General features: G+C 43.0%; 197 protein-coding genes and 4 tRNA genes (2 of these 201 running past the window's edge). 90 read left to right on the top strand and 111 right to left on the bottom strand.

Annotated elements, in window-relative coordinates:
* From ACFQ3Q_RS03065 to ACFQ3Q_RS03015, 11 genes are all read right to left on the bottom strand, one after another.
* A protein-coding gene (locus ACFQ3Q_RS03065) for a 2-hydroxyacid dehydrogenase (protein WP_380742791.1) crosses the window boundary here: on the bottom strand, nucleotides 1-732 show its 5' portion. Its footprint begins 249 nt before the window's first position; only the first 732 of its 981 coding nucleotides appear in the window; the start codon lies at nucleotides 730-732; the stop codon falls past the left edge of the window.
* 276 nt (nucleotides 733-1008) lie between these two features.
* Nucleotides 1009-2361 carry a magnesium transporter gene (mgtE, locus tag ACFQ3Q_RS03060; protein WP_380742789.1) on the bottom strand — a complete coding sequence of 451 codons (1353 nt, stop codon included), beginning with the start codon at nucleotides 2359-2361 and terminating at the stop codon, nucleotides 1009-1011.
* A complete protein-coding gene (rsmA, locus tag ACFQ3Q_RS03055; RefSeq protein WP_380742787.1) occupies nucleotides 2339-3178 on the bottom strand; it encodes a 16S rRNA (adenine(1518)-N(6)/adenine(1519)-N(6))-dimethyltransferase RsmA in 840 nt (279 codons plus the stop codon). Before rsmA ends, mgtE begins: the two co-directional genes overlap by 23 nt.
* A gap of 28 nt (nucleotides 3179-3206) precedes the next feature.
* Nucleotides 3207-3515 carry a DUF4286 family protein gene (locus ACFQ3Q_RS03050; protein ID WP_380742785.1) on the bottom strand — a complete coding sequence of 103 codons (309 nt, stop codon included), beginning with the start codon at nucleotides 3513-3515 and terminating at the stop codon, nucleotides 3207-3209.
* A gap of 35 nt (nucleotides 3516-3550) precedes the next feature.
* Nucleotides 3551-5353, bottom strand: a complete 1803-nt coding sequence (locus ACFQ3Q_RS03045) for a tetratricopeptide repeat protein (protein WP_380742783.1) — start codon at nucleotides 5351-5353, stop codon at nucleotides 3551-3553.
* Between the two features lie 48 nt (nucleotides 5354-5401).
* On the bottom strand, nucleotides 5402-6673 hold the full coding sequence (gene serS, locus ACFQ3Q_RS03040) for a serine--tRNA ligase (protein WP_380742781.1): 1272 nt from the start codon (nucleotides 6671-6673) through the stop codon (nucleotides 5402-5404).
* A 70-nt stretch (nucleotides 6674-6743) separates the two neighbouring features.
* Nucleotides 6744-8069, bottom strand: coding sequence for an HTTM domain-containing protein (locus ACFQ3Q_RS03035; protein WP_380745581.1), 1326 nt, complete (start codon nucleotides 8067-8069; stop codon nucleotides 6744-6746).
* On the bottom strand, nucleotides 8059-8997 hold the full coding sequence (locus ACFQ3Q_RS03030) for a bifunctional riboflavin kinase/FAD synthetase (RefSeq protein ID WP_380742779.1): 939 nt from the start codon (nucleotides 8995-8997) through the stop codon (nucleotides 8059-8061). The genes ACFQ3Q_RS03035 and ACFQ3Q_RS03030 overlap by 11 nt, the downstream gene beginning before the upstream one ends.
* A 7-nt stretch (nucleotides 8998-9004) precedes the next feature.
* A complete protein-coding gene (gene pth / locus ACFQ3Q_RS03025; RefSeq protein WP_380742777.1) occupies nucleotides 9005-9631 on the bottom strand; it encodes an aminoacyl-tRNA hydrolase in 627 nt (208 codons plus the stop codon).
* Nucleotides 9632-9769: 138 nt separating this feature from the next.
* Nucleotides 9770-10423 carry a 50S ribosomal protein L25/general stress protein Ctc gene (locus ACFQ3Q_RS03020; protein WP_380742774.1) on the bottom strand — a complete coding sequence of 218 codons (654 nt, stop codon included), beginning with the start codon at nucleotides 10421-10423 and terminating at the stop codon, nucleotides 9770-9772.
* Nucleotides 10424-10589: 166 nt separating this feature from the next.
* Nucleotides 10590-11531 (bottom strand): ribose-phosphate pyrophosphokinase, encoded by a 942-nt coding sequence (locus ACFQ3Q_RS03015; protein WP_380742772.1) that lies wholly within the window; start codon nucleotides 11529-11531, stop codon nucleotides 10590-10592.
* Nucleotides 11532-11814: 283 nt separating this feature from the next.
* On the opposite strand from ACFQ3Q_RS03015, the gene ACFQ3Q_RS03010 reads away from it, so the two are divergent.
* Together ACFQ3Q_RS03010 and ACFQ3Q_RS03005 are read left to right on the top strand one after the other, a co-directional pair.
* Complete coding sequence (locus ACFQ3Q_RS03010; protein WP_380745580.1) at nucleotides 11815-12051, top strand: GIY-YIG nuclease family protein; 237 nt, start codon at nucleotides 11815-11817, stop codon at nucleotides 12049-12051.
* A 4-nt stretch (nucleotides 12052-12055) separates the two neighbouring features.
* Nucleotides 12056-12137, top strand: a tRNA-Leu gene (locus ACFQ3Q_RS03005).
* 166 nt (nucleotides 12138-12303) lie between these two features.
* On the opposite strand, the gene ACFQ3Q_RS03000 is transcribed toward ACFQ3Q_RS03005, so the two are convergent.
* Entirely contained in the window at nucleotides 12304-12690 is a 387-nt protein-coding gene (locus ACFQ3Q_RS03000; protein ID WP_380742770.1) for a DUF302 domain-containing protein, read from the bottom strand.
* A 345-nt stretch (nucleotides 12691-13035) separates the two neighbouring features.
* Here ACFQ3Q_RS03000 and ACFQ3Q_RS02995 point away from each other — a divergent pair, with 345 nt between their 5' ends.
* The 9 genes from ACFQ3Q_RS02995 to ACFQ3Q_RS02955 all read left to right on the top strand — a co-directional run bounded on the left by ACFQ3Q_RS02995 (nucleotide 13036) and on the right by ACFQ3Q_RS02955 (nucleotide 22074).
* Complete coding sequence (locus tag ACFQ3Q_RS02995; protein ID WP_380742768.1) at nucleotides 13036-13902, top strand: alpha/beta fold hydrolase; 867 nt, start codon at nucleotides 13036-13038, stop codon at nucleotides 13900-13902.
* Nucleotides 13903-14104: 202 nt separating this feature from the next.
* Nucleotides 14105-15838, top strand: a complete 1734-nt coding sequence (locus tag ACFQ3Q_RS02990; protein ID WP_380742766.1) for an AIPR family protein — start codon at nucleotides 14105-14107, stop codon at nucleotides 15836-15838.
* 230 nt (nucleotides 15839-16068) lie between these two features.
* Entirely contained in the window at nucleotides 16069-16632 is a 564-nt protein-coding gene (locus ACFQ3Q_RS02985; RefSeq protein ID WP_380742764.1) for a hypothetical protein, read from the top strand.
* Between the two features lie 202 nt (nucleotides 16633-16834).
* Entirely contained in the window at nucleotides 16835-17287 is a 453-nt protein-coding gene (locus ACFQ3Q_RS02980) for a lipocalin family protein (protein ID WP_380742762.1), read from the top strand.
* Nucleotides 17288-17444: 157 nt separating this feature from the next.
* Nucleotides 17445-18026: a Crp/Fnr family transcriptional regulator gene (locus ACFQ3Q_RS02975; protein ID WP_380742760.1), complete on the top strand. Its 582-nt coding sequence runs from the start codon at nucleotides 17445-17447 to the stop codon at nucleotides 18024-18026.
* 66 nt (nucleotides 18027-18092) lie between these two features.
* Nucleotides 18093-19040 carry a ketopantoate reductase family protein gene (locus tag ACFQ3Q_RS02970; protein ID WP_380742758.1) on the top strand — a complete coding sequence of 316 codons (948 nt, stop codon included), beginning with the start codon at nucleotides 18093-18095 and terminating at the stop codon, nucleotides 19038-19040.
* Between the two features lie 2 nt (nucleotides 19041-19042).
* Entirely contained in the window at nucleotides 19043-19744 is a 702-nt protein-coding gene (locus ACFQ3Q_RS02965; protein WP_380742756.1) for a hypothetical protein, read from the top strand.
* Nucleotides 19745-19872: 128 nt separating this feature from the next.
* Nucleotides 19873-20682: a hypothetical protein gene (locus ACFQ3Q_RS02960; protein WP_380742754.1), complete on the top strand. Its 810-nt coding sequence runs from the start codon at nucleotides 19873-19875 to the stop codon at nucleotides 20680-20682.
* Nucleotides 20683-20835: 153 nt separating this feature from the next.
* Nucleotides 20836-22074: an alpha/beta hydrolase-fold protein gene (locus ACFQ3Q_RS02955; RefSeq protein WP_380742752.1), complete on the top strand. Its 1239-nt coding sequence runs from the start codon at nucleotides 20836-20838 to the stop codon at nucleotides 22072-22074.
* 93 nt (nucleotides 22075-22167) lie between these two features.
* Here the strand turns inward: ACFQ3Q_RS02955 and katG are convergent, their stop codons facing one another.
* Nucleotides 22168-24411 carry a catalase/peroxidase HPI gene (gene katG, locus ACFQ3Q_RS02950; protein ID WP_380742751.1) on the bottom strand — a complete coding sequence of 748 codons (2244 nt, stop codon included), beginning with the start codon at nucleotides 24409-24411 and terminating at the stop codon, nucleotides 22168-22170.
* A gap of 449 nt (nucleotides 24412-24860) precedes the next feature.
* Here katG and ACFQ3Q_RS02945 point away from each other — a divergent pair, with 449 nt between their 5' ends.
* The 6 genes from ACFQ3Q_RS02945 (at nucleotide 24861) to ACFQ3Q_RS02920 (ending at nucleotide 30499) form a co-directional block, all read left to right on the top strand.
* On the top strand, nucleotides 24861-25481 hold the full coding sequence (locus ACFQ3Q_RS02945; protein WP_380742749.1) for a fasciclin domain-containing protein: 621 nt from the start codon (nucleotides 24861-24863) through the stop codon (nucleotides 25479-25481).
* A 535-nt stretch (nucleotides 25482-26016) separates the two neighbouring features.
* Complete coding sequence (locus tag ACFQ3Q_RS02940) at nucleotides 26017-26685, top strand: FAD-binding oxidoreductase (protein ID WP_380742747.1); 669 nt, start codon at nucleotides 26017-26019, stop codon at nucleotides 26683-26685.
* 800 nt (nucleotides 26686-27485) lie between these two features.
* A complete protein-coding gene (locus ACFQ3Q_RS02935; RefSeq protein ID WP_380742745.1) occupies nucleotides 27486-28073 on the top strand; it encodes a HupE/UreJ family protein in 588 nt (195 codons plus the stop codon).
* 97 nt (nucleotides 28074-28170) lie between these two features.
* Entirely contained in the window at nucleotides 28171-28602 is a 432-nt protein-coding gene (locus tag ACFQ3Q_RS02930) for a deoxycytidylate deaminase (RefSeq protein WP_380742743.1), read from the top strand.
* Nucleotides 28599-30188, top strand: coding sequence for a S41 family peptidase (locus ACFQ3Q_RS02925; protein WP_380742741.1), 1590 nt, complete (start codon nucleotides 28599-28601; stop codon nucleotides 30186-30188). Before ACFQ3Q_RS02930 ends, ACFQ3Q_RS02925 begins: the two co-directional genes overlap by 4 nt.
* Before the next feature lie 8 nt (nucleotides 30189-30196).
* Nucleotides 30197-30499 (top strand): hypothetical protein, encoded by a 303-nt coding sequence (locus ACFQ3Q_RS02920; protein ID WP_380742739.1) that lies wholly within the window; start codon nucleotides 30197-30199, stop codon nucleotides 30497-30499.
* Here ACFQ3Q_RS02920 and ACFQ3Q_RS02915 read toward each other — a convergent pair.
* From ACFQ3Q_RS02915 to ACFQ3Q_RS02905, 3 genes are read right to left on the bottom strand one after another with little or no spacing between them, the layout of a single operon-like run.
* Nucleotides 30494-31099: an FAD-dependent oxidoreductase gene (locus ACFQ3Q_RS02915; RefSeq protein WP_380742737.1), complete on the bottom strand. Its 606-nt coding sequence runs from the start codon at nucleotides 31097-31099 to the stop codon at nucleotides 30494-30496. The genes ACFQ3Q_RS02920 and ACFQ3Q_RS02915 overlap by 6 nt on opposite strands.
* Nucleotides 31100-31101: 2 nt before the next feature.
* Nucleotides 31102-31299, bottom strand: a complete 198-nt coding sequence (locus ACFQ3Q_RS02910; RefSeq protein WP_380742735.1) for a hypothetical protein — start codon at nucleotides 31297-31299, stop codon at nucleotides 31102-31104.
* Nucleotides 31296-31877, bottom strand: a complete 582-nt coding sequence (locus tag ACFQ3Q_RS02905; protein ID WP_380742733.1) for a MarC family protein — start codon at nucleotides 31875-31877, stop codon at nucleotides 31296-31298. Before ACFQ3Q_RS02905 ends, ACFQ3Q_RS02910 begins: the two co-directional genes overlap by 4 nt.
* A 127-nt stretch (nucleotides 31878-32004) precedes the next feature.
* Here ACFQ3Q_RS02905 and ACFQ3Q_RS02900 point away from each other — a divergent pair, with 127 nt between their 5' ends.
* From ACFQ3Q_RS02900 to ACFQ3Q_RS02885, 4 genes are all read left to right on the top strand, one after another.
* On the top strand, nucleotides 32005-32586 hold the full coding sequence (locus ACFQ3Q_RS02900) for a DUF3109 family protein (RefSeq protein ID WP_380742732.1): 582 nt from the start codon (nucleotides 32005-32007) through the stop codon (nucleotides 32584-32586).
* Nucleotides 32587-33012: 426 nt separating this feature from the next.
* Nucleotides 33013-33990 (top strand): ribonucleotide-diphosphate reductase subunit beta, encoded by a 978-nt coding sequence (locus ACFQ3Q_RS02895; protein WP_380742730.1) that lies wholly within the window; start codon nucleotides 33013-33015, stop codon nucleotides 33988-33990.
* Between the two features lie 165 nt (nucleotides 33991-34155).
* The gene (locus ACFQ3Q_RS02890) at nucleotides 34156-36597 is read left to right on the top strand and encodes a ribonucleoside-diphosphate reductase subunit alpha (RefSeq protein WP_380742728.1); all 2442 of its coding nucleotides are present in this window, start codon (nucleotides 34156-34158) and stop codon (nucleotides 36595-36597) included.
* Nucleotides 36598-36803: 206 nt separating this feature from the next.
* Complete coding sequence (locus ACFQ3Q_RS02885) at nucleotides 36804-38141, top strand: deoxyguanosinetriphosphate triphosphohydrolase (protein ID WP_380745578.1); 1338 nt, start codon at nucleotides 36804-36806, stop codon at nucleotides 38139-38141.
* On the opposite strand, the gene ACFQ3Q_RS02880 is transcribed toward ACFQ3Q_RS02885, so the two are convergent.
* Together ACFQ3Q_RS02880 and dxs are read right to left on the bottom strand one after the other, a co-directional pair.
* The gene (locus tag ACFQ3Q_RS02880; protein ID WP_380742727.1) at nucleotides 38142-39191 is read right to left on the bottom strand and encodes a DUF3078 domain-containing protein; all 1050 of its coding nucleotides are present in this window, start codon (nucleotides 39189-39191) and stop codon (nucleotides 38142-38144) included. It lies immediately after the preceding gene.
* A gap of 46 nt (nucleotides 39192-39237) precedes the next feature.
* Nucleotides 39238-41016 (bottom strand): 1-deoxy-D-xylulose-5-phosphate synthase, encoded by a 1779-nt coding sequence (dxs, locus tag ACFQ3Q_RS02875; RefSeq protein WP_380742725.1) that lies wholly within the window; start codon nucleotides 41014-41016, stop codon nucleotides 39238-39240.
* Between the two features lie 98 nt (nucleotides 41017-41114).
* Here dxs and ACFQ3Q_RS02870 point away from each other — a divergent pair, with 98 nt between their 5' ends.
* On the top strand, nucleotides 41115-41564 hold the full coding sequence (locus tag ACFQ3Q_RS02870; protein WP_380742723.1) for a nucleoside deaminase: 450 nt from the start codon (nucleotides 41115-41117) through the stop codon (nucleotides 41562-41564).
* Between the two features lie 46 nt (nucleotides 41565-41610).
* On the opposite strand, the gene ACFQ3Q_RS02865 is transcribed toward ACFQ3Q_RS02870, so the two are convergent.
* Nucleotides 41611-43023, bottom strand: a complete 1413-nt coding sequence (locus ACFQ3Q_RS02865) for a sugar porter family MFS transporter (protein WP_380742722.1) — start codon at nucleotides 43021-43023, stop codon at nucleotides 41611-41613.
* A gap of 264 nt (nucleotides 43024-43287) precedes the next feature.
* Between ACFQ3Q_RS02865 and ACFQ3Q_RS02860 the strand changes: the two genes are divergently transcribed.
* The gene (locus ACFQ3Q_RS02860) at nucleotides 43288-46887 is read left to right on the top strand and encodes a metallophosphatase (protein ID WP_380742720.1); all 3600 of its coding nucleotides are present in this window, start codon (nucleotides 43288-43290) and stop codon (nucleotides 46885-46887) included.
* 103 nt (nucleotides 46888-46990) lie between these two features.
* Here the strand turns inward: ACFQ3Q_RS02860 and ACFQ3Q_RS02855 are convergent, their stop codons facing one another.
* From ACFQ3Q_RS02855 to ACFQ3Q_RS02840, 4 genes are all read right to left on the bottom strand, one after another.
* Entirely contained in the window at nucleotides 46991-47467 is a 477-nt protein-coding gene (locus ACFQ3Q_RS02855) for a DsrE/DsrF/DrsH-like family protein (protein WP_380742718.1), read from the bottom strand.
* Between the two features lie 19 nt (nucleotides 47468-47486).
* Nucleotides 47487-47795 (bottom strand): TusE/DsrC/DsvC family sulfur relay protein, encoded by a 309-nt coding sequence (locus tag ACFQ3Q_RS02850; RefSeq protein ID WP_380742716.1) that lies wholly within the window; start codon nucleotides 47793-47795, stop codon nucleotides 47487-47489.
* 18 nt (nucleotides 47796-47813) lie between these two features.
* On the bottom strand, nucleotides 47814-49046 hold the full coding sequence (gene sqr / locus ACFQ3Q_RS02845) for a type III sulfide quinone reductase, selenoprotein subtype (protein WP_380742714.1): 1233 nt from the start codon (nucleotides 49044-49046) through the stop codon (nucleotides 47814-47816).
* A gap of 268 nt (nucleotides 49047-49314) precedes the next feature.
* On the bottom strand, nucleotides 49315-49905 hold the full coding sequence (locus tag ACFQ3Q_RS02840; protein ID WP_380742712.1) for a lipid-binding SYLF domain-containing protein: 591 nt from the start codon (nucleotides 49903-49905) through the stop codon (nucleotides 49315-49317).
* A gap of 346 nt (nucleotides 49906-50251) precedes the next feature.
* On the opposite strand from ACFQ3Q_RS02840, the gene ACFQ3Q_RS02835 reads away from it, so the two are divergent.
* Both ACFQ3Q_RS02835 and ACFQ3Q_RS02830 read left to right on the top strand, forming a co-directional pair.
* Entirely contained in the window at nucleotides 50252-51481 is a 1230-nt protein-coding gene (locus tag ACFQ3Q_RS02835; protein ID WP_380742710.1) for a hypothetical protein, read from the top strand.
* 104 nt (nucleotides 51482-51585) lie between these two features.
* Nucleotides 51586-52704 (top strand): formylglycine-generating enzyme family protein, encoded by a 1119-nt coding sequence (locus ACFQ3Q_RS02830; protein ID WP_380742708.1) that lies wholly within the window; start codon nucleotides 51586-51588, stop codon nucleotides 52702-52704.
* Between the two features lie 7 nt (nucleotides 52705-52711).
* Here ACFQ3Q_RS02830 and ACFQ3Q_RS02825 read toward each other — a convergent pair whose 3' ends face one another.
* Nucleotides 52712-52936, bottom strand: a complete 225-nt coding sequence (locus ACFQ3Q_RS02825) for a hypothetical protein (protein WP_380742707.1) — start codon at nucleotides 52934-52936, stop codon at nucleotides 52712-52714.
* A 426-nt stretch (nucleotides 52937-53362) separates the two neighbouring features.
* Between ACFQ3Q_RS02825 and ACFQ3Q_RS02820 the strand changes: the two genes are divergently transcribed.
* Complete coding sequence (locus ACFQ3Q_RS02820) at nucleotides 53363-54091, top strand: phosphatase PAP2 family protein (RefSeq protein ID WP_380742705.1); 729 nt, start codon at nucleotides 53363-53365, stop codon at nucleotides 54089-54091.
* Nucleotides 54092-54209: 118 nt separating this feature from the next.
* Here ACFQ3Q_RS02820 and ACFQ3Q_RS02815 read toward each other — a convergent pair.
* Nucleotides 54210-54281 (bottom strand) — tRNA-Arg (locus ACFQ3Q_RS02815).
* A gap of 132 nt (nucleotides 54282-54413) precedes the next feature.
* Here ACFQ3Q_RS02815 and ACFQ3Q_RS02810 point away from each other — a divergent pair.
* The 5 genes from ACFQ3Q_RS02810 (at nucleotide 54414) to ACFQ3Q_RS02790 (ending at nucleotide 59981) form a co-directional block, all read left to right on the top strand.
* Nucleotides 54414-54725, top strand: a complete 312-nt coding sequence (locus ACFQ3Q_RS02810; protein WP_380742703.1) for a hypothetical protein — start codon at nucleotides 54414-54416, stop codon at nucleotides 54723-54725.
* A 17-nt stretch (nucleotides 54726-54742) separates the two neighbouring features.
* Entirely contained in the window at nucleotides 54743-55732 is a 990-nt protein-coding gene (locus ACFQ3Q_RS02805; RefSeq protein ID WP_380742702.1) for a DUF1028 domain-containing protein, read from the top strand.
* Nucleotides 55733-55756: 24 nt separating this feature from the next.
* Nucleotides 55757-56101 (top strand): hypothetical protein, encoded by a 345-nt coding sequence (locus ACFQ3Q_RS02800; protein WP_380742700.1) that lies wholly within the window; start codon nucleotides 55757-55759, stop codon nucleotides 56099-56101.
* A 239-nt stretch (nucleotides 56102-56340) separates the two neighbouring features.
* Nucleotides 56341-58737 (top strand): S9 family peptidase, encoded by a 2397-nt coding sequence (locus ACFQ3Q_RS02795; protein ID WP_380742699.1) that lies wholly within the window; start codon nucleotides 56341-56343, stop codon nucleotides 58735-58737.
* A 14-nt stretch (nucleotides 58738-58751) separates the two neighbouring features.
* Nucleotides 58752-59981 carry a cysteine desulfurase-like protein gene (locus ACFQ3Q_RS02790; RefSeq protein ID WP_380742697.1) on the top strand — a complete coding sequence of 410 codons (1230 nt, stop codon included), beginning with the start codon at nucleotides 58752-58754 and terminating at the stop codon, nucleotides 59979-59981.
* 66 nt (nucleotides 59982-60047) lie between these two features.
* Here the strand turns inward: ACFQ3Q_RS02790 and ACFQ3Q_RS02785 are convergent, their stop codons facing one another.
* Nucleotides 60048-61190, bottom strand: a complete 1143-nt coding sequence (locus ACFQ3Q_RS02785) for a cystathionine gamma-synthase (protein ID WP_380742696.1) — start codon at nucleotides 61188-61190, stop codon at nucleotides 60048-60050.
* Between the two features lie 91 nt (nucleotides 61191-61281).
* On the opposite strand from ACFQ3Q_RS02785, the gene ACFQ3Q_RS02780 reads away from it, so the two are divergent.
* The 3 genes from ACFQ3Q_RS02780 to ACFQ3Q_RS02770 all read left to right on the top strand — a co-directional run bounded on the left by ACFQ3Q_RS02780 (nucleotide 61282) and on the right by ACFQ3Q_RS02770 (nucleotide 63354).
* Complete coding sequence (locus tag ACFQ3Q_RS02780; protein WP_380742694.1) at nucleotides 61282-62043, top strand: DUF3298 and DUF4163 domain-containing protein; 762 nt, start codon at nucleotides 61282-61284, stop codon at nucleotides 62041-62043.
* A 65-nt stretch (nucleotides 62044-62108) separates the two neighbouring features.
* A complete protein-coding gene (locus ACFQ3Q_RS02775; RefSeq protein WP_380742691.1) occupies nucleotides 62109-62462 on the top strand; it encodes an arsenate reductase family protein in 354 nt (117 codons plus the stop codon).
* On the top strand, nucleotides 62455-63354 hold the full coding sequence (locus ACFQ3Q_RS02770) for a DMT family transporter (RefSeq protein WP_380742690.1): 900 nt from the start codon (nucleotides 62455-62457) through the stop codon (nucleotides 63352-63354). The genes ACFQ3Q_RS02775 and ACFQ3Q_RS02770 overlap by 8 nt, the downstream gene beginning before the upstream one ends.
* A 156-nt stretch (nucleotides 63355-63510) precedes the next feature.
* Here the strand turns inward: ACFQ3Q_RS02770 and ACFQ3Q_RS02765 are convergent, their stop codons facing one another.
* Complete coding sequence (locus tag ACFQ3Q_RS02765; protein ID WP_380742688.1) at nucleotides 63511-63999, bottom strand: acyl-CoA thioesterase; 489 nt, start codon at nucleotides 63997-63999, stop codon at nucleotides 63511-63513.
* 81 nt (nucleotides 64000-64080) lie between these two features.
* Between ACFQ3Q_RS02765 and ACFQ3Q_RS02760 the strand changes: the two genes are divergently transcribed.
* From ACFQ3Q_RS02760 to nadD, 5 genes are all read left to right on the top strand, one after another.
* Nucleotides 64081-65046: a YheT family hydrolase gene (locus ACFQ3Q_RS02760; protein ID WP_380742686.1), complete on the top strand. Its 966-nt coding sequence runs from the start codon at nucleotides 64081-64083 to the stop codon at nucleotides 65044-65046.
* A gap of 105 nt (nucleotides 65047-65151) precedes the next feature.
* Nucleotides 65152-65991, top strand: a complete 840-nt coding sequence (locus ACFQ3Q_RS02755) for a DUF1206 domain-containing protein (protein ID WP_380742684.1) — start codon at nucleotides 65152-65154, stop codon at nucleotides 65989-65991.
* Nucleotides 65992-66119: 128 nt separating this feature from the next.
* A complete protein-coding gene (locus ACFQ3Q_RS02750; protein ID WP_380742682.1) occupies nucleotides 66120-66977 on the top strand; it encodes a YicC/YloC family endoribonuclease in 858 nt (285 codons plus the stop codon).
* Nucleotides 66978-67562 (top strand): guanylate kinase, encoded by a 585-nt coding sequence (gene gmk, locus ACFQ3Q_RS02745; protein ID WP_380742680.1) that lies wholly within the window; start codon nucleotides 66978-66980, stop codon nucleotides 67560-67562.
* A gap of 1 nt (nucleotide 67563) precedes the next feature.
* A complete protein-coding gene (nadD, locus tag ACFQ3Q_RS02740) occupies nucleotides 67564-68148 on the top strand; it encodes a nicotinate (nicotinamide) nucleotide adenylyltransferase (RefSeq protein WP_380742678.1) in 585 nt (194 codons plus the stop codon).
* A gap of 141 nt (nucleotides 68149-68289) precedes the next feature.
* On the opposite strand, the gene lysM is transcribed toward nadD, so the two are convergent.
* On the bottom strand, nucleotides 68290-68787 hold the full coding sequence (gene lysM / locus ACFQ3Q_RS02735) for a peptidoglycan-binding protein LysM (protein ID WP_380742676.1): 498 nt from the start codon (nucleotides 68785-68787) through the stop codon (nucleotides 68290-68292).
* 356 nt (nucleotides 68788-69143) lie between these two features.
* Here lysM and ACFQ3Q_RS02730 point away from each other — a divergent pair, with 356 nt between their 5' ends.
* Nucleotides 69144-70139 (top strand): NAD(P)H-dependent glycerol-3-phosphate dehydrogenase, encoded by a 996-nt coding sequence (locus tag ACFQ3Q_RS02730; RefSeq protein ID WP_380742674.1) that lies wholly within the window; start codon nucleotides 69144-69146, stop codon nucleotides 70137-70139.
* Between the two features lie 3 nt (nucleotides 70140-70142).
* Here the strand turns inward: ACFQ3Q_RS02730 and ACFQ3Q_RS02725 are convergent, their stop codons facing one another.
* From ACFQ3Q_RS02725 to ACFQ3Q_RS02705, 5 genes are all read right to left on the bottom strand, one after another.
* Nucleotides 70143-70538, bottom strand: a complete 396-nt coding sequence (locus ACFQ3Q_RS02725) for a hypothetical protein (RefSeq protein WP_380742672.1) — start codon at nucleotides 70536-70538, stop codon at nucleotides 70143-70145.
* The gene (locus tag ACFQ3Q_RS02720; RefSeq protein WP_380742670.1) at nucleotides 70535-70711 is read right to left on the bottom strand and encodes a hypothetical protein; all 177 of its coding nucleotides are present in this window, start codon (nucleotides 70709-70711) and stop codon (nucleotides 70535-70537) included. Before ACFQ3Q_RS02720 ends, ACFQ3Q_RS02725 begins: the two co-directional genes overlap by 4 nt.
* Nucleotides 70711-71730, bottom strand: coding sequence for a phenylalanine--tRNA ligase subunit alpha (gene pheS / locus ACFQ3Q_RS02715; protein ID WP_380742668.1), 1020 nt, complete (start codon nucleotides 71728-71730; stop codon nucleotides 70711-70713). Before pheS ends, ACFQ3Q_RS02720 begins: the two co-directional genes overlap by 1 nt.
* A gap of 104 nt (nucleotides 71731-71834) precedes the next feature.
* Complete coding sequence (locus ACFQ3Q_RS02710) at nucleotides 71835-72518, bottom strand: hypothetical protein (protein WP_380742666.1); 684 nt, start codon at nucleotides 72516-72518, stop codon at nucleotides 71835-71837.
* Nucleotides 72519-72875 carry a hypothetical protein gene (locus ACFQ3Q_RS02705; RefSeq protein WP_380742664.1) on the bottom strand — a complete coding sequence of 119 codons (357 nt, stop codon included), beginning with the start codon at nucleotides 72873-72875 and terminating at the stop codon, nucleotides 72519-72521.
* A 46-nt stretch (nucleotides 72876-72921) separates the two neighbouring features.
* On the opposite strand from ACFQ3Q_RS02705, the gene ACFQ3Q_RS02700 reads away from it, so the two are divergent.
* On the top strand, nucleotides 72922-73443 hold the full coding sequence (locus ACFQ3Q_RS02700) for a CvpA family protein (RefSeq protein ID WP_380742663.1): 522 nt from the start codon (nucleotides 72922-72924) through the stop codon (nucleotides 73441-73443).
* 61 nt (nucleotides 73444-73504) lie between these two features.
* Here ACFQ3Q_RS02700 and ACFQ3Q_RS02695 read toward each other — a convergent pair whose 3' ends face one another.
* The 12 genes from ACFQ3Q_RS02695 to ACFQ3Q_RS02640 form a co-directional block, all read right to left on the bottom strand.
* Nucleotides 73505-74128 (bottom strand): carbonic anhydrase family protein, encoded by a 624-nt coding sequence (locus tag ACFQ3Q_RS02695; RefSeq protein ID WP_380742661.1) that lies wholly within the window; start codon nucleotides 74126-74128, stop codon nucleotides 73505-73507.
* A 67-nt stretch (nucleotides 74129-74195) separates the two neighbouring features.
* Entirely contained in the window at nucleotides 74196-75776 is a 1581-nt protein-coding gene (locus ACFQ3Q_RS02690; protein ID WP_380742659.1) for a SulP family inorganic anion transporter, read from the bottom strand.
* 242 nt (nucleotides 75777-76018) lie between these two features.
* Nucleotides 76019-76306 (bottom strand): hypothetical protein, encoded by a 288-nt coding sequence (locus tag ACFQ3Q_RS02685; protein ID WP_380742657.1) that lies wholly within the window; start codon nucleotides 76304-76306, stop codon nucleotides 76019-76021.
* Between the two features lie 75 nt (nucleotides 76307-76381).
* A complete protein-coding gene (locus tag ACFQ3Q_RS02680) occupies nucleotides 76382-77131 on the bottom strand; it encodes a tetratricopeptide repeat protein (protein WP_380742655.1) in 750 nt (249 codons plus the stop codon).
* A complete protein-coding gene (locus ACFQ3Q_RS02675) occupies nucleotides 77128-78891 on the bottom strand; it encodes a BatD family protein (protein WP_380742653.1) in 1764 nt (587 codons plus the stop codon). The genes ACFQ3Q_RS02680 and ACFQ3Q_RS02675 overlap by 4 nt, the downstream gene beginning before the upstream one ends.
* 52 nt (nucleotides 78892-78943) lie before the next feature.
* Entirely contained in the window at nucleotides 78944-79831 is an 888-nt protein-coding gene (locus ACFQ3Q_RS02670) for a tetratricopeptide repeat protein (protein ID WP_380742651.1), read from the bottom strand.
* A complete protein-coding gene (locus ACFQ3Q_RS02665; RefSeq protein ID WP_380742648.1) occupies nucleotides 79832-80881 on the bottom strand; it encodes a VWA domain-containing protein in 1050 nt (349 codons plus the stop codon).
* A gap of 17 nt (nucleotides 80882-80898) precedes the next feature.
* Nucleotides 80899-81903, bottom strand: a complete 1005-nt coding sequence (locus ACFQ3Q_RS02660) for a vWA domain-containing protein (protein WP_380742646.1) — start codon at nucleotides 81901-81903, stop codon at nucleotides 80899-80901.
* Complete coding sequence (locus tag ACFQ3Q_RS02655) at nucleotides 81903-83567, bottom strand: DUF4381 domain-containing protein (protein ID WP_380742645.1); 1665 nt, start codon at nucleotides 83565-83567, stop codon at nucleotides 81903-81905. The genes ACFQ3Q_RS02660 and ACFQ3Q_RS02655 overlap by 1 nt, the downstream gene beginning before the upstream one ends.
* A 6-nt stretch (nucleotides 83568-83573) precedes the next feature.
* On the bottom strand, nucleotides 83574-84440 hold the full coding sequence (locus ACFQ3Q_RS02650; RefSeq protein ID WP_380742644.1) for a DUF58 domain-containing protein: 867 nt from the start codon (nucleotides 84438-84440) through the stop codon (nucleotides 83574-83576).
* A gap of 80 nt (nucleotides 84441-84520) precedes the next feature.
* Nucleotides 84521-85525, bottom strand: a complete 1005-nt coding sequence (locus ACFQ3Q_RS02645) for an AAA family ATPase (protein ID WP_380742642.1) — start codon at nucleotides 85523-85525, stop codon at nucleotides 84521-84523.
* A gap of 157 nt (nucleotides 85526-85682) precedes the next feature.
* Nucleotides 85683-86522, bottom strand: coding sequence for a DUF4382 domain-containing protein (locus ACFQ3Q_RS02640; RefSeq protein WP_380742641.1), 840 nt, complete (start codon nucleotides 86520-86522; stop codon nucleotides 85683-85685).
* 169 nt (nucleotides 86523-86691) lie between these two features.
* Between ACFQ3Q_RS02640 and ACFQ3Q_RS02635 the strand changes: the two genes are divergently transcribed.
* The 4 genes from ACFQ3Q_RS02635 to ACFQ3Q_RS02620 all read left to right on the top strand — a co-directional run bounded on the left by ACFQ3Q_RS02635 (nucleotide 86692) and on the right by ACFQ3Q_RS02620 (nucleotide 90513).
* Entirely contained in the window at nucleotides 86692-87441 is a 750-nt protein-coding gene (locus ACFQ3Q_RS02635; RefSeq protein ID WP_380742640.1) for an SDR family NAD(P)-dependent oxidoreductase, read from the top strand.
* Nucleotides 87442-87468: 27 nt separating this feature from the next.
* Nucleotides 87469-88605 (top strand): ATP-binding protein, encoded by a 1137-nt coding sequence (locus tag ACFQ3Q_RS02630; protein WP_380742639.1) that lies wholly within the window; start codon nucleotides 87469-87471, stop codon nucleotides 88603-88605.
* 1 nt (nucleotide 88606) lies between these two features.
* Nucleotides 88607-89335, top strand: a complete 729-nt coding sequence (locus ACFQ3Q_RS02625) for a metallophosphoesterase family protein (protein ID WP_380742637.1) — start codon at nucleotides 88607-88609, stop codon at nucleotides 89333-89335.
* A gap of 173 nt (nucleotides 89336-89508) precedes the next feature.
* Nucleotides 89509-90513, top strand: coding sequence for an acyl-ACP desaturase (locus ACFQ3Q_RS02620; protein ID WP_380742636.1), 1005 nt, complete (start codon nucleotides 89509-89511; stop codon nucleotides 90511-90513).
* A 65-nt stretch (nucleotides 90514-90578) separates the two neighbouring features.
* On the opposite strand, the gene ACFQ3Q_RS02615 is transcribed toward ACFQ3Q_RS02620, so the two are convergent.
* A complete protein-coding gene (locus tag ACFQ3Q_RS02615; protein ID WP_380742634.1) occupies nucleotides 90579-92963 on the bottom strand; it encodes an outer membrane beta-barrel protein in 2385 nt (794 codons plus the stop codon).
* A 199-nt stretch (nucleotides 92964-93162) separates the two neighbouring features.
* On the opposite strand from ACFQ3Q_RS02615, the gene ACFQ3Q_RS02610 reads away from it, so the two are divergent.
* Together ACFQ3Q_RS02610 and ACFQ3Q_RS02605 are read left to right on the top strand one after the other, a co-directional pair.
* Nucleotides 93163-94194, top strand: a complete 1032-nt coding sequence (locus ACFQ3Q_RS02610) for a sensor histidine kinase (protein ID WP_380742632.1) — start codon at nucleotides 93163-93165, stop codon at nucleotides 94192-94194.
* A complete protein-coding gene (locus ACFQ3Q_RS02605) occupies nucleotides 94191-94910 on the top strand; it encodes a LytR/AlgR family response regulator transcription factor (protein WP_380742630.1) in 720 nt (239 codons plus the stop codon). Before ACFQ3Q_RS02610 ends, ACFQ3Q_RS02605 begins: the two co-directional genes overlap by 4 nt.
* A 53-nt stretch (nucleotides 94911-94963) precedes the next feature.
* On the opposite strand, the gene amaB is transcribed toward ACFQ3Q_RS02605, so the two are convergent.
* A complete protein-coding gene (gene amaB, locus ACFQ3Q_RS02600; protein ID WP_380742628.1) occupies nucleotides 94964-96517 on the bottom strand; it encodes an L-piperidine-6-carboxylate dehydrogenase in 1554 nt (517 codons plus the stop codon).
* Nucleotides 96518-96577: 60 nt separating this feature from the next.
* Nucleotides 96578-97120, bottom strand: a complete 543-nt coding sequence (locus tag ACFQ3Q_RS02595) for a 3-hydroxyanthranilate 3,4-dioxygenase (protein ID WP_380742627.1) — start codon at nucleotides 97118-97120, stop codon at nucleotides 96578-96580.
* 220 nt (nucleotides 97121-97340) lie between these two features.
* Between ACFQ3Q_RS02595 and ACFQ3Q_RS02590 the strand changes: the two genes are divergently transcribed.
* From ACFQ3Q_RS02590 to ACFQ3Q_RS02570, 5 genes are all read left to right on the top strand, one after another.
* Nucleotides 97341-98414, top strand: a complete 1074-nt coding sequence (locus ACFQ3Q_RS02590) for an isoaspartyl peptidase/L-asparaginase family protein (RefSeq protein WP_380742625.1) — start codon at nucleotides 97341-97343, stop codon at nucleotides 98412-98414.
* Nucleotides 98415-98720: 306 nt separating this feature from the next.
* Entirely contained in the window at nucleotides 98721-99233 is a 513-nt protein-coding gene (locus ACFQ3Q_RS02585; RefSeq protein ID WP_380742623.1) for a GbsR/MarR family transcriptional regulator, read from the top strand.
* On the top strand, nucleotides 99226-100350 hold the full coding sequence (locus tag ACFQ3Q_RS02580) for an efflux RND transporter periplasmic adaptor subunit (protein WP_380742621.1): 1125 nt from the start codon (nucleotides 99226-99228) through the stop codon (nucleotides 100348-100350). The genes ACFQ3Q_RS02585 and ACFQ3Q_RS02580 overlap by 8 nt, the downstream gene beginning before the upstream one ends.
* A 5-nt stretch (nucleotides 100351-100355) precedes the next feature.
* Nucleotides 100356-103505 carry an efflux RND transporter permease subunit gene (locus ACFQ3Q_RS02575; RefSeq protein ID WP_380742619.1) on the top strand — a complete coding sequence of 1050 codons (3150 nt, stop codon included), beginning with the start codon at nucleotides 100356-100358 and terminating at the stop codon, nucleotides 103503-103505.
* Between the two features lies 1 nt (nucleotide 103506).
* Entirely contained in the window at nucleotides 103507-104907 is a 1401-nt protein-coding gene (locus ACFQ3Q_RS02570) for an efflux transporter outer membrane subunit (protein ID WP_380742617.1), read from the top strand.
* Nucleotides 104908-104974: 67 nt separating this feature from the next.
* On the opposite strand, the gene ACFQ3Q_RS02565 is transcribed toward ACFQ3Q_RS02570, so the two are convergent.
* The 3 genes from ACFQ3Q_RS02565 to ACFQ3Q_RS02555 are packed head-to-tail and all read right to left on the bottom strand — an operon-like array spanning nucleotide 104975 to nucleotide 106638.
* Nucleotides 104975-105496 carry a YciI family protein gene (locus tag ACFQ3Q_RS02565; RefSeq protein ID WP_380742615.1) on the bottom strand — a complete coding sequence of 174 codons (522 nt, stop codon included), beginning with the start codon at nucleotides 105494-105496 and terminating at the stop codon, nucleotides 104975-104977.
* Entirely contained in the window at nucleotides 105484-105957 is a 474-nt protein-coding gene (locus tag ACFQ3Q_RS02560; protein WP_380742613.1) for a CYTH domain-containing protein, read from the bottom strand. Before ACFQ3Q_RS02560 ends, ACFQ3Q_RS02565 begins: the two co-directional genes overlap by 13 nt.
* Before the next feature lie 15 nt (nucleotides 105958-105972).
* On the bottom strand, nucleotides 105973-106638 hold the full coding sequence (locus tag ACFQ3Q_RS02555; protein WP_380742612.1) for an NAD-dependent epimerase/dehydratase family protein: 666 nt from the start codon (nucleotides 106636-106638) through the stop codon (nucleotides 105973-105975).
* A gap of 154 nt (nucleotides 106639-106792) precedes the next feature.
* Here ACFQ3Q_RS02555 and dinB point away from each other — a divergent pair, with 154 nt between their 5' ends.
* Nucleotides 106793-107884 carry a DNA polymerase IV gene (dinB, locus tag ACFQ3Q_RS02550; protein WP_380742610.1) on the top strand — a complete coding sequence of 364 codons (1092 nt, stop codon included), beginning with the start codon at nucleotides 106793-106795 and terminating at the stop codon, nucleotides 107882-107884.
* A gap of 61 nt (nucleotides 107885-107945) precedes the next feature.
* Here the strand turns inward: dinB and pyk are convergent, their stop codons facing one another.
* The 5 genes from pyk to ACFQ3Q_RS02525 form a co-directional block, all read right to left on the bottom strand.
* The gene (gene pyk, locus ACFQ3Q_RS02545; protein ID WP_380742608.1) at nucleotides 107946-109376 is read right to left on the bottom strand and encodes a pyruvate kinase; all 1431 of its coding nucleotides are present in this window, start codon (nucleotides 109374-109376) and stop codon (nucleotides 107946-107948) included.
* Complete coding sequence (locus ACFQ3Q_RS02540) at nucleotides 109376-109864, bottom strand: IPExxxVDY family protein (RefSeq protein ID WP_380742606.1); 489 nt, start codon at nucleotides 109862-109864, stop codon at nucleotides 109376-109378. Before ACFQ3Q_RS02540 ends, pyk begins: the two co-directional genes overlap by 1 nt.
* Before the next feature lie 114 nt (nucleotides 109865-109978).
* Entirely contained in the window at nucleotides 109979-110710 is a 732-nt protein-coding gene (rnc, locus tag ACFQ3Q_RS02535; RefSeq protein WP_380742604.1) for a ribonuclease III, read from the bottom strand.
* 11 nt (nucleotides 110711-110721) lie between these two features.
* A complete protein-coding gene (gene fabF, locus ACFQ3Q_RS02530) occupies nucleotides 110722-111975 on the bottom strand; it encodes a beta-ketoacyl-ACP synthase II (protein WP_380742602.1) in 1254 nt (417 codons plus the stop codon).
* A gap of 16 nt (nucleotides 111976-111991) precedes the next feature.
* On the bottom strand, nucleotides 111992-112228 hold the full coding sequence (locus ACFQ3Q_RS02525) for an acyl carrier protein (protein ID WP_013069791.1): 237 nt from the start codon (nucleotides 112226-112228) through the stop codon (nucleotides 111992-111994).
* A 147-nt stretch (nucleotides 112229-112375) separates the two neighbouring features.
* On the opposite strand from ACFQ3Q_RS02525, the gene purN reads away from it, so the two are divergent.
* From purN to ACFQ3Q_RS02505, 4 genes are all read left to right on the top strand, one after another.
* Nucleotides 112376-112981 carry a phosphoribosylglycinamide formyltransferase gene (gene purN, locus ACFQ3Q_RS02520; RefSeq protein ID WP_380742600.1) on the top strand — a complete coding sequence of 202 codons (606 nt, stop codon included), beginning with the start codon at nucleotides 112376-112378 and terminating at the stop codon, nucleotides 112979-112981.
* Nucleotides 112974-113441, top strand: a complete 468-nt coding sequence (gene rnhA / locus ACFQ3Q_RS02515; RefSeq protein WP_380742598.1) for a ribonuclease HI — start codon at nucleotides 112974-112976, stop codon at nucleotides 113439-113441. The genes purN and rnhA overlap by 8 nt, the downstream gene beginning before the upstream one ends.
* Nucleotides 113442-113524: 83 nt before the next feature.
* Nucleotides 113525-114448: a PfkB family carbohydrate kinase gene (locus ACFQ3Q_RS02510; RefSeq protein ID WP_380742595.1), complete on the top strand. Its 924-nt coding sequence runs from the start codon at nucleotides 113525-113527 to the stop codon at nucleotides 114446-114448.
* A gap of 78 nt (nucleotides 114449-114526) precedes the next feature.
* A complete protein-coding gene (locus ACFQ3Q_RS02505) occupies nucleotides 114527-116425 on the top strand; it encodes an amidophosphoribosyltransferase (protein ID WP_380742593.1) in 1899 nt (632 codons plus the stop codon).
* 913 nt (nucleotides 116426-117338) lie between these two features.
* Here the strand turns inward: ACFQ3Q_RS02505 and ACFQ3Q_RS02500 are convergent.
* Nucleotides 117339-117947: a superoxide dismutase gene (locus tag ACFQ3Q_RS02500; RefSeq protein ID WP_380742591.1), complete on the bottom strand. Its 609-nt coding sequence runs from the start codon at nucleotides 117945-117947 to the stop codon at nucleotides 117339-117341.
* A gap of 179 nt (nucleotides 117948-118126) precedes the next feature.
* On the opposite strand from ACFQ3Q_RS02500, the gene ACFQ3Q_RS02495 reads away from it, so the two are divergent.
* The 5 genes from ACFQ3Q_RS02495 (at nucleotide 118127) to ACFQ3Q_RS02475 (ending at nucleotide 127808) form a co-directional block, all read left to right on the top strand.
* Nucleotides 118127-121261 carry a UvrD-helicase domain-containing protein gene (locus ACFQ3Q_RS02495; protein WP_380742589.1) on the top strand — a complete coding sequence of 1045 codons (3135 nt, stop codon included), beginning with the start codon at nucleotides 118127-118129 and terminating at the stop codon, nucleotides 121259-121261.
* A 32-nt stretch (nucleotides 121262-121293) separates the two neighbouring features.
* Complete coding sequence (kbl, locus tag ACFQ3Q_RS02490; RefSeq protein WP_380742586.1) at nucleotides 121294-122487, top strand: glycine C-acetyltransferase; 1194 nt, start codon at nucleotides 121294-121296, stop codon at nucleotides 122485-122487.
* Nucleotides 122488-122687: 200 nt separating this feature from the next.
* Nucleotides 122688-124106, top strand: a complete 1419-nt coding sequence (locus ACFQ3Q_RS02485) for an OmpA family protein (RefSeq protein WP_380742583.1) — start codon at nucleotides 122688-122690, stop codon at nucleotides 124104-124106.
* Between the two features lie 65 nt (nucleotides 124107-124171).
* Nucleotides 124172-126928: a PD-(D/E)XK nuclease family protein gene (locus tag ACFQ3Q_RS02480; protein WP_380742580.1), complete on the top strand. Its 2757-nt coding sequence runs from the start codon at nucleotides 124172-124174 to the stop codon at nucleotides 126926-126928.
* A complete protein-coding gene (locus ACFQ3Q_RS02475) occupies nucleotides 126915-127808 on the top strand; it encodes an alpha/beta hydrolase family protein (RefSeq protein ID WP_380742578.1) in 894 nt (297 codons plus the stop codon). The genes ACFQ3Q_RS02480 and ACFQ3Q_RS02475 overlap by 14 nt, the downstream gene beginning before the upstream one ends.
* A 107-nt stretch (nucleotides 127809-127915) precedes the next feature.
* Here ACFQ3Q_RS02475 and ACFQ3Q_RS02470 read toward each other — a convergent pair.
* A tRNA-Ala gene (locus tag ACFQ3Q_RS02470) sits at nucleotides 127916-127992 on the bottom strand.
* Between the two features lie 170 nt (nucleotides 127993-128162).
* On the opposite strand from ACFQ3Q_RS02470, the gene ACFQ3Q_RS02465 reads away from it, so the two are divergent.
* From ACFQ3Q_RS02465 to ACFQ3Q_RS02455, 3 genes are all read left to right on the top strand, one after another.
* A complete protein-coding gene (locus tag ACFQ3Q_RS02465) occupies nucleotides 128163-129491 on the top strand; it encodes an MATE family efflux transporter (RefSeq protein ID WP_380742576.1) in 1329 nt (442 codons plus the stop codon).
* A gap of 51 nt (nucleotides 129492-129542) precedes the next feature.
* Nucleotides 129543-130304 (top strand): enoyl-CoA hydratase/isomerase family protein, encoded by a 762-nt coding sequence (locus tag ACFQ3Q_RS02460; RefSeq protein WP_380742574.1) that lies wholly within the window; start codon nucleotides 129543-129545, stop codon nucleotides 130302-130304.
* A gap of 67 nt (nucleotides 130305-130371) precedes the next feature.
* Nucleotides 130372-130554: a hypothetical protein gene (locus ACFQ3Q_RS02455; RefSeq protein ID WP_380742572.1), complete on the top strand. Its 183-nt coding sequence runs from the start codon at nucleotides 130372-130374 to the stop codon at nucleotides 130552-130554.
* A gap of 111 nt (nucleotides 130555-130665) precedes the next feature.
* Here the strand turns inward: ACFQ3Q_RS02455 and ACFQ3Q_RS02450 are convergent, their stop codons facing one another.
* Nucleotides 130666-131310, bottom strand: a complete 645-nt coding sequence (locus ACFQ3Q_RS02450) for a 2OG-Fe(II) oxygenase (protein ID WP_380742570.1) — start codon at nucleotides 131308-131310, stop codon at nucleotides 130666-130668.
* Between the two features lie 108 nt (nucleotides 131311-131418).
* Here ACFQ3Q_RS02450 and ACFQ3Q_RS02445 point away from each other — a divergent pair, with 108 nt between their 5' ends.
* Entirely contained in the window at nucleotides 131419-131871 is a 453-nt protein-coding gene (locus tag ACFQ3Q_RS02445; protein ID WP_380742568.1) for a 6-pyruvoyl trahydropterin synthase family protein, read from the top strand.
* 135 nt (nucleotides 131872-132006) lie between these two features.
* Entirely contained in the window at nucleotides 132007-132771 is a 765-nt protein-coding gene (locus ACFQ3Q_RS02440) for a UDP-2,3-diacylglucosamine diphosphatase (protein WP_380742566.1), read from the top strand.
* Here ACFQ3Q_RS02440 and recJ read toward each other — a convergent pair.
* Nucleotides 132761-134455 (bottom strand): single-stranded-DNA-specific exonuclease RecJ, encoded by a 1695-nt coding sequence (gene recJ / locus ACFQ3Q_RS02435; RefSeq protein ID WP_380742564.1) that lies wholly within the window; start codon nucleotides 134453-134455, stop codon nucleotides 132761-132763. The two genes, ACFQ3Q_RS02440 and recJ, sit on opposite strands and share 11 nt — an antisense overlap.
* Before the next feature lie 54 nt (nucleotides 134456-134509).
* Here recJ and ACFQ3Q_RS02430 point away from each other — a divergent pair, with 54 nt between their 5' ends.
* The gene (locus ACFQ3Q_RS02430; RefSeq protein WP_380742562.1) at nucleotides 134510-134914 is read left to right on the top strand and encodes a hypothetical protein; all 405 of its coding nucleotides are present in this window, start codon (nucleotides 134510-134512) and stop codon (nucleotides 134912-134914) included.
* Nucleotides 134915-134917: 3 nt separating this feature from the next.
* Here ACFQ3Q_RS02430 and rsmI read toward each other — a convergent pair whose 3' ends face one another.
* Nucleotides 134918-135592 carry a 16S rRNA (cytidine(1402)-2'-O)-methyltransferase gene (rsmI, locus tag ACFQ3Q_RS02425; RefSeq protein ID WP_380742560.1) on the bottom strand — a complete coding sequence of 225 codons (675 nt, stop codon included), beginning with the start codon at nucleotides 135590-135592 and terminating at the stop codon, nucleotides 134918-134920.
* Between the two features lie 17 nt (nucleotides 135593-135609).
* On the bottom strand, nucleotides 135610-136407 hold the full coding sequence (locus ACFQ3Q_RS02420; RefSeq protein WP_380742558.1) for a hypothetical protein: 798 nt from the start codon (nucleotides 136405-136407) through the stop codon (nucleotides 135610-135612).
* A 190-nt stretch (nucleotides 136408-136597) separates the two neighbouring features.
* Between ACFQ3Q_RS02420 and ACFQ3Q_RS02415 the strand changes: the two genes are divergently transcribed.
* From ACFQ3Q_RS02415 to ACFQ3Q_RS02390, 6 genes are all read left to right on the top strand, one after another.
* Nucleotides 136598-137248, top strand: a complete 651-nt coding sequence (locus tag ACFQ3Q_RS02415) for a thymidine kinase (RefSeq protein WP_380742556.1) — start codon at nucleotides 136598-136600, stop codon at nucleotides 137246-137248.
* On the top strand, nucleotides 137241-138350 hold the full coding sequence (gene alr / locus ACFQ3Q_RS02410) for an alanine racemase (protein ID WP_380742554.1): 1110 nt from the start codon (nucleotides 137241-137243) through the stop codon (nucleotides 138348-138350). Before ACFQ3Q_RS02415 ends, alr begins: the two co-directional genes overlap by 8 nt.
* A 75-nt stretch (nucleotides 138351-138425) precedes the next feature.
* On the top strand, nucleotides 138426-138860 hold the full coding sequence (gene mscL / locus ACFQ3Q_RS02405; RefSeq protein WP_380742552.1) for a large conductance mechanosensitive channel protein MscL: 435 nt from the start codon (nucleotides 138426-138428) through the stop codon (nucleotides 138858-138860).
* A gap of 265 nt (nucleotides 138861-139125) precedes the next feature.
* A complete protein-coding gene (locus ACFQ3Q_RS02400) occupies nucleotides 139126-140115 on the top strand; it encodes an aspartate-semialdehyde dehydrogenase (protein ID WP_380742550.1) in 990 nt (329 codons plus the stop codon).
* Between the two features lie 89 nt (nucleotides 140116-140204).
* The gene (locus ACFQ3Q_RS02395) at nucleotides 140205-142370 is read left to right on the top strand and encodes a prolyl oligopeptidase family serine peptidase (protein WP_380742548.1); all 2166 of its coding nucleotides are present in this window, start codon (nucleotides 140205-140207) and stop codon (nucleotides 142368-142370) included.
* 115 nt (nucleotides 142371-142485) lie between these two features.
* Nucleotides 142486-143460, top strand: coding sequence for an ABC transporter ATP-binding protein (locus ACFQ3Q_RS02390; protein ID WP_380742546.1), 975 nt, complete (start codon nucleotides 142486-142488; stop codon nucleotides 143458-143460).
* 1 nt (nucleotide 143461) lies between these two features.
* Here ACFQ3Q_RS02390 and ACFQ3Q_RS02385 read toward each other — a convergent pair whose 3' ends face one another.
* The 9 genes from ACFQ3Q_RS02385 to pdxA form a co-directional block, all read right to left on the bottom strand.
* Nucleotides 143462-143917, bottom strand: coding sequence for a transcription elongation factor (locus ACFQ3Q_RS02385; RefSeq protein WP_380742544.1), 456 nt, complete (start codon nucleotides 143915-143917; stop codon nucleotides 143462-143464).
* On the bottom strand, nucleotides 143895-144584 hold the full coding sequence (gene mtgA, locus ACFQ3Q_RS02380) for a monofunctional biosynthetic peptidoglycan transglycosylase (RefSeq protein WP_380742542.1): 690 nt from the start codon (nucleotides 144582-144584) through the stop codon (nucleotides 143895-143897). Before mtgA ends, ACFQ3Q_RS02385 begins: the two co-directional genes overlap by 23 nt.
* Complete coding sequence (locus ACFQ3Q_RS02375; RefSeq protein ID WP_380742541.1) at nucleotides 144581-145696, bottom strand: NAD(P)/FAD-dependent oxidoreductase; 1116 nt, start codon at nucleotides 145694-145696, stop codon at nucleotides 144581-144583. The genes mtgA and ACFQ3Q_RS02375 overlap by 4 nt, the downstream gene beginning before the upstream one ends.
* Nucleotides 145697-145938: 242 nt before the next feature.
* Nucleotides 145939-147294: an acetyl-CoA carboxylase biotin carboxylase subunit gene (gene accC / locus ACFQ3Q_RS02370; RefSeq protein WP_380742539.1), complete on the bottom strand. Its 1356-nt coding sequence runs from the start codon at nucleotides 147292-147294 to the stop codon at nucleotides 145939-145941.
* A 49-nt stretch (nucleotides 147295-147343) separates the two neighbouring features.
* Nucleotides 147344-147862, bottom strand: a complete 519-nt coding sequence (gene accB / locus ACFQ3Q_RS02365; RefSeq protein WP_380742537.1) for an acetyl-CoA carboxylase biotin carboxyl carrier protein — start codon at nucleotides 147860-147862, stop codon at nucleotides 147344-147346.
* Between the two features lie 21 nt (nucleotides 147863-147883).
* Nucleotides 147884-148879 carry a beta-ketoacyl-ACP synthase III gene (locus ACFQ3Q_RS02360; protein ID WP_380742535.1) on the bottom strand — a complete coding sequence of 332 codons (996 nt, stop codon included), beginning with the start codon at nucleotides 148877-148879 and terminating at the stop codon, nucleotides 147884-147886.
* A gap of 175 nt (nucleotides 148880-149054) precedes the next feature.
* Entirely contained in the window at nucleotides 149055-149252 is a 198-nt protein-coding gene (rpmF, locus tag ACFQ3Q_RS02355) for a 50S ribosomal protein L32 (RefSeq protein WP_081208252.1), read from the bottom strand.
* 13 nt (nucleotides 149253-149265) lie between these two features.
* Nucleotides 149266-149793 carry a YceD family protein gene (locus tag ACFQ3Q_RS02350; RefSeq protein ID WP_380742533.1) on the bottom strand — a complete coding sequence of 176 codons (528 nt, stop codon included), beginning with the start codon at nucleotides 149791-149793 and terminating at the stop codon, nucleotides 149266-149268.
* Between the two features lie 94 nt (nucleotides 149794-149887).
* Nucleotides 149888-150934, bottom strand: coding sequence for a 4-hydroxythreonine-4-phosphate dehydrogenase PdxA (gene pdxA / locus ACFQ3Q_RS02345; protein ID WP_380742531.1), 1047 nt, complete (start codon nucleotides 150932-150934; stop codon nucleotides 149888-149890).
* Nucleotides 150935-150996: 62 nt separating this feature from the next.
* Here pdxA and ACFQ3Q_RS02340 point away from each other — a divergent pair, with 62 nt between their 5' ends.
* Nucleotides 150997-151584 (top strand): riboflavin synthase, encoded by a 588-nt coding sequence (locus tag ACFQ3Q_RS02340; RefSeq protein WP_380742529.1) that lies wholly within the window; start codon nucleotides 150997-150999, stop codon nucleotides 151582-151584.
* Here the strand turns inward: ACFQ3Q_RS02340 and ACFQ3Q_RS02335 are convergent.
* The 23 genes from ACFQ3Q_RS02335 to mce form a co-directional block, all read right to left on the bottom strand.
* Nucleotides 151581-151760 (bottom strand): PID-CTERM protein-sorting domain-containing protein, encoded by a 180-nt coding sequence (locus ACFQ3Q_RS02335; protein WP_380745576.1) that lies wholly within the window; start codon nucleotides 151758-151760, stop codon nucleotides 151581-151583. The genes ACFQ3Q_RS02340 and ACFQ3Q_RS02335 overlap by 4 nt on opposite strands.
* Nucleotides 151761-152409: 649 nt before the next feature.
* The gene (locus ACFQ3Q_RS02330) at nucleotides 152410-153522 is read right to left on the bottom strand and encodes a formylglycine-generating enzyme family protein (protein WP_380742527.1); all 1113 of its coding nucleotides are present in this window, start codon (nucleotides 153520-153522) and stop codon (nucleotides 152410-152412) included.
* A 146-nt stretch (nucleotides 153523-153668) separates the two neighbouring features.
* Nucleotides 153669-154067: a hypothetical protein gene (locus tag ACFQ3Q_RS02325; RefSeq protein ID WP_380742525.1), complete on the bottom strand. Its 399-nt coding sequence runs from the start codon at nucleotides 154065-154067 to the stop codon at nucleotides 153669-153671.
* Between the two features lie 16 nt (nucleotides 154068-154083).
* Nucleotides 154084-154440, bottom strand: coding sequence for a hypothetical protein (locus tag ACFQ3Q_RS02320; protein ID WP_380742523.1), 357 nt, complete (start codon nucleotides 154438-154440; stop codon nucleotides 154084-154086).
* A gap of 99 nt (nucleotides 154441-154539) precedes the next feature.
* On the bottom strand, nucleotides 154540-155370 hold the full coding sequence (locus ACFQ3Q_RS02315; RefSeq protein ID WP_380742521.1) for a hypothetical protein: 831 nt from the start codon (nucleotides 155368-155370) through the stop codon (nucleotides 154540-154542).
* Nucleotides 155348-156679, bottom strand: a complete 1332-nt coding sequence (locus tag ACFQ3Q_RS02310; RefSeq protein WP_380742519.1) for a hypothetical protein — start codon at nucleotides 156677-156679, stop codon at nucleotides 155348-155350. Before ACFQ3Q_RS02310 ends, ACFQ3Q_RS02315 begins: the two co-directional genes overlap by 23 nt.
* Nucleotides 156680-156737: 58 nt before the next feature.
* Nucleotides 156738-158591 (bottom strand): hypothetical protein, encoded by a 1854-nt coding sequence (locus ACFQ3Q_RS02305; RefSeq protein WP_380742517.1) that lies wholly within the window; start codon nucleotides 158589-158591, stop codon nucleotides 156738-156740.
* Nucleotides 158592-158670: 79 nt separating this feature from the next.
* Complete coding sequence (locus tag ACFQ3Q_RS02300) at nucleotides 158671-160308, bottom strand: sulfatase family protein (protein WP_380742515.1); 1638 nt, start codon at nucleotides 160306-160308, stop codon at nucleotides 158671-158673.
* 23 nt (nucleotides 160309-160331) lie between these two features.
* Entirely contained in the window at nucleotides 160332-161765 is a 1434-nt protein-coding gene (locus ACFQ3Q_RS02295) for a sulfatase (protein ID WP_380742513.1), read from the bottom strand.
* Between the two features lie 36 nt (nucleotides 161766-161801).
* Nucleotides 161802-162707 (bottom strand): sialate O-acetylesterase, encoded by a 906-nt coding sequence (locus ACFQ3Q_RS02290; RefSeq protein WP_380742511.1) that lies wholly within the window; start codon nucleotides 162705-162707, stop codon nucleotides 161802-161804.
* A gap of 131 nt (nucleotides 162708-162838) precedes the next feature.
* Nucleotides 162839-163909: an endo-1,4-beta-xylanase gene (locus ACFQ3Q_RS02285; RefSeq protein ID WP_380742509.1), complete on the bottom strand. Its 1071-nt coding sequence runs from the start codon at nucleotides 163907-163909 to the stop codon at nucleotides 162839-162841.
* Between the two features lie 7 nt (nucleotides 163910-163916).
* Entirely contained in the window at nucleotides 163917-165371 is a 1455-nt protein-coding gene (locus ACFQ3Q_RS02280; protein WP_380742507.1) for a sulfatase, read from the bottom strand.
* Nucleotides 165364-166932, bottom strand: coding sequence for a sulfatase (locus tag ACFQ3Q_RS02275; protein WP_380742505.1), 1569 nt, complete (start codon nucleotides 166930-166932; stop codon nucleotides 165364-165366). Before ACFQ3Q_RS02275 ends, ACFQ3Q_RS02280 begins: the two co-directional genes overlap by 8 nt.
* Nucleotides 166929-168569, bottom strand: a complete 1641-nt coding sequence (locus tag ACFQ3Q_RS02270; protein ID WP_380742503.1) for a sulfatase family protein — start codon at nucleotides 168567-168569, stop codon at nucleotides 166929-166931. The genes ACFQ3Q_RS02275 and ACFQ3Q_RS02270 overlap by 4 nt, the downstream gene beginning before the upstream one ends.
* A 2-nt stretch (nucleotides 168570-168571) precedes the next feature.
* Nucleotides 168572-170902, bottom strand: a complete 2331-nt coding sequence (locus ACFQ3Q_RS02265) for a glycoside hydrolase family 3 N-terminal domain-containing protein (RefSeq protein WP_380742501.1) — start codon at nucleotides 170900-170902, stop codon at nucleotides 168572-168574.
* A 22-nt stretch (nucleotides 170903-170924) separates the two neighbouring features.
* A complete protein-coding gene (locus tag ACFQ3Q_RS02260; RefSeq protein ID WP_380742499.1) occupies nucleotides 170925-172514 on the bottom strand; it encodes a RagB/SusD family nutrient uptake outer membrane protein in 1590 nt (529 codons plus the stop codon).
* A 28-nt stretch (nucleotides 172515-172542) separates the two neighbouring features.
* A complete protein-coding gene (locus ACFQ3Q_RS02255) occupies nucleotides 172543-175737 on the bottom strand; it encodes a SusC/RagA family TonB-linked outer membrane protein (protein WP_380742497.1) in 3195 nt (1064 codons plus the stop codon).
* 176 nt (nucleotides 175738-175913) lie between these two features.
* Entirely contained in the window at nucleotides 175914-179735 is a 3822-nt protein-coding gene (locus ACFQ3Q_RS02250; protein ID WP_380742495.1) for a hybrid sensor histidine kinase/response regulator transcription factor, read from the bottom strand.
* A 112-nt stretch (nucleotides 179736-179847) separates the two neighbouring features.
* Nucleotides 179848-181263 carry a sulfatase gene (locus tag ACFQ3Q_RS02245; RefSeq protein WP_380742493.1) on the bottom strand — a complete coding sequence of 472 codons (1416 nt, stop codon included), beginning with the start codon at nucleotides 181261-181263 and terminating at the stop codon, nucleotides 179848-179850.
* Between the two features lie 4 nt (nucleotides 181264-181267).
* Entirely contained in the window at nucleotides 181268-182797 is a 1530-nt protein-coding gene (locus ACFQ3Q_RS02240; RefSeq protein ID WP_380742491.1) for a sulfatase family protein, read from the bottom strand.
* Nucleotides 182790-184562, bottom strand: a complete 1773-nt coding sequence (locus tag ACFQ3Q_RS02235) for an alpha-L-fucosidase (RefSeq protein WP_380742490.1) — start codon at nucleotides 184560-184562, stop codon at nucleotides 182790-182792. Before ACFQ3Q_RS02235 ends, ACFQ3Q_RS02240 begins: the two co-directional genes overlap by 8 nt.
* A 420-nt stretch (nucleotides 184563-184982) precedes the next feature.
* Nucleotides 184983-185056, bottom strand: a tRNA-Ile gene (locus tag ACFQ3Q_RS02230).
* Nucleotides 185057-185117: 61 nt separating this feature from the next.
* Nucleotides 185118-185528: a methylmalonyl-CoA epimerase gene (gene mce, locus ACFQ3Q_RS02225; RefSeq protein ID WP_380742488.1), complete on the bottom strand. Its 411-nt coding sequence runs from the start codon at nucleotides 185526-185528 to the stop codon at nucleotides 185118-185120.
* Nucleotides 185529-185664: 136 nt separating this feature from the next.
* On the opposite strand from mce, the gene rbfA reads away from it, so the two are divergent.
* Together rbfA and ACFQ3Q_RS02215 are read left to right on the top strand one after the other, a co-directional pair.
* Nucleotides 185665-186057, top strand: a complete 393-nt coding sequence (gene rbfA, locus ACFQ3Q_RS02220) for a 30S ribosome-binding factor RbfA (protein ID WP_380742486.1) — start codon at nucleotides 185665-185667, stop codon at nucleotides 186055-186057.
* Nucleotide 186058: 1 nt separating this feature from the next.
* Nucleotides 186059-187258 (top strand): ABC transporter permease, encoded by a 1200-nt coding sequence (locus tag ACFQ3Q_RS02215; protein WP_380742484.1) that lies wholly within the window; start codon nucleotides 186059-186061, stop codon nucleotides 187256-187258.
* Here the strand turns inward: ACFQ3Q_RS02215 and dusB are convergent.
* The 4 genes from dusB to ACFQ3Q_RS02195 all read right to left on the bottom strand — a co-directional run bounded on the left by dusB (nucleotide 187255) and on the right by ACFQ3Q_RS02195 (nucleotide 195070).
* Nucleotides 187255-188247: a tRNA dihydrouridine synthase DusB gene (gene dusB, locus ACFQ3Q_RS02210; protein ID WP_380742483.1), complete on the bottom strand. Its 993-nt coding sequence runs from the start codon at nucleotides 188245-188247 to the stop codon at nucleotides 187255-187257. The two genes, ACFQ3Q_RS02215 and dusB, sit on opposite strands and share 4 nt — an antisense overlap.
* An 80-nt stretch (nucleotides 188248-188327) precedes the next feature.
* Entirely contained in the window at nucleotides 188328-190772 is a 2445-nt protein-coding gene (locus ACFQ3Q_RS02205; RefSeq protein ID WP_380742481.1) for an outer membrane beta-barrel protein, read from the bottom strand.
* 162 nt (nucleotides 190773-190934) lie between these two features.
* A complete protein-coding gene (locus tag ACFQ3Q_RS02200; RefSeq protein ID WP_380742479.1) occupies nucleotides 190935-193880 on the bottom strand; it encodes a glycoside hydrolase family 3 N-terminal domain-containing protein in 2946 nt (981 codons plus the stop codon).
* Nucleotides 193881-193915: 35 nt separating this feature from the next.
* Entirely contained in the window at nucleotides 193916-195070 is a 1155-nt protein-coding gene (locus ACFQ3Q_RS02195; RefSeq protein WP_380742477.1) for an acyltransferase family protein, read from the bottom strand.
* 233 nt (nucleotides 195071-195303) lie between these two features.
* Between ACFQ3Q_RS02195 and ACFQ3Q_RS02190 the strand changes: the two genes are divergently transcribed.
* Genes ACFQ3Q_RS02190 through ACFQ3Q_RS02175 form a run of 4 tightly spaced genes read left to right on the top strand, consistent with a single transcriptional unit; the run spans nucleotide 195304 to nucleotide 200082 of the window.
* On the top strand, nucleotides 195304-196575 hold the full coding sequence (locus ACFQ3Q_RS02190) for an ROK family transcriptional regulator (protein WP_380742475.1): 1272 nt from the start codon (nucleotides 195304-195306) through the stop codon (nucleotides 196573-196575).
* A 39-nt stretch (nucleotides 196576-196614) separates the two neighbouring features.
* The gene (nagB, locus tag ACFQ3Q_RS02185; protein ID WP_380742473.1) at nucleotides 196615-198534 is read left to right on the top strand and encodes a glucosamine-6-phosphate deaminase; all 1920 of its coding nucleotides are present in this window, start codon (nucleotides 196615-196617) and stop codon (nucleotides 198532-198534) included.
* A gap of 26 nt (nucleotides 198535-198560) precedes the next feature.
* Complete coding sequence (locus ACFQ3Q_RS02180) at nucleotides 198561-199493, top strand: N-acetylmuramoyl-L-alanine amidase (RefSeq protein WP_380742471.1); 933 nt, start codon at nucleotides 198561-198563, stop codon at nucleotides 199491-199493.
* 1 nt (nucleotide 199494) lies between these two features.
* Nucleotides 199495-200082 carry a peptidoglycan recognition protein family protein gene (locus ACFQ3Q_RS02175; RefSeq protein ID WP_380742469.1) on the top strand — a complete coding sequence of 196 codons (588 nt, stop codon included), beginning with the start codon at nucleotides 199495-199497 and terminating at the stop codon, nucleotides 200080-200082.
* 132 nt (nucleotides 200083-200214) lie between these two features.
* Here the strand turns inward: ACFQ3Q_RS02175 and ACFQ3Q_RS02170 are convergent, their stop codons facing one another.
* The 9 genes from ACFQ3Q_RS02170 to ACFQ3Q_RS02130 all read right to left on the bottom strand — a co-directional run bounded on the left by ACFQ3Q_RS02170 (nucleotide 200215) and on the right by ACFQ3Q_RS02130 (nucleotide 214118).
* On the bottom strand, nucleotides 200215-201441 hold the full coding sequence (locus ACFQ3Q_RS02170) for a C40 family peptidase (RefSeq protein WP_380742467.1): 1227 nt from the start codon (nucleotides 201439-201441) through the stop codon (nucleotides 200215-200217).
* Nucleotides 201442-201459: 18 nt separating this feature from the next.
* Nucleotides 201460-202479, bottom strand: coding sequence for a dipeptide epimerase (locus ACFQ3Q_RS02165; protein ID WP_380742465.1), 1020 nt, complete (start codon nucleotides 202477-202479; stop codon nucleotides 201460-201462).
* Nucleotides 202480-202497: 18 nt separating this feature from the next.
* Nucleotides 202498-203946: a sodium:solute symporter gene (locus tag ACFQ3Q_RS02160; RefSeq protein WP_380742464.1), complete on the bottom strand. Its 1449-nt coding sequence runs from the start codon at nucleotides 203944-203946 to the stop codon at nucleotides 202498-202500.
* Between the two features lie 7 nt (nucleotides 203947-203953).
* Nucleotides 203954-205579 (bottom strand): glycoside hydrolase family 10 protein, encoded by a 1626-nt coding sequence (locus ACFQ3Q_RS02155; protein ID WP_380742462.1) that lies wholly within the window; start codon nucleotides 205577-205579, stop codon nucleotides 203954-203956.
* A 128-nt stretch (nucleotides 205580-205707) separates the two neighbouring features.
* A complete protein-coding gene (locus ACFQ3Q_RS02150) occupies nucleotides 205708-207210 on the bottom strand; it encodes a SusD/RagB family nutrient-binding outer membrane lipoprotein (RefSeq protein ID WP_380742460.1) in 1503 nt (500 codons plus the stop codon).
* A gap of 3 nt (nucleotides 207211-207213) precedes the next feature.
* Entirely contained in the window at nucleotides 207214-210279 is a 3066-nt protein-coding gene (locus tag ACFQ3Q_RS02145) for a SusC/RagA family TonB-linked outer membrane protein (protein WP_380742458.1), read from the bottom strand.
* Between the two features lie 169 nt (nucleotides 210280-210448).
* Nucleotides 210449-211267, bottom strand: coding sequence for an N-acetylmuramic acid 6-phosphate etherase (murQ, locus tag ACFQ3Q_RS02140; RefSeq protein ID WP_380742456.1), 819 nt, complete (start codon nucleotides 211265-211267; stop codon nucleotides 210449-210451).
* Nucleotides 211257-212855 (bottom strand): beta-N-acetylhexosaminidase, encoded by a 1599-nt coding sequence (locus ACFQ3Q_RS02135; protein WP_380742454.1) that lies wholly within the window; start codon nucleotides 212853-212855, stop codon nucleotides 211257-211259. Before ACFQ3Q_RS02135 ends, murQ begins: the two co-directional genes overlap by 11 nt.
* A gap of 12 nt (nucleotides 212856-212867) precedes the next feature.
* Nucleotides 212868-214118 carry a sugar MFS transporter gene (locus ACFQ3Q_RS02130; RefSeq protein ID WP_380742452.1) on the bottom strand — a complete coding sequence of 417 codons (1251 nt, stop codon included), beginning with the start codon at nucleotides 214116-214118 and terminating at the stop codon, nucleotides 212868-212870.
* A 334-nt stretch (nucleotides 214119-214452) separates the two neighbouring features.
* Between ACFQ3Q_RS02130 and lepA the strand changes: the two genes are divergently transcribed.
* On the top strand, nucleotides 214453-216249 hold the full coding sequence (lepA, locus tag ACFQ3Q_RS02125; protein ID WP_380742450.1) for a translation elongation factor 4: 1797 nt from the start codon (nucleotides 214453-214455) through the stop codon (nucleotides 216247-216249).
* Nucleotides 216250-216425: 176 nt separating this feature from the next.
* Nucleotides 216426-217184 (top strand): YebC/PmpR family DNA-binding transcriptional regulator, encoded by a 759-nt coding sequence (locus ACFQ3Q_RS02120; protein ID WP_380742448.1) that lies wholly within the window; start codon nucleotides 216426-216428, stop codon nucleotides 217182-217184.
* 10 nt (nucleotides 217185-217194) lie between these two features.
* On the opposite strand, the gene ACFQ3Q_RS02115 is transcribed toward ACFQ3Q_RS02120, so the two are convergent.
* Entirely contained in the window at nucleotides 217195-219075 is a 1881-nt protein-coding gene (locus ACFQ3Q_RS02115) for a cation:proton antiporter (protein WP_380742446.1), read from the bottom strand.
* Between the two features lie 170 nt (nucleotides 219076-219245).
* On the opposite strand from ACFQ3Q_RS02115, the gene ACFQ3Q_RS02110 reads away from it, so the two are divergent.
* The 5 genes from ACFQ3Q_RS02110 (at nucleotide 219246) to ACFQ3Q_RS02090 (ending at nucleotide 225783) form a co-directional block, all read left to right on the top strand.
* On the top strand, nucleotides 219246-220109 hold the full coding sequence (locus ACFQ3Q_RS02110; protein WP_380742445.1) for an MBL fold metallo-hydrolase: 864 nt from the start codon (nucleotides 219246-219248) through the stop codon (nucleotides 220107-220109).
* Between the two features lie 5 nt (nucleotides 220110-220114).
* Nucleotides 220115-221791 (top strand): S8 family peptidase, encoded by a 1677-nt coding sequence (locus tag ACFQ3Q_RS02105; RefSeq protein WP_380742443.1) that lies wholly within the window; start codon nucleotides 220115-220117, stop codon nucleotides 221789-221791.
* A 9-nt stretch (nucleotides 221792-221800) separates the two neighbouring features.
* Nucleotides 221801-223660 carry a M1 family metallopeptidase gene (locus tag ACFQ3Q_RS02100; RefSeq protein WP_380742441.1) on the top strand — a complete coding sequence of 620 codons (1860 nt, stop codon included), beginning with the start codon at nucleotides 221801-221803 and terminating at the stop codon, nucleotides 223658-223660.
* Nucleotides 223661-223781: 121 nt separating this feature from the next.
* A complete protein-coding gene (gene rnpA / locus ACFQ3Q_RS02095; protein ID WP_380742439.1) occupies nucleotides 223782-224168 on the top strand; it encodes a ribonuclease P protein component in 387 nt (128 codons plus the stop codon).
* The gene (locus tag ACFQ3Q_RS02090; protein WP_380742437.1) at nucleotides 224149-225783 is read left to right on the top strand and encodes a S41 family peptidase; all 1635 of its coding nucleotides are present in this window, start codon (nucleotides 224149-224151) and stop codon (nucleotides 225781-225783) included. The genes rnpA and ACFQ3Q_RS02090 overlap by 20 nt, the downstream gene beginning before the upstream one ends.
* 1 nt (nucleotide 225784) lies before the next feature.
* Here the strand turns inward: ACFQ3Q_RS02090 and ACFQ3Q_RS02085 are convergent, their stop codons facing one another.
* The 3 genes from ACFQ3Q_RS02085 to ACFQ3Q_RS02075 all read right to left on the bottom strand — a co-directional run bounded on the left by ACFQ3Q_RS02085 (nucleotide 225785) and on the right by ACFQ3Q_RS02075 (nucleotide 227504).
* Nucleotides 225785-226225: a GNAT family N-acetyltransferase gene (locus ACFQ3Q_RS02085; protein WP_380742435.1), complete on the bottom strand. Its 441-nt coding sequence runs from the start codon at nucleotides 226223-226225 to the stop codon at nucleotides 225785-225787.
* An 83-nt stretch (nucleotides 226226-226308) separates the two neighbouring features.
* A complete protein-coding gene (gene rpiB, locus ACFQ3Q_RS02080) occupies nucleotides 226309-226743 on the bottom strand; it encodes a ribose 5-phosphate isomerase B (RefSeq protein WP_380742433.1) in 435 nt (144 codons plus the stop codon).
* Between the two features lie 521 nt (nucleotides 226744-227264).
* Nucleotides 227265-227504, bottom strand: coding sequence for a putative signal transducing protein (locus tag ACFQ3Q_RS02075; RefSeq protein ID WP_380742431.1), 240 nt, complete (start codon nucleotides 227502-227504; stop codon nucleotides 227265-227267).
* Nucleotides 227505-227948: 444 nt separating this feature from the next.
* Here ACFQ3Q_RS02075 and rnr point away from each other — a divergent pair, with 444 nt between their 5' ends.
* Entirely contained in the window at nucleotides 227949-230144 is a 2196-nt protein-coding gene (rnr, locus tag ACFQ3Q_RS02070) for a ribonuclease R (RefSeq protein WP_380742429.1), read from the top strand.
* Nucleotides 230145-230158: 14 nt separating this feature from the next.
* On the top strand, nucleotides 230159-230686 hold the 5' portion of the coding sequence (locus ACFQ3Q_RS02065; protein WP_380742427.1) for a head GIN domain-containing protein. 147 nt of this gene lie beyond the right edge of the window; only the first 528 of its 675 coding nucleotides appear in the window; its start codon is at nucleotides 230159-230161; its stop codon lies off the right edge, out of view.

Here is a 230686-nt window from a genome sequence, read left to right as displayed (position 1 = left end):
TTTTCCGTTCTTAAGAGCCTCCACAAGATCTTCGGTCACCACATTCTTACCTCTGGCAGTATTGATGAACCAGAAAGGTTTTTTAATTCCCGAAATAAACTCTTTATTGATCATCTGGTCTGTCTCCGGAGTCCAGGGAGTATGCAGGCTTATCACATCTACTTTCTCGCAGAACTCTTCAAAACCTACTTGTTTCGCGTTCTCATCGGCTACACCATCTTTAATATCATGGCAAAGTACCTCAACATCAAACCCTCTGAGTTTTTTAGCAAAGGCTTTCCCCATATTTCCGTATCCGAGGATCCCCACGGTCTTTCCGTCAAGCTCCACTCCGCGGTTCTCTTCACGATGCCAGAGCCCGTCACGAACCTCCCGGTCTGCCTTATTGAGCTTATTGAACAGTGAAAGCAGCATTCCCAGGGTATGTTCCCCAACTGCATTCCGGTTCCCTTCAGGAGCCGAAAAAAGCTTTACGCCCTGCTTCTCAGCATACTCCACATCTATGTTTTCCAGACCGGCTCCAACCCTGGCTATAAATTTAAGGTTTGGTGCGGCATCAATAAATTCACGGTCTATCGTGTATCGGCTTCGGATCACGATCCCGTCGTACAAATGTTGATTTTCTAATGTCTCTTCTCTGCTTTGCTGATACCCCTCAATATTATGATGACCGGCATCTGCCAGTTGTTTCATCAACGTAGGGTGATTGGTATCGGCGTGTAAAATGATCATTTTTTAAATTTAATTATTAAAATAATTTTCCGTTGTCTGGATACTGCAATTCCTCAGCATCAGGCGATCCCTCCGCATAAAGCATACCATAAGCTTAAAAAACCGACACTTTCATCAGCCTTTTAACCCAAATATAATCTGAAACGTCAAAGAGGAGTATCGCCTGTAATTGCCGTTCTGAAGGTACTGCTATAGTTGAATAGGTGCATAGCTGATTCTTACAAAACCAATCAGCAAAGATAAGTAATGATTTTAATTATGGGAAGCGGGAAGCCTTTAAAAGCCGAGAATGGCCTTTGCTATAAGGAAATAGGTAAGGATCCCGAAAACATCATTACTGGTGGTAATAAATGGTCCCGTGGCAACCGCAGGATCTATGTTGTTTTTATTCAGGATAATAGGAATAAAAGTACCTATAAGCGCTGCCAAAATGATCACGGAGATCAGGGCGATCCCGATACTCACAGATTCGGTATAAGTGGTCCCGAAAAAGTAGGTACTGATTATAAATACGATTATGGCTATAGATATTCCGTTAACAAGAGCAAGAGAACATTCCTTTAAAAGCCTGCCTATAATATTATCTCTCAGACTGCCGTTGGCAAGTCCCTGTACCACGATGGCGCTGGACTGCACCCCAACATTTCCGGCCGTTGCCTGAATAAGCGGCACAAAAATCAGCAGTTTAGGAAAGGTGATCATTATAGTCTCAAAGCCTGCAATAATACTTGCTGCTCCAAGGCCCCCGAACATCCCGATAAGCAACCAGGGCAATCTCGCACGGGTTTGTTTGAAAATATTATCATCGGCTTCCACATCTTCAGAGATACCGGCAGCCATCTGGTAATCTTTCTCTGCCTCTTCCTTGATAAAGTCTACAATATCATCAATGGTTACACGCCCAACAAGACGCCCCATTTCATCGACCACGGGAATGGCTTCCAGGTCATATTTCTGCATAAGCCTCGCCACTTCTTCCCCTTCGGTATGCACATTCACATAATCTACATTCGGAATATAGATGTCCCTGATATTGGCGTGGCTTGGTGCGGTAAGCAGGTCTTTCAGCGAAAGCCTTCCCTTTAGCCTGTTCTTGTCGTCTACCACGTAAATAGAATGCACGCGGGTCACATTCTCGGCCTGGGCCCGCATCTCACTCATACAGCCGGTAACGCTCCAGTTCTCATTGACCTTTACCAGCTCCTTTGCCATCAGCCCCCCGGCAGAATCTTCGTCATACCTAAGCAGCTCTACAATATGATCGGCGTGTTCCTCGTCCTGGATCTCGGCAATTACATTCTGTTGCCTGTCGGGTGGAAGTTCAGAGATGATATCGGCCGCGTCATCGGTGTCCATCTCTTCCAGCTCTCCCGCGATCTCTTTGGCCGAAAGGGTTTCCAGAATCCTTTCCCTTACACCTTCTTCAAGCTCCATAAGAGCTTCAGCCGTTTTCTGACTGTCAAGAAGTTTTACAAGGTAAGTGGCCTCCTCAAGGGATAGTTCGGTAAGGATCTCAGCAATATCAGCGTGGTGAACATCTTCAAGATGCAACAAAAGCTCATCGTTGTTCTTTTCTTCAACGAGAAACTTTATTTTGTCTATTAGTTCACTGCTGATCTGAAATTGCATAAGGCTGAATTTTTAAGGTCAACTCAATAAATTCATCTGTGCTAAGTTGCTCCGGACGTTGCCCAAATATAGCATCTTCCCTCAAATTATCGGGTAAATTCATAGATTTTAAGCTATTCCTTAAAGTTTTACGCCGTTGCTGAAAGGCCATTTTCACAATTCTGAAAAACAGGGCTTCATCACAAGGCAGGCTATAATTTTCCTTTCTTTTCAGCCTTAAAACTCCACTATCTACTTTTGGCGGGGGATTAAAGACTGAAGGCGGAACGGTAAATAAGTATTCGGTTTCATAAAATGCCTTGGTCAGGACCGAAAGGATCCCATAGGCTTTACTCCCCTTATTTTCACAAATTCTTTGAGCTACCTCTTTCTGGAACATCCCTGAGAATTCAGGAATCCGGTCCCTTTGTGCCAGCACTTTAAAAACGATCTGGGTCGAGATGTTATAGGGAAAGTTCCCTATTACAGCAAAAGGCGCTTCCCCAAAGATCTTACTCAGGTCGTATTTCAAAAAATCCTGTTCGTGGATCGCTCCTTCAAGATCGGGGTAATTTTCGCCCAGGTAAGCCACACTCTCGGTATCTATCTCTATCACGTGCACCTCGGTGTCCTTTTTCAGAAGGTATTTCGTCAATACCCCCATTCCGGGGCCTATTTCCAGGGTTTTCGAATATCCCTCATAACTCAGGGTATCGGCTATCTTGGCCGCAATATTCTCGTCGGTGAGGAAATGCTGGCCCAGGTGCTTTTTGGCCCTGACTGAGTTGGGATCGTTATTCTGTTTACGGGAAGAATATCCCCTGTATCGTTTTTTCATCGGTAGATTTTAGGTGCGGAAGGCGGGTTTATTGTTCGCTCACTACTTCCAGCTCGGTACGGAAAGCCACAAATTTGCCTTCAAACGGCTTGCTCTTTTCACGCAGTTCCTCAGAGTTTTCAATATAATATTGCTGAAGCATTTGTTTACTTTCAGCAGTATACTGAACGGAATAGGTGATCCCGCCCATTTCTTCCTGTACCAGCACCCTGGTCATTAAAGCTTTGGTGAATTTTCCGGTATTGAGCATATCGGGAATGTGCTCCTCTTTCATCCATTTCACCCATTTATCATGAATATCTTCCTGAACGTTTATGGTAACATTATATATATACATAAGCGGAAATTTATTGTTTTTACATCTTGCGAAGGCTATTCGATAGCATCGCCTCTTAAGCGGCGAAAACTCTTTCTCGCCTCCACAAAATAAATACTGTCGGCAAAGTTAAAGATAATTTGCTCGTAATACTGCTTTGCCTTCTCCGGAAGTTCTAACTGGTGGGCATAAAGCTCTGCAAGAAAATAGGTGGCGTTATCGGCAAGAATATCGTCCCCGAAGAATTCTATGATCTTCAGGTAATTGGCTTCTGCCTTTCTGAAGTCCCCTTCAGCAGTGTATAACTTCGCCTGTTTTAACAAAGCCTCATCTTCAATGCTTTCCCCTTTATGATTTAAAAGGATCTCACTTAAAATATCTATTGCTTCCTGATTCCTTTCCTGAAAGGCCAGAAGATCTGCCCTGGCATATTTCTTTAAGGCCACCTGGGTGGAATCTTCAATAGAGTTATCCTCTATAAGAAGGCTCAGCTCCATGGCATCATTCGCAATTAGCTGTGAAGTGGAGGATTTCAGTATATCCAGCTGGGTTTTGGCCCAGGCGAAATCGCCCTTGTAATAACTGGTCTTGGCCACTTTAAACCTTGCGCTCTGCGCCAGTTCATTGTTCTTCACCAAATGCTGCACCTGCGAAAAATATATAAGTGCCTCATTGAATTTCTCCTGAAGCACCAGAATATCGGCCAGTGCCATTTTCGCGATCGCCTTTTGGAAGTTGCTCTCGGTCTTTTCTACCAGTTGTTTCAGAATTTCCTCGGCGCGGGTAGGGTCGTCCATTTTAAAAGCAAGGAATTTTGCATAATCTATCTGAAGCAGGAACGTCTTAAGATCATAACCAAATTCATTGAGAATTTCCCGGTATTCATCATCAACTTCCTTAAGGTTAGAGGCATCGGCCATTTCAGATTTGAGGTTCATAAGAAATTGCCTGCCCTGCAGAACGGTGGTTTCCGAAGGGGTTTCTTCAATTACGTATTCCACGATCTCTTTCGCCGCAGCTTTATCGCCCTCGTTCTTGGCGATCACCGCCAGGTTGAGAATGGCCTGCAATCCCCCCGCATCCATCAAGCCGGGTTCCTGTCTTTTGTAAATCGCTTTTTCCTGGGCAAAGGCTTTGCTGAATTCCTTCTGCTGAACAAAAAGCCAGCTGAGCATCTCATTATATAAAATTGAAGGATTGTTCTGCATTTTCTTAAGCACAAGTTTCCTGAAAATGGTATTGGGCTCACTTTCCCCGTCTTCGGTGATATACCTTGCAAATTCCCGGTTGGCGATCTCAAAGAATTTCGGGTCGGCGTCTATCAGGTCCAGGTAACTCTGAAACATCTCTTCAATCTTCCCCTGCTCCCCATATATTCTGGCCAACTGAAGGTTATAATTTCTGTCAGGACTAAGGATCATTCCTCTTTCATAAGACCTGGCTGCATAATCCAGAAGATTGTACTTTTCAAAGCCGCGGGCAATACCATATGCATAATTAGGCCGGGCTTCGATCACACTCAGCGCTTCCTCATAGAATTTACCGGCCATTTCCAGTTTGTCCTGAAGCTCGAAATTATGCCCGATCTCGATAAGTATATTGGGATTGTTAGCGGTATTCTGAAGCTTTTCCCGAAGCAGGTCTTCTGCCGCTTTAAAGTCTTCCAGCTGCTGATAAGCAGCAACCATCCCGTAGAAGAAAACAGGGTTTCCCGGGTTTTCTTTGGCAAGCTCCTGGTAGGTTTTCAGTGCCTTTTCATATTCCCCCTTTTCAAGGAAATTTTTTGCCAGCTGATCGGATTGAGCAAAGCTCCCGAAACCGGCGAACAAAAAGGCGCATATAAAAAGAAAACCACGCATATTGTAAATATAACAAATTGCGTGGTTTAGCTTTTAAGATCGGGTAATTTAATCTATCAGGTCGAAGCCTGTGTAAGGCACTAAAACTTCGGGAATTCTGATCCCTTCTTCGGTCTGGTAATTTTCAAGTATCCCTGCAAGCACTCTTGGCAGGGCAAGTGCACTTCCGTTAAGGGTGTGTGCAAGCTCCTTTTTTCCTTCTTTATTCTTATACCTCAGCTTAAGCCTGTTCGCCTGGAAAGCCTCAACGTTCGAGATAGAGCTTATCTCCAGCCAGCGGTCCTGGGCCGTAGAGAAAACCTCAAAATCGTAAGTTAACGCTGCGGTGAATCCCATATCGCCACCACATAGCTTAAGAATGCGGTAAGGCAGCTTCAGTTCTTTCAGCAGGCCTTTCACGTGCTCCACCATACCATCAAAAGCCTCGTAAGAATCCTTTGGCCTTTCCACCCTTACCAGCTCCACTTTATCGAACTGGTGCAGCCTGTTAAGCCCGCGAACGTGGGCTCCGTAAGATCCGGCCTCTCTCCTGAAACAAGGGGTGTAACCTGTGCAGGCAATAGGAAAATCCTTATCGATAAGCAGCCTGTCACGATACATATTGGTAATAGGCACCTCGGCGGTAGGGATCATATAAAGATCGTCTTCGGTGATGTGGTACATCTGCCCCTCTTTATCCGGCAGTTGTCCGGTTCCAAATCCTGAAGCTTCGTTCACCATTAACGGAAGCTGATACTCTGTATAGCCTGCTTCCACAGCCTTATCGAGAAAATAAGTGATAAGCGCCCGCTGAAGCCTTGCTCCTTTTCCCTTATAAACAGGAAAACCCGCTCCCGTAACCTTGTTCCCAAGATCAAAATCTATAATATCGTATTTCTTGGCGAGTTCCCAGTGTGGCAGAGAACCCTCAGCCAGCACGGGAATATCTCCCTCCTTATAGATCTCCTCGTTATCCTCCTCACTGGCTCCGGCAGGAACCGATTCGTGCGGGATATTCGGAATGGTATAAAGCAGTTTTTCAAGCTCTGCGATGGTATTGGCCAGTTTTTCAGAAAGATCTTTGGTATCTTCCTTCAGCTTCCCGGTCTTTTCCTTAAGTAGATTGGCTTTTTGATGTTCTCCGTTCTTGAACATCAGCCCTATTTCTTTCGAAATGCGGTTGGATTCAGCCTTGATATCATCCAGTGTAGCCTGGGTGGAGCGACGCATTTCATCAAGCTGCAACACCTCTTCAAAGATGTTCTCAGCATCAAAATTCCTTTTCTTCAGGGCTTGAATGTAAGCCTCCTTGTGCTCTCTGATGTTGTTAACTTGTAACATAAGGCCAAATATTTTTAAGTGCCGTTAATAATTATTGAAGCAGCAAATGTAACAAAAGCCTGTAAAAGTTCTAGTCTAAATCGGAAGGTAAAATCCAGTCGTTATGCCTTAAGTGGTGCCATTCTGCCTTGGCCATATCCACCTTTGGATCTATGAAGCGTTTTAAAGGCCTGCCGTTCACGCTCACCTTCGAGTCTATATACACCTCCACCTCCTTGCCCTTTTCGGCATACTCTTTCTCCAGGCGCTGAGCGAACTGCCACATCATATCGGGCTTAGAGTTAATAGCGCGCAGTTGTTTCCGGGAGAGATATTTGGCTTTATTGATGAAGATAGTATCCTTACGACCCTTTTCGACTACCTTAAAGGTGCTCCTTCCGGACTTTGCCCTGAGCATCATTCTCCAGCTGAGGCGGTGCCCCTCTTCGGTCCAGAGCACATTATCCTGAAAGAACCAGTGCCTCAAGGGCAAACCGGCCTGGATGAGCAGCCAGACAGCTATGGTCCCTATCAGGAGCTTGCGGTGTTTGGGCACAATAATTTCTGAAGTGGCGTGATCATAATGCGGTTTCTTTTTACGAAGGAAAAATCTATTGATGCTTTCAGTAGGAAAAAAGAAAAGGCAGAAGGCCAGAGACAAATAAGGGAAGATCCCGATATGGAAAATAAAACTATTAAAAAGATGGAAGAAAATGGCCAGTATGAAAGCTGTTAACCTCGTCCTTCTCCATAACAGAAAAGGAATAATAAGAAGGTCGAAAACAAGGCCAAAATAGGCAATGGCATACCGAATCCAGCTTTCCTGCAGGAATTCGCCCACCAGCCAGTAATCCCGTTTACCCCTCATCAATAATGCCGGCAGGCTCCCGTCCAGCCAGTCGGGGTACATTTTTGCCACCGAAGCATAGGTATAGACGATCCAGAGCTGCAGCACAATAAATACCCAGACCCACCTGGGCATCGAGATTCTTTTTATTTCGGGTTTACGCCAGGCATCTACTGAAAGCCAGCGATGCGCAGGTAAAAAGACCATTATCCCGCATAGCAGCATCAGCAAGTAGTAATGATTGTTATAGGAAGATTTCTGCATCAGGTACACCGAAGCCCACATCAGGGTATAGGCGGCCATACTGAGGCGGTATTTAAAACCAAACATCACAAAGATCCCGAAGAGCCCCATTACTCCATAATACCAGAGCATCCCGTCGCCGGGAAGGGGTTGCAGGAATTCGAAGCCTATAAAGTTAAAGGTGAACTGTGGCTCGATGAAAGTGCGCCTTATCCAGCCGGAAAATATGGCTCCAAAGGCTTCAATGCTTATCAACAACCCGAAAAACACCCTGAAAACGATCAGGGCTGAATTATCGATCTGCCTGAAAAGCCAGTTATTCAGCATAATTGTCTTTAATATACTGCTTAGAGAAAGCTTCATCCTGCTTCATCGCGATCTTGAGAGCATCTACAGAATCGAATTTCTTCTCATCCCTGATGCGAACCAGCATTTCTATCTTAAGCTTTCTTCCGTAAAGGTCTTTATCGAGACCAAAGAAATAGGTCTCAATGCTTTGCTCTTCCCCACCCACAGTAGGGTTTGTACCAATATTCATCATCCCGAAGTAATTCTTTCCGTCAATTTCGGCCTTCACCACGTAAACCCCGTTCTGCGGGATAAGCTTATAGTCTTCCTGTATGGAGAGGTTTGCTGTAGGGTATGCGAATTTTTTACCAAGGCCTCTTCCTTCTACCACGATGCCGCTAAGGCTGAAAGGGGTCTGCAGATAACGGTTTGCTTTTTCAACACTCCCGTTAAGAAGGGCGTTCCTGATCTTGGTGGAACTCACGGCTACCTCTTCCACATCCTGCTGGCTGATCTCTTCCACTTCAAAATCGTACTCCTTCCCGAACTCCCTCAGATCTTCTATATCTGCGGTCCTGTTCCTTCCAAAGCGGTGATCGTAACCTATGATCACTTTTTTTGCCTTTAGTTTATTCACCAGGATATCGCGAACAAATTCGCGCGCAGTAAGCCTGGAAAACTGGTGTGTAAAAGGGTGGATGATAAGATGGTCTATCCCGGTGCTTTCCAAAAGCTGGGTTCGCTCCTCTATGGTATTAATAAGTTTTATGCCGCTTTCTTTCTGAAGCACCATTCTCGGATGCGGGAAAAAGGTAAGTATCGCCGATTCCAGGTCGTTGGCATTGGCCGAGTTCACCAGGCGTTCGATGATCTTTCTGTGGCCCGCGTGCACCCCGTCAAAAGTTCCAATGGTAACCGCTGTCTGATGATCGCTGCTAAAAGCGTTAGCTCCTTTATGTATTTTCAAGCTCAACTTATTTTCCGTTAAAAGTATTCATTGTGTTTGAAACGCCGGCCGTCCCGAAAGATTTTATTAATTCAGCCGATTTTTCAAGTCGCTCGGGCAATTTCTTCTGTTCCTCTTCATCCCATTCTCCCAGCACATAGTCTACCTGGCGGCCTTTGGAGAATTCATCACTTATCCCGAAACGAAATCTGTTATATTTGGAAGTGTTCAGTACGGCCTGAATATCCTTAAGCCCGTTATGCCCGCCATCACTTCCTTTGGTCTTTAACCTGAGTGTTCCGAACGAAAGGTTCAGATCATCGGTGACCACGAGCAGGTTCTCGTGGGGGATCTTCTCCTTGGTAAGCCAGTAGTTCACGGCTTTCCCGCTAAGGTTCATATAGGTATTCGGCTTAAGCAGGATAAAGGTCCTGCCTTTAAACCTGAACTGCGCCAGGTCGCCCAGCTTCTGGGTCTCGAAACTGATGTCTTCCCTTCTGGCAAGTTCATCAAGGATCTTAAAGCCTATATTATGTCTTGTATTTTCATATTTGGGGCCTGGGTTTCCAAGGCCTGCAATAAGGAACTTCTTCATTGGGTCTATTTCTTCCCGGGGCTTTTTCTTACTTAAAATTCTTCCGAAGAAAGACAGCATAGGTTTTGTTTTGGTAAAGATAAAATTATTAAAATATTTTACCAGTCCCGGGTATGCTTCAATCTTCTGTAAAAAAAAAGCATCCCAACTTCAGAAACCGAAGCGGAATGCTCTTTATAATTTTAGTAACTGAACTATTTAAGAGTCTTCACCCTCTTTTACAGCTGCTACATCATCAGTTTCAGTAGATGGTACTTCATCTGCTGGTACTTCATCTTCATCTTCCTCATCAAGAGCAACGATGTTACGTGAAGTTCTAACCTGACAGATCACGGTGTTATCAGGGTGCTGAATTGTATACTCTTCGCTTTCTACGGCAGTTACATATAGTTTCTGTCCAATTTTAAGCTTGGTTACGTTCGCTTCTATAAAGTCCGGAAGTTCTTTAGCAAGACCTCTAACTTTAAGACGACGAAGGTTGTAACGCAATACCCCACCATTTTTAACCCCACGGGCCACACCAACAGTGTGAATTGGGATTTCCATAGTGATTGGTCTGTCTTCCTGAATCTGGTAGAAATCTACGTGCAGAATAGCATCGGTCACAGGGTGGAACTGGATATCCTGAAGGATAGCATCAATTTTCTCACCACCTGCCAACTTGATCTCCACGGTGTGCACGTCTGGAGTATATACCAGGTCATTAAACGCAATTTCGTCTGCTGAAAAGTGTAATGGCTCGGCATCTCTCCCGTAAAGTACGCAAGGAACCTGTCCAGCATTACGCAGAGCTTTTGTAGCTTTCTTCCCTACGCTTTCTCTTTTAGATCCGTTGATCGTAATTGATTTCATTATAAAAATGTTTAGGTTAACAGATGTCGTCAAGTTCTGTATGAACTGCCTTCACCTGCATAAAAAATTTTAGGCTGCAAAAGTAATGCTTTTTTCCCTGCTATAAAACCTTCGGCCAAAAATATTTTAAGCGCTGAGCTTCAGCTATAAAAACCGAAGAAAAGCCTTACATGATAAATTTAGAACTGATGGATTTATTGTCGTGTACGCGTTTCATCACATCGGCAAAAAGATCGGCACAGCTCACCACCCTTATTTTTCTGCTTTCTTTTCTAAGCGGAATAGAGTCGGTCACGATAAGTTCCTGAAGCTGTGAGTTCTCGATACGCTCATAAGCCTCCCCGGAAAGTACGGGATGCGTACAGATGGCGCGAACGCTAAGCGCCCCTCTTTCCATCATTACATCGGCAGCTTTGGTAAGGGTTCCGGCGGTGTCTACCATATCGTCTACCAGCACCACGTTCTTACCTTCCACGTTTCCTATTAGCTCCATATGCGAGATCTTGTTAGCCTTGGCGCGCTGCTTGTAACAGATCACCACATCGCTTTCCAGGGCTTTGGAATAGGCATAGGCTCTCTTGGAACCTCCCATATCGGGCGAAGCGATGGTAAGATTGTCAAGTTTCAGGCTTCTTACGTAAGGCAAAAAGATGGTGGAAGCGAAAAGATGGTCTACGGGCTTCTCGAAGAATCCCTGTATCTGGTCGGCGTGCAGGTCCATTGTGATAATTCGGGTAGCCCCGGCGGTTTCCAGGATACTGGCAACCATCTTGGCGGCTATAGGCACACGAGGTTTATCCTTACGGTCCTGTCTTGCCCAGCCGAAATAAGGCATTACAGCGGTGATGTGTCTTGCCGAAGCTCTCTTGGCGGCATCCAGCATCAGCAGCATTTCCATCAGGTTATTGGCTCCCGGGTTGGTAGAGCCTATAATAAAGATGCGCGATCCTCTTATGGATTCTTCAAAGGAAGGCTGAAACTCCCCGTCAGAATAGGTGGAAGTGATCACGTTCCCAAGTTTGGTGCCATAGGCGGCTGCTATTTTTTCGGCCAGATCCCTGCTTTGGGTACAGGGAAAGATCTTTGCTTCGGTCATTGCGTTGGACATGTTGTGTTGTTTTTGTGCATTAATAGTTGTGGCTGCAAATTTAGAAATTTAATCGGTACCTAAAACCCGTAAAGCCCTTGTAAATTACAAACTTCAGGCAGGGCCGCAACAGGCTTTGCAGCAGAAAATAAAAATAAACCGAAAGTATTGAAAAAACGAAAAATTTTATACTTTTGCCCTCCACTTGCTCGAGTGCCTGCCTGCCGGCAGGCAGGGCGGAACCGGCAGACAAGTCAGCCGGGAAGCAGGGTGGAAATTTTAAAGTTCTTTTTAATTGTTCTACGTGTATGCCATATCAAGTTTAGAACACAACTACATTTACGTAGGCTTGACCAGTGATCTAAAGGCACGTATCGAGAGGCATAATTCAGGAAAAGAAAAAACAACTCGCTTTTACAGGCCTTTTGAATTAATTTTTTCTGAAATTTGCAGTACCAGGGTTCAGGCCAGGACCAGAGAGAAATACTGGAAATCCGGAACCGGTAAAGAACAATTAAGACATATAAGAGACAAGCATTAGTAATGCTCGAGTGGCGGAACTGGTAGACGCGCTGGATTCAAAATCCAGTGACTTCGGTCGTGCGGGTTCGATTCCCGCCTCGAGTACTCAAACCCCGAAAAAGTTCATTTTTCGGGGTTTTTTATTCCCTTTTATGAAGTTCTGACTGGAATAGGGAAAGACGAAGCATTACTCTTCCCGGAGATCAACCAAAAAAGGCTGCCAGATATTTGGCAGCCTTTTTCATTTTCAGGTTTTAAAACAATTAGCCTCTCAGATCATAGAGATCACCTTATCCAGTTTGGCTTTTATCTCTTCAGCTATAGGTTTCAGGCCGGGATTGTCTATCGACTGCATAGAGGCAATCGGGTTAACAGCCGCAACTTCTATCTCCCCGTTTTCCAGTTCCTGAACAATTACGTTACAAGGCAGCATAACGCCAACCTTGTCTTCTTCAAGAATAGCCTTATGGGCATAAGGGGCATTACAGGCTCCCAGGATCCTGTACTTTCTGAAATCTACATCCAGCTTCTTTTTGAAGGTCTCATTTACATTTATTTCGGTCAGTACTCCGAAACCTTCTTTTTCGAGTTCTTCCTTCACCCGCTCTATAGCTTCTTCAAAAGTTCCCGAAATCTTTTTTTCCTTATAATAATTCATAATGCAAGCTTTTTTTAGGTTACTACTATTAAATAAAAAAAAGAGACCTGCACCGTAACTTAAGTTACAGTAGGTCGTTTTATTTTTGGGCAAATGAGATAGTGGGTAACTTGAACCCCCAAGGACTCTGTTCTTTGGGGGCTTTTATGCCTTTTCCAAAAACCTGCTCCACGCCCGCAAATGCCCCTGTAAGCAAAACCGTACAAAATCTCTTGGTTTTTACTAACTTAGGCCCCGATTTTACCTTCCCTACACTTAAGATCACTTTTTAAGAATTTATCCCGGAGCATTTTCCTGAAAAGGAGAATGGTTTGAGGGATATAGCACATTAGCAAAAATTATTTTATGAAAAATCCTGTATCAAATTTTACTGTCTTAATAGCATTTTTAGTTTTCGGACTTACATACTCCCAGAATAAAGAAAATTCCAAATTTGAAATTCCATACGGTGACAATTCAAAGGTTGGAAAATTTGTAGAAATAAATAAGACTAAAATTTATTACGAAGAATATGGTAAAGGAGAACCATTGCTTCTAATTCACGGTTGCGGTGCAGATATTAAATCAATGGAAAATCAGATTGATTTTTTCAAAGATAAATTTAGAATTATAGTTGCAGATAGCCGAGGTCAGGGAAAATCAGAATTAAAAACAGATTCTTTGACATACAACCAAATAGCTAAAGACTGGGAAGGATTAGTAAAGCATCTAAAACTTGATTCTATAAATATCGTAGGATGGAGTGACGGGGGTATTGTTGGTTTAAAAATGGGAATTAATAACAATGTAAAAATTAAAAAAATTGTCACAATGGGAGCCAATTTAAGACCAGATACAACCGCTGTAAACAGTTGGGCTCCGAAAAATGTTAAAGAAAACTTAGATGAAGCTAAGAAAATGATAGCCAAAGGAGATAAATCAAAAGATTGGAACTTAGAAAAACAACTAGATCAACTTTTGTATTATCAGCCTAATATTTCCCATTCTGAATTGCAAAATGTAAATGCAGCTGTGTTAGTAATAAATGGAGATAAGGATATTATAAAAAACGAACATGCGGTAGAAATTTTTGAGAATTTACCGCACGCTCAATTATGTATAATGCCTGGAGAAACACATTATACTCCTGGTTCAAATCCAAAGTACTTTAATTCTATAGTTGATAAATTTCTGACAGAACCATTTGAGAGACCAACATCGAAATGGGATTAGATCAAAAGGTTATTCGAGGAAAAATAACTTTAGCTAAAAACGGTTCATCGCCAATAGCCGGGACCGTTAGAAAGATAATAATTAATTTGACCAACGAACCAATATTAAGCCGACAAATCCGCGTCCCCTACTCCGCCAACTGGCGATAACCGAGAACGTTATATGCAAATTTTACACGGAAATCTAAACCTAAATAATTTTAATGGATACAATAACAAGAGGATTTTTAAACGATTTTATTGATAGAAAAGGATATCAAAAATTAAAATCAAGTTTACAATTTGAGTATTTCTGCAACTTTTGTGTAATAAACAAAGAATTTGATTCAATATCATTTGACGAAAAGTCAATTAGCACTGGTGATTCTGCCCAAGGAATAGATGGCATTGGGATTATTGTAAATAATAAGTTATGTGCAAACACTAGTGAAATAAGACAGATAATGGAAATGAACAGAATGTTAACTGTAACATTTGTTTTTGTACAATCTAAAACTTCCTCGAGTTTCAATAACCAACAAATTGAAAATTTTTGTCGTTGGACTAAAAATTATTTTACAGAAGATGCAACTTTATTCGCTACTGATGAAATGAGAAATTTTATTGAAATGCGAGAATTCATATATAATAACACGAGATATATGAGGGAAAGAAGTCCAAACTGTATGCTGTATTTCTGTACTTCTGGAAAATGGGTCGAGGATCCAAATTTAGTTAGCATCATAGAATCAAATAAAAAGGAAATTGAAAATTTGGATTTATTCAATAAAGTTAACGTTCAACCAGTAGATTCTAAGGAACTCCAAAACTTATATCGTAAAACAAAAGAACCTGTTGAAGCAACAATAAAATTTGAACGAAAAGTAAACATCCCAACAATAGAAGAAATTACTGTTGCATATTCAGGTTTACTCCCATTTTCAGAGTTCAAAAAAATAATAATTGATGAAACAGGTAAAATGAAATCTGTTTTTGATGATAATATTCGTGACTACTTAGAACAAGATAATAATCCTGTTAATAAAGATATTTCTAGCACAATACAGAAGGGCCAGATGGAACAATTTTGTATTCTCAATAATGGAGTTACTATTGTTGCCGAAGAAATTACAGGACCAGGAGAAACAATTACACTCTCTAATTATCAAATTGTAAATGGTTGTCAAACTAGCAATGTTTTATATGAAAATCGTTCTATTGAGGGGATTGAAAACATGCATATTCCCATCAAAATTATTGTCACAACAAATCAGGAAATAAAAAGTGATATAACTCGTGCTACAAACAATCAAACCGCTGTAGATGCTGTAGAATTAGAAGCGCTATCGGATTTTCAACGAAACCTGGAGGATTACTATAATTCCTTAGAAAATAACGATTATAAACTGTTCTATGAAAGACGAACAAATCAGTACAAAAGTGATGATGATGTTCCTCTGTATAGAATAGTAAATAGAGAGAGTCAAATAAAATCACTTTCTTCTATGTTTTTAAATAATCCACATAATGTAACGGGAAATTATGGAAGATTAATTGATAAAATTGGTGCTGAAATATTTAACCCAGATCACGATTATTATCCTTATTATATTAGCGCTTTATCTTACTTCACTTTAGAACAGATTCTAAATGAAAATAAATTATTTGATAATTCGAAAAGATTTAGATATCACATTCTTATGGTTTTTCGCTTTTTAATCACTAAATCAATTTCATCAAGTTTGCGTGATAGAGCAAAAATTAAAAAATCGTGTGAGCAGATTTTCAAAATTTTAGAAGATTACGATAAATCGTTTGAGTATTTTAAAAAAGCTGCAGAATTTATAGAAAGTGATGAGTTAGGAATAAATTTTAAGGATAGAAAAGCGGTAGAAAGAAAGAATACAACTGACCTGATAAATGAAAAATTAGTTGACAAATATTTAAAAGTTCAATAAAAACTGCATATAACAACGTTCATCGCCAATAAGCGGCAGCGTTAGTAAGAAAATAATTAACTTGACCAACGAACCAATACTAAGCCGACTCCCGATGTGTCGGGACCGCGTCCCCTACTCCGCCAACTGGCGATAACCGAGACCGTTATATGCAATTGTCCTTAGAAGATATGGGTTAAAACAAACAAAACACTAAAATTTATATAGATTCTTATTTCCAGGAAAACATCATGAAAAAAATTTACAGCTCCCTAAGATTTCTAAGCCTTATTGGCTTGGGTTTTATTTTCAGCAATTGTTCAAATGACGATCTCGGCGACAGCATCCCAACATTCCCTGCCTCACAAATGTCTGTGATACACGGAGACAGCGAAAAATCCTGGAGGATCACAGAGGTGATAAACAAATATGCTGACCCTGCGGATGATTTCTATTTTACCTTAGACTGTGTTAGTGATGACATCTATACTTTTTCTGCCGAAAGCGATGAAGCCATAATCACCTATGGGGACCAGCTTTGCTTTGCAGATGTAAATGACGGCATTTTTACAGCCGACCGGGAGGCCTTCGGGGCCAGGTTGCTGATGCTTGATGATCCTGAGACCATATATATGAGCTTTGGAAGAGGCTATACCAACAAGGACAACACGGCTTCCGGTTCAACCTTTGCTTACTATACGCTTGCGGAGTTATCAGAAAACAGAATGGTGTTCTGCAGATCAAGAACCGGCATTTTAGGCGATTACTACGAAGCCTATACTTTTGAGACAGTGGAAGATCCCGGACAGGAATAAACAGAAAAACTTTACCCGTCATATGCGCAAGAGTACATAATAGCGGTCATTACCATTAATCGATAGCCTTAGCAAGAAAATAATTATCTTGACCCGCAAATAAGGTCTTAACTGCCGGCAGGCGGAACAGCAGATTTCCTTCCCTACACCCGTTCACCTGCCACCCGGGACCTTTATATGACGTTTTAATTAATACCGGAAGATGAAAAAACTACTATTTCTCTTAGCCCTCATTTTAATGGCCTGCTCTCCCGAAGCAGAAAACGAGACTCCCGATGACCCGATAATCGGCAGCTGGCACTACAAGAAATTACTGGAATATCCCGCAGAGGGAGAAGTAATGGAGACCCGGGGCTCCGACTGTTTCCAGAAGAGCACCCTGACTTTCAGCCCGAACGGCGATATGAGTTCTGTGCACTATCATTTCAATGCCCAGGGCCAATGCGAAATAAATGAACGCGCCACCACCACCGATCTGAGCTGGGAGCGGATCTCAGAAGGCAAATACAGGATAAGCGGCGAAAACGGCAGTACGGTGAGAGATCTGGTAGATTTCCCCAATAGCAAGACGATGCGGATGTTCTCTTACAGCCCGTATACCAAAGACGGGAAGGAAATTGAGCGCAAAGCAGATGTTTACTTCAGGCTGGAGTAGGCGTAATTTTAGCATCCCTGCTTGCTTTTATCATGTTTATGAATCTTAATGACGAAGGGCGAATTAGCCAGGAGTGGCAAAACTTCTGTAAAGCAGCTCCCGGGCTTCATAAGAAATAATTACTTTTATCCGCAAAATCCGTCTTAAGCCCAACCCAATGGACAAGTCTTCGCTTAATGATTATTTTCATTCCTTATTCCCCATAGAGAAAGAGGTGGTCGCAAAGATCACGGAGACCTTTGAGCCTTTTGAACTGGATAAAAATGCCGTGCTGCTCGACCTTGACAGCATTAGCACCAAAACCTATTTTTTGGAAGAAGGATATATGCGCTCCTATATCCTGAATGAAGACAACGAGGAGGTGACCACCAACATTTATGCTGCCCCCTGCTTTGTGAACGACTTCTTGTCCTTCTTCAGGCAGGAACCCACAAAAGAGATCTTTGAGACCTTAAGCCCCTGTTCGTTCTGGGAGACAGGCCTGGAGAATGTGCAGTCCAACTTCCATAACATCCCCGAATTCAGGGAATTCAGCCGCCTTCTGTTCGTGATTAATTACTACAAACTTAATGACCGGATGATAGAAATGGCGAGTAAAAAGGCAGAAACGAGGTATCTTAACCTTATAAAGCAGCAACCGGATATCTTTCAGCACGTTCCTCTTAAAATAATCGCTTCCTATCTTGGGATCACCGACAGTTCCTTAAGCCGGATCAGAAAGGAAACAAGCAAAATGTAATTTCTTGTCATTTGTCAAGTGCCGGTTCGGGCTTCCCTTCAGAGCTTTGCACAAAACACTTTAGAAATGAACAAAAAGCATATTGCAGTAGTTGGTACCGGAGGCGTTGGCGGTTACTTCGGGTTTAAACTGAATAAGACCAACGAGACCACCAGGCGCCACAAAATATCATTTACGGCAAGAGGGGAAACCTACAGGATCCTGAAAGAAAACGGACTCAGCCTGTTGTCTCCCGAACACTCGGAGAACAGGACGAGACCAGATGAGATCTACGGGGAGATAGCCGAAATACGCAACCCGCACCTGGTCCTGATCTGCGTGAAGGAATATGATCTCGAAAATGTCTGCCGCCAGCTGAGCGGGGTCATTTCAGAAGAAACCATCCTGTTACCTATGATGAATGGCGCCGATATTCACGAAAGAATACGCAGCATTATTCCCCATAACATAATTTTACCCTCCTGTGTTTATGTAGCCTCCCACATTAAAGAAAAAGGGATCATTGAACACCACGGAAAGCCGGGAAAACTGATCTTTGGCAAAGACCCTGAACACCTCTCGGAAGATGTCGATTGGGTGGCTGAGCTCATCAGGGAAAGCAATATAGACTATGAATTCAGGAAGAGTGCCTTAACCGATATCTGGACCAAGTTCATCTTTATAGCCAGTGTTGGTTTGGTATCGGCAAAACACAACTCATCTATTGGGGCTGTTTTCGCTGAGGAACATCAAAAGAAAGAGGCCATAGCCATTATGCGGGAAGTAAAACTGATCGCAGATAAAAAACAAATCTACCTTCCTGAAGATATCATCCAGAAGACCGTTGAGAAAGCCGCTGCTTTTCCCTTTGGAACACCAACTTCACTGCAGATTGACATCAATTCGGGCAAGGAAGAAAATGAACTGGAGCTTTTCGCCGGAACCATCATCAGGTATGGCGCCGAATTGCAGGTGGATACTTCCTCTACCAAAAAAATATACCAGCAACTGAAGAAAAAACAGCTTAACATATAACTTTGACATCAAAATTTAAACATAAATCTGACTTGCAACATCCCTATTATCAGAAACCCGAGAGAGAAAGAAAAAAATTCCGGATACAGCTCATAAGCTATTCCTTATTGATCCTGTTATCCGTCTCTTTGATCTCGTATTTTTACGGCATCTACTTTCTCCCCTTCCTTTTTACCTGGATCACCCTGACAGTTTTAGCACCATTTTTTGATGTGCCATTCCTTGTAAAAAGCGGAAGACTGAAGTATTACTCTACGCTGCTTTTAGCAGAAAAAACAAAGGATAGCATCATCATTCACGGAGGCACATTATTCGATTATTATTTTGTGCTTAACAGGGATTCCCCCGGTAGTAAACGCAAAGCCTTTATCCTCCAGCAATATTTGGAAGGGCTGCTGGAATTAATAAAGGAGGACGGGAACCCGGATCTCCCGGTAGAAGGAACAACCTATATCCTGAATCAAAGAACAGCAGAAAAAATAGGCTTTACCGCTTCAAAACCAGATTTTATCAAAAGCCTGATCCTCCTCCTGAATTATCCAAACCTGCTGGTCTCAGGCTCATTTGCCGGTAATAAACTTTTGTTCCCGAAATTGAATAATATCAGGACATTTAAGGCCAGTATTGGGGAACTCAGAGAAAATAAAGCCCGCATTGAAAGCCTGAACAAAAAAATTAAAAGCAGTATTAATGGCGATCAATAGCATTATTTCATTCCCCACGAAAGGATTAACTTCGAAACCGGTTTGAAGTTCAGGTGAAGAGTATTTGCCCGTTTATAACCAGAATACAGGCAAAAATCCTGTAATTAGCAAAGATTGAAGTTTAGCCAATGAAAACGATATTATACCTAACAGACCTTTATTACGAAGCCCAGGGAAGGAACTATTATGAGGAAGACCTCTTTCTTACCTCGAAGTTAAAGCCACATTTCAACATCCTCATCGGGCATCCGCACCAGGCCATCCCTTATCTCAAACTTGCCGATCTTGTGGTCTTCAGAAATACCGGTCCCGTAATTGGTTTTCCGGAATATTTTCAGAAATTCCTTTCCGCGGTTAAAGGACAGAACATACTCACTTTCAATTCCTTCGACGGAAAAGGAGACGTACAGGGGAAACTCTATCTCCTGGAACTTACCAGGCTGGGATACCCGGTGATCCCCACGGTAAAGGAGCTTAACGAAATTGAAAGACTCGGTGAACCCGATAAATATATCCTCAAAATATGGAACGGCGGCGATTCCATAGGGATGGAGACCCTGGATAAAAAGGAGCTATTAAGCTCAGGAACCGGCGGGAAACTTATTCAGCCTTATATAGATTTTGAATATGAAGTTTCCTTCTTTTATCTGAACGACGAATTTCAATATGCGCTGTATGCTCCCGATAAGAAAAAGAGGTGGGAATTAACCGAATATGAACCTGCTCCCGGGGACCTGAAATTCGCGGAAAAATTTATTGAATGGAATGACATCGAACGGGGAATTACACGGGTGGATGCCTGCAGACTAAAAGATGATTCCCTTTTGCTGGTGGAGCTGGAAGATCTAAATCCGTTCTTGTCTTTAGACCTGCTTAGCGAAAAAAAAAGAGAGAGTTTCGTAGAAAACCTTATAAAAGCATTAAAGCATTCTGAATAGATGGATATTTCCCGGCCATTGCCAGAGCAGCGACTTTAAATGAAATTGGTTAACTTCATCGTTGAAAATTCCGACTTAAAGAACAGAAAACCCATCTCACTAATCGCCCCTTCAGGCTTCAGCCGATAACTTTAGGGGCACCAAATTACAGCTATGAGCCAAAAACTTGTTGTAGTATTTTTCATTTTATTTTCCGTCTCCACTTCCTTTGGTCAACAAATAAATATCGGGATAAGAGATACTGTTCATTCCGACATTTTAGAGGATGACAGACCCTTGTCGATTTATTTACCACCATCCTATCACTATAAACCCGATCAACATTACCCGGTACTCTATATTTTGGATGGGGATTACAATTTCCGATATGTGGCGGGCCTCCTGGAGCTTCAGGGCGGTATTTCCGAAAACATCCCCGAAATGATCCTGGTGGGTATTTCCGGGAAAGGCTCCACCACTTATAAAAAGAACTGCAAACCGACGATCCCGGGAGTAAAGGATGGTGGAAATGCCGACGAGGTGCTGAGTTTCATAGAACAGGAACTAATGCCTTATATAGAAAAGCATTACAAAAGCCTCGGCTTTAATGTGCTTGCCGGACACTCCGTTGGCGGAATCTTTATCGTGAATGCCGCCTTAAAGCGCCCGGAACTCTTCAATAAGTATATCGCGATAAGCCCGGCTTTATGGTGGGAAGAGAACGCGATGAATAAAGTGGCTAAAGAGACCTATACAACAAAAGATTCCTTGAACACCGAGGTGTACGTGTCTTTGGCAAACGAAAAAAGGATGGGGGTAAAGGAATTCCTGGAGGTTGCCGGCCCGGAGTTCAAATTCAGAAAATTTGAGAGAGAAAACCATAATTCTGTTGGGGCTCCAACTTATAAATGGGCGCTCCGCGATATTTTTAAGGAATGGAAGATCGAAAAACCCTATTTTGAATCGGCAGAAGAGCTGGAGAAATACATCAGCAAAAATGCTTCGGCCTTTGATATCCCCCTGCCCATTGCCGAGGCTGTCCTGTACAACAGCGTTGTTTATGTACTAAAGGACCAGCCGGAAGAACTGGCAAAGATAAAAGACCTCGTCTCTGCCAATTACCCTAATTCTGAAGCTTTCCTGGCAAGTTTGTTTGCAGCGAATGCCATCCGGGATAAAAATTATGATGAGGCCGAGGCTATATTGAAGGAAAGCCTGGAAGAACATCCCGGATCCTTCGAATTGTATGAAAAACTTGCTGAAGTTCATCTGAAGAAAGAGCAAATTCAGACAGCGCAGGAGGAGATAAACAAGGCTATCCGGCTGGCCGAGGATCAGAAGCTAAGGTTGTGGCGCATAGAAGAACTTCGGGACCTGGAAAATAAGATAGAAGCTGAAGTTTCGAAGTCATAGTGACCAGGTATAGGCAAGAAAAAGAAACAACTATAAATCAAAAAAGGTGACCTTAAGATCACCTTTTTTGTTCAGTACAGGTTCCGCTTAGGATCATTTAAGATCGAACCGGTCAAGATTCATCACCTTATCCCAGGCCTTAACAAAATCCTTTAAAAACTTATCCTGCGAGTCACCGCATCCGTATACCTCAGCGAGGGCACGAAGTTCTGAATTAGAACCGAAGATAAGATCTACCCGGGTTCCGGTCCATTTCGCGGCTCCTGAAGAACGATCACGCCCCTCAAATTCCTTCTCATCATCAGAAACTGCTTTCCAGGTCGTGTTCATATCCAGCAGGTTCACAAAGAAATCGTTGGTCAGGCTTTCAGGCCTTTCGGTGAAGACCCCGTGTTTTGATCTGTCATAATTTGTATTAAGCACACGCATACCACCCACCAGTACGGTCATCTCAGGTGGAGTAAGCGATAACAGCTGCGCTTTATCCACAAGCATCTCTTCCGGCGAAGCCGAAACATTTTTCTGGTGCGTCGCATAGTTACGGAAGCCGTCGGCACGAGGTTCCAGCGGAGCAAATGCTTCTGCATCGGTTTGTTCCTGGGATGCATCGGCGCGTCCCGGAGTAAAAGGAACCTTTATCTCCTTTCCTGCATTTTTAGCAGCTTTCTCGATCCCGGCACATCCTCCAAGCACGATAAGATCGGCAAGGGAAACCTTTTTATTTCCGGACTGGGCATTATTGAAATCCTTCTGAACAGCTTCCAGCTTGTCCAGTACTTTAGATAGTTCTTCCGGATTATTCACTTCCCAGTTCTTTTGCGGTGCCAGGCGAAGCCTTGCGCCATTAGCGCCACCACGTTTGTCTGAATTACGGTAGGTTGATGCCGAAGCCCAGGCGGTGGAAACCAGCTGGGAAACAGAAAGCCCAGAATCCAGAAGCTTCGCCTTAAGGGCAGCGATATCCTCATCGTTAATAAGCTCGTGTTCCACTTTCGGGATCGGGTCCTGCCAGATCAATTCTTCTGATGGAACTTCCGGCCCGAGGTAACGGGAAATCGGCCCCATATCACGGTGGGTTAATTTATACCAGGCCTTTGCAAAGGCATCGGCCAGCTCATCGGGATTCTCATAAAAATGCCTTGAGATCTTAGCATATTCAGGGTCTTCCTTCAAGGAAAGGTCTGTGGTAAGCATAAACGGAGCGTGTTTTTTGGAAGGGTCGTGTGCATCGGGAACCGTTCCCGCACCCGCATTGTCCTTAGGCTGCCATTGGTATGCCCCGCCCGGACCTTTAATACATTCCCACTCATAGGTGAACAGGTTCTCAAAAAATTTGTTACTCCATTGAGTTGGGGTCTGCGTCCAGGCACCTTCTATCCCGCTGGTAATGGTATCTCCTGCTTTTCCGCTTCCGAAACTGTTCTTCCAGCCAAGCCCCTGTTCTTCTATACTTGCTCCTGCAGGTTCGTGCCCCACATATTTATCAGCATCGGCAGCACCGTGCGTTTTTCCGAAGGTATGTCCCCCGGCGATCAGGGCTACCGTTTCATAGTCGTTCATTGCCATACGCCCGAAGGTCTCGCGGATATTGTGAGCTGCGGCAACCGGATCGGGATTTCCGTTAGGGCCTTCAGGGTTTACATAAATAAGCCCCATATGGGTGGCTCCGAGAGGGTTTTCAAGGTCCTCACCTTCAAAACGTTCTTTATTTCCTAACCACTCTCCTTCAGAGCCCCAGTAAATATCCTGTTCCGGCTCCCAGATATCTTCACGACCCCCGGCAAAACCAAAGGTCTTAAAGCCCATAGATTCAAGGGCGCAGTTCCCGGCAAGGATCATAAGGTCTGCCCAGGAAATTTTCTTTCCGTATTTCTGTTTAATTGGCCATAATAACAAACGTGCCTTATCAAGGTTGGCATTATCGGGCCAGGAATTTAGCGGCGCAAAACGCTGGGATCCTGAACCTCCGCCACCACGGCCATCGGCAATACGGTAAGTTCCCGCACTATGCCAGGCCATTCGGATGAAGAATGGGCCGTAGTGGCCAAAATCGGCTGGCCACCAGTCCTGCGAATCGGTCATCAGCTCAAAAAGATCTTCTTTTACTGCTTTCAGGTCTAGTTTCTTGAATTCTTCAGCATAGTTGAATTCCTCTCCCATTGGATCGGAGAGCGAAGAATGCTGTCTCAGGATTTGTAAATTTAATTGGTTTGGCCACCAGTCCCGGTTTGAAGTTCCGGCGCCTGCGGTTTTCTTTGTAGCTCCACCCATAAAAGGGCATTTACTAGATTCATTTACATCCCAGACTTTGTGGTTATCTGAATTGTTGTTCGCCATTGTGTGAAGTTTTAGTTATTTAATACGCTTAAAAATACAATAATCTTAGCTTATAAATTTTAATGCCCTATAAGTATAAATTATGATGAACAGAAGTAAAAACTATAGCGACTGCTAAACCGAAGAAAATCCCCTAAGAAATACTCCGGGCTTCTCCTGGTAAAGCCGATCATTTACTTCATCTTCTCACCAAACACAAACACCTGTAAAACAGCGCTTTAAACTCGAAAACATTGTGAATTATAAGAAATCCCTCACAAAACCTGCTACCGAAGGAACAAACCGGAAAAAGCCACAAAAACACCTGAAACACCCAAAAACATTAGGGTGAACGGGATCCGGGGCATTAGCGAAGAACTATTTTTGTTTAAAATTTTTGTTAAAAGAATAAACAAAATATCCGTTTCCTATTAAATTCACTTCAATATCAACTCAAAAAATTTATTATTATGAAAAAGATTGTACCAGGAAAAGTAAGGCTTGGCCTGCTTTTAATCGCATTAAGCTTCTTTGTATTCCAGTCCTGCTCAAAGAATGATTCACTTGCAGAACCGGAAGCTTACCAAGCATCCACAAAGAAGTCCGGAGATAATGAAGAACAGCGAAACGGAGCTCCTGAAAAAGGAGATATGTCCATTGCCGAGATCGCAATCGAAAATGAATTCACAGAATTATTAGAGGCGCTTTATTATGTAGATGAAGAATTTGATGCCGGCCTCGTGAACCTGTTCCTTTACGGAACAGACCAGTATACGGTTTTCGCACCTACCAATGATGCCTTCGAGGCCTTGTATGAAGACCTGAAAGTTGACGGAATAAGGGACTTACCTGCAAGCCTGGTCTTAGATGTGCTGAAATATCACGTAACCGATGGCAGAAGAGCTTCGAACAGCGTAGTCCCACCTCAGAATAAAAAAGAGATTGAAACCTGGCTGGGAGAAGTGTTTTATGTTCATCCTGATATGAGCATAACTGCCATAGGAAATTCGGCAAAGATTGAAGCTGCAGATTTTTCGGCCTCTAATGGGATTGTTCACGTGATAAGCGCGGTATTACTGCCTGTAAAATAAGCGGATCTTCCCTAAAAGAAAAGGCTGTCCTTACCGACAGCTTTTTTTGTTATTTGCCAGTCCCAATATTGAAAGAATCGGAACACCCTCTGGAACTCAAGTCCGAAACCATCCCGTCTCGGACAGATTATTATCCGAATTCTCATTTATTTTAACATAAAAGGCACGTTAACAATATTTAATTTCAGCTATTATACCCAGGCTCCTATATTGCGCTGCTTAAATTATTGAGCATGTTTGAATTAATAGCCGGCTTTATTTTAGGTTTTATTGCCATAGTTGCAATGCTTTGGTTAAGCATACGAAGCAGGGGCTGATCCCGGGTCCGTAAAAAATAAATCTTCAGGCCTCTCTGAAATATCTCCATCCAAAATCCAGCTTTTTAATTCATATGAATCAATCCTGGTTTCAAAAACAGATTTTTAAAGCTTCCTTAAAATTAAGCTTATTTCTCTTTAAGTAAGGTTAAATAATAGACTTTCAGCAGTTTGAATCAATGCTATTCCATTCAGTTTTTATACTTTAAAAAGAAAAGATGGAACATACAGTAAAAATCAAGGCAATTGATCAGGTAACCCACAACGTAAAAAGTTTTAAGCTGGAAAAGCCGGACGACTACAATTTTACCCCGGGACACGCCACCGAAGTTTCCATTAATAAAGAAGACTGGAAAGATGAAAAAAGGCCTTTTACCTTTACGAGCCTTAATGAATCGCCAGACCTTGAATTCACCATAAAGATCTATCCCGATCATCATGGAGTGACAGAACAACTGGACAAACTGAAACCCGGAGATGAACTCATTATCAGGGATACCTGGGGAGCCATAGACTACCACGGCCCCGGTTATATTATTGCCGGCGGCGCAGGAATCACCCCATACCTCGCCATACTCCGCGACCTGGAACGTAAAAACAAGCTTCGCGGAAACAGCCTGTTCTTCTCCAATAGTACCGATAAGGATATCATCCTGAAAAATGAATTAGATAAAATGCTGGGAAATGAGGTAACCTATGTTATTACCGATCAGGAAGACACAAAATATCATAAAGGCTATATTAACGCAGATTTCTTGAAGGAAAATATCGGGGATTTCCACAAGCAGTTCTATGTATGCGGCCCGCCAAAAATGACCAAGGAGATCTCTAAAACTCTTCAGAAGCTAGGTGCATCTCCCGACGCTATTCAATTAGACGACCAGTAATTTTAATATTTCAACCCCTTCAGGCAGGTCCGTTACACCCCGAAAATCTTCTAAGGGTTTCCCCTTAGTTTTTGAAAAGCCGGTAACCCGGGAACAATTATAAACAAAGGAATCACGTTGTTCTAATACAAAGGCTTTGCCTTAAACAAAAACCTAAGTCTGTTCAAAATAGGTAACTTTATTGTTCCCACCTGCTTAATGTTATCTTTAAATTATATCATTATGAGAGATGACACCTTAATAAAAATTTTCCAGTTCCTTTTCCTTATCAGCAGTATCCTGCTGGCTATTTTTATAGTATCCAGATTAACCGGCTGAAGGATATAATACGCCTGGAATAAAAAAATCCACCCCAAAAAACGGGATGGATTTAACTAAACACAAATAAACGGAGTCGCGCACCCCGAATATTACTTTAAGCCAGTGTGGAATTAAAGAAGAGACAACCGGATCGCTGAAAACCCGGTGTGGTTAACATCTCTTCGAAAACAGTAAAGACAGGCGGCATCGCCCCCAACTCCCGGCATTCACCGGTTTCACCAATGCCATTATCTTCTTCTCAAAGAAACTAAACCCATTTCTTTTTCCTATTAGGTAGTTTTAAACAAAATGTAAAATTAGTGCAGTCAAAAGCTGAAAAATGTTAGCTCTTTATAAAGGAAGAATCCGGAAACCGGCTAAAGTTTGCTGTCCTGAAACAGTAAAAATATATAAAGAGAAGAGCGTCAGGGAATGAGTCTGCCTGACTTTGCAAATTTCTGAATATGTTGTACTTTCGGGTTTTCCCTAAGTAAACAAAAATGTCCCAATTCTGGTTATACCTGAGATTAGGCCTTGAACATGTATTAGACTGGCAGGCCTACGACCATATTCTTTTTTTAATCGCACTTGTAGTTTCTTACAGCTTTACCAGCTGGAAAAAAGTACTGTGGCTGGTGACTCTTTTCACCTTAGGCCATACCCTGGCCTTATTCCTTTCGGTATATGAGATCGTAAGGGTAGATACCGACTGGGTGGAACTGCTTATCCCGGTAACCATACTCGTTACGGCGGTCTACAACATCTTTACGGCCAGCAAAAAACCGGCAAACAAGAACATTAACCTGCTTTATTTCACCACGATATTCTTCGGACTTATTCACGGGCTTGGCTTTTCAGCCTATTTCAAGATGATAGCAGGAAAAACCGCCTCAAAATTTTTACCCCTGGTAGAATTTGCCCTCGGGATAGAACTTGCACAGGTGATCGTGGTCCTTTCAGTAATGATATTGGGCTTCATCCTGCTGAATATTTTCAATGTTTCAAGACGGGACTGGATTCTTGTATCATCTTCCATAGTGATCGGGATTATATTGCCAATACTTCAGGAAAATTATCTCGCGATTTAATACTTTAGCAGATTCAAATTGGTTTTTAAAAAGTTTTGCAATAAATTAAATAACAGCATTTTACAAGCCCAAAACTTTCAACTTCGCCTACTAAAATATGGACAAAAAAAAGCAGTTAAAGTACGATAAAGCGTATTTGAGAATAGCCAGGGAATGGAGTAAACTCTCGCAGTGTAATCGGAAACAGGTTGGCGCACTTATTGTGAAAGATAGGATGATAATTTCCGACGGATATAATGGAACTCCCAGCGGGTTCGAGAATTATTGTGAAGATGATGAAGGTTACACCAAGTGGTATGTGCTTCACGCCGAAGCCAATGCGATCTTAAAGGTTGCTGCGTCAACACAAACCTGCAAGGATGCCACCCTGTATATTACAATGTCGCCCTGTAAGGAGTGTAGCAAGCTCATCCATCAATCCGGCATTACCAGGCTGGTTTACAATATAGATTACAAAGACAATTCCGGTTTGGAGTTTCTGGAAAAGGCTGGCGTGGAATTAGAGCAAATAAAAGAACTGGACCATTGAAAGGAAAATACAAAATATACCTGCCATTATTACTGGCCACGGCTTGTGTCCTGGGGATCTTCCTGGGAGCAGGGCTTGATTTTTCCTCTTCCGGCAAACTCTTCACTTCCAATCCTAAAAAAGAAAAACTTAACAGGCTTATAGACTACATAGATTATGAGTATGTAGACGACATTAACACCGACAGCATTGTAGATATCACGGTAAACAAGATCCTTGAAAATCTTGATCCCCATTCCATTTACATCCCCAGGCAGGAATACGCCAATGTCAGCGAGAATATGCAGGGAGATTTTGTAGGAATTGGAGTGAGTTTTTACAATGTTAACGATACCATTGTGGTGATCCAGGCCCTGGAAGGCGGGCCCAGCGAAAAGATAGGAATTCGCGGCGGAGACCGTATCCTCTATGCAGACGGCACCCCACTTTTTAACCGGAATATCAGCAACGACAGCCTTACCAGACAGCTGAAGGGTAAGGAGAACAGCCAGGTAAAACTCAAGGTGCATCGTAAGGGCCTGAAAGACCTGCTCACCTTTAATGTTCGTCGCGGAAAAGTGCCCTTAAAGAGTGTGGATGCGGCATATATGCTTAGCCCTAACCTCGGGTATATTAAGATTAACCGCTTTGCCGAAACAACTTTTGAAGAATTCAGGGATGCGCTTAAGAACCTCGAAAAAAAGGGAGCTACGCAAATAGCCCTGGACCTCAGGGATAATCCCGGCGGATACCTTTCAGAAGCTATTAATATAGCCGATGAATTCATTAAAGACGGAAAACCCATCTTATTCACCAAAAATAAAAGCGGGGCCATTGAAGAAACCTTCGCACAAAGGGAAGGCGATTTTGAGAACGGAAAAGTATTCGTGCTCATCAACGAAAATTCTGCTTCTGCCAGCGAAGTGGTGGCCGGAGCCCTTCAGGATAATGATGTTGGCACTATTGTGGGCCGCAGATCTTACGGAAAAGGCCTGGTCCAACGGGAAATGGAGCTGGGAGATGGCAGCGCAGTAAGACTTACCATTGCCAGGTATTATACCCCGACCGGACGTTCTATTCAGAAGCCTTATGACCACGGAAATGAATCTTACTTTAAAGACTATCTGCGAAGATATGAGAACGGCGAACTTAAGAATGCCGACAGTATTCCGGTAGCCGATTCCCTAAAATACACCACTCCCGGAGGCAAGATTGTTTATGGCGGTGGCGGGATAATTCCCGATGTATTCGTTCCAAAAGACATCAACAACGAGAAAGAGAATATCAGGCTGCTGCTCAACAGCGGGTTTATGAGCCGTTATATTTTTGAGGTCCTTGAAAAAGACAGAAAATATTACAATTCCCTTTCAAAAGAGGAATTCAGGAAAGAAGTAATTATAGATGATAAAATGGTTCAGGATTTTATTGATTACGGCCGTAGTGAAAATCTTAACTTCAAAATCAACAACTACAGTCCTCTTCTAAAACAATACTTAAAAGCGGTAATGGCACAGCAATTATTTGGCACCAATGCATTTGAACGGTTAAAAAATGAAGGTGACAGAATAATTGAAAAAGTAATTGAATTGTCCAGGGAAAAACAATAAATTGTAGCGTGAGCGAATTTTATGATTATTTTACGCTAAGCCTTACTTTATCGCCCTTATTCTTCTTTATAATCGCGGTAAGCTTCAGGTTATTGGATAACAGCGCCCTTCTCTTTCTTCAAAAGGAAATCCTTGTGAATTCTTCAAACGTATCGGTAAGTTGTATAAGGCATCAGATACAGAACCATCCGGATAAAAGTTTTAAAAAGCAACTAAAAAAGGCCCTTTTGTTCAGGCATCTTCAAAGGACCTTTCTTTGTCTTATGCTTTTCACCCTTCCGGTGATGATCTACAATCTGGCTTCTTTATAATTTGTCATGCACCTTGGCGTGCTCTCCCCCATTCCATTCGGTAAGTATGTCGGTCGCCACGGAGGCCCCGCTTCCGCTGGCAATAGAGAACTGGCTTCTCCATCCCGCCAGGGTTCCTGCCACATAGAGCCCCGGAAGAACAAGATGATCTGAATTCTTAAGCTGGATGCGTTCCTTAGAAGCTTTTGCTTTTTGGTGAGGGATCACATATTCCTCAAGCCCCTTTATGTTCATAGCCCTGGTATAGCCCACAGCAATTACAACATTCTTGGCAGTATAGGAATTCTTATTGGTAAGCACCTTGAATCCTCCCTCCAGCCGGGAGACCTCTTTCACTTTTTCCTTTTCTATCTGAATGACTTCAGGATACTGTTCAGCCAAATGTACAGGCCCGTTCTTAAGGACCTGAGCCCCCGAAGTTCCGGCATCCACCCCAAGCACATTATTGAACAGGGCGGTTTGCATATGGGAAGCCTTCTGATGCATTATAATCCCCACCTTTTTATCTCGGGCATACTCCTTGCTTAAGCCTGAACCCAAAATAAGTGCACAGGACATCCCGGCTGCACCTCCGCCAACAATCAATGCATCAAAATCCATAATTATTCTCTATGTTTTTTAGCAATGGTTCTTGAAACCAGAAGGATGATCATAAGCACGATCACAATAAGACTGGCCACAATGGCTATCACTGCTTCAGCACTGGTACCCTGAAAGATATTATCGAAATCGATGATGGTAATATTATAGCCTATTAGAATAAGGGCTAGCATTATAACGGTATAAATAACAAACTTCATACAAATAAACTCTGAATGTTAGTAGCAAATAGTTTTACTGCAATTGCCAGCAAAATTACTCCAAATACTTTTCTTATCACATTAATCCCCTGACTTCCTAAGATCCTTTCAATTTTTGCCGAAGATTTAAGTACGAGATATACGATAACAATATTCACCACTATTCCCACAATAATATTTATTGCCTCATATTCCGCCTGAAGCGAAACCAGTGTGGTCATTGTCCCTGCACCTGCAATCAGAGGAAAAGCCAGAGGGACCACCGATGCGGTTTCGGGAGCATCATCTTTATAAAGACTTATCCCCAGGATCATTTCCAGTGCCAGGAAGAACAGGATGAATGCACCTGCAACGGCAAAAGAATTCACGTCTATCCCGATAAGGTTGAGGATCTCCTTTCCTAAAAACAGGAAAACGATCATAATAATACCGGCCACTATCGAGGCTTTTTCACTTTGAATATGCCCAACCTTTTTACGCAGGTCTATAATGATCGGGATGTTTCCGATGATATCTATTACTGCAAACAGGATCATCCCTGCAGTAAAGACTTCTTTGATGTTGAATTCGCTTAACATAGCTCAAAAAATTTTGCGCAAAATTAATTTTAAATTCAGAGTATCAATGGCTTAAAGATTAAATTAACATTAATAAATCTGATTTATTTTTTCTTTCTTAAAACGCTGATAAGTATATCTTTGCATTATGTTTCAGATAGGAAAAACCATAGTTTCAGAAGAGATCATCAATAATGATTTTGTGTGTAATCTTTCAGCCTGTAAAGGGGCCTGTTGTGTAGACGGTGATGCCGGTGCTCCAATAGAACCTGAAGAGACTGAGATAATGGAAAAGATTTACCCTAAGGTAAAACCCTATTTAAGGGAAAAAGGCATTAAGGCCATAGAAGAGCAGGGGACCTATATCACCACTGAAAACGGAGAGCTGGAGACACCGCTTATAGACGGGGCCGACTGCGCCTATGTGACCTTCGATGAAAAAGGAACCGCTCTCTGCGGAATAGAAGAAGCTTACAACAAGGGAGAAATAGACTTCAAAAAGCCCGTTTCCTGCCATCTGTATCCGGTTAGGACCGAAGACTACTCAGAATTTTCAGCTGTGAACTACCACCGCTGGCAGATTTGTGATGATGCCTGCAGCCTTGGCGCTGAACTTCAGGTTCCCGTCTACAAGTTCACCAAAGAAGCCCTTATCAGAAAATACGGGGAAGACTGGTATAAAGAGCTAGAAAAGGTTGCCGAAAAACTGAAAAACAAGCAAAGTCTTTAATCTCTTTTTAATTTCCTCCTATTAAATTCATTTTCTCCGGAAAATTCCGGATGCCTGCTTGTGTAAAAAACTGAATCAGGATCTCCCGAACTATTTTAACATATTTCTTCTGGCCCTGCAATGATTACAAAATTTAGTCTCGTCGGGGCCTTATAAACAAAGCGAACAGGGCTTAAAAAAGCCCCTTTTGGCACAGCCTTATTTTATTCAATCAAATCCTCCAAAAGCTCTTATTAACAGAATATAACAATCTGTAATTCAATTAATTAAAATCTTTTTTAAAGCCTCGTACGCGAAAACGTTAATATTTTCGTGTTGAAAACTTTGTTGAAAACGTTTAGACCACATTCTTTCATTGTTTCTATCATTTTACAATATTTGTTAAGGAAACATTAAAAAACCACAACCAACTAAAAATATACCTTAATGGCATCACAGGAACCAATTCTTCAGGAAAACAAAGACAGATTTGTGATTTTCCCGATCAAACACCACGACATCTGGGATTGGTACAAAAAAATGGAGGCGAGTTTCTGGACTGCCGAAGAGATCGATCTTCACCAGGATTTACACGACTGGAACAACAAACTGAATGCCGACGAGCGATACTTCATTAAACACATCCTCGCTTTCTTTGCGGCATCAGACGGGATCGTAAATGAGAACCTTGCGGAGAACTTTGTTAACGAAGTTCAGTATTCTGAAGCCAAATTCTTTTACGGCTTCCAGATAATGATGGAAAACATCCATTCTGAAACCTATTCTTTGCTCATAGACACTTATGTGAAAGATGAGAAGGAAAAGGACAAGCTGTTCAAAGCGATAGAGGTATTCCCTGCCATTAAGAAAAAAGCAGATTGGGCATTAAAATGGATAGAAAGCGACTCCTTTGCCGAGCGCCTTATAGCCTTCGCTGCTGTAGAAGGGATCTTCTTCTCCGGAGCCTTCTGTTCTATTTTCTGGCTCAAGAAGCGCGGACTTATGCCCGGACTTACTTTTTCCAACGAACTGATCTCCCGGGACGAAGGCGTACACTGTGACTTTGCAGTCCATCTTCATAACAACCACCTGGTGAACAAGGTTCCGAAAGAACGGATCAGAGAGATCATTGTAGAAGCTCTTAATATCGAAAGAGAATTCGTTACCGAATCTCTTCCGGTAAGTCTTATAGGAATGAATGCCAAGCTGATGACCCAGTACCTGGAATTTGTGACCGACAGGTTGCTGATGGAACTGGAATGCGAAAAAGAATACGGTGTTTCCAATCCGTTCGATTTTATGGATATGATCAACCTGCAGGGTAAGACCAATTTCTTTGAGAAAAGAGTTGGCGAATACCAAAAGGCAGGAGTAATGAATAAAGACAAAGATTCTGATAAGATCAGCTTTGATGCTGATTTTTAAACCTCAGCACGCCACGACCCCCAACGTGGCGTAGTTGAGATTTTAACCTGATAGATCACCCCCCGGTTTTTCATCCTTTTTTCTATAGAGGCCCGGGTATACTATACCAAAATTTAAAATTCTTCCCCCAGGGGAGCCTTATAACCAATATTAAAATTGTAGCCTATGTATGTAGTTAAGAGAGACGGACATAAGGAGCCCGTTATGTTCGATAAGATCACCGCACGGGTCAAGAAACTTTGCTATGGCCTCAATGAACTGGTGGATCCGGTGAAAGTGGCAATGCGCGTTATTGAAGGGCTTTACGACAATGTAAGCACCAGTGAACTCGATAACCTGGCGGCAGAGATCGCAGCAACGATGACGACCTCTCACCCCGATTATGCCAAGCTGGCGGCAAGAATTTCGGTTTCTAACCTGCATAAGAACACCAAAAAGACTTTCTCTGAGGTGATGACTGATCTTTACGAATACGTTAATCCGCGTACCGAAGAGAAGGCACCACTCCTGGCCGATGAAGTCTATGAGGTGATTATGAAGCACAAGGAGAGACTGGATTCCCATATTATTTACAACCGCGATTTTGGCTACGATTATTTCGGTTTTAAGACCCTGGAGCGCTCTTATCTATTGAAGCTAAACGGAAAAATAGCCGAAAGACCACAGCATATGCTGATGCGGGTTTCCATAGGGATACACCTGGACGATATCGAATCGGCCATCGAGACCTATGAGCTGATGTCAAAGAAATATTTCACCCACGCTACGCCAACCCTGTTCAATTCGGGGACGCCAAAACCGCAGATGTCTTCCTGCTTCCTGCTTACTATGAAGGATGACAGCATCGACGGGATTTACGATACCTTAAAACAAACCGCAAAGATCTCCCAGTCGGCCGGCGGGATAGGCCTTTCTATCCACAACGTTCGCGCAACGGGATCCTATATTTCGGGCACTAACGGGACCTCCAACGGTATTGTCCCCATGTTGCGGGTTTTCAATGACACCGCCCGTTATGTGGACCAGGGCGGCGGGAAGAGAAAAGGTTCCTTTGCAATGTATGTGGAACCCTGGCACGCCGATGTTTTCGACTTCCTGGACCTTAAGAAGAACCACGGAAAAGAGGAAATGCGTGCCCGTGACCTGTTCTACGCGATGTGGATCCCCGATCTCTTTATGAAGCGCGTTGAGGAGAACGGAGACTGGACATTAATGTGCCCGCACGAATGTCCGGGACTGTATGATATACACGGCGAGGAATTCGAGAAACTATACGAAGCATATGAGGCTGAAGGTAAAGGCCGCAGAAGTGTTAAGGCCAGGGAACTCTGGGAAAAGATACTCGAATCTCAAATAGAGACCGGAACGCCTTATATGCTTTACAAAGATTCGGCTAACAGGAAGTCGAATCAGCAAAACCTCGGGACTATCCGCTCTTCCAATCTCTGTACCGAGATCCTGGAATACACCAGTGAAGACGAGGTAGCCGTTTGTAATCTGGCTTCCATCGCCCTGCCAATGTTCATTAAGAACGGCGAATTTGATCATAAAGAACTATTCAAGATCACTAAAAGGGTGACCAAAAACCTCAACAAGGTCATAGACCGCAATTACTACCCGGTAAAAGAAGCTGAGAATTCCAATATGCGCCACCGCCCCGTTGGGCTTGGCGTGCAGGGACTCGCCGATACCTTTATCAGGCTCAGAATGCCTTTTACCAGTGATGAAGCCAAAAAACTGAACCAGGAGATCTTCGAGACCCTTTATTTCGCAGCGGTAACAGCATCTATGGAAATGGCCAAAGAAGAAGGTCCCTATTCTACTTATAAAGGCTCCCCGATGAGTAAAGGAGAGTTTCAGTATAATCTCTGGGGGATTAAAGATGAAGACCTCAGCGGCCGCTGGGACTGGGCAAAACTGCGCAGCCAGGTTATGAAGAACGGGGTTAGGAATTCGCTCCTGGTAGCCCCAATGCCGACTGCTTCAACTTCACAGATCCTTGGCAACAACGAGGCTTTTGAGCCTTATACTTCAAATATCTATACGCGCCGCGTGCTTTCAGGAGAGTTCATAGTCGTGAACAAACACCTGCTGGAAGACCTGGTAGAGCGTAACCTCTGGACAGATGAAGTGAAGAACGCAATTATGCGAAATAACGGCTCGGTTCAGGATATCGACATCATCCCTCAGGACCTGAAAGACCTCTACAAAACGGTTTGGGAGATGAGTATGAAAGACATCATAGATATGTCCCGCCACCGCGGCTATTTTATCGACCAGTCGCAGTCGCTCAACCTGTTTATGGAGAACGCCAATTACAGCAAGCTTACTTCTATGCATTTTTATGCCTGGAAAAGCGGTCTTAAGACGGGAATGTATTACCTGAGAACTAAAAGCGCCGTAGATGCCATCAAATTCACCCTTGAGAAAGAGAGCAAAAAAGAACCCGTAAAGACCGAAGTTGCCACAAAAGCGGCAGAAACCATGCAAAGTGAGACTCCTTTGGCCACGGCCGAAGAAGGTGCGCTTTCACCCGAAGAACTGCGTGCCATTATCGCGCAGTCTAAGGAGAGTGAAGGCGACGACTGTCTGATGTGCGGTTCATAAATAAGAGTTTATAAATCCTGCTGACCTGATTTTTTAGCCAGGGCCGGCGGGATTTTTTTCCAACAAAGGCCACCCGCCCCGGTGGTTTTTGTATTTTTGGGCGTTGCCCTTCGGGCCGGGCTTTCGCGGCTCGCTTCCAAAAGCCGAAAAGCCTTTTGGAGAGCTCAGACAGCCGCTCGATCCCTAACGCAAAACTGAAACCTATGATGAACTGGGAACAACTCCTCTCCTTAAAGAGGTTTGGAGATACCAATAAAAGACTCCGAAAAGAACAGAACGAAACCCGTCTTGGTTTTGAAGTGGATTACGACCGCATCATCTTCTCCTCGGCTTTCAGAAGCCTGCAGGATAAGACGCAGGTAATCCCGCTTTCCAAAACCGATTTTGTGCATACTCGGCTTACCCACAGTCTCGAGGTTTCTGTTGTTGGCCGTTCCCTGGGGAGATTAACAGGGCAAAAGATCCTTGAGAAACACCCCCACCTGGAGACCATTCACGGCTACAAAATGAACGATTTCGGGGCTATAGTGGCCGCTGCCGCCCTGGCCCACGATATCGGGAACCCGCCATTCGGGCACTCGGGAGAAAAGGCCATAGGAGAATATTTCAGTCACGGCAACGGGCAAAGGTTCAAAGCCAAGCTTTCAGATAAAGAATACCAGGACCTCGTGAAATTCGAGGGTAATGCGAACGGCTTCAAGATCCTTACCGAGAACCGGCCGGGAATAAGCGGCGGGCTTCGGCTTTCTTATGCCACCCTTGGAGCTTTTATGAAATATCCCAAGGAGTCCCTGCCTCACAAACCCACAAGGAACATTGCCGATAAAAAATTCGGATTCTTCCAGAGCGAAAGGGAGATCTTCAGCGATGTGGCCGAAGAACTGGGGCTTATCAAAACCAGGGAAGGGAAAGACCTGAGCTATTCAAGGCACCCGCTGGCCTTCCTTGTTGAAGCCGCCGATGATATCTGTTACACCATTATAGATTTTGAAGACGGGATCAACCTGGGTCTAATTGATGAAGATTATGCCCTGGAATACCTGATAAAGCTTGTAAAAGACAGCATCAACACCAAGAAATACAACTCCCTTCAGAGTACAGCACACAGGTTAAGCTACCTGCGTGCCCTGGCCATAAACACCCTTATTTCTGAGGCTGCAGAGATCTTCCTGAAGAATGAGGAAGCCATCCTGGCCGGTGAATTTCACCAGTCGCTTTTCGATAAAAGCAAATATGAAGCACAGATAACGGATATTATCAAGTTAAGTGTAGAGCGAATTTATCAGAGTGAAGAAGTGATCAATAAGGAGATTGCGGGTTATAAAATGCTTTCGCATTTACTGGACACCTATACACAGGCCTTTCTTCCGGAAGAGGGACAGGAAGACTCCAATTACCACAAACTCGTATTGAAATCGGCCCCTGAACTGGATAGCCAAGGCTCGGTTTATGAAACATTGCTTCGCATATGCTCCTATACCGCTTCCTTAACAGACGGGATCACGGTAGCTTCGTTCAAAAAATATAAAGGATTAAGCCTGTAACTAAAATTCGTAGACCACACCAACCCCAAGCATTTGCTTGAACTGGACTTTTGGACCAAAGGTTTCCAGTTCGCCATCGCCGTTAGTGTCTTCCTTATATTTCACATCATCGTCATAACGTAGATGTGAGCCTACATTGGCTTTAATGAAATCGTTTACCTTCAGGTCTACATTCAGCTGCCAGTCAACATCCACATTCCCGAACTTGTTCAAATAATCTGAATAAAGGCTCAGCTGATTATTGAGGTTAACATTCTCAAAGACCTGTTTGCTAAACCCGCTGGTTACCAGAAATCCGAATTCCGTACGCACGTTTTCCCCTTCGGTAACAATATTCCCCTCTTCATCCTTTTCGGCCGGGGTTACCCCGAACATCCCTTCATTAGCAAGTCGCTGGTCAAGGACAAAGGTAGATTTCTGAGTGACCGGAGACACGTAAACATTCAGTTCTTCCACATTAAGCTCTTCGCTAGGCGCCGAATATTCGCTTCCTATTCCTAAAAACATATAGCCGGGAGCCATAAACTTGGAGATAGGCTTATCGGTCTCCGGATATTTATAACCATTGGTGAACTGCGTGTTAAAGTTGAATTTAGCCGAATAATACCAGTTGGAAACCGAATCCCTCCGATACCCGAACGAAGAACTCAGTCTTAACTCATCCTCCGTCTTTCTCACTTCACGACCTTCCTGGGCATTGAGGCCATATCTAATGTTCACTCCATTCTTCCAGTTGGTGAGCTTACGTTTAAAGTTTCTTTTGAAATCGGCGTGGATAAGTCCGGAAACCGAATTATTCCCCCCGGCATTCCAGTTCACAAAGGCAACCTCACTTAGGTTAAGACCCACTGCATTTTTTTCGGTCCAGTAGACCACAACGGTATCTGCCGCAGTAGAATCTGTGGCGGCTGATGTTGTATCCACAACGGCGGCAGAGGTCGAGTCTACAACAGTTAAGATGGAATCTTTAAGGCTTCGGAAATCGCTTTTCGCGGCATATATATTGACAGAAAGTAAAAAGAAAAGTAGGGCAAATAGTCTGATTTTCATTTTTAGATTTAGATTGTACGGATTTAAAGTTTCGGATTTTACAAAATTAGAGTTTTTTAAGCATTGATTTTAAGACAGTCTCTATATTTTCAACGTTAATTCCTGCGATTTCTTGTAATTGATCGATATTTCCTTGCTCAATAAAGCTATCGGGAATTCCCAACCGGGCAATTTCCTTAAAATAATGATGCTCAGACGCAAATTCGGTAACCGCACTTCCGAACCCGCCTTTTAAAACTCCGTCCTCTACAGTAAGAATAATTTTGAACTTTTGAAAAATTTCGTGCAACAATTTCTCATCCAAAGGTTTAACGAAACGCATATCAAAATGGGCAATTTTACCCTGGTCACCTATCCCTGTTATCGCTGCCGAAACATTTTGTGCCATATTACCTATACTCAGCACTGCGATCTCTCTACCTTCCCTAATGCATTTTCCTTTCCCTATTTCTGTTTCTTCAAAAGGAACCTTCCAGTCTGCCAACTCTCCTCTCCCTCTTGGATAACGAATAGCCAGAGGCGATTCCAGGCCTTTCTGGGCTGTATAGAGCAGCTGCCTTAGTTCGACCTCATTAGCAGGCGCAGCGATCATCATGTTGGGTATACACCTCAAATAAGCAATATCGAAAACCCCGTGATGGGTAGCACCATCTTCGCCAACCAGCCCCGCACGGTCCAGGCAGAAGATCACCGGCAGTTTTTGCAGAGCCACATCGTGGATAAGCTGATCATAAGCCCTTTGTAAAAATGTGGAATAAATAGCACAGAAAACCGTGAAACCCTGGGTGGCCATCCCGGCTGAGAGGGTTACCGCGTGCTGCTCGGCGATCCCCACATCAAAAGCCCTCTCCGGAAAAGCCTGCATCATATATTTCAGGGAACTTCCCGTGGGCATAGCGGGAGTGATCCCGATGATTTTTTCATTCATTTCGGCCAGCTCCACGAGAGTGAGCCCAAATACATCCTGATATTTCAGGGGCAAGCCTTCGGTATCATAAGACAGCAATTCGCCGGTATCGGGCTCAAACTTCCCCGGGGCGTGGTATTTCACCTGGTCCTCTTCAGCTTTCTTCAGTCCTTTGCCTTTGGTGGTGATCACGTGAAGGAATTTAGGGCCTTTGATCTTTTTAAGCTTCCTGAACATCTTCAGCAACCCATCTATATCGTGGCCGTCAACTGGACCAAAATACCTGAAATTCAGCGCTTCAATTATATTATCCTGAGCCGGCTTATGCCCAACGCGGGCTTTGGTGAGATACTGTTTCAGAGCCCCTACACTCGGATCTATTCCTATGGCGTTATCGTTAAGCACCACCAGTAAATTGGCATCGGTCACCCCGGCGTGGTTCAGGCCTTCAAAGGCCATCCCACTGGCAATAGAAGCATCTCCTATCACGGCGATATGTTGTTTTGCGAAATCTCCTTTTAAAGCAGAAGCTATGGCCATCCCAAGAGCGGCAGAAACAGAGGTAGAGGAGTGCCCCGTCCCAAAGGTGTCATATTCACTCTCCGTGCGTTTCGGAAATCCACTGATGCCCCCAAAGCGCCTGTTGGTGTCAAAAACATCCCTGCGTCCCGTAAGGATCTTATGCCCGTAAGCCTGATGCCCCACATCCCAGACCAATAGATCCTTCGGGGTGTTAAAGACATAATGCAGTGCAATGGTGAGCTCCACCACTCCAAGACTGGCTCCAAGATGCCCCTCTTTACTGGCAACGATATCTATGATGAATTTCCGCAATTCCGAAGCGAGACCGGGAAGGTCTTCCGGAGACAGTTTCCTGAGGTCCAGCGGCGAATTGATTTTTTTTAGAAGTCCTGACATTTGCACAAAGTTACATTATGAAATTGTATTTATCCCAAGCAATTATAGCCCGGCTGATTTATAATTTTTATCTTTCGGTATAACTAAAAGTTTTCCCTATGCTTAAGCCTTTTGACGACGAATATTTTATGAGGAAAGCCCTTGAGGAGGCTGAAAAGGCTTTTGAAAAGGGAGAGATCCCTGTGGGCGTGGTCGTGGTGATAAACGACAAGATCATAGCCCGGGGGCACAATCTTACCGAAATGCTCAATGATGTGACCGCCCACGCCGAAATGCAGGCGATCACCGCGGCGGCAAACTTCCTGGGTGGTAAATACCTTACCAATTGCACGATGTATGTCACTTTAGAGCCCTGCCAGATGTGCGCCGGGGCATTATACTGGAGTCAGCTTTCCAAACTGGTCTTCGGAGCCTCAGACCCGCAAAGAGGCTATCGTGCCAATGGCGTTCAGCTCCACCCAAAAACAAAGGTGGTAAGCAAAGTGCTTGAAGAAGAAGCGGGGGAACTCTTAAAACGTTTCTTCATTGAAAAAAGGAATCTAAACTAAAAAAGCACCGCTTTCGCGATGCTTTCTGATATCAATTACAATCCTTTTATTGTTTTGCATCTGTAGCCTTCAACCTGTCCGGGATATCCCACATATCTTCGAGCTCCTCCAAAGATTTTCCTTTTGTTTCAGGAATGAACTTCGCCGTAAAGAATATGATGATCAGGATAAATGCCACAAAGATGAAGTATGGAAGCGAGCCGCTCCAGAAATCACTGTTATTCATTTCACTGTCCACCACAATCGGGAAGCTTTGAGATACCACGTAGTTGGCAGCCCATTGAGCCGCAACGGCAATAGACATCGCAATACTCCTGATGTTGTTAGGGAACATTTCTGAAAGCACTACCCATACCACAGGCCCCATAGACATTGCGAAAGCACCGATGAAGGTTAGAACTCCTATTAATGACACCAGCCCTACTTCGTTCATCATCAGGGAACCTCCCAGAAGAAGGAACCCAACGATCATCCCAACCGAACCTATATAGATCAATGGCTTTCTACCGAATTTATCTACGGTAGCCATCGCTACAAAGGTGAACACAAGGTTCACGGCGGCAAGCAGGATCTGCTGGGCAAGCACGTCTTCTTTCCCAAAGCCGAGAGCTTTTTCAAAGATATCGGCACCGTAGTAAAGCACAGCGTTAATACCTGTGAATTGTTGTAGTACAGAAAGCACTGTACCTATAACTATAATGGAAAAAACTCCTTTGGCGAAGATGTTGACCTTAGCCTTTTTCTCTTCTTTTTTAAGCGATTTTTCTATCTCCTGGATCTCTGTATTAGCAATCTCTTTCCCGTGAATTTTCACGAGAATATCCATTGCCTGTCCTTTAAGCCCCTTCATTGCAAGCCATCTAGGACTCTTCGGAACAAAGAAAAGCAGGATAAGAAAAGACAAGCTCGGTATAAGTTCAGACCAGAACATGAATCTCCATCCATCCTGTATATTTTCAGCTTCAGTAGCACTGTTACCTATAAAATAAGTTGCCAGGAAGACCACAAAGAAACCAATTACAATAGCGAGCTGATAGTAGCTCACTAGGGTTCCCCTGATCTTGGCAGGAGCGATCTCGGCGATGTAGGTTGGCGCATTCATAGAGGCAAGTCCAATTCCCAAACCACCAATAATCCGAAACATTACCAGCAATGAAACCGATTCAGGTAAAAAGGCGGGCAGCCCTGAACCCCAGGCAGAGATAGAAAACAAAATGGAAGATAAGATCAGGGAATTTTTTCTACCGGTAAAATTACTGATAGGCCCTGCTATAATGGCTCCAACAAAACATCCAAGCAGAGCACTCCCTACAACCCAGCCTTTCATAGCTGCGTCAAGATCGAAATACTGACTAAAATAATACTGAGAACCGTTAATTACGCCTGTGTCATAACCAAACAAAAGTCCACCCAGGGCAGAAACGATTGTAGTTAGAATTAAATATGTTTTTTTATGCATGGAAGTAAATTTTACAGCGGCTCAAGGTAATAAATATGCAAATAAAAAAGCCCTTCTCTGGCTTTAAATAAGTGAGTTTTCCTAAAAGCCTAGAGGGGAAAAACAGAATTTAAAGCATTTACATCCCTGCATTTTTAGGAAAAATTTTAGGCTTGGCTTTCAAAAATGTTATAGTTGGTTAAAAAATATTGACGCCAAAATATTTTTTTGAATCTTGGATAAAACTATGTGCCTTGACCAATAAAGGTTATCAAACATCGATTTATGCAAGAACAGATTATTACTAAGATTTTCAAAAATCAGCTTTTATATAGCGGTTTTTTCTTCCTGTCTCTTTTTCTAACAACTTCCTACAGTTTTGGACAAAACACAAATGAGGATAAAGAAATTTCCCACACTATATATGTCACGGCGAACACCGGACTTGACAAAAAATCGGTTTCCACAAGGATCCTTCAGCAAATAAACGAGGCTTCCCAGGAAGACAGGGATGCTTCGGTGGTACTAATTGGTAATATCACCCCAAAACAAGGCTACCCGAACGAAGGTGAAGGAAGAAAAGAAGTTGAAAATTATCTTTCTGAAAACCTGATGAAGCCACTGGAAGGTTTCAACGGCAACATCATATACAATCCGGGGGTGAATGAATGGAAGGCAAAAGGTCACGAAAGTATAGACGACCTTGAGTCCTTTCTTCAGGATAACAGCGATTCAGAATTCTGGCCGAGTGACGGCTGCCCGATAGAAGGGGAAAACCTTAGCGACAATGTAGAACTTGTAATGGTAGATTCGCAGTGGTTCCTGGAAGACTGGGATGAACACCCTTACATCAATAATAAATGCGATTACAAAACAAGGGAGCAGTTCTTCATAGAATTTAAAGATGAACTTAAGGACAACCAGGGAAAGATCATAATAGTTGCGGTACACCACCCTGTACTTAGTTCAACAAAACTCGGCTTCTTCAATAAGATCGCAGGATTTTCCAAGCAGTCTTATCAGAATCCGGCGCAGCAGGAGTTACGCGGAAGGCTTGAAACCCTTGCCAGCCAGTTCGAGGACGTGATCTTTGTTTCAGGGAACGACAGGAACCTTCAGTTTCTTGAGGACGACGGAATTCCGCAGATCATAAGCGGGGCTTCAGCAAAAACCCAAAGAGCAAAGGCCGATGAAGAGAGTCATTTCGCCTCTACAAAACAGGGCTTTGCAAAGCTAACTATCTATAAAGATCAAAGCTCCAAGGTGGATTTTTACGAATCTACTCCTTCCGGCCCTGAGCACCTCTTCAGTAAAATAATAAAGAGGGAACGCGCAAAAATGGAGGATGTAAGCTATAAAAGCAAGGAAGATTTTGGCAGCACCTACAAGGCTTCGGTTTACACCAAAGAAGAGACCGATAAAAGCGGACTTTATAAAAGCCTGTGGGGGGACCATTACCGTGATATCTACAGCCGGGACATCGAAGTGCCGGTACTATTCCTGGATACGCTGCCCGGCAGTCCTCACGCCATTTCTGAAGGCGGGGGGCACCAGTCCAGATCACTCAGGATAATTGATGATGACGAACACGAATATACCCTGAGAGAAATAAGAAAAAGCGCCGTGCGCTTCATTCAATCCAGCATAAAAGAACATTATGTTGAAGACTATATTCAGAATACGGTAGCTGAACGCATTGTTCAGGATTTCTATACCACAGCACATCCTTATGCACCTTTTGCCGTAAACGATCTTTCTACAAGCCTTGGTGTCTTACACGCCAATCCTAAGCTCTATTACGTGCCTAAACAAAAGAATCTTCGTATTTACAACGAAGATTATGGGGACAAACTTTATATGCTCGAGGAACACGTGGGAGACGAGAACAAGGAATTTGAAACCTTCGGTTCTCCCGATGATATTCTAAGTACTGCAGACCTGCTTCTGGAGCTCAGGGAGACAAAAAAATCTTACGTAGACGAGCCTGAATATATCAAGGCGCGACTTTTCGATATGCTGATCGGGGACTGGGACCGTCACGAAGACCAGTGGAGATGGGCAGAATATGAAGAGGATAATGATTACAAAAGGTATGAACCCATTCCAAGGGACAGGGACCAGGCTTTTCCAAAATATGACGGACCCATTATAGATCTGCTTCAGCTCGGAATGCCGGAAATGAGGGCTATGCAGTCCTATGACGAGGAAATTAAGGATGCTAAATGGCTTAACACCGCCGCATATCCCTTAGATAAAGCCTTTATCAAGTCTTCAGACTGGGATGAATGGGAAAAGCAGGTGAAGTTCATTCAGAAGAACCTGACCGATGAGGAAATAGACGCCGCATTTGCAGCCCTCCCTAAAGACACCCAGGACGAAAGCTTTGTGCACATACGCAAAACACTGAAAGGCAGAAGGGACAACCTTATGAATATTGCCCGCAAGTATTACGATTACCTTATGAAGTTTGATGTAATCACCGGGACCGAAGAAGATGACGAGTTCCTGATCACCAGAAAAGATAACGGCATCACCAATATTAAGATGAAAGGCGGAGACGATTCAGAATTCGAAAGAGATTATACTTCAGAAAACACCAAAGAGATCTGGATCTACGGTCTTGACGGAGACGACAAATTCAAGATCGAAGGAGACGGGAACAACCTGATAAAACTTAAAGTTATGGGTGGTGAAGAACACGATATCTATGATTTTGAGAATAAACGGCAGGCGAAGCTTTACGATTACAAAAGCAAGGACAACACCATAAAAGGACATCCTAAAAAATTCCTGACAGATTCCTATGACATCAACAATTATGCGCTACGGAAGAAAAAATATTCAAAAAACGTATTCCTTCCGAGTATAGGCTTCGATCCTGATGCAGGCTTCAAAGTTGGGCTTAAAGACACCTATACCACTTACGGACTGGTGAAGAATCCGTTTACGGCCCAGCACACCTTTGGCGCTAATTTTTATTTCGCGACCACAGGGATCTCTCTGGAATATTACGGAGAGTTCGCTCATATCTTCTATAACTGGAACTTCGGGATAAACGCAAGATACACCAGCCCTAATTATACCTTAAACTATTTTGGCACCGGAAACGATTCTTCTTACGACCCCAATGAAGTTGATATGGATTTTAATCGGGTAAGAATTCAGCAATGGCGGGTTGCTCCTTCCCTTATATGGCGAAATGACCGTGGAAGCAGCTTCTACATTAAACCTATGCTAGAGTCTCTTGAAGTAGCTTACGACCAGAATGAATTTGCAGGACAGACCCTGGGAGAGGATAACGATGTGTTTGAAAGTCAGCTTTACGGAGGGGGAGAAATTAATTACAGTTACGAGAATCGTGACAATCCAGCCTTTCCAAGCCGTGGTCTGGACTTTAATTTAACCACCGGATACAAGACCAACATTGATGATCACGAAAACCAGTTTGCTTATCTAAAACCCTCCCTTGCCATAGATTATCCGCTTCACCCGAGCGGGCTAGTGGTTTTGGCCACTAAGATTGGAAGTGAGTTTATCTTTGGAGATGATTATGAGTTCTATCATGCGGCCACACTTGGAGGGAATCACAGCCTTCGAGGATACCGTGACCAGCGATTCAACGGGAAGACCTCGTTCTTCCAGAGTACCGATCTTAGGTTTGGTATAACCAAGTTCAGGACCAATTTCATCCCGATAAGAATGGGAGGAAGCCTTGGGTTCGACTATGGCCGGGTATGGACAGATAATGATGATTCCAACGACTGGCATACAGATTACGGAGGCTCTGTGTTCATTAACGGCTTCAATGCCCTTACCGCCAATTTTGGTTACTATGTAGGTGAAGATGACAACCGCTTTATGTTCAGCCTTGGGTTTAACTTCTAAAAGATCTCAAAACCAGAATATTAAAAGCCGGATCAGTTGCTGATCCGGCTTTTTTCTAATCAAAATTTAATCAAATAAATCCCTAAAATCTGCTAATCTACTCTTATATAAATACAATTTGAGTTCCTTCCTGATCTGCCTGATTATAGAAATCTCCTATGGTTAAGATTCCGTCAAGATCTTCAATCAGGTCTTCATCCTTAAGATGAAACATATCTACTGCCAGTTTACAGCCCCATAACTTTACTCCCGAAGCCGACAGGATCTCAAGGAATTCGTCTACCGGAGGCATATCCAGTTTATCCATTTCTTTTTTCATCATCTTGGTTGCAAAAGCTTCCATTCCCGGCAGCCCTCCCACCATAGTCGGGATGTGCATCGCCGGATTTCCTACGGTAGCTACGTGCAGTTTGTTCAGCTTTTTCTTCTGAATTGCTTCCAAACCGAAGAACGTAAAGAAGATCTCGGCTTCTATGCCTTCCATTCTGGCTCCGTTAGCCATAATAAAGGCGGCGTATACATTTTCGATGCTTGCCTTAGACAGGATAAATAGCATCTTTTTCACTTTAGACTTGCTCATAACCGAAATTTTTAAAAGGTTAGATACAGCTTTTGGGTTTTGGAACCCCGGCTATTTTAGTTGATACTTTTAAAGGTCCGCCAGGAAAAAGCTTATAAAATTCCTTTATGTCTAGAACTCCGCTTTTTTTAATGCCCCTGATAGACAATGGCTTTTCAGCTTTTACCTGTTCCTGCAACCATTCTACAACCTCCCAGTGACGAGGGGTCATTTCGATACCTTCATTCTTTGCTATTTGCTCCCCAACTTCTTTATTCCATTGAGAAAAATCGGTTAAATAGCCTTCTTCGTTCACATTTACTTTTATGCGTGCAAATTGAGTTTCCATAATATTTATTTTTTATGATTAGTTAAGATTCTTTCCTTTTAAGCTCATGTTTCTGCCCACAAACGGGATCGGGATCCCTTTAAGCAGCATATTCCAATAGATCCATCTAAAGGCAAGTTTCCCCCAGTGGTTGAAAACGCTTTCCTGAAGCAGTTTCATCGGGCCAATTTTGGCAAACGGGAAAGTACCTTCCACGGGTTCCTGTTTATAGTTGAAATCGATCAATAAGGCTTTATTCTTACCTGTTTCAATAAAGCAGTTGGCGTGACCATCAAACTCCTTTTTTAGTGGCTTGTTCTGAATATAAAGCAGAATATTGTCGGTTAAGGTCTCTGCCTCAAAGTGAGCAACAGAACCTGCTTTAGAAGCCGGTACATTGGTAGCATCCCCTATCACAAATACATTTTCATATTCTTTAGACTGAAGTGTATTAGGGTCTGTAGGCACAAAGTTAAGATCGTCTCCCATTCCGGAACGGGCTATAAGATCGTCTCCCATATTGGTAGGAATGGTCACCAGCAGATCGTAATCGATCTCTTTTTCTCCATAATCAATGATCTTGTTCCTTTCATTATCCACCTTTTCAATGGCGAAATCGGTTTCCAGTTTCACTCGTTTTTCCTTCAGCAGGTAACCGAGTTTAGCCGAGCTCCTTTCTTTTGTGAAAGCGCCGGAAAGCGGGGTAACGTAGGTAATATCCACTTTATCCCGCATTCCCTTTTTATCGAAATATGAATCGGCTAAGAACGTAAACTCTAGGGGCGCTACCGGGCATTTAATAGGCATTTCGGTTAGATGCACCACCAGTTTACCGCCTTCCCATTCTCTTAATTTATTTCGAAGAGCCAGCGCTCCTTCGTAAGTATAAAAATCAAAAACATTCTTATGCCAGTTCTTGCCTTTCATTCCTTCAATCTCTTCGGGAGCGATCTTAGAACCGGTCGCAATGATCAGAATATCATAATCCAGGTCACGATCTTCCAGTTTTACTCTTTTCTCTTCAGGGAAGATCTGGTCAATTTTCTTCTGTACATAATTGACCCCTTTTGGAATAAACTTTTTCCCAACTTTCTTTACCTGCTCTTCGGTATAGATATCAAAAGGAAGAAATAAAAATCCGGGTTGATAATAATGGGTTTTAAATTGATCTACTATAGTTATATTCCAGTCAGCCTTCTTTAATTTCGGCCTTAGGTGATTCGCCATCATTGTACCTGCGGTACCGGCTCCAAGGATTACTAAATTTTTCATGATAGTCATTTTAAGAATCTGATATAAAGGTACAACAAGGGCATTATCCAACATGTAACAAATGTTACAATAAGTCAAAAATTATTTAATTTTTATTGCATTATTTTCATTTAAATTGAATTTTAATTACTTTTAAATGATTTATATTGAATAATTCGTAATTCATAAAATTGATATAAACAATGACCAAAATCAGTTTTTGCTAAACTTTTTGAAATAAAAAAACCGGATCGAAGGATCCGGTTTTATAACATTAAAATACAAACGGTCAATTGGCGTCCTTGTAATCGAATTTCTGTCCGCCTACTGAAATTTCAATCATAGCCCCTGCCTTAGGCATTGTCACTATGGCTCTTCCATTATTAAATTCAACGCTTTTAGCCTCTCCCTGTTCAATAACCACAGCCGAAGCATTTCCTGAAAGCCTGTAATTTCCTTCTTTGAACCGTTCCAGTTCACTGTTGGTCTGGAAAAGAATGGCCTGCCTGAAAGCCTGGCCTCCTATCTGAAGACCTATATCTACCTGGCGTAGTTCAGCGAATCCCTGTACGCCACCTTTTTCGAAAAGCACTCCGTTCCCTGCGGCACCCCCAAGAATATAGGCTCCTTTCCCAACATTCGGGAAGATCACATACCCCGCAGACTTATCGAATAGTTCTGCAAGATCAGGACTGTGTTCAATGAAGGCTGCTTTAGCCTTTTTAGCATCGCTTATAAGTTCTGCTTTCTCATCCTGGTCTACCACATTTTCCTGTTTCTCGTTGGCCCCGTCATCGGTTTGAGCGATCAGATCTCCGGTAAATACAAAAAGGAGGAGCAGCAGGAAATAACTGTAAAATTTGATCTCAATATTTCTCATAATTTCAGGTTTTTAAGTTTGTCTTACTAAGATAAAACACAAGCTCCGGGAGAACTGTTAAGCCTCTGTTATTTTACCTTGTCTTAGTGACTTACGCCTGAAATTCTCTTCAAAAATTACCTGAAAAGGTCTGTTTTTACCCGCTTTTCAATCCCGGTTATGGGGAAATTCCACAGTTTTTGTGTGGAATGTAATTGTAAATCCCTGCAGGTCTAAACAAAAGACAGCTTAAGAACACACATAACCCCTTGAAAATGCTGCTCTTAGCTAAAAACCCACAGATTATGCTCCAATTTGGTTAATTGAGGTAAGGATTTTGGATAATACAGGAAAACCAAATCTGAACATGGATTTCAACACGAAATTGATTCTGAACATAATAGAGGCTTTATGCTTTGTGCCTTTCTTATATATGCTAACCCAGTATATCTTTAAGAAACTGGCAGAAAAGCACGACTTTTTTTCTATAAAGCTTATGAACAGGCTGTTCTTTTACCACCTGTTCTTCGGCGCGGTATACTATACCTATGCCCTGTTCAATCCGTCAGATTCCAAGAGGTACTTTAGGGTCCCGGATGAAACCTCACACAGCTGGTCCCATTTCTTTGAAACCGGAACACATTTTATCGACTTTGTATCGTATCCGTTCATCAAATACCTCGGTTTTACTTATGAGATGATGATGCTGATGTTCACCTGGGTAGGATTCCTTGGTTTTGTATATGCCTACTTATTCTTTAAGGAAAATATATCATTCAAGATCAACGTATTTAAAAGGATAGATTTGCTTACGCTTATTCTTTTCCTTCCAAATATGCACTTCTGGACCTCCTCTTTGGGTAAAGGTGCTCCCATTTTTCTTGGCCTGATGATGTTTGCCTACGCCATCACCAAGCCTGAGAAAAGACTAATAAGCCTGGTTGCTGGATCTCTGCTGGTATTCAGTATACGCCCTCACATCTTCCTGCTGATGGCCGTTGGTGCTCTGGTGGGGCTAATGCTTTGCCGACACAGCATTAGCTGGCAAAAGAAGATGACCTTTTTCGGGGTTATTGCCGTTATTTTACTGATCTTTCAGAAACAGATACTTTCGGTGGTACACCTTAATAATTCTACTAACCTTATCGCCGATTTTGTTGAATTTACCAGCAACCGGGCAGAAAAACTTGACAATGCAGGTTCCGGAGTTAATATGACCGATTATTCTTTAGCAGGGAAGTTCTTTACCTTCTGGTTCAGGCCTTTGTTCTTTGATGCACCCGGTATCCTCGGAATAATAGTGTCTATAGAAAACCTTATTTACCTGTTGCTTTTCGGAAAGATCTTTAAGATCAGTTTTCTGAAATTCCTTAAAAAGGCGCCAGCACACGTTAAAATGAGTCTTGCACTTTTCCTCCTGACTTCATTTGCAATGACTTTTGTAATGTCTAATCTGGGGATTATTATGAGGCAAAAATCGATGATTATGTACTTCCTTTTCTTTGTGATCTATTACTTTTTAGCCGAAGAAAAAGGACTTACCATTAAGATGAACACCAACAGGCATCAGCCAGAAAGGCTTAAAAACGCTGCTTAACTCTTATAAACACTAAACTACTGAAGTGCCCGGTAATTATAAGACCGGGCATTTTTATTAATAGCCTTTCTTATGTACATTTCAGCGCTTAAATGAAGATTGTTATGAAGTTCATTCAAATAAAACCTGTTTTCCTGATACTGAGTTTAATTCTCCTTATTAGCTGTAAGCATAACACTGACAAACAGGAGAACCAGGAACCTCAGCAAAAGAAAGAACTCCAAAAAGAACAGCTTCTTAAAAAGAAACCAGAAGAAATTAAAGTTCCTGAGGGGATGGTGTGGGTTTCCGGCGTTCGTTTTACAATGGGAGCCAAAGAAACCGATGAACTGGCCAAACCTGCAGAAAAGCCGGCACATCCTGTGGCAGTAGACGGTTTTTTTATCGATAAGACCGAAGTTACCAATGCCGAATTCAGGGAGTTTGTGGATGCTACCGGTTATGTTACAGTTGCTGAACGACCAATAGATTGGGAGGAGATGAAAAAGCAGGTGCCAGCCGGCACTCCAAAGCCCCACGACAGTCTTTTACAACCCGGATCGCTTATTTTCAGAAAAGAACTGGAGAAAGTGGCCAATCTTGATAATTACACCCAGTGGTGGGAATGGAAGATCGGTGCAAACTGGAGACATCCCGAGGGGCCGGGAAGCTCTATAAAGGGAAAGGATAACTTCCCCGTAGTACATATTTCTTATGAAGATGCCGTAGCTTATTGCGACTGGGCCAATCGCAGGCTCCCAACCGAAGCCGAGTGGGAAGCGGCAGCAAAAGGAAAAATGCACGGTGGCATTTATACCTGGGAAGGTAATGCTGATAAAATAGTAGATAACGCAAATACCTGGCAGGGTGAATTTCCTGTGGAAAACAATCCGGAAGATGGATTTAAATATGTAGCCCCGGTAAGGTCCTTTCCACCCAACGATCTTGGAATTTACGATATGTCAGGTAATGTCTGGGAACTTACAAAAGACTGGTTTAATATCGATTTTTACAAAAAGGCCCTGGCTATGGGAGAGCTTGTGAATCCGCAAGGAGCCGGGAAACCATTCAATCCGGAAAACCCTTACCAGCCTGAAAAGGTAATGAAAGGCGGCTCTTTTTTATGCCACAAATCTTATTGTGCCAGTTACCGCATTTCGGCACGGATGGGAATGACCCTGGATTCAGGTTCAGATCACGTAGGCTTCAGGACAGTGGCCACGCCCGAAATGTTGAAAAAGTAATATCCTCTTAATAACCGAAATCCGGACTGGGAGGTGCAATTTGTACTGTGCTGCCCCATTCCAAAGGTTCGTTTTCAACAGATGTATCTAGAGTTGTTCTGGCGGTAATTAAGTAGACAATGAACCCTACTGCAGCTAAAAATAAGGCTTTTGATAAGTAACCCATTAGTTTGATACGGGAATCAAGATCCGATGCTTCCTGCATCCCTGGCCCGTAATGTGAATTTTTCATTCATACTGATTTTAGACACTCCCTGAAAGAATGCCCTGATTAGTTTTCAGTTTAAATCACATAAGTAGGTTATGCCCGCAAGATACCAAACACAAGCGTATCAAACATTTATATCATAAAAAGCTATTCACAGAGATATTAACAATCTTTGATCCCGGCCTGAATAAACCTGTCCTCCGGATATTAACAGAATTGAGGCCGGCAGGTTTTCCCGCTGCATGGATGAAAGACTCAAAAAAACATGATATATTGGATTTTATTGGCATAAACTGCCGTAGGTGTAAGGAGCAATTTGATCTTTACCTCAGGGGATCAGAAGAATTAAATGCAACTAACCTATTGCAGTGAAGACAGCTTTAACCTGTTGGTATATACCTGCAGATTCTTAATGGATAACGGTCCAGATGTAGAATTAAATCTAAATTTATGAGGCAGACTTTAATTGCATTTCTATTAAAAATAAATGAGTTTCTGGTCCAGAAGTTCAAGGACTATAACCACAAATTACCTTATATCATTCTTGTTATAATAGCCCTTTTTGTGGTTGGGGCCAGCATCAATATTTTTATTGAGCTAACCGAAACCTTGAAAACCGAGATGCTTGCCAATATAGATACACAGATAACCGACCTGGTTATCTCCTATCGCACCCCGGCACTTACCAAGTATTTTATTTTTATGACCGAAGTAGGTGACTTTTACGGCTATGTGGTTGTAGTGAGTATATATTTCTTTGTTTCGTGGCTAATCTTTAAGAGAAGAAGATATGTGCTTCAGACTACCCTGGTTCTAATTCTCGCTTCAATATCCAATATGATACTGAAAAGATTCATAGACAGAGCCAGACCGGGAATAGAGCATATGGTATCGGTTGAAACCTTAAGCTATCCCAGTGGCCACGCTATGAGCGCAATGGCCTTTTACGGATTCCTGATCTATTTATGCACTATCTTTAAAATCAGCAAGCTTCTGAAGTTCTGTCTAATCTTTCTTCTAAGCTTTATTATCATGAGCATTGGGCTTAGCAGGATCTATCTGGGTGTTCATTTCCCTTCAGATATAGCAGGAGGATATATCGCCGGACTTATTTGGGTGGTATTCTGTGTTCTTATTCTCAATTTGATCGAGATCTTCAGAACAGATTCGAGTGTTTAAAAATTTTACCCTTAAAGGGAATGGCCCTTGACAACAGGATCTGGCCAAAAAAGTTACAGGAACACCGCCAAATCATAAGTATTTAAAAAAAGCCCTGCTAATACAGGGCTTTTTCCAGTAGCCTCGCCAGGAATCGAACCTGGATCTAAAGTTTAGGAAACTTCTATTCTATCCGTTGAACTACGAGGCCCCTTAAGGGCAACAAAAATAATAATGTTTTTCGGAATAATTTAATCTGCGTTTCAAAATCTTGAGGCCGGTCAAAAACCGAATTTCATATCCAAAAAAGAAAGCTTATCTTGGATTAAAAATATACCCAACAATGAAATTATTATCACTTAGCTTCGGAATGGTATTATTGCTTTTCGCAAGTACCTGCAATAACAGCAGTTCACAGGAACCTCAGGAAGAGCTTATAGAAGTCACAGGGACCATTGAAGCAATAGGAATGACCAGTTTCCAGTACGGCACACACCTGCTTAAAAACGAAGAAGAAATGTACGCCCTTAAAAGTGACAAGCTCGATCTTAGCGCTTATGAAGGAAAAGAAGTAAAACTAACAGCCAAAAAGCTTGAAGGCTACCCGGTAGATGGTGGACCTGATTACCTGAACGTGATAGAGATTAAAGAATAGCTAAAACCACCATATAAATGAATAAAATTAAAATACTCGGCCTCCTTTTAATACTTGGCATAACCACAGCATTCGGGCAAAATCCCGGGGTGGCAAGTGAAGGCTTTGCCCACACATTCTCAATAGTGGCCAGAGACAGCCTGACCGGAAATATGGCTGTAGGGGTACAGAGTCACTGGTTCTCGGTAGGCTCTATAGTTTCCTGGGGAAAGTCGGGAGTTGGCGTGGTAGCCACCCAATCTTTTGTGAACCCCGCTTTTGGCCCTGACGGCCTTGAGCTTATGGAAAGAGGAAAAACGGCCAATGAAGCCCTGGAAGAACTCATAAGCCGGGATGAAGGGAGGGACTTCCGCCAGGTTGCCCTGCTCGATGACGAAGGAAATGTTTCGGCTTATACCGGGGAGAAATGTGTAGAAGCCGCACATCATATAACTGGTAAAAACTTTTCGGTTCAGGCAAATATGATGTTGAATGATAAAGTGGTCCCTGCAATGGCAGAGGCTTTTAAAAAGCATTCAGACCTTCCCCTTGCAGAACGCGTAGTGGAAGTAATGAAAGCCGCTCAGGATGCAGGAGGAGATATTCGGGGAAAGCAATCGGCAGCCCTTATTGTTGTTGGGCCTGAAAAAGTTGAAAATTCCTGGGAAGACAAAAAAACAGACCTTCGGGTAGACGATCACGAAACTCCGGTCCAGGAGCTTGAAAGACTGCTGAAGACCGCACGCGCCTATGAGCATATGAATAAAGGAGACCTGGCCGTGGAAGAGGGTGACATGAAAAAAGCCCTGGAAGAATACGGAGCAGCCGAAAAAATGTTCCCGGAAAACCTTGAAATGAAATACTGGAAGGCCGTGGCCCTTGCAAACAACGGGAAGGTAGATGAGGCCCTGCCGATATTTAAAAGTATATTCGCTAAAGACGACAACTGGCGTATCATGACGATGCGGTTACCGGCATCAGGCCTGCTCGAGGTTTCAGATGACGATCTGGAAAGAATAATTAATTAACTTAGTTCTTATAAACTTTAAATTATGAAAAAATATATACTGTCTTTGGCAATTACAGCAATATGCTCCACGGCCCTGGTTAGCTGTGAGGACAAGAAAAAAGAGGCAAGCCCGGCAGATGCCAAGGTAGAGACCAATACCAATCCTAAGACTACATCAAATCTGAACCCAGAACACGGGCAACCGGGACATCGTTGTGACATTCCTGTAGGCGCACCCCTGGACCAGGCTAAAGTTCAGCAAACCGAGACCTCTACCGGGGTTTCTCCGTTAATGCGGGAAGACTATAAACCAAAAACAAATCCGCCGCACGGCGAACCAGGTCACGATTGTTCTGTTCCCGTGGGAGCCGATCTTCCACAGGCTTAATCACACCAAATCAAATATAAAGCTGCCATATGGCGGCTTTTTTTATTCCAAATGCTAATAACATCACCAAACAAACTTCTAAATATCAATTCATTAAAAATTTGGCTTTATTTCATTCGGAAAACAACATAAGCCTGTTAATTTAAAATTTAATTATCTTGGCGTCCCCGGTAAAGTTTCGGGCCTAAAATGAATTTCAATTTTTAACTGCCGGAGCTATCCCGGTCAAAATTATCTATATGAATAAATATCTACTTATTGTCTTTTTTACGGTGCTTGGTCTAAGTCCCGGCTTTGCACAAAAAAGTGATCTTTCTGTAAAGAAAATAATGCAAGACCCGCAATGGGTGGGCACCTTTCCTGAAAATGTAAAATGGGGCATTCAAAGTGAGAATATCTATTTCGATTATAACCTGGAAAAAGATCCGGAAGATTCCCTTTACAAGATCAGTCTTAATACAACAGATAAGATCATAAAAGTAAGCCCTGAAGAGAAAAAATCCCTGATTCCAAATTCAGGAGACTTCAATGATGCCCGCTCTAAAAAGCTCTTTACCGAAAACGGGGAACTGATGATCTACGATATGAATTCGGAAAAAAGAAAAAGCCTGCTCAACCTGGGAGGAAATATTTCCAATCCCGAATTTATGGAAGATGAGGACAGGATCAGTTTTACCTTCAGAAACAATGCTTATATCTATAACCTTAAAAACGGAAGCATTCAAAAACTGACCAATATCCTGAAGGGCTCCGAAAAAGAGCAAAAAGAAAAAGAGCTTTCTGAAAAAGAAAAATTTCTTGAAGAGGAGAACCTTCAACTGCTTTCGGTTGTCAGGGAAAGAAAGGATAAAAAAGAAAGTACTAAAGCATATAAAGAGTCAGTGACAGGGAAAGAAGCCTTCAGCTTTTACCTAAATAAAAAGAGGTTAAGCGGGATGCAAATTTCCCCTAAAGGAGATTTTGTTACATTCAGACTTATCAAAAGCGAAAGAGGAAAATCTACCAATGTTCCTAATTATGTAGACGAATCGGGTTATACGGAAGATTTGCCTGCAAGAAGCAAAGTTGGTGAGAACAAGACAAGCCTGGAGCTTGCGATCTATAATATCAAAAACGACAGTGTTTATTTCATTAAAACTGATGAGCTTCCGGGCATCAAGGCCCTGCCGGATTATGTGAAAGATTACCCTGAAAAAGACTGGGAAGAGAAAGTTCGGGATGTGGTACCTTCAGGAGCAGTTTTCTCCGAAAATGGTGAAAAAGCGATTGTGAACCTTCGTTCTACTGACAATAAAGATCGATGGATCGCCGAGATAGATCTGCAAACAGGAAATTTAAAGACCCTGGACCACCAGCGAGATGAGGCCTGGCTTGCCGGACCCGGAGTTGGTTACACATACTGGGGCGGCGAAACACTTGGCTGGTTACCGGACAATAAACACATTTACTTCCAGAGCGAAGAAACCGGATATTCACACCTTTATTTGCTGAATGTTGAAAACGGAAAGAAAAAAGCCCTCACAGAAGGTGAATTTGAGGTTTATAAACCTCAACTTTCCAATAATAAAAAATCCTGGTACCTAACCACTTCAGAAGTAGGACCGGGAGAAAGACACTTTTACAGAATGCCGGTAATGGGCGGAAAAATGGAGAAGCTTACCCGGATGACGGGGAACAATGAGGTTTCACTTTCCCCGGATGAGAAGTATATGGCAATCAGACATTCCTTCAGCAATAAGCCCTGGGAACTTTATCTGAAAAAGACGAGCCCCGGAGCCGAGGCAAAACAATTAACCAGCGGGCAATCTGAAGCCTTTAGCAGCTATAACTGGAGAAATCCCGAATTGATCAAATTTGAAGCCCGTGACGGGGCTATGGTTCCGGCAAGATTATTCCTTCCGGAAAAAGAAGTGAAAAATGATGCCGCTGTTGTATTCGTACACGGCGCCGGCTATCTCCAGAATGCCCATAAATGGTGGTCTCGTTACTTCAGGGAATATATGTTCCATAACCTGCTTACCGATCTGGGGTATACAGTTATTGATATCGATTACCGTGGGAGTGCCGGTTATGGTCGCGACTGGAGAACCGGAATTTACCGACATATGGGTGGAAAAGATCTTACTGATCAGGTGGACGGAGTGAAATACCTTATCGAAAACCACAATATAGACCCTGAAAAAGTAGGAATATACGGAGGTAGTTATGGCGGATTCATTACCCTGATGGGAATGTTCACCAAAGCTGATACCTTTAAAGCCGGGGCAGCTTTAAGATCGGTTACCGACTGGGCGCACTATAACCACGGCTACACCTCGAACATCCTTAATGAACCGTCTCAAGACCCTATAGCCTACAGAAGATCTTCTCCTATCTATTTTGCCGAAGGACTCGAGGGAGACCTGCTGATAGCCCACGGAATGGTAGATGTGAATGTACATTTCCAGGATGTGGTAAGATTGGCCCAGCGGCTTATAGAACTTGGAAAGGAAGACTGGGAAATGGCGGTTTATCCTGTAGAAGATCACGGCTTTGTAGAGCCAAGCAGCTGGACCGATGAGTACAGGCGTATTCTTGAGCTTTTCAACCAAAGCCTTCTGGAAGAAAACAACGCAGAAGCTTCCAATCCTAATTAATAAGTGAATACAGAATGGATATAGATTATGTACGGGGTCAGTTTCCGGCACTAGAACGCGATTTCGTTTTTATGGATAATGCCGGGGGGTCACAAACCCTTGGGAAAGTTATAGAAAGGATAAGCGGTTATCTTGTGCACCACAATGTTCAGCTGGGAGCTTCCTATAAGGTTTCGGAGGAAGCCGGAGAAAAACTGAGTTATGCCACCAAACAAATAGGCAATTTCATAAATACCTCGAGGCCGGAAGAAGTGGTGATTGGTCCTTCCTCAACTATGCTGCTCAGGATTCTGAGTATCTCGTTAAGCAAACAATGGAAAAAAGGAGATGAGGTGATCGTGACCAATACCGATCACGAGGCCAATGTTTCCTGCTGGACCGACCTCAAAGAACGGGGAATTAATGTTAAGATCTGGAAAGCCAACCCGCACACCCACGAACTTGAGATCTCAGACCTTACCGAGCTGCTGAATAAAAGAACAAAACTGGTTGCAGTAACTCACGTCTCCAATATACTTGGAAGCATTAACCCAATTAAGAAGATCGCTAAGATCGTCCATAAAGCCGGAGCACTCATTTGTGTAGATGGAGTGGCTTATGCCCCGCACCGCGCAGTGAATGTAAAAGATCTGGACGTAGACTTTTATGTGTTCAGTTGGTATAAAACTTATGGCCCACACCTGGCGGTCATGTATGGCAAATACAATCAGCTTTACAAAATGGAGGGAATCAATCATTATTTCTTTAAGAAAAAAGATGTTCCCTATAAATTACAGCCGGGGAACTTCAATTTCGAGCTTACATACAGCCTGCTGGGAATCACCGAATATTACCAGGAATTCTTTAAACACCATTTTCCGAAAAAGACCAAGCTCAGCTTTAGGGAGCAAATAGAAAAGACCTTCGAGGTGATTGCGGCCCACGAAGAAAAGATAAGCGCCCCGCTTATAGAATACCTGGATTCGCACCCGGAAATAAAAATAATAGGCCACCCGGTTGCCGACAGGACCAAACGTGTTCCTACCATTTCCTTTGTTCACGATTCACTTAAAAGTGATGAGATCGTAGAGCAGGTTGATAATCACCGTATAGGAATAAGATTTGGCGATTTTTATGCTAAAAAACTAATCAAGGATGCCGGGCTGGAAGAAAAGAACGGTGTGGTTAGGGTTAGCCTGACCCACTATAACACCAAGACCGAAGTAACCAGGCTTATAAGAGTGCTTAAGGATATCCTTGACTAAGCATCGCTATAAAAAAAGGCTGATTAAAAATTCAATCAGCCTTTTTTTATTATCATCTTTCAGAGTCTATCCCAGAGCCTGCCTCAGATCTTCAAGAAGGTCTTCCTCATCTTCGACCCCCACACTTAGCCTGATAAGAGAGTCCAGAACTCCTATTTTCTCTCTTTCTTCCTTTGGTATAGCAGCGTGCGTCATACTTGCAGGATGCCCGGCAAGAGACTCCACACCCCCCAGAGATTCCGCAAGGGTGAAAACCTTAAGTTTTTCGACCAGCTTAACGGCACTCTCCAGAGTTTTTTCGGCAGTGGTAAATGAGATCATCCCCCCAAAACCGCTCATCTGTTTCTTTGCGATATGATGATTAGGATGATCATCGAACCCGGGCCAGTACACCTTATCTACCTTAGGATGAGATTTCAGAAATTTGGCCACCGCTTCTCCGTTCTCGCAGTGACGCTGCATTCTAAGATGAAGGGTTTTGATTCCGCGTAGCACAAGGAAACTGTCCTGAGGTCCGCAAATTGCTCCGCTTGCATTCTGAATAAAGTAAAGTTTCTCTGCAAGCTTTTGGTCTTTCACCACAAGACCTCCCATTACCACATCACTATGCCCGCCAAGATATTTGGTAGCCGAATGCATCACGATATCGGCACCAAGTTCCAGCGGAAGCTGAAGATACGGGGTCGCAAACGTATTATCTACCGCAAGCAGCAACCCGTGCTTTTTAGCGATCTTAGAAACCGCCTCGATATCTATGATGTTCATCATAGGATTGGTTGGCGTTTCCACCCAGATTAGTTTTGTGTGATCATTAATATAGTTCTCTATATTTTCTGCTTCCTGCATCCCTATAAACTGGAACTTAATCCCGAGTTTTTCGAAAATGGAGGTGAACAAACGGTAAGAACCACCGTAAAGATCATTGGTAGAAATAATCTCATCTCCGGGCTTAAAGAGTTTCATTACCGCATCTATGGCTGCAAGCCCCGATCCAAAGGCTATCCCGTATTTTCCGTTCTCTATGCTTGCCAGAGAATTCTCCAATGCCGCCCTTGTGGGGTTTCCGCTTCGGGAATATTCAAATCCTTTATGCCCGCCTGGGGTGCTTTGAGAGTATGTACTGGTCTGGTATATTGGAGGCATTACCGACCCGTAAGCCGGATCCACATTTTCCTGCCCTCCGTGTATGGTTTTGGTGTTGAATTTCATATTAAGCTGTTTGAAGTAAAAGTAATGCTCCTGTTGGGCAATCACAAAATTGCTTGTACCTTTAACTTCAAATTCTTATATCGCTTTTCCATTGAAAAAAATCATAGCCATATTCGTATTGGCAGTTATGTTTGCTGCCTGCGAGGAAGAAGAAAAAACCATAGAATTTCAGCAGTATTCGGTAGAAAGATCCTTTGAAGACTGCAATCCTGAAAATGGGGACTGTACCTTTATAAGTCTCACCTATCCCCTTATAGCTACCGAAGCTGATCAGGCCGAAAAGATCAACTCGAAAATAGAGCAACACATAATAGAGATCGTGGATTTTCAGGATGGAGACAGCATTACTTCCCCGGAAGAGATGGCCGGTATATTCATTGCGAGTTATGCTGAAAACCTCGAAGAATTCCCTGAATATGCGCTCCCCTGGGAAGCGGTGATCTTCGGAGAAGTGAGTCTTAAAACGGCCAGTCTCATCTCGGTGAAATTCGATTCTCAGCTCTTCACCGGCGGCGCTCACGGCTACGGGAGCATCAGCTTCCTGAATTTCGACCCGAACACAGGAAAAACCTTTTCTCAAAAGCAATTATTCACCGCAGAATTCAGATCCTTTATGGAAAAGGAATTCAGGAAAAGGCAGGAGATCCCGGCAGATGTACCTATTAACAGCACGGGAATGTTCTTTGAAGAAGATGAATTTCAGCTACCGGCAAACATCGGTTTCACTGAAGATAAACTGGTCCTGCATTACAACCCTTACGAGATTGCGGCCTATTCTGAAGGCACCCTGAAATTCGAATTTCCTTATTCCGAAGTTAAAGACTTCCTCAAAATAAACCTGAAGGCCGAATAGCGCTCGATTTCTTTTCAGGGCAGGATCAAAGTCTTTACTTTTGCAATGCTAAAATCACTTAGGTCATGAAGAAAATCTATCATCTTTCCACCTGCGACACCTGTAAGCGAATCCTGAAAGAGCTGGACCCTCCGTCTTCTTTCATCCTTCAGGATATAAAGGAAGAAGAGATCACTGAGAATCAGCTGGAAGAAATGAAAGAACTGGCGGGAAGTTACGAAGCGCTTTTCAGCAAACGTGCCAGGCTTTATCGCGAAAGGGAACTCAACAAAAAAGAACTTTCCGAAGATCAGTATAAAAGCCTGATCCTGGAACACTATACCTTCTTAAAGCGCCCGGTGATCATCAATAACGACGAGATCTTCATCGGGAATTCCAAGAAAACGGTAGCCTCTGCCAAAGAATCCATAAATGAGTAGCAGGGCGCTTGCGATCCTGGCAGCCATTGTAGCCAGCGCCATTTATGGAGTAAACCACACGCTTGCCAAAGGTGTAATGCCAACCCACATTGAACCTTTGGGATTTATTTTTCTCAGGGTTTTTGGAGCAGCTATACTTTTCTGGGCCATCAGTTTTCTGGGGCCTAAAGAAAAGATCGCAAGATCTGACTGGCCAAGGATCCTGGGATGTGCCGTATTTGGTATGGCGATCAATATGCTTTTTTTCTTTAAAGGCTTAAGCCTTTCTACCCCCATCAACAGCTCGGTGATCGTAACGCTTTCCCCGGTAATGGTACTGGTACTTGCATCGGTGCTTATAAGGGAGCGCATCACTCTTTTAAAAAGTATCGGAATTATCGTGGGACTTGCCGGCGCACTTGTGCTGGTGCTCTTTAGCGCTGAAAGCAGCCATAGCGCCCCAAATATTCCCCTCGGAAATATTCTCTTTATAGTTAACGCCTTTTCCTACGGGCTTTACCTCATCCTGGTAAAACCCCTTACGGCAAAATACCATCCCTTTACCCTGATGAAATGGCTGTTCACCATTGCTGTTTTCATCAATTTCCCGATCACCATTGGCGAATTCACCGAGGTGGACTGGCTGAACCTGCCTTTTAATGCAGCCTGGAAAATGGTATTCGTGGTTCTGGGCACCACCTTTATGACTTATCTGCTTAACGTTTACGCCCTCAAGCAATTATCGGCTTCCACTATTAGCGCTTTTATCTACCTGCAGCCGCTTATCGCGATCGCTTATGCCGTTGCTACCGGCGCCGACACCCTGAACCTTGTCAAGGTCTCCGCAGGATTACTGGTATTCGCCGGGGTATATATGGTGACCAAAAAGAAAACCCAGATCAGAAACTCTTAAGTTCCTGAGACTTTCCTTCCAAAGCACTTGCTTATCAGCTTAACAATAGAAAATAAGCATAAGATGCAGGGATAAAAGAAGAGTCTGAGAAATAAAAAAGCACAGGAGATCAAAATCTTTATGATCGCTTGTGCTTTTACAAGACTACGAAAGTTGCTACACTTCCTTCATATTCATATCCTTAGGGCGCTTTCCGAATTTACGGGTATCTTCTTTGGTAAGTTCCCTGAAATCTTCGGTATGATCAAGGCTGTTCAGGTTTTCAAATAAGGCCTGCGGAAGTGCAGTAAGCTTACGCTCTTTCAGGTCTATCCAGGCACCCATCATCTCACAACTGGCAACATTTTTCCCTTTGTGGTCGTAGAAGTTATGCAGGAATTCAAAATACATCCCGTCTTTAGAAAGACCTTTTAACTCCAGGCTCACCGTCACGGGTTTACCGGCAAAAACCTCCTTAAAATAATATACGTGTTCATAAAAAACCACGGGGCCAATATTGTGCCTGGCCATTTCCTTATGGCCAAAGCCGTTCTCCATTAAAAAGGCCATTCTGGTATGACTCATAAAATTCACATAGGCCGTATTACCAAGGTGACGATTGGCATCTATATCGCTCCAGCGAATCTCAAATTCTTTTGTATACATAACTACAATTTTTCCATAAAACTAATATAAATATTGTGCACGCATAATGGATTTTGGTTAAGTTTATATATCATTGTCCCTATGCCGATTTTAGAAGCAACATATCAGCCTAAAGGTATCTTTAAAAGTGCCGATGTTAACACCGTTTATGCGGCAACCCTGCGAAAGGTAGACCTGCCGGCCTATAAACGTGAAAGAATCGAGATCAGTGATGGGGATTTTCTGGATCTCGACTGGAGCTTTACCTCGCAAGGAAGAAGCAAAAAAGTTGTGATCCTTCTTCACGGTTTAGCGGGAAGTGCTGAACGACCCTATATGAAAGGGATGGCCAGAACCTTCAATAAAAAGGGCTGGGATGCTGTAGCGATGAATTTTCGTGGTTGCAGTGAGGAATTAAACCGGTTTTACAGGAGTTATCATGCGGGAGCTTCAGATGATCTTGCGGAAGTGGTCACTCACCTGATGGCTACCGGGAATTACGAAAACATCAGCCTGGCGGGTTTCAGCCTTGGCGGAAATATGATGTTGAAATACCTGGGAGAAAACCGGACCATCCCTGAGGAGATCAAATCGGCTGTGGCGATATCTGTGCCCTGTGACCTGGCAGGTTCCCTGGGGGCGATAAACAGGATGCGCAATTTTGTGTATTCAAAACGCTTTGAACTTAAACTGAAGGAACACCTTAACGCCCGTGCTGAAAAATTTCCGGACAGGATCTCAAAAAAACAAGTTTCAGCCTGCAAATCATTAAGGGATATAGACGATCTTTATACTTCTAAAGCTCACGGCTTTAAAAATGCAGATGAATATTACGAGAAGAACAGCTGCGGGCAGTTCTTGGAAAACATTAAAATCCCCACCCTTATCATTAGCGCCAAAGACGATACATTTTTGCCAAATTCAGCATACCCCATAAAACAGGCCGGCAATTCAGGATACCTGCACCTGGAAATACCTTCCTGCGGCGGGCACGTTGGATTCGTACTGGATAATGAAGAATTTTACCACGAAAAAAGAGCCATAGATTTCGCAATGTCCCAGCTTTAAATTTCCTAACTCTAAATCCCGAATTTCATCCTAAGTGCTAAATAGAGGTTAAAAGATATTCTTCTCGTTTCATTTAAGCCTAATTTAGATTATTATCATATTTTTATGAATACTAAGGTCAATACTGGAAACATAGCAAAAATACGATCAGCCGGTTTCTTCACGAAAGGTATGGTATACCTGATCCTTGGAGGGCTTACTTTTATGGCTGCCTTAGGCCTGGGTGGTGATATTGCCAGTACCGAGGGGGTAATCAATTTTCTCTTACAGCTTCCGTTGGGGAAAGCCCTGGTGGGAGTGGTCGCCCTTGGACTTACCGCCTATGTTCTCTGGCGGCTTTATCAAATGCTCATCAGGCCACACCGCTCAAATAGCGGTGACAAAGGAGACATCGAAACAGGCTTCAAGAGGTTTCGGTATTTTTATTCAGCTATTTTCTATGCTTTTATCGCCTATTCTTTTGCTGAACCCCTCCTGTCTGCGGTGTTTGGTGATCCGGAATCGCCATCTGAAGAAGAGCCGGATAAAAAAGCTGCGCTATGGGAGATGCTTTCACACAGCTGGGGAGAGATCCTTATCTGGGGAGTTGCATTTGTGGTAGGGGCTCAGGCCATCTGGCAGTTTTCGCTTGCCTATAGTGCCAAGTTTATGAAGAAAATAGATAATTACCCCAGTATAAAAAATGAATACGATTTTATCCGGAAAGCAGGGAGAATGGGATATGTGGCCCGGGGCGTGGTATTCGGGATCATTTCATTATTTCTTGTAAAAGTAATGCTTCAGCACAATGCCGATGCCTATAAAGGGACTGAAGCGGCAATGCAGTATTTACTGAGCTTCTCCTATGGCTCCTTTCTTCTGGGCGCAGTTTCACTGGGGCTCATTGGTTATGGCATTTTCAATATTATGGTTGCCAGGCACGCTAACCTTACACGGCTGCATTAATCCAAGTCTTCTTTACATTTCCTGAAAACTGAGGACTTTCTTCAAATTACCGGACACAAATTAGCTTATTGCTAACTTTGCACTGCTATAGAATTGATTATCTTTGCGCAACCTTTTAAAAATCAAGCATGATTCAATCCATGACAGGCTTTGGGAAAAGCGTTACACAACTTCCCGCTAAAAAGATCACCGTAGAGATCAAATCGCTTAACAGCAAGAATTTTGATCTTAACGCCCGAATCCCTTCACAGTACAGGGAAAAGGAACTGGTACTTCGCAAGATCATCTCTAAGGCCCTGACCCGCGGAAAGGTTGATTTTTCTCTTTATGTGGAGATTACAGGTGAGGAAACCTCAGCTTCGGTAAATCCCGGCGTGGTAAAGAAATATATGGAGCAGTTAAAGGAGATCGTAGACGGAGACGAAACCGAATTGCTGAAAATGGCAGTGAGAATGCCAGATGCGCTGAAGACGGAAAGAGATGAAATAGACGAATCTGAATTCAAAGCGATTGAAGAAGCCGTAACCGAAGCCCTGGAAGAGATCAACAACTTCAGGTCTGAGGAAGGAAAAGCGCTTGAAAAAGACCTGAACTTAAGGGTTTCCAACATTATGAGCCTGCTTGAAGAGGTTATAAGAATAGACCCGGACAGGATCGATAATGTAAGAGAGCGACTGAAAAAGGGAATAGAGGAGATAAAAGAGAATGTAGACGAAAACCGTTTTGAACAGGAACTGGTTTACTATATAGAGAAATTCGATATTACCGAAGAAAAGGTAAGGCTTGAAAATCACCTTGATTATTTTACCAAAAGTATTAACAGTGACGACTCCAACGGGAGAAAGCTGGCTTTTATATCTCAGGAAATGGGACGTGAAATAAACACCATTGGCAGTAAATCTAATTACGCCCCTATGCAGCAGCTGGTGGTGCAGATGAAGGATGAGCTTGAAAAAATAAAAGAACAACTTTTAAACGTACTTTAAATGGACCAGGGTAAACTGATCGTCTTTTCCGCGCCATCGGGCTCAGGAAAAACCACAATAGTACAGCATTTACTGAAACAAAAGGAACTGAACCTGGAATTCTCAATTTCAGCAACCTCACGGGAACCAAGAGGAGGTGAGATTAACGGAAAAGACTATTATTTCCTTTCCCTTAAAGAATTCAAACAAAAGATAAAAAATGATGAATTCCTGGAGTGGGAAGAAGTTTATCGCGATAACTTCTACGGCACGCTTAAAAGTGAAGTAGAAAGAATCTGGGCTGAAGGTAAACACGTTATTTTTGACATTGACGTTGTTGGCGGGCTGGACATCAAGAATATATACCCGGAAAGAACTCTTGCCGTTTTTGTAAAACCACCCAGCATCGAGGAACTCAAGATCCGTCTAAAAAAGCGTAAGACCGAGACTCCGGACAAGATCAATATGCGTGTGGCAAAGGCTTCTATTGAGCTTGCTACCGCTCCTCAGTTCGATTACATTATTGAAAACAACAATCTTGATAAGGCACTGGAGGAATCTTATAACCTGGTTGCCAGTTATATTGGAGTAAACGAAAAATCTTAGGATGAATAAAAAGATCGGACTTTTCTTCGGGACCTTTAATCCCATACACGTTGGCCACCTCATTATTGCCAATCATATGGTAGAATATTCCGATCTTGAGGAGGTATGGATGGTGGTAACACCGCATAATCCGCATAAAAAGAAATCCAGTCTTCTGGAAGATCATCACCGCCTGGAAATGGTGTACCTGGCCTGCGAGAATTACGAGAAACTAAGCCCCAGCAACATAGAATTTGGCCTTGAACAGCCTAATTATACGGTAAAAACCCTGGCTCATCTTCAGGAAAAACATCCCACCAATGAATTCTGTCTTATTATGGGAGAAGATAACCTGAAAAGCTTTCATAAATGGAAGAATTACGAGGTGATCCTGGAAAACCATCAGCTATACGTGTACCCAAGAATGAGTGGCGGGACTGTGAAAAATGAATTCAAAGATCACCCGGGGATCACCAGAGTTGCTGCCCCGCGAATGGAGATCTCTTCAACAGCCATAAGAAAAGCGGTAAAGGAAGGGAAGAATGTTCGGCCTTTACTGAACGACAAGGTATGGGAGTATATGGACCGTATGAACTTCTATAAATAAAGACTGTTTAAAAATCTTTTTTGAGAACTCGGTTTAGCTGATTGATCCTACTTTTTTCATTGTGGAACTACAAGCTAAAGAACGTCGACTGCTCTCAATTTAGTCCTCTCACGACTTCTAAACAGTCTCTGATTTATCTTTTTATTCTTCGGGAGGAATCCTTAACACCTGGCCGGGATAGATCTTCTTCGGGTCCTTAAGCATCGGCTTATTCGCCTCAAAGATCAGCTTATACTTTGCAGGATCTCCATAATGTTTTCCGGCTATTTTTTCGAGATCATCTCCCGTTTCAACAGTATGAAAAACGGCTTCAGGCTCTCCATCCTCCACGTCCATCCTGTCATCTACCTGTGAGATCCCTTCAGTGTTTCCAACTGCAAGAATTATCTTCTCACGGTTCGCCTGGTCTCCTGCTTTGCCTGAAACTACCGCCATATCATCTTCTATATGGATACTTAGCTCATCTATCTTAAGATCCAGGTCATGTATGGTATGCTCCAGTTTCCTGGCAACTCTTTCATTTTTATCCTGTTCTTCCTGTGCTCTCTTTTCGTTTTTTTCAGAAGCCTCTTCAGTAATATTCTTTCCAAATCCTAATACTTTAGAGCCTGCTTCTTTAATGAATGAAAATAGTCCCATTGACAATTAAAATGATTGGTTCGAGTAAGTTACGCAAACCGGGGTGTTTGTCAAACACCCATTTCCTAAAGTTTTGTTAGAGTTTAAATAAGCGAAGCCGCCACATCGGTAACTAAAAAACCAATGAGGCGGCTTCAAACTAAATAACCAACCAAGAAAACTAAGAATCTTCTCTGTAACCAAAGAAGAACAGTTCTACAACGGGCAGAAAACCTGTAAATTGTCAATAATCCCTGATTATTAATGTTAAAATTCGGCGACTTTATTTGAATTATTCTCAGGAAGGGAGCTTAAAACGGGAAGAAACCTCATATCCTTATAATTTTGTTTATTTTTGGCTACAGAAATCAGGATATATGGAGAAATCACCTAAGTTCGCCGTTATTGGTGGCGGAAGTTGGGCTACCGCTATTGTAAAAATGCTTTGTGAAAATGTAGATACCGTGCATTGGTATATGCGAAGTGTTTATGCAATTGAGCATATAAAAAAACAGGAACACAACCCCAATTACCTTAGTTCAGTTGAGTTTGATGTGAACCAGCTGGAATTAAGCAGCGATATCAATAAAACCATAGCTGCGGCAGATTATTTAATATTCGCCATTCCTTCAGCCTTTCTAAAAAGAGAACTGGACGGCTTAAAGGTCTCTTTAGAAGATAAAATGATCTTCTCGGCCATTAAAGGTATAGTTCCCGAAAGCAGCCTTATTGTCGGGGAACATTTTGAAAAATTCTATAATATTCCCCCGGAAAATATTGGGGTGATCACTGGCCCCTGTCACGCTGAAGAGGTGGCCCTGGAAAGACTATCCTATATCACCATTGCCTGTACCGACGAGGAAAGGGCGAAGATTATGGCTGACCATCTTGCCAGCGATTATATAAAATGTAAGATAAGTGACGATGTTACCGGTACCGAATATGCCGCTATGCTTAAGAACATTTACGCCATTGCCGCCGGGATTGCTCACGGGCTTGGTTACGGAGATAACTTCCAGAGCGTTTTGATGAGTAATGCTATTCGGGAGATGAAGAAGTTCATCAAGAAAGTACATAAGATGAAACGCAACATCAACGATTCGGCATACCTGGGCGACCTCCTTGTTACCGGCTACTCTATCTTTAGCCGCAACCGGATGTTCGGAAATATGATAGGTAAAGGCTACACCGTTAAAAGTGCGCAAATGGAAATGAGTATGATCGCCGAAGGTTATTACGCTACCGAAAGCGCCTACAAGATCAACAAAGAGGTTAAAGCCAAAACCCCTATTATAAACGCTGTTTACGGCATTTTATATGAAGGTAAGAACCCTAAAAAGGTAATGAAGAAGCTTGCCGATAAGATGGACTAGAGTCTATTTTACAAGGACTCCTTTTTTCGGAATTACAGGCAGGTCCTGAACTGCTTTTTCATTGATGCTGTTCTTGCGAAAGACGAATTTTTTCTCAAACATTTTCCCATCTCTGAAAAATGTGATCCAGAATTCATTGTTCAGCGCAAGCACATCTTCCTGAAGGAATTCGATCTTGGCGAAAGAGCTTACGGGAAGTTTTTCAAGTTTATGCCTCATCGTAGAGGTTTGCTTCCGGCCATCATATCCGCGGGTAACAATAAGAACGGTTTCCAGGGCAGTCTCACTGTCGTTTATCAGGTAGGCATTCCATTCTTCAGCTCCAAAATCTTTATTGAATTCCTTTACCGCGGCCACATATACGCCTTCCACCTTAGGTATTTCGATATCCTTTTTCAAAACTTGTCTTCTACTTTATCTTTTATTTTATTCCAGATGAACCACAATACGATCCCGGCTGCGAGCAATAATATTATTCCAAGCAGCAGCTTTATGACCGCAAGCACAAAAGTGAGGTATAAGATGGCCCCAAGTATCAGAGCAGCAAGGATAATGAAGCCTGTCTTTTTCATTAGAGGGATGATTTAAACTGCTCCAGGAAGCGCACATCGTTCTCATAGAACATACGTATATCTCCAATCTGGTATAGCAGCATAGCGATGCGCTCTATCCCCATTCCGAATGCGAATCCTGAATATTCTTTAGGGTCTATCCCGCAATTCTTAAGCACATTAGGATCCACCATTCCGCAGCCCATAATTTCAAGCCAGCCGGTACCTTTAGTGATCCGGTAATCGGTTTCGGTTTCAAGCCCCCAGTAAACATCTACCTCTGCACTTGGCTCAGTAAAAGGGAAGTAAGAAGGCCGCAACCTGATCTTGGATTTTCCGAAGAGCTGTTTGGTAAAATATAGCAGGGTTTGCTTCAGGTCGGCAAAAGAAACATCCTTATCTATATAAAGACCTTCCACCTGATGAAATAAACAGTGTGACCTGGCCGAGATAGCCTCATTCCTGAATACTCTTCCGGGAGAAATGGTACGGATTGGCGGTTTGTTATTTTCCATATAACGCACCTGCACCGAAGAGGTATGGGTACGAAGCAGGATATCCGGATCTGTCTGGATAAAGAAGGTGTCCTGCATATCCCTTGCCGGATGATACTCGGGCAGGTTAAGCGCTGTAAAATTATGCCAGTCATCCTCGATCTCCGGCCCTTCAGAAACATTGAAACCAATATTCGAGAAGATCTCGATAATTTGGTTCTTCACTATAGAAATCGGGTGTCTGGAACCAATCTCCACCGGTTCCGCAGGACGGGAAAGATCGCCATAAACCCCTTTCTCTTCCATTTTGCTCTCCAGAGCTTCTTTTAAAGAAGCAACTTTATCCTGAGCAGCAGTCTTCAGGTCATTTACTGCCTTTCCGAAATCCTTTTTCTGCTCGTTCGGTACATTTTTGAACTCGGCAAAAAACTCGTTCAGGAGCCCTTTTTTTCCCAAATATTTAATTCTGAAGGCTTCAATTTCCTCCTGAGTCGCAGCATTAAATGCCTTAACATCAGCAATATGCCCCTTTATTTTATCGATCATAGGATGATTTTCTTTACAGAGGGGCAAATTTAAAAAAAATTACGCCTAAACCGGTCATTTTATCTGCTTATTAAGAACAGGGTGTTGTACGGGCCATTTCAGGCTCAGGCAGACTTAATTTCGGTTTTATCGAGATAGATATAATAAATAATGAAAAACACCGAAAGTGCCCCGAAACTATGCCATAGCCAGTGACTGCCCATAGGAAGGAAATAGACCAGCCGGTCCAGCAGGCGGAAGGCCAGTGCCAGGCTGAAACTAAGAATAGCCAGCAGCACCAGTCTGGAATGCCTGAAATGGGTTCGGTAGATATAGGTGAACATCGGAAGCAATAAGCCCAGCGCTGTACCGATGTAATTCACCGAGATCTCCAGGTTACTCGGGAACGGAATAAGCCTTATTCCAAAAACAAGTAACAGGACTATCGCGATCAATAAAGACTTATACCTTCTTTTCAGATTGACCCTAAGGGTAAAATACACTGAAACCGCCAGGCAAAGCACCAGGATAGGCACCCAGTCCAGCAGGAGCCATATTTCGTGGCTTCTGGTCGCGTGATAAATAGTTCCCCCGGTAAAACCTATCAGCAATATCGGCAGGCTAAAACCTAAAAATCTATGCCTGGAAAAGTCCTTATATACCTTGAACGAAAAATAAATAACGATCGCCAGGAAGAAAAAATTGCTAAAAGTATTAAAAGGCTCTACGGGAAACCTGCCCTGAAGGGTTTCCTGATAAATAGGCCCACTGTCGTTGGGGAAAGAAGCTAATAATAACAAGGCATTCATCTATGAAATATACTCCTTTTCAAGGAAATATTGTACGATAGCTTCTTTCATTAAAACCGACTGTTCTCCCGCCTTTAAAGTAGGCAACTGATCCATCACCTTATAATGTGGCCAGCCGTCATCATCAAAATAATCGAATTCATAGTAACCATAAGGTTCCAGCAGTCTGCATATTGCAATATGCATCAGGTCTATCTTATGATCCTTTTTGAAGCGGCGGTGTACCTGCCCCAGTTCCTGTACTCCAATCATATAAATAATGGCATCCAGATCCATTAAATCTCCGTCTGCAAACTGGTCTGACAGCTTCTTTTGAAGCATCGTCCAGCGTTCTTTTAGTTGTTCATCTCTTGCCATATTGCAAAGATAATATCTTACTTATTGATTTTACTATATTTGAAATATGAATACTGTAGATATTGTTCTTGCCCTGATTCTTGTTTACGGACTGGTAAGGGGTTTTTTAAGAGGTCTTTTGGCCGAAATTGCTTCACTTGTAGGGATTGTGGCCGGTATCTACGGTGCCATTCATTTCTCCCATCTCACCAGCGATTTTCTTATTAACAACCTGGACTGGAACCCCGAATATGTTAATCTCCTGGCTTTTGCCGTTACTTTTATCATAATCGTTTTCCTTATCTCTCTGGCCGGAAAGGTCCTCACCAAGATCGCAGGTTTTGCGGCTTTAGGGGTGGTTAATAAAATGCTTGGTGCAATTTTCGGTATACTGAAAGTGGCTTTTGTGACCAGTGTGATCATTATGTTCTTTAAAGAAGCTAATGAGACCGCCGGAATTATTGAAGACCAGACCCTGGAACAATCTGTACTTTATGAACCTGTAGAAGTGATAGCCCCCATCTTTTTACCATCTATTTTGAAAGAAGTAAAAGAGCGGGACATTCTTGAAAGTGAGGACAACACATAAAAAAATCCGACACTGGATTCTTCCAATGCCGGATCTCTGCTATTTATAGCTTTTTCTGAATTTACAGTAAAGTCACCTTTCCTGTTGTGATGGAATATACGCCACCAACTATCTTGATCTCCCCGTTCTTCTCCATTTCTTTTAAGATCGGGCTTTTTTCCCTGATCCTTTCAATACTTAGTTTCACGTTGTTTTCAACAACATCGGCTACGAAAGAATCGTTCTTAGAAGATCTCTCACCATCGGTCTTTGTCGCTTCCACTGCAGGCTCTATATTCTTCAGCAAATGCGTGATATTTCCAAGCTCCACGTGGTCGCAGGCAGCCTTCACCGCACCACAGCCTTCGTGACCCAGTACCATTACCAGTTTACTGCCGGCTACTTTGCAGGAATACTCCATACTTCCAAGAATATCGGTATTCTCAAAGTTCCCTGCCACACGCGCAACAAAGATGTCTCCAACTCCCTGATCGAACACGGTCTCTACCGGGACTCTGGAATCTATACAGCTCAAGACCACTGCCTGTGGCCACTGCCCGCCTTTGGTCTTTTCGATCTGGCTGGAGTAATCTCTTTCGTGCATTTTAGCCTGGGTGAAACGCTGGTTTCCTGCCATCAGCTCTTTTAGCACTTCTTCCGGGTTTAATTTTGACTGCTTTTCTTTATCAATAATTTCAGTAATCATAATTATATGTGTTTTTATAAGAGAGCCTTCCGTAGAAGGATCTCCGGTTTGTTGTTTAATTTTTTGTTTATGCAGGTTTTTTTTCTAACCTGAAGAACTGGTAATAACTCTCAGGGTTTTCAATCACTCCCCTTTCAGAAATAAGTTTAATGTTAATATTTCTTTCTTCGGCTTTCACCTTAAAGTCATCCAGAATTTCAATGATATCATTATCAAGATAACGCGTCTTGGTTACATCCAGCGTAAGATAAGAATTCTCCTCAAGATTATTAAGTTCCTTGATGATCGCACCTTTGTTGATAAAGGTCACTTCCTCTGCAAGGGTCATTTTTATGCTCTTATTTCCATTACCCACATTTTCGATATGCAGGAAGTAAGAGTTCTGGTAACTCTTGATAAGGATCACGAAGACACCTATCACCAATCCAAGGCTTATACCAATCAGCAGGTCTCCAAAAACGATCCCCACAATAGTCACTATAAAAGGAATGGACTGCTTCCAGCCTTTTTGGTACATTTCTACGAAAAGACTTGGCTTCGCCAGTTTATAACCTACCAGAAATAGAATGGCTGCCAGTACCGAAAGCGGAATCAGGTTCAGGATCCCGGGAATAACAATAACTGAAATCAACAAAAGAACTCCGTGAAATATAGCCGAAAGTTTGGTTTGACCCCCCGACTGGATATTTGCCGAACTCCTTACGATTACCTGGGTAATAGGCAGTCCTCCAATGAATCCGGAAATCATATTTCCTGTACCCTGGGCAAAAAGTTCCCTGTTGGTAGGGGTGGTTCTTTTATGCGGATCCAGTTTATCGGTCGCTTCCACACAAAGCAGAGTTTCAAGACTTGCCACAAGTGCAATTGTAAAAGCAGTGACCCAGATTTCAGGATTCCCTATCATTTTGAAGGAAGGAAAGGTAAACTGACCTATAAATGAATCGAAGCTATCCGGCACCGGCACGTTCACAAGGTGTTCACTGGAAATAGCAAAAGTTTCAGAACCCTGGGTTAACAAATAAAATATGATCCCGGCTGCAACCGCAACCAAAGGCCCCTGGATCAACCTGAATATCTTCGCTTTTTTGGTTAGAACGGCTTCCCATAAGACCAGGATGAACATTCCTATAAAAGCGATAAGAGTAGCACCGGGACTAATATTATTCACGGTGTTTATCAAGCCTGAAAAGGTGTTTTCTCCATCTACCTGGAAAAAAGCCCAGTCTCCCTGAGGGTCTCCTTCATATCCGAAGAAGTGCGGGATCTGTTTTAAAATGATGATGATCCCGATACCGGTAAGCATCCCCTTGATCACCGAAGAAGGGAAATAATACCCGATGATTCCGGCTTTAAGAACTCCAAAGAGAATTTGAATTGCTCCCGCGAGAACTACCGCAAGCAGGAAGTTCTGATAGCTCCCCAAACTGGCGATAGCAGCAAGTACGATGGCCGCAAGACCAGCAGCAGGACCGCTAACTCCAAGACTGGAACCACTTATAGCTCCAACTACAATACCCCCAACGATACCCGAAATTAAACCTGAAAATAAGGGTGCGCCACTAGCCAGTGCGATCCCAAGACATAAAGGGATAGCAACGAAAAATACGACAACACTTGCCGGAAAGTCTTTATTAAACTGTTTGAACATTATAACAATATTTTTATTTAGGCATCTGCTTATATAGCTGTATCAGGCGAAATACTTTCATTTTAAACCTGGCAATCAGATCTCCCCTGTTCCCAAAAATGGAAAAAGGAAATCCAGGGTTGCAGACAACCTGTAATTTTATTTTTAAGGATTTAATAATGGAATACTTCGGTGTTACTCCGCCACATAACCGTGCAGGGCATTAAAATACCGATAGAAATATTCCTGAAACGAAAAGTAATTTATGCCCGTTTAGGCGGGGGGGAAGTCACATCAAGACAAACCGGCCTGTAGTTATTTGAGTAATAATGACCGTGGCCTTCCTGTTCCTTTAGAAACTCAATGCTCCTGTAATTAGAATGAAGTTCCTTTATGTCATATTCAATGGTAAGCTGGTTTTTGGAACTCTCCTCCTCATTCACGTCATAGGCAAAAGAAATATCTACTGCACTGTCTATATAGGCTACTATAGAAGGAGTAGCAATAAAGCTGGTAAATATAAATGCCAGTATGTACGCAATATTTTTCACGCTGCAAAAATACTTATTTTTCATCTCTGGCAAAGCGCTCACCATTATTTATTGCTAAACGCGTATCAGGTTTCCCTATAGTTTTTTCAGATCGGTTTCATTTATCCAACCCTGGGTACCATCAGCAAGTTCAATTTTAACCCATTCCTGGTAGTCTTCCAAAAGCCGGGCTTTTGTACCCTCGTGAAGCATAAATGACTCATCTACCCTCAAATTGGGTTCTGTTCTCACCGGAGCCTCTTCGCTAAACACTATCCCATACTGGTTGTTTTGCTGAATGCCCTGCTGCGCGAAAGCAAAGAATACAGAACCGGCACAAATGATCAGAAAGGCTATAGATCCTGCAAAAAACATCCTCTTCTTTAGCGGGGATCTCGAAAAATAATAGGCTATAAAACCCGCTACAAAAAGAAAGCTGAAAAGCACCGCCAGTTTTGCCCAGGTGTTAAAACTAAAGACAGAGATCAGGCCATTCACCATTTTCCGAAGCCCTGTCTCTTCCGAAACAGGAATATCATCTATGGTCATATTCCTGGCGAACTCTATATTATTTTTAGCATCGGCATTTCCGGGATCCAGCTTTAAGGCTTTTTCATAATTGTAGATACTGGGCGCGATATGATTAAGCTTGTAATGTGCATTCCCAAGGTTATAATACAATTCAGCCGAGGCCTCTCCGTTTTCCAGAACCTGTTCATACTTATCTACCGCCGTTTGATAATTTCCTTCGGCATAAGCCGCATTGGCTTCTTCAAACAACTTTTCATTCTGTGAGAATACAGGAACTGAAATTAAAACCAGAAAGTAAAAGATCAAGTTTTTCATTTTCCTAATTGTTTATCCAATGTTGAGATCACTCTTACTGCTTTGTCATAATCCTGCTGCATCGTTGCAGTGGAAGCCGGGGTATACCTTGCAAATTCACAGCTTTCAAGAAGGCTTATAAATTCTGAAACCGTACTTTGATCAACTCCCTTATCGATCAGAGTTTCACGAATTCTTTCTTTACTCATTTCAGAGGTCTGGATATGCAGCTTCGCCTTCAGATAATTATGCATTGCCCGCTCCAGGGCTTCATAGAAGCCGGTCTGATCACCCAGATTCTTTCTGGCTTCAGAAAGATATTTTCTTGCCAGCCTGTCGGCTTTTCGGCTCCGTCTACCCACAACATCCCTGGCTCGCTCCTCACGTTTTCTTCCTAATAAGATCGCTAGGGGAATAGCCAGCAATGGAAAGCCAAGCAAGGTCCAGAACTCCCAGGAACCTAAAAAGGCCTGCTGTTGCAAGGGCTTCAAATTTGTATTTAGTTTGATATAACGAAACTGTTCTGCTGATAGATCTACTCCTTTTTTAGATGCAGCCAGATCTCTCTGACCTGCTCCCATAGACGGACCTTGTTCCACATCTATAAGGATCTCTTCAGAATTTACCGTTTTATATTTTTCATCCTCAAGGTCAAAATATGAAAAGCTTACGGAAGGAATAGGGTATTTCCCTTTTCTTGACGGAACAATGGTATAGTTTTCAGAAATGCTTCCCTGCATTCCGTTAAGGTTCGTCCTCACATTCTCTTCCCGCTCCGGCTCATACATTTCCAGCGAACTTGGGGCTGTTAGTACGGGAAGGTCAAAAAGCTTTAAATTTCCGCTCCCCTTTACTTCCACCGTAGCCGTAAGAGATTCGTTCGCTTCCAGCTCGGTCTTGCTGGCTTTTACATTGAACTCGAAATCCCCGACCGCCCCTGTAAAATCTGCAGGTCGCCCTGTGGCGGGCAAAGGCTTCACCCTTATCTTACGATTTCCCGCTGCTACGGTTTTATTTACTGTCTTATATATCCTGCTTCCAAAAATATCCCTTCTTTCACTTGGCACATCTACTGCAACACTCAAAGCAAGCGGCTCGATATCCAGCTCTCCGGTTTTCTGCGGATATAATATGGTCTTTCTAAGCACCACATAGCGGTAAGGTTCTCCCTCGTATTCGCCATTCTCCACCCTTAATTGCTTAATGTCTATGTTCTGACTCCAAAAATCGCTGTATTTGGGATTGTCCAGCTCCCTCCAGTTACTCACGCTTATACGCGGACTCACATAAAGCTTGTAAACCACCGTAATGGCTTCGTTTAAATACGGATTAGTGTTGGATATCTCAGCCACAAGATGAAGGTTCTCAGAAGCCACAATATCGCTGTCATTACCTCCCGTAGGCCTGTCTACCGCGGCAGTTACCTGTACGTCTACCGGCGAGGTTTTATATACTGTCCCGTCTATGGTGATCTCAGCCTGACCTATGGTCTGAGTTCCCCGTTCTTCGGGCTGAAGAAAATAACTATAGGTCTTTGAATATGTTCTTTTTCCGTTTATCCAGCTGTTACTAACCGCCTGGTTTGGCCCCCCTACAACCGTAAACCCTTCGAAAGAAGGCGGCCTGAAGTTATCCCCGTCTTCATTCATCTCGAAATCAATTCTGAGGCGCTCGTTAATCCCCAGCTTGTCTTTACTCACCTTAGCCTCGAACCTAACCTGGGACTGCACCAGGTTGGCCGCGCATAGAAAAAAGCTTATTAAGATTAATTTCAATTTCATTTTAAACGAACTATATTTAGTCTTGTTTCCAGGTTTTTTTACAACAAAAATTTTACCAGTCTTTCTCTGATCTTACCGGGGCTCCTTTGGTCTTTTTGGCATTTATCTTATCCTGCACCTTCTTCTCTTCATTATTCATTGCTTCCAGAAGATTCTTGATTTGCTGAGGCGAAAGCTTACCCTGAGCAGGCTGAGGCTGGGGCTTCTTCTTATCCTTGTCTCCTTCGCCTTGCTTCTGTTTATCTTTATCGCCCTGATCCTTTTTATCTTCGTTGTCTCCCTTGTTCTCCTTATCCTTATCTTTCTTGTCCTCTCCTTCATCCTTCGGCTCACCTTCCTTCTTCTCATCTTCACCACCTTCTCCGTCCTGGTTCTTCTTGTCCTTATTCTGGTCTTTTTTATCCTGGTTATCCTTTCCGCCCTTATCGTCTTTATTTTTATCCTGGTTCTGTTGTTGCTGTTTTTTCAGCATCTCTTTGGCCAGGGCAAGGTTATAACGGGTCTCTTCATCTGAAGGCACATTTCGCAGGGCATTTTTATAAGCTTCAACAGCGGCCTGGTAATTCTTCTGTTTCATATAGGAGTTCCCGAGGTTATGAAAAATCCGGTGCTTCTCCTCTTTATCGTCAGAGATCTTTCCTGCCTGTTTCAGGCGTTCCCCGGCAGCTGCTGCCTTTTCCTTGTTGTAATAGAGGTTTCCCATATTATACCTGGCCACAGTATTTGAAGGATCTTTGGCTATGGCTTTTCGGTAAGCAGCTTCAGCTGAAGCAAAGTCGTTTTCTGCAAGGGCATCTTCGGCTTCCCTAAGATACTGAATTGCCTGCTCCCGCTCTTTCTTATCTACAGCTTCCTGTGCCGATAAAGTTGCGGGAAGAAAAAACAGCAGGCAGAAAATACCCGTGAAAATCACTTCTGTTATAAAAGCTTTCGATCTCATCTATTTATCCTTTCTTCTTTTTTCGTTGAACAGGTTAAGCTTCCTGACCCAGGCAGTTTTTCTCTCCAGAAGGAAGATATCCAGGAACAACAGAAAAAACCCGAGACCGAGGAACCACTGGAATTGCGATTTAAAGTCGGCAAATTGTTTATCCTCAAATTCGGTCTTTTCAATATCCTGAAGAATTTCCTGCACCTTTTTCGTCACGCTTGACGTGATATTCCCGGGGATATACTCTCCGTTAGTTTCCGAAGCAATCTCCTGCAGGGTTTCCGGCTGTAACTTTGTGATCACCGTTTCCCCCTGATTGTCTTTTTTATAATTCTGAACCACACCGTTCCTCTTTATAGGAATAGGGTTTCCCTTTTCGGTTCCTACCCCAATGGTGAAAATCCTTATCCCTTTGTTTGAGGCCTCCTGCGCGATATCTTCAACATTCCCTTCGTGGTCTTCCCCGTCACTAATAATGAACATCACCCGGTTTGTCTGCGATTCGTCATCATAATAGGTGGTGGCCAGCTCGATGGCATCACTAATCGCGGTACCCTGAGAAGAAAGCATATCGGTGTTCAATGCCTGCAGGAACATCTTCGCTGAACCATAATCTGTGGTTATGGGGAGCTGCGGGAATGCACTTCCGGCATAGGCGATGATCCCAACCCTGTCACTTCCCAGGTTATTAATGATCTGTGTCACCAGCTGCTTTGATTTCTCTATCCTGTTGGGCGCCACATCTTCAGCCTCCATACTTTTGGAAACATCTATGGCAAACACAATATCCACTCCTTCCCTTTTAACCGTTTCCATTTTCGTGCCAATCTTCGGATTAACAAGTGCCAGGACAAAACTTGCAATAGCCAGAAGAAAGATGACCAGTTTAATAAGCGATTTAAAGGCAGATCTGTTAGGGGCAAGAGACGGGAACAGCTCCGGATTTGCAAATTTTTTCCGGGTACGTTTCTGCCAGAACAGCAGCAATACATACAACAGCACCACTACCGGGATTACCAGCAACAACCAAAAATATATTTTCTCTTCTAAAACGTACATTTAATACTATCTGATTTTTAGATAAAACTTCTGAAAACGGTGAACCTCAGCAAGACCTCAAACAACAGCAAGCCGCAGGCAAGAAGCGCAAAAGGCCTGAATTTCTCATCATAATTATAGTATCTGAATTCTTCAATTTCTGTCTTTTCTAAGGCATCGATCTCTTCATATATCTCTTCCAGTTTCTCATTATCGGTCGCCCTGAAATATTCTCCTCCGGTATCTTCGGCAATCTGCTTCAGCAGTTCTTCGTCTATCTCCACCTGCACATTTCCGTACTGTATCCTTCCGCCACGGGTAATCCCGATGGGTGAAAGCGCCATCCCGTTACTCCCCACACCAATGGTGTACACCTTTATTCCAAACTCTACCGCAAGCTCGCTGGCGATCTTGGGGTCAATAAACCCGGCATTGTTCACCCCGTCGGTAAGAAGGATAATCACCTTGCTCTTGGCTTTACTGTCCTTCAGCCGGTTTACCGATGTTGCCAGTCCCGAACCGATGGCCGTTCCGCTTTGAAGGATATTATCATACTCGATATCTTCCATTGCCCGAAGTACGATACTTTTATCGGTAGTGATCGGGGTTTTGGTAAAACTTTCTCCCGCATAAACCACCAGGCCTATCCTGTCACTGGGGCGTCCTTCAATAAAATTGGTCGCCACTTCTTTTAGTGCGTCCAGACGATTGGGTTTCAGGTCTCTGGCAAGCATACTGGCCGAAACATCTATCGCCATTACAATATCGATTCCCTGTGTGCTGCTGCTTCTGGTAGACACATCTACCGTTCTGGGCCTTGCCATTGCAGTAATAATAAGCGCCAGGGCAAGTAATCTTAGGATAAAAAGCACCGGTTTCAGTTTGCCTAATATCCCCGGTGAGGCTTTAAAGCCTTTAATACTGGAGATCTTAAGTTCGGGCGATTGCCTGTTCCGTTTCCAGAAATACCAGGCTATGGCCACCGGCAACAACAGCAATAACCAGAAAAACTGCGGATCTTCAAATGTGAAATTGGCAAACATCAGTTTTCAATATTTTTTAGTTCTACCGAGTTGATAATCCGTCCGGCAATCTCTTCGGCATAGACATCACCCACATCATAAATAACAGTAATCTGCTCAAAACCTCCGTTTTCAGCAAAATTAAGGATCATATATTCGTTTTGCACAGGCCTTTTGGTAACCGGATTTTCGATCTCCAGGGTTCCGAATACCTTGATTCCCTTGGCTCCGTTCACGGTGGTAAAGTCTTCCTGTTTCATTATGATATTTCGTGCTCCCTGCTTTTCAAGGTACTCATAGATTCCGTCTACAGCTTTTTCAAGGTCGAAGTCCTGTTGCTGATTGCCGAATTTTACCGTGTTCAGAACCGTATAAAAATTACTGATAAGGCTGCCATACATAAAGGTTTCTCGTCCCAGCATCGCCTTTTTCGCACTTTCGGAAAGCGGAAGCTCGCCTCGCTTTAAGACTTCAGGAGTGGTAATGGTGACAGGTGGAGTTCCATATTCACTTCTTATCCATTCTCCTTCAAGCAGTTCCTTGGTTGGGTGGCCAAGAAAAGTATCTTTTACGTAGGTAAAGCCCTTGGTTGCGGCAAGAATAGACACGGCAATCACCAGGATAAGCACCCCGCCCACTGCTCCGGCGATCACCCTGCGCTGACGCCTTCTTTGAAGTCTTTCTTTCCTGTATTCTTCGTCTTTAAGCAATTCTTCTTCAGAGGGCTCCGGGGTAGATGCTTTTACATCATTAATGATATGCTCAACCTTTGAACGGTCCTCCTTGGCGGTGATCACATCGGGACGGGAATTGGCAAATTTCGCCAGATCGGCCCGCTGCAGGATCTTTTTCAGGTTATCTATGGTTCCCTGGTCAAGCTTTATCTTACCTGCTTCCCGGTTAAGCTCAAGATAGTCGATAAGCTCACTGGTGGTGCTTTCAAGAGCACGGTCATAGACCTTTCTGTCCAGGTATCTTCTTACCGACGAGGTAAGTTGAGAATAATACTCTTTGATCTCTCTTTGCTGCAGCAAAGGAGAGTTATCCAGTTTGGCCAGTTCCTGCATCGCCTGTTCATAAGGCGGCAGTTCTTTTTTGGTTTCGGCCTTTTTCTTCCTTCGGTAAATAAAGAATAAAACAAGCCCGAGAATTAGAAGAGCTGCAAGTAAATACCATACCCATAGCGGAATTCCGAATTTTGGCGGGATGTCTACCGAAGCTTTAATAGGATACATCTTTTGCCTGGTGGTGTCTACCACTACCGTAGCCACCTCCACCAGCATCGAATCGGTTAAGAACTCCTTCCCGGCTACCAGAATCCTCTGCTGCGGGATCACATATTTCCCTGAATCGAACTTGGTAAGCGAATATTCCTTCAGCAACCGGAATTTATCCTGTACCCTGGTGGTATCAGGTTTAAAGGATTCCACCACTTCCATAGGAGTAAAGGAGTTTTCAGGAAAGACCACAAGGTTTGCCGAGTCGGTCTCTACCTGAACGCTGTATTTTATCTGCTCCCCAATCTTGATCTGGGCTGAGTCTATACTTGCCGCAACATTTGCCTGCTGGGCACTCGTCTGAATGCTGAAAAATGAGATGAGAAAGGCTAAAGCAGCATTTAATGCTTTTGTTTTTGAAGTTTTGCGGATAATATGAATTGCGATTTTCGGATTGATTTGTTTCATATTTCGTTATCCTCTCCTTTTAAAATATCCGAGGAGGTTTTTTACGTAACTCTCGTCTACACGGTTATTAATAGTTCCAGCACCACTCAGGGTGAAACTCTCCCTGAAATAGTCCAGTCTATCCCTGTAATATTTTGCATAACTGTTCCTCACACTTTTAGAACCGGTATTTACCATAATCCGTTCCCCTGATTCCCCATCCAACATCTGTACCAATCCCAGGTTAGGAATCTCCTCTTCGCGCCTGTCATAAACCCTTATTCCGGTAACATCGTGGCGGCCTGAGGCGATCTTTAGCGTTTGCTGATAATCGTCGGCAATAAAATCTGACAAAATAAAGACGATAGCCTTCTTTTTCATCACATTGGAAAGATATTTCAGGGCACCGGCAACATCGGTGTTCTTTCCTTTAGGCCTGAATTCTATAAGTTCCCTGATGATCCTGAGCACGTGTGATCTTCCCTTTTTTGGCGGAATATACAACTCTATCTCATCAGTAAAGAGCATCAGCCCTATCTTATCGTTATTCTGGGTGGCCGAAAAAGCAAGGGTTGCGGCGATCTCAGTGATTACATCTTTCTTGAATTGTTCCTGGGTTCCGAACATCTCCGAGCCCGACACATCAACCATCAGCATCAGGGTAAGTTCGCGCTCCTCTTCAAAGACCTTTACGAAAGGTTCATTATAACGGGCGGTAACATTCCAGTCTATATTCCTAACATCGTCCCCGAACTGATATTGCCTTACTTCACTGAAGGTCATCCCGCGCCCCTTAAAAGCAGAATGATACTCCCCGCCGAAGACGTGATCGCTCAAACGCCGGGTCTTGATCTCTATTTTTCTTACTTTCTTAAGTAACTCTTTGGTGTCCATAAAGGATGACTTTCCGGATTTCTGCCCGAATCAGACAAGCTCATTAAATTTTAATGATTTTGCGAATTACAGCACCTGTTCTAAGGCACCTCAATTTCGTTAACGATCTTATTGATAAGATCTTCTGAAGTTATATTTTCAGCCTCAGCTTCATAGGTGATCCCTATCCTGTGACGCAACACATCGTGCACCACTGCACGAACGTCTTCCGGGATCACACACCCCCTTCTCTTTATAAAGGCATAGCACTTAGCTGCCGTCGCAAGATTAATACTACCCCTTGGGGAAGCTCCGAAACTTATTAAAGGTTTGATATCTTCTAATCCGTATTTTTCAGGAGTTCTGGTCGCAAAAATGATATCAAGGATATACTTCTCGATCTTTTCGTCCATATAAACATCCCTTACGGCATCCTGCGCCCGCTGGATCTGTTCCAGGCTCACTACTGGGTTCACCTTGGGAAATTCCCCTTTAAGATTAGCCCGAATAATAAGCTGCTCCTCGGCCATCTGGGGGTATTTGATTACGGTCTTTAGCATAAACCTGTCCACCTGGGCTTCAGGCAAAGGATAGGTTCCTTCCTGCTCTACCGGGTTTTGGGTAGCCATTACCAGGAACGGCTTGTCCAGTCTAAAGGTTTCCTCCCCGATGGTCACCTGCTTCTCCTGCATAGCCTCCAGTAAAGCCGACTGTACTTTTGCAGGGGCCCTGTTGATCTCATCGGCCAGTACGAAATTAGCGAAAATAGGACCTTTTTTGATGCTGAAGTCACTCAGCTTCATATTGTAAATCAATGTACCAATTACATCGGCAGGTAAGAGGTCCGGAGTGAACTGTATCCTGCTAAAACTACCGTGAACGGCCTGGGAAAGTGTATTTATAGCCAGGGTCTTTGCCAGTCCCGGCACTCCTTCAAGTAGAATATGCCCCTGCCCTAAAAGTCCAATCAACAATCGTTCAACCATATGCTTTTGCCCGACGATCACTTTATTCATTTCGGTTGTCAGGATATCAACAAAAGCACTTTCTTTTTCAATTCTTTCGTTAAGGCTTGCAATATCTATTGAAGTTTCATTTTCAATCATTACATAAAGATTTTAAGGAGCGTGAATATACACACAAAGGTGCAACGGCGCAAATTGAAAAAATATCAGCTTTTTGGCTGTTAAGGTATGGTTAAAAAAAAGCCGGGCAATGTAAAAACACTGCCCGGCTTCTTCTGATATAAAGAAAAATAAAATATTATTCTAAGAAAATGGTCTCAAGGTCTATGGTTGAATTTTCTTCCACCACAACATCGTCCTCAAATACCACATCAAGTCCTGCAGCCACATCTGGAGTAACGCTTACCTGGTAAGTTCCGGCTGGAACTCCTTTAAGAGCGAACTCTCCGTTAGCATCGGTATAAGCAGAAATAGTTGTGGTCGCATTTTTAGCTGTAACCAGGCTTCTAAATTCGGTTGGATGAACTGCCCCAACGATCATTCCTGCATCAGCTTCAGCTGAAAGCCTGATCACTGGTTTAAGGCTTTTCCCTCCGTTTCCTGTGGTTACCACAGACTTGTCTACATCGAAGTCTAGTAAAAAGGAATAATTCTCTCCTGCTTCAAGTTCCTGGTTTAGTTGCAGCTTAAGTCCTGACTGTTGAGCACTTGGGGTGCTAAGCGGCTCTTCTTCACCATCTATCACCACGTAGTTATCGGTTCCCAGTACAAGACGGATCTGGCTTACATATCCTGCAGGCACTTCGGTATCGGCAAGGACCTGAGAAACACCTCCGGTTAATTCAAGAAGATCATAAACACCGGTTTGAACGTCACCAACGCTTACCCAGCCTTCTTCAGCTCCCTCTCCTTCTCCTTCAGCACCTTCAACGGCAGCATCGGTCTGGATCATTACGTCTACAACTTCCACAAATACGGCATCATAATCTCCCGGGGCATCGGTCATACTCACCCTAAGGTTTGCTTTCCCTTCGCTCTCAGGATTATTTTCATCATCACTACAGCTTACCATTCCAACAGCAACCACTGCCAGCAGTAATAAGCTTTTAAGACTAAAATTTTTTAAAGACTTTTTCATAAGTAGATTTTTAGGTTTTTGTTCTGTGGTGATAACGCAAGAGCCCTGCCTAGATTTTCTTTGTATGCCGAAATTAACGAACTTTAACAGGAATTAACCTTGCATTAAAATCAGTAGTGATCAATCTTAAAAATACTTTCTTACTTTAGAACATAAAAACAACAAGTCTATGAAAACAGCTTTAATCACCGGTGCTACAAGCGGTATCGGGAAGGCCACTGCCGAAATATTTGCCCGGGAAGGCTTTAATCTGATACTCTGCGGAAGAAGAAAAGAGCGCCTGGAAGAACTTAAGGCAAAACTTTCAGATATGGCTAAAATCGAAATCCTGAGCTTCGATGTGAGGAGAAAAGAGGAGGTTTTCCACAAAATAGGTGGTTTACCTGAGGAATTCAGCAACATCGACATCCTTATCAATAATGCCGGAAATGCTCACGGGCTTGATCCTATTCAGGAGGGGAACACCGAGGATTGGGACGCGATGATAGACATCAATGTGAAAGGCCTGCTTTATGTGAGCAAAGCGGTGATCCCGAAAATGATCGAAAAGAAATCGGGTCACATCATCAATATTGGCTCTACCGCCGGGAAGGAAGTATATCCCAACGGAAATGTGTATTGTGCCAGCAAGCACGCGGTAGACGCGATCAACCAGGGAATGCGTATGGACCTCAACGGTCTCGGAATAAGGGTTGGCGCAATCAACCCGGGGCTCACCCAAACGGAATTCAGTGAAGTGCGCTTTAAAGGAGATAAGGAAAAGGCCGGGAAGGTCTATGAAGGCTTTAAAGCCCTGCAAGCTGAAGATATTGCCGATATTATAAGATTTGTAGTGACCAGGCCTTATCACGTGAATATTGCCGATCTTACCGTAATGTGCACTGCACAGGCCAGCAGCACCATTGTAGACAAGAACTAAGAGACCACTTCCAAGAGCGATAACAAAATGATCAACAAACGCCTCCTCATAAAAAACCTCCTGGCTCATAACGATGAGAACAGCTTTTATGACAAAAAGCGCCAGCTGAACATTGGTGAAAAAGAGGGCAAGGCAAAATTCCTGAAACACGTTTGTGCGCTCGCCAATTCCAATCCTGAAAATAATTCATTCATCGTGATAGGGGTTGAAGATGAAGACAACACCATTGCCGGGATCGATTTCTTTGACGACAGCAAGATCCAGAATCTTGTGAACGCCTATCTGCATCATCCACCAAACATATCCTACGAAAACATTCCTTTTCCGCATTTACCCGATGAGAAGGTTGTAGGCCTGGTAACCATAAGACCCAATCACGGGAAGATCTGTTCCCTTAAAAAGAACATCTGGAAATATTTTAAAGGCTCGGTATTCTTCAGGGACGGGAGCATTAGTATGCCCAAATCCTATGATATAAATATCGAAGATGTTAATTCTGCCATCGTCAAATCCATAGAAAAGCACGCGCAGAACAATATTGAACTTACCCTGGACGGGGTTTTCGATTTTATGGAAAAACGGCGGGACTTTAACCCCCAATACAAGGTGTTCAAAGAATATTTCGTGGTATGCTGGGCAGGGAAAGAAAAGAAATCGAACAGTACAAAATATTATTCCCGCGTAGACATAGAGCTTATCAACGAGCAGGTGAAGCTCTTCTATTCAGATATGGATGAGGTGAGCATCACGATGGAAAAGGATTATTTCAGGATCATTGAATATGTGAACCTGGGATTGCACGATAATTTCAAATATTACCCGCTGGAGGAGGTCACTATTCAGTTCAAGGATAATGTAAGCTATGAGATCAAAAGCGACCTACTCTTTGAACCGCCCCAGTTCAATAAAAAGGTCCTGTATCATATTTACAACAGCAACAACAGCCTTTTAGAAAGGCTAAAGAAAGACCTTCCATTGACCAGGGCACAGGAAAAAGACCTGAAAAACCTTCCTTCAACCTATTTGTTGTGTTACCTGAATAATTTCAGGGATGCGATAAACAAACTTGAGGAGGCCAAACCTTATCTTAAGAAATACAGCGCCGAAGCTTACACCCATTACAAGGAAAGCCTGCGTATTTTAAGAAAAGTAAAATATAATTAATATGAGCAGAACCATAGCCATTGGAGACATCCACGGCGGATTAAAAGCACTGATCCAGTTACTTGAGCGAATAAACATAAGCCCCGAAGATCAGCTGATCTTTCTGGGTGATTATGTTGACGGCTGGAGCGATTCGGCTAATGTGGTGAGTTACCTCATCAGGCTTTCGGAAAATGTGGACTGCATCTTTATTAGAGGAAACCACGACGATCTTGCGCACCAATGGCTGGAAACCGGTAAGATGAATGATCAATGGCTCCAGCACGGAGGGCGCGCCACCCTGGAAGCCTACAGAAAATTCAAGGACGAGGAGATAGAGCAGCATCTGGAGTTCTACAGAAATATGAAAAATTATCACGTAGATAATTCCAACAGGCTTTTTGTTCACGCCGGTTTCACCAATCTTCACGGACCCGAGCGCGAATACCACGACACCGGTTTTTACTGGGACCGCACGCTTTGGGAAACAGCGGTCTCTCTTAATCCCGAAATGGAAAACTCCCACCATTTCTACCCGAAGAGGCTTCAGCTGTTCGAAGAAATATTCATTGGACATACTCCGGTTACCAGGATCGGCGAAGAAGAGCCTGTTCAAAAAGCGAATGTCTGGAACGTTGATACCGGGGCAGCCTTTAAAGGAAAACTTTCGGCAATAGAGGTCAAATCCAAAAAGATCTGGCAAAGTGAACCTGTATATCAGCTATATAGAGGCGAATCTGGAAGAAATTAAGACTATTTTACCAAAATCTGTCTTAACTACTTTATATCTTTGTGGTTCAAGGATTTTCCTTTTTATTTGTAAAGCATTCGGATTATTGAATTCCCGCACGCTTATTGATACATATTACTAAACCCGATACATCCCTACACATTTTTGTGAAATGTATTTAAAAAAAGATTGAGATGGCCCTTAAGAATATGAGACTTGAAGTAATGCAAACTGTCGAAAAAGAAGTCGACAGCTTTGTAGATAAATATTTAATTCCGGTTGAGGACATCTGGCAACCAACCGACCTCCTTCCAAACCTGGAGAATGAGGAAGGTTTTGAACAGGTACACCAGATAAGAGAAGAGGCAAAGGAGCTTGGTTATGACTTTTGGGTGGTGCTTGTTGCCGATATGGTGACCGAAGAAGCCTTACCAACATACGAATCCTGGTTAATGGATATGGAAGGTGTGGAACAGCACGGAAAATCCAGAGGAGAACAGAACGGCTGGGCAAAATGGGTGCGCCACTGGACCGGTGAAGAAAACCGCCACGGAGATACGCTTAACAAGTATCTTTATCTTTCAGGAAGAGTGAATATGAGAGAGATCGAGAAGACCACTCAATACCTGATCAACGACGGATTCGATATAGGAACCGGAAGGGACCCTTACCGAAACTTCGTTTATACGAGTTTCCAGGAACTTGCCACCAATATCTCTCACAAACGTGTGGGCCAGCTGGCTAAGAAGAAAGGAAACAAAATGCTCGGTAAAATGTGCAACATTATTGCCGGAGATGAAATGAGACACTATATGGCATACAGGGATTTCGTGAAAACGATCTTTGAATATGACCCAAGTGAGATGATGCTTGCATTCCACGATATGATGAAAAAGAAGATCGTAATGCCGGCACAGTTTATCCGTGAAAGCGGCCAGGGAATTGCTGAAGCATTCGAAAACTTCTCTAATGCAGCCCAAAGACTTGGAGTTTACACCACTTACGATTATATAGACATCCTGAGGAAACTTAACGGATATTGGGAGATCGACAAGATGAACTCTCTAACCGACGAAGCCGAAAAGGCCCGTGATTACCTGATGAAACTTCCGGACAGGATGACCCGGATCGCCGACAGGATTGCTATCCCTAAGGATCAGCACCAGTTTAAATGGGTAGAACCTAACGGTACCCTTTAATCGGTTTCAGTATAGAAATAAAAAAAGCCCCGCAAAACTGCGGGGCTTTTTTATTTCAGCTAATCCTACATTCTGCTTGTCTCCTCATCTATAGAAGCTTCTTTCACTTCTTTGGCATTGTTATTCCCGAAGTTATAAGTAAGGGTAAGCGCGAACTTCCTCGTCTCCCATTTATTGGTCCAGTAGGTGGTCACATTGTTCTGTTCTATGACAGAATCCCAGTAACTTCTTTTTAAAATATCCCTGGCGCTTAGTTCGGCCTTAAGCTTATCGTTAAAGAACTTCTTGCTTATAGAAAAGCTGAAGTCATAGACTGGCCTGAACCTGGTGTTCCCGCTTTCGGAGGCCCCGCTGTAGAATCCGGTCAATTTTATGAGCCAGTCCTTTTTCAGGTCGAAGTTCTGGAAAAACCGAAGCTCATAGCCAAAACCGCCATCATCATATCGGTATTCCGGGATCTCAGATCTTTCATACATATAATATCCGTTCAGGCTCAGCTGAATTTCCCACCATTCTACCGGTTCATAAGGGATATTCACCGAGGTCCCGAACCTGCTCCCTTTGCTGGCATTGGCCCGGTAAAGACTGGTAAAGTTCTCTCCCTTATCGTAATCTATCACCCGGGTGATCTTATCTTTATATAAATACCCGTACAGGCTGGCCGAAACCGAAGATCTGTGATTAAAATTCAGCTGAAAGCTGTGATAGAATTCAGGACGAAGCTGCGGATTTCCCCTGCCCAAGGTGTACGGATCCATATATTCATAGAACGGGTTCAGGTCTTTATAATCCGGCCTTCCAATTCTACGGCTGTAGGCAAACTGGTACTGATTTCCGTTCTTTTTATAATTCACAGAAAAAGAAGGGAACCAGGCCACATAGTCGTCCGAAAATTCCTCGTTTATAGAAGAGCCTTCATAGCTGATGTATTCTGCCCTTAAGCCGGCCATAAAATTCCAGTTCTTCAGCTCGATTGCGGCCTGGGAATAAGCGGCCGCAAGTTGCTCCCCGTAATTCAGTGTGTTATCCAGGAGTTCTTCCGAGATCAGTAAGGCTTCGGGATTATCGGCGTCATAATTATTGAGATAGCGAGTGTCGATATTGGAGTATTTCAGCCCTGCTTCAAAATTCACCTTCGAAGAAATGGGCGTTTTATAATCTGCCTTCCCTGAAAAGATATTGTAACGCGTCTTATTGAGACTGAAAAGCTTCAGCCCATTTTCATCTTCAGGATTCACCGGATACCCGGTCTCCAGCATATTTTCATTCTCCTTGTTGTAGTAAGAATAATTAAGCTGGGCTTCGAATTTGGTCTTCATATCTTCCGAGGTATTGTTGTAATAAAGATTCCCCGTTAAATTGCGTACCGGGATATCGGCATTCTTGTTCAGGGTCACCTTTCGGTAAAGACTGTCTCCTCTTGTCTCTATAGTATTCCCGAAGGTATGTTCGTCAGAATCATCGGCGGTAAATCTCCAGGAAGTACTCAGGGTCTGGTTTTCTTCCAGATACCGTTCCGCCCCAAAATTGACGCTTTTTGAAACTCCTATTGGCAGCCATTCGTTGTTCTGAACTATTCTTCTCTCATCGCCTACCACCTGCTCTACCCGGCGGTGATTCACAGAATTGTTCTTGTTGTAATAGGCATTCAGGTTCAGGTTCCATAGGGAATCGCTGTAATAGAGATTGGTGCCGTTCCTGTTCTTAAAATATTCCCCATAACCCACAGTAGAGTATACTCTTCCGGTAATACCGCCTTTCAGCTTTCTTTTCAGGTTGATGTTGATGATGCCCGTGGTTCCTTCAGCCCCATACCTGGCAGAAGGCTGCGCAATGATCTCCACGCTGGCAATATCTTCGCCGTTTAGGGACCTTACGAATTCCCGAAGCGCCTCACCCTTCAAAAATGAATCCTTCCCGTTGATCATTATCTTAACGCCGCTACTTCCGCGAAACTTGATGTTTTCATCTTTATCAAGCGAGATCCCGGGGATCTGCCTCATCACTTCAAGTCCTTCACTGGAGCCCGCGATCCCGGCCTGTTCAACGTCATAGACCAGTTTATCGTTTTTAAGACTGATAGCATTTCGCTTTTCCGCCACCACTTTCACCTCACCTAACTCATTACTAGATCGGGAAAGAACAATATTAAGACCATTTAGCGGCAGGTCTGCAGAAGAAAGAGTGTCGGTATAGGTCTTATATCCCATAAATTCAACCTTCAATAGTGCTTTGGAAAAAGCAGATTTCGGGTTTAGTTTAAAATGACCTTTTTCATCGGTATAGGCAAAGGCCATCACCTTACCGGGGTTTTTCCTCAAACTCACCGTTGCATAGGCCAGCGGCCCGCTTCCTGCTCTCACCATACCTTCAATGACCTCCTGGGCCATTAATGCCGGTGAGATCATAAGATTCAACAGAATGATTATAAGTATAGCTGTTCTTCTCATAATTTATTTTTGTGCTGCAAGATTAACAGGAATACCCTTTTTATTACCGAAACCGGACCAACCCGAAATTCTGCCTTATGTATCAAGGATTCCTGAATCCTGGTCTTTTGGTTGTGCTAAAACACGGGTTGATCCCTGGTTTTCCAGGTTTCGTACAAAATTTTCTCGCGGGTCTTATCAAAATCTTACTTTTAGGCCTATGACCAAAAAGCAGGAAATAACCTATCATATTATCTTCTGGGCGCTTTTTATCCTGATGGACGTCTTTTTCAATTTCGTGATCAAGGATACATTACCCCAATCTCTGGAATGGCACCTGCTTCACCTGTTTTTCTTCATTCTGCTTCAGGCCATTATCTTTTACCTTAATTACAGCCTAATAGCCCCGGTAACAATCCCAAAGAGGAAATGGAAATACCTTATCCTGTCTCAACTTCTGGTCATCGGCCTTTTCACCGGGCTCCGGTTCCTGTTCGAAGAGGTGATCATCTATAACCTCACGGGCATTCATAACTATAAGCAAGCCTCAAGAGCCTTCGGTTTTTACCTGTTCGACAACTCTTACTACGCACTAAGGGTGATCATTCTGGCCCTGATCTTTTATATGGTGAAGCATGTCCTGAACACCAATCAAAGGATGAACGAATTGAAACTACAGAAGAAAAAGGCAGAATTGCAGAACCTGAAGGCACAGTTAAGTCCGCATTTCCTATTCAACACCCTGAACAGTTTCTATTCTGATCTTTATGACAAGGCACCGGAAACCAGTAATGATATTTTGAAACTCTCTGAAATGTTGCGTTATGTGACCTATGAAAATGAACAAGATCAGGTAACGCTTAAGGATGAGGTCACGTTTTTACAGAATTACATTGACCTCTACCAGCGAAGGTTCGATAACAAAGCGCATATTAAGGTCAGTTTTCCGCAAGGGCTTACTAATAGAAAAATCCCTTCTCTGCTTCTCATCCATTTTATAGAAAATGCCTTTAAACACGGTATACTGACAGATAAGGAACACCCGGTTATCATTAAGCTTGAAACAAGAAACGACCGACTCATACTTAGCACCGAAAACGCCTTTAAGGAAAACACCAATTATGACCGTAAGGGTATTGGTTATAAGAACATTCAGAAAAGACTTGACCTGCTGTTCCGTGAAAATTACCGGCTTGATATTGAAGAACAGGATGATTATTTTAAGGTAAAGCTTGATATTCCATTGTTATGAGCGAAGTGATAAAATGCATAATCGTAGATGATGAGCCTCACGCCATAAGGCTCCTGGAAAAATATACAGATCAGCTTCCGCAGATAGATTGCCTGGCAACCAGCACCAAGCCCCTGGAGGCCATTCGGCTGATCGAGCAGCACAAGCCCGACCTGATCTTACTGGATATCCAGATGCCTGACCTTACAGGGCTTCAGCTATCCAGGCTCATTAAAGACGAAACAAAGCTGATCTTTACCACGGCCTATTCCGAATTCGCCGTGGAAGGTTTTGAGCTGAATGCCGTGGATTATCTTTTAAAACCTATTTCCCTCGGGCGCTTTATTGAAGCTATTGAAAAAGTAAAATCCCGGAATACCTCTACCCAACCTGCCAGGAACTCAGCTAAAAACGAAGACTATTTCTTCGTAAAGACCGATGGCAAGAACAAGTTCAGAAAGATAGATCCTGAGGACATCCTTTACCTGGAAAGCATCAGGAATTATGTGGTGATCCATACTCCGGAAGAGCAGATCATCACCTATAACACTTTAAAACATTTTGAAGAGAGCCTGCCGGAGGAAAGCTTCATCAAGATCCACAAATCCTACATTGTGGCACTGAACAAAATTTCAAAAACCGATAATCACGAAATCTGGTTGGGAGAGAACAGCCTGCCTCTGGGAGACACCCATCGCCGGGAATTCTTTAAACGGATAGAGGATAAAAAGCTATAACAAAAAAGCCCCGCAGATCTGCGGGGCTTTTTTCTGATCTTATATCTGAAAAACTACAGATCGAACTTGATACCCTGTGCCAATGGCAGCTCGGTGGTATAGTTGATCGTGTTAGTCTGTCTTCTCATATAGATCTTCCAGGCGTCAGATCCGGATTCTCTTCCTCCCCCGGTCTCTTTCTCACCTCCAAAGGCTCCGCCGATCTCGGCTCCTGAAGTCCCTATGTTCACGTTTGCGATCCCGCAGTCAGATCCTTCAACAGAAAGGAATCTTTCGGCCTCACGCAGATTATTTGTCATAATCGCTGAAGAAAGCCCCTGTCTCACCCCATTCTGTAATTCAAGCGCGTTGGAAACATCTCCTTTATACTTCATAATATAAAGTACCGGAGCAAAGGTTTCGTGCTGTACGATCTCGAAGTGGTTTTCAGCCTCGGCGATGGCCGGTTTTACGTAGCATCCGCTTTCGTAACCTTTACCTTCAAGTACGCCTCCTTCAACAAGTATCTTTCCGCCTTCTTTAACTACTTTATCCAAAGCAGCCTGGTAGTTCTTCACGGCATCCTTATCGATAAGCGGCCCAACGTGGTTATTTTCATCCAATGGGTTCCCAATTCTTAATTGCTTATAGGCATCTACGATAGAATCTTTTACCTTATCGTACACATCTTCGTGAATGATAAGTCTCCTGGTAGAAGTACAACGCTGTCCGCAGGTTCCCACGGCTCCGAATACCGCACCTATCACGGTGTTCTTGATATCGGCATCCGGGGTTACGATGATGGCGTTGTTTCCTCCAAGTTCAAGCAGGGATTTCCCCAGTCTTGCGGCTACGGCCTGGGCAACGATCTTCCCCATTCTTATGGAACCGGTAGCAGAGATCAACGGCACACGCTCATCGTGCGTCATCATTTCCCCAACTTTATAATCTCCGGTAATCAAAGAAGAGATTCCCGCAGGCACTCCGTTTTCAGAAAATACTCTGGCAGCGATGTTCTGGCAGGCCACCGAGGTCAAAGGAGTCTTTTCAGAACCCTTCCAGATACAGGCGTCTCCGCAAACCCAGGCTAATGCTGTGTTCCAGGACCATACCGCTACCGGGAAGTTAAAGGCTGAAATTATACCTACTACCCCAAGCGGGTGATATTGTTCATACATTCTGTGCCCCGGACGCTCACTGTGCATTGTAAGCCCGTGCAGCTGACGTGAAAGCCCTACTGCGAAATCGCAGATATCTATCATCTCCTGCACTTCTCCCAGACCTTCCTGGTAAGATTTTCCCATTTCAAAGGAAACAAGCTTTCCTAAAGGCTCCTTCAAACGTCTAAGCTCATCATTGAACTGGCGTACCACCTCACCTCTCTGAGGGGCAGGCCAGGTTCTCCATTCCTTGAAACCTTCTGTGGCAGTGGTAACCACTTTCTCATAATCTTCCTTGGTAGTGGCTTTCACCTTTCCTATTAAAGAACCGTCAACGGGAGAGTAAGACTCAATCACCTCTCCGTTGCTAAAAAAGTCCATTCCTGTGGAAGTTCCGTTATTGGTTTCGCTTAATCCTAATTCTTTCAGGGCTTGTTTGATCCCAAATTTTTCGGCTATTTCACTCATTAAATTTTAGTTTTATCTGTTATTTTGTGTAGTTATTGCGAAAATAGTAAAAATTAACCGCTATTCCTCATCTGTCACAAAACGAGGGTCTGAGGGCATAATCTCTCCGCAATTATCGCAGGTTCGCAAGTCTTTACTGCTGTAAAACTCCCTGAAATGATTCAGGAAATCGGTCTCTATGTCCTGCAGTGGGAAATAGACCTCGTAAAGTTTATGATTGCAGTTATCGCAATACCAGATGAGCCCGTCCTTGCCTTCAAGCTGTATGCGCTTTCTTTCCACCACAAGGCCAATAGAGCCTTCTTTTCGCTCGGGGGAATGCGGAATCTTTGCAGGATGCAGGTACATATCGCCGGGTCCCAGTTTCATCGTTTTCTTCTCCCCGTCTTCCTGAATGTGCACCTCGATCTCTCCTTCCAGCTGGTAAAACAATTCTTCGGTCTCGTTATAATGGTAATCCTTCCGCGCATTAGGCCCGGCAACCACCATTACAATATAATCCTCAGATTCCTTATAAAGATTGCGGTTTCCCACCGGCGGTTTTAGCGAATCCCTGTTCTGCTCGATCCACTTATTGAGGTTAAAAGGTTTATTTACTGCCATTTTTCTGTCTTTTTAGCTATTAAAATTACGCAATCTGGCTTAGAAATAGCCTTTAGGCCTTTAATATCTTTCGGGGCACCCCGGCTTCGCCGTCGCGCTATGCGCTACAAGTCCTCGCCGCTCCATAATGCGCCTGCGGGCTTTCCGCTGCTATCGCTGGTGCAGCTCTATCCCGGGATTCGTCAATTTTGATTAACTTCCGCTTCAAACCCAAACCAATATGAAAAAATTAGTTTTCCTTTTTAGTCTTATCCTCTTCATCTCCTGTGACCAGAAGCCTTCAGAAAACAGAGAAAAAACTGAAACTCCAAAAACCGAAACTACAAAAGACACGGTGCAGAACTTCGGGATCGTAATTCACGGCGGGGCCGGCACCATCCTGAAAGAGAATATGACCGATTCCCTCGAGAAAGCCTATAAGGCAAAACTCGAAGAAGCGATCAGGACCGGGCACGAGATCCTTGCCAACGGAGGGACATCTCTAGAAGCCGTGCAGCGCACCATTAACGTGATGGAGAATTCGCCGCTTTTCAATGCAGGTAAGGGCGCCGTCTTCACCAACGAGGAAACCAATGAACTGGACTCCTCGATAATGGATGGGGAAACCCTGAATGCCGGTGCCGTTGCCGGGGTAACCGTGGTTAAGAACCCTATTAACCTGGCCTATGAAGTAATGGTGAATTCAGACCACGTGCTGCTTGCCGGGAAGGGAGCCGAGAGGTTCGCCAAAGAACAGGGCATAGAGATCGTGGACCCTGAATATTTTTATACCGAAAGAAGGTTTAAGAGTCTTCAAAAAGTAAAAGAGGCTGAAAAAGCCAAATCTCAGGAGAACAATAAAACCGCTTTTTCGGATCCTTTCATCAAGGATTCAAAATTCGGAACCGTTGGCTGCGTGGCCCTGGATAAGAACGGTAATCTTGCTGCCGGAACCTCTACCGGCGGAATGACCAATAAAAAATACAACCGAATCGGGGACTCACCTATTATCGGGGCCGGGACCTATGCCAATAATAAAACCTGTGCAGTTTCCAGTACCGGCTGGGGAGAATTCTTTATCCGCGGGATGGTGGCCCACGATATTTCAGCAATGATGGAATATAAGGGAGTAAGCCTTCAGGAAGCCGCAAGCGAGGTGATCCAGAAAAAGCTTCCCGAACTTGGCGGAGACGGGGGTATCATAGCCATAGATCACAACGGAAATATCGCGATGGAATTCAATACTGCAGGGATGTACCGCGCAAATATGAACAGCAAAGGGGAACTCAAGATAGGTATCTATGGGAAGGAATAACCCGCCCTTAAAACATTTTCAAACCCGGTCTTCCTCCAGACCGGGTTTTTTATTTTTCATATTTACTTTAAACCTTTTATGAAACCTGGAGTCTAAGAATTACCTGTACTTATTTAAGTACATCTATTGTAAAATGCTTCAACACTCTGTCTGTTATGTTTTAAGACAGATGTAGGGATTTTTAAGTGTGTTGAAACAAGACTCCTGAGGATATTTTCAGGAGTCTTTTGTTTTAACAAAACTTTACATTTTGACAAGTTCGGAATGTTCCGAACTAAAGCTAATTTTACAAACTTAATTGAAATTATGTCAAAGCCAAAAAATCTGAAGTCCCGGAAAGAAGAGCTTATAGAACGTCTGGGTGTTTATAAAGAGAACGAGGAACAACTTGCCCCTCTGGCTGCACGTATCCTGGCCACGCTTATTTTAACAGGCAGGAAAGGTGTCACTTTTGAGGGTCTGGTAACCGATCTCAAAGCCAGCAAAAGTACCATTTGTACTCACCTCAACACGCTTCAGGCCAGTGGAAGGGTAAGCTATTTTACAAAACCCGGGGACCGCAAACGCTACTTTATAGTTTCTCCAAATCACCTCATCCAGATTATGGACGAGATGATGGAAAAGTGGAGTGCTCAAAAACAGATCCACCAGGATATTCTTGATTATAAAACAGCTGCTAACCAGGAGATCGATCAGGAAGAAGAATCGAAGTTCGATCTCGAGTTTCACAAAGATTACCTCGAGTTTCTGGGTGAGGCAGGGAAGTCAATCAAAAAATTAAAGGAAAAAATCATCAATAAACATTTACAAGATGAATAGATATCTCTCAGGTTTACTTGCAATAATTCTTGCATCGGGACTTTTCGCCTGTAAGAATGATGGCGGAAAAGCACAGGCAAATCAGTCGGCTCAGGCTCCGTCATACCCCGTGATAAAGATCGAAAGACGGGATGTCACCACTTACTCAGAATATCCGGCAAGCCTGGAAGGAGAAGTTAGCAGTGAGGTGAGACCTAAGATCTCAGGATACATCAAAGATGTTCTGGTTCACGAAGGAGAAGAGGTGAGAAAAGGACAGGTGCTTTTTAGACTGGAAACACAATCTCTAAGCCAGGATGCTGCTGCCAGCAGGGCTAACGTTAATGCGGCTCAGGTTGAAGTGAACAAACTGAAACCCCTGGTGGAAAAGGACATTATTAGCCCGGTTCAATTGGAAACTGCCAAAGCCAGGCTGGAACAGGCTAAAAGCAACTACAACAGTATTGCGGCCAACATAGATTACGCAAATGTAAAAAGCCCCGTAGACGGGGTGGTAGGCTCCATAAACTACAGAAAAGGTGCCCTGGCAGGGCCACAGGATGCAAAACCACTCACGAGGGTCTCTTCCATTAAAAAGGTCTATGCCTATTTCTCTATGAACGAAAAGAATTACCTGAATTTCATCAAGAATGCCGAAGGAAAGAACCAGCAGGAAAGGATCGAAAAACTGCCTAAAGTAAAACTTGTCCTTGCCAACGGAGAAGAATATACAAAGGCCGGAAGCATCGAAACAATTGCCGGGGATATAGACCCTCAAACCGGTACGGTTACCTTCAGAGCGCTATTCGATAATTCCGAAGGGCTTTTAAGGAACGGCAGCAGTGGTACCGTGCTTGTTCCGGAGAATTTTCAAAATGCACTGGTAGTACCGGCCTTTTCAAGCTTTGAACAACAGGGTAAAAAGATGGTTTACAAGGTACGGGCCGACAGCCTTTCCAGCGCATCTATACAGGTACTTGCTGAGACCGGAAAACTTTATGTGGTAGACCAGGGGATAAAAGAAGGTGAAACCATCCTTGCTAAAGGAGTAAGCAAGGTTCGCGACGGGACCAGAATAAAGCCGCAGCCCGTTTCTATGGACAGCATCCTGAACTCTTTTGACACCGTTTTTAAATAATAATTATGCTAAAGAAATTCATTGAAAGACCGGTTCTTTCTACTGTGATCTCCATTATCCTGGTGCTGCTGGGTATCCTTGGATTACAGGAACTGCCGGTAACCCAATATCCCGATATCGCCCCGCCAACCGTTCAGGTTTCGGCCTCATATCCCGGTGCCAATGCAGAGACCATTCTGGAAAGCGTTATCGTCCCTATTGAGGAACAGATAAACGGGGTGGAGGGAATGACCTATATCACCTCCAGTGCCAGTAACGATGGAAGCGCCAGTATACAGGTATTCTTTGAGCAGGGAGTGGATCCCGATATTGCTGCGGTGAACGTTCAAAACAGGGTGGCAAGGGCCAATTCCCTTTTACCGTCTGAAGTAACCCGTGCGGGGGTGATCACTTCAAAACAGCAAAACTCGGCTCTTCTCTATGCCGCAGTATATTCCACGACCCCTGAATATGATGATACCTTTATCCAGAATTACCTCAAGATCAATGTAACGCCCGAGCTTCAGCGTATCAACGGGGTGGGTGCGGTAAACGTTTTTGGAGGTAAGGACTACTCGATGCGGATCTGGCTGGACCCCGATAAAATGGCTAATTACGGGCTGTCCACCACCGATGTCATAAATGCCATAAATGAACAAAGTCTTGAGGCCGCTGCAGGATCTCTGGGTCAGAATGCCGGGGAATCTTTCGAATATGTGATCAAGTATAAAGGTCGCTATAAAACCGCTGAAGAATACGGAGATATCATCATCAAGGCCCGTGAAAATGGAAGTTTTCTAAGGGTAAAAGATGTAGCCAGAGTAGAACTTGATGCTTTCAACTATTCTTCGGTATCAAGGTCCAAAGGACATCCGGGGATCAACTTTGGTGTGTTTCAGACTCCGGGCTCCAACGCCCAGGAAATCATTGAGAAGATCTATGATAAAATGGATGAGCTTGAGGAAGATTTTCCTCCGGGGGTGGAATACCTGATTAACTATGATACAAATAAGTTCTTAACTGCCTCCATCAGCAAGGTGAAAATGACGCTTATTGAGGCCTTTCTGTTGGTATTCTTAGTGGTATTTGTCTTTCTTCAGGATATAAAATCGACATTGATCCCGGCTATTGCAGTTCCGGTTTCGATAATCGGGACCTTCTTCTTCCTGGGAATTTTAGGATATTCTATAAATCTCCTAACCCTATTCGCCTTAATTCTTGCGATCGGGATTGTGGTAGATGACGCCATAGTAGTGGTGGAAGCAGTCTATGCCAAACTGGAAGGAGGTTACACCAACGCGAAGAAAGCTTCGGTCTCGGCAATGGGGGAGATAAGCGGAGCCATTATCTCGATCACCCTGGTGATGGCAGCGGTATTTATTCCAATTACCTTTATCAAAGGTCCGGCAGGAGTGTTTTATGAACAATTCGGGGTAACGCTTATCATCGCGATCCTTATCTCTGCCCTGAACGCTCTTACCTTAAGCCCTGCCCTGTGTGCGATCTTTCTTAAACCGAAAAAGGATAAAAACGGAAAGAAAAAGAATCTTCTGGAGCGTTTCTATATGGCCTTTAATACCGCCTTTTCGGCAACCAGAAAGAAATATATAAGGTCTTTGGGATTCCTGATGAAGTACCGCTGGGTTTCGGCTATCGCTCTTGCGCTTGCCGTTGGCGCCATCTTCTGGATCAACAACAATATTCCTTCCGGCTTTGTTCCCTCTGAAGACCGGGGTGTGATTTTTGTCAATATCGAACTGCCACCGGGAGCCTCTCTGGACAGATCTCAGAAAGTAACCGAAGATCTGTATAACGAGATGGAACAGATTGAAGGGATCAGGACCGCCTCCATGATAAGTGGCAGGAACTTCTTCTCCGGTTCGGGAAGTTCTTATGCGATGGGCTTCATTATTCTGGAAAACTGGGATAAAAGGGAAACTGAAGAAACTTCGGTTGAAGGTATAATGGCTAAGCTCAACAGGAGATCGGCAGCCATTAAAGATGCCAGCATCCTGTTTTTCACTCCGCCAAGTGTGCCCGGATTCGGGAGTGCCGATGGATTTGAAATGCGCATTCTGGATAAGGCCTCAGGAGAATTAAAAGAACTGGACAAAACAGCTTCAGAGTTTGTAGGAAAGTTGAACCAGGAACCTTCGGTAGCCTTTGCTTCCAATTCCTTCAGCACAAACTTCCCACAACTGGAACTGGATATAGATATTGCCAGGGCAAAACAGGCCGGAGTTTCGGTTAATGATATCCTGAGAACACTCCAGGGCTATGTGGGCGGGTTTTATGCCAGCGATTTTAGTCGTTTCGGCAAACAGTACCGTGTTTTTGTTCAGGCCCTTCCCGAAGACAGGCAAAACAAGGAGAGCCTGAACAGTATTTTTGTGAAGACCCCCGGGGGTGAAATGGCTCCCATTTCACAGTTTGTAAGTCTTAAGAGGGTATACGGCCCTCAAACCGTGAATAGGTTCAATCTTTTCAATTCGGTAACCGTTAACGGAACCACCGCGCCCGGATACAGTTCCGGGGATGCCATTGCTAGTATCCGGCGCCTTGCCGATGAAAACCTGCCTGCAGAGTATGACATTACATTCTCCGGGATCACCCGGGAAGAGATCGCTTCAGGAGGTCAGGCCGGGATCATCTTTATGTTGAGTATCGTCTTTGTATACTTTCTGCTCGCGGCTCAGTATGAAAGTTATTTATTGCCATTCGCGGTGATCTTTTCATTACCCCTTGGGGTGGCAGGAGCCTATTTTACAACTTTTTTAATGGGGCTTCAGAACAACATCTATTTTCAGATAGCCCTTATAATGCTTATTGGCCTGCTTGCCAAGAATGCTATTCTGATCGTGGAATTCGCCATACAGAGACGCCGGCAAGGGCTTAGCCTTACCGAAGCCGCCTTAGACGGCGCGAAAGTGAGATTAAGACCTATCTTAATGACTTCCTTCGCCTTTATCCTCGGGCTTATGCCACTCGTGCTCGCAAGCGGGGTTGGTGCCGAAGGGAACAGGTCTATTGGTACCGGTGCCGCCGGAGGTTTGTTCTTCGGAACCATCCTTGGCGTATTTGTAATTCCTATTCTATTTGTTGCCTTCCAGTGGTTGCAGGAAAGGATCACCGGAGCTCCTGAGAAAGAAGATGAAAAACCGAAAGAAATTGAATAGTATGAAAACCAACCGAATATATACGTTCCTGATCCTTGCAGCAGTACCTTTTTTACTGGTATCCTGTTTTGCGGCAAAAGATTATGAGCGCCCCGATGTGGTGACCCAAGATGCATATCGCACAGACCGGCTCCCACAGGACAGCCTGAATATGGCTGAAGTTTCCTGGAGAGAGATGTTCACCGATCCGCTGTTAACTTCATATATCGAGCAGGGACTTCAGAACAATATCGATATTCGCATTGCCATTCAGCAAATGCTGGCTGCCGAAGCCTATGTAAAACAGGGAAAAGCAGGTTACCTGCCTACCCTGGATGTAGGAGCGAATGTGAATTACCAGAATCTTTCTGAAAATGGGCAGTTCGGCTCGGTTTTCGACGGAAGTATCACCCAGTTCGATGTAACGGGAAATCTTTCCTGGGAGGCAGATATCTGGGGAAAGATAAGAAGTAATGAACGCGCTTTTCAGGCTTCCTACCTGCAAAGTGTAGCGGCCCATAAAGCGGTGAAAACAAGGCTTATTTCTAATATAGCCACTACCTACTATCAGCTGCTGATGCTGGATGAACAAAGAAGGATTACCGAAGAGACCATAGAGAACAGGACCAAAAGCCTTGAAACCACAAAGGCACTAAAAGACGCGGGGAACCTTACCGAAGTAGGCGTGCAGCAAACCGAAGCACAGCTTTATACGGCCCAGGCCCTTTTAATCGATATCAAAAATGAGATCAGGCTGCTGGAAAACAGTTTCTCCATACTTCTTGGGGAAGGGCCCCACGAGATCGAACGAGGCCAACTGGAAGATCAGAAGATCACGACCGGGCTTAATACCGGTGTGCCCGCACAGTTATTGAGAAACCGACCAGATGTAATGGCTGCCGAGTATAACCTGGTAAATGCCTTTGAACTGACTAACGTTGCGAGGAGTAATTTTTATCCTTCTCTCAGGCTCTCTGCTTCCGGAGGTTTCCAAAGCCTTGAACTCAAAGACCTTTTCGATGTGAACTCGCTTTTCGCCAATCTTGCCGGCTCCCTGGCAGAGCCTATCTTACAGGGACGCAGAATAAGGACCGAATATGAAGTTTCCCAGGCCAGGCAGCAGGAAGCCTTGCTTAATTTCAGGCTGGCATTGTTAACTGCCGGGAAAGAAGTTTCTGATGCTCTTTATAACTATGAGGCGAGTACAGAGAAAATAGAAGTACAATCGAAGGAGTTTGAAGCCTACAGCAAAGCCTCAGACTATTCACAGGAATTACTGAACAGTGGTTATGCCAATTATCTTGAGGTCCTTACGGCAAGAGAAAATGCCCTGACCTCAAGATTAGGGCTAATAAATGCCGAATTTAACCGGCTTAAATCTATTGTAGCATTGTATGAAGCCCTTGGGGGCGGATGGCAATAATTTGAATTTTATCTTATTAATTGTTGGAGGGACAGTCCCGGGAAGTTATTTTTTCGGGACTGTTTTATTATTCAAGTTTTCCGCCTTTAGCGGTCCACCACGGGTGAACTTCCACCTTTAACCGTCCGGCTTTCACCATTGGGTCAAGATTGGCCAGACTGTCGGCCTCTTCCTGCGTAGGAGTATTAAAGACCACGATGCCACGGATCTCCCCGTCGTCTCCAAATGGACCTATAAGGCTGGCGTAACCTTCTTCTGCCATTCGGCTTAAATGAGCAAGATGCTTTTTTTGAAGTTCGGCAACTTCGGTAGAATCCTGGTTCCTTTTATCTCCCGCTTTCAGGAAAACCATATAATATTGCTGCATGAGATAAGTGGTATCTCCTTCTTGATAAGTAAAAGTCTTATACCCTTCCTTTTTGAGTGCTTCGGCCCGGGCTTTAATACCGGTCAAGTTATGGCTTTCGGTCTTTACTTCGCTTGCAGCCGGAACACCACGGGTCTTCTCCACAGGCTGATCACAGGCAGTTAGTAAAGTTGCTAGAAACAGAGTTCCGATTGTATTCTTTAATAGCTTTAATCTTCCCATTTTTTAAAAGGTTTCTTAGATAATTGCGAGTTGTAATATTTCACATCGCCGGTAACTTCTCTCCCCAGCCAGTCCGGTTTCTCAAAATCTTCGGTTTCAGACTTCAGCTCTACTTCGGCGACCATCAGCCCCTGGTTATCACCAAAAAACTCATCTACTTCAAAGGTGTGTTTCCCCGACTTTACGAGATACCTGGTCTTGTCGATTATTCCGGGCTCACAAAGATCTATAAGCGAATGAGCATCGGTTTTCTTGATCTCTTTCTCCCATTCGAACCTTGTGAGGCCTTCCTTATTGGTTTTCCCCTTAACTGTAAGATAGGCTTTTTCCCCCTTTATTCTTACCCGTACGGTCCGGTTAGGATGCGTATTCAAAAACCCCTGCAGAATCGCGATTTTTTTATAAGCCTTATCTTTAAAGGCATCAGACTTCACTAAGAACTTTCTTTCTATTTCGATCATTCCGGCTTCCTTCTTTTATTTATAGTTAGCAGCTATTTGTTTAATCTCATCAGACTCTATCACGGTCTTTTTATTTTTTTCCTTTGCAAGGAGTAGCATTGCCTTAACTATTGCTTCAGGTGCAATAGATCGGTATTTTTTTAATGCTCCAATCATAAGGTGATCCAGCACCTTCATCACCTGTTTCGCTATATTTTCTCCCAGGCGGCTTTCCTTTCGGGTTCCCGAAATAAGGGAAGGCCTTAAAATATAAGTATGCGGAATCTTACAGGCCAGAACTGCCTCTTCCATCTCACCTTTTGTTTTATTATAGAATATTCGGCTGGAAGAGTCCGCTCCCATTGCTGAGATCACGAGATAGGTAGTAATATTATTCTGAATGCATAATTCTGCGGCGGTAACGGGAATTCCATAGTCTATCTTCCGGTAAGTTTCCGGGTCCGGAGTTTTACTCTTAGTGGTCCCGATACAACAGAAAACCTCATCAGCCTTAAATTTACTGCGGTGCTCCTTTAATTGAAATAGATCTATAAGGTGTTCTTCGATCTTCGGATGATCTATCCCACAAGAACTCCTGGAAAAAAGAATAAGTTTAGAGTACTCATCATTCTCCAATAGCTCCCGAAGCAGAATACCGCCGGTTAACCCCGTTGCCCCTAAAATTATCGCCGTTTTTTCCATAATTCCCGCAAAAGAAAGAAAAGCGGAGGAACTTCTTTAAGTTCTGAATGAAAAAAATTCCTTTGCCCCCGTATTATCAAATATAGGATATTGTTTTGAGTTTTTAAGCCTGTGCACCTGCACCTCATCTTTAATGATTAGTTAAATTTGCAGAGTGCATCAGCTTCGGAAAATAATTCATATAGATATGGACGCCTTCTACGCCTCGGTAGAGCAGCTTGATAATCCTGAGTTGCGAGGAAAGGCTATTGCTGTAGGCGGAAGTTCCCAACGCGGCGTGGTAAGCGCTGCAAGTTACGAAGCCAGGAAATTTGGGGTGAAAAGCGCTATGAGCAGTGTGATCGCCAAAAGGAACTGCCCGCAGCTTATTTTCGTAAAACCAAGATTTGATCGTTACCGCGAGATCTCTCAGCGAATCAGGGAAATCTTTCTGGAATACACAGATCTTGTGGAACCTTTATCGCTGGATGAAGCTTATCTGGATGTGACAGAGAATAAAAAAGGGAATCCCAGCGCCACCCTTATCGCTCAGGAAATAAGGGAAAAGATAAAGGAAAAGACGGGACTGAACGCCTCCGCCGGAATTTCCATCAATAAATTCATCGCTAAAATTGCCAGCGATTACAATAAACCTAACGGGCAGAAAACCGTTAATCCTGAAGAGGTCGAAGAATTCCTGGAAGATCTGGAGATCAGGAAATTTCACGGAGTAGGAAAGGTCACGGCCGATAAAATGTACAGTCTTGGTATTTTCACCGGGAAAGACCTGAAGCAAAAAACGGAAGAATTCCTTACAGACCATTTCGGAAAAAGCGGAAAGCATTACTACAATGTGGTGAGAGGAATTCACCTAAGCGAGGTGAAACCGAACCGGATAAGAAAATCATTAGGAGCCGAGAGAACCTTCAACGAAAATATTTCTTCAGAAATATTCATGCTTGAAAAACTGGAGAACATTGCCGAAGAGATCGAGCGAAGGCTTACCAAAAGCAAGGTAGCGGGTAAAACCATTACCCTGAAGATAAAATACAGCGATTTCAGTCTTCAGACGCGCAGCAAGACAATTTCCTATTTTATTTCAAGTAAAGAACTGATCCTGGAGATCGCGAAAGAATTACTTTACCAGGAAAAAATGAAGGATTCGGTAAGACTGCTCGGTATTTCCCTCTCTAATCTGAATACCGATAAAGCCGAAGAAAAGGAAGACAAGAAAGAGATAGCGGTTCAGTTGAAGTTTGAATTTTAAGCACAAAAAAACCACGGGCTTCAATGAAACCCGTGGTTTTTATATTAGTCTTTTAAGCTTCTTATTTGATCTCGGAAACCCTTAATGTATTTACCATCCCTTTTTCAGCTATCGGCATCGCTGCGAGATTAATAGTGAAATCTCCCTTCTCCACAAATTTTCCGGCTTTGGCGATATCGTTCACATCGTCTATGGTATCATCTGTACTCACAAACTTATCATAGAAAAAGGCTTTAACTCCCCAAAGAAGACTTAACTGAGAAAGGATCCTTTTATTAGAAGTGAATACAAGAATATGCGATTCCGGTCTCCAGGCAGAGATCTGAAAGGCCGTATATCCACTATTGGTAAGGGTACAAATGGCTTTCGCCTTGATCTCGTTTGCCATATGCGCAGCATGATAACAAACCGCTTTGGTTATATAACGTTTTGTTCTTACGTGCGGCGGATCGTGAGGCACCTTGATCAACGGAGAGTTTTCAACGCTCTCAAGGATCTGACACATTTTCTGGATCACTTCTACAGGGTATTGTCCTACAGAAGTCTCCCCGCTTAGCATCACCGCATCGGCACCATCCATAACAGAGTTAGCCACATCATTCACCTCAGCCCTGGTAGGCGTAAGGCTGGTGATCATCGTCTCCATCATTTGCGTAGCAATAATTACCGGGATACGGGCTTTCTTAGCCGTAAGCACAAGTTTTTTCTGGATAAGCGGCACTTCGTGAGCAGGAATTTCAACCCCCAGGTCACCACGTGCAACCATAAGACCATCACAATAAGCCACAATCTTTTCGATATTGGCTACTCCTTCAGGTTTTTCGATCTTAGCGATGATTGGTATTTTATGTTCGCTGTGCTCGTTTATTAATTTCTGAAGTTCAATAAGATCATCTGCATGCCTTACAAATGACAATGCCATCCAGTCTACCTGCATTTCACAGGCGAAGATGGCATCCTTAACATCCTTTTCCGTAAGGGCGGGAAGGGAAATATTGGTATTAGGAAGGTTCACCCCCTTTTTAGATTTCAAGGGACCACCCTGAATTACTTTTGTCTTTACTTCGTCTTTTTTGTTGGTACTTACAACTTCAAAGATCAGCTTTCCGTCATCTAAAAGAATACGCTCCCCGGCCTTAACATCCTGAGGGAATGTTTCATAATTCATATATACCCTTTTTGCGGTACCTTTGAATTCTTCCCCTGTGGCAAAAACAATTTCATCGCCTTTAGAAACCACAACTTCTTCTTTCATGGTCCCCACCCTTAATTTAGGTCCCTGGAGGTCTCCGAGAATAGCGGCATTATAGCCGTGTTTCTCATTGAGCTCCCTAATCATTTTAATACGCTCCCTTACATCGTCGTAATTTGCGTGAGAAAAATTTATCCTGAAAACATTCACTCCTGCACGGAGCATTTTATTTAGGGTGTCTTTAGAACTTGTTGCGGGACCAAGGGTTGCAACTATTTTCGTCTTTTTATTTGTTGGCATTATTCAAAAATTAGATTTTGTTTGGATTTTAGGTGCTCTATATCAATATTATATACAGCTACTACTTGCGGAATCTGACTTATGGTATTTACCATTCTGGTGAGTTGCTGTTCTTCCAAATCTTCTTCTATCTTCAAAAAGAAATCGACTTTCTTCTGTTCAGGAATAAGATGAACTTCAAGCGGTCTCACCTCTTCTTCCACAAATAATGACCCTGAACTGGCTACTCTTTTTGCCTGGCCTTTAAATTTATTAGCGACCAGATGATAGGTGCGGTAGTTGGTAGGGTCTTTAAATGTATAAAGGGCATAACGGGCCCTGACGGTTTTATGATTAAAATCGACGTCGTAGCGCTCCCGTTTTAATTGCAGGTGTAAATGTTTGTTGAGTAGAAATGCCATTTTGTAATCCTCTATGGCACAGTAAACGGCAATTAATTTAAAATGATCTTCTTCTACCTCATCCAACAACATTTTATGCGACTGCATATCCTCTTTACTTTAGGCTAAAGATAAAATAAGAATGACAAAAAGGAGGCTAAATCGCCCTAAAATTTCATAATTAATTACGAAAACGTTATAGTTTTCGGCATAATCTCACGATTATTCAATTTTGCTTTGAAGAGCATAGTAGGCTCTTTTCGATGCTTTTTCTTCAGCCTTCTTCTTGGAAGTTGCCCTGGCCTTTGCCACAACCCGATCATCAATTCGCAGTTTGACGGCAAAATGTTTCAGCTCATCGTTACCGGTATCCTCGTAAACCTCGTAATTGAATTCTTTCTTTTCTTTCTGGCACCACTCTATAAGCAAACTCTTATAACTTATCACTTTCCCTTCCAGTTGTTCAATATCCACATACGGGTCTATAACCCTGTCGAAAATGAATTTTCGGCAGTATTTATAACCGCGGTCCAGGTAAATGGCACCTATAAGCGCCTCGAATAAATTTCCGTGAATATTAACCCCAAACTGTTCCTTAGGGATATTGGTCTGAACGTGGGCAATAAGGTTAAGGTCTTTCCCGAGTTCATTAAGGTGTTTACGACTCACCACCTTACTGCGCATTTTGGTAAGGTAACCTTCATTCCCACCCGGAACGGCCTTGAACAGGTGAGAGGCAATTACTGCGCTAAGCATAGCATCTCCCAGGAATTCCATTCTTTCGAAATTGATGGCATTGCCTTCTTCGTCCTTTTTATTCAGGGACCGGTGCGTAAAGGCTTTCTTATAATGCGAAAGGTTTTTGGGTTTAAACCCGAGGATCTTGTAGAGCGTATTAAAAAAATTCCCGCCTTTGGAAGGACGGGAATTTAATATATTTCGAATAACACTCATAGTTCGATATGTTACTCATCCAGCTTTTTAAATAAAACACAGGCATTATGCCCTCCAAAACCAAATGTGTTGCTCATTACCACATTAACGTCCCGTTTTTGTGCCTTGTTCAAGGTAAGGTTCAATTCCGGATCGATGTTCTCATCAGGATGCTCGTGATTGATGGTAGGAGGAACAATTCCGTACTTCATAGACAAGATCGCGGAAATGGCCTCAATCGCACCTGCAGCACCTAAGAGGTGACCGGTCATTGATTTGGTGGAATTGATATTAATGTTTTTCGCATGCTCACCAAAAACCTTTCCTATTGCTTTTAATTCAGCAACATCACCAAGAGGTGTGGAGGTACCGTGAGTATTGATAGCATCAACATCTTCAGGATTCATTCCTGCATTCCTTAAACAGTTTTCCATAACGGCCACCACTCCGTTTCCTTCAGGATGTGGGGCTGTCATATGGTAAGCATCAGAAGATAAACCACCACCGATCACTTCGGCGTATATCTTTGCACCCCTGGCCTTGGCGTGCTCATATTCTTCCAAAATGAGCGCTCCTCCGCCTTCACCCAAAACAAAACCGTCTCTTGTTGCATCAAAAGGTCTTGATGCAGTTTCAGGATTGTCATTTCGAGTAGAAAGGGCATGCATAGCATTAAAACCTCCCATTCCTGCCTGGGTAACCGCCGCTTCAGAACCTCCCGAAACAATAATATCACTGTATCCTAACCTTATATTGTTAAGCGCGTCTATCATTGCATTCGCTGCTGAGGCACAGGCTGAAACCGTGGTGTAATTGGCTCCCATAAACCCGTGACGAATCGAGATATTACCCGGGGCAATATCTGCAATCATCTTAGGAATAAAGAATGGATTGAAACGTGGCGTTCCGTCTCCCTGAGCAAAACTAGTAACTTCGTCCTGGAAAGTTTCGAGTCCGCCAATTCCGGCTCCCCAGATCACCCCTACCCTGTATTTGTCTACAGTGTCTAGATCGATCCCGGAGTCCTTTATCGCTTCATCTGATGAAACAATGGCGTACTGCGCAAACCTGTCCAGCCTTCTAACTTCTTTTCTGTCAAAGAAATCAAGAGCGTTAAAGTTTTTGAGTTCACAAGCGAATTTAGTTTTGAATTTCTCGGTATCAAAATAAGTGATAGGTGCACTACCACTTTTTCCATTCACCAATCCATCCCAATATTCTTCAATATTGTTACCAATTGGGGTAAGGGCACCCAGACCCGTTACTACAACTCGCTTTAACTCCATATGGTCTTTTTTCTGTTTATTTTTTTGCGTCCTCGATATAAGAAATTGCCTGACCTACGGTCGCAATGTTCTCAGCTTGGTCATCCGGAATCTGGATATCGAATTCTTTTTCGAATTCCATGATCAATTCTACAGTGTCCAATGAATCAGCACCCAAGTCGTTGGTGAAGCTTGCTTCGTTTACAACTTCGTTCTCGTCAACACCTAATTTGTCAACGATAATCGCTTTTACTCTTGATGCAATGTCTGACATAATATTTTATTTTAATTTTGATTAGGTGGCAAAAATAAAAAACTTTATTTTAAAACCGATTTTTACTTTAAAAATGTGACGGGAATTTACACAAAATTCGTTGAAAGGGGTTAATTTTACCCACTAATAATTGTTAAAACGCTAATTTTGAGCACTTACCCACATAAGCACCAAAAAAAAATTGTGATTTTTGCTTCGGGCACCGGCACGAATGCCGAAAATATCATTAAATATTTTCAAAACACTCCGAATATACAGGTTGTAGCGGTTTTATCCAACCGCAGAACCGCAAAAGTGCTCAAGAAAGCTCACGACCTAAATGTGAAAGCCCTCTATTTTGACAGGGATGCCTTATATCACACTCGCGAAGTTTACCATGTTTTAAAGGATATCAACCCAGATCTTATCGTTTTGGCCGGTTTTCTATGGATCTTCCCCGAGTATATGCTGGAAGAGTTCAGCAATAAAGTGATCAACATTCACCCTGCCTTACTCCCAAATTACGGAGGTAAAGGAATGTACGGCCCGAAGGTACATGAAGCCGTGATCACCAATAAAGAGGATGAAAGCGGTATTACCGTTCATTATGTAAATGAAAAGTATGATGAAGGCCAGATCATATTCCAGACCACCGTTAAGGTAGATCCAAATGATACTCCAGATTCCCTGGCTCAGAAAATACATAAGCTGGAGCACAAGCATTTTCCTGAAGTAATTGAAAAACTATTGATAAACGATACCCAAAGTGCATAAACCGCAGGTACATATTTATACCGATGGTGCTGCAAGGGGAAATCCGGGCCCAGGAGGTTACGGGATAGTAATGGAATGGGTGGGGAAACCTTATAAAAAGGAATTCTCAATGGGTTTTAAGCACACCACAAATAATAGAATGGAACTCCTTGCCGTTATTGAGGCTCTCAGAAAACTTAAAAACCCTGAAACCATTGCCACCGTATTCACCGACTCCAAATATGTAGCCGATGCCGTTGAGAAAGGCTGGGTTTTTGGCTGGGAGAAAAAAGGCTTCAAGGATCGTAAAAACACCGATCTATGGATCGCCTTTTTGGAAGAATACCGAAAACACAAGGTGAAATTCAAATGGATACGCGGGCACAATGACCACCCTCAAAATGAGCGCTGCGACCAACTGGCGGTAGAAGCCTCGAAAGGCAAAAAACTGTTAACAGATAAAGGCTTTCAGGAAAAATAATCCCCGCAGCTCATGTAATTCCCGCTTAAGGTTTATCTCTTGAAAAACAAACTGTATATTTGCAGCAGATTTTAAACCTGGTTATGAGTAAATTATTGATTGTAGGTACGGTAGCCTTTGATGCTATTGAAACACCATTTGGAAAAACAGATAAAATTCTTGGAGGAGCCGGCACCTATATCGGGCTTTCAGCAGCGCAGTTTGATGTAGACGGAGCAGTGGTTTCGGTTGTGGGAGATGATTTCCCTCAGGACTACTTAAACCTGCTCACAAAAAGCAATATAAATATAGAAGGTATCGAAGTTGTAAAGGGAGGAAAGACCTTCTTCTGGAGCGGAAAATACCATAACGACCTGAACACCCGTGATACACTGGACACACAGTTAAATGTGCTGGCCGATTTCAATCCGGTTGTTCCGAACCAATATAAAGACGCCGGCATTGTGATGCTCGGTAACCTTCACCCGCTGGTACAGCTTAGCGTACTGGAGCAGGTAAATGACCCTAAACTGGTTGTACTGGACACGATGAACTTCTGGATGGACAATACCTTAAACGATCTTTTAAAGGTTATCAAAAAGGTAGATGTGATCACCATTAACGATGAAGAAGCTCGTCAGCTTTCGGGAGAACACTCTCTTGTTAAGGCCGCGAGAAAGATCGAGGAGATGGGACCAAAATACGTGGTGATCAAAAAAGGAGAGCACGGAGCTCTTTTATTCCACCAGGAACAAATTTTCTTTGCACCCGCCCTTCCGCTGGAAGAAGTCTTTGACCCGACAGGAGCAGGCGATACTTTTGCCGGGGGCTTTACCGGTTACCTGGCCAAGACCGAAGACATCTCTTTCGAGAATATGAAAAATGCCATAATATATGGCTCCAATCTGGCTTCGTTCTGTGTAGAAAAATTCGGAACAGAGCGAATGCAGGAACTGTCTAAAGAGGAAGTTCAGAATCGTTTGCACGAGTTTAGAAAACTCACTCAGTTCGAAATAGAATTAGCATAATATAACGCCCTGTAATTTCAGGGCTTTTTTTGTGACCAATATAAAACTTTTAATCCTTCAAAAAGGAACTGCAATATTATGAGTGATGCCTTAAAACACGAATGCGGAATTGCACATATTCGCCTTCTAAAACCCCTGGAATACTACAAAGAGAAATACGGAAGTGCTTTTTACGGAGTTAACAAGATGTATTTGATGATGGAAAAACAGCATAACCGAGGTCAGGATGGCGCCGGTTTTGCCAGCATCAAACTCAATACCGCTCCGGGAGATCGTTATATAAGTCGGGTGCGTTCTAACCAGGCGCAACCAATTCAGGATATTTTCGATCAGATCAATAGCAGGATCAATGAAGAAATGAAGGCCAACCCTGAATATTCTGAAGATGTTGCTATGCAAAAGAAGAACCTTCCATACCTGGGAGAGGTTTTCTTAGGGCACGTTCGCTACGGAACCTTTGGAAAGAACAGTATCGAGAGTGTTCACCCTTTCCTGAGACAGAACAACTGGATGCACCGTAACCTGATCGTTGCAGGGAACTTCAATATGACCAATGTAAATCAGCTATTCAACAACCTGGTAGAACTTGGGCAGCATCCAAAGGAAAGAGCCGATACGGTTACCGTAATGGAGAAAATAGGGCATTTTCTGGATTCTGAAGTACAGAAACTTTATAAGAAATTAAAAAAGGAAGGCTATTCCAAGGTTGAAGCTTCCCCGATTATAGCAGAGAAACTCAACGTTGCGAAGATTCTTAGAAAATCCTCCAAAAACTGGGATGGGGGATATGCGATGGCAGGACTTTTGGGCCACGGAGACTCCTTCGTACTTAGGGACCCTGCAGGAATTCGCCCCGCATATTACTATAAGGATGATGAAGTTGTGGTAGTTGCTTCAGAAAGACCGGTAATTCAGACCGTTTTCAATGTAGATTTTGACGATGTAAAGGAGCTTGATCCGGGTCACGCGATCATTACAAAAAAGAGCGGCGATGTTTCCATTAAGGAAATCATTGAACCAATAGAAAGAAAGGCCTGTTCTTTTGAACGCATCTATTTTTCCCGCGGAAGTGATGCCGAAATATATAAGGAACGTAAGATGCTTGGAAGACTCTTGATGCCAGATGTATTGAAGTCTATCCAGCACGACACCATTAATACGGTCTTTTCCTTTATTCCGAATACCGCTGAAACCTCCTTTTACGGGATGGTTGAAGCCGCTCAGGACGAACTGAACAGGCAGAAGAATGAAGCCATCCTCCAGGAAAAAGAGACCCTTACAGATGAAAGGCTTCAGGAAATTTTAGCACATCGCCTGCGTACCGAAAAGATCGCCATAAAAGATGTTAAATTAAGAACCTTTATTACTGAAGACAGCAGCCGGGATGACCTGGTGGCTCACGTTTATGACGTTACCTACGGTGTGGTAAGGCCCGAAGATAACCTGGTTATTATAGATGACAGTATTGTAAGGGGGACTACTCTTAAAAAGAGTATCATAAAAATGATGGACCGCCTAAATCCCAAGCAAATTGTTGTGGTATCCTCAGCTCCGCAAATTCGTTATCCTGACTGTTACGGGATAGATATGGCTCGCCTGGAAGACCTGGTAGCATTTAGAGCAGCACTTGAGCTGTTGAAAGAATCAGATTCTTATGATATCGTGGAGAAAGTATATGAGAAATGTAAACTGCAGGTAGATCTTGACGATCAGGAAGTTCAAAATTTCGTAAAAGAGATCTATGAACCCTTTACTGATGAACAACTCTCAGACAAGATCTCTGAACTTATAAGTGAGCCAAGTGTAAATGCGAAAGTGAAGGTGATTTATCAAACGGTAGATAACCTACATAAGGCCTGTCCGAAAAATTTAGGGGACTGGTATTTTACAGGAGATTACCCAACATTTGGAGGGAATCGAGTCGTAAACCGGGCTTTCATTAACTTCTATGAAGGCAACACAGACAGAGCTTACTAGATTATTTATGCACTTAATCTAATATTTAAGCAGTTTATCTAAAAGTATTTGAGCACACACAAGTATTGAGTACTTTAGCATATGCCATAACATAAGTAGGTTAAGTTCATGGTAGATTTGGGGCAAAAAAAGGTGGATCAAGAATCCGCCTTTTTTTATGCTTCGCACGAAATAATTCCTTGAAACACATCTTCTATATTACAATTCCTACACCCACCCTCTGCAAAGGTTCATTTAACTGATTTACAGGCGATTCATCTAATATTCTTTGGAACAAAAAAGCTTTTATTTACATTAGTATGACCATAACATAAGTAGGTTAAGTTCATGGTAGATTTGGGGCAAAGAAAGGTGGATCAATGATCCGCCTTTTTTTATTCAGGAAATTAAGCATCCCTCCAACAATACCCGGATTCATAATAAATACCTCACATTTAAAAACCCACACACCCCTGAAATACAAACTTTTAACAATTATATCTGCCGTTCATCTAAAAGATCATTCAGGTTAAATTCATTTATGTACTTTAGAAGAACCATAACATAAGTAGGTTAAGTTCATGGTAGATTTGGGGCAAAAAAAGGTGGATCTAACGATCTGCCTTTTTTTATTGTGAGAATTTATCTAAAGGATTTATAATAAATTAGTTTGCATAGCAAACCTCTCACAACCAAAACGCATAATCGTTTGAAATAGTGCGTTTTAACAAGTATAATTACCGTTCATCTAAAAGTTACTTCCGGTTAAATTCAATTATGTACTTTAGAAAGACCATAACATAAGTAGGTTAAGTTCATGGTAGATTTGGGGCAAAGAAAGGTGGATCAATGATCCGCCTTTTTTTATTGGTTCTGCTCCAAAAAAAAGGGTCGCCATAAATGGCAACCCTCCAAATCATCTAACAATTAATAATTATTTTTCCTTTGCATAGCGGCTTGCTACTTCTTTCCAGTCAATTACATTGAAGAATGCCTCAATATAATCCGGACGTCTGTTTTGGTAGTGCAGGTAATATGCATGCTCCCAAACATCGATTCCTAAGATTGGAGTTCCCCCGCAACCTATCCCGGGCATAAGCGGGTTATCCTGGTTTGGTGTAGAACAAACTTCTACCTTTCCTCCATCGTGAACACATAGCCAAGCCCAGCCTGAACCGAATTGCCCGGCTGCAGCTTTAGAAAACTCGTCTTTAAAAGCTTCAAAAGAACCAAATGCATTATCGATTGCTTTTGCTAGTTCCCCTTCAGGTTTTCCTCCTCCGTCAGGAGACATGATTTCCCAGAAAAGTCTGTGGTTATAGAAGCCTCCACCGTTATTTCTAACAGCTTTATTTTGCATATCAAGGTTTTCCAGTATATTTTCGATGGTTTTTCCTTCCTGATCGGTACCTTTTATAGCATTGTTCAGTTTAGTGGTATAACCTGCGTGATGCTTCCCGTGGTGAATTTCCATCGTTCTCGCATCAATATGTGGTTCCAGCGCATCAAATGCGTATTTTAGTTTTGGTAACTCAAAAGACATAATGATCTATATTTTTTTAGTGATTAGTATTAAACTCTCCCAAATTTAGGTATTCACCTATTTAATAAAAACATTTTAGTGTTATAAAATACTTAAAAGCTATTAGAGTTTAGAAAACAATTTTATTTTACATTTAAAACTTATTTCTCCTAAACTTCATTATTCTAATTTGATTCATCTTGAATAATTCCTTTACGATCTATAATGCTTCAGCAGGTTCCGGAAAAACTTTCACCCTGGTTAAGGAGTACCTGAGCCTCTTGTTAAAATCCAATAGAAAAGACGCCTATAAAAATATTCTTGCCATCACCTTTACCAATAAGGCTGTGGAAGAGATGAAAACCCGGATCGTAAAAAGTCTTGAGAGCTTTACTCAAAAAGAGACAAAAATCTCGAACTCCCCGTTAATGGAAGTGGTTTGCGCTGATACCGGAATGAGCGAAGCTCAGGTAAAGGAAAATTCAGGCTTAATCCTGAAAAGCATCATTCATAATTATGCCGCTTTCGAGATCTCTACAATAGACGGGTTTACCCACCGAATTTTACGAACTTTTGCCAAGGATCTCGGCATCCCGGTGAACTTTGAGGTTGAACTGAATACCGGGCAAGTGCTGATGGAGGCTGTAGAAAGCCTTATCAACAAAGCAGGAACGGACGAGAAACTTACCAAAACCCTTATCAATTATTCCCTTACGAAAGCAGATGAGGATAAAAGCTGGGATATTACCCGGGATCTTTTCGAGATCGCTCAGTTGCTGACCAATGAGAACAACCAGGCCGCGTTACAACAGCTAAAAGGAAAGAATCTTGAAGATTTTGATAAATTCAGAAAAACGCTGAAAAAGGAGATCCAAAAAACAGAAACTGACATTTCAGGGGCTACCGGGGCTTTCTTTGAACTACTAAATTCCAACAACCTGGAATTCGGTGATTTTAGCGGAGGCTATGTTCCTAAACATTTCCTGAAACTGAAAGAGGGCAATAGAATTGATGGTTTTGATAAAGCCTGGATGGAAAAGCTGTCTTCCGCGTCGCTGTATAAGAAATCATTTAAAGACGAAGCCAAAAAATCTATCCTGGATTCTATTCAGCCGGAGATCGTACATTTATTTGAAGTGACAAAACAGGCCTATTTTCAGCTAGAATTTTTACAGGAAGTAAAGAAAAAAATCGTTCAGCTATCCCTGCTTAACGCGATAAACCAGGAAATCGAATTAATAAAGAAAGAGCGGTCCCTGGTGTTGATCTCTGAATTTAACCCTAAGATTAGCGAACAGGTAAAAGACCAGCCAGCCCCTTTTATTTATGAGCGTCTAGGGGAGCGATATCAGAATTACTTTATAGATGAGTTTCAGGATACGTCTCAAATGCAATGGGAGAATCTGATCCCTTTAATAGACCACAGCCTCTCGGGAGAACAGGAAGACGGTAAGGGCTCGAGCCTGATGCTTGTTGGCGATGCCAAGCAGTCCATCTATCGCTGGCGGGGGGGTAAAGCTGAACAGTTTATAGAGCTCAGCCAGGATTCTAACCCGTTTAGCATAGATAAAAAAGTGGAGAATCTTCCGCGCAACTTCAGGAGTGGCGGGAATGTAGTGGATTTCAATAATCGCTTTTTCGGCTTTGCTTCGGCGTCACTTAATTTTCCGGATTATCGAAAGCTTTTTGAAGAAAGCAGGCAGGAAGCCAGTAAAGACGATTTCGGGTATGTCAATATTTCTTTTATTGAAGCCGAAAATAAAGAGGAAGAGATGGAAATCTACCCGGAGAAAGTCCTGGAGATCATAAAAGACCTCGAGAAACAGAAAACTCCTAAAAAGGACATCTGCATTCTTACCAGAAAGAAAAACGAAGGGATCGCGATCGCCTCGTACTTAAGCGAAAATAATATCCCCGTGGTTTCCTCGGAAACCCTTCTTATTTCCAATTCTGCGGAAGTGGGGTTTATTAAGGCATTGCTTCAATTCTCCCTGAATCCTGAAAATGATGAACTGAAACTGGACATTTTCGAATACCTGGAAGACCGTCTGGAAATAGAAAACCCGTTTAGGTTAATCTCCAAAAACCTGGAATATAACGGACCTGATTTTTTCAACTGGCTGGAGAGCTACGCCATTCGTTTTGACCTAGAAGAAATAAAAAGAGTTTCCCTTTATGAAGCCGCAGAGTACATTATAAGAAGTTTTTCCCTGGTAAAGGATTCCGATGCATATATACAGTTTTTCCTGGATTACATTTATGAAATGACACAGAAGTCGGCCGGCGGAATACAGAATTTCCTCGACAGCTGGGAGCAGGATAAAGACCGATTAAGTATTGTGGTGCCAAAAGAAGAAAATGCAGTGCAAATTATGACCATTCATAAGTCTAAAGGCCTGGAATTTCCTGTTGTGATCTATCCATTTGCAAACGCTGACCTTCAGGACACGAGTAAAGATTCTTTATGGATAGATATGCCCGGGCCAATAAATGAAATTCCTGTGGCCTATATAAGCGCTTCCAAAAAGATGCTCAACTGGGGTGGAGATCCCGAATCACTTTATAAAGACTTGCTGTACCAAAAGGAAATGGACACGCTTAATGTATTATATGTTGCGTGCACAAGGGCTTCACAACAGCTATACCTGCTTTCAAAGCTTGAGATCAATAAGAAGACAGGCGAAGAAAAAAGCAACAGGACTTCAGGCCTGCTGATAGGTTTCCTTAAAAACCAGGGGCTTTGGGATGGCGGTACTAATTATGAATTCGGAAGTAAGGATTATATCCTCTCAGAAGAAAAAGAAGGCCTCGATACCGTGAGACAGAAAAAGTTTATCTCCTCGGCAACGCAAAACACCGCAGTGAATATTGTGACCCGCTCAGGTTCTCTTTGGGATACCAGGCAGGAACAGGCTATTGAAAAAGGGCAGATAGCCCACGACATCCTTGCCGAAATCGACAATATCGAGGATATAGAAAAGGAAGTGGAAAAGGCCGTTAGCAGCGGAATGATCTCCCGTGAGGCCGCTCCCAGGATAAAAAGCCTGGTCCTGGAGGTGACCTCCCACCCCGACCTGAAAAAATTCTACCAGCCGGGTGTCGATAATTACAATGAAAGAGATATTCTCCTAAAAACAGGCACCAGGCTAAGGCCAGACCGGCTTAATTTTGAGGGTAACAAGGTGAGCATCCTGGATTATAAAACAGGAGAACCGGCCCAAAGCCACGAATTGCAGCTTTTAGAATATGGAGAAGCCCTAACCGAAATGGGTTTCGAAATTGAAAATAAAATACTGATATACCTAAACAGTCCTATTAAATTAAGGAATGTATAAAAGAAATGTAATTTTGTAAAAAATATTTAATTATGTACGGAAAAATAAAAGAGCACTTAGAAAAAGAGCTGGAAGAAATAAAGGAGAACGGATTATACAAAAAGGAACGAATCATTACTTCGCCACAGGATGCGGTCATAAAGATCTCGACCGGTGAGGAGGTAATCAACTTTTGTGCAAACAACTATCTTGGGCTTTCATCTCACCCAGATGTTATACAGGCAGCAAAAGACACTTTAGACACCCACGGCTTCGGAATGTCCAGCGTTCGTTTTATTTGCGGAACCCAGGATATCCATAAAGAACTGGAGCATAAGATCGCCGATTTCTACGGAACCGAAGACACCATACTATATGCAGCAGCTTTCGATGCGAACGGAGGTATTTTTGAGCCATTGTTCACGGCTGAAGATGCAATAATCTCAGACTCCCTTAACCACGCCTCTATTATTGATGGCGTGAGATTGTGTAAAGCCGCCAGATACAGGTATCAGAACGGAGATATGGCCGATCTTGAAAAGCAGCTGATCGCGGCAAATGAAAAAGGGGCTCGTTTTAAAATTATTGTTACCGACGGGGTTTTCTCTATGGATGGCCTGGTAGCCCCTCTTGATGAAATATGTGATCTGGCCGATAAATATGATGCTCTCGTGATGATAGACGAATGCCACGCCACTGGATTCATAGGAGAAAAAGGAATTGGAACCCTGGAAGAAAAGAATGTTATGGGCCGGGTAGATATTATCACCGGGACCCTTGGTAAAGCCCTGGGGGGAGCTATGGGAGGATATACCACTGCCAAAAAAGAGATCATTGAGATCCTTCGCCAGAGATCCAGGCCATACCTTTTCTCAAACTCCCTTGCTCCGGCAATAGTTGGAGCTTCAATTAAGGTGTTTGATATGCTTAAGGAAGATTCTTCCCTTAGAGAAAAGTTAAAAAGCAATACTAAGTACTTTAAGGAAGGGATTAAAAATGCAGGATTCGATATTATAGACGGAGACGCTGCAATTGTTCCCGTAATGCTTTATGACGCCAAATTGTCTCAAAAAATGGCAGACAGATTATTGGAAGAAGGCATTTATGTTATTGGCTTCTTTTACCCGGTTGTTCCGAAAGAAAAAGCAAGAATTAGAGTACAACTTTCTGCAGCACATGAAAAAGAACATTTAGACAAAGCTATAGAGGCATTTACAAAAGTTGGAAAAGAGCTAAAAATCATTTAAAAAATTGAGAAACAAGCCCTTATAATAATTTCTTAAAGTTGTTTATAAACTTGAAACAATATGCCAATTAAATTGTGAAAACACCTCAAAAACGGCATCTATAGCGGCTTTATTAAGAAAACTTTATTATATTTAGCTTTGTTAATACTTCCAATGAGTATACTTTTGTTTCAGTTAACACTTAAACTAAACTATTGAATATGAAACATCTTAGCAAATTTTTAATGGCTGCCGCGTTGGTATTCGGATTTACTTCGGTAAATGCGCAGGATTCCAACAATCCTTGGGCCATAGGTATTGGCGCAAATGCTATCGACTTCTACCCAACGGGTGAAGACGCTCCATTAGGAGGGTTTGGTGACGAATACTTTAACGCCGCAGAGCACTGGAACACCCTTCCTGCTGTGTCTAGGCTTACTGTTGGTCGTTACATTGGTAGCGGATTCGTATTTGAACTGGCAGGTTCTATTAACCAAATTGACAAATACGGAGATGCCCGTGTACCGGACATTTCTCACTATGCTTTAGACGGATCATTTAACTACAGTCTTCGTGCGATGTTAAACGAAGGATGGTTTGATCCTGTTGTTGGTATTGGTGGTGGTTACACTTGGTTCTCAGATCAGGGAAACTCCGCAATTACCGACCTAAGCGCACCAACCTTAAACGGAAAACTAGGTCTTAACTTCTGGTTTACCGATCAGTTCGCTTTAACAGTTGAATCTAACTATAAGCACGTATTCCAAGAAGATATGACTACTCACTTCCAGCACGTAGCAGGAGTTAAGTTCATCTTCGGTGGAAAAGATACTGACGGTGACGGAATCTATGACAAAGATGATGAGTGTCCTGAATCTCCAGGATTACCTGAATTTAACGGATGTCCTGATTCTGACGGAGACGGGATTGAAGACCGTAAAGATGCTTGTCCTAACAAAGCAGGACTTGCTGAATTTGACGGATGTCCTGATACTGACGGAGACGGTGTAGCCGATCCTGAAGATGATTGTCCTGAAGTAGCTGGTCTTGCTGAAATGAACGGTTGTCCTGATGCTGATGGTGACGGGGTAAGAGACGATGAAGATAACTGTCCAGATGAAGCCGGTCCTGAAGATAACAACGGATGTCCTTGGGAAGATAAGGATAATGACGGTGTTCTAGACAAAGATGACGATTGTCCAGACGTAGCTGGTACTGCCGCTAATAATGGATGTCCTGAGCCAACTGCAGAAGTTGTTTCAGAATTGAACGAATACTCAAACACTGTATTATTCGACCTTAACAAAGCGACCATCCGTACCGAGTCTGAAGAGGCTTTAAATTCTATCGCTGAAATTATGGAAGAGTACCCTAACACGGTATTCCATATTGAAGGACATACAGATAGTACCGGAAGTGACCAGTATAACCTTAAACTTTCTAAAGAAAGAGCTGCTTCTGTAAGAGAATATCTAGTGAACGCAGGAATTCCTTCTAACCGTCTAACCTCTGAAGGTTATGGTGAAGAAAGACCAATCGCCACTAACTCTACTGCTGCCGGAAGACAGGAGAACAGAAGAGTGGAGATCTCTTTAGATAAGGATAAAGAAATGAAAGATAAGTCTGAAGATGACCAATAATCTTTAGCTGAAATTCTTTAGAAAAACGCCTCGATTCGTCGAGGCGTTTTTTATTTTTATATCCTATGAGATCATTTATTAAAGCTGTATTAGAAGAGCTCTTAACTTCCGAAGAGAACATTTCAAATAGTATTTTTATTCTTCCCAGTAAAAGGGCCGGATCCTTTCTGCTTAACGAACTTTCCAAACTTTCTGGAAAGAATATTTTCTCCCCCTCTGTTTACAGTATTGAAGAATTCACTGAAAATATTTCAGGGCTTACCCCGGTAGATAATACCATATCTTTATTCGAATTTTATGATGTCTACAAACAGCTCACTCCAAAAGAGCAGCTAGAAGAATTTGAAACCTTTACTGCCTGGGCTCAAAGCCTGATTCACGATTTCAATGAAATTGACCGGTACCTCATAGACCATAAAAGTTTTTTCGATTACCTCTCCGGAATACAGGATGTAAATCACTGGTATCTCCAGGAGGAGAAAACCGAACTAATCAACAACTATCTTCTTTTCTGGCATAAACTTCCCGAATACTATGAAGGCTTACAGGAAAGATTGCTTTCCCAGGGAAAAGCCTATCAGGGGCTTATTTACAGAAAGGCTTCTGAACATATTAAGGAATATACGGCACAACAGGACAGGAACCATATCTTCCTCGGCTTTAACGCACTGAATACCGCAGAACAGAATATCCTTCAGGAAATGCTGGAACAGGAAAAGGCAGAGGTACACTGGGATATCGATGAAGTATTCCTTAGGGATAAGGAGCACCAGACTTCTATGTTCATCAACGAATACCTGAAGCAATGGCCTTACTATAAGAATAGCCCTGTTTTTAAACCCGGCAGCACATACAAAGAAGAGAAAGACATCGAAATTATTGGAGTCCCCAAGAACATCGGGCAGGCAAAATATCTTGGAGAACTCTTATCTGAATTTGATCCTGAAAAATTAAAGAACACTGCCGTTGTATTGGGTCAGGAAGACCTGCTTCTCCCGGTCCTTAACAGCCTTCCGAACAACATCAGTCAACTGAACATCACAATGGGATTTCCGTTAAAGAATGCCCCTTTAAGTTCTTTGTTTGATAAGCTGTTCCAGATCCACCTCCATTCCACTTCGGGTTATTACTATAAAGATGTGATAGAGGTGATCAATCACCCGGTGCTGCACGACCTGTTAATGCCCTATTCGGCTCAGGTGATCGGTAAGATCAACAAAGAAAATATAGTTTACCTAAAGGAAAAAGAGCTTATAAGCAGTTTCCCGGAGAAACTTCAGCCACTGATAATGGCGTGTTTTGAAAGCTGGCAGAACAATTCACAGCTGGCTATTGAAAAGCTAGGAGAACTCATTCAGCAGATTAAAGCAAAACTGAAAGAGAGCAAAGACAGCCTCGGGCTGGAATTCCTTTATCAGTTTCACATCCTGTTCAACAAACTCGAGAACCTTAACTCCGATTATCCCCATATCAAAAGCATCAAATCCCTGTATGGTTTCTACAAGGAAATAATGGCTACTCAAAGCCTGGATTTTCAGGGAAGACCTTTTCAGGGCTTACAATTAATGGGAATGCTGGAATCCAGGGCGCTCGATTTCGAAAATGTGATCATTACCTCCCTCAACGAAGGGGTTTTACCTTCAGGGAAAAGCAGTAACTCCTTTATCCCGTACGATCTTAAAAAGGCATACAACCTGCCTACCTACAGGGAAAAAGATGCTGTTTACACCTATCACTTCTACAGGCTCTTACAACGCGCCAAAAATGTATACTTGTTATACAACACAGAACCTGACGGGTTAAATTCCGGAGAAAAGAGCAGGTTCCTCACGCAGCTGGAAATAGAAAAGCAACCGGCACACCAACTCAGAAAAAAGCTTATAAGCCCAAGCGTCCCTGCGGTGACCGGGAAACTAAAGGAAGTGGCAAAGACTCCGGAAATTATGGAAAAACTAAAGAGCCTTGCCGAATCCGGCTTCTCTCCTTCCGCATTGACCACCTACATCAGGAATCCGCTTGATTTCTATTATCAATATGTTCTTGGGGTAAGGGAACAGGATGAAGTTGAAGAGACCGTGGCCTATAACACTTTGGGAACTGTTATTCACGATAGCCTTGAAAATTTCTACAAACCCCTGGAAGGAAAGTTACTTACCGAAACAGACGTAAAGGGCTTTTTGAAACAAGTGCCGGAAGAGATCGCTTCACAATTCGCAAAAAGCTATACCAAGGCGCCGATGGATCGTGGTAAGAACCTGCTCATCTTTGAGGTGGCCAAGCGTTACCTGAAGAACTTTCTGGAACTCGAGCTCGAACGACTTAAAAATGGAGAAAAGGTTGAGATCCTTCAAATAGAAACCGGTCTAAAAGAGGAAATTAGTGTTGAGGAACTCGATTTTAGGGTTTATCTTCGCGGCAAGGTAGACCGGGTTGAAAATGCTAACGGTATTACCAGAATTATTGACTATAAAACGGGTAAAGTTGGCCAAAACCAGATCGAAATTGTAGATTGGGACTCAATTTCAACAGATTACGATAAATACAGTAAAAGTTTTCAGGTGCTAACCTACACGAGTATGATTAGCAAAAAAGTGAAATTGCCCGCTGAAGCCGGCATCATTTCCTTTAAAAACCTGAAAGGAGGATTCCTGAAGTTTACAAAAAAAGATAAACCGGGTCATACCAAAAATAAAATAACAGAAATAGATACAGAGATGCTTGGAGATTTCCAGGCAGAATTAAAAAAATTAATTGCTGAAATTTGCGATCCTGAGGTCGCATTTTGCGAAAAAGATTTGAAAAAAACCTATGGAAATTACTAAGAAAACAAACCTTGAGGTAGAAGGGAAGCACAATAAACCCATAGTTACCGATCTTTATTTTAAAGACGATAAAAAACCCAAACCAGTAGTGATCTTTTGTCACGGGTATAAAGGTTTCAAAGACTGGGGAGCCTGGGACAAAATGGGAGAAATATTTGCCGATAACGGATATTTCTTTGTGAAATTCAATTTTTCTCATAACGGGACAACGCCTGAAAACACTACAGAATTCCTCAATATTGAGGCATTCGGAGATAATAATTTCATCAAAGAGCTTGACGATCTTCAGTCGGTTATAGACTGGTTATTGTTACCAAGCTTTGATTATGGCGACCAGATTAAAGTGGGAGACCTAAGCCTTATAGGGCATTCCCGAGGTGGAGGAATTGCAACCATTAAGGCCTCAGAAGAAAAAAGAGTGACCAAACTCATCACTTATGCTGCCGTTAGCGACTTTGGGTCTCGTTTCCCAAAAGGTAAGGAGCTGGAAGCCTGGGAGAAAAAAGGTGTAATGTATATAGAGAATTCCAGAACCAAGCAACAATTGCCACTTCATTATCAGTTCTATAAGAATTACAAGAAAAATGAAGAAAGACTAAATATCCAGAAAGCTGCTAAAAAACTGGAGATCCCACACTTTATTGCGCACGGGAGTAACGATACGGTTGTATCTATTTCTCACGCCGGAAATCTTTTTGAATGGAGTCCCGCTCCAAAACTTTCCTTAAGAGAAAATGCAGATCACGTTTTCGGTCTTTCCCATCCCTGGACAAAGGAAGAACTTCCGAAAGAATTTCAGCATATAGTAAATAAGACTTTAGATTTTCTTGAAGCAGATGCTCAGGCACTAATGGACGAATATGGGGAGAGTGACGATTAACCTATCATTTCCCCATTAAAATTATTAAACCACCTATTCCGGTGGTTTTTTTATGCCATGAGTATATTTGTTTAAAAAAAAGAAAACCACCGCGAAAGCAGTGGTTTTGGTGGAGAATATCGGAGTCGAACCGATGACCTTTTGGCTGCCAGCCAAACGCTCTAGCCAGCTGAGCTAATCCCCCATAGCTGCAGCAAATGTAATAATTTTCCTGAAATAAAGAAATCTTTTATTCTAATCCTGAAAAAATTAGAGAATTAGAAAGCAAAGCCATTCCAGGCTACCTTCAATGGGTAAAAGTAATTAGTGCGTTAAAATGAAGCATCCTATCTTTGCGCTTTAAAATTGCCGAATTTGGAAGCTGCCGTAAGTTTTAAAAATATCAATCGGATAGCAATTCCCGCAATTATTGCAGGAATAGCAGAACCCCTTATTTCCCTTACCGATATCGCGGTGATAGGGAATGTAGAAAACAATTCAGTAGAAGCCCTGGCGGCGGCAGGGATCGTGGGTTCCTTTCTTTCGGCTATCATCTGGATCGTAGCGCAAACCAAGACCGCGATCTCGGCTATAATCTCACAGCATTTGGGAGCAAACCGGCTACATGCGGTCAAGACCCTGATCCCGCAGGCCATAACATTCAATTTTTTGTTCAGCCTCGTGATCTATGCCTCCACCGCTTATTTCGCCAAAGCCATCTTTAGCGCATACAATGCCGAAGGTCTTATCCTTCAGTATTCTGAAGATTATTATCAGATAAGGGCGCTTGGGTATCCGCTCACGCTGGTCACTTTTGCGATCTTCGGTATTTTCCGGGGGCTTCAAAATACGCTTTGGGCAATGAAATGCAGCCTCACCGGAGCCGCGGTAAACGTGGCCCTGGATTATCTACTGGTGTACGGGGTAGAAGGCATCATCCCTCCTATGCACCTTAAAGGAGCTGCCTTTGCCAGCCTAGCCGCGCAGGCAACTATGCTCATTATGGCTTTTTGGTTTTTCTTTAAAAAGACCCCTTTTCACTTAAAACTAAGCCTCAATATAAACCCGCAAATGAAGTCCCTGTTGCTTATGGCAGCAAACCTGTTTGTACGTACCGCGGCGCTCAACTTCGCGATCTACCTGGCCAATGCCTACGCTACCGATTACGGTAAAAATTATATCGCGGCGCAGAGCATCCTGATGAATATCTGGCTCTTCTTCAGCTTTTTTATTGACGGGTATGCCAACGCCGGGAACGCGATAGGCGGGAAACTCTTAGGAGCAAGAGACTATAAGAATCTTTGGGAGCTCAGCAAAAAGATCAGCAAATATGCGGTGTTGATTGCACTGATATTAATGGCCATCTGCGGCTTGTTCTATAACCAGATCGGTTTTCTATTCAATAAAGAGGCAAGTGTACTTGTCCTATTTTCGTCTGTTTTCTGGGTGGTACTGCTCATGCAGCCTGTAAATGCCATAGCATTTATGTTCGATGGCATCTTCAAGGGCCTCGGCGAAGCTAAATATTTAAGGAACCTTTTATTGGTAGCCACCTTTCTCGGCTTCACACCGGCTCTCCTGTTAGGAGATTACTTCGGATTAAAACTTTATGCTATCTGGATAGCCTTCTTTATCTGGATGCTGATCAGGAGCGGTGGCCTGGTAATAAAATTCCGAAGAAAATATCTGAACAAGGAAGTCTGAGCTTAGTTTATTCTTAAAAGTATAATCCTTAAATTTGGGAAAAACCAACCTATGTCTACACGAGAAAACGGAAGTTTATATACCCATATAGAAAACAAGGTCGCAATGGTGGAATTCGGGCATCCTGCCAGTAATTCCTTCCCTTCGGTGCTTTTGGAACGGCTGCAGCAGGAGATCGACAAACTCTCTGAAAATCCGGAAGTAAATGTGATCGTCCTGAAGTCTGAGGGCGAAAAAGCCTTTTGTGCCGGGGCTTCTTTCAACGAACTTATTGCTATAGAAGACCTGCAAAGCGGGAAAGAGTTCTTCTCCGGTTTTGCGAATGTGATCAATGCGATGCGCAAATGCAAAAAGCTCATTGTGGGAAGAGTCCAGGGCAAGACCGTTGGTGGCGGGGTAGGCCTTGTGGCCGCCTGTGACTATGCAATGGCCACCGAGGCAGCTTCCATAAAACTTTCGGAACTAAGCATAGGAATTGGACCTTTTGTGATAGCTCCCGCTGTGGAAAGAAAAATAGGAGTCGCGGCCCTTGGAGAACTCACCCTTGCTGCCCACGAATGGAAGAATGCCTACTGGGCCAAGGAAAAAGGTCTTTACGCACGGGTCTTTGAGAGCATTAAAGATCTTGATAAGGAAGTGCAGATATTCAGTGAAAAACTGGCTTCTTATAATCCGCAAGCGCTTCACGAAATGAAAAAGAGCCTCTGGAAAAACACTGAAAACTGGGGCGAATTGCTTCAGGAGAGGGCAGCGATATCCGGAGAGCTGGTATTATCAGATTTCACCAAAAAAGCCCTTGCTAAGTTCAAATAAGCCCTAAAATTCTATAAAACAGGCGCTGATTTAAGATTTATAGCCTTACTTTTAAAAAAAAGAGAATATGGTTTTACAGCAAGAGCACTTACCAAAAGACCGTCCGGCAAGCAACGAGCAGGAATGGGGATATACCCTATGGGAATTCATTTCAGGCAACTGGCCTTACCTTTTAGCCATAGTCTTTTTGTTGGGTATTTTCTTCTACGCCCGCTATAGCTGGAGGAAAAGACACGAAAAACAAAAGTGATGAGTGAACAGAGTTTTAATTTTCTGGAATTTTTAAGCGGCTACGGCTTCTGGATGATTATTGCCATGGTATTGATCATCCTTGTTGCCTATAAGAAATTAAGAAAGTAAGTTAACGGGTCTTTAGCCAACCGGTAATGCTAAGCCTTTCGGTTTTTACGGGTTTTACCTCGTGTTCCAACACCTGGCTTTCAAAGATCACCACCCTCCCGGGGAAAGGATAAAGTTTCACCGGAACCTCCTGGCCTTTTTCCTCGGTATAAATAACCAGTTCCCCTCCGTTCTCGGGTTTCCAATCCTCATCGTTCAGGTAACAAACCAGGGAAAGTTTTCTACGGCCGTCATTCTGGAAAGTGTCCAGATGCCTTTTATAGAAGGTTCCTTCAGGATAAACCGCATAATGGAATTCCTTGGTGAGGATCCCAAGGAAGCAGGTCCTGTTAAGGTAAGTAACAAGAGCATTGAGCTTATCAAAGAACAACTGTTCAGCCTTTCCGGCCTCAGCTTCATTAAGCCACTTGATAAAATCGCCGCGAACCTCTTTATAAATAACCTCATTGGTCTTGTTCCCAATGGCGGCCTTTTTGAAGTGGTCTTCCTGATATTTCTCCCAAAGCGATTTTCGCAATTCCGCAACCTCTTCACGGGTAAAAAACTCCTCAACTACACAATACTGTTTGTCCTGAAGCTCAGAAATTATCCTTTCGTAAAAAGGATTTTCCTTAAATTCTAGTTGCTCAAAAAGCTCTGTTTCCATATTTATTGTTCTGAAAAGAATTTCGCAAATATAAATTAGAAATCAATTGCTTGTATCAAAAATTTTAAGCGCCAAAATTCCTTTATCTTTGCGGTAAATTCAGAAGCTATGAGCAACATCAGGATCACTAAGCAATTTTCTTTTGAGACCGGCCACGCCCTATACGGCTACGACGGCAAATGCCGTAACGTACATGGCCACAGCTACAAGCTTAGTGTTACGGTAATAGGCAAGCCCATTACAGATAAGGACAATGTGAAATACGGGATGGTGATAGATTTTGGGGACCTCAAGAAAATAGTAAAGTCAGAGATCGTCGATAAGTTCGATCACGCTACGGTTTTCAACAAAAATACGCCGCATGTGGAACTCGCCCGTGAGCTCAAAGAGCGCGACCACCACGTGATCCTCGTAGATTACCAGCCTACCAGTGAGAATATGGTGATAGACTTTGCTGAAAAGATCAGAAAACATCTGCCCGGCCATATAACGCTGCATTCCCTGAAACTTCAGGAAACCGAATCTTCTTTCGCCGAGTGGTATGCCTCCGATAATATTTAGGCCGCATCCCGTCCTGTAAAAGGCCGGGTCGGGCTATCCGCTTATAGTTTTGGCAAAAGCCAAAAGCTAAGCGCTGCTATCCCTTGCGCAGTCTAAAGCTTAAATTATTTATATTTACCTGTCAGAATCTGCATTATGAATATCCCCCAGGGCAAAAAAGTCTATTTTTCCAGTGATAATCACCTTGGTGCGCCTACCGCACAGGACAGCCGTCCGCGTGAGGAAAAGTTCGTAAAATGGCTGGACGAAATAAAAAAGGACGCAGCGGCCATCTTCCTGCTCGGTGATCTTTTCGATTTCTGGTTTGAATACAAGCACGTGGTCCCTAAAGGTTTTGTCAGAACCCTCGGAAAACTTGCCGAGTTAAAGGACAGCGGGATCCCCATTTACTTTTTTGTAGGGAACCACGACCTCTGGATGGATAATTATTTTGAAGAAGAACTCGATATTCCGGTGTTTCACAAGCCCCAGGAGTTCAGCTTTAACGGTAAATTATGCCTGATAGGTCACGGCGACGGTCTGGGGCCCGGCGATCAAGGTTATAAGCGAATGAAAAAGGTGTTCACTAATCCCCTGGCGAAATGGCTTTACCGCTGGTTACACCCCGATCTTGGAGTTCCTCTTGCCCAGTATTTTTCGGTTAAGAATAAAGCGATCTCGGGAGAAGAGGATATGGAGTTCCTTGGAGAAGATAAGGAGTGGCTCATCCAGTATTGCAGGAAAAAACTGGAATCCAAACATTACGATTATTTCCTTTTCGGCCACCGGCATTTACCGCTGGAGATCGATCTCAACGGAAAATCAACCTATATCAACACCGGGGACTGGATCTCTCATTACACTTACGCCGAATTTGACGGTGAGAAAATGAGCCTGAAAAAGCTGGAATCTAATCCTTAATATCCTTTAGCTTTAGCTGAAGGCTGGTATTCCCGTTATAATGATTTTCATCTATAGAATAAGCTGCCATAAAACTATTCCCGTTCTTAAGAATATCTATCTTTTTCCCTAAGCCAAAACCAATCCCGTCAAAGGAAGGGCCATTACCGTCCTGCTTTACGCGGAATTTAAGATGAGACTTATCGGCTCCCACGCATTTTGCGAAACCGGAATCGGTAAGATCCCTGGTCATAAAAACCGGAGACATATTCCCGGGTCCGAACGGTGCGAACTGCTTTAAAATCCTGTAGAATTTTGGAGTGATGTCCTTGAGGTCAAGTTCTGCGTCTATGGTGATCTCAGGGGTCAGTAAATGTCTTTCTATGGAAGAAGACACCACTTCCTCAAAGCGGTTCTTAAAATTCTCATATTCCGACTCCAGCAGGGTAAGGCCCGCGGCATATTTGTGTCCCCCGAACTGTTCAATATGCTCCTTGCAGGATTCCAGGGCATTATAAACATCAAAACCTTTCACCGAGCGGGCCGAGGCCGCGAGCTTATCTCCGCTCCTGGTGAATACAAGGGTTGGCCTGTAATAGGTTTCGGTAAGGCGGGAGGCCACAATCCCGATCACCCCTTTATGCCAGCTTTCGTGATATACCACCGTGGTATTTCTTTCCTGTTCCTGGAGGTCTTCTATTTGTGCCAGAGCTTCCTGGGTTATAGATTTATCGGCGTCTTTCCTGTCGGCATTAAAGGCTTCGATCTCTGCGGCAAAGGCTATGGCTGTCTCCTCATCTTCTTCGGTAAGCAGGTTCACGGCGTGCTGCCCGTGCCTCATCCTTCCGGCGGCATTGATACGCGGGGCAAGGACAAAGACCACATCGGTGATGGTGATCTTCTCCTTTTTCAACTGACTTAAAATAGCATTGAAGCCCATTCTAGGAGCCACATTTATCACATTGAGACCGTGATAGGCAAGGATACGGTTTTCTCCGGTTATCGGGACTATATCTGCTCCAATGGCTGTGGCAACAAGGTCAAGGTAAGGCAACAGCGATTCAACTCCCTCTCCTTTTCTGGAAGAAAGGGCCTGGATAAGCTTGAAGCCCACACCACAACCACAAAGTTCCTTATAAGGGTATTCGCAATCTTCCCTTTTAGGATCGAGGACCGCTACAGCTTCGGGGATGCTGTCTCCCGGCCGGTGGTGGTCACATATAATAAAATCTATCCCTTTTTCTTTTGCATAGGTAACCTTTTCAATCGCCTTTATTCCGCAGTCAAGAGCCACGATAAGGCTAAAGTCATTATCTGAAGCAAAATCTATCCCTTGGTAAGAAACCCCGTAACCCTCATCATACCTGTCAGGAATATAGGTCGCAATATTAGGGCTAAGGGTCTTAAGATAAGAAGACATCAGCGCGACGCTGGTGGTCCCATCTACGTCATAATCCCCATAAACCAAGATATTTTCTCCATTTTCGATGGCTTTTTCTATTCGCGCCACCGCCAGCTCCATATCTTTCATCAGGAACGGATCGTGAAGATCAGCCAGATCGGGCCTGAAAAACTTCCTGGCCTCTTCAAAAGTTTTGACCCCCCGTTGGGCAAGCAGGGAAGCAACAGCCTTACCGACTCCCAGTTTTTTAGAAAGTTCATCTACTATTTCGGGATTGGGTTTGGGTTGCAGAGTCCAGCGCATAGAATACAATAGAATTAAATAGTTTTAATACCTTTCGGATTATAATATTAAAATATGGAAAAAACCAACATCAAAATTAAGCATAAAAACACCTTGCGCCATTTAATTCTTTTGCTATTGGCAATTCTTTTGCTGGTTGCAGGTTTAGCAGGCTATGCCTTTACAAAAGATCAGGGTTTCTTCTACCTCATCGCAGGGTCCAATATCCTGATTGTATGGATACTTTATAAATCTCAGGTGCGTAAGAACCAGGTGATCTATGATGCCGTTTTTGTTAAATATCGCCTTAATGATAACCCGGTGGAACGTATAAAAACAGATGATATTCAGGATGTAGAAAGAAAAGATAACAGCCTGATACTGCATTTACGCGAACAGGATCCAAAAACCATAGATCTTGAAGAGTATACTGAAGAAAGCATTGAAGAATTCAAACGGGTGATCTCATTTTACTTTTAGAGCTCAGGCCTTCTTCCCTTCCACTACAATTACTATCTCCCCTTTTGGAGGCTTTTCTGTATAATGCTGAAGCACCTCTGCAGCTGTTCCTCTAATGGTTTCTTCGTGCAGCTTAGTGATCTCCCTGGAAACCGAAACCTTCCGGTCTTCCCCGAAGTATTCGGCAAAATTCTTCAGGGTTTTTAAAAGTTTATGCGGCGATTCATAAAAGACCATGGTCCTGGTTTCCTCGGCCAGAAACTTCAGCCGGGTCTGCCTTCCTTTTTTTACCGGCAAAAAACCTTCAAACACAAACTTATCGTTTGGCAGTCCGCTGTTCACAAGTGCCGGAACAAAGGCCGTGGCTCCCGGCAGACAATCTACTTCTACCCCTGCCTCAACACAGGCGCGGGTAAGCAAAAACCCGGGATCGGAAATCGCAGGGGTTCCCGCATCGCTTATCAGTGCAATGGTCTCCCCGTTCCTGATTCGTAGCACTATCCCATCAACCGTCTTATGCTCATTATGCATATGATGGCTTTGCATTTGAGTGCCTATTTCAAAGTGTTTCAGGAGTTTCCCGCTGTTGCGTGTATCTTCGGCAAGTATCAGGTCCGCTTCCTTAAGAACCCTTATGGCACGTAAGGTGATGTCTTCAAGATTGCCTATTGGTGTGGGCACCAAAAATAGTTTCCCCATAAATTAAACTCTCAGGATTACTGGTGAAATTTGCTTTCTACTCGTTCCATAAATTGCTGCTCATAATCTTCTTTCCCTTCCCAGTGGTTATAATCAGGTTTAACCACTTTTTCTATGAATTTATGGGCTTCTTCATAAGTGCTGAAGGTATTCAGCTGGGACAGCACGCGGTTATAGTCGGCAGTATCTCCGTTAAAAAGATGCTTTATATAGGTCAGCCTTTCATTAAGGCCGATATTGATCCCTTTTTTAAGCCTGTCATTTAATGATTTTGGACGATTGTCCTTCTGCTTGTTGTTAAGGGGCTCAAAGTCGGGTAAGTTATCATAGTCTACGCCTATATGCCTGAAGTCTTTTTGCGAAGCCGAACCATTGTTATTCTTTTCCGCCGTTTTGGTTTCCGGAGCTTTAGGCTCCGGCTTAGAGGAAGTAATCTCGCTGAACAGGTCGTCAACCCTTTCGCTTTCAGGCGGCATCTGGGCAACGATATCCTTTATTTTTTCGGTATTAGGCTCGGTAATAGCTTCAGAATCGTTGTACTCGGTACCATCCGGAGCAAACTCATCGTGATCCTTTTTTGTGGTTTTCTTAGGCTTGGGCTCCGGCCTTTTTTCCTGCACCGGGGCAGGTTTCACCGGTTCCGGAGTTACTGTTTCAGGAGTTTCTTCAAGGTGCCTTTCAGTAAATGCAAGTATGCTTAATTTTTCATAAAGATGTCTTGCCTTCTCCTTTAGTTCGGTTGTATTAAGATTTCCTCTTTCTTTGATTATGGTTTCCGCTATCGCAACTAATTCAGCTTCTATTTTCTTTTTCATAATTCTAAATTTTTACCTGCCTTTGCTTTCAGTTCTATATTAATTCTGCAAAAATCAATCCTAAAATTTATCCCTTCAGGACTTTTATAACTTTAGCCGATTGCCCTAACCGAAGGCTTGTATTTTTAATAAATTTGTTCCACCTTTATGCGAAGGAGGTTATTCCTCCTTTCGATCTGAAAATTACAAAATGTTTCTCGAAAATACAGTAAATCACGAAGAGCAATTTGGCTGGATAGAAGTAATTTGCGGAAGTATGTTCTCCGGCAAAACCGAAGAACTTATCCGCAGGCTTAAGCGTGCCCAGTTTGCAAAGCAGAAGGTTGAAATCTTCAAACCCGCAATAGACACCCGTTACAATGAAGAAATGGTAGTGTCTCATGACAGCAATGAGATCAGGTCTACTCCCGTGCCATCAGCGGCCAATATCAGGATACTTGCCGATGGCTGCGATGTGGTGGGTATAGACGAAGCCCAGTTCTTTGATGATGAGATCGTGACCGTATGTAACGATCTTGCCAACCGCGGAATTCGTGTAGTGGTGGCAGGACTGGATATGGATTTTAAGGGAAACCCCTTTGGCCCTATGCCTCATCTTATGGCTACCGCCGAATATGTTACCAAGGTGCACGCCGTTTGCACCCGCACCGGAAACCTGGCACAGTTCAGTTACCGGAAAGCTATTAATGACGACCTGGTATTTCTTGGGGAAACCGAAGAGTACGAACCTTTAAGCAGGGCCGCCTATTACAAGGCGATGCTGAAGGAGCGGGTAAAGAAGCTGGATGTGAATGAAGCCGAAGAGATCAACCCACAAAACCTAAAGCAAAAGAATGCCTAAAGCTCAGGAAACCCTTCTGGAAATAGACCTGGGAGCACTTGCCCATAATTATAAAACTATCCGTTCTAGAATTGGTGCCGACGTAAAGTTTATGGCGGTGATCAAGGCCTATGCCTATGGAAATGATTCGGTAGCGATAGCTAAAAAACTGGAGGAGCTCGGCGCCGATTATTTTGCGGTGGCTTATACCGAGGAAGGAGTGAGATTACGGGAGGCCGGGATCACCACTCCCATCCTTATCCTTCACCCCCAAATACCGGGCTTCGAAAGGATCATAGAGCATTGCCTTGAACCAAGTCTTTACAGTGATCGTATCCTGAAAGAGTTCATCAATTTAGCCGAAGAAAAAAAGCAAAAGGATTATCCCGTTCATCTGAAGTTCAATACCGGTATGAACAGGCTTGGCTTTACCGAAGAAAATTACAAAGCCGCGGTAGAGCGACTGAGCAATACGAATTCAGTAAAAGTAGCTTCTGCCTTTTCGCATCTTGCAGCCAGTGAAGACTGGAAAGAAAGGGAGTTCAGCCTCAGGCAGATCAATACCTTCAGAAACATTGCCTACAGCCTTGCTGAAAAACTGGAATATGAACCACTGCTTCATATCTGCAATACTTCAGCCATCTTCAACTATCCGGAAGCCGCTTTCAATATGGTAAGAACCGGAATTGGACTTTACGGTTTCAGTAATGATGAAAATATAGACAAAGACCTGAAGCCGGTAGGTACCCTGAAATCCGTCATCTCCCAGATCCAGGAGCTTAAGGAAGGAGATACCGTGGGCTACAACCGGGAATTCAAGGCTGTACAACCCACCCGCTCTGCCACCTTACCTCTTGGCCACGCCGACGGGATAGATCGTAAATACGGTAAAAGCAATGCAGGCGTTTTTGTGAATGGACAATATGCACCTATCATCGGAAATGTGTGTATGGACATTATTATGATAGATGTTACCGATATTGACTGTGAGGAAGGGGATGAAGTGATCATCTTCGGCGGGCCGCAACATCCGGTAAAATTTGCAGAAGCCGGGGGTACCATTTCCTACGAACTCATTACGGGCATCTCCCAGCGCGTTAAAAGAGTGATCATTCCGGAATAATCTGAATCTTTACCTGATAGTTTTTCTATTTTTTACTTATTTTAGTTAAACATCATTAACTAAAACCAACTATCAATGGCATTTTTAAAAGATTTTAAGGCCTTTCTTCTAAAAGGTGATATCGTGGCACTGGCAACTGCGGTAATTATAGGCGCAGCCTTCAACAAGATCATCGCCTCTGTTGTAGCCGATGTCCTGATGCCTTTAATCGGGCTTTTCACCGGGGGAACCGATTTCTCCCAGCAATTCATTTCCCTTACGGGAGAGCACTACGAAACCCTGGAAGCTGCACAGGAGGCGGAAGCAGCCGTGATCACCTACGGAAACCTGATTCAGGCCCTTATTAATTTTATAATCGTTGGCTTATTCATATTTTTGCTGCTCAGGGCGTATGAAAAGACCAAGACGAAAAAGGAAGCGCCCCAGGTAACAGCCCCAAAAGGCCCAACCCAGGAAGAATTGCTTACTGAAATAAGGGATGAGCTTAAAAAACAGAATAATACTCCTTAGGAGTTTATGATACGTGCACCGCTATACTGCACATTTTTAAATAAATAGCAATTAATCTAAACCCCACGGGAAACTGTGGGGTCTTTTTTTAACGAAAAAGACGAATCAGTTCAAAATCTGTAATTCTCACCAATTTTAAGTCTTCTGCATAGGCTTGTTTTTCAATGTGTAATACATTTGCAGTTCCCCAAAGAAAAAAGTCTTTGGAAAAGAATAAATTTAAGAATCTATAACCGCTGCGGCGGAAACGGCAAAAACCAAAAGAATGAAAATAGCAGTTGTAGGCGCTACAGGTATGGTAGGCCAGGTTATGTTGAAGGTATTGGAAGAAAGAAACTTTCCGGTAAGCCAATTGCTTCCGGTAGCTTCGGAAAGATCTGTAGGGAAAAAGATAAGATTTAATGATAAGGAGGTTGAAGTTATTGGGCTTCAGGACGCCGTAGACCTTAAGCCGGAGATCGCCCTTTTCTCTGCCGGAGGGGCCACCTCCCTGGAATGGGCTCCCAAATTTGCCGAAAACGGAACTACCGTGATCGATAACTCTTCGGCCTGGAGAATGGATGCTTCCAAAAAGCTTGTGGTTCCCGAGATCAATGCCTCTGAGATCACTTCAGAAGATAAGATCATCGCGAACCCCAACTGTTCCACCATCCAGCTTTTAATGGCCCTTAAGCCGCTGCACGATAATTTTAAAATAAAGCGCGTCGTGGTTTCCACCTATCAGTCTATCACCGGAACCGGGGTAAAAGCCGTTCAGCAACTCGAGAACGAATATGCCGGAGAAAAGGGAGAAATGGCCTACCCTTACCCTATTCATAAAAATGCCTTACCACATTGCGACGTTTTTGAAGAGAACGGCTATACCAAGGAAGAAATGAAACTAACCCGGGAGACCAAGAAGATCCTTGGGGACGATTCGGTTAACGTAAGTGCAACGGCCATCAGGATCCCTGTTGTTGGCGGGCATTCAGAATCGGTGAATATCGAGTTTGAAAATGACTTTGATGAAGCTGATGTGCGTAAGATCCTGAGCGAATTCCCGGGAGTGACCGTACAGGACAATCCCGCGGTAAACACCTATCCTATGCCTATTTATGCTGAGGGAAAGGATGATGTATTTGTTGGAAGGATAAGAAGAGACTATTCTCAGCCTAATACGCTTAATATGTGGATTGTTGCCGACAACCTGAGAAAAGGTGCCGCCACCAATGCGGTTCAGATCGCTGAATACCTGTTAGAGCATAAACTGGTGTAGATCTGCACACAATATTTTCAACTAATGCTCAAAGGCCTTCGCTTTTGGGCATTTTTTGTGTTATTTTTAGTTGCTCTAAATTTATACCTATGAACAAAAAATTAAAAATCCTCCCGGTTTTGACGCTTCTGGCAGCTCCTTTTTGCTCGGCTCAAAACCCTGAACAAAACACGGAAATCACTTTGAACTATCCCGAAACCAAGAAAGTAGACACCGTTACCAATTATTTTGGAACCGAAGTCAAAGACCCTTACCGCTGGCTGGAAGATGACCGCAGTACGGAAACCGAAGAATGGGTAAAGGCCCAGAATAAAATTACTTTCGGCTATCTTGAAAAGATCCCATTCAGAAAGGATCTGAAGAAAAGACTCTCAGAGCTGTGGAATTATGAAAAAATAAGCGCTCCCAAAAAGGAAGGGGACTATATCTATTTCAGTAAGAATGACGGGCTGCAGGATCAGTACGTGGTTTATCGGAAAAAGTCTGAAGACGGGGAAGCAGAAGTTTTCCTGGATCCCAATAAGTTCAGTGAAGACGGAACCACTTCCCTGAGCGGGCTCAGTTTTTCTGATAATGGAAAACTGGCAGCTTACAGCATCTCTGAAGGCGGAAGCGACTGGAGAAAGATCATCGTAATGGACGCCGAAACCAAAGAAATTAAGGGTGATACCATAAGAGACGTTAAATTCAGCGGAATTTCCTGGAAAGGAAACGAAGGGTTCTTCTATTCCAGCTACGAAAAACCCGAGGGCAGTGAGCTTTCGGCAAAGACAGATCAGCATCGTTTGTTCTATCACAAGCTCGGTACTAAACAGAGCGAGGACAGCATTGTCTACGGAGGCAGCGAGGCTCAGAAACACCGGTATGTTTTCGGAAGTGTTTCTGAAGACAACCGTTACCTTTTTATTACAGCCAGAAACTCTACCGCGGGAGGAAAGCTGTTTATGATGGACCTCAGCAAAGAAGACCCGGAGCTGGTAACCATTCTTGATAACGAGAAGACCGAAACCTCGGTAATCGATAACGAAGGCAGTAAACTCTTTATACTAACCGACAAAGATGCCCCAAACCGAAGAATTGTGACCGTAGACGCATCGAACCCCGCTCCTGAGAACTGGGAGGATTTTATCCCGGAAACCGAAAATGTACTTACCCCTTCTACTGCCGGCGGGTATATTTTCGCTGAATATATGGTAGATGCCATTTCTCAGGTAAAACAATATGATAAGGAAGGAAATCTTGTAAGGGAAGTGGAGCTTCCGGGAGTAGGTTCGGTTAGCAGTTTTGGTGCGAAAAAGGACGAAGAAGTGACCTATTACTCCTTTACAAACTATAAGACTCCCGGATCCATCTACAAATTCGATATTGAAGAAGGAACTTCCAAGCTTTACAATAAGCCGAATATAGATTTTGATCCTGAAGATTACGAAACCACCCAGGTCTTCTATAATTCTAAGGACGGGACCAAGGTTCCTATGATCATTACCCATAAAAAAGGCCTGGAACTGGACGGAAACAACCCTACCATTCTTTATGGTTACGGCGGATTCAACATTAGCCTAACCCCTTCCTTCAGCATCGCCAATGCGGTATGGCTGGAACAGGGCGGAGTCTATGCTGTTCCTAACCTGCGAGGCGGAGGTGAATACGGAAAGGAATGGCACGATGCCGGGACCAAGCTCCAAAAGCAGAACGTCTTTGACGATTTTATAGCTGCCGCAGAGTACCTGATCGGTAATAAGTACACTTCCAAAGATTACCTCGCAATTCGCGGAGGCTCCAACGGAGGTTTGCTGGTTGGTGCAACGATGACCCAGCGCCCGGACCTGATGAAAGTTGCCCTGCCCGCCGTGGGGGTTATGGATATGCTTAGATACCACACCTTTACCGCCGGAGCCGGCTGGGCTTATGATTATGGTACGGCTGAGGACAGCAAGGAAATGTTCGAATACCTGTACGGGTATTCTCCGGTTCACAACGTTGAGAAAGGAGTGAAATATCCTGCTACGCTGGTAACCACCGGAGATCACGACGACAGGGTTGTCCCTGCTCATTCCTTTAAATTCGCAGCCGAACTGCAGGACAAACAGGCCGGAAATGAACCTGTTCTTATCAGGATCGAGACCAAAGCAGGACACGGAGCCGGGAAACCTACCAATATGATCATTGAAGAGTATGCCGATATCTTCGGGTTTACGCTTTACAATATGGGATATAGCGAATTACCATCAGGCTCAGACCAGGAAGTAAATTAATTTTATATAATCTAAAGAAAGGCTGTTTTCGCTAAACAACTGCAGTGAAAACAGCCTTTTTTATTTTCCGGCGAAAGCTGAAAGCTTTATCTTGAATTCTGAAAAACCCCTTGCTATGCTGAAGTTAAAAAACGTTTCGTTTGCCTATGATGAAGACACCGTGCTTAAGAATATCGGCTTTAGTCTTGACAAAGGTGAGAACATTTCCCTTATCGGCGAAAGCGGTTGTGGTAAAAGCACCCTTTTAAAGCTCATTTACGGACTCCTGCATACCGACGGGAAGATCCACTGGGAAGATCAGGAGTTGCTGGGACCTAATTACAACCTTGTTCCGGGGGAACCTTTTATCAAGTACCTGGCCCAGGATTTCGACCTGATGCTGCCGCTAAGCGTGGCCGATAACGTTGGAAAACACCTTAGTAATATGTACCCGGTGAAGAAAAAGAAGCGGATCAAAGAGCTGCTGAAAGTGGTGGAAATGGAAGACCTGGCAGATACCAAGGCTAAATTATTAAGCGGGGGGCAGCAACAAAGGGTTGCGCTGGCAAGAGCCCTGGCCAAAGAACCTAAATTACTGCTTTTAGATGAACCTTTTAGCCATATAGATCACTTCAGAAAGAATAACTTAAGACGCCGGGTCTTTTCCTATTTAAAAGAACAGAACATCTCCTGTATAGTTGCCACTCACGACAGTACCGATGCTCTTGCGTTTGCTGACAAGACCATTGTACTAAAGAACTCTAAGATCCACGCGAAAGGAAGTCCGCAGGAGTTATATAAGAATCCGCCGGACACCTATGTAGCTTCCCTGTTTGGAGACGTGAATGAGGTGATGCTGAAAAGCTTAAGACCTGAGGAAAAAAGCCGGAAAAAGATCCTTCTTTATCCCGAAGAGATCAGGCTGAGTACAACATCTGAAATTCAGGCCGAAGTAGTGCACAGCTACTTTAAAGGAAGCAGCTTCCTGATAGAAACCAGGCTAAACGGACAGCAGGTTTTCTTTGACCACTCCAAAGCGTTGAAAAAAGGAAAGACCATTGGCCTTAAGATTTCTGGAAAGCTGATCGAATCCAGGCTGAATAATAAATAAGTCAGTCTACCGAAATTATTTTATCCTTGGTCCCGTTGAAGGAAAAATCCTCTCCCTTTTTCTTATTTAATAATGCCTGGGCAATTGGCGCATTGGCGCCCACCGCAAACCAGGTTTCACTTCCCAGGGTGATCACCCCGGCAGGAATGGCTATAAGATAATTGGCGTTTTCAGTTTTCACCAGGCTTCCCAGTTTAATCTCTTCCGCAGTTTTATTGCTCTTGGCCATTTCAAGGGTCTCCTTAAGCTTTTTGAACTGCTGCAGCTGGGTGGAAAGCTTATTCCATTCCAGATTGATCATTTCCCTGCCGGTCTCATATTTATCGCCGGCACTGCTCTTGGTCTCGTTTTCAAGGTCACTTTCAAGATCGCTCATCGCAAGAGATATTCTTGAGATACGTTCCTGCACATAAGCCTCACAGGCCTTGAAAAGCTTATCTTTTATCTCCTTCATCATCTAATATAAATCTTCCGTAGTTATTCATTTGTCTTACAATCCAGCTCTTTCTACGCTGAATATACGGGCCCGGCGGGTTGGCACTGTATTCTCTAGGGTTTGGCAGCACGGCCGCAATGGCAGCAGATTCGTAGGCCGAAAGATTTGCAGCTGACTTCCCGAACCAGGCTTCGGCAGCTGCCTCAGCCCCGTAAACTCCTTTTCCCATTTCGATGCTGTTAAGGTACACCTCAAGAATTCGCTCCTTGCTCCACATCACCTCTATTAAAAAGGTGAAATAGGTTTCCAGTCCCTTACGAACCCAGTTCCTTCCCGGCCATAGAAAAACGTTCTTAGCCGTTTGCTGACTGATGGTGCTGGCACCACGCATCCGCTTCCCGGCCTGGTTCTCCTCAATGGCTTCCTCAATGGCTTCAAAATCGAAACCATTGTGTTTTTCAAAATTCTGATCTTCGCTGCAAATTACCGCCAGCTGCAGATGCCTGGAGATCTCCTCAATTGGCACCCACTCGTGATGTATCTCTTCATCGGGATTCTCAAAATACCGAATGGCCATTAAAGGGGTGAAAGGCACCGGCAGCCATTTAAAGGCGAGTGTTACCAAAACGCTCAGGATCATTAGCCAGCCAATGATCTTCAGCAGGAATTTAAGTAGTCTTTTTATCATAATACGAGTTCTGCTAATTCTTTTCCTACCAGGCTGCCAATGGCAACGCCCATTCCACCAAGCCGAACCCCACAATATACATTCTCTGAAACCTGCTCTACAACAGGTTTCTTTCGTTCTCCGACGCCCATAATTCCGCTCCAGCGTTGATCGATCTCAAATTTTGTGTTAGGCAGGATCGTTGTTTTTAATAATTCTTCCAGTTTATTCTGGATAAGCCCTGTTTGCGCGATCTCCATCGTTTCCTCTGCTTCTATATCAAGATTTCTTCCGCCGCCAAAAAGGATCCGGCCGTCGATATTCCTGAAATAATAATAGCCTTTATCCAAATGAAAGGTCCCTTCAATTTTAAGGTCAGGGATAGGTTTGGTGATCAGGACCTGGGCTCTTGCTGGTTTAACTTTAGAGAAACCAAGTTTTGAAGCAAAGCCGTTGGTGGCCACCAGCAGCTTCTTTGTCTTAAAGCTGAAATAACTTGTTTTCACCTCTACTCCAGAGCCCTGTTCCTCAAAGGATTCCACCGTTACATTATTCAGGATCTTCACTCCGGCAGATTGCACTTTGTCCAAAAGCGAACTCATCATCCTGCCGGTATCTATCTGTCCCTCGAACTTGTTATAAACCAAGCGGGGCTGAATATTTTCAAACCCAAAACGGTCTTCCCGGTCATAAAATACAACTTCCCCAAAAACCGGTTTTAAGAGGCTGTTTATTTTATCTAATTTCGATCTGCATTCCCCGTAGAGTTCCTCGTCCTGTTTTGTAAAAAGTTCATATCCTCCCAGACACTGGAACCCTATATTCTCGTCTCCCAGGTTGCTGCGAAGCAATTGCAGGCCTTTTTTACGCTTTTTCACAAGCTCCACGACTTCTTCTTCGGTATGCCGGTTCAGATCGTCCAGTATCTCCGAAATACTCCCAAAACAGGCAAAACCGGCATTCTTGGTACTTGCACCGTTGGGCAGAAGCCCGCGTTCAAGGATAAGCACCTTAGCGGCGGGGAATCTTGATTTAAGACTCAGAGCACAATTAAGCCCCGTGATCCCGCTGCCAATAATGGTGAAGTCTGTATCTGAAAGCCAGGTTTTATTCTCCCAGTAAGAAAAATCCATAAATCATAAATTATCGCCTGAAATTACGGAAAGTTTGGGAGAGTTTCCTACAAAGTTTAAAAGACCTGCAGGGATAAGTATCCTGAAAGATCAAGCCTGTTAAAGACAGAGCAGTTCGCGTTAGGGATAGGAGTGGTTAGCTCCCGCATTTTCGCGGGACTAAGAACGGATAGCCCGCCACCGCTTTTTAGCGGGGGAACGCCCATAAAATAAAAAACCCCGTAAAAAACGGGGCTTTATCTTTAATCTTCCTCCTCTATGGGCTTCATTTTGAAGTCTTCCATAAATTTGGTGGTATAATTTCCATCTATATAATCGGGATGATCCATCAACTGGCGATGGAACGGGATAGTGGTCTTCACCCCTTCTATCACGAATTCGTCCAGTGCTCGTTTCATCTTATTTATCGCCTCTTCCCTGGTCTGGGCAGTGGTGATAAGTTTAGCGATCATAGAGTCGTAGTTTGGCGGAATAATGTAGCCGCTATATACGTGGGTATCTATTCTCACCCCGTGGCCACCCGGCGCATGCAGGTTGGTGATCTTTCCCGGAGAAGGCCTGAACCCGTGATACGGATCTTCGGCATTGATACGGCACTCGATAGAATGCAGTTGCGGGAAGTAATCTTTTCCTGAAATAGGCACTCCTGCGGCAACAAGGATCTGCTCCCTGATAAGGTCATAGTCTATCACCTGTTCGGTAATAGGATGCTCTACCTGGATACGGGTGTTCATTTCCATAAAATAGAAGTTCCTGTGTTTATCTACAAGAAATTCTACGGTACCCGCACCTTCATATTTGATATATTCGGCAGCTTTTACTGCGGCTTCTCCCATCTTCTTACGAAGCGTATCCGTCATAAAAGGAGAAGGCGTTTCTTCGGTAAGCTTCTGGTGACGACGCTGGATAGAACAGTCCCTTTCAGAAAGGTGACAGGCTTTCCCGCTGCTGTCTCCCACGATCTGGATCTCGATATGGCGAGGCTCTTCAATAAGCTTCTCCATATACATCCCGTCGTTCCCAAAGGAGGCATCGGCTTCCTTACGGGCCGACTCCCAGGCAGGTTCCAGGTCTTCCTCTTTCCAGACTGCACGCATACCTTTACCACCACCCCCGGCAGTAGCTTTAAGCATTACCGGAAATCCGATCTCTCTTGCGAGCTTAAGGCACTCGTCATAATCTTCGATTATCCCTTCAGACCCCGGAACACAAGGCACACCGGCGGCCCTCATTGTAGCCTTGGCGGTTGCTTTGTCTCCCATTTTGGAGATCATTTCAGGGGAAGCACCAATAAATTTTATATCGTGTTCATCACAGATCTTGGAGAACTTGGCGTTTTCCGAAAGAAAACCGTATCCCGGATGAATGGCATCGGCATTGGTGATCTCTGCTGCTGCAATGATGTTTGAAATTTTCAGATAAGACTGGTTACTGGGTGCCGGACCTATACATACGGCCTCATCAGCAAATCTTACGTGAAGGCTTTCTGCATCGGCGGTTGAATATACTGCAACCGTTTTAATACCCATTTCCTTACAGGTTCTGATAACTCTAAGGGCTATCTCACCTCTGTTTGCAATCAATATTTTCTTAAACATACCTGTTTTATTTTTTCCTGAAGAACGCTTCAGTTAAATGGGCAGTGATTTATGATGGGTCTACTAAAAACAGTGGCTGATCGAATTCTACAGGAGAAGCGTCTTCAACCAATACTTTTACTATTTTCCCTGAAACTTCACTTTCAATCTCGTTGAAAAGTTTCATCGCTTCAATAACACAAAGCACATCTCCTTCTTTCACAGACTTCCCAACCTCTACAAAGGCAGGCTTGTCCGGAGATGGTTTGCGGTAGAAGGTTCCGATAATAGGAGATTTAACGGTAATATAGTTAGAGTTATCCTCTTCTTTAGTTTCTTTTTTCTCCTGTTTTTCGGCAGGTGCCGGTGCCGCCTCCTGGGCAGGAGCCTGCTGTTGCTGTTGCTGTGGCATAGGCATCTGCTGTTGCATCTGGCCTCCGCCCATTGGCACTTGCTGAACAATTGTAGTTTCTTTATCGTCGGTTCCGGTTCTAATGGTGATCTTAACATCATCCATCTCAAGCTTTACCTCACTGGCCCCAGACTTAGCTACAAACTTTATTAAATTCTGAATTTCTTTTAAATCCATAATGTTAGGGTGTTGGTTTTTTTAAGAATTATAAGCCCATTTCAGATAAGTGGCTCCCCAAGTGAATCCACCTCCAAATGAAGCAAAAATAATATTGTCTCCTTTTTTGAATTGTTTCTCGTAATCGCTTAATAGTAATGGCAGCGTCGCGGAAGTAGTATTTCCGTAACGTTCAATATTCATAAGCACCTTATCCTCTGCAAGATTCATCCTGCTGGCCGTAGCACCAATGATCCTTTTATTTGCCTGGTGGGCAACCAGCCAGTCTACATCTTCGCTGGCAAGGCCATTCCTTTTCATCACCTCTTCACTAACGCCGGACATATTAGATACCGCAAATTTAAATACGGTTTTCCCATCCTGTTGTACAAAGTGAAGTTTTCTGGCAACGGTTTCCTCGGTTGGCGGCATAAGCGATCCTCCGGCCTCGATCTTAAGAGATTCGCGACCAATTGAGTCACTTCTCAAAATCTCGTCCTGAAGACCTAGACCTTCTTCGTTAGGTTCCATAAGTACGGCTCCCGCCCCGTCACCAAAGATGATGCAGGTGGTCCTGTCAGTATAATCAATAATAGAAGACATTTTATCGGCTCCTATCACGAGTACTTTTTTGTAACGTCCGGATTCTATATATGCGGCAGCATTGGACATCGCATACAGGAAACCTGAACAGGCAGCCTGCAGGTCGTAGGCGAATGCATTGATAGCCCCTATTTGTGTAGCAATATGAACCCCTGTAGAAGCCACAGGCATATCAGGCGTTGCTGATGCCAGGATCACAAGATCTATTTCCTTAGGGTCTATATTGGATTTTTTAAGCAGGTCTTTTGCTGCTTGTATCCCCAAATATGAAGTTCCTTTATTTGGGTCTTTTAAGATTCGACGCTCCTTAATTCCGGTTCTGCTGGTGATCCATTCATCATTGGTATCCACCATTTCCTCCAACATTTTGTTGGTCAACACATCTTCAGGCACATATGCGCCCACAGCCGTAATTGCTGCTGTGATTTTATTCATAGAATTGCATTTTATACACCTTTACGCGTGGTTGAGCGCGAAATCTATAAAAAGAAATGTACTAAAATTTCTTTTAACCGGGGTGCAAATTAAGGTCTTTTTAGCACTTAATCAACTTAAAACAAAAAACTCCCACATTGTGAGAGTTTCTATTTTTGTTGAAGCTCTATTTCCCTTAAGCCTCTACTTCTTCTGTATTGTCAATCAAAACCTGACCACGGTAATACAACTTACCTTCGTGCCAGTGAGCTCTGTGGTACAAGTGTGCCTCGCCTGTTGTAGGATCGGTAGCAATTTTTGGTACCGAAGCTTTATAATGTGTCCTTCTTTTATCTCTTCTGGTTTTAGAGATTTTTCTCTTTGGATGTGCCATGGCTTCCTGTTATTTAATCGTTTAGTAAATTTTTTAATTTATCCCATCGAGGATCAATCTCATCCTCATTCTCATTATGTTCTGTGCTAAGTTCTTCCAGTTTATCAAGTACTTCAGATTCTAACGAACCATCCTCTACCCCGGGGTGAACCCGCTTTAGAGGAACGGACAAAACAATTAGTTCATATATATACTGCTGAACATTTATCTCGTACTCGCCGTGAGGCAGGATGAGTAAATCTTCATTATCGTCATTAAATTCTTCCCCGAATTTAACCACCAGAAACAGTTCACTGTCTATAGGCTGATCGTAAGGCTCATTGGTAAGGTCACAATTAACGTTTACCGTCCCGGTAGCCCTAAAAGTAAGCTCCATCATCGTGGTCTTCTTTTCGAACAACAGGTCTATCTTTACGTTTGCATCGTTAAATTCGTCGTACTCAAAATGCTCAAAGAACTCCTTGTTGATCCCGTACTCATACTGGTGTTTTCCTAGCTTCAACCCCACAAAAGGGATCGTATAATCTGCTAACTTCTTCATCATCATCAGTTTCGGGTGCCTGCCACTTCGGCAAAGGCGGGTGCAAAGATATAAAATTAAATAAACTAACGGCTTTTTATAAACAAATTTTTGTTTATATCTTTTTCTTCTGTTTCCTCAGCGGATTCTCGGTCAGCTCCTTGTATTCTTCCCGGGCCTTAAAGATCTCAATTCCCTTAAAAACAGCCTCTTTAAAAGAATTAATGTTCGCCGTTCCGGTTCCTGCTATTTCAAAAGCAGTGCCGTGATCCGGAGAAGTTCTCACCTTGTTCAGACCGGCTGTGAAATTCACCCCGTTCCCAAAAGATAGCGTCTTAAAAGGGATTAACCCCTGGTCGTGGTACGAAGCGACCACCGCATCAAAATTCTTGTAATTCTTAGAACCGAAGAAACTATCTGCCGAATATGGCCCGTAAACCAGGTCTCCTTTCTCCCTTATCTTTTCAAGGGTAGGCTTCAGCACCTCTTCATCTTCTTTTCCTATAACCCCGTGATCTCCGCTATGTGGATTAATTCCTAAAACAGCGATCTTCGGTTTCTCCACCCTGAAATCCTGCTTCAGGGTTTCCTGAATGATCCCTATTTTCTTTTGAATAAGCTCCGGGGTGATCACATTAGAGATATCCTTAAGGGCAACGTGATCTGTAAGCAGACCTATTTTAAGGGTGTCTGTAATCATAAACATCAGGCTCTCTCCGCCCAGTTCCTGCGCAAGGTAATCGGTATGCCCGGGGAACTTAAACTCTTCACTCTGGATGGTTGCCTTGTTGATAGGTGCCGTCACCAGTACATCAATCTCGTCATTTTTTAAAGCCGTGGTGGCTGACTGCAAAGATTTAAAAGCATATTCACCGGCTTTCACATCTTCTTCTCCAAAATTTATGGTCACATTCTCCTTCCAGACGTTCACTACATTTATCTTTCCATCTATGGCGTTAGACGCATCATCTATGCCCTGAAAATGGAAGGAAAGTTTAAAATGTTTCTTTAGGAAAGTGATAACCTTGGCCGAAGCAAAGATCACGGGTGTACAAAAATCCAGCATCCGGGAATCATCAAAGGTTTTCAGCACGATCTCGCTCCCTATTCCGTTCAAATCTCCTATGCTTATTCCAAGTTTTATCTTTTCAGCGTGTTTCATATGCCTTCCGGTATATTATTTTCTATTTTTACAGAACAAATGTAACCAATATTATACAATCCATGTTTACCGGTATTATTGAAGAAGTAGGAGAAATCACAGCGCTCAGCCCAGAGCAGGAAAATTTAAACATCAGGGTGAAAGCCACGATGACCCCTGAGCTGAAGATCGATCAGAGTGTGGCTCATAACGGGGTTTGCCTTACCGTGGTAAGTATATACGAAGATGAGTATAGCGTTACTGCTGTAAAGGAAAGCCTTGAAAAGACAAATCTTGGAACGCTGAAAGTTGGCAGCCCTGTAAATCTGGAACGAGGAATGAAACTGGGAGCACGCCTGGACGGACATATCGTACAGGGTCACGTAGACCAGACCGCTACCTGCACCGAAGTTAAAGAGGCCCAGGGAAGCTGGGAATTTTCATTTGAATATGATCCTGCCCTGAATAACATCACTATTGAAAAAGGCTCCATCACCATTAACGGGGTAAGCCTCACCGTGGTAAATTCAAAGAAAAATGGCTTTAGCGTAGCCATTATCCCTTATACATACGAACACACTACCTTTAAGCATATAAAAAAGGGAGATGTGGTGAATCTGGAATTTGATGTAATCGGGAAATACGTGAAGCGAATCACCGAACTGGGCTAATCCTCTTTTCGGCGGCGGATATGGTAAACACCCAGTGCCACTCCTGAAGCAATAAGGGCAGATATCCCAAAGTCTATTGGAAGACCTGGCGGTGGGGGTACTCCCGGACCTGATGCAGACTGCGGCTGCGGCAGATTATGACTCTGAGCCTGAGAATACAGCTCACTGCTTAGCATAAGCAGCAAGGAAAGTATAAATATAATTTTTGCTCTCACCTTCATAATCTCGCGAAAAGTACTACAATAATAAAAATTCAGAAAAACTATTCGGCATATTAACGTATTAAACACCAATATGTTTTTTATGCAAGTGGGGCTAAATATAAATTTACATGAAAAATGCCGTTACAACAACGGGGCGGCATTTATTTTTTATTCTTTTTCCTACACAAAATTTCCATCTATTCCATAAAAAGACCATTTTTTTCTTGGGAATCGCTTATATGTGCAAACCTACCCTGATCAACTGAGGGGCCAGCCCGGCAGGTATATTGGAAAATTCTGAATCTTTTGAGGTAACCTTATTAAAAAGGCGAACAGCCTGAAGCTTCCCGCTAAGGAACCGGCAGAAAAAACGAATTAGGATAAAAGAACTTTTCATTGCCCGGGGGTGTTGAGTTAAACCTGAATGAAAAAATTCCTGTAGGGCAGAACGGGACCAAGATATTAAAAATTTTTAAACATCTGAATTTCAGGTAAATAATTACTTTTCAAAAAGTTAATCGGGACTTAAAAAAGAGGTAGAGTCTAATTTGGACCTGACATATTAAGCTAATTCTAAACCGAATTTATTGGCATTATAATAAAATAGAGAGGATCTTGAATATTATTCTTTAACCCTTAGAACCGTCCTGAAACCTACGTGATCTGAACCTGAATCCTGCGTCATTCCCATTCGTGCTGAAATACGGTAACTTGCACAATAGGATTTATTACATAGAAAGGAACCACCTTTAATAATCTTTTCCTTTTGGTAGGGGTTATCGGGATTGTAATAAGTTACAGACCCGGTAGGGTTTTTGAGCTCTCCCTGCTGTATGGCTGTCTTATAGTAATCTATATTATAATTATCCTTTGTTAACTCCCACACGTTCCCCGCCATATCGAATATTCCAAGGCTATTTGCAGGAAAAGACTTAACCGGCGAGGCATACTTATAACCATCTTCCGGGATATTTTTTACGGGAAATTCACCCTGCCAGGTATTTGCCTCCTCAGTGAGCATCTTTTCATCATCTCCCCAGGTATAGATACCTCCGGGCAATTTTCCGTGAGCTGCGGCTTCCCATTCGGCTTCTGTAGGAAGACTTCTGCCAGCCCAGTTGCAATAAGCTATAGCATCTTCATAAGAAACATGAACCACCGGATAGTTCATTCTACCTTCAATAGAACTTTCCGGGCCCTGGGGATGTTTCCAGTTCGCTCCTCTTTTCCATTCCCACCATTGCGCTATATTATTCAAATTATCAACTTTTTCCAGTTCTTTTCTAAAGATCAGAGATCCCGGTTGAAGCAGGCTGTCGTGTGGCTTTGGGGTGCCCTTCGGCAATTGCTTTCGCATCTCCTCCCAATCGATAGGCCTTTCTGCTACGGTCACATACCCGGTTGCATCCACAAATTCCTTAAATTCAGTATTGGTAACTTCAGTCTTATCAATAAAAAATCCATCTACCGCCACCGGATGCGCCGGCTTCTCCCTTGGTAGCGCATAAGGATCGCCCTCCCTGGCGCCCATTGTGAATTTCACTCCGGAAACCCAGACCATTCCTTCGGGCACCTCTATGCTATCCGGTTTCTCAACCAAGAGTTCTACTTCAGAGACCACAACTTCCTCCTTCTTATTTTGCTCTACGGTTTCCTTTTTTTCGTCTGACTTTTCCCTGCAAGCCGTTGTCAACAAAAATATCCCTGTAAATAATATTAAAATCTCCTTTTTCATTTTTCTTATTTGAAGCTTTGTTAATATAATCATTATCATAAAAAGGCAGGGCACCGACTGTCCTTTTTCAGCTGAAGGTTTTGCTCTGCTTATGAAGGTTGCCTTTCAGAGGTGCCACGCGGATCCGTGGAAACCTATTAGTTTTCCTAATATGAATTATTGAAGACAACTTTCATAGATCTTACCTTAAAAGAACCCAGGTCATTGGTTGTTATATCAAGCATCTTCGATGCTCCAGACAGATCATCCCCGTCGTAAACAGTCACCTCATAATCGAAAAGTACCATTAAAGACTGGATGTTTTCATAAAAACCTAATGACTGCAGATCTGTAGGGTCATACTCCCCAACAGCAAGCCTGCTAACAGACCCTGAATACTCCACTCTCGAATACAGGGATATCCTATCCGGATCCAGGCTCCCATCCCGAACCGGGATCCCCGTCACATCTGTAGTTCGGGTGAACCAGGTATTGTATTCATAATCATTTTGCCGTTTTACTTCTAATAAAAAAGGCGGTTTAGAATTTATAACCGCCTTTTCCACTTTCTAAAACTAACACCTAACCTTGCATTTTCTCTTTTCCTTTTCGTTTTGCTTTTCGCTGAGCCTTTGTAAGGACTTCCTTATTGATCCTGCTGTGATATTTTTTCGAAATTTTCTTCCTTTCTGATGCAAATTCAGATTTGTCTGAATACTTATTCTTAGCCGTATTGATTTCCATTCTCATATTGGCATATAGCTCCTCGATCTTCTCTTTCTGTTCATCTGAAAGAGCTACACTCTCATCACCAGCTTCGATCCATTCTGCGAGTTTTTCAGTTTTGTTCTCTGCTTTTTCCCGGGCTTTTTCAGACTGGCTAAAGCCAGAAACTGTAAAGCCCATTATAAAAATTAGCGTTATTATTAGTCTTTTCATTTTCCTCGATTTTATGATTAATCTTTTAATTTGAAATCAACGGCCTGCTATCAGGCCGTTGATTATATTAGTCTGAACAGTAAAGCTCCTTCAGGAAGCTTAGTTCTGTTTAATCTGAAGATTATCAAATCTAACTCTGAACCTGTAATTTCCATCTCTGGTAGTATCAGGAGTTCCTCCATCGTTAGTTGTTCCTTCCACGCGAATTGCGAAATAGAGGGTGCCGGAAGAAGAAGGGATATTGAAGGATTTCCTTACAAAGCTTCCGCTGTCATTAAGATCCTGAGCATCATCGCTACCAAGAGAGTTCCAGTTAGCTTCGGTAAAGCCCTCTCCCGGGGTATAATTATTGGTCCAGTACCAGGTAACCGTACCGCTGGTTTCACTAAAGAACCTTCTTGCATCTATATTGACCGTAAAGTCTCCATTGGCATTTTCCTGACCCGGACTTACAAGCACCACGTCAAAATCTCCAAACACACCAGCCCCGGGTTCCGTATTATTGGTTTCAGCAAAATACTGGAACCTGAAACCGCTTCCCCCTTCAACGGTTACATCTTCAAGTGAGGGATAATTTCCATTTGTCTCTGGTTCGAAAAGAATATTATTATCCTCAGCAAAGGTCGTAAACTGATACTGCTCAAAACCTTTGGATTCAAGATATGGTGGATCGTAGGTAGCGGACTCATCAAAATCTTCAAAAGTCTCTATATAATTGGTAAAGCTTCCACCGGTATCTCCGCCACCAGATCCACCAGCATCAACTGTTACATTATCAATTCTCCATCTTGTACCATCATCAGCAGCATTGATCTCTGCTCTAAATCTAAAGGCTATGTAGAAATCACCTGTAGTACTGATACTCGCTGTTCTTCTCTGGAATTCCTGACGGCCTACTCCGGCAGCATCAAGATCGGCCTGTAACGGCATCTATCATTGTCCAGGTTCCATTGCTAAATGAACCATCTGAATCATCTGAGAAATAAACTTCTACAGAATGGTTATCCAGATTTTTGATATATGAAACATCATAGGTAAGTGTGTAATCTCCTGCAGTGGCAGCAAAGCCCGAGGTTCTTACAATATTATCTACTAGTCCCGTACTGGTCTCTGCCTTGTTATTCACATAACCGTACTGAATACCCCAGCTGTCTGCCGTAACGGTTTCATCATCTACACTAGGGAAGGTATTTTGAACAATCCCTGCAGATCCAGGACCCTGAACGGTTTCTCCCGGTAAATTCTCTGTACTGTAACCAAAATCGGCCAATACAGATTCGGGAGTTGCAGTTTCAAAGGTTTCCTGATATGGTATATCAAAGGTAGTCGCAGTTCCTCCGGTATCTCCGCCTGCAGCAAACAGGTCTGGATTATCGGTGCCGGTACATGCACTTCCTTCATAGAATATATACGGGTCAATATTTTTATCTCCATCATGCAGGGCCTTCACATCGGCATCGGTAATAACACCTTCTCTGATTATGCTTCCGCCCATACTGATCTCGAAGTAATACTGATCTTCTCCTTCAAAATCCGGTAAGGCCATACAAAGTGCTTCCCCTGGAGTAGTGGTATAATCCATATACAGCACACTTCCGGTATTGTCAGCTCCCAGATAGACATTTACATCAAAATTTGCCGCGCCCTCTCCACAGGTATTACCGGCAATACAAAACTCAATTGCCATGTTCGGGTCAAGCGAGAAGTAGAGGTTTCCAAATTCGTTTAGAATCCTGTTCTCAAAACAAAGCACATCTACATTCACTTCATTATCTGTCCCCGCCGCAATTGAAAAGTCAAGTGGTAATGGTTCAGACACATAATCAGCATAATTCTCTGAAGTTGGTGCGATCCAGATAGGGTTATTTTCCGCATCATAGACCACAAAATATTTTAACTGATAGTCCCCTGCCGGAAGGCCGGTAAGTTCATCGTTTTCAGCAGTAATATATTTTGAACCCTCTGCAACAAGATCTATCCTGAAAGGTGCTGCTATAGACCCTATATTTTCAGGGCCCGTTGCAATGACATCCACGTAAGCAGGGTCTGCTTCCGAGCAGTCAGGCACATCGGTTCCAGGAAGTGATTGTCTATTACCATCGAGAGCTTCATTCAAAATTGCATTAAAAGTCAAGCTTCCGGTTTCGATCTCTCCTGTGTCATCATCTTTTTGACATGAGGCAATTGTTAACACAGTAAAGACTGCGAGAGCAAGTTGCCTTAGTAATTTCCAATTCATTTTTTAAGTTTTTAGGTTAATAAAATCAGGTTAAGTTCAAGGGGATTTTTATTTCTTTTTAATTCTGGTTTACCCGAATGTTATCAATTCTCCATCGAGTACCTTCATTGTCACTTCCCGTAGAGTCAATAGTTGCTTTTATTCTAAAGGCTATATAGAATTCGCCGCTTACTGGTATATTTACCGTTCTTCTGGCAAAAGCATTCCTGTCTGTACCAATGTTCGATTCGTCTACTGAGTCTACCATGGTCCAGGTTCCGTTGGAGAAGGAAGTCCCGTCACTATCGGTTGAATAATAGACCTCAACTACAGCGGTAGAATTCGGTTTTGCATAAGCTATGTCGTAAATAAGTTCGTAAGCCGATGCGGTAGCAGAAGAAATGGCCGGCGATATAAGTACATTATCTATAATACCTGTACTTGTTTCTCCATCATCCTTGTTCACATAACCAATCTGAGCCCCCCAGTCTGAGCTGGCAGAAACATCGTCGGCATCAGCAAATTTTCCAGAGGCATTATTCAGGCTGAATGTTGATGATTCCGGATTTGCCACAGTTGTAGCTGAAAGAACTTCGGTCACAAAACCATATGGGTCCTGGATGGTGGCATCTGCGCTGGAATTTTCAAAAGTTTCCAGGTATACATCAGAAGTTCCGCTTCCTCCACCTTCATTATCCTGGATGTTGAAAGTAAAGCTGCTACTATTGCTGTCAATTTCAAGATCTCCGGTTACGCTTGCAATATCGAGAACAATGGTCTCGTCACCTTCTTCAGCATCATCATCGGTAAGCATCAGACTTATTGAACCAGATTCAGCTCCGGCATCCAGATTCACCATATAAGGCTGGTCTGTAGCACCACCTGCAAAGGCGAAATCGTCCCCCAGGGTAGCTGTTGAAGAGGAACCTACGTTCACTGCAATGCTTGCAGCATTTTCAAGCGGCTGGGAAAGACTGAAATCTATAGTCACTTCCCCGGCTGACTCATCTGCACTGGACGTACTTGAAGCATCAAAACCTATGGTTGTGAACGGGGAAGGATCATCTTCAAGGATCGTTACAGTAGCAATCGAATTCTCAGAGTTTATGTTAAGACCTCCGGTTGTTTCAAGAATTTGAATCTGGAAGGTTTTATCATCTTCATAATCGTCATTATCTAATGAAATAACAGTAAATGCTGCCGCATCACCATATTCGTCTACGCTTAAAGTGAGCTCTCCGTCTTCATTTGCGCCTTCAAAGGTATAATCTTCACCATACACAGCATCTCCGCTTCCGCCAACAATGGTTATGCTTCCCCCATCGGTTGAAAGGTTACTGAAAGCAAGATCCACTTCTAATTCCTCATTCTCTTCAACTTCATATTCAAGTGGATCAAAACCAACTTCAGCGGTTAATCGCTCCTCATCATCCAGGAGGATCACTTGTAAAAATGATTTGTCTCCTAACATTAAACTACCCGTTGGATTGGAAAGTGTTATTTCCAACTCAACATCTGTGTTTAGCCTGTCGTCATCTATAGGGGTAATTGTAAAAAACTCGAGCACCGAGGTTTCGGCAAATGTAATATTGAAGGTAGAGGACTGCTTATCTACCACATAATCTTCTCCAAACACACCGCCCTCAATATTCACCTGTACGCTTCCACCTGTATGATAAGGTGAATCCAGACCAACAGGAATCCTGATTCCTTCCTCGGAAGATTCAGCCACCCTGTAAGTTTCATCTGAAAAGGAGACCTTTGTCTCCCCTACATCCTCAAGCGAGTCATCTTCTCCACAGCCAATAAATAAAGGCAGGATTACCAGGAGAAGTACTGGTAATATAATTCTTCGGTAGTTCATCATTTTCTTTTCCGAAATGTCTGATTTTACTGGGTAAAACAGGTTCAATAACTGTCGGAGATGTTCCATAATTTGTCAATTTGATATTTTTACTGGTCTTTATATGCGTTTTTGGTATTTTTTAGCCTATTTTGTTTAATGATTATCACTAAGACTCCACTATTACGATTTCGCTCATTTTATAGCCAATCCGCTGGGCCCTAAGAAATAAAAACTGTCCTTTTTTAACTTTTAATGGCCCGGTATAGAGCTTCCATTTTGCATCCAGTCCGGTATCAATATCTTTCAAATCAGATATCATATAAACTAAAGATGCCCCGGGAGCTTTTGAACTAACTGTAATGCCTTTTTCAGTTCTCTCAATTTCCGGTTTTGCAGTAACCGGCTGCTCTTTCTCCGGCCACATTATGGAAATAAGCTTGCTTTCAGGCATCTGTCCCAGGTCCGGGTTTTCGAATAAATAATCGTGTAACAGCTTGCGATGTTTTTCCAGTTCTTCAGCAACCTCAGCCTTGCCTGAAATATCCCTTACGTTATAGGGATCGTTCTTAACATCATAAAATTCTTCAGTGCCTTTGGTGGAAAACCAGATCTGCTCTATGGAATCAAGCTTGCCCTGTTCCCTTAACTCGAGCATTTTTGGCATCATAGGAATATTCATCCTGTAAGCCAGATCCTTATACCTTGGCTTTTCAGGATAAAAATTGAAAATGTAGAGATAATCCTTTGTCCTTACTGCCCTCATCCTGTCTGTCACTTCATCAAAACGATCAGAAGTTCCTATGATATAATCTCTTGGTTCGGTATTAAATTCCCCCGCGAAGGCTTTACCATCCATATAATCCGGCGGACTAATTCCAGCCAGGCTTAACACGGTTGGTCCAAGATCTGTACAAGAGACCATCCTGTCAGTTCTTCCCGTCCCTCCCAGACCCTTTATCATCAATGGAATTTTTAATCCTGAATCATAAATAGCTCTTTTCTCCCTGGGCAAGGGGCCTCCGTGATCACTGTAAAAGAAAATAATAGTGTTTTCATATAAGCCTTCAGCCTTGAGTTCGGCAATAAGTTCACCCACCTTTTTATCCATCAGCTCTATATTGCTGTAGTGGCGGGCAATGGTTTCACGGGTTTCGGCATTATCAGGCAGGTATGGCGGTACCTCCACTTCCTCCGGAGATACTGTTAACGGCTTATCGCTGTATTTCCATAATTTGCTTTCGTGGGTATCGTTAATGTTGAAAACCGAAAAGAAAGGCTGTCCCTCTTCTCTGCCCTTCCAATGCGCCTTGCGGCCATTTTCATCCCAGGAAGAGATGGGTGCCGCGAACTGATAATCTGTCTTGGGATTGTTGGTACAGTAATAACCTTCAGCTCTCAGATATTCGGTAAAGCATTTTACATTTTCGGGGATCACGGCAGAATATTGGATTATTGGATTTCCCTCGATATCAACCCTATCGGTTCCCTCGTATTCGCGGGACCCCCAACCAATAACATCCTTACCGGTTCGCATATGCATCGTGCCAATACTAATTGGCTGCATCCCGGTTATAATGGAAGAGCGGTTAGGAGCACAGACCCCTACGGTGGCGAAGGCATTGTCATAAACCAGGCTTTGCTCAGCAAGGGCGTCCAGGTTTGGTGTTTTTGCAGTATTATCACCATAAACCGGAAGATCGGGACTAATATCTTCGCAGGTGATCCACAGAATATTTGGCTTTTCAGTTTGTGCCGAAATAGTCTGAATACAGATAAGTAAGATGAAAAGTTTTAAAAATCTCATATTTTATTTTTTGAAGGAGGTTTTCAGTCTCCGGAAAAATCTGATTTCCATTTGTTCAATTCTTTATAAAGCCTGTTTCTTATTTCCGGAAATTCTTCACTTACATCGTTCTGCTCTCCTTTATCGATCTCGAGATCATAAAGTTCGGTCCGGCCGTCTTCATAAAAATCCACAAGTTTCCATTTCCCGGAACGGATGGCCGAAGCATTACTTTCTCCGGTATTCCTCGGGCGGGCCTTGTCTGAATGCCAGAAAACAGTTCGGTCATCCCAGGACTCATCTCCCCTTAAAACAGGCAAAAGACTTTTCCCATCTATATTTTTCACTGTTTTGCCTGTGGTGATATCCAGTAAGGTGGGAAGGATATCCATAAGCATTACGATATCTTCTGAATTGGTTTCAGGCTTCAGTTCAGGTTTCCATTTAATGAATAGGGGGACTCTTACGCCACCTTCATATAACCAGCCTTTACCGGCCCTCAGGGGATAGTTGGAGGTGGCCAGGTTACGTTGCTTCCATCCATCGTTCGAAAGTCCGCCGTGATCTGATGAAAATATGATGATCGTGTTTTCCTCCAATCCGGAAGCTTTTAGAAAATCGAGTAACCTGCCAACATTCTCATCCATATTCTCCACCATCCCGGCATATACGGCATTATCCTGTCTCATTTTGGTTCTTCCGGTTCCTTCTTCGATATACTCTGGCCTGTCGCCGAAGTCGTGTGCCGCTATCTGCTTTCTATTTCTTTCCGCATCTTTTTCTTTGGCCTCGATGGGCTGATGCACCGCGTAATGATTCAATGCTACAAAGAAAGGTTTACCGGAATTACCTTTAATATGTTCTATTACCTGGGAAGTTAACAGATCATTGAGATAATCTCCCTTTTTACCTACCTCATCCACATCGGGCATCGGGTCTTTATTAATTTTTCTGTTCGGGTTAGTGGGCTCGTTAAAGGGATAGAAATAGCTGATTGGCGAACCGGCCTTGCCCGCGGCAAAGGAATAATCAAACCCAAAAGCCTCAGGTCCGTTTTTGCCTGAACCCAGATGCCATTTTCCGAAAAACGCCGTGTGGTAACCAGCTTCATCTATCTGCTTTATAAGGTTTTGATCAGCAGGAACATTGCCAAGGGCAAAGCCGTCATCGGGAACCCCGTTTTCGGTAACCGGCCAGGTTGAAGTAAGCATTGCGTAACGGGAAGGCACACATCGCGGAAAATTAGCATATGCATTTTCAAAAACCACCGATTGTGAAGCGAGCTTATCGATATTCGGAGTCTCATATATTTCTGAACCGGTATAACTAAGGTCGTGATATCCAAGGTCGTCAATATGTATCAGGACAATATTCGGCAAGCTGGAAGCTTTTTTACCTGGTTCAGTCCCGCTATTAGCTTTACAGCCTAACATCAGGATAGCTGAAATTGAAAGAATAAAAAGGCTTAGCTTTTTCATTATAATTTGTTTAATGGATCCTTATTAATCCCACACTTAGAAATGCGGGTTACAATTTTTATTTTGTTCATTTAGAATATCATCGAAAACCTTAAAAAACTCGACCCCTATTTTTTTCATGCTCTTAGCCGTATAATGGCCTATAGGCGGAGGATTTCTTTCATAAAAATCATCAGACTCTCTGTCTTTTGATTGAGGGATCAAATAGACATTCCTGTCATTTTCAGTAGTTTTCTTCATTCCTTCCACTACTTTCCCACCTCCTACCTGAAACATTACAAATGGCATTTGTGGACAGCCTAATTCTGTCCTTGTTCTTTGAATGAGTTTCCGAAGGTTCTTGCCGTAAGTATTCGCCGGTGCTTCTCCCCATTTTTTGACAGCACTATCGGTCTCTCCCTGTACCCACAACATCCCTTTGACCTCATAATCGTCAGGGCCATAATCTCCCAAGACACTATTTACATAAGTTATGAAGTCTGAATACAATTCAGGCTGATCCAGTTCATCCATCAGCTTTGCCTTATCTTCACTCCAATCAGGGTTCCAGCAGCCGTATAATGAGCTGCCGCCCTTTGACCTTTTAATGAAGATAAATTCCTGGTCGGGGTAGTTTTCTGCCAACTCAATTCCGAAAAACAATTCAGGACCAAAACACTGGGTCAAATCAAATTTGAGTTTGATGTAATTCTTTGGGGTGGTTAACTGAAGCGGCGTTACGGGTTGATGATTGTAATAAAATTGAATTCTGTCGGAAATCTTATGCAGTCTCTGCTTATCTTCTTCAGATAATTGGGCCCCATCTGCTCTGCCTTCCATATTGGACTGCCCGGCAAAAAGAAAGACTTTTTTCCTGGCAATATTATCCTGTGCAAAAACCCTTGAAATTCCGCACGATACCACAAATGTTGACAGAAGAATGATCCCTATTAGCTGTTTCATGTATATTTTTAAGATTGTCCCCACGACTAATAATATATTTTTCACAAAGGCAATCCTGAGCCTGCCTGGTCTCACAATGAGAAAATTGAAAAAACTCCTGCTGCATGTAGGGGGTGCAACAGGAGGTAAAATCACTCTTTAGCGAGCGCTTTTTTGATAATACAGTAAGCGGGAGTGGGCTTAAAATTTGAGTCATAGATGGATTGAAATTGACCCTTGCCCTTTTTATTCCTGGTTGCAACATCCCAAAGATTAAGGGTTACCTCCCCATTTCCTGATTTCTCCAGCAATACCTCAACGATCCTTTCATAAACCATTTTTTGTATCTCCCTTTCTTCCTCGATCTTAGAGGTGTCCTCCACCAGGTAATCCAGTTCGGTTACATGGAAACCCAGGTCGTTCTCGTGAGCCCAATCTATAAGATCTCCAAGCCGTTGCATGGATTGGTCGATATTGTCTACAAAATCTTCTCTTCTCGCGCCCATCATTAGGTGTGCCTGCCAGCCAATACCATCTACCCTATAGCCTTTTTCACGCAGGTACAGCACGTTCTTTTTAATCTTATCCCAAACCTGAGGCTCCATCCCTTTATGCTGATTATATACAAGTTTGATGTTCGGGGCATTCTTGGTCGCGATCTCGAATGCCTTCAGAATATAAAGTGGAAATCCATTCTCATCCTTTCCAATTTTCAGCCAGGGATTCTCCCATTCATCAGTCCCTGGTTTTGGGCCAAACCAGGAACCATCGGCTTCTACGGTTTCATTAACCACATCCATCCATTTTACATTAGGAACCTGGTTAAATTTCATCGTAAAGGCAGTCACAAACTCCTCAAGATTCTTCTCGAGCTCTTCGGGCGTTCGGTGATCCTCTTTTGCCCACTTCGAAGCCTGAGGGCTAATGGGCCCGTGCAACCTAACCACAAGATCGTTAGCTTCCGCGAATTCGATAAAATCGTCTATGTATTCCCAGTTCCATACTCCCGGTTGGGGATGGATCCTTGTCTGTTTGGCCGCATTGGCAGGGGTTAGATATTGGAAGTCCTTAAGGAACAATTCTTCCTTTTTCGTATTGAGTTCGTCATAATTCAGGGTGGCACCAATCAGTAATTCTGAAGCCGTTGTTGAAGCTTCCTGCGCCGGCATTACATAACAGGTTAGGAAGATTATCAGTGTTATTTTAATTCGTTTTATCGTCATATTTAATTTATTTGTCTTCCTTTTGCCATCTCCTGCGCAGGTTCTCTTCCACCAACTGTTTTTCTTTCCAGGCTTCAAGAAGTTCCATCAGCTCTTTTGTTTTCTCCGGCTCTTTCTCTGCGAGGTTGTTTTCTTCACTAATATCCTCCCTGAGATTATATAGTTCCACCTTATCTTTTTCGAAAAAATGAATAAGCTTGTAATCCCCAGATCTCACGGCAGAAGATTTACTGTCCCCCGTACTGTGAGGTCTGGCCTTTCTGTTATGCCAGAATACGATTCTGTCTTCCCAGGTCTCTTTTTCTTCAATAACAGGTTTAAAGCTTTTCCCGTCTGTTCCTGAAACCTTCCTGTCCAGTACCATATCGATAAGTGTTGGGTAAACATCCATCGCCATTACTACCGATTTATCTTCTACCCTTTCTTCGGTCCTGTCTTCCCACTTTATGAAAAGCGGCACACGAATTCCGCCTTCGTAAAGATGTCCTTTCCCTGCACGAAGCGGATTATTTGTGGTAGCCAGGTGTCTTTCTCTTTTATAGCCATCATTGGAAAGCCCTCCGTGGTCTGAGGTAAAAACTATAATAGTATTATCATCAATATCCAGTTCCTCAAGCAGTTCCAGAAGTCTGCCGACATTTTCGTCTACATTCTCCACCATTCCCGCATAATCGGGATCGTCCTGCCTCATTTTTCTCCGGCCTTCGCCTTCTTTTATATATTCGGGCGTATCGCCATAGTCATAAGCGTCTATTTCTTTCTTATTCCTGTCCCGGTCTTCCACTTTTGCTTCCAATGGCGTGTGCACGGCATAAAAAGCCAGCATAGCCAGGAATGGCTGGTCCTTTTCAGCATTTTCTTTTATGAATCCCATAGTGGCATTGGTAAGCATATCTGAAAGGTAATCACCTTCCCGCCCGTCTTCTTCCACGTTAGGAACCGGATCCTTCCTGCTATTTTTCTTTTTTGATTTGATATTAAATGGATAGAACCTGGTATCAACTCCTCCGGCACCGCCAGCACCATAAGAATGCTTAAACCCGAAGCCTTTTGGGTCATTCCCTTCTCCCTTATTAGAAGGAAGCTCCCCTAAATGCCATTTGCCCACATAGGAGGTGTTATATCCTGCTTCATTGAATATCTTAATAAAGTTCCTTTCTTCAGGTATGTTCACCTTCAGGTTTCCTTTGTCTTCATTTACAGGATAAAGGCCAGTCATATAGGCATAACGTGATGGCACACAACGGGGATAGTTCACATAAGCCTTCTTGAATGAAATCCCTTCTTCGGCAATATCATCAATATTTGGGGTCTGATAGATTTCCGAACCTGTAATACTGAGGTCGTGGTAACCAAGGTCATCGGTGAGGATGAATAAGATATTCGGTCTTTCCTGGGCTGAAGCCAAAGCGAGGCTTCCAACCATAAACAGTAAGAATAATATGTATTTGAGTCTATTCATTATATTTCTCATTTAATTGTTCCAGGTGATCCTGTAGTTTTTCCTGCAGCTCCTCCTGGATATCTTCATAATTCTTTTTTCCTATATAACTTCTGGTTTCGTTTGGATCTTTTTGATAATCGTATAGCTCCTTCCCAACAATCAGATCTTTATCATATTTATCGTAGCTTCTATAACCTTCGCTATACCATTCGGTATATCTATACCTGTCAGTTCTAATGGTATAGCCCATTTTATCCTTGTCTTTTCCTCCACGTCCATACTGGCTGGCCGCATATATCTTTTCAAGACTGGTAGAGTCGTCTCCATCCATTAGCGGCACAAGGGAAACACCTTCTGCCTGGGGAGAATTCTCAACCCCTGCGAGTTCAAAAATGCTCGGGAATGCATCCAGAAGTTCTACAGGTTTATCAGATCTTATATTCTTTGCAACCCCGGGACCGGCGAACATAAATGGTATCCTGGTGGCCTGTTCAAAATTGGAATGCTTACACCATTCGGTATGGTCTCCAAGATGGAAACCGTGATCTCCCCAAAGTACTATAACAGTATCTTCAGTTATTCCCAACCGGTCCAGTTCATCCAGAAGTTTCCCAAGCTGGGCATCGATATAGGAAACAGCGGCCATATACCCGTGGATTAGTTCTCTTTGTTTGGCTTCATCAATCCTGTCACCAACATCCAGGTCATCATCTATATCTGAATATGACCTTAATTCGCCGAAATTGTGATATGCAATTCGGGGAGTCCCTTCAGCAAGATCCTGGAATTCGGCCAGTTCTATTTCTTCTCTGTCATATAGTTCCCAGTATTTTTTTGGAGCGATAAATGGCAAGTGCGGTTTCTGGTATCCAACCGCCAGGAAGAATGGCTTGGTCCCCTTATTCAGCATATTCAGTTTTTTAATAGCCTCTTTGGTATAGATCCCATCCAGGTAGGCTTCATCACTTACGTCAACCGATTCAGTAGAAGGTTTTAGACGATCGAATACATAACCTCTTGCACCACCTTTTTTACCCTTATCTCTGAATTCCTGGGTTAACTTTTCCATTTTAGCCTTGGTTTCAGGATCCTGGTAGGTATTAAAGGCAGGATCTCCGTATTTCGGATCAAAATCCTGGGGTATTACATGGGGAATGCTCCAGCTTTTACCATCGTGTCCCGGAGATGAGGAGCCCTTATGATAGATCTTTCCTATTCCGGTAGTTTCATAGCCCTGGGAGATCAGGTATTCCGGCATCGAGATCAAATCGGGAGCAGACTTTCTAAAATCGGTATGAAGATCCCACACCTTGGTTCTGTCTGGATAGGTCCCGGTCATCACACTGGCCCTGGATGGACCACAAACGGCATACTGAACATGAGCATTGGTAAAGGTAACACCCATTTCTGCCAGCCTGTCGAAATTAGGGGTTTTCATCTGTGATTCCCCGTAATTGCTCAGCAAGGGCTTCAAGTCATCCACCGCAATGAACAGGATGTTCCTTTTCCCTGTCTCCTGTGCTGATACATTATTTGAACCTACAAGGCATATAAATATGAATAGGATTATTTTTTTCATTTTTCACTCTTTTCGTTTATAATATCTTCAACGGTTTCTCCTTTTCTCTCTACTATATCTCCAAAGTCCTTATCGGTGATCTCCCTGAATTCCTCAAGGGATTTATCGTCATGATACTTTTTCATAAGTTCCTTCAACTTCGCTTTGAGCTCTTTCACTACATCAGCATATTCCGGATCATCAATAAGATTGTTCAATTGCTCAGGATCTTGCCTGTTATCGTAAAGCTCCCATTCATCTATATTATAGTAGAAGTGTGCAAGAGTATATCTGTCGGTACGGATGCCATAATGCGGCTGCACATGATGCCAGTAGGGAAATTCATAATAGTGATAATAAACCCCGTCTCTCCAGTTTTCAAGTTCTTTCCCTTCAAGTGCCTTTGCAAAGCTTTCCCCCTGCATTTTCTTATCGGTTTCAATTCCGGCAACATCCAGCAGGGTTGGTGCGAAATCAATATTGGCTATTAAATCGGTGTTTTCAGACCCGGCCTCTACTGTTCCGGGATACCTTACTATAAAAGGCATTCTGAGTGATTCTTCATAGATAAAGCGTTTATCAAAAAATCCGTGGTCCCCGAGATAGAATCCCTGATCTGAAGTTAGAACGATCATCGTATTCTCCGTTAGACCATTTTCATCCAGATAATCCAGCACCCTGCCAATATTGTCATCTACAGATTTGATGGTAGCAAGGTAATCTTTGATAAATGTCTGGTATCGCCATTTTCTGGCCTCTTCCTTGCTCATTCCTTCAGGAATCACCACTTCTCCTCTTTTTGCACCGTACAATTCCCAGCGCCTCTTGGCACTTCCTTCAAGGTCATCGGGAGTTTTCATTTTCATATCGCGACGGTGAAAAAAGTCCATCGTCATATCGGTATCTCCGGCTGTCTTTTCACGGCCTGCATAATCGTCATTGAAAGTTGAGGGATAAGGCAATTCCTGGTCTTCCCAAAGTTCTTCATATTTCTTATCTGGCTCCCAGGGCCTGTGCGGCGCTTTATACTGAAGCAGCATAAGAAAGGGCTTTTCATCCTGACTGTTTTTACGTAACCAGTCCAGGGCAAAATTGGTAGTGAGGTTGGTGGCATAGCCTTTCTCCTTTACCTCTTTTCCATTTTCGTTATAGGTTGGATCCCAGTAGTGGCCCTGCTGACCCGCTGAAGCGTGGTATTTGAATTCATCAAAGCCTTTGGGTTCGCTTCCTAAATGCCATTTCCCGAATAAACTGGTCTTATACCCGGACTTCTGAAATTGCTGTGGGAAGGTCCACTGTGAGGCATCAAACTTACCTCCGCTTTCATTCTTATAATATCCGTTTACATGACTGTAATCTCCGGTAAGGATGGCAGCACGGCTAGGACCACAAATAGCGTTGGTCACAAGTACATCCTGGAAGATCATTCCTTCCTTTGCCAGACGGTCCATATTGGGAGTATCAGCAATTCCTTTAAACCTGTCATTATAGGCAGTGATGGCTTGCGTGGTAAGGTCATCTGCCATAATGTATATAATATTAGGCCTTTCCTGTTCGGTGGTGGCCTCTTCCTTAGCTTCCGATTTACTATCCTTACATGAAACCGCCACAATGCTGATAAAGACAAAAGTTAAACACGTTAATATTTTCAGTTTCATAGCTATTCTATTAGTTCAATATTTTTAGTTACTCTAAGTTTTGTGGTTTTCAGATCCTTGTCTGCCGATGAATTCCCCAGCATTATGGTAAAGTCGCCTTCTTCCACTACAGGATGGAAATCCATATCATAAAAGGCCAGTTTTTCGGGGGTGATCCGGAATTCAACCTCCGTTGTTTCCCCGGGTTCCAATTCCACTCTTTTATAGGCTTTAAGTTCTTTTACGGGCCGGGTCACCATACTGTAATCATCCCTGATGTATAACTGTACTACCTCTGAACCCTTCATATTCCCCGTATTCGTAACTTTAAAGCTTACTACAGGCTTTGTAGAAAAATCGGTTTTAGTGGCCGAAATTTCGGGCTGTGATATTTCAAAAGAAGTATAACTCAATCCGTACCCAAATGGGTAAAGCGGCTTCTTCGGCGTTCCATGATATTTATGTTTGTACGTAGAAGGCTTGTGATTATATACCATCTGAAGCTGGCCTACCGACATTGGAACCGTTAGTGGAAGTTTTCCTCCCGGATTATAATCCCCAAAAAGCACTTCAGCCACGGCCTGTCCACCAAAACTTCCCGGCTCCCAGGCATTTAATATCGCCCTGGCATTCTGCTGAAGCCAGGGTTCTGAAATAGGACTACCGCTAACATATACCACAATAACAGGTTTGCCCGCCTTATGAATTGCCTTCGCGAGTTCCAGCTGATTTCCTGATAGCTGAAGAGAGGCCCTGTCTATATTCTCACCGGTTGTTTTATTCGGCCAGTCGTGACGGAAAGAGTTCTCTCCCAGTACCAGAACAGCAACATCTGCAGCTCCGGCCTTTTCAGCGGCATTTTCAATCATAGCTTGGGTGATCTCCTTAGAGCGTTCTCCTATATCAAAGTAGTCTACCGAATGCCCTTTGCTCTCGGCCAGTTCTTTAATCCCTTCATAGACGGTTATAAATTTATCTTCAGGCTGGGGAGAGGCCCAGTCACCCAGCGTGGTCATATTATTCGCATTAGGACCGGTGATAAAAAGCTTTTTTCCGGAACCTTGAAGGGGTAAAATATTATCATTTCTAAGCAGGGTCATCGCTTCTCTTGCCTGCTGCAGTGCGGTGGCCTGATGTTCGGGTGTATATAATTCACCAGCAACCTCACTTTCCTCAACCAGTGCCTCTTCAAAAAGGCCAAGTCTAAATTTAGCCTCCAGGATAGCCCTGCAAGCCTGCTCTACTCTTTCTGAAGGGATACTTCCATTTTTCACGCCTTCCACAACGTGGTCAAAAAATTCAGGGCCGTGCATATGCATATCCAGGCCGGCAGACACAGCAAGTTCAGAAGCTCTCTGAAAACTTTCTGCTACCTTATGTAGGGAATAGATGCGTGACACATCGTTCCAGTCGCTCACATAAAATCCTTCAAAGCCCCATTCCTCACGAAGCAGATCGGTCATCAAAGCCTTATGCATGTGTGCGGGAATTCCGTTTACTTCGTTATGGGCCGCCATTATTGAAAAAACATTGGCTTCCTGTATAGCTCTTCGGTAGGGTGGAAGGAATACCTCGTAAAGCGTTCTTTTCGAAACATCGGTTGGAGCCGAATTGATCCCGTTAACCGACTGGCTTCCGGCAATCAAATGCTTGGCACAGGCGATAACATTTGCAGGCCCGAAGCTATCAGACTGAAGCCCTTTTATGGTAGCTACCCCCATATTTCCTACCAGGTAAGGATCTTCTCCAAAGGTCTCTCCTGTTCTTCCCCATCTGGGGTCACGAAGCACGTCGATATTTGGTGTAAAAGACCAGTGGCTTCCGGTAGCCCTCATTTCTTTTGCAGTTTGCTGACTGGCTTTGAACTGCAGCTTGTCATTCCAAGTGGCTGCCTGGGAAATAGGCGACGGATAAACAGTTGTCCCTTCCACCAGGGCATCCCCGTGGATAGCATCAATACCTATCAATAATGGAATTCCAAGGCGGGATTCTTTGGCAAGTTTTTGAAGCTTGTTGGCTTCTTCAGCGTGAAGCACGTGTAAAAAAGATCCAATCTTCCCCTCTCTTACCAGCTCACGCATATCTTCGGCATCGATGCCCGGATAAAAACCCTGGGCATCACTTTTTTTCATTTCCTCCTCTGTAAGATTCCCGCTGGCCTTCAACATATGCTCAATACCCACATACTGGCACATTTGCCCCGCCTTTTCCTCAAGTGTCATCCGGCTCATCAGGTCGTTGAGTCGTTCTTCAACACTCAAAGAGGCATCCTGATAGGGAAGTTCCTGTGCAGGAGATTTAAGGGGAGAAATTACTATAGCAAAAAACAGTATAATTATTTTGTTAAGATCCATTCTTCGAAACTTCTATTTTTATTTAATATCCAGGATTCTGTTCGTTAATTTCCGGATTACGACTTATCTCGTTAAAAGGGATTGGCAAGAGCATGTTCTTTGAATCATCTGGATAGATATAATCCCTTAATCTAGGATACTCATTACTAAGGCTGTCTATAAAATTGTTATGAAGCAGGACCACTTCGTTTAACAGGTACTGATACCCATTTCTTCGGGTGTCAAACCATTCGTGTCCCTCACCAAGCATTTCGTATTGTCTTTCCTTAAGGATCCTTTTTCGGAATTCATCCTGGGTCATACCCCCCCAATCGGCAGGTTCATCGGCCATACCATTCCCGGTATTACGGGCCCTGGCCAGTACTTGGTTCACATACTGATATGCACTTCCCGGCCCGTTGAGTTCGTTCTCAATCTCAGCCAGCATCAATAAAACATCTGCATACCTTAGTTTTAAGAAGTTTCTTTTGGTTGTGGTTCCGTTATATGTTGGGTCAAGGTATTTTCTTATGTAAGGAAAACCGTCATTTCCGTTCACCTGAACAGGGTACACTTCTTCCTCACCGCCATTGCTTAGGGGATAGGAGTTATAAATAAAGGTCGCATCTATCCTGGGGTCTCCGGGATATTGTTCCGCGTGATTGGAATACGTCTCCTTATTAGGCTTATAACGCCCGAATGTCCTGATGGTACCCGGCACAAAGGCTGAATTACTTGGGGTATAGCTCCTGGCCGCTTCAGAATTACGAATAGCGCCGGTATGTCCATACTGAAGTTCAAAGATAGATTCACTGGTATTTTCATTGTCGATATCAAAAAGCTCTGCATAGGTAGGCACCAGGCTGTACTTCCCAACAACCTTCAAGGCCTCTTCCTTGGCCTTACTATAGAAGGAAGGATCTCCATCTGGTCCACTTGCACGTGTCAGGTACACTTTGGCCAGGAATGCATTTGCAGCATATTTTTTTGGCCTGCCCTCGTACGCAGGATTTTCAGGGAGTAACTCTTCCGCTTTCTCAAAATCATTAATAATTTGCGCATAAACTTCATCTACAGGGGTACGGGGTAAATAAAGTTCATCATCATTTACCGGAGTGGTTCTTAAGGGCACCGCCCCGAAAAATCTCACCAGGTCAAAATAAACCACAGCCCTTGCAAAATAGGCATTTCCAAGCGCGGCCTCCCTGTTGCTCAGCGACAGATTCTGGTCTTCCAGATTAGCGATAACTAAATTGGCGTTATTTATAGCCGAATACATCTGTGGCCACATTCTAACAAGCCAGATATTGGAAGGAGAGGTTTCCAACCGGGTGGCGTCTTCACTGGAGCCTTGTTGAGAATAGAATTTTCCCGAAACCGGTGCTACTAAACCGTGATAGGCCGAACCGTGGTAAGCTCCGCTGGAAATAGCCAGGTAAATTCCGTTCACAGCCGTCTCCACTCCTTCTTCAGTGGTGAAAACCTGACTTTCGGCAAAATTTGTCTCCGGCTCTTTTTCAAGTTCATCAGAACATCCAATGAATAAAAAGCTCCCTAGAAGACAAATCCATATAATTCTACTGGAGAAAATTGTCATTGATCTAAGTATATTTTGGTTATCTATATTTTTCATAATTTCAGTTTTCATCATTTTCAGGTCTTTAGAAGCTTACATTTAAGCCAATGGAATAGGTGCGCTGGTTAGGGAAAGAGTTCCTGTCTACCCCTACTCGTAAGGGGTCATAAGAGTAACTCTCAACCTCAGGATCGAATCCTGTATAATCTGTCCAAAGGGCCAGATTACGACCGGAAACTGAAATATTAGCGCTGTTTATAAAGGAGTCCTCCTTTAGAGGGATCTGGTAACTAAGAGACAAATTACTTAACCTTACAAAACTTGCATCTTCAACAAGGCGATCTGTAAAATCTATATCGGTTACAAGATCATAGCCAACCCTTGGATACTGTGCATCAGGATTATCTGGTCTCCACGCATCAAAATAGGCGTTAGGCCTGATATTGTTTGAGTTGGTCTCTGCATAATCTGTTCTCTGAAGGTTTGCATTGGCTATATCCATCCCCTGAACTCCGTTAAAGAGCACATTCAGTGACCAGTTCTTATATTTGATAGAAGACCCTATCCCAAAGTTATAGTCAGGATTAGGATCACCAATAATGGTTCTGTCCTGATCGTTTACGATTCCATCTCCATTCTGGTCTACCATATAGACATCTCCAAGCTGTGGCTCTACACCGTTAAACGGCACGGCATTAGCCAGTTCTTCTTCGTTGTTGATGATGCCATTGGTCTCATACCCAAAGAATACTGCTGCGGGTCTTCCTTCAAGGAAGATATTGGCGGCACTCTTAAAGTAATTACCTCCGGAGATATTATTCCCAAGGAAACCGGCACCTCTCTCGGTTCCAAAATCCTGTACGGGAAGGTTGGTCAGATTTCCAACTTCGTTACGGTTAAAAGAAATATTTCCGTAGAAATTCCAGGTAAAATCATCATTATCTATGATATCAGCGTTTAGAGAAAACTCGATCCCTTTGTTCACCAGGGCTCCCCGGTTGGCCGGGTAGGCCTCAAATCCTCCGGCAGATCCGGGAAGAGGGAAATAGATCAACAGATCATAAATATCTTTATAATAAGCATCTGCGGTAAAGCTAAAGCGGTCATCAAGTATTCCAAAATCTATCCCGGCGTTATACTGGCTGGTAGTTTCCCAGGTAAGTTCGGGGTTAACCAGGTTACCCGGAACGGTGGTTGGGACTGCCTCGTTACCATCAGCATAAACCGTAGATGGAGTCACGTAACTCGCAAAAAAGGAATATGGATTAATGTTCTGGTTACCCGTTAACCCCCATCCAAGCCTTAACTTAAGCTGGGAAATGGTTTCGCTGTTCTTAAGGAATTTTTCTTTTTCAGCTCTCCAGGCCACCCCCACAGCAGGGAAATAACCCCAGCGGTTACCTTTGGAAAAGTTGGAACTTCCATCTGCCCTGAAACTGAAGTTGATCAAATATTTCCATTTATAATTATAGGAGATACGGCTAATAGCAGAGAGTATAAGTTCTTCTTCTTTCCCCAGAAAATACCTTTGATAAATACTTGCGTTGGAAAGTCCGTCTCCTCTAAGATCCTGTAAAGGGAATCCGGTACCGTTAATGGAGTTTCTTTCTATAGATTTACTATCAACTATAAAACCTGCCATTGCGTCAAGGTTGTGACCTCCCTTCAGGCTGCGGTTCTTATATTCTATGATATTATCAATATTGTACTTAAACCGCTTTAACTCACTGTAACCGGCTTCACCACCAACTTCAACACCTCTTCTTAAGTTAAGCCCGTAATAGATAGACCTGTCCTTATAGCGGTAATCACCTCCCAGATTCAGGGAATAGGTGAAATTCTTAGCAAACTTCCAGTCCAGTTTAACCCTGGCAAGGGTTCTGAACTCATTGGCAAAATCATCATAATCCTGAAGCCAGGCGAGTGGACCTTCAAATACATTTTCCAGGTCGGCACTACCTACCTCATCGGGCCGGTTGGACTGCACCCCAAAAAAAGGCGCGGCAGAATAAATATTTCTTATAAGGTTGTTATTGGTACCCCCAAGATTGTCGGTACCCTTAGAAGCAGAATTCTTGCTTAAAGAGGCTGATATCTTGGTTCTTAATTTTGTTTTTTCATTCAGATCCTGAACCAGGTTCAGGTTAAAATCTCCGGTCCTTGCATAAGTTCGAGGTACGATACCCTCATTCTCGGTATACCCCCCGGAAATATAATATTTTGTGGTCTCTGAGCCCCCGCTAACCGAAAGCCTGTAGGTATTGCTAAGAGAGTTCTGGTAAGTATAATCGCTCCAGTTTACAGGAACAAGTCGCGGAATAAGGGCCGAATTTGCGATCATATAATCCTCACTGTTCTGAAATTCGGCAACACTGCCATCTTCATATATATAGAAGTTCGGACTAAAGCCTTGTAGTTCACGATATTCATTCTGGTAGGCGATATAATCGTCTGACCCGAGAACATCAATGTCATTTACTATGCTTCCAAACCTGGACTGAATGCTGAACTCAAATTTAGCATTCCCTTCTTCCCCTTGTTTAGTAGTAATGATCACCACCCCGTTAGATCCACGGGAACCGTAAATGGCGGTAGCGGAAGCATCCTTTAAGATTTCCACACTTTCAATATCTCTCGGATTCAAGCCAGTAATCCCGGCCTGTGGAGACAAATAACTGCTCCCCCCGGTCAAAGGATCTGCAACATCTTCTGTAGCAGAGTTCACGATGATCCCGTCTATTACGTAAAGAGGCTGGGAGTTTCCCGTAAGACTGTTGGTACCTCTAATTTTAATAGAGGTAGGAGCTCCGGGCTCAAAACCATTCGAACTAACGTAAACCCCCGAAGCTCTACCCTGAATATAGTCTTCTACCGAGTTGGAATTTTCGAGTTCTTCATCGCTTGGCTCAAGAGATGTAATAGAACCCGTAACCTGTCCCCTGGTTTGTTCACCATAACCTACCACCACCACTCGATCCAGGCTCTCGGCAGCGGGTGCCATTTGAACGTCTATTACAGATTGATTGTTTACAGGGACCTCCTTTTGTTCATAACCAAGAAAGTTGAAAACAAGAATAGCATCAGAATTACTCACGGTAATTTCATATTCGCCATCAAAATCAGCTGCTGCTCCATTTGAAGTGCCTTTCTCAAAAATGGTTGCACCCGTAAGTGGAATATTATTTTCATCAATAATAGTCCCCGTAATTTTTTGCTGGGCTACAACGATTGAGTTAAGACATACAAAAAGCAGAAGTAAAAGGTATTTTTGTTTTATCATCACGATTTATGTTAATTCGATAGCACTAAATTAGTCTATGAAGGGTGTAATTTAAGTCTGAATAATATCTAAAAAGGTTTAAAAACCGTCTAAAACCTACTATTTTAACAATTAAACCTCTTATTTTGTGCGAAAAACGAAATTTTTCAGGCAGATAATTCAGAACCTAATAAAGGCTATTCAATTTTAGATTTTATCCTGGTTCGGTATTGACTTGGGGTGAGATGGTAAAACTTCTTGAAGGAGGTGCTGAAGTATTTTGGGTTGCTGAAACCGGATTCGTATGCCACCTCCTTAATATTCTTCCTGGTATTGATAAGCAGGTTTTTCGAGAATTTTAACCTTGTATTAATAATAAGGTCCTGAGGAGAAAGGTCTATCAGGTTTTTCAGTTTCATATACAGCGAAGTACGGCTCATATTGAACTTTTCACAGATATCATGTACAGAAAAGCTCTCGTCTCTTATTTTTTCCAGAATATATGCTTCAATTTCCTTGATGAATTTTTCATCGCTTTCATTCCTGAATTTTACCGCGGTTTCCAGCTCCGATTCTTCCTGATATCTCTTCTGAAGTTTTTTCTGCCAGTTAAGCGAGTTGAAGATTTTAGCGATCAATAAGTTGATATCTATGGGCTTTTCGAGATATTCTGAGACCCCATGTTCCAGGCTTTCCAACTTCTGACTTCGGTTCTGGAGTACCGTTAACATAAAGATAGGAATATGATTAAGATTGATATCAGATTTTATCTTCCTGGTCATAACCTGCCCGTCCATTACCGGCATGATAAGATCGGTGATGATGAGATCGGGGTATACCTGGGATGCCATTTCAAGTCCCTGCCTGCCATTCTTTGCCTCATAAATCTGAAAATAATTCCCCAGGATCTTCACCAGTTCATTTCTTAGGTCGTCGTTATCTTCTACAATCAGTATTTTACTATCACTGAATTCGGTGAGTTGCCCTGTTTCGGCCAGATTGATTGGGGTGCTTTCAGACTTCTCTAAAATCGCCGATTTTTTATAGGCAGTTTTCATGTTCTTAAGAAAGACCGTAAAAGTGGTCCCCTTATTTTCTTCACTAACAAAGGAGATTTCTCCGCCCGTCTTCTCTGCGATATTCTTTACCAGCATAAGCCCCAGGCCTGTGCCCGGTTTCTGACTATTAACAACATTCCGGGCCCTGTAAAACCTCCTCAGGATATTTTTTTGCTGATCTTTTGGGATCCCAATTCCCTTATCGGTAATGGTGATTTTTAAGAACTCATCCTTTTTGCTGGTCTTTAAAGTGATCTTCTCATTATCAAATGAATATTTAATTGCATTAGAAATAAGGTTAAAGATCACTTTATCAAAATCTTCCTTGTTGAAATAAAAGAGCTCTTCATTCCACTCATTATTAAATTCAATTTCAAGATGCCTTTCCTCCAGCATAGGTTCAAAATCTTCAGCCAGTTCAGCAATATGAGCCTGGGGAGCTATTGCATCCACATCCCGGTAGGAATCTCCAGTTGTGGATTTCTGGTAGGTAAGCATCTGTTCAAAGAGGGAATTGAGCCTTTTAATAGTTCCTTTAAGACGGGTGTTGTTTTGGTCATCAGATCTGTTTCTGGAATAATTGTCCAGAGAAGACATTAAAATGGCCAAAGGAGTTCGAATTTCGTGGGTGAGATTGTTATAGAAATCGACCTGTTGCTCAGCATTTTTCTTGTTAACAAAAGCTGAAGTAACATAAACAACTAAAAGAAATACTCCCGCTAAAAGTATAACGTATACAAGTATTGCTAAGGGAGAGCTATACCAGGGGGAATGAATTTCTATATTGATCTCCCGGGGCGGACCAAATTCCCCCATACGATTCGCAGCCTTTACCTTAAAGGTGTAGTTTCCCGGCCCCATGTTGGTATAACTCGCCACATTTAATGTTGAAGGCTCCGTCCATTCTTCTTCAAAACCTTCCAGTTTCCAGGAATACCGGATCTTGGAACTACCGTTGTGAAGGACTCCTACAAACCGAAAAGAGAAAGAATTCTGGTTATATTTCAGGTCGATCTTATCAGTGACATTTATCGATTTTTTTAAGGGATTATGCTCTTCATTTGCACTGCTGTTGGCAAGACTGAAATCTTCAAAGAAAATTTTAGGCTCCATATTTGCCTCCTGAATCTTTGAAGGGTTAAAAACTGTGGCCCCCCGGGTGCCTCCAAAAGCCATTAAGCCTCCTTTTAGTTTTTTAAAGCTTCCGTAGTTAAATTCGGTTCCCGACAATCCATCGCTTTCATCATAAACCCTGATTAAAGTATCATTTGCCTTAAGATCCAGATTTACAAGACCACTGGTAGTACTGGCCCAGATTTCATTTTCATCGCCTATCAGAATTCCCTGAATGATATCGGAGGGCATTCCTTTTGCTTTATTCAGACCTCTAATAGATTGATCTTCGGTATTATAAATGAGCAGGCCTCCGCCATTAGTGCCTACCAACAGTTGGTTTTCATCATAACTGGCAATTGCGTTAATCGTGAAATAGTCAAATTGGTTGTTTCCCGGAGTAAGTTTTGTAAACTGAGTGATCCTGCCGCTCTCCGGGTCCAGCTGATGAACGCCATTACGTCCCGCAATAAGGATGGTATTCCCGGGCCCGGAAATTATATGTTTTACCTGGTTGATATTAAAAGTGAAGACCTGGCCGTTCTCCTTAAGCTGGGTAAGCTCGCCGTCTATACCACCAAACCAAATATCTCCGGTTTTATCACGGTAAATATCATAGATCTTGTTTAATCCAAAGGATGGTAATTCCTGGGAAGAAAAGTGTTTGGTAGCCAGATCTTTCGTGGAAACCTTATAGGCCCCGCTATCATAAGTCCCAACCCACATATTCTCACCATCGGGCTCCAGGGCAAGAATGATTTCAGAAAAAGTTGTATTCCCGGTTTCTTTAAGATTAGGTAAATATTTCCACGCTCCTGTTTTCTTATCAAAAATACTGATCCCCTTTTTAGTCCCGAACCAGATACGCTCTTTATCATCTTCGGCTATGGCTCGCACAAAATTATTGGACAAGCTGTTGGGTTCATTTATAATATGCCTGTATACCGAAAAATTATTAGAGGTCGGGTTGTAGTAATTAACACCACCTCCATAAGTTGCTATCCAGAGGATATTTTCGCGGCCTATATGAATATCATAAATTCCGTTACTGGAAATTGAGTTGAGATCATCTTCATCGCTCTGGAAAATTTCGAATTGCTCAAAAACCCGGTTGGTAACTATAAGACCTGCCCCATCTGTAGCAATGTAAACTTTATCCCCCTGAACAATAAGATCAAAAACAGGAAAGTCACGCAGGCCTGTTGGAAGATCTATATTCCTTTTAAAATTAAAATCATTATCAGTAAGTATGATCCCATTCCTTCTCGTACCAATGATGAACGTAGTATCATTCAATCTCGCAAGATCGGTCACACTATAGTCTTTATTAAGACCCGTAAGTTTCACGATTTCTCCGGTCTGGGTATCAATTCTGTAAAGACCCGAATCTGTTCCGGCAAGAATACTATTGTTTATATAATGAACCGTTTGAACATTGGGAAGATTCTGAACCCTTTTTACCTGTGTGTTGTCACCTTTATGGGTTAATTTCCAAAGGCCATTAAAACAACCTACCCACAGATTCCCATCTTCGTCTTCAGCAAAGAATTTTACCAGGGAAGGCTGTAAATTCCCCGATAATTCTATCTTTTTGAAATCATTTTCGCCTTCATCAAAATAGGCGATCCCGTTTTCACCTCCAATCCAGACCTTGTTCCCGGAATCTATAAAAATGGTCCTGATGCGTGTTCCAAATTCATCGGGCAGGCCGTCATATTTATTATAGGTTTCCGAATTTTTGGAATTATACCTGATAACGCCCTCTTCACTGGCCATCCAGATATTTCCGATGGAATCCTGAGAAATAGCGTAGACAATACTCTGGCTCACCCCTTCCTCAAAAGACAATTTTTTAAATCGGAATTGTTGCTGAGCTGTTATACAGGTGCTCCAAAAAAATAATATCAGAAGTATTTTCTTCAAACTGAATTTTTAAATAAGGTATTTAAAATATTTGAGATCATTCGCTTTCAATATAATCAGGGTTTGCAACTAGCTCCTCCGATTGCGTTTCTCTCTTCCATTTTTCGAGTTCTTTTTTTAAGTCACCAGCTTTCTCCGGATATTCGTTCACCACATTTTCAGTTTCATATGGATCTTCCTTAAGATAATATAAATAGAATTTCCCAGTCTCTACATCTTCGGTAAGTTTAAAACCATCCTTTTGAATTACGTTCACCCAACTTGATGCAAAACTCTTCTTTTTTGGACGGTAACGGGCATAATTGGTGTATTGCCATATCAAAGCTTCCCGGTTTAAATGATCTTTTTTCCCTGATAATACCGGGCTGAGATCTTCGCCGTCCAACACATAATTTTCCGGTTTTGGAGTACCGGTCAAGCCTAAAATAGTAGGATAGATATCCACGTGGATTACAGGCTCCCCGCTTTTGGTTTTTGCAGGAATCTTCCCTGGCCATTTGAAAATATAGGGAACCCTTATGCCACCTTCAAAAGTTTGGCCCTTGAAACCCCGGTATGGTTTATTGAAAATCTTTCCATCTGTTTTATAATGCCCATTATCTGAAACAAAAACAACTATGGTCTCTTTTTCAATGTTAAGATTATCAATGGCCTGAAGGACCTGCCCCACATTTTCATCCAGACTTTTTATCATCGCAAGCACCTTGATATCATCTTCTTTCAGCTCTTTATTTCCCTTATATTTCTTCCGAAAATGTTTCAAAGCTTCCGGTTTTGGCTCAAGTGGCTTATGAACTAAATAATACGGCAGATACAGGAAAAAAGGTTTCTTATCCTTCACCGCTTTTTTCATAAATTCTATACCCTTTCCTGTAATAAAATCTGAAGAATAGAGGGAATCAGGTTTATCGATTTTTACTTCTGAATGGATCTTGAAATCATAATGACCCGTGACTTCTATCGCATCATCAAAACCCTGATTCTTCATCCCCATGCTCTTTCTTCCTAAATGCCATTTTCCAAAGCCCGCAGTTGTATATCCGTTTTTTCGTAAAGTTTCGGGAATGGTTATTTTTTCAGAAGACATTCCTTTTCCTTCCCCTTTGGTCTGATTGATCTCCGGAGGCAGATATTTCATATGACGCAGGGTCACCGAATCTTTCTTGTACCGGTCTACCACCCTGTAAACCTTATGCCTGGGCACATACTGGCCGCTCATGATGGAAGCACGTGATGGCGCACAGGTTGGATCACTGGAATATCCATTGGTAAAATGCATGCCTTCAGCAAAAAGCCTGTCGATATTTGGCGATTCCACATATTCATTTCCATAGCAGTGAAGTGCGTTGATCCCAAGATCATCAGCCAGGATAAAAACGACGTTAGGTTTTTCTGGGTGCTGAGCATTCAGCACAAAACCCACAAAAAGAAGTATGTTTAAAATATGTTTCAATTCCTTAAGGTTTTAGCCAGAATAACTGATCCCAGATTTCCGGACCTTCATTCTTCAATTTCCTGCCGGGAGTGCTGCGGCCATTTAGAATTATTTCTGATAGCTTTTCTTTCAGTTTTTGTTGAATTTCTCTGTATTTGGGCTTTCCAGCCAAATTAAGTTCTTCCTGCGGATCTTGCTTTATATGATACAAACTGGTCTTTTTTCGGGACCTTGTCATATCCATTTTCCAGTCACCCATTCTTATAGACAACCATCCGCCAAAATTGTTATAAACCGAAGCCTCTCTATGGTAAGTTCCATCCCCGGTAATTAACGGCATAAGGCTAAAACTATCAACAGCTTCGTTTTCATCGATTTCCACATCCAGCAGATCTGCAAAAGTCATTAGGAAATCGTTTTGCAGAACCGGGGTATCAATAGTTTTAGGATCTATCCCCGGCCAGCTGACGATAAAAGGAACAGCATGCCCTCCCTGATGCAAAGAGCCTTTTCTTCCTCTGAAATTATAACTTGGTTTATGATCGAATTTCGCTTCAAACTCTTTAGGAAAGGAAGATTTGGAAGCACCATTATCGGCCGTAAAAATTATAATGGTATTTTCTGAAATTTGCTTTTCTTCAACAGCCGCAACGATATCCCCAACAGCAGCATCTATCTGCTCAATAAAATCACCATAAGCACCGGCTTCACTTTTTCCTTTAAATTTCTCATCTGGCAAAACCGGAGTATGCGGAGCTGTAAGTGAAACGTATAAGAAGAACGGAGCTTTTGCGTCTGCATTTTGAATATATTCAATAGTTTTATTCTTTAAAACCGGGAATACCTGTTGCGGATCGAAACCTGGTTTTGCAACACCGCCACGCATAAATTTTTGATGTGCCTTGGGACCTTCAGATTTTCTTCCCTGTCCTTTCCAGTTCGAATCTGGCAGAGTCTCCACTTTATTATTTTCAATAAACGTATAGGGAGGCATATCCAGAGACGCATTAATCCCGTAGAAATAATCAAAGCCACGATCTGTTGGACCGCCTTTAAAAGGCCTTCTATAATCGATCTTAGCGGCATCATTTTTTGCGATCCAATACGGATTTTCAGGATCTTCCTGCAATATTTCACCATTCTTCGTCTGCCAGTCCCATCCAAGATGCCATTTCCCAATCATTGCCGTTTTGTAGTCGCTATTCTTAAAGACTCCTGCAATAGTTTTTACTGAAGGATCTATCATTGCTCTGCTATCCCCATGAAGTACTTTTTTCTTCAGTCTCGTTCTCCAGGAATATTGCCCTGTAAGGAGGCTGTATCTTGAAGGAGTGCAAACCGAAGAGGAAGAATGACCATCGGTAAACCGAATACCCTTCTTTAGCAATTTATCGATATTAGGCGTGGCGATCTTTGAATCCGGATTTATTCCTGAAATATCCCCGACTCCCATATCGTCTGCAAGAATGATAATCACATTGGGTTTTTCTGAGCGCTGAGCATTCAGTGTGACCCCGAAGATTATAAATATGTAAAAAATGAGCTTATTCATAAATATTAAATGCTGTAATCTCAGTCCTGTATCTACTTTTATTAACCACTAGCCGTATTCCATAGATTTTCTTTCCGCTAAGTCTGATCCTTAAACCTTCCCCAATAACACTGCCTTTGAAGATCCTTTTCCAGTCACCGCTCTGATCTTTGATTTCGATATCAAAATCCCGAACCGAATGAGTACGGATATGCTCACTCAGTAAGACTGTTCTTATTTTTTTTGGCTGATTAAATTCCAGGGTGAGTGTCGGATTTTTATCATTTTTGGCTGGAGACCACCATTTTTTAAGGTGAATGCCTTCACTAAACACATTCCCATCAGTCTGGTAGAGGACTTCAGGGTTATCACGATCTGAAGAGCTTGCCGAAACATCAAATTCTGATGCAGCTACAGGAATAGCTTCCCAGGTTTCAATCCTTTCAAATTCTGCAGGATCTTTGGCAAGTTCAAGTTTTACGATATTATCCAGGTTATTTTGATAATCAGACTTGTCGAAAATGAGCTTTAAATGACCGTTTTCGACTTTGTAATTTTTAAAACCTTCTGTAACTCCATCCACAGCCTTGACTTTCATAGGTAGCTCCGGCAGTTCAAAAACTGCTTCCGCGTCATCAGAAAGTTGTTCCAGGAAATGTAAATAAAGCGTTTCTTCATGCTGAGTGGAGGCCCCGTAATCCCCACCCATATAAATTCCACGACGGGTGTTTTTCAAGGTATAACCATACTTTTCTATCCACTCTCCTATTTTCTGAACTTCCTCAACTTCTTCTTCAACAAATTCACCTTTTCCGTCAGGCCCAAGATTAAGTAGAAGATTTCCGCCATTTCCCGCTACCTGCACTAACATCCCCAGAACACTTTCAAATGTTTTGATAGGCCCCTTTGGGCTGTACAGCCATTTATCTGTCATTGTTAAACAGGCTTCCCAATAGCGGTGGTGATCAATCGGGCCAAGCGATTGCTCAGGATTATCATAATCCCCGCGATCCTGCAACGGCCAGCCAAAACCATTTCGGGCATTACTGATAATTCCCGGTTGCCATTCTTTCATCTTTTTATAAATATGATAGCTGTCCCATTGCCAGTATTTAGTTGCAAGGTGATCCCAGAAAATCCCATCTATTTTCCCATAATCGGTAAAAAGAGTTTCCAGGTGCTCTTTCATATAAGGCAGGTAGTTTTCGTAATGCTTTTCCCTTAGATTATCGGGATGCGTCCAGTCGGGTTGAGAATAATACCAGAAAAGCTTTACATTATTTTTATGAGCGGCATCAGCAAGTTGTCTGGCAATGTCCTTCCCATACGGGGTACTCATAATATCGTAATCGGTATTTTTGGCATCGAAAAAGCAAAACCCATCATGATGTTTGGCAGTAAATACAATATACTCTGCTCCCCAGGATTTTACCTGCTTCATCCAGCGATCGGCATCAAAATTTACAGGATTGAATTTTTTATAAAGATTATCATAAACCTCTTTGGCCACTCCTTTTTTGGCAGGTCGGCCTGCCCCGGGACGTTCGCCATATCTTCCCCAGCTTAATACATTGGTTTCTAATAGTGCCGGCCCCCAGTGAACAAAAACACCAAACTTGGCATCTTTGAACCATTGCATCTCTTCTTCCGTGGCATATAATTCACGTTGCTGCGCCGCCGTGACAATAAATGAACTATCCTTTGGAGGAAATTGCCATTGCTCTTTGTAAGATTTATTTTTTGACTGACCTAAAGCCCCTCCGAAGAATAGAAAGGAAGAGATCATAATTAATAAAGAACCGAAACCAGGTTTTATCACTTTAATCGGATATAAAATTTACAATTTTCAAGGTTGTTACTTATTTAAGCCTAACCCACCAAAAGAGAAAAAACAGGATTTTTTAAAAATCTGATTTTAAAAATTAAATCAGCCTTCAGCTGGAGATACGCATAAGAGTTAAATTTAGATTATTAGAGGTTTGAAGAGGTCTACTTATAGTCTAATGAGGTTTGAAAATAATCCGGAAAGGACTATTTATCGTTTGGCAGGTCTCTTTATAATGGAATTAGTAAACGACTTATTTTGATATCCTTAAAATTATCGGAAAAAGAGGAAATCTATACTGAAGAAAAACAGTTTTACCCATCTCGTTTTTAATATAAAAACAAAAAAGCCCTGCATCTCTGCAAGGCTTCTGTTTCTCTGTGGTCCCACCTGGGCTCGAACCAGGGACCCCTTGATTATGAGTCAAGTGCTCTAACCAGCTGAGCTATAGGACCCATTCCCGAAGGAATAATTGGAGCGCAAATTTAGATAATTGCCCCTTACGCACCAAACAATTTATTCAAATTTGTTGATATCCTGGCATAATTCCACCAAAACCCCGTGAGCGCCTTTGGGGTGCATAAACGCAACCAACTTATTATCTGCACCTTGCTTGGGTTTATCATTAATAAGCCTGAAACCTTCGGCCTCCAGCCTTTTGATCTCTGCCTCGATATTGTCTACCGCAAAAGCCATATGATGGATCCCTTCTCCCCGTTTTTCAATGAATTTTGCGATGGGACTGTCTTCGCTGGTAGCGGCCAGCAGTTCGATCTTGCTTTCGCCTATCCTGAAAAAAGAGGTCGCCACCCCTTCGCTCTCTACGGTCTCGGTCTTATAATGTTCGCTACCCATCACCGCCTTATAGGTTTTATTGGCTTCTTCAAGGTTTTTTACGGCTATGCCTATATGTTCAATCTTTTTCATCTCTGAAGGTTTGTAAAATTCTGTCCCAACAAATATCTTTATTTTTTTCGGCTTATGTATGCCCGTTAAAGGCAAGCTTCAGAATTCAGGCTTAAACATCAGGCCTTTGTAATCTTAATTATGCTATTTTTGCACTATGGAAACTAACAGACAAAAGAAAATAGGAGGCGTATTGCAGAAAGATCTGGCCGACATCCTTCAGAATAACCTTAGGGAAGCCGGCAGAACGGGAATTTTGATTTCTGTTTCCAAGGTGAAAGTCACTACCGACCTTTCCATCGCCAAGGCTTACCTGAGTATTTTTCCGAATAAACACGGCGAAGAGATACTGCAGGAAATAAACGAATTAAAGCCTAAGATCAAGCACGAGATGGCACAGCGCACCAAGAACCAGCTGCGCAAAATGCCCGATATCAATTATTATGTAGACGATAGCCTGGAATATATCGAGAATATCGAGAAATCCATTAAAGGTAACGAAAACCCTATTTCGAACCCCGATCTATTAGATCGCCGGAAAAAGAAATAATTTGAAATTTCCCCTCTACATCGCCAAGCGGTACCTCTTTACCAAAAGCAGCAATAATGCCATCAACATTATTACCATTATTGCCGCGGTGGGCGTTTTTGCAGGGGCCTTTTCATTGTTTATCGTACTCTCGGGTTTTGCAGGCCTACGGGACTTCAGCCTTTCCTTTTCTAATGAATTTGACCCGGATCTCAAGCTTTTTCCTTCGGAAGGGAAGGTGATGAAGATCGATTCCACTAAGCTGGACAAGATAAGGAACACCCCGGGTGTGGCTCAGTTCACCAAAATTATTGAAGAACGGATCTTCCTCGATTACCGATCTAAGAACGACTGGGCATTTATAAAAGGAGTGGATGAGAATTACCAAAGGGTCACAAAAATTGACAGCGCCATCATTAACGGCACCTGGCTTACCAGCAGTGAAGCCCAGGTGGTGATAGGAAGCGAGATCTCCAGGAAACTGAATCTTGGCGTTTTCAATTATTCCCACCTAATGCGCATCCTAGTGCCTAAACCCGGGAGGGGACAGATCACCAATCCTACCGATGCCTTCAACCAGAAAAAGGTGGTGGTTAGCGGAATTTACAGCGTGAACGAAGAGCTTGATGATAAGTATGTTTTTGCCAATATCGGTTTTGCCAGAGACCTGCTGGATATGCAGGCTGATGAATATTCGGCCGTAGAAATAAAACTGCAACCCGGGGCCGATGCCGGAGAAGTGACCGAAGCCCTGAAGGCGGTTCTTGGCAACGAAGTCACCATTAAGAACAGGGCGCAGCTTAACGATGTGCTCTATAAGATGCTGAATACCGAGAATCTTGCGGTCTATCTAATATTCACCCTTGTGCTTATTATTGCTTTATTCAATGTGGTAGGGTCTATCATTATGGTGATCCTGGACAAACGGGAGAACATTAAAACCCTTTTCAACCTTGGGGCGAGCCCGAGACAGATCAAGAACATATTTTTCTACCAGGGAATGCTGATGTGTATTTTCGGCGGACTGCTGGGACTTTTCTGCTCCCTTGTGCTCATCTACCTTCAGATGCAGTTCGACCTGGTTATGATCACGCCAACCTTGCCTTACCCGGTAAAGATAAAGTTCGAGAACATCCTCATCGTGCTTGCAACCATAGGGATATTAGGCCTTATAGCCTCTTATATCGCGGCGGGAAGAAGCAAAAAAGCGCTGGAAGCTTAAGCGAACTGGTAATCGGAGAAGTCTCTTTCCACCTCATCGAAAGCAGCAAATACATCGGCGGCATCGTCGCTGGTCACCATTTTCATCCGGTACTCCTTAAAATGCGGAATTCCTTTGAAGTAATTGGTATAGTGACGACGGGTTTCAAAAACGCCTAATTTTTCGCCTTTCCAGTCAATTGACATCTGAAGATGACGGCGGGCCGCATCCAGGCGTTCCTTCATAGTTGGAGCAGGAAGGTGCTCCCCGGTTTCCATAAAGTGCTTAACTTCCCTGAAGAACCACGGGTACCCGATACTTGCACGACCAATCATAGCCCCGTCAAGGCCGAATTTATCACGCATCTCCACGGCGCGTTCGGGAGTGTTCACATCTCCGTTTCCGAAAACGGGAATATGCATCCTGGGGTTGTTCTTCACCTCGGCGATAGGCGCCCAGTCAGCCTCGCCTTTATACATTTGCTTACGGGTTCTTCCGTGAATGGAGATCGCTTTACAGCCAACATCCTGGAGCCTCTCTGCTACCTCAACTATTTTTATGGAATCGTTATCCCAGCCAAGACGGGTCTTTACGGTCACGGGAAGGCTGGTGTGTTTCACCATAGCTTCGGTAAGGGAGACCATAAGGTCTATATCTTTCAGGATCCCTGCACCGGCTCCTTTGGAAACCACCTTTTTCACAGGACACCCAAAGTTGATATCGATGATATCGGGTCCTGATTTCTCCACAATTTCAACAGATTGCAGCATAGAGTCAAGGTTCGCTCCGAAGATCTGTATTCCTACAGGGCGTTCCTTTTCATAAATATCCAGCTTCATCGTGCTCTTGGCCGCATCGCGAATAAGCCCTTCGGAAGAGATAAATTCGGTATACACCACATCTGCCCCCTGTTCCTTGCAAAGTGCACGAAACGGCGGGTCACTCACATCTTCCATTGGCGCTAAAAGCAATGGAAATTCTCCTACATCTATGTCTCCTATTTTTGCCACAATAATCTTATTTGGGCTGCAAAATTAAGAAATAAGATTGAAGTTAGCTATTTGTCTGAAAATGATTAGAGAGCAGTTTTTTAAAATAAGGCCTTTTCCTTAAGTCTCTCCCCTTCTTCGGCATCGGTAGCACGCTTGTTATCACGCAGCTTGAAATTCCCGAATTCATAACGCAGTCCCACCCTGAACATTCTTGACTCCGGCATCGCGAAAAAGGAATTGTTCTGCTGCAGGTACCTTGAAGAAAGGGGAATATTCATCGAATCAAAGATATCATCCACATTCAGCGTGGCGGTTAGTCGTTTGTTGAAAAAGGTCTTTCTAAGACCCACCGACACCCCGTATTGCGGATCGTCAAACTGGTAGGAACCGGCAATATAAGCCGGAAGATAAGTAGCCATAACCTCTCCCGAAAAAGTCCTGTCCTTGGAGAGCGTCAGGTAATTCTGCGCCATAATATAGGTGCTGGTCACATCGTTGGTCACCACCCGGTTATTATTTTCAAGGGCATAAAAATCGGCCTGCATATAGAAAAATGAAGCATAGGCGTACAGATACCACCAGTCTGTCACATAATCATAATAGGAAATGTCTAAGCTGTACTGTTGCTCAAAATCCATATTATCGCTAACGGTTCTCAGGGTCTTCTGTTCATTATCCTGGAAAGGCAGGGTCGCGATGGAATTATCGATGCGGTCCCAGTAAAGGTCGAAACTCAACTTGCTCTTATAGGTATAACTGAATTTGATCTTATTGGAGATCCCCGGTTTTAAATTCGGATTTCCTTCGGTATAATTATCTTCATTAATAAAATAACGGTAAGGATTCAGGCTCTGAAATCTCGGACGGCTTATCCTTCGGCTGTACTCCATACTATAGGTATGATCTTCTGCCGGGGAATACATCAGGTAAAAGGTCGGGAAAAGCTCAAAATACTCCTGTTCGTTCACCGCCCCCATAGAAGCTGAGATCCCTTGAACGTCGGCATATTCCCCACGAAGTCCTGTTTTAAGGCTCCATTTCTCCCAGTCCCGGGAAAGACTGAAGTAGGCTGCATAAATATTTTCTTCGTAATCCAGCTCATCCGAGAGGTTTTCATTGTATTCCTGCTGAATCATATTGGGATCGGCATCGTAGAAATCCAATCCGCTCCGGGAATCTATCCCCGAATACTTGAGCCCTGTTTCCAGGGCAATTTTACCCGCCGGGATCGAAAAATCTACTTGGCCGGTATAAATATCAGTTTCCTGATTTGCAGAGGTATAAAAGGAATTGTATTCCAGTTCATAAGGCGGATGATACATCGTGGTCAGGTCCTGGGTTTGTGTATCATCATATTTGATGTAATTGGCCATAGCCGATAAGGATGTTCCTTTTTCATCAAGCTGTGATTTATACGAAAGATTCAGCATGATGTTATCTCTGTCATTTTCCAGACGGCTCTCCGTGGTATAAAAATATATAGCTTCGGCATCGGGCCTTGTGATATAGGTAAGCCCCTCGATATCTGAATCTGCTTCAGGAGTAAGCAGCAAATTTGCGCTCAGGCTAAGGGAATTCTTTTCATTTAAAGTAAAGTCAAGAATGGTGTTTAAGCTGTGAGAATTGGTAGTGGTATTCTTTTCAAAAACATTATTCCAGTAAGATTCCTCGTTTCCATCGGCATCGTAAAAAGTTATAGACCCGAGATCTTTTTTATAATCTTCGCGACTGTTATAATTATAGCTGGCAAAGGCATTAAGCCAGTCGGTTTTGTAATACTGGCTGGTTCCTACGGTATATTTGGGTTCTTCTCCGTAAGAAGCCGAAGCATTTACACTTCCTTTATAACCTATAGAGATATTTTTGCTGGTAACGATATTAAGGATCGCGCCACCTTCAGCATCATATTTCGCCGGCGGATTGGTGATCACCTCCACAGATTTTACGTTAGCCCCGGAATAACCTTCCAGTAACTGCTGAAGTTCCTGGTTGGTAAGGTATACCTTCCTGTCATTGATATAAACGGTCGCCGGCCTGTTCTTGATAAGCAATTGTCCCTGGCTTACGATCACCCCGGGAGTCCTTTTAAGGATCTCGAAAGAATTGGCTGTAGAAAGGGACGAGTTCTCCACTTCAAAAGTAATACGATCCACACTTTGTGTGATCTTTGGTCTTCTTCCGTTTACCGTAACCTCATCGAGGCCTGAAGCAGCCTCCTGCATTACAATAGGCTCCAATTGGGTATTCTGGGAAAGGTCTATTTTATCCTGGTAGTTCTCATAACCCACAAAGCTCACTTTAAGAAGGTATTCCTTTTCTTCAACCTCCTTAAAACGAAACTCACCCTGCTCGTCTGATACCACCCCTTTATAAACCGACGTTGAATCGGAAGCACTTAGCAGAATGACATTGGCAAAAGCCACAGGTTCATCCTGAGTTGTTTTTAAACGTCCTTCAAGAAAACTTTGTGCAAAAGTCTCTGAAGTAAAAATCGAAAAAAATATTAGTAGGGGTAATAAATTTAGAGCATAGTTTTTCTTCATATATGATTTGGGTCTTTAAGAAAAAATCAAACAAATATATGATTTAATACAGACTTTACTTACATTTTAAACTTTTCACTCTTAAAAAGAAAAAGCTTTCAAAGATTTCGGCAATTTGCACCGAATTCCTGAAAGCCTTCCTAACCAGCAATCTATCTAAACCTATTTTTTAATGGCATCATATAATGCCTGCTGAATTTGAGTTCTGGTGTTTAATTTATATAGTCTTGTATTTTCACGAGTTGGCAATACCCTGTTCGATAAAAAAACGTATAAAAGATCTTCTTTCGGGTCTACCCAAACCATAGTCCCGGTAAAGCCTGTATGCCCAAAACTGTCCTTGCTCGCATCCTTTGCGGTATTGTTATCCTCTCCCTTATATTTCAGGTTCGGCTTATCAAAACCAAGACCTCTGCGGTTATCATTATCAGGAAACTGGGTTTTTGAGAATTCTTTAAGGGTCGTTTCAGCAATATAGCGTTCCCCTCCGTATTCACCATAATTCAGGTACATCTGCATTAGTTTTGCGAGATCATTGGCATTGGCAAAAAGGCCTGCATTTGCCGAAACTCCGCCCATCATAATCGCTCCTTCATCGTGCACCCTTCCGTGAATGGATTTTTGTCTGAAAAGAAAATCACTTTCGGTAGGCACGATCCTGTCCAGCGGAAAATCCCCGGAAGGATTATAGGTTAAGGTCGTGGCACCAAGTTTATCGTAAAAATTCCTGTTGATATAGGTCCTGAAATCCTCACCGGTGATCTCTTCTACGATCGAAGGCAACAGGTAAAAAACCAGACCCGAATATTTATATTTCGCTTCCTTTTCCAGCGGCGACTTTTTGATGGCCCTGAAGATCTTCTTCTTGTAATTCCTGTGCAGCCAAAGATCTTCGCTTACCTGCACCGGGAATCTGGCCGAGGAATCCTTTTTAAAGGTATTCCATCTAAAACTCCCGTTCTTTCTCAGGGTGTTTTTCCAGTATGGGATCCAGGGCTTGAATCTTGCCTGGTGTGCAAGGATCTGGCGAAAAGGAATTCCCGCTTTGTTGGAGTGTCTGAAGTAAGGAAGGTAATCATCTATACCGGCTTCCAGTTCAAACTTATCTTCATCATACAACTTCATCAAGGCCGGTAAAGCCGAAGAGATCTTGGTCACCGAAGCCAGGTCATACAGGTCGGTTTTCTCTACTTTTATGGTATCGCTGTACTTATGAAGCCCGTAAGCCTTGTACATCACCACTTTCCCGTCTTTGGCCACAAGCACCTGCCCGCCCGGGATAGCCTTGGCATTTATCGCTTCATTCATCAGGGAGTCAACCCTGGAATAAAGTACTTCCGAATTCATACCTGCATCTTCAGGAGTGGTATATTTAAACCTGATACCGCCTTCAACCTCAAGGCCGTCTCCTGCCTTAAACTTGTCTCCCGCACTTACCGGTAATTTTCCGTTCGCGCTGATTCCGCCAAAAATAAGCTGCGCCACCATCTCCTGTGTGATTTCAGAATCCTGGTAAGCCTCTATCAGTGCCGGGGTCTCTTCAATATCATCAAACCTGGTCAGCACATAAGGGTTTTTGAAAAGGCTAATGATGGTATTGTCATTTTCCGCAAGGTCTTCCACGAAATCAAGCAGGTCTTCCGATAATTTCACCGAATTTCTCGGGTATTTACTCTGGTCGTGAATTCCCGCAATTACAAGATTGTAGTTTTCAAGAGCTTCTTCTACGGCTTCAATCTCTTCCTCTCCCGCATCTACGGCAAGCTGAAAATGCTTCACATCTGTATAAAGCCCCAGTGTCTCCTGAAACACAGTTTCTTCTTCTGTCCCAATAGAAACCGAAGCGATCTTCAGTTCATCAAGATTCTCCAAAGGAAGTAAGTTGTTTTCATTCTTCAGCACCGTAAGCGAAGCCTCCACCAGCTGTCTGTTCAACAACACAGCCCCAGGCGTATTAAGGTATTTAAGGATGTTTTCAGTTCGGGTTGGTTCATATTCGTTGAGTCCCACCCATTGTTTTACCGCCAGTACCTTTCGGGCGCGGGCATCGATCTCCTTCTGTGTAATAAGTCCTTTCTTTATTGCTTTTCTAACTTCAGCAATAGCCCGCGGCACATCTTCGGTGAATTCCAGCAGATCGTTCCCGGCAAGAATGGCTTTCTTATCCACAACTCCGGGCTCGTTACCGGTGGTCACTCCTTTCATATTCATCGCATCGGTAATGATAAGGCCGTTAAAACCAAGACTGTCCTTTAGTATACCGGTAATAATAGGTTTTGAAAGGGTTGAAGGCACTCCGGTCGAATCAAGGGCAGGGATGTTCAAATGCGCGACCATCACGCCGCCAATCCCGGCATCTATAAGCTCCCTGAACGGATACATCTCCAGGGAATCCAGTCTTTCAAAAGGATGGTTTATTTGTGGCAGCGCTTTATGAGAGTCGGTATCTGTATCTCCGTGACCCGGGAAATGCTTGGCCGAGGTAAGCACATTATGATCCTGCATCCCCCTCATATAAGCGATCCCCTTGCGGGTCACATTTTGCTTGTCTTCCCCGAACGAACGATAATTGATCACCGGATTATTCGGGTTGTTATTTACATCTACCACCGGGGCAAGGTTGATATGAAGCCCGGTCCTTTTCACCTGGCGGGCAACTTCCTCTCCCATTTTATAGATCAGTTCATCATCCTGAACTGCACCCAGCGCCATCTGGAAAGGATAGCTAATGGTGCTGTCCAGGCGCATCCCAAGACCCCATTCGGCATCTATGGCACCTATCAGCGGCACCTCTGCCGCCTGCTGATAATCGTTCATCAGTTCAGCCTGGGACTCCGGGTCTCCCTGGAAGAAAATGAGCCCGCCTATCTTTTGTTTTTTAACAAGCTTCAGGATCTCCTGTTTATGCTCTTCCCCCCTGTTGGAATATGCCGCTACAAGGATCAGCTGGGCGATCCTTTCGTTGGGGGTTAAGGTTTTCATTATGGAATCTACCCATTTGCTGTTCTGATATTTCAGAAATTCGGGCTCTGCTTTTTCCGCAGTTTGAGCATTTAACTGAAGGCTCAAAAACAGCCCTGCCATTGCAAATAGGATTGGGGTCTTCATTCTCATTTCTCTTTTCTTGATTTCAGATTTTTGTATCAGACTTTTATATAGATCTTTTTCTTATCCAGCCAGTAACCCAGCAGCCACATTAAAAGCATATAACTAAGGGCAAAAGCCAGGGAAGCATTGTAACTGCTTAACCAGCTTAAGTACATATTATTGTATAGCCAGGTTTTTAATGCGCCTCCATTAACCCAGATTACATTCATCAGCATCACAACCAAACCGGACATTATAAAGATGAACAGTGGGTTCTTTCCGAAGGCTTCAAAAAAGTAGGTCCACTTCTTAAGTCCGGCAATTTCTATAATTAATATGAGTACACCTAAAATAATAAGGTCCCATCCGGTGCTTAAAAGCACAAAACTGCTGGTCCAGATCCCTTTATTTACAGGAAAGTAAATATCCCAGACCTGGCCCAGCGCCAAAAGCACAACGCCAATGATCCCAAGGCTGAAAATGGTCTTGAGGGTATTCCCGTTCTTCTGTATAAATCTTCCGCAGACATAACCGGCGATCACATTCACAATTGCGGGCAGGGTGCTCAGCAATCCTTCGGGATCGAAAGGTACCCCGAAACCACGCCAGAGGTTCTCTTGCGGAAATACCAGCAGGTCAAACTTCAAGGCAGCATTATTCTGAAGGCTGTATGGATCGGGCTGATCTCCAAAGAACCACATGATACCCCAATATCCCAGCAAGATGATCCCGCTTAATACAAGGGATTTCTTCAGTTTTAAATAGTGCAATATAAAGGACGCGAAAAAGTAGCAAAGCGCGATTCGCTGAAGCACTCCCATTATGCGCATTCCGGCCAGGTCTTTCAGGAGCAATTCCCCGTTAGAACGGTACACAAAAGGAAAGGCACTTAAAAACAGCCCTATCAGGAAGATTAGGGCCGATCTTTTTACCACCTTCTTAAAAAAAATGCCTTCGCCACGAGCCTCATATTTTCTAAGGCTAAAACTCATCGCATTACCTATTACGAAAAGGAAAGTGGGGAAGACCAGATCGGTAAGGGTGAAGCCGTGCCAGGCCGCATGTTTAAAAGGCGCATATATGGCAGACCAGCTTCCGGGAGTATTTACCAGGACCATAAGAGCAATGGTAAGCCCACGCAGAACATCCAGGGCAAAGTAGCGCTGTTTTCCGGAGTTTATCTCCCCGGCTGAGGAAGAAGAGGTCTTCATATTAGAAACTTTGTAATGCCCTCCTCAAAACTTATCTTCCTAAATTTTGAGGAGGCTTATTTTTTATAAAAGTATAAATTTCATTTAAATATTCAATCTTTTATAAAATTTTACAAAAAGTATTTTGAGAACTATTTTTTTTGCATATTTTTAATTTCGAATAAATCGCTTTCTTTAAAAAGGCTTATTTTGAGCCAAAAGTGAATTATTTAATTTTTTAGACAACCACACATATGGCTAAATATTTACAGGACTTTCTTATTACTGAAGAGCGTCTTTCCCAGATTAACAACGTGGAAAGGAAGAAGTTCCTCCAGAAAATCAAGATCATAAAACACCTATTTTTGAATGGAGACACCTCTAATGCAGAGATCTGCAGCAGGTTCAATATAAGTCTCCCAACTTCTATGTCACTAATCAATCAACTGATGGAAGAAGGCATAGTTGCTAAAAAAGGACGAGGAAAGTCTGAAGGAGGAAGAAAGCCCGATCTTTTTGGCCTTAAAGAACACTCCTTCTTTGTGCTAAGCATTCATATAGAACGCTTCAGGATAAAACTCGCGATCATAGATAACAATCATTCTATTATTGCTGAAGAGACCAAGTTCACCGAAATATCACCTGAATCTAATATTGTAGACCTTTTACATGAATGGTCTAAAGAGCTTATAAAAACCTCTAATGTAAATTCCAAACAAGTAATGGGGGCGGGAATAAGTATGCCCGGACTGGTGTCTTCCGAAGAAGGGAAGAACTTCACCTATTATTTAACCGAACAGGAACCGGAGTCACTTCGGGACAAATTTGAAAAGACCTTTAAGAAGCCCGTGGTCATCCTTAATGACGCCAAAAGTGCCTGCCTGGCCGAATTCCGTTACGGTCTTGCGAAACAGAAAAACGATGTCCTGGTGATCTCTATGGACTGGGGTGTGGGCCTCGGAATTATTATGGGCGGGAAGATGCATTCAGGAGTTTCAGGCTTTGCGGGTGAATTTGGCCATATTCCTATGGTGGAAGACGGCTTGCTTTGTCACTGCGGAAAAAGAGGCTGCCTGGAAACGGAAGCTTCCGGACTTGCCCTTGTGAGAAAGGCAAAAGAAGGACTGGAAGCAGGACAAACCTCGGTTTTAAGCAAGCTGATGGATGATGAATATGAAAGACTGGAGCCCGAAGTAATTATTGAAGCTGCAAACAAAGGCGACCAGTTCGCCATAAACGTATTATCTGAGATAGGTGTGAAACTAGGAAAAGGGATCGCTATTCTTATCCAGATCTTCAACCCGGAACTCATTATCCTGGAAGGAAAGATAGCTGAAGCCAAACAGTTTATCACCACCCCGATACAGCAGGCAATGAATACCTATTGTATGATGCAGTTAAAAGAACGCACAAGTATAGAATTATCGAATCTGGGGCCTAATTCCAGCCTTTATGGAGGAACCATAGCGGTAATGGACAATATTTTCAAGGATCAGGTAGCCCTTGTAAAGTCCCAGATTAGCTAGAGCTAACAATATTAACAACATAGAATTACCTAAAAAATTATGGCCAGATTAAATCTCCTGGAAGAAACACGATTTGAGAAGTTACCGGTAAGTGTATATGAAGATGAGCATATCGCTTCCAAAAAAGTAGCTGCAAGAATTGCAAACATCATTACCAGCAAACAAAAAGCGGGTGAAAATGCAGTACTTGGCCTGGCTACCGGAGCAACGCCGGTAGAGGTTTATGCAGAGCTGATACGCCTTCACAAAGAAGAAGGGCTGAGTTTTCAAAACGTGATCACCTTCAACCTGGATGAATATTACCCGATGCAGCCTGATGCCAAGCAGAGCTATGTTCGGTTTATGGATGAACAATTGTTTAATCATATCGATATTAAAAGGGAGAATATCCATATTCCGGACGGAACCCTGAAAAAAGAAGATATCGCCGATTACTGTCTGGCTTACGAACAGAAAATTTCGGCCGTTGGCGGCCTTGACCTGCAGGTGCTGGGTATTGGTAGAACCGGTCACATTGGTTTCAACGAACCCGGTTCGGCTCCTAATTCGGGAACAAGACTGGTAACCCTGGACGACCTCACCCGTCGCGATGCTTCCAGGGATTTTGGAGGGAAAGAAAATGTGCCTACCAAAGCCATCACAATGGGGATCGGGACCATCTTCAAGGCCCGCGAGATCATTCTGATGGCCTGGAGCAAGAAAAAAGCCCCAATCATTAAGAAAGCTGTAGAGGGAGAAATCTCAGGAAGTGTTCCTGCAACTTACCTTCAGCTGTCTGAAAGCGTGGAATTCATCCTGGACAAGGATGCTGCTTCAGAACTAACAAGGTTCGATACTCCCTGGCTTGTTAAAGATTGCGTCTGGGATCCTCAGCTTATCAAAAAAGCGGTGATCTGGCTCTCCAGAGAGGTCAGCAAACCTATCCTGAAACTAACCGAAGAAGATTATAATGCCAACGGAATGGCACAGCTGGCTACCGAACAGGGACCGGCTTACGATATAAACATCAATGTTTTCAACCAGCTTCAGCACAGTATCACCGGCTGGCCCGGAGGAAAACCCAACGCCGATGATACCCAGCGTCCCGAAAGGGCCGAGCCTGCACAGAAGCGCTCCCTTATTTTCAGCCCGCATCCCGATGATGATGTAATCTCTATGGGAGGAACTTTTATCAGGCTGGTAGACCAGGGGCACGATGTGCACGTGGCCTACCAAACCTCGGGTAATACAGCGGTTTGGGATACCGATGTATTACGATACGTTGAATTCGCCATAGATTTTAATCAAAGTATCGGTGAAGACACCAGTAAACTGGAGAGCACCTATGAGAAGATGCGCAAGTTCATCGAAAAGAAACAACCCAATGACATCGATCTTAAGGAGATCCAGGATGTAAAGGCATTTATAAGAAAGAGCGAGGCTATTGCCGGTTCCCGTTATGCCGGACTACAGGATAAAAACATTCATTTTATGGCCCTTCCGTTCTACGAAACAGGAAAAAGGGTGAAAAGCCCTGTGACCGAAGAAGACGTGGTGCAGACAATGGAGCTGCTTCAGAAGATAAAACCACACCAGGTTTTTGCGGCAGGTGATTTCGCCGATCCTCACGGAACTCATATCGTATGTTTCAGGATCATTATTGAAGCCCTAACCAGGCTCAGAAAGACCGAAGAATGGACCAAAGACTGCTGGCTGTGGATGTATCGCGGAGCCTGGCAGGAATTCCAGGTACACGAGATCGAAATGGCCGTACCGCTTTCACCGCAGGAGGTACAAAGAAAGAGACATGCCATTTTCCAGCACCAGTCCCAAAAGGACAGGCCTGTATTCCCGGGTGATGACGAAAGGGAATTCTGGGTGCGCGCCGAAGAAAGGAACAGCGAGACCGCAGTGAATTATCACAAGCTGGGGCTGGCCGATTATGAGGCGATGGAAGCCTTTGTAAGATGGAAATTCTAACAAACTAATAATCAGATCTTAACAAAATGAGAGGCATTTTCCCTACACTAATTATAGGCCTGTCGGTTTTGGTCTCCTGCAGTACGAATCCGTACCGCAAGACCAACCGTGTATATAAAAAACAGGCAAAGGAATATGCCAAAGAATTAAGTAGGCTTCCTGCCCGCGAAAACCAGGTCGAATCCGCACTCAACTATGGTGAGTATCGGGTAGGGACTACTAATTTTAACCTGCGGAAGCCTAATTTTGTGGTCATACACCACACCGCTCAGGATTCCGTGCAACAAACCCTTAAAACCTTCACCCTTCCCAGAACCCAGGTAAGCGCCCACTATGTGATAGACGATAACGGAGAGGTCTATCATATGCTGAACGACTATTACCGCGCCTGGCACGGAGGAATAGGAAAATGGGGAAATACTGACGATCTTAATTCCACCTCTATTGGCATCGAGCTGGACAATAATGGGAAAGAAGGCTTTTCTGAAGCCCAGGTAAAAAGTCTTATCGATGTACTGGAGATCTTAAAAGAAAAATACGGCATCCCTACAGCCAATTTTATAGGCCACTCTGATATCGCCCCCACTCGAAAGGTGGACCCTAACAAGAATTTCCCCTGGAAAGAACTGGCTGAAAAGGGTTACGGACATTGGTATGACGAAGCTGAAGTAGAAAAACTGCAATTTGAAGATGAGTTTTTCGAGGCATATCCTCTTGATTTCCCTGTGCACCCTGAATTGGATTTTGAACTGGATTTTTTGGATGAGCTTATGTTCCCTGAAATGGTCCCTTCAGGTTTTGATTACCTGATGGCCCTTAGGATCATTGGTTATGATATTTCAGATCCTGTTGCTGCGGTAAGAGCTTTTAAACTCCACTTTATACAGGAAAACACCGATCCAGTTCTGTCAAACTACGAGCTGAAGGTGTTATACAGTCTTTACCGAAAATACCTGTAATATGAAAAGCTTTCGGATCGCTTTCGTATTCATATTCCTTCTTTCAGCAGGCCTTGGTCTCCAGGCACAGGATATTCTGAAACGGGAACAATGGAATGCAAAAGCCCCGGTAATGGAAATGGAAGCTCACCAGCTCCAATATATCACCATTCATCATACCGCAACTCCCCAAAAACCGGAAGTAAGTGTAGCCCAAAAAGTACAGGCATTACAAAGATTCTCACAAAGTGATTCTAAGCTGGCCGATGGCACCCCTAAACCAGCCTGGGCAGATGTGCCCTATCATTTCTATATAGCCGAAAACGGAACAATTGCTGAAGGAAGGGATATAAACTATGCGGGAGACACCAATACTTCCTACGACCCGAAAGGACATGTCCTGATAGTCCTCGAAGGTAATTTTGAAAAGACAAAGCCCGGTCAACAGCAATTACAAAGCCTTTACCCCCTGGTTGAAAAGCTTTCGAAAGAATATCATATAAATCCAAAACAGATCGGCGGGCATAAGGATTATGCGAAGACCGCGTGCCCGGGTGATTTTCTTTATTCAATTTTACCTCAGCTCAGACGGGAAATTGCAGAAAAATAAAAGAACTCATCATAACAGCTGAGCTTCAGAATTGTAATTAGTAAGTACTGGTTTAAACAAGAAGCCCTCCCGTTGCCGGGAGGGCTTCTGCATTAATCAACTAAACTACTAAAAACACCCCTTAACAAGGGATTAATCTTCAGATGAATCCTCCCCGGAATCATCTATAAAAATATCTTGCTTCTTCAGATACTGAACCTGGTTGTTTTCCTGATCCAGCAATCTTTTGGTCCTTAAATAACGATTGTAGTTATACTCATCAAAATCGGTAGCCGTGAAATCAAAATTACTGATGTGTACTTCTCCCATAGAATGAATGAACTTATTGTCGCCAATCCACATTCCTACGTGTACCACCCTTTCTGAGGTAGAATCTGTAGCCGGTTTTCCGAAGAACAACAGATCACCCGGAATAAGCTTTTCAAAATTCCTTGTAGTGTCCACCAGTTTTCCGGTATGCACCTGTTGGGAAGCATCACGAGGCAACACCATTCCGTTGAGGAAATATACGGTCTTGGTGAAACCACTGCAATCCACTCCTTTTGGCGAAGTTCCTCCCCACAGGTATGGAAGTCCCATCAGCTCCTTGGAAGTTTTTACAAGACTTTCCTTATCTCCTTCAAGAGATGCAAGCCACTCCTTATAAGGTTTGGCCTCAGACTTATTTACAAAGGCTTTTTTGCCGTTCGGGTAAAGAACCTCATAAAAACCATTTTGTTCGCTCACAAGCTCTAAAACATCGCCAGCAACAAGGTCTCCAACCGTGGCAGAAGACTTATCTGCTTCCTTCACCGAAGCCCCGAAAGGTTCAAGGTAAATAAGCTTTTCTGCCTTCTTCCATTTAGAGAACTGGTCTTTGGTCATATTTTCAATTCCGCCATAGTCTACCCAGGCCAGGTAATCATCGGGAGTCTGCACATAATACCAGCTTCCCTGTTTTTTATAGACCTTTAGCGGCATTCCCATAGTTGCCTGGGTTACCAGTTGCGCCGAATGTTTTGGTTCATCCCGCAAATTGGCAACCGAGATCTTTACCACTCCCCTGGTCTTGCCTTCAAGAGCTTTCTCATCAGGAAGAAGAGAGATACTGTCGGTGAACTTGATGTCCTGCTCCTTCAGTTTCTGTTTAAGCTCATTTACCGCCTTGGGTAAATTAGACTCTCCCTTCAGCAGGTATTGATCTCCTTTTCTTTCTGCCTTGATTTCGAACAAAGCCACCCTTCCGTCTGGAGCATATTCCTTTTCAACTTCGGCGATATAGGTGTCGGTCTCATTGGCTTCTTCTTTCTCGGGCTGTTCTTCGCAGGAAGCAAAGATCAGTAAGCCAAGAAGGGCCAGGTAATTCAGTTTTTTGATCATTTTTATTTCAGTTTAATTTTATTCGAATTTCAACAATTTCGCTCCCGTTCCGTTTCGATCGGGAAAATGTACTTTTTCATCATAGACCTTAACTCCGTCTGCAATATCAGACTTCAGCAGCATTGCCCCGTCCATATCTACGTAATCCAGCAAAGGCAGCAGCTGCGCGATAGCCGAAATACCCACGGTAGATTCGGTCATACAACCCACCATTACCTTCAGGCCAAGCTTACGCGCTTCCTCTATCATCCTCTTCCCAGGTGTAAGCCCAGCGCACTTGGTAAGCTTGATATTAACCCCGTGAAAATAAGGCGCACATTTCTTGACGTCACTCTCCACAATGCAGCTTTCATCAGCTATCAAAGGTAAGGCAGAATCTTTATAAAGCCTTTTCATACCCTCAATATCATTGGTCTTAAGAGGCTGCTCCAGAAATTCCACTCCGAGATCCTTCAATGCAATGCTGTTCTCAATAGCCTGTTCCGCAGTCCAGGCGGCATTGGCATCCAGCCTGAAGATGGAATCGGTATGTTTCCTGAGTTCCTTTACGATCTTCACATCCTCATCGGTGCCGAGTTTGATCTTATAAAGTGGCCAGGGAAATTCCTTCATCTTCTCCACCATCTTCTCTACAGAATCTATGCCGATGGTATAGTTGGTAAGCGGGATATCCTTTAATTCCAGCCCCCACATCTTATAAAGCGGTATCCCGTTTCGTTTCCCGTGCAGGTCGTGCATCGCGATATCCAGTGCACACTGTGCGAACGGATTGTCCTTAAGGTGCGGAAAGGTGATCTCCCACAGCTCTTCAGGGGTAAGGTGGATATTTTCCCGCACCAGCGGTTCAACTTCCTTTATAGAAGCGATCATCTTCTCTGAAGTTACCCCGTAATATTTGGTGGCCGTTGCTTCACCATAGCCGGTATGCTCCCCTTCGGTTAAAGCGACGATAAGCGTCGGCTGAAAATCGCGGGAACCGTGGCTGATGGTAAAAGTATTTTTCAGCTCAAGATCGAAAGTATAAAATTTCAACTCCATAGTATTAAGATCTAAGCATTATAAAAACCCGGGTCGTTTGTTGTAAAGCATCCACAATCCGAAATATGTGATGGCTGCATTTACCAGAAGAATCTCGAAACCGAACTGGTAGCCGTAAAACCATTCCGTTGAATTCATATCCAGGATGAACGAGATTATTGGCGACAGCACACATACAATTGGCACGAACCTGTCCTTTACCGGCCTGCTGGTTATAAGCCCAAAGGCGAACAAGCCCAATAATGGCCCGTAGGTGAAGCCTGCAACCTTGAAAACCGCGCTTACCACGCTGGTATCATTAATGGCATTAAAGATAACTATAACAAGGAACATCAGGATGGTAAACCCGATATGAACTCCAAGCCTGATCTTCTTCTGATCTCCCTTTTTCTTCTCAAGATCGAGAATATCCACACAAAATGAGGTGGTTAAAGCAGTAAGGGCAGAGTCGGCACTGGAAAAGGCGGCTGCCACGATCCCGATAAGGAAGACCACCCCGGCAAATATTCCGAAGTGATTTAACGCCAGCAGCGGATAGAGATCATCTGTACGTTCAGGGATCGGGATCTGCTGATCTATCGCGTATTTATATAACAGTACCCCTAAAGCAAGGAATAATAAGGTCGAAAAAAAGAAAGTGATAGAGAACCAGAAGATGTTCTTCTGGGCTTCTCCTTTGTTCTTACAGGTAAGGTTCTTCTGCATCACGTTCTGGTCAAGGCCGTTCATCGCAATGGTAATGAATACCCCGGCGAGGAAAGTCTTGTAAAAGTTCCGGTCAGATTTCCAGTTCCAGTCGAAGATATTGGAAAGGTCACTTTCAGCTACCACACTAAAAACCTTTTCGGCACCAAGGTCCATATGGCTCATAATCACAAAAATACTGATCACCACGGCCAGAAGCAGGAAAGTGGTCTGCAGGGTATCTGTCCAAACAATGGTCTTGATCCCACCCCGGAAGGTATATAACCAGATGAGCAGGATGGTTACCAAAACGGTCACCGAAAACGGAATTCCAAAAGCATCAAAAAAAGCGATCTGCAGTACCACAGCAGCAAGGAACAGCCTGAAGGAGGCTCCTATGGTCTGTGAGATCAGAAAGAAAGAGGCTCCCGCCAAATATGATTTATGTCCGAATCTGTCTCTGAGGTACTCATAAATGGAAACCAGTCTTAATTTATAGAAAAGCGGGATCAAAACGAGTGCGATCACGGCATAGCCAACCATATTTCCCATCACGAACTGCAGATAGGTCCAGCCGGAATTACCGACCTCACCCGGAACCGAAATAAAGGTAACCCCCGAAAGGGAGGCCCCAACCATCCCGTAGGCAACAAGATACCAGGGCGACTGACGGTTTGCTGTAAAAAAGGTGGTGTTATCGGCCTTTTTTGAGGTGAAATGACTTATACCAAGCAGTACTACAAAATATCCGGCGATTACGCTAAATACTAAAATGGGGCTCATTAATCTCTTATTTTAATTCGATTACTTTGAATTCGCTTTGATTTCCGGTCCGGTCTACGGCCGTGATCCCGATCTTCTCCATCTTCTTTTTCTTGTCTCCAACCACATACTGAAGGCTGTAGGATCTTGCATCGTGAGGCAGGATCTTATGGTCCCAGCTCCCTCCTTCATATTTGAAATAGACCACCCACCTGAAGACCTCTTCACCTGCGGGTTGAGTCCAGTTCATCTTTAGGCGTTCTCCATCAATTTTGGTCTGAACAAGCGGAGCTGCCGGGGCTTCATCGTCCAGCCACTCACTCGGAGGAACAAGACTTTTTCTTCTGTAGGGACCCTCTTTTATTGCGTTTGAAAGACTGTCGTGTTTTACCAGCGGGCCAATACTCCAGTGCACCGTTCCCTTGCTTTCGGGAAGCATCCCGCGGGTGATCATAATCTGGTTGATGGTCTCATCAATATTCTTCTCATCGCCTCCCTGGCCAACGCTTATTCCCGGCCATAGATGACGGTCCTTGGTATTTTCGCTTTCCCACCAGCCAAGCAGCTCAGGGAAGCTCTGTCCATACTGATTGATCTTCCAGTACAACTGAGGGGTGAAGTAATCTATCCAGCCTTCATTAAGCCATAATCTGGCATCGGCATAAAGTTTTTCATATTGGTCATAGCCTGAAACCGACTGTGGATAACCCGGCCTCCAGATCCCGAACGGACTCAAGCCGAACTTCACGTAAGATTTTTCAGCTTTAATTTCAGCATAAAGTCTCTTGATGAATTTATTCACCGCATCCCTTCTCCAGTCTCCGCGGGAAAGCTCTCCCCCACTCTGTTTGTAGGCATTCCAGCTGGCATTATCGGGAAAGTCCTTGCCGTTGTTATAAGAATCGTAAGGGTAGAAATAGTCATCAAAATGCACCCCGTCTATATCATATCTCTTTACAATATCCATCACCACGGCTGCAGAATGGTCCTGGGTTCCTTTTTTGGCTGGATCCAGCCACCACATTCCATTCTCGAGTTCCACGGCCAGTTCAGGCTTCCTTTTGATGATGGAATGCTCACTGATCTCCCCACCGGTGGTATGATGCGCACGATAAGGGTTCAGCCAGACGTGCAATTCGAGTCCGCGGTTATGAGCCGCTTCGATCCAGAACTTAAGTGGGTCGTAATAAGGTTCAGGTGCCTGTCCCTGTTTCCCGCTAAGGAAGTAAGACCAGGGTTCAAGTTCGCTCTTATAAAGCGCATCGGCCTGTGGTCTCACCTGGAAGATCACGGCATTAAAATTATTAGCTTCCAGGAAGTCCAGAAGTTTCAGAGCTTCCCTTTGCTGTTCGCTGGTAGATAATCCCGGTTTGCTCGGCCAGTTAATATTTGCAACGGTGGCCACCCAGGCAGCGCGAAATTCTTCAATATTCACAGGAGGTGCTGCTTTCAGCTCTTTTTCCTTTGTAATTTTTTCTTGGGGTACTTTTTCAGCCGGAGCCTCAGGTTTTTCAGGTGCAGGAATGCTATCCTGCTGCGCAGGTTCTTCAGCCACTTCAGGAGTTTCGGGCTGAGAAACAGGCTTGATTGTTTTACAGGAAAAGGCCAGTAACAGTAATGATAATATCAAAGCAGGTTTAAGGAAAATCTTCATAGGATGGGTTATTACTAATGCATTAAAATTAAAGAAAAGTCCTTCAGGAAAAATTCCTGAAGGACTTTAGACTAAATCAAATTAACACTCTGATTATTCATAGGAATTATTAAACCTATTTTTAAAGATTATTCAACTACATCCCACCAAACCGGGGTGGTTAGTCTCACTGCCGGATCGTTATTCGGCATATTCTCGTAGTTCCTGTCTTCTTCATTATACTCGTACATCATAGCCTGTAACCAGTCATCTTCGTTAGGGAAGATATCCAGGTTAACATTTTCAGGCCTTTCCAGGCCGGGATAGATCTCTGAATCGTAATCCATTCTTCTCATATCTACCCAGGTTTCAGGATTCAGCATATTGGCGATGTATTTCTGAACCATAATTTCAGACAGCCCGAAGTTCTCAACTCCTATCTCCTCATCGATTTTGGCCATATAGGCATTGATCTCTTCAGCTGGAACTCCCACCTTAGCCATATCGGCTTCGATTGCCATTTTATAGTCGGCATAAGCTCCACCAACATCTCCACTTCTAAGTTTAGCTTCAGCCTCAATGAATTTAACCTCGCTAAAGGTCATCATATAAGTAGGTGAATCAGGACTGGTATAAAAACCTCCATATCCAATAGAGTACTCATCTCCGGTCTCATCTGCCTGCAGTCCTCTACCGGTAACAACGCCCTGGTAACCTCCGTTTTCGGCTTCAGGAACGATCAGGCTAAGACGAGGATCTTCGTAAGGAGTTTCCAGGTCCAGTGAATTCTTAAGAAGATTTACAAAGAAGTCTGAGAAATAATCAAATCTTGTAGAACCGTAACCATTCACACTGAAAGGCTGATTATCATTGGTCATTTCTCCTCCCCCGTAATGGATCAGGGCATTATCGGCATTTGAACTAAAGCCTTTTTCAGCAGCCTCGATCACTGCCTGAGGATTGTAAGCAAACTCTCCTGAAGATTTCTTGGTAAGGTGATTCAGGTAACGCGCCTTTAGAGAATAGGCGAATTTCTTCCAAAGTTCCTTATTTCCGTTAAACAACACATCCCCTCCTTCGGCATTTAAGCCGATTGGGCTTTCTTCATCAAGTTGTGCAACGGCTTCGTCCAAATAGGTGAATATCCTTTCATACACTTCTTTTTGGGACTGGAACTTCGGCGTAATGTTCATAGCTGACTCACTATCATAAGTCTCATCCATAACTATTGCGCCATACTGGTCTGTAGTCATTCCAAGGATATACGCCCGAAGGATCTTTCCGACTGCCACATAATTAGGTGCATCGTATTGTTTCCCTAAATAAATAAGGTCTGCGGTATTTGGAAGCGCATACACGTATGCATTTTGCCAAAGGTAATAGTTACCCCAGGTAAGATAGGTATTCCAGGATTCAGAATAATATGCACTGGAATTCTGAGATCCGTACTGCACTACTCCTAAGACCTCTCTGATCCCTCTGTATTGTGCGGTACCGACGGTGTTCTCTATAGCTCCCTGAATACGGAATTGTGGTTCCAGGGAAAGCGTTGTTGGCGCAGTCGTCGAACTGTTCACATCAAAATAATCATCACTACAGGATACCGTAGATGCGATTATAAAAATTGAAAATAAATATTTATATAACTTCATTTCTTAAAATTTAAATTTTAAACCTAGATCTACTCCTTGTGTTCCCGGAGTTCCTAAATTATCTATCCCTGTAGAACCTGCACCAGAAATCCCGGCCCCGAAAGTATTTACCTCCGGATCAACCCCGCTGTAATCTGTGATAGTTAACAGGTTTCTTCCGGTCACGTAAAACTGAGCATCGGCAATCTTCAACTTATCAAGGAAAGTAGAAGGAAGGTTATAAGACAGGGTAACGTATCTCAACCTTGCAAAAGATCCGTCTTCCACAAAGTTATCGGCGATACGGGAATAGTAATTCTGATAATATTCCTGATCTTTTCTAACTTCAATAGTATTTGGTTCTCCATTGGCATTCACTCCGTCAATTACGGTAGTTTCTCCTCTGTCAAGCGTTTTCGGACTTAACCCGTAGAATACAAGGGCAGATTCGGTAGCATTGTATACGTCTACTCCCTGAACAATGTCAAATAAGAAAGACAGGTTAAAGTTTTTATAGCTCATATTATTGGTGATTCCCAAGGTCCATTCAGGGATCCTGTTCACATCAGGAAAGATTGCGGCTTCACGGCCCGGAAGACCATTAGACTCAACCAATACCTGCCCGCTATCATTCTTAGTTGGGCGGTATCCTCTAAGTCCGAACAATGAACCATCAAGAATGGCTGCCCCGGCTGCGGTCCCGTTAAAGGTCCAGGAATCTGATAGGTAAACTTCGTTCAGCATTCCAGGAAGATCATCTACCTTACTATCGTTCAGTCCGAAGTTATAGGTCATATTCCACTGGAAGTCTGAGGTTTTTGGAAGTACCTTAACAGAAAGGAAGGCTTCAATACCTTTATTGATAATAGATCCGCCGTTAAGGGTGGCAAGGAAAGTTCCTGCCGTTGGAGGAACCCTGATTCCCTGAAGGATCTGGTTATCAGATTTGCTGTAATAGAAACTCATATCCAACCCGACTCTGTTCTCGAAGAAACGGGAATCGAAACCAAACTCATAACTATCGGTAAATTCAGGCTCAAGATCAGGGTTACCCACGGCAACACCTGTCCAGGTATAAGCCGAACTCGCAAGCCCGTTAATATTGGTTCCTAAATTACTTTCAAGAAAACCAATAGGCGCATCTTTACCTACTCTGGCCCAGGTTGTTCTTAATTTCAGATAAGTAAGTCCATTAGGCGAAGTAATGTCTTTACCTGCATTTTTAAACAGGTCGGTAACCAGTGCAGAAGCTCCTACAGAAGGATAAAAGAAAGAACGCTTGTCTGCCGGTAAAGTTGAAGACCAGTCATTTCTTCCGGTGGCATTAAGGAATAGCGCGTCTTTCCAGGACAGCTTGATCTCTCCAAAAAGACCAACGATCCTTTTTCTGTTGATCACTTCTGAAATTCTCTGATCAGCCTGCTTAATGTTTGCGATACTGTAGATCCCCGGTGCCTGAAATCCAACGCCCGAAGTATAGGTGTAGTGCGTTCTAAGATCTTCAACAGAATTACCTACAAGAGCATTTACATTAAAATCCTCTGTGATATCCTGGTTATAGCTAAGGATAAAGTTAGATGTTGTTCTTCTGTAATCTTTCTGAAACTGGCTAATAGCTCCATCCTCACGGTTTTCAATCAACGACCCATCAGCGGTAACTCTTTTGCTAAATTCATTGTAATAATCTGTACCAAGTTTATAGGATACATTAAAGTGGTCCAGAAAGTTATAATCCAAACTCAAAATCCCCAATAAACGGTGAACTTTATCATTATTAGGACTGTTCTCAAGACTCCAGTAAGGATTATCGAATCTTTGTTCCTGGAAAAATCTTTTTTGGGAACCGTCTTCATTCAGGTAATCATAGATATCTACGTTGGCAGGATAAGAAAGTAAACTGCTGTAGCTACTACCCGAAACATTACCTTGTTTGGTGCTGTTGGTTTCTGTTACAATATAATTGGCAGAACCGCCAATGGTAAGGTCTTCATTGAATTTTGTACTTGTATTCAGTTTAAGAGAAGTCTTATCGTAACTGGTACCTTCCACTACTCCTTCCTGAGAGAGGTCTCCTGCAGATAAATAGAGCTGGCTTTTTTCGGTACCTCCGGAATAACTCACGTTATGGTTTTGAGTAACCGCGGTTTCATAAAAATCTTCCAGATGATTATAGGTTTGGGTTCCTGAAGGGATAGGCTCACCCCAGGAAAATTCAGAATCCGGTTCATAGGTAATATTCCCTTCCTCATCAACAAGCTGTCTTCCTTGCCCGTATTGAGTCTGAATATCGGGAGTTCCCAATACCTGGTCAAAGGAAACCGAACCGGAATAAGAAATAGTGCTCATTCCTGCTTTCCCTTTTTTGGTAGTGATAATCACCGCTCCTTCAGCTGCCTGGATACCATAAAGAGCTGCAGCAGCAGGTCCTTTCAATACCGAAATGTTCTCAATATCCTCAGGGTTAATATCTGATGCCCTGTTGGCACTGGCCACTTCGTTACTTGGGTTCGTAGAGTTATCAATCGGAATCCCGTCCACTACAATAAGAGGCTGATTATTTCCTGTGATAGAAGTACCTCCACGAATAAGGATCACTGAAGACGAGCCCGGAGCTCCACCGGAATTGGCTACGGTAACCCCTGAAACTTTCCCCTGGAGCCCGTTCACCATATTGGTTTGGTTCCCTTCCAGAAGTTTTTCAGATTCCAAAGACTGCACGGCATAACCCAGAGCCTTCTTTTCCCTTTTAATACCAAGGGCGGTAACCACAACTTCATCTAAAGCTTCCTGATCTGTTTCCAGGGTGACCTTAAACTGGTTCTTGTCTCCTACTTTTACTTCCTTAGTGGTATAGCCTAAAAAAGAAAAAACCAAAACATTATTGCTTTGGTCAGGTACATTAAGGGAGAACTCTCCATCAAAATTAGTCACAGTTCCCACGGAAGTGTTTTTAACAAATACAGATACACCCGGCAGAGGCATACCGTCCTGACCTGTTACTTCTCCCGAAATTTGTTTTTCCTGAGCCCACATTTGCAGGGAAAAAAAACAAAGAAAAAGTAAAAGGGCCTTTCGAAAATGTTTTTTCATAATAGAAATTAGAAATTAATAAATAGGTTAAGTTCAATGCCTGTTTTTTTGAGGTATTTAAAAAACAGGCAATTAAGGCCCTAAAGGTATATTTTTATAGGAAAGAATAAAATTTATGTTAAATATTTTTATCAAATATTAAACATAAATAAAATTTTTAAGTAAGTCCTTATTTTTTATTATACTCAAGGATTGCCTTCCGCACACTTCCGTGCTTTTTAAGCAATTGAGCAGCCTCCTTTTCGGGTATGTTTAGCTCCTCCATAATCATACGGGTCCCACGGCCTACCAGCTTCTTATTGGAAAGCTGCATATCTACCATCTTGTTCCCCTTCACCCTGCCAAGTTTGATCATTACCGAGGTCGAGATCATATTCAGAACAAGCTTCTGAGCGGTTCCGGCCTTCATTCGGGTGCTCCCGGTAACAAATTCGGGTCCTACGATCACTTCAACAGGAAAGTCTGAAGCTTCTGCGATGGGGCTGCCGGAGCTACAGGTAATACAACCGGTGATCACCCCGTTCTTCCTGGCATCCTGAAGTCCGCCAATTACATAAGGAGTCGTTCCCGAGGCGGCAATACCAACCAATACATCCTGTTTATTGATATTATATTCTTGGAGGTCTTTCCAGGCCTGTTCGGTATCATCTTCGGCATTTTCAACCGCTTTTCTTAAAGCCACATCTCCCCCTGCAATAAGGCCAATCACCATATCGTCACTAACCCCAAATGTGGGAGGACATTCTGAAGCGTCCAGCACCCCAAGGCGGCCGCTGGTTCCTGCACCAATATAGAAAAGCCTTCCGCCCTCCTGCATTTTAGGCACGATCACCTCGATAAGTTTTTCAATTTCCGGCAGTACCTCTCCAATGCTTTCAGGCACGCTCTTGTCTTCATTATTGATATTGAAAAGCAGTTCTGAAGTGCTCATCCTTTCCAGGTGGTCGTACTTCGAGGTCTTTTCGGTATCAGGTCTCTTATTTTCCATTTTCAATTTTTATTATTCTAATCTCCTCAGGCATAAAGTCTGAAAAGACTCCTTCTTCATTTTCACTGTTCCATTCTACTGAAGGGCTTCTGAAATAATTGATGTCCAGATTATCCAATCTCTGCCCATGTTGTCCCAGACGCTGAAGGAAAGCATTAAAATCCTTTGCTTCTGAAACCGTCCAGCCAACTTCGGCCGCGGCAATGGTCCGAGGCCACAAGCGATTATCGGCAATATCATCTGAAGTTACCAGTTCTGTCCAAACCGGTGCCTCCACTCCTATCACGTTAGGGTTTTCATTTTCAAAATTATAGGCGTCTTTAAGAGAAACCCCTCTTTCCTGGCACCAGTTGTTGGTATTTTCCTGGCCGGGAACATTGGCGTGATCAAAATAAAACCTGGTACATATAGACTCTATTATTCTAGTATCTACCACGCTTTGGGTTTTTCCATTCCAGCGCTGACTAATAAAATCGGAATGCACCGGTGCCTGGGTCACTTCTTCCCAGCCAATAACGGTCTTCCCGTTCTCACGTACGATAGAATCGGCTTTTACCACGAACTCCTCGTATCGCTCATCATCTATTTCATCTCCGCCAATATGTATGTATTTTCCGGTGGTGATCTCAGAAAGTTCAGCCATCACTTCAGAAACAAAATCATAAACTTCCGGTTTCTCAAGACAAAGTTTACTCCAGCCAACTTCATAGCCGTGGAAAAGTTCCGGCGGGGTGGCCATATCAGGCTTAATATTGGTAAGGCTGTCACAGTTTAGTTCTGGGTAAGCCCTAAGAGCGGCGTAGATGTGTCCCGGCATATCGATCTCAGGAATAATAGTGATATTCCTCGCTTCGGCATATTTCTGTAGCTCCTTATAATCTTCCTGGGTAAGGAAACCGGAACGTCCGTTTTTTACGGCTCCCTGCCCTCCTATTTCGGTCAATTTCGGCTTGCTTTTTATCTCTATTCTCCAGCCCTGGTCATCGGTTAGATGCAAATGCAGGCGATTCATTTTATAAAGCGCCATCCTGTCCAAATGCTTTTTCAGGTAATCCATTCCGAAAAAACTCCTTGAGATATCCAGCATAGATCCTCTCCAGGCAAATCTTGGATGATCGGTGATCTCTACCTGCGGAATTCTGATCTCTTCAGTAAGTCTGTTTTGTTCAATCCCAGAAGGAAGCATCTGCCTGAAGGTCTGGATTCCATAGAACAAACCGGCTTCAGCTGCCGCACTTATAAAAACCGTATTATGGGTTATCTTTAACTGATATCCTTCTTCACCCAGGCTTTCCTTAAGTTCCTCCTTAATATGAATGGAAAAGCCTACGCAGTCTTCACCGGGCATCGTAAAGCTTTCGGTATAAGTATTCTTTAAAAGTTTCTGCATCCAGGCAGCAGCATTCTCTGCCCCGGAATTATAACAAACCACCGCTCTTTCCGGAAGAGTGAAAATGTCTTCCTTCCATTCAATTTCTGATGGCTGCGGAATTATAGCAGGTTTTTGAACCGGTGTATGCTGTGCAAATCCAAAAGCAGGCACCAGAAGAAAACAAATAATGAATGTTTTTATATACTGAGATCTCATAATCTATATGGTTTATCTTATTTTATGTCCTTTAGCCGCGAAGTACCAGATATAAAGGTAACAAGGGATAACGATAATATAGGCCATTTGAGGATCTATGGCATCGGCAAGTAACCCGTAAATAAGCGGTATTACAGCCCCTCCGGCAAGTGCCATAATAAGGAAAGAAGAACCTATTTTGGTAAATCTTCCAAGGCCGTCTATTGCCAATGGCCAGATTGCAGGAAACACAAGTGCATTTGCAAGCCCTAACAGCGAAATGCAAAGAACAGAGACAACCCCGTCTGTAAGTAATGCGGCTATCCCCAGGATGATCCCCAAAATTCCGGAGATCTTAAGGGCCTTTTGCTGAGTGATGTATTTAGGAATGGCTACGATACCTATAAGGTAACCTACGATCATCGCTCCCAGGGTGATGCTGGTGAAGAATTTGGCGGTTGCAAATTCAATATCCTGCGCTGCACCATAACTAATAACCGTGTCTCCGGCAATTACCTCTACCCCTACGTAAAGGAACATCGCAAGAGTACCTAAAAGCAAGTGAGGGAATTGCAGCACACTGGTTTTATTTTTATTAGCTGCAGCCAGGGTTTCATCTTCAGAATCTGCTTCCACCTCAGGCAACGTTGAAAAATAAATAAGGACGGCCAACCCAATTAGCACCGCAGTCATAATTATATAGGGCGTAATTACTCTTGCGGACAAAGCATCAAGCTCTTCGGCTTTCTGGGCAACCGTCATTGTATCCAGTTTTTCAACCAGCTCATCGGCATTCTTCAGGGCAATAGCTCCAAGCACAATAGGCGCGATCACTCCGGCCACCTTATTACAGATCCCCATAATGCTAATACGCTTGGCAGCACTTTCTATAGGGCCCAAAATGGTAATATACGGGTTAGCTGCTGTTTGAAGTACCGCAAGCCCCGTACCCTGAACAAATAGACCTAACAGGAATAAAACGTAGGTACGCGTCATCGCTGCAGGAATAAAGATTAGAGTTCCCACAGCCATTACAAGAAGGCCCACAGACATTCCGTTCTTAAAACCGGTAAGCTTCAGTACTTTTGAACTTGGGATGGCCATAACCAGATAAGAGATATAAAAGGCAAAAGCCACAAGATAAGACTCAAAATTGTTCAGTTCGCAGGCGATCTTAAGGTAAGGGATCAAAACGGAGTTCAACCAGGTTACGAATCCGAAAATAAAAAACAGGACTCCGATGATTACGATAGACCTGCTGTTGTTGTTTGAAGTACCGGACATAATAGTGAATTTCTTTTTATAGTTGCCTGATTAGCTTATTGTAAAAAGGCTTAGATTTAGGTTTAGTAAACTTCCAATAATTAAAGCTAATTACAAAAAAAAGAAAGTTTTTTATAATACCTATTACTTAAACAACTTTTTTTATAAATACCAAAAAGATTAATTAAAATTTTAATAAAAGCTGTTTTAAGTCATTCTTCTTTTGGGAAACCTCCTGAGACGGAAATTGCAGACAATTGGGCTAAACTTTCTTTAAAGACTGCTAAATAAACTATATTTGTAAACTTAAATTCGGTTGTACCAATTTGAGAAAAACAACCACTTAAATTTACCTATGAAGCACATTCGTAACTTTTGTATAATAGCCCATATTGATCACGGAAAGAGTACCCTGGCAGACAGGCTGCTTGACTTTACAGGATCGGTAACCGATCGTGAAAAGCAGGAACAGCTTTTGGATAACATGGATCTGGAGAGAGAGCGCGGAATCACTATTAAGAGCCACGCCATCCAGATGGACTATATTCATAATGACGAAAAATATGTGCTCAACCTGATCGATACTCCCGGACACGTTGATTTTTCTTACGAAGTTTCCCGTTCCATCGCTGCCTGTGAAGGTGCTTTGCTTATTGTAGATGCAGCACAGAGCATACAGGCACAGACCATCTCAAACCTGTATCTGGCTCTTGAAAATGACCTGGAGATCATTCCTGTATTGAATAAAATTGACCTTCCCAGCGCAAATCCTGAGGAAGTGACCGATGATATTGTTGATCTTCTGGGTTGTGACCGTGATGATGTGATCCCGGCCAGCGCAAAGACCGGTCTTGGAATTCAGGAGATACTGGATGCCATTATTACAAGAATTCCGCCGCCAAGCGGAAAAGTGGATGCGCCTTTAAGAGCCCTGATCTTCGATTCTGTTTACAATCCTTTCAGAGGAGTTGAAACCTTCTTCAGGGTGATTAACGGAACAATTAAGAAAGGGCAGCATATTAAATTCGTCGCTACGGGTAAAGATTATTATGCCGACGAGGTAGGGACCTTAAAGCTTACCCAGATCAAGAAAGATGAAATTAAAACCGGAGATGTAGGTTATCTTATTACCGGGATCAAAGATGCCCGTGAGGTGAAAGTGGGTGATACCATTACCGATGCGAAGAATCCAACCACCGAAGCCGTGGCCGGTTTTGAGGATGTTAAGCCGATGGTTTTCGCCGGGATCTATCCTGTAGACACCGAAGATTATGAAGAATTAAGGGCCTCTATGGAGAAGCTTCAGCTAAATGATGCTTCCCTGGTTTTCACCCCTGAAAGTTCTGCGGCATTAGGATTCGGTTTTCGTTGCGGATTCTTAGGAATGCTGCACCTGGAGATCATCCAGGAGCGTCTGGAACGTGAGTTTGATATGACCGTGATCACCACGGTACCTAACGTTTCATATTATGCCTATACCAATAAGAACCCGGATGAAGTGATCCTGGTAAATAACCCGTCAGATCTTCCGGAGCCTTCAACCTTAAACAGGGTAGAAGAGCCATATATTAAAGCCAGCATTATTACAAAAGCCGATTATGTTGGGCCTGTAATGTCCTTGTGTATCGAGAAAAGAGGAGAGATCACCAACCAGACTTACCTGACTCCTGAAAGGGTGGAGCTTACTTTTGATATGCCGCTAGCAGAGATCGTATTCGATTTCTATGACAGGCTGAAAACAGTTTCCAGAGGTTATGCTTCTTTCGACTATTCCCCTATCGGGATGAGAGAATCCAAGCTGGTGAAGGTAGACGTGCTGCTTAACGGAAATAAGGTAGATGCCCTTTCGGCACTGTTACACGTTGACAATGCTTACGATATTGGAAAGAAAATGTGTGAGAAGCTGAAAGAGCTTATTCCACGCCAGCAATTCGATATTCCTATTCAGGCTGCCATTGGTTCTAAGATCATTGCCAGAGAGACCGTAAAAGCGCTTAGAAAAGATGTTACTGCCAAATGTTACGGAGGGGATATCTCCCGTAAGCGTAAACTCCTTGAAAAGCAGAAAAAAGGTAAGAAACGTATGCGCCAGGTAGGAAATGTTGAGATTCCCCAGGAAGCTTTTATGGCGGTTCTTAAACTGAACGATTAAAAATTAGTTTTTAGACGCCAGACGTCAGCGCTAAATCCAACTTATACAAAACCCCGTGCTATGTAAAAAAGCCCGGGGTTTTCTTGTATGTGGTATTTTCTTAATTTTGTATTTCTGAGCAATTTTAGTCGAAAAATGAGCTAAAATCGGCAATTATTAACTAAAAAACTCAAAAAATGGCCGGACACAGTAAATGGGCAAATATAAAACACCGTAAAGGGGCACAGGATAAAAAACGCGCAAAGCAGTTTACCAGGGCAATCAAGGAAATAAGTGTTGCAGTGAAAGAAGGAGGAGGGCCGGACCCTGAATCCAATCCCGGCTTGCGCAATGCCATTTCTAATGCCAAAGGGGTAAATATGCCCAAGGATACCATTGAACGCGCGATCAAAAAGGCCAGTGGTGCCGACGCCGATAATTATGAAACTGTAACCTTTGAAGGCTACGGCCCTAACGGGATCGCATTTTTCATAGAGTGTACCACAGATAACACCAACCGTACGGTAGCTTCGGTAAGATCTATTTTCTCCAAGAACGGCGGAAATCTCGGAACCAATGGTTCGCTCGAATTTCTTTTTGATAAAAAAGGCGTATTTGTTCTGGAAAGAGAAAAGATAGAAATGGATCTTGAAGAACTGGAGCTGGAACTTATAGAAGGTGGTGCAACCACCATAGAAAAAGAGGAAGACCTGATCACGGTCTACACCGAATTCAATGACTTTGGGTTAATGTCTTCAAAACTTGAGGAGCTGGGACTGGAACCTAAAAATTCAGAAGTACAGCGGATTCCTATGAATACCGTGGAGCTTCCTGTTGAAGATGCTAAAAAGATCCTTGACCTGGTGGAAAAATTTGAGGACGATGATGATGTTCAGAATGTATTCCACAACCTTGAAATAAGCGACGAGCTTGTAGACGCAATGGAAGAAAAATAGGAGCAGAGGCCTATTTTTCTTCTATTTCTATGGTTTCCTCATCATTTTTCTGTTCAGTTTTTTTCCTGATATCCTCATCCAGTTCTTTTCCTAAATAAACAAGCTGGAAGCCTTCTTCAATCTCCACATCTTTACTGTTTGAAGGAATAATGCTCAAATCTCCTTCATTATCCTTTACAAAGAGGGGAATGATCTCTGAATCTGTTTTGGAAATTTCTATGAGTCCTTCGTAGTGTTCCTTTGAGTTGAGCACAACTTCATTTATGGAAGGGTATCTCCTTGCAAGATTGGTAAGTTTTATATAATCATCGGTTTGCGAGAACAGGCCTTCTTTCGGATTATCCTCAGGATTATTCATCTCGTCTGAAGAAACCACCCTAAAAGAACCGTTTTCACCAAAATGCTTTTTAAATTTATTGATCGCATTCTTATTGATTTCACTGTTACTGGTCATCGCCATTAAATACCCGATATCATTCAGTTCAATATTATTGATAAGATCATCAGAATAAACGTTCTCCTGTATAGCCTCCAGTCCAAGTTCCTTGGCCTTTCGAATATTCGTCCCGTTATTATCCACAAGTACCACGTGCCTGTTGTGCCTTTTCAAATACTCTCCGATGATCCTTGAAATATCTGAAGCGCCGATAATTAGGATACCTTCGGAATTCTTAAGAAAAACACCAACCAGCTGTGCAAAAAACCGGGCAGTGGTAGCATTTAACAATACCGTACCCAGTACCACCATAAACACCAATGGAGTAATATATTCAGCTCCTTCAACACCCTGGCTTGCAAGTTCTAATCCAAAAAGGGAAGCAATACCCGCAGCTACAATACCTCTTGGACCAACCCAGCTGATAAAAAGCTTTTCATTGAATTTAAGGGACGAGCCTATACTACTTACAAATACCCCTAATGGACGCACCAGGAACACCACTACAGCAAACAGCCATAAAGCCTTGGTATTGAATACCAGGTACAGATCTTCCATATTGATATTGGCCGCCAGAAGTATAAAGAGAATAGAAATAAGCAATACGCTGAGCGATTCCTTGAAATAAAGCAACTCCTTAAGGTTAGGCAGATTGATGTTCCCCATTACCATTCCCATAATCACCACGGCTAAAAGTCCGCTTTCGTGGGCAAAGGAATCTGAAAGCACAAATACCCCGAGCACGGCGGCAAGGGTAAGTACGTTCAGTAAATAATGAGGAATTATGTTCTTTTTGATCGCAAAGGCAAGTCCGTGAGCAAAGGTAAATCCAAAGGTAAACCCGAACAGCACGATCTTACCGAACTCCAACAAGGCAGTTTCCGTAAATTCACGGCCTTTCCCGGCGCTGATAAATTCAAACACCAAAACGGCTACTAAGGCCCCTATGGGATCTATAAGAATACCCTCCCATTTTAGGATGGCAGAAACATCTTTCCTAAGCGGAATATTCCTTAAGATAGGGGTAATAACCGTAGGACCCGTCACAATAATGAGGGCTGCGAACAGGAAGGATATCTGCCAGGAAAGATCAAAGATTACCTTGGCAGCGATCCCTGCACCTATAAAAGTAACGATCACGGCTACCGTAATAAGCTTTACGATCACCGGCCCCACATTAAGAATCTCACCTTTTCTAAGCGTTAGCCCACCTTCAAAAAGGATCACCCCAATGGCTAATGAAACAAAATAGAACAGGCTTTCTCCGGGAAACAATCCCGATTCCCCGTTCCAGATAGGTTCTATAAGTTTTCCGCCATCTTCGGTAAAAAGAGTTGCTATAGGCCCAACGGAGAGCCCAATAAGGATCAATGGCAGGATAGCAGGAATTTTAAGTTTCCAGGCAAGCCATTGCGCCAATATTCCTAATATTATTATTCCCGCTAATTCTAACATCGCAATTTTTTGGTTTGGTTGAAGGTTTAAAAGTATTAAAAATACTTCAGTATAAAGATGCAGCACTTGGGTGATAACATCTTGTTAAATCAATCTTATATGATAATATTAATATTTTGTTTTTCTATTTTGCATACAAGTCTTTGCTAAATATAAAAATCTATTCTTAAATGAAACTATATCCAATAGAAGCCGGTAATTTTAAACTTGACGGAGGCGCTATGTTTGGAGTGGTCCCAAAATCTTTGTGGAGCCGCACCAATCCTGCCGATGCCAACAATATGATAGATATCGGTGCAAGATGTCTTTTAATTGAGGATGGTGACAAACTGATTCTTATCGATACAGGCCTGGGAGACAAACAAAGTGAAAAATTCTTTAGTTATTACTACCAGTGGGGGGATGATTCCATAGATAAATCCCTGAAGAAATACGGTTTTCACCGGGATGATATCACCGATGTGTTCATGACGCACCTTCATTTTGACCATTGCGGCGGAAGCATTCAATGGAACAAAGACCGTACGGGCTATGAGCCTGCATTTAAAAATGCACGCTTCTGGAGCAACGAGGAGCACTGGAAATGGGCTACAGTTCCCAATGCCCGTGAAAAAGCTTCCTTCTTAAAAGAAAACATCATCCCGATGCAGGAAAGCGGGCAGCTTCATTTCCTTGACCGTAAAAAAGATGAAAAATATGCTGCGGCTCCGGATCTCGGCTTTGATGTACTTTATGTTGATGGGCATACCGACAAGCAAATGATCCCGCATATAAAATACAAAGGGAAGACCCTTGTATTTATGGCCGATCTTTTACCTACCGCGGGACATATCCCACTTCCCTATGTAATGGGGTATGATACCCGGCCTTTGCTTACCCTTCCGGAAAAAGATGCTTTCCTTAAAAAAGCGGCAGACGAAGACTTTTACCTGTTTATGGAACACGATGCCCATAACGAAATTATCACCCTAAAGCACACTGAGAAAGGGGTTAGATTAAATAAAACCTTTACTTTTAATGAAATTTTTAACTAATAACCATGAGAATACCATTTTATAAACCCCTACTTGTAGCTGCTTCGGCCGGTTTGCTTGCCAGTTGTAGCAGTACAGCTCCAAAAATTGTTTCAACCCCAATAGAGAATATAGATTCTATCCCTTTAAAAGTTACTGATCTCTCCGAAACTCAGCTTAAAGGCTGGGGAGGAGCAGACCTGGTTAAGGATACCATCCCGGGAATGAGTGTGAAAAAAGCCTATGATGAGATCATTAAAAATCAGAAAGGAAAAACCGTAATTGTTGGTGTTATAGACAGCGGGGTGGATATTGAACATGAAGACCTGGATGGTGTGATTTGGACCAATGCCGATGAAATTCCGAATAACAACAAAGATGATGACAACAACGGCTATGTAGATGACGTTCACGGATGGAACTTCCTTGGAGACGCCGTGAAGGAGAATATGGAATATACCCGTATCTATAAGCGTTTAAAGCCTAAATATGAAGGAAAAACTGCCAGTTCCATCAGCACGGCAGATCAAAAAGAATTCATCCTTTACAAAGAAGCCAAGACCGAATATGAAAAAGAATACCAGGAAACTCTCCAGACAAAGAATCAATATGAACAGATCAAGGAGCAACTGGTAGCGGCACACGCAGCAGTTTCAAATCGTCTAGGAAAGGAAGATTACACCAAAGAAGAACTTTCTGCTATGGAAGCCAATGCGCAGCCAATGTCACAATATAAGGCAATGCTGATGCAGATTCAGAATAACGTGAATGAGAATATTCCTGAAGCTCTTAAAGAGCTGGACGAAGCCATAGATTATTATGCAGGGCGTCTTGAAAGCCACTTTAATCTGGAACTTGACGGAAGAGAAGTAGTTGGGGACGATCCTTATAACATACAAGACAGGGATTACGGTGACAACAGGGTTTCCGGGCCGGAAGCCGACAAAGAGCACGTAAAACACGGAACTCACGTGGCCGGGATCATTGCTGCGGAAAGAAACAACAACCTGGGAATTAAAGGAGTTGCCAATAATGTAGAGATAATGGCCATTAGAGCCGTACCGGATGGAGATGAGTACGACAAGGATATCGCACTTGCCATCCGTTATGCGGTAGATAATGGTGCCAAGGTGATCAATACCAGCTTTGGAAAGTACTTTTCCACCAATCCTGAATGGGTGAGAGAAGCCCTTAAATATGCCGCTGAAAATGATGTCTTAATAGTAAATGCAGCAGGAAATGACGGGCTGGATCTCGATGGCGAAATGATCTACCCTAATGACCAGACTCCAGACAATCCTACAGAAATCAGCGACAGCTTTCTAACCGTAGGAGCATTAAATTATGAATACGGCGCCGACCTGATAGCCGGATTCTCAAATTACGGAAAAATGAATGTTGATGTATTTGCTCCCGGAACCAAGATATGGTCTACCACGCCCAATAACGAATATGAATTCCTTCAGGGAACTTCTATGGCCGCACCGGCTGTGACCGGAGTAGCGGCTATGATCAGGTCTTTTTATCCTAAGCTTAGCGCTTCTCAGGTTAAAGAGATTATTATGAACAGTGGGCTGCCTACCAATGCTTCGGTAATAGTAGGAGGGGACAGCAATAATACAAAAGCATTCAGTGAATTATCAACTTCAGGAAGAATGGTAAACCTTTATAATGCCTTAATTCTTGCCTCACAAACAAAATAAAAGATTCCAATGAAAAGATTAATTCTAAGTTTAACAATTTTAGCTACAGCCTGGGTCCAGGCTCAAAACAATACATCCTACTGGCAGCAGCACGTGGACTATAAGATGGATGTAGATATGAACGTGCAAAATTATCAGTATACGGGAACACAGGAACTTAAATACACCAATAACTCCCCGGACACCCTTAAAAGGGTATTTTACCATCTGTTTTTCAATGCTTTTCAACCGGGAAGTGAAATGGATGTGCGTTCCAGAACCATTAAGGACCCGGACCAGAGAGTAAGAGACCGTATCTCGAAATTGGAGCCTTCAGAACAGGGTTATCTAAAAGTTTCTTCTCTAAGCCAAAACGGTACAGATCTGGAATATGAAGAAGTAGGAACGGTTCTCGAAGTGGAACTAGCCAAACCTATCGCGCCCGGGGAAAGCGTTAATTTCGATATGGAATTTGAAGGGCAGGTACCGCAACAGATCAGAAGATCGGGGAGGAACAACGCTGAAGGCGTAGCCCTTTCTATGAGCCAATGGTATCCTAAAATGGCTGAATATGACTATGAGGGCTGGCACGCCGACCCTTATATAGGCCGTGAATGGCAGGGAGTATGGGGAAATTTCGACGTTAAGATCAGTATCGATAAAGATTATATCCTGGGAGCCTCCGGATATCTTCAGAATGCCAATGAGATAGGTTATGGTTACGAAGAAGAAGGAACCAAGGTAGAGCGAACAGGAGAGAAGTTAACCTGGCATTTTATAGCGCCTCAGGTGCACGATTTCACCTGGGCAGCAGATCCTGAATACATTCACGACAAACTGGAGACCCAAAGCGGGGTGATGCTTCATTTTCTTTACAAAGACAACGATGAGATTAAGGAAAACTGGGAAAAGCTTCAGCCTAAAACCGCTGAGCTTCTGAAGTTCTTCAATGAAAAGATAGGACCATATCCGTGGAAGCAGTACTCTGTGGTACAGGGTGGAGACGGTGGTATGGAGTATGCCATGCTTACCCTGATCACCGGCGAGAGAAGCTTCGGCAGCCTTGTTGGGGTGACCGCTCACGAGCTGGCCCACGCCTGGTTTCAGCATCTTATGGCAACCAATGAAAGCACCAACGAATGGATGGATGAAGGCTTCACCTCTTATATTTCAGATGAAGCGATGAACCAGGTCATGCAGACCTATGCTGAAAATCCGCATACGGGTTCTTACTCAGGTTACATTCAGCTGGCCAATTCGGGTGTAGAGCAACCGCAGACCACACACGCCGACAGATATAAATATAACGGGGTTTACGGAGCTTCAGCTTATTCTAAAGGAGCAGTTTTTCTTGCTCAATTAGGATATATTATCGGGAAGGAAAATCTTGATAAGACCCTAAACCGTTATTATGAGGAATGGAAGTTCAAGCATCCTACTCCAAACGATTTCATCAGAATAGCTGAAAAGATCACCGGTGCTGAGCTGGACTGGTACCTTAATGACTGGACCAGGACCACGAATACCATAGATTACGCGATCAAAAACGTGGAATCTGAGGATGAAAATTCCACCAAGGTCACTCTTGAAAGAATAGGACTTATGCCTATGCCTTTAGACGTAAAAGTTAGATATACCGACGGGTCTGAAGAGCTTATCTATATTCCTTTACAGATGATGCGTTGGGAAAAGCCTTCAGCCTCTAATATAGACAGAAGCATAGCCGATGACTGGGCCTGGGCTTACCCTACCTATGAATTGGAGCTGGATAAACCTTTAGCTGAAATAAAATCTGTGGAAATAGACGATTCTCAGCTTATGGCCGATGTAGACCGTGACAATAACACCTATACTGCTGAAGAAACCACTTCTGAGGAAGGTCAGGATTAATTGAATAATTTCAATTTTAAGAAACCCTGTCCTTACCGGACGGGGTTTTTTATTTTATGATTTCGGCTAAAAATTCCTTCAAATAAGTTTCTGTAATAGATGCAATACTTACTTTTGAAATATGAACCAGCGACTGGGCAAAAGCGAGAAATTAAAAAGTAAAAAAGTCATCGAGGAGTTATTCACCCGCGGAAGATCGGTGAAGAAATATCCCGTTAAGCTGGTTTATCTTCCTTTAAGCACTACAGAAGAAAATATCCCGACCAAATCGGGATTTTCGGTGCCTAAGAAAATTGTAAAGACCGCCGTAAAACGCAATCGCATAAAACGATTAATGCGGGAAGCTTTCAGAAAAAATAAGTATCTTGTAGCTGGCCCGGGTTATGCATTTATGTTTATCTACCTCTCCCGGGATGAGATAAGCCAGGACGAAATGAATTCTAAGATCATCACTGTTCTGGAAAGGTTTAAGCAAAAGGAAGAAGGTTATGAAAAAGCAGCTGATTAAACGCACCGGAATTCTGATTTTAGGCGCCTGCCTGTTCTTTGGCAGCGTGAGTTTTAAATCTGATTTCTTTGAGATCGCCAAACAGATAGAGATCTTCACCACCCTGTTCAAGGAGATCAATATGAACTATGTGGACGAGACTAATCCCGCTGAGCTGATGGATACGGCCATCCTCGCAATGCTGAAAGATCTGGATCCCTATACCAATTACTGGAACGAACAGGATGTTGAGGCTGCCAGGATTAATAATTCCGGAGAATATACCGGCATTGGAGCACTTGTAAGAACAGATGGAAAAACCATTACCATCGTTGAACCCTATAAGGATTATCCGGCCGATAAAGCCGGATTAAAGGCCGGAGATGAAATTATTAAGATCGGGAACATAAATGTAGCCGATTTTGAAGAAGATGCGGGAGAACTGCTTAATGGCGCCGTGAATTCTAAGGTAGAACTCAGCTACAGGCGTCAGGGAGAGATAAAAACCACCAGTCTTACCCGAGGTTCAGTTGAAGTAAAAGCTGTTCCATATTATAAATTATTAGAGGACAATTCGGGTTATATTGTTCTTTCCAGATTCAATGCAAAGGCATCTGAAGAAACTTCCAGGGCATTAAAAGATCTTAAGAACCAGGGAGCAGATAAGATTATTCTCGACCTGAGAGGAAATCCGGGCGGATTGCTTGGGGAAGCTATTAATGTGAGTAATATTTTTATTGACAAAGGGGAACTGATCACCACCACGAAATCGGTGATCGAAAAATACAACAAGGAATATTATACCCAAAAGGAACCGGTAGACACCAAAATTCCGTTAGTGGTTTTAATTAACGGAAGAAGTGCTTCTGCCAGTGAGATCGTTAGCGGTGCAATTCAGGATCTGGACAGGGGCGTGGTTGCCGGTGCAAGGAGTTTCGGGAAAGGCCTGGTACAACGCCCAAAAGAACTGGCATACGGAACTCAGCTAAAAATCACCATTTCCAGGTATTATACCCCAAGTGGCAGGTGTATTCAGGCATTGGATTACCGTACCAGGGATGAAGAAGGAAATGCTGTAAGGACCAAGGTGGAAGATTATAATGAATTCTCTACAAGAAACGGGAGAAAGGTTTATGACGGAGGAGGGATCCTGCCCGACCTGAAATTGAAAACCTCAGAATACAGCAGTATAACCAATGCCTTATTGATGGATGAAGCTATCTTTGACTTCGCTACTAATTATTATTATGCCCACGATCTTAAGGATCCTGAGGACTTTGTATTTACCGATAAGGATTTTGCAGATTTTAAAAATTTTCTGAAGAGTTCTGGTTTTGAATACAAAACAGAAACCGAAAAAGAGCTGGACAAACTATTGAATACGGCCCGGGATGAAGATCTGGAACAGAAGATCCTTGATGATTATAAAGCCATATCCCAGGAAATAGAAGTTTATAAAAATCAGGAACTCGAGGCTAAAAAGCCGGAAATTGTAAGTTTGCTTACAGATGAAATCATAAAACGCTATTTCTACAAAGAGGGACTTTATGATTATTATGTAAAGAACAACCCCGAAATAGTAGAAGCTAAAAAAGTACTGAACGATGCGGGTCGTTATCAGGAGATTCTAAGATAAATTATTTCTTTAGCATAGCTATATGAGGGATCCCGTCTTCAAGATAGCCTTCACCAATGGTCTTAAAACCGTGAGATTCATAAAATTCTATGAGGTATTGTTGTGCTGAAAGCTTTACAGCGGTAGTATTAAAATGATCTTCAATTGCTTTTAAAGAGGCCTTCATAATCTCGTGGCCAAAACCGTATTTTCGCTGATCTTTTGCAACTACGACCCTGCCAATAGCAGCCTCTTCAAAATAAAAACCTTTATCAAAACAACGGGTGTAAGCAACGATCCTTTCTCCTTCTTTCCCTATAATATGTAACGCCTTATCATCTTTCCCATCAATATCCTGATAGACACAATCCTGTTCCACAACAAATACTTCAGACCTTAACTGAAGTATTTTATAAAGTTCGTCCAGGCTTAATTGAGAAAAGGTTTTTACTTCAATTTTCATATAAAAATAGCTTAAAATTAGAGCTGTCGGTTCCGCCCCGGCTTAAAAAACGGAGAAAATAAAGGTCGGTTAATCCTGAATAATTATTTCTGAACCGGGATCTTTGCCACACGATTTTGATGACGTCCGCCTTCAAAAGCCGTATCCAGAAAAGTTTTTACCATATCCTCGGCCTGAGGTAAAGAAACGAAACGCGCCGGAATACTCAGGACATTAGCGTCATTATGTTCGCGGGCCAATTGAGTGATTTCCTTATTCCAGCACAAAGCCGAACGAACGCCCTGATGTTTATTGGCGGTCATATTAGCACCATTCCCACTACCACAAATAATAATACCAAAATCTACCTTTTTAGTCTCGACATCGTTTGCTACGGGATGAACAAAATCGGGATAGTCCACACTATCGTCGTTATTGGTACCATAATTGGTCACATCTATACCGCGTTGTTTAAGAAGTTCAACAATTTTCTTCTTGTACTGGGTACCGGCGTGGTCGTTACCTATTGCTATTTTCATTTTGAAAGATTTTATAAGATGTGGCAAAGGTAAAAAAAGGCCTTATTAACGCCTCAAAATTGCATTGTTAATTACTTTTTAAAATAGCTTTATTTTCAAGGCTTTACTATTAACAATCACATGTAGATAAGCGTTTATGAGAAAGTCAAAATCTTATTTGCATGATTTGATTTTTATTTCAATACCAATTTTAAACTCACATGCTCAAATTATAAGTCGGTTATTTTTTTGCAAGTTATGAGCATCAAAAATTACGTTTTGAACACTCATGCTTTTAGAAAGTTTTAAGAAATTCTATTAACAATGCTTTTTCAACTTCTGTTAAGTAAATCTTAAATTAATAAGAGTATCAAAGCTTTAGGTTTTTTAAGTTATGTTGATAACCTGTTATTAAAAGTCGATAAGTCAGAAACCAAATTTTCACCCGAAAAGTTATTCCACAAATTAACAAGCCATGATAATATTCATTTTTAGTTTTTTTAAAAAGAAGAAATAATAATAGATATATATAGTGTTAACAACTACACGATTTTTAGATGGGAAGAATTCTGAAAAGAGTCCAGAATTTTTTTAGCTTTTTTAAAATCTTTAGGGTGGACCATTAGTCTTATCCCGCCGAAAGCATTAGAAGAGAATGGGATCAGTGATACCAGGGTCTCATTGCGCATATAGAAACGAATATTTTCCTGTTCAAACAGGTTTTTGATCACAAGGCATTCGTGTGGATAAGTAAAGCTGATCAAAAAAATATATTCTCTCATAGCACAGGAAGTTATGCTATTAAAAATACTATTTATTCCTGAAAAGTAACAGAAGTATCTTTGGTTTCTATCTTGTTTAGAAGCGGGTTAATCTCTGATTTTTTATTGATCGTTTTGTTGATGTACGTCAAGGTTCCGATCACCCCAATAAGAAAAATGAAGAAGAATAATAGCGTTATTTTATTGGGCCTTGGCATCTAAAAATAATGTTAAATTATAATCAAAACTAAATCAGTTTATTAGATTAAATGTTAAAACAAAATTAAGAAAAATTTAAGAAACCGATACTAAAAATGGGGTTATTGACGAAAAATGGGGGAAAACCAGAATAAGAAGCCTTTGTAAAAGAAATTTTTATCCGCTTATTGGCTACTTAACAAAACTTTACACTTAAAAATATTTCATGTAAGTATTAAGCCGTAATTTTATATTTTAATAATTGAAATGAGGAAAAAGAAAAAAAACACATCTCCAAAAATATCAAACCTTTCAAAGAGCATCATAGATATACTTCGCAAGGATGCCGGTAAAACTTTTAACTACAAGCAAATTGCTTCAAAACTGGGTGTGGATGACGCCAGTAGCAGGAATCAGATCATAAAGAAACTGGCCCAGCTTGCAGCTAAAAAGCAGATTGAACAGGTAGATCGCGGGAAATTTAAAATAGAAGACAAGAGGGATTACCATCGTGGTATTCTCGATATGACCACCAAAGGCTTTGGTTATGTGATGGTAGACGAACTGGAGGATGATATTTTCATCCCTCCAAACAGCCTGAACAAAGCATTTAACGGAGACGAGGTGGAGATCTATATCTACAATCGTCGTCGGAAGAAAAAGTCGGAAGGCGAGATCACCAAAATTGTAAAAAGGAAAAGGACCGAATTTGTCGGGGTGCTTCAGCTTAAAAAAGATTTTGGTTTCGTGGTGATGGAAGACCCGAAGATGTATACCGATATTTTTGTTCAGCGGAACAAAATTGGGGAGGCCAAAGACGGGGATAAAGTGATCGTGGAAATGGAAGAATGGCCGGAAAAAGCCGATTCTCCTTTCGGAAAGATCATTAAAGTGCTTGGTACTCCTGGAGAACATCATACCGAGATACACGGAATTTTAGCCCAATATGGCTTACCGCACGATTTTCCTGCTGAAGTTGAAGCTTATGCCAATGAGCTGGACACCTCTATTCAGGAATCTGAAATAAAAAAACGTCGGGATATGCGCGACGTTCTAACTTTTACCATAGATCCCAAGGATGCCAAAGACTTTGATGATGCTTTAAGCTTCAGGGAACTGGATAATGGAAATGTGGAAATAGGAATTCATATTGCCGATGTTTCGCATTACGTGAAACCGGGTACAATTCTGGATGAGGAAGCCTACGAAAGGGCAACTTCAGTTTACCTTGTGGACAGGGTGGTTCCTATGCTTCCCGAGGTTTTATCCAATAATGCCTGTTCTTTAAGACCCAACGAAGAAAAATATACCTTCTCGGCTGTTTTTGAACTGGATAAGAAAGCCAATGTGGTGGATCAATGGTTCGGAAGAACAGTTACCTATTCTGATGCCAGGTTCGCTTACGAAGAAGCACAACACATCATTAAATCTAAGCAGGCCAATATTCCGAAAGATATTTCCATAAAGGAAGATGCTTATACCACAGATGAGGCCATCGTGAGTGCGATCCTTGAAATGGACAGGCTGGCCAAGAAAATGAGGGCAGACCGGATGCGGGAAGGGGCTATTTCCTTTGATAAAGTGGAGGTGAAATTTCAGCTGAGCGAAGAAAATGAACCCGTTGGTGTTTATTTCAAAACCTCTGAAGATGCCAATAAGCTGATCGAGGAGTTTATGTTGCTGGCAAACCGAAAGGTTGCCGCCTTCATTGGAAAACAAAAGCCGGAAAAGACCTTTATTTATCGTTGTCACGATGAACCTAATGATGAAAAACTGGCTTCTCTTGAAAAAGTAGTTTCAAAATTCGGTCATAAACTGGATCTGAAAGACCGGAAATCGGTTTCATCTTCATTAAACAGTCTGTTGGCAGATGTTCAGGGTAAAAAGGAACAGAATATGGTAGATACCCTTACCATAAGAACGATGAGTAAGGCCTATTACGGAACCGAGAATATTGGTCATTATGGGCTTGCTTTCGATTATTACACCCATTTTACCTCGCCAATTCGGCGTTATCCAGATGTGATGGTTCACAGGCTTTTACAGCATTATCTGGATAAGAACGAATCGGCTAAACAGGAGGAATATGAAGAGAAATGTCACCACAGCAGTGAGATGGAAAATCTTGCTACCAACGCTGAACGTGATTCCATAAAGTATATGCAGGTGAAGTTCATGCAGGATCATCAGGATGAACAGTTTTTAGGGGTGATTTCCGGAGTTACAGAATGGGGTATCTTTGTTGAAATTGAACAGAATAAATGTGAAGGTATGGTGAGGCTTCGTGATATTAATGACGATCATTACGAATACGACGAAGAGAACTATGCCATAGTAGGAAAAAGAACAAAACAGGTATACCAGTTAGGGGACGAAGTTTATGTTACTGTGAAGAATGCCGATCTTTTGAAAAGGCATCTTGATTTTAACCTGATCGGGTCCCGGGCAGATGTAGAGAAATAAAAATTGTTATAAGGATGAAATATTTAGCAGTTATGTTGATCGGGCTTTTTTCCGTCCAGATGGCGGGGCAAAAGATCACTCACGACCTGGGAAATTTTACCGGGATTAAAGTTTATGACGGTGTAGAAGTAACCCTGATTAAAGGAGACCAAAACCGGGCGGTTATAACCGGAAGTAATCGGGATGAAGTTGAATTTAAGCTGGACGACGGTACTCTTAAAATTAAGATGAGCATAGATAACATTTGGGATGATGATGATAATACCGTAGTAAATCTTTACTACAAAAAAGTAGACAGGATAGAAGCAATCCAGGGAACCTCAGTGAAAGTTAAGGATAAGATGAAACAGGACAGGCTGCATCTCGAAACCCAGGAAGGGGCAGACATCTTTGCCGAAATAAATGTTGAGACTTTAACTTCAAAATGTCTTACAGGAGGTGAGATAGAAGTTTCCGGAAAGGCAGATCTGCAGGAGGTTACCATAAGGGCCGGTGGAAAATATTACGCCAAGAATCTCAATTCCAACCAGGTTGATATTAGT

Source organism: Salegentibacter chungangensis (assembly GCF_042678405.1).
GTDB lineage: Bacteria > Bacteroidota > Bacteroidia > Flavobacteriales > Flavobacteriaceae > Salegentibacter_A > Salegentibacter_A chungangensis.
Note: the sequence above shows the minus strand (reverse complement) of the source record. Positions and strands in the feature narration are given on the sequence as shown.

Bases quoted from the DNA above. Each gene is read 5' to 3' on its own strand.
- mgtE (WP_380742789.1), bottom strand. From the start codon at position 2,361: ATGCAATTTCAGATCAGCAGTGAACTAATAGACAAAATAAAGTTTCTC.
- rsmA (WP_380742787.1), bottom strand. From the start codon at position 3,178: ATGAAAAAACGATACAGGGGATATTCTTCCCGTAAACAGAATAACGAT.
- ACFQ3Q_RS03050 (WP_380742785.1), bottom strand. From the start codon at position 3,515: ATGTATATATATAATGTTACCATAAACGTTCAGGAAGATATTCATGAT.
- ACFQ3Q_RS03045 (WP_380742783.1), bottom strand. From the start codon at position 5,353: ATGCGTGGTTTTCTTTTTATATGCGCCTTTTTGTTCGCCGGTTTCGGG.
- serS (WP_380742781.1), bottom strand. From the start codon at position 6,673: ATGTTACAAGTTAACAACATCAGAGAGCACAAGGAGGCTTACATTCAA.
- ACFQ3Q_RS03035 (WP_380745581.1), bottom strand. From the start codon at position 8,069: ATGCTGAATAACTGGCTTTTCAGGCAGATCGATAATTCAGCCCTGATC.
- pth (WP_380742777.1), bottom strand. From the start codon at position 9,631: ATGCTGTCTTTCTTCGGAAGAATTTTAAGTAAGAAAAAGCCCCGGGAA.
- ACFQ3Q_RS03020 (WP_380742774.1), bottom strand. From the start codon at position 10,423: ATGAAATCAATTACGATCAACGGATCTAAAAGAGAAAGCGTAGGGAAG.
- ACFQ3Q_RS03015 (WP_380742772.1), bottom strand. From the start codon at position 11,531: ATGTCCAACGCAATGACCGAAGCAAAGATCTTTCCCTGTACCCAAAGC.
- ACFQ3Q_RS03000 (WP_380742770.1), bottom strand. From the start codon at position 12,690: ATGAATTATTATAAGGAAAAAAAGATTTCGGGAACTTTTGAAGAAGCT.
- ACFQ3Q_RS02995 (WP_380742768.1), top strand. From the start codon at position 13,036: ATGAAAAATCCTGTATCAAATTTTACTGTCTTAATAGCATTTTTAGTT.
- ACFQ3Q_RS02990 (WP_380742766.1), top strand. From the start codon at position 14,105: ATGGATACAATAACAAGAGGATTTTTAAACGATTTTATTGATAGAAAA.
- ACFQ3Q_RS02985 (WP_380742764.1), top strand. From the start codon at position 16,069: ATGAAAAAAATTTACAGCTCCCTAAGATTTCTAAGCCTTATTGGCTTG.
- ACFQ3Q_RS02980 (WP_380742762.1), top strand. From the start codon at position 16,835: ATGAAAAAACTACTATTTCTCTTAGCCCTCATTTTAATGGCCTGCTCT.
- ACFQ3Q_RS02975 (WP_380742760.1), top strand. From the start codon at position 17,445: ATGGACAAGTCTTCGCTTAATGATTATTTTCATTCCTTATTCCCCATA.
- ACFQ3Q_RS02970 (WP_380742758.1), top strand. From the start codon at position 18,093: ATGAACAAAAAGCATATTGCAGTAGTTGGTACCGGAGGCGTTGGCGGT.
- ACFQ3Q_RS02960 (WP_380742754.1), top strand. From the start codon at position 19,873: ATGAAAACGATATTATACCTAACAGACCTTTATTACGAAGCCCAGGGA.
- ACFQ3Q_RS02955 (WP_380742752.1), top strand. From the start codon at position 20,836: ATGAGCCAAAAACTTGTTGTAGTATTTTTCATTTTATTTTCCGTCTCC.
- katG (WP_380742751.1), bottom strand. From the start codon at position 24,411: ATGGCGAACAACAATTCAGATAACCACAAAGTCTGGGATGTAAATGAA.
- ACFQ3Q_RS02945 (WP_380742749.1), top strand. From the start codon at position 24,861: ATGAAAAAGATTGTACCAGGAAAAGTAAGGCTTGGCCTGCTTTTAATC.
- ACFQ3Q_RS02940 (WP_380742747.1), top strand. From the start codon at position 26,017: ATGGAACATACAGTAAAAATCAAGGCAATTGATCAGGTAACCCACAAC.
- ACFQ3Q_RS02935 (WP_380742745.1), top strand. From the start codon at position 27,486: ATGTCCCAATTCTGGTTATACCTGAGATTAGGCCTTGAACATGTATTA.
- ACFQ3Q_RS02930 (WP_380742743.1), top strand. From the start codon at position 28,171: ATGGACAAAAAAAAGCAGTTAAAGTACGATAAAGCGTATTTGAGAATA.
- ACFQ3Q_RS02915 (WP_380742737.1), bottom strand. From the start codon at position 31,099: ATGGATTTTGATGCATTGATTGTTGGCGGAGGTGCAGCCGGGATGTCC.
- ACFQ3Q_RS02910 (WP_380742735.1), bottom strand. From the start codon at position 31,299: ATGAAGTTTGTTATTTATACCGTTATAATGCTAGCCCTTATTCTAATA.
- ACFQ3Q_RS02905 (WP_380742733.1), bottom strand. From the start codon at position 31,877: ATGTTAAGCGAATTCAACATCAAAGAAGTCTTTACTGCAGGGATGATC.
- ACFQ3Q_RS02900 (WP_380742732.1), top strand. From the start codon at position 32,005: ATGTTTCAGATAGGAAAAACCATAGTTTCAGAAGAGATCATCAATAAT.
- ACFQ3Q_RS02895 (WP_380742730.1), top strand. From the start codon at position 33,013: ATGGCATCACAGGAACCAATTCTTCAGGAAAACAAAGACAGATTTGTG.
- ACFQ3Q_RS02890 (WP_380742728.1), top strand. From the start codon at position 34,156: ATGTATGTAGTTAAGAGAGACGGACATAAGGAGCCCGTTATGTTCGAT.
- ACFQ3Q_RS02885 (WP_380745578.1), top strand. From the start codon at position 36,804: ATGAACTGGGAACAACTCCTCTCCTTAAAGAGGTTTGGAGATACCAAT.
- ACFQ3Q_RS02880 (WP_380742727.1), bottom strand. From the start codon at position 39,191: ATGAAAATCAGACTATTTGCCCTACTTTTCTTTTTACTTTCTGTCAAT.
- dxs (WP_380742725.1), bottom strand. From the start codon at position 41,016: ATGTCAGGACTTCTAAAAAAAATCAATTCGCCGCTGGACCTCAGGAAA.
- ACFQ3Q_RS02870 (WP_380742723.1), top strand. From the start codon at position 41,115: ATGCTTAAGCCTTTTGACGACGAATATTTTATGAGGAAAGCCCTTGAG.
- ACFQ3Q_RS02865 (WP_380742722.1), bottom strand. From the start codon at position 43,023: ATGCATAAAAAAACATATTTAATTCTAACTACAATCGTTTCTGCCCTG.
- ACFQ3Q_RS02860 (WP_380742720.1), top strand. From the start codon at position 43,288: ATGCAAGAACAGATTATTACTAAGATTTTCAAAAATCAGCTTTTATAT.
- ACFQ3Q_RS02855 (WP_380742718.1), bottom strand. From the start codon at position 47,467: ATGAGCAAGTCTAAAGTGAAAAAGATGCTATTTATCCTGTCTAAGGCA.
- ACFQ3Q_RS02850 (WP_380742716.1), bottom strand. From the start codon at position 47,795: ATGGAAACTCAATTTGCACGCATAAAAGTAAATGTGAACGAAGAAGGC.
- sqr (WP_380742714.1), bottom strand. From the start codon at position 49,046: ATGAAAAATTTAGTAATCCTTGGAGCCGGTACCGCAGGTACAATGATG.
- ACFQ3Q_RS02840 (WP_380742712.1), bottom strand. From the start codon at position 49,905: ATGAGAAATATTGAGATCAAATTTTACAGTTATTTCCTGCTGCTCCTC.
- ACFQ3Q_RS02835 (WP_380742710.1), top strand. From the start codon at position 50,252: ATGGATTTCAACACGAAATTGATTCTGAACATAATAGAGGCTTTATGC.
- ACFQ3Q_RS02830 (WP_380742708.1), top strand. From the start codon at position 51,586: ATGAAGTTCATTCAAATAAAACCTGTTTTCCTGATACTGAGTTTAATT.
- ACFQ3Q_RS02825 (WP_380742707.1), bottom strand. From the start codon at position 52,936: ATGAAAAATTCACATTACGGGCCAGGGATGCAGGAAGCATCGGATCTT.
- ACFQ3Q_RS02820 (WP_380742705.1), top strand. From the start codon at position 53,363: ATGAGGCAGACTTTAATTGCATTTCTATTAAAAATAAATGAGTTTCTG.
- ACFQ3Q_RS02810 (WP_380742703.1), top strand. From the start codon at position 54,414: ATGAAATTATTATCACTTAGCTTCGGAATGGTATTATTGCTTTTCGCA.
- ACFQ3Q_RS02805 (WP_380742702.1), top strand. From the start codon at position 54,743: ATGAATAAAATTAAAATACTCGGCCTCCTTTTAATACTTGGCATAACC.
- ACFQ3Q_RS02800 (WP_380742700.1), top strand. From the start codon at position 55,757: ATGAAAAAATATATACTGTCTTTGGCAATTACAGCAATATGCTCCACG.
- ACFQ3Q_RS02795 (WP_380742699.1), top strand. From the start codon at position 56,341: ATGAATAAATATCTACTTATTGTCTTTTTTACGGTGCTTGGTCTAAGT.
- ACFQ3Q_RS02790 (WP_380742697.1), top strand. From the start codon at position 58,752: ATGGATATAGATTATGTACGGGGTCAGTTTCCGGCACTAGAACGCGAT.
- ACFQ3Q_RS02785 (WP_380742696.1), bottom strand. From the start codon at position 61,190: ATGAAATTCAACACCAAAACCATACACGGAGGGCAGGAAAATGTGGAT.
- ACFQ3Q_RS02775 (WP_380742691.1), top strand. From the start codon at position 62,109: ATGAAGAAAATCTATCATCTTTCCACCTGCGACACCTGTAAGCGAATC.
- ACFQ3Q_RS02770 (WP_380742690.1), top strand. From the start codon at position 62,455: ATGAGTAGCAGGGCGCTTGCGATCCTGGCAGCCATTGTAGCCAGCGCC.
- ACFQ3Q_RS02765 (WP_380742688.1), bottom strand. From the start codon at position 63,999: ATGTATACAAAAGAATTTGAGATTCGCTGGAGCGATATAGATGCCAAT.
- ACFQ3Q_RS02760 (WP_380742686.1), top strand. From the start codon at position 64,081: ATGCCGATTTTAGAAGCAACATATCAGCCTAAAGGTATCTTTAAAAGT.
- ACFQ3Q_RS02755 (WP_380742684.1), top strand. From the start codon at position 65,152: ATGAATACTAAGGTCAATACTGGAAACATAGCAAAAATACGATCAGCC.
- ACFQ3Q_RS02750 (WP_380742682.1), top strand. From the start codon at position 66,120: ATGATTCAATCCATGACAGGCTTTGGGAAAAGCGTTACACAACTTCCC.
- gmk (WP_380742680.1), top strand. From the start codon at position 66,978: ATGGACCAGGGTAAACTGATCGTCTTTTCCGCGCCATCGGGCTCAGGA.
- nadD (WP_380742678.1), top strand. From the start codon at position 67,564: ATGAATAAAAAGATCGGACTTTTCTTCGGGACCTTTAATCCCATACAC.
- lysM (WP_380742676.1), bottom strand. From the start codon at position 68,787: ATGGGACTATTTTCATTCATTAAAGAAGCAGGCTCTAAAGTATTAGGA.
- ACFQ3Q_RS02730 (WP_380742674.1), top strand. From the start codon at position 69,144: ATGGAGAAATCACCTAAGTTCGCCGTTATTGGTGGCGGAAGTTGGGCT.
- ACFQ3Q_RS02720 (WP_380742670.1), bottom strand. From the start codon at position 70,711: ATGAAAAAGACAGGCTTCATTATCCTTGCTGCTCTGATACTTGGGGCC.
- pheS (WP_380742668.1), bottom strand. From the start codon at position 71,730: ATGATCGATAAAATAAAGGGGCATATTGCTGATGTTAAGGCATTTAAT.
- ACFQ3Q_RS02710 (WP_380742666.1), bottom strand. From the start codon at position 72,518: ATGAATGCCTTGTTATTATTAGCTTCTTTCCCCAACGACAGTGGGCCT.
- ACFQ3Q_RS02705 (WP_380742664.1), bottom strand. From the start codon at position 72,875: ATGGCAAGAGATGAACAACTAAAAGAACGCTGGACGATGCTTCAAAAG.
- ACFQ3Q_RS02700 (WP_380742663.1), top strand. From the start codon at position 72,922: ATGAATACTGTAGATATTGTTCTTGCCCTGATTCTTGTTTACGGACTG.
- ACFQ3Q_RS02695 (WP_380742661.1), bottom strand. From the start codon at position 74,128: ATGATTACTGAAATTATTGATAAAGAAAAGCAGTCAAAATTAAACCCG.
- ACFQ3Q_RS02690 (WP_380742659.1), bottom strand. From the start codon at position 75,776: ATGTTCAAACAGTTTAATAAAGACTTTCCGGCAAGTGTTGTCGTATTT.
- ACFQ3Q_RS02680 (WP_380742655.1), bottom strand. From the start codon at position 77,131: ATGAAAAACTTGATCTTTTACTTTCTGGTTTTAATTTCAGTTCCTGTA.
- ACFQ3Q_RS02675 (WP_380742653.1), bottom strand. From the start codon at position 78,891: ATGAAATTGAAATTAATCTTAATAAGCTTTTTTCTATGCGCGGCCAAC.
- ACFQ3Q_RS02670 (WP_380742651.1), bottom strand. From the start codon at position 79,831: ATGAGATCGAAAGCTTTTATAACAGAAGTGATTTTCACGGGTATTTTC.
- ACFQ3Q_RS02665 (WP_380742648.1), bottom strand. From the start codon at position 80,881: ATGTACGTTTTAGAAGAGAAAATATATTTTTGGTTGTTGCTGGTAATC.
- ACFQ3Q_RS02660 (WP_380742646.1), bottom strand. From the start codon at position 81,903: ATGTTTGCCAATTTCACATTTGAAGATCCGCAGTTTTTCTGGTTATTG.
- ACFQ3Q_RS02655 (WP_380742645.1), bottom strand. From the start codon at position 83,567: ATGAAACAAATCAATCCGAAAATCGCAATTCATATTATCCGCAAAACT.
- ACFQ3Q_RS02650 (WP_380742644.1), bottom strand. From the start codon at position 84,440: ATGGACACCAAAGAGTTACTTAAGAAAGTAAGAAAAATAGAGATCAAG.
- ACFQ3Q_RS02645 (WP_380742642.1), bottom strand. From the start codon at position 85,525: ATGATTGAAAATGAAACTTCAATAGATATTGCAAGCCTTAACGAAAGA.
- ACFQ3Q_RS02640 (WP_380742641.1), bottom strand. From the start codon at position 86,522: ATGAAAAAGTCTTTAAAAAATTTTAGTCTTAAAAGCTTATTACTGCTG.
- ACFQ3Q_RS02635 (WP_380742640.1), top strand. From the start codon at position 86,692: ATGAAAACAGCTTTAATCACCGGTGCTACAAGCGGTATCGGGAAGGCC.
- ACFQ3Q_RS02630 (WP_380742639.1), top strand. From the start codon at position 87,469: ATGATCAACAAACGCCTCCTCATAAAAAACCTCCTGGCTCATAACGAT.
- ACFQ3Q_RS02625 (WP_380742637.1), top strand. From the start codon at position 88,607: ATGAGCAGAACCATAGCCATTGGAGACATCCACGGCGGATTAAAAGCA.
- ACFQ3Q_RS02620 (WP_380742636.1), top strand. From the start codon at position 89,509: ATGGCCCTTAAGAATATGAGACTTGAAGTAATGCAAACTGTCGAAAAA.
- ACFQ3Q_RS02615 (WP_380742634.1), bottom strand. From the start codon at position 92,963: ATGAGAAGAACAGCTATACTTATAATCATTCTGTTGAATCTTATGATC.
- ACFQ3Q_RS02610 (WP_380742632.1), top strand. From the start codon at position 93,163: ATGACCAAAAAGCAGGAAATAACCTATCATATTATCTTCTGGGCGCTT.
- ACFQ3Q_RS02605 (WP_380742630.1), top strand. From the start codon at position 94,191: ATGAGCGAAGTGATAAAATGCATAATCGTAGATGATGAGCCTCACGCC.
- amaB (WP_380742628.1), bottom strand. From the start codon at position 96,517: ATGAGTGAAATAGCCGAAAAATTTGGGATCAAACAAGCCCTGAAAGAA.
- ACFQ3Q_RS02595 (WP_380742627.1), bottom strand. From the start codon at position 97,120: ATGGCAGTAAATAAACCTTTTAACCTCAATAAGTGGATCGAGCAGAAC.
- ACFQ3Q_RS02590 (WP_380742625.1), top strand. From the start codon at position 97,341: ATGAAAAAATTAGTTTTCCTTTTTAGTCTTATCCTCTTCATCTCCTGT.
- ACFQ3Q_RS02585 (WP_380742623.1), top strand. From the start codon at position 98,721: ATGTCAAAGCCAAAAAATCTGAAGTCCCGGAAAGAAGAGCTTATAGAA.
- ACFQ3Q_RS02580 (WP_380742621.1), top strand. From the start codon at position 99,226: ATGAATAGATATCTCTCAGGTTTACTTGCAATAATTCTTGCATCGGGA.
- ACFQ3Q_RS02575 (WP_380742619.1), top strand. From the start codon at position 100,356: ATGCTAAAGAAATTCATTGAAAGACCGGTTCTTTCTACTGTGATCTCC.
- ACFQ3Q_RS02570 (WP_380742617.1), top strand. From the start codon at position 103,507: ATGAAAACCAACCGAATATATACGTTCCTGATCCTTGCAGCAGTACCT.
- ACFQ3Q_RS02565 (WP_380742615.1), bottom strand. From the start codon at position 105,496: ATGGGAAGATTAAAGCTATTAAAGAATACAATCGGAACTCTGTTTCTA.
- ACFQ3Q_RS02560 (WP_380742613.1), bottom strand. From the start codon at position 105,957: ATGATCGAAATAGAAAGAAAGTTCTTAGTGAAGTCTGATGCCTTTAAA.
- ACFQ3Q_RS02555 (WP_380742612.1), bottom strand. From the start codon at position 106,638: ATGGAAAAAACGGCGATAATTTTAGGGGCAACGGGGTTAACCGGCGGT.
- pyk (WP_380742608.1), bottom strand. From the start codon at position 109,376: ATGCCAACAAATAAAAAGACGAAAATAGTTGCAACCCTTGGTCCCGCA.
- ACFQ3Q_RS02540 (WP_380742606.1), bottom strand. From the start codon at position 109,864: ATGCAGTCGCATAAAATGTTGTTGGATGAGGTAGAAGAAGATCATTTT.
- rnc (WP_380742604.1), bottom strand. From the start codon at position 110,710: ATGAGTGTTATTCGAAATATATTAAATTCCCGTCCTTCCAAAGGCGGG.
- fabF (WP_380742602.1), bottom strand. From the start codon at position 111,975: ATGGAGTTAAAGCGAGTTGTAGTAACGGGTCTGGGTGCCCTTACCCCA.
- ACFQ3Q_RS02525 (WP_013069791.1), bottom strand. From the start codon at position 112,228: ATGTCAGACATTGCATCAAGAGTAAAAGCGATTATCGTTGACAAATTA.
- ACFQ3Q_RS02510 (WP_380742595.1), top strand. From the start codon at position 113,525: ATGAGTAAATTATTGATTGTAGGTACGGTAGCCTTTGATGCTATTGAA.
- ACFQ3Q_RS02505 (WP_380742593.1), top strand. From the start codon at position 114,527: ATGAGTGATGCCTTAAAACACGAATGCGGAATTGCACATATTCGCCTT.
- ACFQ3Q_RS02500 (WP_380742591.1), bottom strand. From the start codon at position 117,947: ATGTCTTTTGAGTTACCAAAACTAAAATACGCATTTGATGCGCTGGAA.
- kbl (WP_380742586.1), top strand. From the start codon at position 121,294: ATGTACGGAAAAATAAAAGAGCACTTAGAAAAAGAGCTGGAAGAAATA.
- ACFQ3Q_RS02485 (WP_380742583.1), top strand. From the start codon at position 122,688: ATGAAACATCTTAGCAAATTTTTAATGGCTGCCGCGTTGGTATTCGGA.
- ACFQ3Q_RS02480 (WP_380742580.1), top strand. From the start codon at position 124,172: ATGAGATCATTTATTAAAGCTGTATTAGAAGAGCTCTTAACTTCCGAA.
- ACFQ3Q_RS02475 (WP_380742578.1), top strand. From the start codon at position 126,915: ATGGAAATTACTAAGAAAACAAACCTTGAGGTAGAAGGGAAGCACAAT.
- ACFQ3Q_RS02460 (WP_380742574.1), top strand. From the start codon at position 129,543: ATGTCTACACGAGAAAACGGAAGTTTATATACCCATATAGAAAACAAG.
- ACFQ3Q_RS02455 (WP_380742572.1), top strand. From the start codon at position 130,372: ATGGTTTTACAGCAAGAGCACTTACCAAAAGACCGTCCGGCAAGCAAC.
- ACFQ3Q_RS02450 (WP_380742570.1), bottom strand. From the start codon at position 131,310: ATGGAAACAGAGCTTTTTGAGCAACTAGAATTTAAGGAAAATCCTTTT.
- ACFQ3Q_RS02445 (WP_380742568.1), top strand. From the start codon at position 131,419: ATGAGCAACATCAGGATCACTAAGCAATTTTCTTTTGAGACCGGCCAC.
- ACFQ3Q_RS02440 (WP_380742566.1), top strand. From the start codon at position 132,007: ATGAATATCCCCCAGGGCAAAAAAGTCTATTTTTCCAGTGATAATCAC.
- recJ (WP_380742564.1), bottom strand. From the start codon at position 134,455: ATGCGCTGGACTCTGCAACCCAAACCCAATCCCGAAATAGTAGATGAA.
- ACFQ3Q_RS02430 (WP_380742562.1), top strand. From the start codon at position 134,510: ATGGAAAAAACCAACATCAAAATTAAGCATAAAAACACCTTGCGCCAT.
- rsmI (WP_380742560.1), bottom strand. From the start codon at position 135,592: ATGGGGAAACTATTTTTGGTGCCCACACCAATAGGCAATCTTGAAGAC.
- ACFQ3Q_RS02420 (WP_380742558.1), bottom strand. From the start codon at position 136,407: ATGAAAAAGAAAATAGAAGCTGAATTAGTTGCGATAGCGGAAACCATA.
- ACFQ3Q_RS02415 (WP_380742556.1), top strand. From the start codon at position 136,598: ATGTTTCTCGAAAATACAGTAAATCACGAAGAGCAATTTGGCTGGATA.
- alr (WP_380742554.1), top strand. From the start codon at position 137,241: ATGCCTAAAGCTCAGGAAACCCTTCTGGAAATAGACCTGGGAGCACTT.
- mscL (WP_380742552.1), top strand. From the start codon at position 138,426: ATGGCATTTTTAAAAGATTTTAAGGCCTTTCTTCTAAAAGGTGATATC.
- ACFQ3Q_RS02400 (WP_380742550.1), top strand. From the start codon at position 139,126: ATGAAAATAGCAGTTGTAGGCGCTACAGGTATGGTAGGCCAGGTTATG.
- ACFQ3Q_RS02395 (WP_380742548.1), top strand. From the start codon at position 140,205: ATGAACAAAAAATTAAAAATCCTCCCGGTTTTGACGCTTCTGGCAGCT.
- ACFQ3Q_RS02390 (WP_380742546.1), top strand. From the start codon at position 142,486: ATGCTGAAGTTAAAAAACGTTTCGTTTGCCTATGATGAAGACACCGTG.
- ACFQ3Q_RS02385 (WP_380742544.1), bottom strand. From the start codon at position 143,917: ATGATGAAGGAGATAAAAGATAAGCTTTTCAAGGCCTGTGAGGCTTAT.
- mtgA (WP_380742542.1), bottom strand. From the start codon at position 144,584: ATGATAAAAAGACTACTTAAATTCCTGCTGAAGATCATTGGCTGGCTA.
- ACFQ3Q_RS02375 (WP_380742541.1), bottom strand. From the start codon at position 145,696: ATGGATTTTTCTTACTGGGAGAATAAAACCTGGCTTTCAGATACAGAC.
- accC (WP_380742539.1), bottom strand. From the start codon at position 147,294: ATGTTTAAGAAAATATTGATTGCAAACAGAGGTGAGATAGCCCTTAGA.
- accB (WP_380742537.1), bottom strand. From the start codon at position 147,862: ATGGATTTAAAAGAAATTCAGAATTTAATAAAGTTTGTAGCTAAGTCT.
- ACFQ3Q_RS02360 (WP_380742535.1), bottom strand. From the start codon at position 148,879: ATGAATAAAATCACAGCAGCAATTACGGCTGTGGGCGCATATGTGCCT.
- rpmF (WP_081208252.1), bottom strand. From the start codon at position 149,252: ATGGCACATCCAAAGAGAAAAATCTCTAAAACCAGAAGAGATAAAAGA.
- ACFQ3Q_RS02350 (WP_380742533.1), bottom strand. From the start codon at position 149,793: ATGAAGAAGTTAGCAGATTATACGATCCCTTTTGTGGGGTTGAAGCTA.
- pdxA (WP_380742531.1), bottom strand. From the start codon at position 150,934: ATGAAACACGCTGAAAAGATAAAACTTGGAATAAGCATAGGAGATTTG.
- ACFQ3Q_RS02340 (WP_380742529.1), top strand. From the start codon at position 150,997: ATGTTTACCGGTATTATTGAAGAAGTAGGAGAAATCACAGCGCTCAGC.
- ACFQ3Q_RS02335 (WP_380745576.1), bottom strand. From the start codon at position 151,760: ATGCTAAGCAGTGAGCTGTATTCTCAGGCTCAGAGTCATAATCTGCCG.
- ACFQ3Q_RS02330 (WP_380742527.1), bottom strand. From the start codon at position 153,522: ATGAAAAAGGAGATTTTAATATTATTTACAGGGATATTTTTGTTGACA.
- ACFQ3Q_RS02320 (WP_380742523.1), bottom strand. From the start codon at position 154,440: ATGAAAAGACTAATAATAACGCTAATTTTTATAATGGGCTTTACAGTT.
- ACFQ3Q_RS02315 (WP_380742521.1), bottom strand. From the start codon at position 155,370: ATGCCGTTACAGGCCGATCTTGATGCTGCCGGAGTAGGCCGTCAGGAA.
- ACFQ3Q_RS02310 (WP_380742519.1), bottom strand. From the start codon at position 156,679: ATGAATTGGAAATTACTAAGGCAACTTGCTCTCGCAGTCTTTACTGTG.
- ACFQ3Q_RS02305 (WP_380742517.1), bottom strand. From the start codon at position 158,591: ATGGAACATCTCCGACAGTTATTGAACCTGTTTTACCCAGTAAAATCA.
- ACFQ3Q_RS02300 (WP_380742515.1), bottom strand. From the start codon at position 160,308: ATGAGATTTTTAAAACTTTTCATCTTACTTATCTGTATTCAGACTATT.
- ACFQ3Q_RS02295 (WP_380742513.1), bottom strand. From the start codon at position 161,765: ATGAAAAAGCTAAGCCTTTTTATTCTTTCAATTTCAGCTATCCTGATG.
- ACFQ3Q_RS02290 (WP_380742511.1), bottom strand. From the start codon at position 162,707: ATGAAACAGCTAATAGGGATCATTCTTCTGTCAACATTTGTGGTATCG.
- ACFQ3Q_RS02285 (WP_380742509.1), bottom strand. From the start codon at position 163,909: ATGACGATAAAACGAATTAAAATAACACTGATAATCTTCCTAACCTGT.
- ACFQ3Q_RS02280 (WP_380742507.1), bottom strand. From the start codon at position 165,371: ATGAATAGACTCAAATACATATTATTCTTACTGTTTATGGTTGGAAGC.
- ACFQ3Q_RS02275 (WP_380742505.1), bottom strand. From the start codon at position 166,932: ATGAAAAAAATAATCCTATTCATATTTATATGCCTTGTAGGTTCAAAT.
- ACFQ3Q_RS02270 (WP_380742503.1), bottom strand. From the start codon at position 168,569: ATGAAACTGAAAATATTAACGTGTTTAACTTTTGTCTTTATCAGCATT.
- ACFQ3Q_RS02265 (WP_380742501.1), bottom strand. From the start codon at position 170,902: ATGGATCTTAACAAAATAATTATACTGTTTTTTGCTATAGTAATTTCT.
- ACFQ3Q_RS02260 (WP_380742499.1), bottom strand. From the start codon at position 172,514: ATGAAAAATATAGATAACCAAAATATACTTAGATCAATGACAATTTTC.
- ACFQ3Q_RS02255 (WP_380742497.1), bottom strand. From the start codon at position 175,737: ATGATAAAACAAAAATACCTTTTACTTCTGCTTTTTGTATGTCTTAAC.
- ACFQ3Q_RS02240 (WP_380742491.1), bottom strand. From the start codon at position 182,797: ATGAATAAGCTCATTTTTTACATATTTATAATCTTCGGGGTCACACTG.
- ACFQ3Q_RS02235 (WP_380742490.1), bottom strand. From the start codon at position 184,562: ATGATCTCTTCCTTTCTATTCTTCGGAGGGGCTTTAGGTCAGTCAAAA.
- mce (WP_380742488.1), bottom strand. From the start codon at position 185,528: ATGAAAAAGATTGAACATATAGGCATAGCCGTAAAAAACCTTGAAGAA.
- rbfA (WP_380742486.1), top strand. From the start codon at position 185,665: ATGGAAACTAACAGACAAAAGAAAATAGGAGGCGTATTGCAGAAAGAT.
- ACFQ3Q_RS02205 (WP_380742481.1), bottom strand. From the start codon at position 190,772: ATGAAGAAAAACTATGCTCTAAATTTATTACCCCTACTAATATTTTTT.
- ACFQ3Q_RS02200 (WP_380742479.1), bottom strand. From the start codon at position 193,880: ATGAAGACCCCAATCCTATTTGCAATGGCAGGGCTGTTTTTGAGCCTT.
- ACFQ3Q_RS02195 (WP_380742477.1), bottom strand. From the start codon at position 195,070: ATGAAGACCTCTTCTTCCTCAGCCGGGGAGATAAACTCCGGAAAACAG.
- ACFQ3Q_RS02190 (WP_380742475.1), top strand. From the start codon at position 195,304: ATGGCTAAATATTTACAGGACTTTCTTATTACTGAAGAGCGTCTTTCC.
- nagB (WP_380742473.1), top strand. From the start codon at position 196,615: ATGGCCAGATTAAATCTCCTGGAAGAAACACGATTTGAGAAGTTACCG.
- ACFQ3Q_RS02180 (WP_380742471.1), top strand. From the start codon at position 198,561: ATGAGAGGCATTTTCCCTACACTAATTATAGGCCTGTCGGTTTTGGTC.
- ACFQ3Q_RS02175 (WP_380742469.1), top strand. From the start codon at position 199,495: ATGAAAAGCTTTCGGATCGCTTTCGTATTCATATTCCTTCTTTCAGCA.
- ACFQ3Q_RS02170 (WP_380742467.1), bottom strand. From the start codon at position 201,441: ATGATCAAAAAACTGAATTACCTGGCCCTTCTTGGCTTACTGATCTTT.
- ACFQ3Q_RS02165 (WP_380742465.1), bottom strand. From the start codon at position 202,479: ATGGAGTTGAAATTTTATACTTTCGATCTTGAGCTGAAAAATACTTTT.
- ACFQ3Q_RS02160 (WP_380742464.1), bottom strand. From the start codon at position 203,946: ATGAGCCCCATTTTAGTATTTAGCGTAATCGCCGGATATTTTGTAGTA.
- ACFQ3Q_RS02155 (WP_380742462.1), bottom strand. From the start codon at position 205,579: ATGAAGATTTTCCTTAAACCTGCTTTGATATTATCATTACTGTTACTG.
- ACFQ3Q_RS02150 (WP_380742460.1), bottom strand. From the start codon at position 207,210: ATGAAGTTATATAAATATTTATTTTCAATTTTTATAATCGCATCTACG.
- ACFQ3Q_RS02145 (WP_380742458.1), bottom strand. From the start codon at position 210,279: ATGAAAAAACATTTTCGAAAGGCCCTTTTACTTTTTCTTTGTTTTTTT.
- murQ (WP_380742456.1), bottom strand. From the start codon at position 211,267: ATGGAAAATAAGAGACCTGATACCGAAAAGACCTCGAAGTACGACCAC.
- ACFQ3Q_RS02135 (WP_380742454.1), bottom strand. From the start codon at position 212,855: ATGAGATCTCAGTATATAAAAACATTCATTATTTGTTTTCTTCTGGTG.
- ACFQ3Q_RS02130 (WP_380742452.1), bottom strand. From the start codon at position 214,118: ATGTCCGGTACTTCAAACAACAACAGCAGGTCTATCGTAATCATCGGA.
- lepA (WP_380742450.1), top strand. From the start codon at position 214,453: ATGAAGCACATTCGTAACTTTTGTATAATAGCCCATATTGATCACGGA.
- ACFQ3Q_RS02120 (WP_380742448.1), top strand. From the start codon at position 216,426: ATGGCCGGACACAGTAAATGGGCAAATATAAAACACCGTAAAGGGGCA.
- ACFQ3Q_RS02115 (WP_380742446.1), bottom strand. From the start codon at position 219,075: ATGTTAGAATTAGCGGGAATAATAATATTAGGAATATTGGCGCAATGG.
- ACFQ3Q_RS02110 (WP_380742445.1), top strand. From the start codon at position 219,246: ATGAAACTATATCCAATAGAAGCCGGTAATTTTAAACTTGACGGAGGC.
- ACFQ3Q_RS02105 (WP_380742443.1), top strand. From the start codon at position 220,115: ATGAGAATACCATTTTATAAACCCCTACTTGTAGCTGCTTCGGCCGGT.
- ACFQ3Q_RS02100 (WP_380742441.1), top strand. From the start codon at position 221,801: ATGAAAAGATTAATTCTAAGTTTAACAATTTTAGCTACAGCCTGGGTC.
- rnpA (WP_380742439.1), top strand. From the start codon at position 223,782: ATGAACCAGCGACTGGGCAAAAGCGAGAAATTAAAAAGTAAAAAAGTC.
- ACFQ3Q_RS02090 (WP_380742437.1), top strand. From the start codon at position 224,149: ATGAAAAAGCAGCTGATTAAACGCACCGGAATTCTGATTTTAGGCGCC.
- ACFQ3Q_RS02085 (WP_380742435.1), bottom strand. From the start codon at position 226,225: ATGAAAATTGAAGTAAAAACCTTTTCTCAATTAAGCCTGGACGAACTT.
- rpiB (WP_380742433.1), bottom strand. From the start codon at position 226,743: ATGAAAATAGCAATAGGTAACGACCACGCCGGTACCCAGTACAAGAAG.
- ACFQ3Q_RS02075 (WP_380742431.1), bottom strand. From the start codon at position 227,504: ATGAGAGAATATATTTTTTTGATCAGCTTTACTTATCCACACGAATGC.
- rnr (WP_380742429.1), top strand. From the start codon at position 227,949: ATGAGGAAAAAGAAAAAAAACACATCTCCAAAAATATCAAACCTTTCA.